230 protein-coding genes, 2 tRNA genes and 4 pseudogenes (2 of these 236 only partly in view) are annotated in these 222673 nt (G+C 64.7%); 148 read left to right on the top strand and 88 right to left on the bottom strand.

The window, feature by feature from the left end:
* The 18 genes from DCG74_RS28225 to DCG74_RS28140 form a co-directional block, all read right to left on the bottom strand.
* Positions 1-11, bottom strand: partial view of a Gfo/Idh/MocA family protein gene (locus DCG74_RS28225; protein WP_172783177.1) — the 5' portion only. The gene continues 1030 nt to the left of window position 1, outside the view; only the first 11 of its 1041 coding nucleotides appear in the window; it begins with the start codon at positions 9-11; its stop codon lies off the left edge, out of view.
* 3 nt (positions 12-14) lie between these two features.
* Positions 15-1220, bottom strand: a complete 1206-nt coding sequence (locus DCG74_RS28220) for a class I SAM-dependent methyltransferase (protein ID WP_172783178.1) — start codon at positions 1218-1220, stop codon at positions 15-17.
* Positions 1221-1232: 12 nt separating this feature from the next.
* On the bottom strand, positions 1233-2438 hold the full coding sequence (locus tag DCG74_RS28215) for a class I SAM-dependent methyltransferase (protein ID WP_172783179.1): 1206 nt from the start codon (positions 2436-2438) through the stop codon (positions 1233-1235).
* Between the two features lie 180 nt (positions 2439-2618).
* Positions 2619-4907 carry a hypothetical protein gene (locus DCG74_RS28210; RefSeq protein ID WP_257187443.1) on the bottom strand — a complete coding sequence of 763 codons (2289 nt, stop codon included), beginning with the start codon at positions 4905-4907 and terminating at the stop codon, positions 2619-2621.
* 28 nt (positions 4908-4935) lie between these two features.
* The gene (locus tag DCG74_RS28205; RefSeq protein WP_172783181.1) at positions 4936-5916 is read right to left on the bottom strand and encodes a lysylphosphatidylglycerol synthase transmembrane domain-containing protein; all 981 of its coding nucleotides are present in this window, start codon (positions 5914-5916) and stop codon (positions 4936-4938) included.
* Between the two features lie 54 nt (positions 5917-5970).
* The gene (locus tag DCG74_RS28200) at positions 5971-6546 is read right to left on the bottom strand and encodes a WbuC family cupin fold metalloprotein (RefSeq protein ID WP_172783182.1); all 576 of its coding nucleotides are present in this window, start codon (positions 6544-6546) and stop codon (positions 5971-5973) included.
* Entirely contained in the window at positions 6524-7189 is a 666-nt protein-coding gene (locus DCG74_RS28195) for a class I SAM-dependent methyltransferase (protein WP_172783183.1), read from the bottom strand. The genes DCG74_RS28200 and DCG74_RS28195 overlap by 23 nt, the downstream gene beginning before the upstream one ends.
* A gap of 25 nt (positions 7190-7214) precedes the next feature.
* The gene (locus tag DCG74_RS28190; RefSeq protein WP_172783184.1) at positions 7215-7607 is read right to left on the bottom strand and encodes an LIC12192 family sporadic carbohydrate cluster protein; all 393 of its coding nucleotides are present in this window, start codon (positions 7605-7607) and stop codon (positions 7215-7217) included.
* A complete protein-coding gene (locus tag DCG74_RS28185) occupies positions 7600-8406 on the bottom strand; it encodes a sporadic carbohydrate cluster 2OG-Fe(II) oxygenase (RefSeq protein WP_025037016.1) in 807 nt (268 codons plus the stop codon). The genes DCG74_RS28190 and DCG74_RS28185 overlap by 8 nt, the downstream gene beginning before the upstream one ends.
* On the bottom strand, positions 8403-9521 hold the full coding sequence (locus tag DCG74_RS28180) for a DegT/DnrJ/EryC1/StrS aminotransferase family protein (RefSeq protein WP_172783185.1): 1119 nt from the start codon (positions 9519-9521) through the stop codon (positions 8403-8405). The genes DCG74_RS28185 and DCG74_RS28180 overlap by 4 nt, the downstream gene beginning before the upstream one ends.
* Positions 9511-10617, bottom strand: coding sequence for a DegT/DnrJ/EryC1/StrS aminotransferase family protein (locus tag DCG74_RS28175; protein ID WP_172783186.1), 1107 nt, complete (start codon positions 10615-10617; stop codon positions 9511-9513). The genes DCG74_RS28180 and DCG74_RS28175 overlap by 11 nt, the downstream gene beginning before the upstream one ends.
* An 8-nt stretch (positions 10618-10625) precedes the next feature.
* Positions 10626-11585 (bottom strand): transketolase family protein, encoded by a 960-nt coding sequence (locus DCG74_RS28170; RefSeq protein WP_172783187.1) that lies wholly within the window; start codon positions 11583-11585, stop codon positions 10626-10628.
* 10 nt (positions 11586-11595) lie between these two features.
* On the bottom strand, positions 11596-12444 hold the full coding sequence (locus DCG74_RS28165) for a transketolase (RefSeq protein WP_172783188.1): 849 nt from the start codon (positions 12442-12444) through the stop codon (positions 11596-11598).
* Complete coding sequence (locus DCG74_RS28160; RefSeq protein WP_172783189.1) at positions 12419-13456, bottom strand: aminoglycoside phosphotransferase family protein; 1038 nt, start codon at positions 13454-13456, stop codon at positions 12419-12421. The genes DCG74_RS28165 and DCG74_RS28160 overlap by 26 nt, the downstream gene beginning before the upstream one ends.
* Positions 13453-14064 carry a hypothetical protein gene (locus DCG74_RS28155; RefSeq protein WP_246708698.1) on the bottom strand — a complete coding sequence of 204 codons (612 nt, stop codon included), beginning with the start codon at positions 14062-14064 and terminating at the stop codon, positions 13453-13455. Before DCG74_RS28155 ends, DCG74_RS28160 begins: the two co-directional genes overlap by 4 nt.
* A 5-nt stretch (positions 14065-14069) precedes the next feature.
* Positions 14070-15071, bottom strand: a complete 1002-nt coding sequence (locus tag DCG74_RS28150; RefSeq protein WP_172783191.1) for an NAD(P)-dependent oxidoreductase — start codon at positions 15069-15071, stop codon at positions 14070-14072.
* Between the two features lie 29 nt (positions 15072-15100).
* Entirely contained in the window at positions 15101-16666 is a 1566-nt protein-coding gene (locus DCG74_RS28145; protein WP_172783192.1) for a PfkB family carbohydrate kinase, read from the bottom strand.
* A gap of 87 nt (positions 16667-16753) precedes the next feature.
* Positions 16754-17767, bottom strand: a complete 1014-nt coding sequence (locus DCG74_RS28140) for an SDR family oxidoreductase (RefSeq protein WP_172783193.1) — start codon at positions 17765-17767, stop codon at positions 16754-16756.
* 165 nt (positions 17768-17932) lie between these two features.
* Here DCG74_RS28140 and DCG74_RS28135 point away from each other — a divergent pair, with 165 nt between their 5' ends.
* The 47 genes from DCG74_RS28135 to DCG74_RS27905 all read left to right on the top strand — a co-directional run bounded on the left by DCG74_RS28135 (position 17933) and on the right by DCG74_RS27905 (position 61147).
* A complete protein-coding gene (locus DCG74_RS28135; RefSeq protein WP_246570705.1) occupies positions 17933-18520 on the top strand; it encodes an SIS domain-containing protein in 588 nt (195 codons plus the stop codon).
* Positions 18521-18569: 49 nt separating this feature from the next.
* Positions 18570-19550 carry a lysylphosphatidylglycerol synthase transmembrane domain-containing protein gene (locus DCG74_RS28130; protein WP_257187441.1) on the top strand — a complete coding sequence of 327 codons (981 nt, stop codon included), beginning with the start codon at positions 18570-18572 and terminating at the stop codon, positions 19548-19550.
* An 82-nt stretch (positions 19551-19632) separates the two neighbouring features.
* The gene (locus tag DCG74_RS28125; RefSeq protein ID WP_172783195.1) at positions 19633-20901 is read left to right on the top strand and encodes a class I SAM-dependent methyltransferase; all 1269 of its coding nucleotides are present in this window, start codon (positions 19633-19635) and stop codon (positions 20899-20901) included.
* Positions 20902-21207: 306 nt separating this feature from the next.
* The gene (gene secE, locus DCG74_RS28120; protein ID WP_026202711.1) at positions 21208-21399 is read left to right on the top strand and encodes a preprotein translocase subunit SecE; all 192 of its coding nucleotides are present in this window, start codon (positions 21208-21210) and stop codon (positions 21397-21399) included.
* The gene (gene nusG / locus DCG74_RS28115; protein WP_018647229.1) at positions 21399-21953 is read left to right on the top strand and encodes a transcription termination/antitermination protein NusG; all 555 of its coding nucleotides are present in this window, start codon (positions 21399-21401) and stop codon (positions 21951-21953) included. The genes secE and nusG overlap by 1 nt, the downstream gene beginning before the upstream one ends.
* Before the next feature lie 131 nt (positions 21954-22084).
* A complete protein-coding gene (gene rplK, locus DCG74_RS28110; protein ID WP_011088164.1) occupies positions 22085-22513 on the top strand; it encodes a 50S ribosomal protein L11 in 429 nt (142 codons plus the stop codon).
* 6 nt (positions 22514-22519) lie between these two features.
* Complete coding sequence (gene rplA, locus DCG74_RS28105) at positions 22520-23212, top strand: 50S ribosomal protein L1 (RefSeq protein WP_025037003.1); 693 nt, start codon at positions 22520-22522, stop codon at positions 23210-23212.
* Between the two features lie 90 nt (positions 23213-23302).
* Positions 23303-24256 carry a 2-hydroxyacid dehydrogenase gene (locus DCG74_RS28100; RefSeq protein WP_172783196.1) on the top strand — a complete coding sequence of 318 codons (954 nt, stop codon included), beginning with the start codon at positions 23303-23305 and terminating at the stop codon, positions 24254-24256.
* Between the two features lie 583 nt (positions 24257-24839).
* Positions 24840-25358, top strand: coding sequence for a 50S ribosomal protein L10 (rplJ, locus tag DCG74_RS28095; protein ID WP_025037001.1), 519 nt, complete (start codon positions 24840-24842; stop codon positions 25356-25358).
* Positions 25359-25412: 54 nt separating this feature from the next.
* The gene (gene rplL, locus DCG74_RS28090; RefSeq protein WP_024342440.1) at positions 25413-25790 is read left to right on the top strand and encodes a 50S ribosomal protein L7/L12; all 378 of its coding nucleotides are present in this window, start codon (positions 25413-25415) and stop codon (positions 25788-25790) included.
* 481 nt (positions 25791-26271) lie between these two features.
* Positions 26272-30396 carry a DNA-directed RNA polymerase subunit beta gene (gene rpoB, locus DCG74_RS28085; protein WP_124157675.1) on the top strand — a complete coding sequence of 1375 codons (4125 nt, stop codon included), beginning with the start codon at positions 26272-26274 and terminating at the stop codon, positions 30394-30396.
* A gap of 129 nt (positions 30397-30525) precedes the next feature.
* Positions 30526-34722 carry a DNA-directed RNA polymerase subunit beta' gene (gene rpoC, locus DCG74_RS28080; RefSeq protein WP_172783197.1) on the top strand — a complete coding sequence of 1399 codons (4197 nt, stop codon included), beginning with the start codon at positions 30526-30528 and terminating at the stop codon, positions 34720-34722.
* Between the two features lie 193 nt (positions 34723-34915).
* Positions 34916-36970 carry an FAD-dependent oxidoreductase gene (locus DCG74_RS28075; RefSeq protein WP_172783198.1) on the top strand — a complete coding sequence of 685 codons (2055 nt, stop codon included), beginning with the start codon at positions 34916-34918 and terminating at the stop codon, positions 36968-36970.
* Positions 36971-37104: 134 nt separating this feature from the next.
* A complete protein-coding gene (locus DCG74_RS28070) occupies positions 37105-39096 on the top strand; it encodes an ABC transporter ATP-binding protein (RefSeq protein ID WP_172783199.1) in 1992 nt (663 codons plus the stop codon).
* An 888-nt stretch (positions 39097-39984) separates the two neighbouring features.
* Positions 39985-40356 carry a 30S ribosomal protein S12 gene (rpsL, locus tag DCG74_RS28065; RefSeq protein ID WP_007603006.1) on the top strand — a complete coding sequence of 124 codons (372 nt, stop codon included), beginning with the start codon at positions 39985-39987 and terminating at the stop codon, positions 40354-40356.
* Between the two features lie 15 nt (positions 40357-40371).
* Positions 40372-40842, top strand: coding sequence for a 30S ribosomal protein S7 (gene rpsG / locus DCG74_RS28060; RefSeq protein ID WP_018647239.1), 471 nt, complete (start codon positions 40372-40374; stop codon positions 40840-40842).
* 33 nt (positions 40843-40875) lie between these two features.
* Positions 40876-42948: an elongation factor G gene (gene fusA, locus DCG74_RS28055; RefSeq protein ID WP_172783200.1), complete on the top strand. Its 2073-nt coding sequence runs from the start codon at positions 40876-40878 to the stop codon at positions 42946-42948.
* 40 nt (positions 42949-42988) lie between these two features.
* Positions 42989-44179, top strand: coding sequence for an elongation factor Tu (tuf, locus tag DCG74_RS28050; RefSeq protein WP_025036994.1), 1191 nt, complete (start codon positions 42989-42991; stop codon positions 44177-44179).
* An 81-nt stretch (positions 44180-44260) separates the two neighbouring features.
* Complete coding sequence (gene rpsJ / locus DCG74_RS28045; RefSeq protein ID WP_002712302.1) at positions 44261-44569, top strand: 30S ribosomal protein S10; 309 nt, start codon at positions 44261-44263, stop codon at positions 44567-44569.
* A gap of 52 nt (positions 44570-44621) precedes the next feature.
* Positions 44622-45335 carry a 50S ribosomal protein L3 gene (gene rplC / locus DCG74_RS28040; protein WP_025036993.1) on the top strand — a complete coding sequence of 238 codons (714 nt, stop codon included), beginning with the start codon at positions 44622-44624 and terminating at the stop codon, positions 45333-45335.
* A gap of 1 nt (position 45336) precedes the next feature.
* The gene (gene rplD, locus DCG74_RS28035; RefSeq protein WP_018647243.1) at positions 45337-45957 is read left to right on the top strand and encodes a 50S ribosomal protein L4; all 621 of its coding nucleotides are present in this window, start codon (positions 45337-45339) and stop codon (positions 45955-45957) included.
* A complete protein-coding gene (locus DCG74_RS28030; RefSeq protein ID WP_025036992.1) occupies positions 45954-46256 on the top strand; it encodes a 50S ribosomal protein L23 in 303 nt (100 codons plus the stop codon). The genes rplD and DCG74_RS28030 overlap by 4 nt, the downstream gene beginning before the upstream one ends.
* 12 nt (positions 46257-46268) lie before the next feature.
* Positions 46269-47102, top strand: a complete 834-nt coding sequence (gene rplB / locus DCG74_RS28025) for a 50S ribosomal protein L2 (RefSeq protein WP_172783201.1) — start codon at positions 46269-46271, stop codon at positions 47100-47102.
* A gap of 12 nt (positions 47103-47114) precedes the next feature.
* Complete coding sequence (gene rpsS / locus DCG74_RS28020; RefSeq protein ID WP_008136357.1) at positions 47115-47393, top strand: 30S ribosomal protein S19; 279 nt, start codon at positions 47115-47117, stop codon at positions 47391-47393.
* Positions 47394-47403: 10 nt separating this feature from the next.
* Positions 47404-47790 carry a 50S ribosomal protein L22 gene (rplV, locus tag DCG74_RS28015; protein ID WP_024342451.1) on the top strand — a complete coding sequence of 129 codons (387 nt, stop codon included), beginning with the start codon at positions 47404-47406 and terminating at the stop codon, positions 47788-47790.
* Positions 47791-47807: 17 nt separating this feature from the next.
* Positions 47808-48533, top strand: coding sequence for a 30S ribosomal protein S3 (gene rpsC, locus DCG74_RS28010; RefSeq protein ID WP_061876881.1), 726 nt, complete (start codon positions 47808-47810; stop codon positions 48531-48533).
* Positions 48534-48563: 30 nt separating this feature from the next.
* Positions 48564-48977: a 50S ribosomal protein L16 gene (gene rplP, locus DCG74_RS28005; protein ID WP_008136349.1), complete on the top strand. Its 414-nt coding sequence runs from the start codon at positions 48564-48566 to the stop codon at positions 48975-48977.
* A gap of 5 nt (positions 48978-48982) precedes the next feature.
* The gene (rpmC, locus tag DCG74_RS28000) at positions 48983-49189 is read left to right on the top strand and encodes a 50S ribosomal protein L29 (RefSeq protein ID WP_025036989.1); all 207 of its coding nucleotides are present in this window, start codon (positions 48983-48985) and stop codon (positions 49187-49189) included.
* Between the two features lie 13 nt (positions 49190-49202).
* A complete protein-coding gene (gene rpsQ / locus DCG74_RS27995) occupies positions 49203-49451 on the top strand; it encodes a 30S ribosomal protein S17 (RefSeq protein WP_024342452.1) in 249 nt (82 codons plus the stop codon).
* Positions 49452-49536: 85 nt separating this feature from the next.
* Positions 49537-49905 carry a 50S ribosomal protein L14 gene (rplN, locus tag DCG74_RS27990; RefSeq protein ID WP_007603030.1) on the top strand — a complete coding sequence of 123 codons (369 nt, stop codon included), beginning with the start codon at positions 49537-49539 and terminating at the stop codon, positions 49903-49905.
* Positions 49905-50219 carry a 50S ribosomal protein L24 gene (gene rplX, locus DCG74_RS27985; RefSeq protein ID WP_011088142.1) on the top strand — a complete coding sequence of 105 codons (315 nt, stop codon included), beginning with the start codon at positions 49905-49907 and terminating at the stop codon, positions 50217-50219. Before rplN ends, rplX begins: the two co-directional genes overlap by 1 nt.
* Positions 50212-50769 carry a 50S ribosomal protein L5 gene (gene rplE / locus DCG74_RS27980; RefSeq protein ID WP_025036988.1) on the top strand — a complete coding sequence of 186 codons (558 nt, stop codon included), beginning with the start codon at positions 50212-50214 and terminating at the stop codon, positions 50767-50769. The genes rplX and rplE overlap by 8 nt, the downstream gene beginning before the upstream one ends.
* Positions 50770-50815: 46 nt before the next feature.
* Positions 50816-51121: a 30S ribosomal protein S14 gene (gene rpsN / locus DCG74_RS27975; protein WP_028137018.1), complete on the top strand. Its 306-nt coding sequence runs from the start codon at positions 50816-50818 to the stop codon at positions 51119-51121.
* Between the two features lie 14 nt (positions 51122-51135).
* A complete protein-coding gene (rpsH, locus tag DCG74_RS27970) occupies positions 51136-51534 on the top strand; it encodes a 30S ribosomal protein S8 (protein WP_018322269.1) in 399 nt (132 codons plus the stop codon).
* A 16-nt stretch (positions 51535-51550) separates the two neighbouring features.
* Entirely contained in the window at positions 51551-52084 is a 534-nt protein-coding gene (gene rplF / locus DCG74_RS27965; protein ID WP_172783202.1) for a 50S ribosomal protein L6, read from the top strand.
* Positions 52085-52095: 11 nt separating this feature from the next.
* On the top strand, positions 52096-52458 hold the full coding sequence (gene rplR / locus DCG74_RS27960) for a 50S ribosomal protein L18 (RefSeq protein ID WP_024342458.1): 363 nt from the start codon (positions 52096-52098) through the stop codon (positions 52456-52458).
* 47 nt (positions 52459-52505) lie between these two features.
* Complete coding sequence (rpsE, locus tag DCG74_RS27955; protein ID WP_014494507.1) at positions 52506-53102, top strand: 30S ribosomal protein S5; 597 nt, start codon at positions 52506-52508, stop codon at positions 53100-53102.
* A gap of 25 nt (positions 53103-53127) precedes the next feature.
* A complete protein-coding gene (rpmD, locus tag DCG74_RS27950) occupies positions 53128-53322 on the top strand; it encodes a 50S ribosomal protein L30 (protein WP_025036984.1) in 195 nt (64 codons plus the stop codon).
* Between the two features lie 75 nt (positions 53323-53397).
* Positions 53398-53883, top strand: coding sequence for a 50S ribosomal protein L15 (gene rplO, locus DCG74_RS27945; RefSeq protein WP_025036983.1), 486 nt, complete (start codon positions 53398-53400; stop codon positions 53881-53883).
* Positions 53884-54031: 148 nt separating this feature from the next.
* On the top strand, positions 54032-55363 hold the full coding sequence (gene secY / locus DCG74_RS27940) for a preprotein translocase subunit SecY (protein WP_172783203.1): 1332 nt from the start codon (positions 54032-54034) through the stop codon (positions 55361-55363).
* A complete protein-coding gene (locus DCG74_RS27935; protein WP_172783204.1) occupies positions 55360-56571 on the top strand; it encodes a preprotein translocase subunit SecY in 1212 nt (403 codons plus the stop codon). Before secY ends, DCG74_RS27935 begins: the two co-directional genes overlap by 4 nt.
* Entirely contained in the window at positions 56568-57410 is an 843-nt protein-coding gene (locus DCG74_RS27930) for an adenylate kinase (protein WP_172783205.1), read from the top strand. Before DCG74_RS27935 ends, DCG74_RS27930 begins: the two co-directional genes overlap by 4 nt.
* Positions 57411-57597: 187 nt before the next feature.
* Entirely contained in the window at positions 57598-57966 is a 369-nt protein-coding gene (rpsM, locus tag DCG74_RS27925) for a 30S ribosomal protein S13 (protein WP_008549231.1), read from the top strand.
* Positions 57967-58088: 122 nt separating this feature from the next.
* Positions 58089-58478 (top strand): 30S ribosomal protein S11, encoded by a 390-nt coding sequence (gene rpsK, locus DCG74_RS27920; RefSeq protein WP_007603045.1) that lies wholly within the window; start codon positions 58089-58091, stop codon positions 58476-58478.
* A 115-nt stretch (positions 58479-58593) separates the two neighbouring features.
* Entirely contained in the window at positions 58594-59625 is a 1032-nt protein-coding gene (locus DCG74_RS27915; protein WP_029674561.1) for a DNA-directed RNA polymerase subunit alpha, read from the top strand.
* Between the two features lie 121 nt (positions 59626-59746).
* The gene (rplQ, locus tag DCG74_RS27910) at positions 59747-60163 is read left to right on the top strand and encodes a 50S ribosomal protein L17 (RefSeq protein ID WP_025036979.1); all 417 of its coding nucleotides are present in this window, start codon (positions 59747-59749) and stop codon (positions 60161-60163) included.
* Between the two features lie 195 nt (positions 60164-60358).
* On the top strand, positions 60359-61147 hold the full coding sequence (locus DCG74_RS27905) for an SDR family NAD(P)-dependent oxidoreductase (RefSeq protein ID WP_172783206.1): 789 nt from the start codon (positions 60359-60361) through the stop codon (positions 61145-61147).
* A 15-nt stretch (positions 61148-61162) separates the two neighbouring features.
* Here the strand turns inward: DCG74_RS27905 and DCG74_RS27900 are convergent, their stop codons facing one another.
* The 3 genes from DCG74_RS27900 to DCG74_RS27890 form a co-directional block, all read right to left on the bottom strand.
* On the bottom strand, positions 61163-62137 hold the full coding sequence (locus DCG74_RS27900) for a tripartite tricarboxylate transporter substrate binding protein (protein WP_172783207.1): 975 nt from the start codon (positions 62135-62137) through the stop codon (positions 61163-61165).
* A gap of 25 nt (positions 62138-62162) precedes the next feature.
* Complete coding sequence (locus DCG74_RS27895) at positions 62163-63656, bottom strand: amidase (RefSeq protein WP_172783208.1); 1494 nt, start codon at positions 63654-63656, stop codon at positions 62163-62165.
* Between the two features lie 97 nt (positions 63657-63753).
* Positions 63754-64767 (bottom strand): zinc-binding alcohol dehydrogenase family protein, encoded by a 1014-nt coding sequence (locus DCG74_RS27890; RefSeq protein ID WP_172783209.1) that lies wholly within the window; start codon positions 64765-64767, stop codon positions 63754-63756.
* A gap of 122 nt (positions 64768-64889) precedes the next feature.
* Between DCG74_RS27890 and DCG74_RS27885 the strand changes: the two genes are divergently transcribed.
* Positions 64890-65264: a helix-turn-helix domain-containing protein gene (locus DCG74_RS27885; protein WP_057029641.1), complete on the top strand. Its 375-nt coding sequence runs from the start codon at positions 64890-64892 to the stop codon at positions 65262-65264.
* 172 nt (positions 65265-65436) lie between these two features.
* Here DCG74_RS27885 and DCG74_RS27880 read toward each other — a convergent pair whose 3' ends face one another.
* Positions 65437-67050, bottom strand: a complete 1614-nt coding sequence (locus tag DCG74_RS27880; protein ID WP_172783210.1) for an OprO/OprP family phosphate-selective porin — start codon at positions 67048-67050, stop codon at positions 65437-65439.
* Positions 67051-67362: 312 nt separating this feature from the next.
* Here DCG74_RS27880 and DCG74_RS27875 point away from each other — a divergent pair, with 312 nt between their 5' ends.
* The 3 genes from DCG74_RS27875 to DCG74_RS27865 are packed head-to-tail and all read left to right on the top strand — an operon-like array spanning position 67363 to position 71379.
* A complete protein-coding gene (locus tag DCG74_RS27875; RefSeq protein WP_172783211.1) occupies positions 67363-68769 on the top strand; it encodes a DegQ family serine endoprotease in 1407 nt (468 codons plus the stop codon).
* Complete coding sequence (locus tag DCG74_RS27870) at positions 68766-70103, top strand: replication-associated recombination protein A (protein ID WP_172783212.1); 1338 nt, start codon at positions 68766-68768, stop codon at positions 70101-70103. Before DCG74_RS27875 ends, DCG74_RS27870 begins: the two co-directional genes overlap by 4 nt.
* A gap of 52 nt (positions 70104-70155) precedes the next feature.
* Positions 70156-71379 (top strand): RluA family pseudouridine synthase, encoded by a 1224-nt coding sequence (locus DCG74_RS27865; RefSeq protein ID WP_172783213.1) that lies wholly within the window; start codon positions 70156-70158, stop codon positions 71377-71379.
* Between the two features lie 136 nt (positions 71380-71515).
* Here DCG74_RS27865 and DCG74_RS27860 read toward each other — a convergent pair whose 3' ends face one another.
* On the bottom strand, positions 71516-71962 hold the full coding sequence (locus DCG74_RS27860; RefSeq protein WP_172783214.1) for a hypothetical protein: 447 nt from the start codon (positions 71960-71962) through the stop codon (positions 71516-71518).
* A 75-nt stretch (positions 71963-72037) separates the two neighbouring features.
* On the opposite strand from DCG74_RS27860, the gene DCG74_RS27855 reads away from it, so the two are divergent.
* The 4 genes from DCG74_RS27855 (at position 72038) to blaOXA (ending at position 75675) form a co-directional block, all read left to right on the top strand.
* Entirely contained in the window at positions 72038-72832 is a 795-nt protein-coding gene (locus DCG74_RS27855) for an ATP12 family chaperone protein (RefSeq protein ID WP_172783215.1), read from the top strand.
* Between the two features lie 55 nt (positions 72833-72887).
* Complete coding sequence (locus DCG74_RS27850) at positions 72888-74522, top strand: flagellar hook-length control protein FliK (protein WP_172783216.1); 1635 nt, start codon at positions 72888-72890, stop codon at positions 74520-74522.
* On the top strand, positions 74519-74782 hold the full coding sequence (locus DCG74_RS27845) for an EscU/YscU/HrcU family type III secretion system export apparatus switch protein (protein ID WP_025036968.1): 264 nt from the start codon (positions 74519-74521) through the stop codon (positions 74780-74782). Before DCG74_RS27850 ends, DCG74_RS27845 begins: the two co-directional genes overlap by 4 nt.
* A gap of 74 nt (positions 74783-74856) precedes the next feature.
* Positions 74857-75675, top strand: coding sequence for a class D beta-lactamase (gene blaOXA, locus DCG74_RS27840; protein WP_172783217.1), 819 nt, complete (start codon positions 74857-74859; stop codon positions 75673-75675).
* 11 nt (positions 75676-75686) lie between these two features.
* Here blaOXA and DCG74_RS27835 read toward each other — a convergent pair whose 3' ends face one another.
* From DCG74_RS27835 to DCG74_RS27825, 3 genes and pseudogenes are all read right to left on the bottom strand, one after another.
* Entirely contained in the window at positions 75687-76106 is a 420-nt protein-coding gene (locus tag DCG74_RS27835) for a hypothetical protein (protein WP_172783218.1), read from the bottom strand.
* Between the two features lie 489 nt (positions 76107-76595).
* Positions 76596-77186: a hypothetical protein gene (locus DCG74_RS27830; protein ID WP_172783219.1), complete on the bottom strand. Its 591-nt coding sequence runs from the start codon at positions 77184-77186 to the stop codon at positions 76596-76598.
* Between the two features lie 149 nt (positions 77187-77335).
* Positions 77336-77739: pseudogene (locus tag DCG74_RS27825) on the bottom strand (DUF4260 domain-containing protein).
* A gap of 140 nt (positions 77740-77879) precedes the next feature.
* Between DCG74_RS27825 and DCG74_RS27820 the strand changes: the two are divergent.
* Positions 77880-79412, top strand: coding sequence for an acyl-CoA carboxylase subunit beta (locus DCG74_RS27820; RefSeq protein WP_172783220.1), 1533 nt, complete (start codon positions 77880-77882; stop codon positions 79410-79412).
* Positions 79413-79514: 102 nt separating this feature from the next.
* Positions 79515-79862, top strand: a complete 348-nt coding sequence (locus tag DCG74_RS27815) for a hypothetical protein (RefSeq protein WP_172783221.1) — start codon at positions 79515-79517, stop codon at positions 79860-79862.
* A gap of 111 nt (positions 79863-79973) precedes the next feature.
* Here DCG74_RS27815 and DCG74_RS27810 read toward each other — a convergent pair whose 3' ends face one another.
* Both DCG74_RS27810 and DCG74_RS27805 read right to left on the bottom strand, forming a co-directional pair.
* Entirely contained in the window at positions 79974-80126 is a 153-nt protein-coding gene (locus tag DCG74_RS27810) for a hypothetical protein (RefSeq protein ID WP_172783222.1), read from the bottom strand.
* A gap of 75 nt (positions 80127-80201) precedes the next feature.
* Complete coding sequence (locus DCG74_RS27805) at positions 80202-80855, bottom strand: glutathione S-transferase family protein (RefSeq protein WP_172783223.1); 654 nt, start codon at positions 80853-80855, stop codon at positions 80202-80204.
* A 128-nt stretch (positions 80856-80983) separates the two neighbouring features.
* Here DCG74_RS27805 and DCG74_RS27800 point away from each other — a divergent pair.
* Together DCG74_RS27800 and DCG74_RS27795 are read left to right on the top strand one after the other, a co-directional pair.
* Positions 80984-81298: pseudogene (locus tag DCG74_RS27800) on the top strand (hypothetical protein).
* A gap of 114 nt (positions 81299-81412) precedes the next feature.
* On the top strand, positions 81413-81700 hold the full coding sequence (locus DCG74_RS27795) for a twin-arginine translocation (Tat) (protein ID WP_172783224.1): 288 nt from the start codon (positions 81413-81415) through the stop codon (positions 81698-81700).
* Between the two features lie 157 nt (positions 81701-81857).
* On the opposite strand, the gene DCG74_RS27790 is transcribed toward DCG74_RS27795, so the two are convergent.
* Complete coding sequence (locus DCG74_RS27790; protein ID WP_172783804.1) at positions 81858-82109, bottom strand: GCG_CRPN prefix-to-repeats domain-containing protein; 252 nt, start codon at positions 82107-82109, stop codon at positions 81858-81860.
* 223 nt (positions 82110-82332) lie between these two features.
* On the bottom strand, positions 82333-83022 hold the full coding sequence (locus DCG74_RS27785; RefSeq protein WP_172783225.1) for a winged helix-turn-helix domain-containing protein: 690 nt from the start codon (positions 83020-83022) through the stop codon (positions 82333-82335).
* Between the two features lie 209 nt (positions 83023-83231).
* Here DCG74_RS27785 and DCG74_RS27780 point away from each other — a divergent pair, with 209 nt between their 5' ends.
* From DCG74_RS27780 to DCG74_RS27770, 3 genes are read left to right on the top strand one after another with little or no spacing between them, the layout of a single operon-like run.
* Entirely contained in the window at positions 83232-83540 is a 309-nt protein-coding gene (locus DCG74_RS27780; protein ID WP_172783226.1) for an NIPSNAP family protein, read from the top strand.
* A 24-nt stretch (positions 83541-83564) separates the two neighbouring features.
* A complete protein-coding gene (locus DCG74_RS27775) occupies positions 83565-83924 on the top strand; it encodes an antibiotic biosynthesis monooxygenase (protein ID WP_172783227.1) in 360 nt (119 codons plus the stop codon).
* Positions 83925-83966: 42 nt separating this feature from the next.
* Positions 83967-84776, top strand: a complete 810-nt coding sequence (locus DCG74_RS27770) for an oxaloacetate decarboxylase (RefSeq protein WP_172783228.1) — start codon at positions 83967-83969, stop codon at positions 84774-84776.
* Between the two features lie 159 nt (positions 84777-84935).
* Here the strand turns inward: DCG74_RS27770 and DCG74_RS27765 are convergent, their stop codons facing one another.
* Positions 84936-85328 carry a hypothetical protein gene (locus DCG74_RS27765; protein WP_172783229.1) on the bottom strand — a complete coding sequence of 131 codons (393 nt, stop codon included), beginning with the start codon at positions 85326-85328 and terminating at the stop codon, positions 84936-84938.
* Positions 85329-85494: 166 nt separating this feature from the next.
* Here DCG74_RS27765 and DCG74_RS27760 point away from each other — a divergent pair, with 166 nt between their 5' ends.
* The gene (locus DCG74_RS27760; protein WP_172783230.1) at positions 85495-86139 is read left to right on the top strand and encodes a trimeric intracellular cation channel family protein; all 645 of its coding nucleotides are present in this window, start codon (positions 85495-85497) and stop codon (positions 86137-86139) included.
* A gap of 105 nt (positions 86140-86244) precedes the next feature.
* Here the strand turns inward: DCG74_RS27760 and DCG74_RS27755 are convergent, their stop codons facing one another.
* Entirely contained in the window at positions 86245-87450 is a 1206-nt protein-coding gene (locus DCG74_RS27755; RefSeq protein ID WP_172783231.1) for a cytochrome c, read from the bottom strand.
* Between the two features lie 283 nt (positions 87451-87733).
* On the opposite strand from DCG74_RS27755, the gene DCG74_RS27750 reads away from it, so the two are divergent.
* From DCG74_RS27750 to DCG74_RS27695, 12 genes and pseudogenes are all read left to right on the top strand, one after another.
* On the top strand, positions 87734-91225 hold the full coding sequence (locus tag DCG74_RS27750; protein ID WP_172783232.1) for an indolepyruvate ferredoxin oxidoreductase family protein: 3492 nt from the start codon (positions 87734-87736) through the stop codon (positions 91223-91225).
* 212 nt (positions 91226-91437) lie between these two features.
* Complete coding sequence (locus DCG74_RS27745) at positions 91438-92454, top strand: hypothetical protein (RefSeq protein ID WP_246708700.1); 1017 nt, start codon at positions 91438-91440, stop codon at positions 92452-92454.
* Positions 92455-92496: 42 nt separating this feature from the next.
* The gene (locus DCG74_RS27740) at positions 92497-93003 is read left to right on the top strand and encodes a DUF4262 domain-containing protein (RefSeq protein WP_018322308.1); all 507 of its coding nucleotides are present in this window, start codon (positions 92497-92499) and stop codon (positions 93001-93003) included.
* Positions 93004-93322: 319 nt separating this feature from the next.
* Positions 93323-94012, top strand: a pseudogene (locus DCG74_RS27735) (integrase core domain-containing protein); the annotation flags it as partial.
* 260 nt (positions 94013-94272) lie between these two features.
* Positions 94273-95430 (top strand): thiolase domain-containing protein, encoded by a 1158-nt coding sequence (locus DCG74_RS27730; RefSeq protein ID WP_172783233.1) that lies wholly within the window; start codon positions 94273-94275, stop codon positions 95428-95430.
* A complete protein-coding gene (locus DCG74_RS27725) occupies positions 95430-95819 on the top strand; it encodes a Zn-ribbon domain-containing OB-fold protein (RefSeq protein ID WP_172783234.1) in 390 nt (129 codons plus the stop codon). The genes DCG74_RS27730 and DCG74_RS27725 overlap by 1 nt, the downstream gene beginning before the upstream one ends.
* Positions 95820-96024: 205 nt before the next feature.
* Positions 96025-96885: a MaoC family dehydratase gene (locus DCG74_RS27720; RefSeq protein WP_172783235.1), complete on the top strand. Its 861-nt coding sequence runs from the start codon at positions 96025-96027 to the stop codon at positions 96883-96885.
* A 180-nt stretch (positions 96886-97065) separates the two neighbouring features.
* Entirely contained in the window at positions 97066-97947 is an 882-nt protein-coding gene (locus tag DCG74_RS27715; RefSeq protein WP_172783236.1) for an SDR family oxidoreductase, read from the top strand.
* 102 nt (positions 97948-98049) lie between these two features.
* Positions 98050-99003 (top strand): dihydrodipicolinate synthase family protein, encoded by a 954-nt coding sequence (locus DCG74_RS27710; protein WP_172783237.1) that lies wholly within the window; start codon positions 98050-98052, stop codon positions 99001-99003.
* Positions 99004-99007: 4 nt separating this feature from the next.
* Positions 99008-99805, top strand: a complete 798-nt coding sequence (locus DCG74_RS27705) for an NUDIX hydrolase (RefSeq protein WP_172783238.1) — start codon at positions 99008-99010, stop codon at positions 99803-99805.
* A 79-nt stretch (positions 99806-99884) separates the two neighbouring features.
* Positions 99885-100799 (top strand): DMT family transporter, encoded by a 915-nt coding sequence (locus tag DCG74_RS27700; protein ID WP_172783806.1) that lies wholly within the window; start codon positions 99885-99887, stop codon positions 100797-100799.
* Positions 100800-100916: 117 nt separating this feature from the next.
* Complete coding sequence (locus DCG74_RS27695) at positions 100917-103604, top strand: PAS domain S-box protein (RefSeq protein ID WP_172783239.1); 2688 nt, start codon at positions 100917-100919, stop codon at positions 103602-103604.
* On the opposite strand, the gene DCG74_RS27690 is transcribed toward DCG74_RS27695, so the two are convergent.
* Positions 103605-103958 (bottom strand): GrlR family regulatory protein, encoded by a 354-nt coding sequence (locus tag DCG74_RS27690; RefSeq protein ID WP_172783807.1) that lies wholly within the window; start codon positions 103956-103958, stop codon positions 103605-103607.
* Positions 103959-104210: 252 nt separating this feature from the next.
* On the opposite strand from DCG74_RS27690, the gene DCG74_RS27685 reads away from it, so the two are divergent.
* The gene (locus tag DCG74_RS27685) at positions 104211-104708 is read left to right on the top strand and encodes a hypothetical protein (RefSeq protein WP_172783240.1); all 498 of its coding nucleotides are present in this window, start codon (positions 104211-104213) and stop codon (positions 104706-104708) included.
* 54 nt (positions 104709-104762) lie between these two features.
* On the opposite strand, the gene DCG74_RS27680 is transcribed toward DCG74_RS27685, so the two are convergent.
* Positions 104763-105149: a VOC family protein gene (locus DCG74_RS27680; RefSeq protein ID WP_172783241.1), complete on the bottom strand. Its 387-nt coding sequence runs from the start codon at positions 105147-105149 to the stop codon at positions 104763-104765.
* Between the two features lie 179 nt (positions 105150-105328).
* Between DCG74_RS27680 and DCG74_RS27675 the strand changes: the two genes are divergently transcribed.
* The 3 genes from DCG74_RS27675 to DCG74_RS27665 all read left to right on the top strand — a co-directional run bounded on the left by DCG74_RS27675 (position 105329) and on the right by DCG74_RS27665 (position 106807).
* Entirely contained in the window at positions 105329-105901 is a 573-nt protein-coding gene (locus DCG74_RS27675; RefSeq protein WP_172783242.1) for a hypothetical protein, read from the top strand.
* Positions 105902-106062: 161 nt separating this feature from the next.
* A complete protein-coding gene (locus tag DCG74_RS27670) occupies positions 106063-106581 on the top strand; it encodes a hypothetical protein (protein ID WP_172783243.1) in 519 nt (172 codons plus the stop codon).
* 149 nt (positions 106582-106730) lie between these two features.
* A tRNA-Arg gene (locus DCG74_RS27665) sits at positions 106731-106807 on the top strand.
* 67 nt (positions 106808-106874) lie between these two features.
* Here the strand turns inward: DCG74_RS27665 and DCG74_RS27660 are convergent.
* From DCG74_RS27660 to DCG74_RS27650, 3 genes are all read right to left on the bottom strand, one after another.
* A complete protein-coding gene (locus tag DCG74_RS27660) occupies positions 106875-107840 on the bottom strand; it encodes an AraC family transcriptional regulator (RefSeq protein WP_172783244.1) in 966 nt (321 codons plus the stop codon).
* 245 nt (positions 107841-108085) lie between these two features.
* Entirely contained in the window at positions 108086-108361 is a 276-nt protein-coding gene (locus DCG74_RS27655; RefSeq protein WP_172783245.1) for a hypothetical protein, read from the bottom strand.
* Positions 108362-108470: 109 nt separating this feature from the next.
* Positions 108471-108665: a hypothetical protein gene (locus tag DCG74_RS27650; protein ID WP_172783246.1), complete on the bottom strand. Its 195-nt coding sequence runs from the start codon at positions 108663-108665 to the stop codon at positions 108471-108473.
* 68 nt (positions 108666-108733) lie between these two features.
* On the opposite strand from DCG74_RS27650, the gene DCG74_RS27645 reads away from it, so the two are divergent.
* On the top strand, positions 108734-109021 hold the full coding sequence (locus DCG74_RS27645; protein ID WP_172783247.1) for a DUF3775 domain-containing protein: 288 nt from the start codon (positions 108734-108736) through the stop codon (positions 109019-109021).
* 40 nt (positions 109022-109061) lie between these two features.
* Complete coding sequence (locus DCG74_RS27640; protein ID WP_172783248.1) at positions 109062-109523, top strand: host attachment protein; 462 nt, start codon at positions 109062-109064, stop codon at positions 109521-109523.
* A 24-nt stretch (positions 109524-109547) separates the two neighbouring features.
* Here DCG74_RS27640 and DCG74_RS27635 read toward each other — a convergent pair whose 3' ends face one another.
* A complete protein-coding gene (locus DCG74_RS27635) occupies positions 109548-109811 on the bottom strand; it encodes a hypothetical protein (RefSeq protein ID WP_172783249.1) in 264 nt (87 codons plus the stop codon).
* A gap of 299 nt (positions 109812-110110) precedes the next feature.
* Here DCG74_RS27635 and DCG74_RS27630 point away from each other — a divergent pair, with 299 nt between their 5' ends.
* Both DCG74_RS27630 and DCG74_RS27625 read left to right on the top strand, forming a co-directional pair.
* On the top strand, positions 110111-110557 hold the full coding sequence (locus DCG74_RS27630) for a hypothetical protein (protein ID WP_157280506.1): 447 nt from the start codon (positions 110111-110113) through the stop codon (positions 110555-110557).
* A gap of 97 nt (positions 110558-110654) precedes the next feature.
* Entirely contained in the window at positions 110655-111527 is an 873-nt protein-coding gene (locus tag DCG74_RS27625) for a DMT family transporter (protein WP_172783250.1), read from the top strand.
* A gap of 123 nt (positions 111528-111650) precedes the next feature.
* Here DCG74_RS27625 and DCG74_RS27620 read toward each other — a convergent pair whose 3' ends face one another.
* The gene (locus DCG74_RS27620; protein WP_172783251.1) at positions 111651-111944 is read right to left on the bottom strand and encodes a histone; all 294 of its coding nucleotides are present in this window, start codon (positions 111942-111944) and stop codon (positions 111651-111653) included.
* A gap of 66 nt (positions 111945-112010) precedes the next feature.
* Positions 112011-113432 (bottom strand): deoxyribodipyrimidine photo-lyase, encoded by a 1422-nt coding sequence (locus DCG74_RS27615; protein ID WP_172783252.1) that lies wholly within the window; start codon positions 113430-113432, stop codon positions 112011-112013.
* Positions 113433-113571: 139 nt separating this feature from the next.
* Here DCG74_RS27615 and DCG74_RS27610 point away from each other — a divergent pair, with 139 nt between their 5' ends.
* A complete protein-coding gene (locus DCG74_RS27610; RefSeq protein ID WP_172783253.1) occupies positions 113572-115302 on the top strand; it encodes a methyl-accepting chemotaxis protein in 1731 nt (576 codons plus the stop codon).
* Between the two features lie 114 nt (positions 115303-115416).
* Here DCG74_RS27610 and DCG74_RS27605 read toward each other — a convergent pair whose 3' ends face one another.
* On the bottom strand, positions 115417-116076 hold the full coding sequence (locus DCG74_RS27605) for a peroxiredoxin (protein ID WP_172783254.1): 660 nt from the start codon (positions 116074-116076) through the stop codon (positions 115417-115419).
* Positions 116077-116467: 391 nt separating this feature from the next.
* Here DCG74_RS27605 and DCG74_RS27600 point away from each other — a divergent pair, with 391 nt between their 5' ends.
* Positions 116468-117040, top strand: coding sequence for a hypothetical protein (locus DCG74_RS27600; RefSeq protein WP_172783255.1), 573 nt, complete (start codon positions 116468-116470; stop codon positions 117038-117040).
* Between the two features lie 56 nt (positions 117041-117096).
* Here the strand turns inward: DCG74_RS27600 and DCG74_RS27595 are convergent, their stop codons facing one another.
* The 5 genes from DCG74_RS27595 to DCG74_RS27575 form a co-directional block, all read right to left on the bottom strand.
* Positions 117097-118965, bottom strand: a complete 1869-nt coding sequence (locus tag DCG74_RS27595) for an alkaline phosphatase family protein (protein ID WP_172783256.1) — start codon at positions 118963-118965, stop codon at positions 117097-117099.
* A gap of 1179 nt (positions 118966-120144) precedes the next feature.
* A complete protein-coding gene (locus tag DCG74_RS27590) occupies positions 120145-120462 on the bottom strand; it encodes a response regulator transcription factor (RefSeq protein WP_172783257.1) in 318 nt (105 codons plus the stop codon).
* A 40-nt stretch (positions 120463-120502) separates the two neighbouring features.
* Positions 120503-121726, bottom strand: coding sequence for an ABC transporter permease (locus DCG74_RS27585; protein WP_172783258.1), 1224 nt, complete (start codon positions 121724-121726; stop codon positions 120503-120505).
* A complete protein-coding gene (locus DCG74_RS27580; protein WP_172783259.1) occupies positions 121723-122445 on the bottom strand; it encodes an ABC transporter ATP-binding protein in 723 nt (240 codons plus the stop codon). Before DCG74_RS27580 ends, DCG74_RS27585 begins: the two co-directional genes overlap by 4 nt.
* Positions 122442-123866 carry an efflux RND transporter periplasmic adaptor subunit gene (locus DCG74_RS27575; protein WP_172783260.1) on the bottom strand — a complete coding sequence of 475 codons (1425 nt, stop codon included), beginning with the start codon at positions 123864-123866 and terminating at the stop codon, positions 122442-122444. The genes DCG74_RS27580 and DCG74_RS27575 overlap by 4 nt, the downstream gene beginning before the upstream one ends.
* Positions 123867-124451: 585 nt before the next feature.
* Here DCG74_RS27575 and DCG74_RS27570 point away from each other — a divergent pair.
* The 7 genes from DCG74_RS27570 (at position 124452) to DCG74_RS27540 (ending at position 128000) form a co-directional block, all read left to right on the top strand.
* Complete coding sequence (locus DCG74_RS27570; RefSeq protein WP_172783261.1) at positions 124452-125093, top strand: response regulator transcription factor; 642 nt, start codon at positions 124452-124454, stop codon at positions 125091-125093.
* Between the two features lie 134 nt (positions 125094-125227).
* Complete coding sequence (locus tag DCG74_RS27565) at positions 125228-125629, top strand: curlin subunit CsgB (protein ID WP_172783262.1); 402 nt, start codon at positions 125228-125230, stop codon at positions 125627-125629.
* Positions 125630-125745: 116 nt separating this feature from the next.
* The gene (locus tag DCG74_RS27560; protein WP_172783263.1) at positions 125746-126138 is read left to right on the top strand and encodes a curlin; all 393 of its coding nucleotides are present in this window, start codon (positions 125746-125748) and stop codon (positions 126136-126138) included.
* Between the two features lie 25 nt (positions 126139-126163).
* Complete coding sequence (locus DCG74_RS27555) at positions 126164-126574, top strand: curlin (RefSeq protein ID WP_172783264.1); 411 nt, start codon at positions 126164-126166, stop codon at positions 126572-126574.
* A gap of 45 nt (positions 126575-126619) precedes the next feature.
* Positions 126620-127081: a curlin gene (locus tag DCG74_RS27550; protein WP_172783265.1), complete on the top strand. Its 462-nt coding sequence runs from the start codon at positions 126620-126622 to the stop codon at positions 127079-127081.
* A 12-nt stretch (positions 127082-127093) separates the two neighbouring features.
* Complete coding sequence (locus DCG74_RS27545; protein WP_172783266.1) at positions 127094-127375, top strand: hypothetical protein; 282 nt, start codon at positions 127094-127096, stop codon at positions 127373-127375.
* A gap of 175 nt (positions 127376-127550) precedes the next feature.
* Complete coding sequence (locus DCG74_RS27540) at positions 127551-128000, top strand: hypothetical protein (RefSeq protein ID WP_172783267.1); 450 nt, start codon at positions 127551-127553, stop codon at positions 127998-128000.
* Position 128001: 1 nt separating this feature from the next.
* Here the strand turns inward: DCG74_RS27540 and DCG74_RS27535 are convergent, their stop codons facing one another.
* On the bottom strand, positions 128002-128844 hold the full coding sequence (locus DCG74_RS27535) for a GNAT family N-acetyltransferase (protein ID WP_172783268.1): 843 nt from the start codon (positions 128842-128844) through the stop codon (positions 128002-128004).
* Positions 128845-128959: 115 nt separating this feature from the next.
* Between DCG74_RS27535 and DCG74_RS27530 the strand changes: the two genes are divergently transcribed.
* Positions 128960-129664, top strand: coding sequence for an SDR family oxidoreductase (locus tag DCG74_RS27530; protein WP_172783269.1), 705 nt, complete (start codon positions 128960-128962; stop codon positions 129662-129664).
* Between the two features lie 10 nt (positions 129665-129674).
* Here DCG74_RS27530 and DCG74_RS27525 read toward each other — a convergent pair whose 3' ends face one another.
* Positions 129675-130730, bottom strand: a complete 1056-nt coding sequence (locus tag DCG74_RS27525; protein WP_172783270.1) for a serine hydrolase — start codon at positions 130728-130730, stop codon at positions 129675-129677.
* A 275-nt stretch (positions 130731-131005) separates the two neighbouring features.
* On the opposite strand from DCG74_RS27525, the gene DCG74_RS27520 reads away from it, so the two are divergent.
* The 3 genes from DCG74_RS27520 (at position 131006) to DCG74_RS27510 (ending at position 132362) form a co-directional block, all read left to right on the top strand.
* Positions 131006-131392, top strand: a complete 387-nt coding sequence (locus DCG74_RS27520) for a helix-turn-helix transcriptional regulator (RefSeq protein WP_172783271.1) — start codon at positions 131006-131008, stop codon at positions 131390-131392.
* A 2-nt stretch (positions 131393-131394) separates the two neighbouring features.
* Positions 131395-131886 carry an SRPBCC family protein gene (locus tag DCG74_RS27515; protein WP_172783272.1) on the top strand — a complete coding sequence of 164 codons (492 nt, stop codon included), beginning with the start codon at positions 131395-131397 and terminating at the stop codon, positions 131884-131886.
* A gap of 209 nt (positions 131887-132095) precedes the next feature.
* On the top strand, positions 132096-132362 hold the full coding sequence (locus DCG74_RS27510; protein ID WP_172783273.1) for a hypothetical protein: 267 nt from the start codon (positions 132096-132098) through the stop codon (positions 132360-132362).
* A gap of 57 nt (positions 132363-132419) precedes the next feature.
* Here the strand turns inward: DCG74_RS27510 and DCG74_RS27505 are convergent, their stop codons facing one another.
* Together DCG74_RS27505 and DCG74_RS27500 are read right to left on the bottom strand one after the other, a co-directional pair.
* The gene (locus tag DCG74_RS27505; protein ID WP_172783274.1) at positions 132420-133394 is read right to left on the bottom strand and encodes a tripartite tricarboxylate transporter substrate binding protein; all 975 of its coding nucleotides are present in this window, start codon (positions 133392-133394) and stop codon (positions 132420-132422) included.
* Positions 133395-133430: 36 nt separating this feature from the next.
* On the bottom strand, positions 133431-134315 hold the full coding sequence (locus DCG74_RS27500) for an IclR family transcriptional regulator (RefSeq protein WP_172783275.1): 885 nt from the start codon (positions 134313-134315) through the stop codon (positions 133431-133433).
* 215 nt (positions 134316-134530) lie between these two features.
* On the opposite strand from DCG74_RS27500, the gene DCG74_RS27495 reads away from it, so the two are divergent.
* Complete coding sequence (locus DCG74_RS27495; protein WP_172783276.1) at positions 134531-135373, top strand: hypothetical protein; 843 nt, start codon at positions 134531-134533, stop codon at positions 135371-135373.
* A 36-nt stretch (positions 135374-135409) separates the two neighbouring features.
* Here the strand turns inward: DCG74_RS27495 and DCG74_RS27490 are convergent, their stop codons facing one another.
* From DCG74_RS27490 to DCG74_RS27475, 4 genes are all read right to left on the bottom strand, one after another.
* A complete protein-coding gene (locus DCG74_RS27490; protein WP_172783277.1) occupies positions 135410-136621 on the bottom strand; it encodes an ABC transporter substrate-binding protein in 1212 nt (403 codons plus the stop codon).
* A gap of 42 nt (positions 136622-136663) precedes the next feature.
* A complete protein-coding gene (locus DCG74_RS27485) occupies positions 136664-137515 on the bottom strand; it encodes a fumarylacetoacetate hydrolase family protein (RefSeq protein ID WP_172783278.1) in 852 nt (283 codons plus the stop codon).
* Between the two features lie 22 nt (positions 137516-137537).
* Positions 137538-139061: a bifunctional 3-(3-hydroxy-phenyl)propionate/3-hydroxycinnamic acid hydroxylase gene (locus tag DCG74_RS27480; RefSeq protein WP_172783279.1), complete on the bottom strand. Its 1524-nt coding sequence runs from the start codon at positions 139059-139061 to the stop codon at positions 137538-137540.
* Between the two features lie 72 nt (positions 139062-139133).
* Positions 139134-139925, bottom strand: a complete 792-nt coding sequence (locus DCG74_RS27475; protein ID WP_172783280.1) for a DNA-binding transcriptional regulator — start codon at positions 139923-139925, stop codon at positions 139134-139136.
* Positions 139926-140072: 147 nt separating this feature from the next.
* On the opposite strand from DCG74_RS27475, the gene DCG74_RS27470 reads away from it, so the two are divergent.
* Complete coding sequence (locus tag DCG74_RS27470) at positions 140073-141056, top strand: VOC family protein (RefSeq protein WP_172783281.1); 984 nt, start codon at positions 140073-140075, stop codon at positions 141054-141056.
* A gap of 16 nt (positions 141057-141072) precedes the next feature.
* Here DCG74_RS27470 and DCG74_RS27465 read toward each other — a convergent pair whose 3' ends face one another.
* Both DCG74_RS27465 and DCG74_RS27460 read right to left on the bottom strand, forming a co-directional pair.
* Positions 141073-141735 (bottom strand): response regulator transcription factor, encoded by a 663-nt coding sequence (locus DCG74_RS27465; RefSeq protein WP_172783282.1) that lies wholly within the window; start codon positions 141733-141735, stop codon positions 141073-141075.
* A complete protein-coding gene (locus DCG74_RS27460) occupies positions 141732-143114 on the bottom strand; it encodes a histidine kinase (RefSeq protein ID WP_172783283.1) in 1383 nt (460 codons plus the stop codon). The genes DCG74_RS27465 and DCG74_RS27460 overlap by 4 nt, the downstream gene beginning before the upstream one ends.
* A 186-nt stretch (positions 143115-143300) precedes the next feature.
* Here DCG74_RS27460 and DCG74_RS27455 point away from each other — a divergent pair, with 186 nt between their 5' ends.
* Positions 143301-144185 (top strand): DUF3280 domain-containing protein, encoded by an 885-nt coding sequence (locus DCG74_RS27455; protein WP_172783284.1) that lies wholly within the window; start codon positions 143301-143303, stop codon positions 144183-144185.
* Here DCG74_RS27455 and DCG74_RS27450 read toward each other — a convergent pair.
* Genes DCG74_RS27450 through DCG74_RS27440 form a run of 3 tightly spaced genes read right to left on the bottom strand, consistent with a single transcriptional unit; the run spans position 144175 to position 147212 of the window.
* Positions 144175-145206 (bottom strand): L-idonate 5-dehydrogenase, encoded by a 1032-nt coding sequence (locus tag DCG74_RS27450; protein WP_172783285.1) that lies wholly within the window; start codon positions 145204-145206, stop codon positions 144175-144177. The two genes, DCG74_RS27455 and DCG74_RS27450, sit on opposite strands and share 11 nt — an antisense overlap.
* Positions 145207-145232: 26 nt before the next feature.
* Positions 145233-146000 carry an SDR family oxidoreductase gene (locus DCG74_RS27445; protein WP_172783286.1) on the bottom strand — a complete coding sequence of 256 codons (768 nt, stop codon included), beginning with the start codon at positions 145998-146000 and terminating at the stop codon, positions 145233-145235.
* Positions 146001-146012: 12 nt separating this feature from the next.
* A complete protein-coding gene (locus DCG74_RS27440) occupies positions 146013-147212 on the bottom strand; it encodes a mandelate racemase/muconate lactonizing enzyme family protein (protein WP_172783287.1) in 1200 nt (399 codons plus the stop codon).
* 176 nt (positions 147213-147388) lie between these two features.
* Here DCG74_RS27440 and DCG74_RS27435 point away from each other — a divergent pair, with 176 nt between their 5' ends.
* Both DCG74_RS27435 and DCG74_RS27430 read left to right on the top strand, forming a co-directional pair.
* A complete protein-coding gene (locus DCG74_RS27435; RefSeq protein ID WP_172783288.1) occupies positions 147389-148156 on the top strand; it encodes a GntR family transcriptional regulator in 768 nt (255 codons plus the stop codon).
* Between the two features lie 142 nt (positions 148157-148298).
* Positions 148299-149663 (top strand): MFS transporter, encoded by a 1365-nt coding sequence (locus tag DCG74_RS27430; RefSeq protein ID WP_172783289.1) that lies wholly within the window; start codon positions 148299-148301, stop codon positions 149661-149663.
* A 9-nt stretch (positions 149664-149672) separates the two neighbouring features.
* Here DCG74_RS27430 and DCG74_RS27425 read toward each other — a convergent pair whose 3' ends face one another.
* The gene (locus tag DCG74_RS27425; protein ID WP_172783290.1) at positions 149673-150923 is read right to left on the bottom strand and encodes an arsenic transporter; all 1251 of its coding nucleotides are present in this window, start codon (positions 150921-150923) and stop codon (positions 149673-149675) included.
* Between the two features lie 152 nt (positions 150924-151075).
* On the bottom strand, positions 151076-153541 hold the full coding sequence (locus tag DCG74_RS27420) for a PAS domain-containing sensor histidine kinase (protein WP_172783291.1): 2466 nt from the start codon (positions 153539-153541) through the stop codon (positions 151076-151078).
* Between the two features lie 229 nt (positions 153542-153770).
* Here DCG74_RS27420 and DCG74_RS27415 point away from each other — a divergent pair, with 229 nt between their 5' ends.
* The 4 genes from DCG74_RS27415 (at position 153771) to DCG74_RS27400 (ending at position 158366) form a co-directional block, all read left to right on the top strand.
* Positions 153771-154841 (top strand): putative zinc-binding metallopeptidase, encoded by a 1071-nt coding sequence (locus DCG74_RS27415; protein ID WP_172783292.1) that lies wholly within the window; start codon positions 153771-153773, stop codon positions 154839-154841.
* Between the two features lie 189 nt (positions 154842-155030).
* Positions 155031-157046: an acetyl/propionyl/methylcrotonyl-CoA carboxylase subunit alpha gene (locus DCG74_RS27410; protein WP_172783293.1), complete on the top strand. Its 2016-nt coding sequence runs from the start codon at positions 155031-155033 to the stop codon at positions 157044-157046.
* Positions 157047-157203: 157 nt separating this feature from the next.
* On the top strand, positions 157204-158070 hold the full coding sequence (locus tag DCG74_RS27405) for an oxaloacetate decarboxylase (protein ID WP_172783294.1): 867 nt from the start codon (positions 157204-157206) through the stop codon (positions 158068-158070).
* Positions 158067-158366: an acylphosphatase gene (locus DCG74_RS27400; RefSeq protein WP_172783295.1), complete on the top strand. Its 300-nt coding sequence runs from the start codon at positions 158067-158069 to the stop codon at positions 158364-158366. Before DCG74_RS27405 ends, DCG74_RS27400 begins: the two co-directional genes overlap by 4 nt.
* Positions 158367-158544: 178 nt before the next feature.
* Here the strand turns inward: DCG74_RS27400 and DCG74_RS27395 are convergent, their stop codons facing one another.
* Positions 158545-160062: a PAS domain-containing sensor histidine kinase gene (locus DCG74_RS27395; RefSeq protein WP_172783296.1), complete on the bottom strand. Its 1518-nt coding sequence runs from the start codon at positions 160060-160062 to the stop codon at positions 158545-158547.
* A gap of 141 nt (positions 160063-160203) precedes the next feature.
* Between DCG74_RS27395 and DCG74_RS27390 the strand changes: the two genes are divergently transcribed.
* From DCG74_RS27390 to DCG74_RS27375, 4 genes are all read left to right on the top strand, one after another.
* Positions 160204-160761 carry a GbsR/MarR family transcriptional regulator gene (locus DCG74_RS27390; protein ID WP_172783297.1) on the top strand — a complete coding sequence of 186 codons (558 nt, stop codon included), beginning with the start codon at positions 160204-160206 and terminating at the stop codon, positions 160759-160761.
* Positions 160762-160777: 16 nt separating this feature from the next.
* Entirely contained in the window at positions 160778-161443 is a 666-nt protein-coding gene (locus DCG74_RS27385) for a DUF4166 domain-containing protein (RefSeq protein WP_172783298.1), read from the top strand.
* Positions 161440-162876, top strand: a complete 1437-nt coding sequence (locus tag DCG74_RS27380; protein ID WP_172783299.1) for a TIGR01777 family oxidoreductase — start codon at positions 161440-161442, stop codon at positions 162874-162876. The genes DCG74_RS27385 and DCG74_RS27380 overlap by 4 nt, the downstream gene beginning before the upstream one ends.
* A 135-nt stretch (positions 162877-163011) precedes the next feature.
* Positions 163012-163305: a hypothetical protein gene (locus DCG74_RS27375; protein ID WP_172783300.1), complete on the top strand. Its 294-nt coding sequence runs from the start codon at positions 163012-163014 to the stop codon at positions 163303-163305.
* Here the strand turns inward: DCG74_RS27375 and DCG74_RS27370 are convergent.
* Positions 163302-164156 carry a LysR family transcriptional regulator gene (locus DCG74_RS27370; protein ID WP_172783301.1) on the bottom strand — a complete coding sequence of 285 codons (855 nt, stop codon included), beginning with the start codon at positions 164154-164156 and terminating at the stop codon, positions 163302-163304. The two genes, DCG74_RS27375 and DCG74_RS27370, sit on opposite strands and share 4 nt — an antisense overlap.
* Before the next feature lie 111 nt (positions 164157-164267).
* On the opposite strand from DCG74_RS27370, the gene DCG74_RS27365 reads away from it, so the two are divergent.
* Positions 164268-164690 carry a 4-oxalocrotonate tautomerase family protein gene (locus DCG74_RS27365; RefSeq protein WP_172783302.1) on the top strand — a complete coding sequence of 141 codons (423 nt, stop codon included), beginning with the start codon at positions 164268-164270 and terminating at the stop codon, positions 164688-164690.
* A gap of 45 nt (positions 164691-164735) precedes the next feature.
* Here DCG74_RS27365 and DCG74_RS27360 read toward each other — a convergent pair.
* Both DCG74_RS27360 and lipB read right to left on the bottom strand, forming a co-directional pair.
* Positions 164736-165450 (bottom strand): annotated as a pseudogene (locus DCG74_RS27360) (DNA helicase).
* A 198-nt stretch (positions 165451-165648) separates the two neighbouring features.
* Complete coding sequence (gene lipB, locus DCG74_RS27355; protein ID WP_172783303.1) at positions 165649-166398, bottom strand: lipoyl(octanoyl) transferase LipB; 750 nt, start codon at positions 166396-166398, stop codon at positions 165649-165651.
* An 80-nt stretch (positions 166399-166478) separates the two neighbouring features.
* On the opposite strand from lipB, the gene DCG74_RS27350 reads away from it, so the two are divergent.
* The 3 genes from DCG74_RS27350 to DCG74_RS27340 all read left to right on the top strand — a co-directional run bounded on the left by DCG74_RS27350 (position 166479) and on the right by DCG74_RS27340 (position 167710).
* A complete protein-coding gene (locus DCG74_RS27350) occupies positions 166479-166721 on the top strand; it encodes a FliM/FliN family flagellar motor switch protein (protein WP_018647371.1) in 243 nt (80 codons plus the stop codon).
* 168 nt (positions 166722-166889) lie between these two features.
* Positions 166890-166974, top strand: a tRNA-Leu gene (locus tag DCG74_RS27345).
* A gap of 127 nt (positions 166975-167101) precedes the next feature.
* The gene (locus DCG74_RS27340; protein ID WP_172783304.1) at positions 167102-167710 is read left to right on the top strand and encodes a cysteine hydrolase family protein; all 609 of its coding nucleotides are present in this window, start codon (positions 167102-167104) and stop codon (positions 167708-167710) included.
* A 57-nt stretch (positions 167711-167767) separates the two neighbouring features.
* Here DCG74_RS27340 and DCG74_RS27335 read toward each other — a convergent pair whose 3' ends face one another.
* The 6 genes from DCG74_RS27335 to DCG74_RS27310 form a co-directional block, all read right to left on the bottom strand.
* The gene (locus DCG74_RS27335; protein ID WP_172783305.1) at positions 167768-168550 is read right to left on the bottom strand and encodes a Crp/Fnr family transcriptional regulator; all 783 of its coding nucleotides are present in this window, start codon (positions 168548-168550) and stop codon (positions 167768-167770) included.
* A gap of 128 nt (positions 168551-168678) precedes the next feature.
* Complete coding sequence (locus DCG74_RS27330) at positions 168679-169833, bottom strand: DUF305 domain-containing protein (protein ID WP_172783306.1); 1155 nt, start codon at positions 169831-169833, stop codon at positions 168679-168681.
* Complete coding sequence (locus tag DCG74_RS27325) at positions 169830-170009, bottom strand: CsbD family protein (RefSeq protein ID WP_172783307.1); 180 nt, start codon at positions 170007-170009, stop codon at positions 169830-169832. The genes DCG74_RS27330 and DCG74_RS27325 overlap by 4 nt, the downstream gene beginning before the upstream one ends.
* Before the next feature lie 164 nt (positions 170010-170173).
* A complete protein-coding gene (locus DCG74_RS27320; RefSeq protein WP_172783308.1) occupies positions 170174-171778 on the bottom strand; it encodes an alpha-amylase family glycosyl hydrolase in 1605 nt (534 codons plus the stop codon).
* Positions 171759-172328, bottom strand: a complete 570-nt coding sequence (locus tag DCG74_RS27315) for a hypothetical protein (RefSeq protein WP_172783309.1) — start codon at positions 172326-172328, stop codon at positions 171759-171761. The genes DCG74_RS27320 and DCG74_RS27315 overlap by 20 nt, the downstream gene beginning before the upstream one ends.
* A gap of 11 nt (positions 172329-172339) precedes the next feature.
* A complete protein-coding gene (locus DCG74_RS27310) occupies positions 172340-173515 on the bottom strand; it encodes a zinc-dependent alcohol dehydrogenase (protein WP_172783310.1) in 1176 nt (391 codons plus the stop codon).
* A gap of 185 nt (positions 173516-173700) precedes the next feature.
* On the opposite strand from DCG74_RS27310, the gene DCG74_RS27305 reads away from it, so the two are divergent.
* Positions 173701-174483, top strand: coding sequence for an SDR family oxidoreductase (locus tag DCG74_RS27305; RefSeq protein WP_172783311.1), 783 nt, complete (start codon positions 173701-173703; stop codon positions 174481-174483).
* A 360-nt stretch (positions 174484-174843) separates the two neighbouring features.
* Here DCG74_RS27305 and DCG74_RS27300 read toward each other — a convergent pair whose 3' ends face one another.
* Positions 174844-175242: a response regulator gene (locus DCG74_RS27300; RefSeq protein WP_172783312.1), complete on the bottom strand. Its 399-nt coding sequence runs from the start codon at positions 175240-175242 to the stop codon at positions 174844-174846.
* An 87-nt stretch (positions 175243-175329) separates the two neighbouring features.
* On the opposite strand from DCG74_RS27300, the gene DCG74_RS27295 reads away from it, so the two are divergent.
* The 4 genes from DCG74_RS27295 to DCG74_RS27280 all read left to right on the top strand — a co-directional run bounded on the left by DCG74_RS27295 (position 175330) and on the right by DCG74_RS27280 (position 180750).
* Positions 175330-176337, top strand: coding sequence for a chemotaxis protein CheB (locus DCG74_RS27295; RefSeq protein WP_172783313.1), 1008 nt, complete (start codon positions 175330-175332; stop codon positions 176335-176337).
* 10 nt (positions 176338-176347) lie between these two features.
* The gene (locus tag DCG74_RS27290; RefSeq protein WP_172783314.1) at positions 176348-176617 is read left to right on the top strand and encodes a hypothetical protein; all 270 of its coding nucleotides are present in this window, start codon (positions 176348-176350) and stop codon (positions 176615-176617) included.
* A 207-nt stretch (positions 176618-176824) separates the two neighbouring features.
* Positions 176825-179992: a CheR family methyltransferase gene (locus tag DCG74_RS27285; protein WP_172783315.1), complete on the top strand. Its 3168-nt coding sequence runs from the start codon at positions 176825-176827 to the stop codon at positions 179990-179992.
* The gene (locus DCG74_RS27280; protein ID WP_172783316.1) at positions 179992-180750 is read left to right on the top strand and encodes a Crp/Fnr family transcriptional regulator; all 759 of its coding nucleotides are present in this window, start codon (positions 179992-179994) and stop codon (positions 180748-180750) included. The genes DCG74_RS27285 and DCG74_RS27280 overlap by 1 nt, the downstream gene beginning before the upstream one ends.
* 70 nt (positions 180751-180820) lie before the next feature.
* On the opposite strand, the gene DCG74_RS27275 is transcribed toward DCG74_RS27280, so the two are convergent.
* Positions 180821-181015 (bottom strand): hypothetical protein, encoded by a 195-nt coding sequence (locus DCG74_RS27275; protein WP_172783317.1) that lies wholly within the window; start codon positions 181013-181015, stop codon positions 180821-180823.
* 295 nt (positions 181016-181310) lie between these two features.
* On the opposite strand from DCG74_RS27275, the gene DCG74_RS27270 reads away from it, so the two are divergent.
* Positions 181311-181493, top strand: a complete 183-nt coding sequence (locus DCG74_RS27270; protein WP_172783318.1) for a hypothetical protein — start codon at positions 181311-181313, stop codon at positions 181491-181493.
* A gap of 137 nt (positions 181494-181630) precedes the next feature.
* The gene (locus tag DCG74_RS27265; protein ID WP_172783319.1) at positions 181631-181831 is read left to right on the top strand and encodes a hypothetical protein; all 201 of its coding nucleotides are present in this window, start codon (positions 181631-181633) and stop codon (positions 181829-181831) included.
* A gap of 17 nt (positions 181832-181848) precedes the next feature.
* Here DCG74_RS27265 and DCG74_RS27260 read toward each other — a convergent pair whose 3' ends face one another.
* Positions 181849-182133, bottom strand: coding sequence for a hypothetical protein (locus DCG74_RS27260; RefSeq protein ID WP_172783320.1), 285 nt, complete (start codon positions 182131-182133; stop codon positions 181849-181851).
* A 276-nt stretch (positions 182134-182409) separates the two neighbouring features.
* Here DCG74_RS27260 and DCG74_RS27255 point away from each other — a divergent pair, with 276 nt between their 5' ends.
* From DCG74_RS27255 to DCG74_RS27235, 5 genes are all read left to right on the top strand, one after another.
* Entirely contained in the window at positions 182410-182619 is a 210-nt protein-coding gene (locus DCG74_RS27255; protein ID WP_172783321.1) for a hypothetical protein, read from the top strand.
* Positions 182619-182819, top strand: coding sequence for a hypothetical protein (locus DCG74_RS27250; RefSeq protein ID WP_172783322.1), 201 nt, complete (start codon positions 182619-182621; stop codon positions 182817-182819). Before DCG74_RS27255 ends, DCG74_RS27250 begins: the two co-directional genes overlap by 1 nt.
* Before the next feature lie 66 nt (positions 182820-182885).
* On the top strand, positions 182886-183962 hold the full coding sequence (locus DCG74_RS27245) for a flavodoxin family protein (RefSeq protein WP_172783323.1): 1077 nt from the start codon (positions 182886-182888) through the stop codon (positions 183960-183962).
* Complete coding sequence (locus DCG74_RS27240) at positions 183959-184858, top strand: NAD(P)/FAD-dependent oxidoreductase (protein WP_172783324.1); 900 nt, start codon at positions 183959-183961, stop codon at positions 184856-184858. Before DCG74_RS27245 ends, DCG74_RS27240 begins: the two co-directional genes overlap by 4 nt.
* Before the next feature lie 56 nt (positions 184859-184914).
* Positions 184915-185103 carry a hypothetical protein gene (locus tag DCG74_RS27235; RefSeq protein WP_172783325.1) on the top strand — a complete coding sequence of 63 codons (189 nt, stop codon included), beginning with the start codon at positions 184915-184917 and terminating at the stop codon, positions 185101-185103.
* Here the strand turns inward: DCG74_RS27235 and DCG74_RS27230 are convergent.
* On the bottom strand, positions 185100-186059 hold the full coding sequence (locus tag DCG74_RS27230; protein ID WP_172783326.1) for a GlxA family transcriptional regulator: 960 nt from the start codon (positions 186057-186059) through the stop codon (positions 185100-185102). The two genes, DCG74_RS27235 and DCG74_RS27230, sit on opposite strands and share 4 nt — an antisense overlap.
* 92 nt (positions 186060-186151) lie before the next feature.
* Here DCG74_RS27230 and DCG74_RS27225 point away from each other — a divergent pair, with 92 nt between their 5' ends.
* Both DCG74_RS27225 and DCG74_RS27220 read left to right on the top strand, forming a co-directional pair.
* Positions 186152-186838, top strand: a complete 687-nt coding sequence (locus DCG74_RS27225; RefSeq protein ID WP_172783327.1) for a DJ-1/PfpI family protein — start codon at positions 186152-186154, stop codon at positions 186836-186838.
* A gap of 59 nt (positions 186839-186897) precedes the next feature.
* On the top strand, positions 186898-188163 hold the full coding sequence (locus tag DCG74_RS27220) for an ABC transporter substrate-binding protein (RefSeq protein WP_172783328.1): 1266 nt from the start codon (positions 186898-186900) through the stop codon (positions 188161-188163).
* Between the two features lie 43 nt (positions 188164-188206).
* Here DCG74_RS27220 and DCG74_RS27215 read toward each other — a convergent pair whose 3' ends face one another.
* A complete protein-coding gene (locus DCG74_RS27215; RefSeq protein ID WP_172783329.1) occupies positions 188207-188464 on the bottom strand; it encodes a hypothetical protein in 258 nt (85 codons plus the stop codon).
* Between the two features lie 283 nt (positions 188465-188747).
* On the opposite strand from DCG74_RS27215, the gene DCG74_RS27210 reads away from it, so the two are divergent.
* Complete coding sequence (locus tag DCG74_RS27210; protein WP_172783330.1) at positions 188748-189122, top strand: hypothetical protein; 375 nt, start codon at positions 188748-188750, stop codon at positions 189120-189122.
* A 4-nt stretch (positions 189123-189126) separates the two neighbouring features.
* Here the strand turns inward: DCG74_RS27210 and DCG74_RS27205 are convergent, their stop codons facing one another.
* Positions 189127-190467 carry a polysaccharide deacetylase family protein gene (locus DCG74_RS27205; protein WP_172783331.1) on the bottom strand — a complete coding sequence of 447 codons (1341 nt, stop codon included), beginning with the start codon at positions 190465-190467 and terminating at the stop codon, positions 189127-189129.
* A gap of 157 nt (positions 190468-190624) precedes the next feature.
* Entirely contained in the window at positions 190625-191431 is an 807-nt protein-coding gene (locus DCG74_RS27200; RefSeq protein ID WP_172783332.1) for a polysaccharide deacetylase family protein, read from the bottom strand.
* Between the two features lie 83 nt (positions 191432-191514).
* Between DCG74_RS27200 and mgtE the strand changes: the two genes are divergently transcribed.
* The 4 genes from mgtE (at position 191515) to DCG74_RS27180 (ending at position 195316) form a co-directional block, all read left to right on the top strand.
* Complete coding sequence (gene mgtE, locus DCG74_RS27195; RefSeq protein WP_172783333.1) at positions 191515-192936, top strand: magnesium transporter; 1422 nt, start codon at positions 191515-191517, stop codon at positions 192934-192936.
* A gap of 209 nt (positions 192937-193145) precedes the next feature.
* Entirely contained in the window at positions 193146-193463 is a 318-nt protein-coding gene (locus tag DCG74_RS27190) for a DNA-binding transcriptional regulator (protein ID WP_172783334.1), read from the top strand.
* A gap of 142 nt (positions 193464-193605) precedes the next feature.
* On the top strand, positions 193606-194424 hold the full coding sequence (locus DCG74_RS27185; RefSeq protein WP_172783335.1) for an aldo/keto reductase: 819 nt from the start codon (positions 193606-193608) through the stop codon (positions 194422-194424).
* Between the two features lie 49 nt (positions 194425-194473).
* Entirely contained in the window at positions 194474-195316 is an 843-nt protein-coding gene (locus DCG74_RS27180; protein WP_172783336.1) for a hypothetical protein, read from the top strand.
* Positions 195317-195415: 99 nt separating this feature from the next.
* Here DCG74_RS27180 and DCG74_RS27175 read toward each other — a convergent pair whose 3' ends face one another.
* On the bottom strand, positions 195416-196135 hold the full coding sequence (locus DCG74_RS27175; protein ID WP_172783337.1) for a DUF599 domain-containing protein: 720 nt from the start codon (positions 196133-196135) through the stop codon (positions 195416-195418).
* Positions 196136-196257: 122 nt separating this feature from the next.
* Between DCG74_RS27175 and DCG74_RS27170 the strand changes: the two genes are divergently transcribed.
* The 4 genes from DCG74_RS27170 (at position 196258) to DCG74_RS27155 (ending at position 199066) form a co-directional block, all read left to right on the top strand.
* Positions 196258-196920 (top strand): glutathione S-transferase family protein, encoded by a 663-nt coding sequence (locus DCG74_RS27170; RefSeq protein ID WP_172783338.1) that lies wholly within the window; start codon positions 196258-196260, stop codon positions 196918-196920.
* 304 nt (positions 196921-197224) lie between these two features.
* The gene (locus tag DCG74_RS27165) at positions 197225-197428 is read left to right on the top strand and encodes a hypothetical protein (RefSeq protein WP_152033469.1); all 204 of its coding nucleotides are present in this window, start codon (positions 197225-197227) and stop codon (positions 197426-197428) included.
* 156 nt (positions 197429-197584) lie between these two features.
* Complete coding sequence (locus tag DCG74_RS27160) at positions 197585-198583, top strand: hypothetical protein (protein WP_172783339.1); 999 nt, start codon at positions 197585-197587, stop codon at positions 198581-198583.
* Positions 198584-198625: 42 nt separating this feature from the next.
* Positions 198626-199066, top strand: coding sequence for a DUF1489 family protein (locus DCG74_RS27155; RefSeq protein ID WP_172783340.1), 441 nt, complete (start codon positions 198626-198628; stop codon positions 199064-199066).
* Here DCG74_RS27155 and panC read toward each other — a convergent pair.
* Entirely contained in the window at positions 199063-199914 is an 852-nt protein-coding gene (gene panC / locus DCG74_RS27150) for a pantoate--beta-alanine ligase (protein WP_172783341.1), read from the bottom strand. The two genes, DCG74_RS27155 and panC, sit on opposite strands and share 4 nt — an antisense overlap.
* Before the next feature lie 283 nt (positions 199915-200197).
* On the opposite strand from panC, the gene DCG74_RS27145 reads away from it, so the two are divergent.
* The 4 genes from DCG74_RS27145 to DCG74_RS27130 all read left to right on the top strand — a co-directional run bounded on the left by DCG74_RS27145 (position 200198) and on the right by DCG74_RS27130 (position 204046).
* Positions 200198-201121 (top strand): division plane positioning ATPase MipZ, encoded by a 924-nt coding sequence (locus DCG74_RS27145; protein ID WP_172783342.1) that lies wholly within the window; start codon positions 200198-200200, stop codon positions 201119-201121.
* A gap of 346 nt (positions 201122-201467) precedes the next feature.
* Positions 201468-202328 carry an alpha/beta fold hydrolase gene (locus tag DCG74_RS27140; protein WP_172783343.1) on the top strand — a complete coding sequence of 287 codons (861 nt, stop codon included), beginning with the start codon at positions 201468-201470 and terminating at the stop codon, positions 202326-202328.
* Between the two features lie 172 nt (positions 202329-202500).
* The gene (locus tag DCG74_RS27135; RefSeq protein WP_172783344.1) at positions 202501-203250 is read left to right on the top strand and encodes a VWA domain-containing protein; all 750 of its coding nucleotides are present in this window, start codon (positions 202501-202503) and stop codon (positions 203248-203250) included.
* Between the two features lie 70 nt (positions 203251-203320).
* Positions 203321-204046, top strand: a complete 726-nt coding sequence (locus tag DCG74_RS27130) for a DnaJ domain-containing protein (protein WP_172783345.1) — start codon at positions 203321-203323, stop codon at positions 204044-204046.
* A 232-nt stretch (positions 204047-204278) separates the two neighbouring features.
* Here the strand turns inward: DCG74_RS27130 and DCG74_RS27125 are convergent, their stop codons facing one another.
* Positions 204279-206108 carry a serine hydrolase gene (locus tag DCG74_RS27125; protein ID WP_172783346.1) on the bottom strand — a complete coding sequence of 610 codons (1830 nt, stop codon included), beginning with the start codon at positions 206106-206108 and terminating at the stop codon, positions 204279-204281.
* A gap of 386 nt (positions 206109-206494) precedes the next feature.
* On the opposite strand from DCG74_RS27125, the gene DCG74_RS27120 reads away from it, so the two are divergent.
* Positions 206495-206833, top strand: coding sequence for a phasin family protein (locus DCG74_RS27120; protein WP_172783347.1), 339 nt, complete (start codon positions 206495-206497; stop codon positions 206831-206833).
* Between the two features lie 72 nt (positions 206834-206905).
* Here the strand turns inward: DCG74_RS27120 and DCG74_RS27115 are convergent, their stop codons facing one another.
* Positions 206906-208267: a TadE/TadG family type IV pilus assembly protein gene (locus DCG74_RS27115; RefSeq protein WP_172783348.1), complete on the bottom strand. Its 1362-nt coding sequence runs from the start codon at positions 208265-208267 to the stop codon at positions 206906-206908.
* A gap of 478 nt (positions 208268-208745) precedes the next feature.
* On the opposite strand from DCG74_RS27115, the gene clpS reads away from it, so the two are divergent.
* The gene (gene clpS, locus DCG74_RS27110; RefSeq protein WP_172783349.1) at positions 208746-209078 is read left to right on the top strand and encodes an ATP-dependent Clp protease adapter ClpS; all 333 of its coding nucleotides are present in this window, start codon (positions 208746-208748) and stop codon (positions 209076-209078) included.
* 289 nt (positions 209079-209367) lie between these two features.
* Positions 209368-211776 carry an ATP-dependent Clp protease ATP-binding subunit ClpA gene (gene clpA / locus DCG74_RS27105; protein WP_172783350.1) on the top strand — a complete coding sequence of 803 codons (2409 nt, stop codon included), beginning with the start codon at positions 209368-209370 and terminating at the stop codon, positions 211774-211776.
* A gap of 71 nt (positions 211777-211847) precedes the next feature.
* On the opposite strand, the gene DCG74_RS27100 is transcribed toward clpA, so the two are convergent.
* The 4 genes from DCG74_RS27100 to DCG74_RS27085 all read right to left on the bottom strand — a co-directional run bounded on the left by DCG74_RS27100 (position 211848) and on the right by DCG74_RS27085 (position 216037).
* Positions 211848-212309, bottom strand: a complete 462-nt coding sequence (locus DCG74_RS27100) for a PEGA domain-containing protein (RefSeq protein WP_172783351.1) — start codon at positions 212307-212309, stop codon at positions 211848-211850.
* Between the two features lie 116 nt (positions 212310-212425).
* Positions 212426-213847 carry an MFS transporter gene (locus DCG74_RS27095; RefSeq protein WP_172783352.1) on the bottom strand — a complete coding sequence of 474 codons (1422 nt, stop codon included), beginning with the start codon at positions 213845-213847 and terminating at the stop codon, positions 212426-212428.
* A 135-nt stretch (positions 213848-213982) separates the two neighbouring features.
* Positions 213983-215008: an aldo/keto reductase gene (locus DCG74_RS27090; protein WP_172783353.1), complete on the bottom strand. Its 1026-nt coding sequence runs from the start codon at positions 215006-215008 to the stop codon at positions 213983-213985.
* 123 nt (positions 215009-215131) lie between these two features.
* Positions 215132-216037 carry a LysR substrate-binding domain-containing protein gene (locus DCG74_RS27085; RefSeq protein ID WP_172783354.1) on the bottom strand — a complete coding sequence of 302 codons (906 nt, stop codon included), beginning with the start codon at positions 216035-216037 and terminating at the stop codon, positions 215132-215134.
* A 229-nt stretch (positions 216038-216266) separates the two neighbouring features.
* Between DCG74_RS27085 and DCG74_RS27080 the strand changes: the two genes are divergently transcribed.
* Positions 216267-217589 (top strand): aspartate aminotransferase family protein, encoded by a 1323-nt coding sequence (locus tag DCG74_RS27080; RefSeq protein ID WP_172783355.1) that lies wholly within the window; start codon positions 216267-216269, stop codon positions 217587-217589.
* 20 nt (positions 217590-217609) lie between these two features.
* Complete coding sequence (locus tag DCG74_RS27075; protein ID WP_172783356.1) at positions 217610-218512, top strand: amino acid ABC transporter substrate-binding protein; 903 nt, start codon at positions 217610-217612, stop codon at positions 218510-218512.
* Between the two features lie 4 nt (positions 218513-218516).
* Here DCG74_RS27075 and DCG74_RS27070 read toward each other — a convergent pair whose 3' ends face one another.
* On the bottom strand, positions 218517-219473 hold the full coding sequence (locus tag DCG74_RS27070) for a helix-turn-helix domain-containing protein (RefSeq protein ID WP_172783357.1): 957 nt from the start codon (positions 219471-219473) through the stop codon (positions 218517-218519).
* A gap of 189 nt (positions 219474-219662) precedes the next feature.
* On the opposite strand from DCG74_RS27070, the gene DCG74_RS27065 reads away from it, so the two are divergent.
* Positions 219663-220679, top strand: a complete 1017-nt coding sequence (locus tag DCG74_RS27065; RefSeq protein WP_172783358.1) for a carbon-nitrogen hydrolase family protein — start codon at positions 219663-219665, stop codon at positions 220677-220679.
* Between the two features lie 21 nt (positions 220680-220700).
* The gene (locus DCG74_RS27060) at positions 220701-221741 is read left to right on the top strand and encodes a phenylacetaldoxime dehydratase family protein (protein WP_172783359.1); all 1041 of its coding nucleotides are present in this window, start codon (positions 220701-220703) and stop codon (positions 221739-221741) included.
* A 4-nt stretch (positions 221742-221745) separates the two neighbouring features.
* On the opposite strand, the gene DCG74_RS27055 is transcribed toward DCG74_RS27060, so the two are convergent.
* Positions 221746-222384: an HAD family hydrolase gene (locus DCG74_RS27055; protein ID WP_172783360.1), complete on the bottom strand. Its 639-nt coding sequence runs from the start codon at positions 222382-222384 to the stop codon at positions 221746-221748.
* Between the two features lie 88 nt (positions 222385-222472).
* On the opposite strand from DCG74_RS27055, the gene DCG74_RS27050 reads away from it, so the two are divergent.
* On the top strand, positions 222473-222673 hold the beginning of the coding sequence (locus tag DCG74_RS27050; protein ID WP_172783361.1) for a lytic transglycosylase domain-containing protein. 753 nt of this gene lie beyond the right edge of the window; the window shows 201 of its 954 coding nt (coding positions 1-201); it begins with the start codon at positions 222473-222475; its stop codon lies beyond the right edge, outside the window.

Raw genomic sequence — 222673 nt, 5'->3', positions numbered from 1 at the left:
CCTGGCCTCACTGGCTATGATCCCCCGAAGCGCTTCCGCATGACGAGGAAGTGCGCCGGCTGTCCCCAGGTGTTGATGAACGCCGGATCAGTCTGGGTGAGGGCAGCGACCGCCGACGCATCCCGCCGCCCGATCGCGCCGAAGATGCGATGGAAGCTGTCGAGCGTGGCAACGATCGTTTCGATGTCCGAAGCATCGTCGGCGAGAATGTCCGTCGTCCGGATCGCCTCGCGTAAGGATGCAAGGTTCGCGACCGCGCGCGGCAGGCTCTCGCCGAAGGGGTCGTCGATCATCGCATCGACGTCGAGAACCAGCGTTTCGATCGATGCCGAAATCGCCGCCGCCGCATCGGCCTTGCCGACCAGGTAGAGCTTGCGTCCGCCGAGGAAGCTGAGACGGCTGCGGTCGAGATGGCGCGCCGCGCGCCGCAGCTTCTCGTCCGGGGAGAGAACCTTCTTGTGCCAGTAGACGTCCAGGCTGTCGCGATAGGCTGGCCAGGCCGAATGGATGTCGAATCCCTGTGCATGCGCCGCCGTGCACAAAGCCGTTGCGTCGAGGAAGTACCGATGCCGGACGAACGGATTTTCGAGCACGTCCATCAGCCAGGATTCGAAGCTGCGGGTGTGCGGAATGCTGTTCCACTTCGCCTCGAACAGCGACTTCGCCGTTTCCAGTGCAGGACGGCCTGACAATGCCTTGCCGGCCGCATGGATTGCCTTGAGCGCGAGCTCGAAGAAGCCGCCATAGCGCTCGTAATACGACACGATGGCGAAACCGTCCGGATTGAGCAGCCGGTGGAAGACGCCGAGCCAATTTTCAGTCGGCTGCACGGTGTAAATGAAACCTTCGGCATCGATGATGTCGTAGCGGCGCTCGCTGCGAAATCCTTCGACGTCGGCCAATGCGAGCTCGCGCAGACGCTCGGTCAGGCCAAAATGCGCGAAATAGGCCTCGATTTTCTGATGCGCATGCCGATTCGGTTCGGCGAGCGTCATGTTCGCGCCCCAGCCGGCGAACACCAGCGCGTTCTCACCGGAATCAGGACCGAATTCGAGCACCTCCGCATCGCGGAACAGCCGCGGCGGCAGCACCAGCTTGTCTGAAAACAGCTCGCGCCGCTGGCTGGCATATGCGTCGAGTTCGGCGGCCGATTTGAAATTCCCGAACGTCGGTAGGACGTCCTGACGTTCGTAGTAATTGAAGAGCTTCTCGTCAGCCATGCCGCGGCGTCCCTAACCCAACGCCGCCTCGAGCCGGTCGAGCTCGCTCCAGATGTCGGAGGGCGCGAAGATCGAGACGATGTGTAGCGGCCGCTTCGCGTTCTCGCGCAGCCGGCTGCTGACCTTGGCTTCGTTCTCCTGGTTCACGGCGAGGAGGCAGACGAGCGGATCCGACTTGCCGGCGAGCTCGTCCGGTGAACGGATCGGTATGCCCGTGCCGGGCAGGAACAGCCCCTGGCGCTCCTTCTGGTCGTCGACCGACAGATCGACGAGATCCGCCAGTTCATGCGCGTTGGTGAAGGTGCAGGCGCGGCAGCCCGCGCCGTAGATGGCGATCTCGGCGCCGCTCGCGCGGGCCTTGGCGAGGATCGGCCGCAGGCGCGCGCCGTACTCCCTTGCGCGCCGACCGAATTTCTCGCCGACGCCAGCGGGCGCAGGCGGCGGCGTCACGTCACGGGTTGCACGACGGGCGGCGATCGCGAGGCTGCCGCCGCTGAAATTGTACTTCTTCACGGAGACCGCCTCGAAGCCGTGGCGAGCCAGTAGCGCCAGCAGGGTCGGCTCGGTGAAGTAGCTGACGTGCTCCTCCCACAGGACCGAGAGGTCGCCCGCCGTCGAACCGGGATCAAAGTCGGGCACGTCGATGAACAGCAGCCCTTCGTCGCTGAGCGCGATCTTCACGCAAGCGAAGAAGTTCTCGAAATCGACGATGTGCTCGAGCACCTGGCGCGAGACGACGAGGTCGAACTTGCCGGACTGAGCGACCGCGTCGTGGGCCATCTCCGGACTGAGCATGTCGGCATAGACCTTGATGCCGCGCTCGCGGGCGATCTTGCCTGAGACCGGATTCGGTTCGACACCGACCATGACCTTGGTGCCGCGCTCGCGAAGCTTGTCCATGAACAGGCCGTCGTTGCAGCCGATCTCGAACACGGATTGATGCTTCGAGAACTTCGCGATGGTGTCGAGCTCGTCGACCTGGTGCGGCTCCGGCTTCCAGCTGCTGAAATTGTAGTTGAACTGGCGATACAGGATGTCTGGATCGATCGGCTTGACGATCTGCGGCAGGCCGCATTCGCCGCACGCCAGCACCTCGAACGGATAGCGTTCCTCCTGCTCGTTTCGGCTATGCCGAAGCCGATGCGCAATCGGCATCAAACCGAGGTCGATGACCGGTCGCAGGTCGGTCGAATGGCAGAGGCGGCAATGGTCGGTCACGGCTCTAGCTCTTTGCAGCAAAGCAAGGGAACATCGGCGCCTTGAAACGGTACGCGGCGCAGTTGAAGCCTATATAGTGCAACGGGCCGTGCTACAATTCTTAAGTTGCCGATGCTGGCGCCGATTCGTGGTCCTCGCACATGGCGCTTCTGGGGAGAGGGCCGGCGGCCGTGGCGAGGCTCAGAAGCATTGGGATAGCTGGCCGAGGACATCGAGATCTCCACGTCTGCTATTCGGTGGTAGACGGTGCTTGACCACCTCGAATGGTTCGACGCCGTATGCCTCCCGGTAGATCTCTTTCGATCTTGTCCTGAGCGCTGAGATCGCGGTCGCGTCTTCCGGACTTAATGATTGATCACCTTGCGTCCACGTCAATAACCAATACTCCGGGGTCTCGCGACGAACAGCAAAACGTCGCACGAGTTCGTCCTTTTGAAACAGGTCGGAGAAACCGTTGACCCAAAAGTCGCAATTGTTCTTCTGGACGTAGAATAGTTTTACGCCCAGTGATCGAAGCGCGGCTTCCGCCGTTTCGGCGCTTCCGAGTGCGATCTTCGCGAAATCGCGTGCGACGTCGCTCTCGTAGGTATGAATGATCTTGCCGCGCGTGAGCAGCGACGAGAAATAGCAGGGCACCATGGCGCGATAACCGTTGAGCGCGAGGATGCGATCCGAGCCCGTCGATTGCTCCAGCTCGTCACACCGCTTCCAGTCCTGGGTGACCCGAGGCATTTGAGTGAGAGGAGTTCCTCCCACGAAGGTGATGGCCTCATCAACTTTGAAGCTCTTCCAGGGATGCGCTGCCGTCATCCAGGTGCCGGCGAGCAAGATGGCAGCGAGAGCGGCATGGGGAGCGAGGCGGTCGCTGAACCAAGCCGGCTTGAAGCGTCGCGCGACAGCCAATCCCCAGTAGGCCATGCCGACGGTCGCAAGCGGGAAAAGCGCGTTCACGTGGACCGACAATCTCATGAGGCTCGGAATATTCAGCGCCATGTCCAGCAGCCGGACGCTGGCGACATAGGCGACCACGACAAAAAGTCCCGCGGGATTGGGCAGCGGCGTGAGCTTTTGGGATTCCGGGCGATCGGAACGAAGCTTTGAGTCCACGAAAGCGACGGCATAGGTCGTCAGCGCGAGGAGCAGCGCGACCGCGAGAACGGACCTGGCCTCCCTGAGGAAGGCGACGAAGCCCGATTTGCTCAGAAAGTCAGTGACCTCCAGCGACTGTGACACCACGAAATAATCCAGAAGATCGAGGCTGCCGAACTTCGAAAAGCGTTCGAGTGAAACGACGTGCCGGAACAGAGAGTATGGATTCGTCGCGGGGATTCCGAGGTAGAGGTAATTGATCGAGAGACTAAGGATGCAGCCCGCGATCGCCCCCGCGCCCAGCAGGACGCTGGTGATGAAGCCGGATCGGTCGCGCTGAACCGCCTTGGCAAACGCGCCCAACGACGAAATCACGAAGACCAGCGCTGCGTACGGTGGATAGGATGCCGCGACGGCGATGGCGCAAATCCCTGCGGCGAACTTGTCGCGTTTTTGGGACGTTCGCGCAACGACAAGCAGGAAATAGACAAAGAACGCCGCCGTCTGAAGGTGGTACTTGCCGAATTCCATGATGTAGAGGCCGGGCGAGACGCGCGGCATCGTTCGCGGCCACGCAAGTCCGAGGATCGCCAGCGCAAGTGCAATCGGGATCGCCGCATCCTCCCAACGGCGTCCGAGCGCCTGCCACGGCAGAACGATGCGGGCGAGCTCAAAAATGACTGCACCGATCGCGACGAAATAGAGGAAGGAAACAATCTGCGCGACGTGGGGAGGCAAGAACGTCGCAAACATCAAATGCAGGCCGTTGCCGTGGCCGATCTCGAAGTCGGAGAAGATGGGATTGTCAGCTGCAAGCCAGATGCTGTGATTTCTCGCGACCTCTGCAAGATAGGGCGCATAGAGCTGCTGAACGTCGGTCGAAATGACGTCGGGTATGACGGCTCTGTCGATGAACACCGTTACGAGGAGCCAAAGACCCAGTAGCGAAGTTGCCATCAGCGGCAAGGTCAGCGCGAATTTTTGCGGCTTCCTGCAGCTGCGGCTATCCCACAGCAGCACGAGGGTCGCAAATCCGAGGACGATTTGGGGGTACAGGACGGAGAGAGCGCCGAAGCCAAATCCCGTCAAGACGAGCGCGGCCGCGCCGACGAAGAACTCGTCGACACGCTGAGTGGGCTCGTGCTTGATGAGCGAGAACGTCAGGCGTCCGGTCGCCATGACGAGCCAGCCGAGATACGGCGTCAGCACAATCCAGGCGAGGACGTAAAATCGCGTCGTCCAGCCGCCATCGAAGAGCAGGGTGCGGTAGGTGCCCGTTCGGTTGACGAACCAGATGGACAGTGCAGCAGGCACGAGAATGAGGATACGCAACGACCACGTCTCGACGATGGTGCGCAGGCGCAGCTCGGCGGCTACCACCGCTTGATCTTGTCTGGGGTCGCCCATGCTAGACCGGCGCTGCATCGGCTCGTTCGGTGACGGTCCGCGCCTGGTCGGGGCTGAAGCTGGCGCGCTCCGGCGCGATCAGCCATACCAGCCCGCCGAACAACCCGACGATCAGGGCGCCAAGTCCCAGCAAGACCGATATCGCGAGTGCCTTGTCGGATGCGATTCCGGCAAGACTGAGCGCCGCGACCATAGCGCCTTCGCGCACGCCCCATCCCCCGATCGAGATGGGAATCGCAGAGGACAGGATGACGAGCGGGACCAGGACGAAGGCGTCGAGTGCGGAGAGCGGCGCCTGCAGTCCGATCGCGAGGACATAGCAGGTCGCGACGGTGATGAGATGGACGGCGATGGCAGATCCGATCAGCATCGCTCGCCCCGCGGTCGCCAGCAACGGAGCTCTGATCAGCATCGCGAACTGCACGACCCTGGCCGGCACGGGCGCGATCACATGCGGCGGCCACCGGTCCAGCGTGACCAGGGCGATTGCGCCGAGGCATGCGACCGCCAGAATGATCGCGATCGCGAACAGGAGCGAATTGTCGGGGACGCGCGCCAGCAGGAACGGCAATCCCGCCAGGAGGATGAAACCAAGACCCAACAGGCCGAGAAAGCGGTCAGCCACGATGCTGCCGATCGTTTGCGACCATTGCACGCCCTGCCGCCGCAGCATCCAGATCCGAACGGCGTCACCGCCCGCGGGTAATACTTGATTGAAAAAGGTGCTGACGATGAGAATGCGCCAGCCGGGCAGCCAATCGAGCGGTACGTTCATGGCACGGAGGATCAGCATCCAGCGGTGGCAGAGGACGAAGGTCTGGGCGAACAGCAGCAGCACCGCAAGCGCCAGCACGTTGAGATCGACGGCGAGAAGATCGGCTTTCAGGGTCGACGGATCCTGACCGCGCAACAGCAACACCAGGATCCCGATCGACACCGCGAACTTGACCAGGGTAACCAGTGCTTTTGCAGGCAGCTTCATCGTCTGGTGTCGTCCTCGATCATTCACGGTGCGATCGTCGAAAGCGGTCGAAATCTATGGTCTCGCCAGATGCTCCGCAGCGAGCGCGCCAGTCCGTGTGACGTAGTCCTGGACCTCGGCGGCGTCGCCGCCATCCGGGGCCCAGTCGGGAAATGCCGTGCGTGAAGGATCGAAAGGGCCGGCGGTGGTCTCGTGAAACACCAGCCATTCCGAGGTGATCAGGATCGAGTGGAAGACCTTTTCGGGCATGCGGTAGTAGCAGCGTTTGCCCTGACCGTAGGGCGCCATCTCGAGCACTTCGCGAATGCGGCCGTCATCCTCGAAGATCACGACCTGCGCGGTGCCCTCGATGACGTGGAACGATTCAGGCTTGCCAAGGTGCTTGTGCGGCCGCACATACGCCTCGCGATGGTGCACGATCAGCATCTCGTGCAGGCCCGAGGCGGGATCGGGATGCGTGCACAGCCGGCTGCGCAGGCGCGGGTTGCCGGCGGCGATGCGCTTCAGCTCCGCGATCGTGGCATCGTCCGCGGTGACGATGGCGTCGTTGGAATAGTACACTTCCGGATTCTGTGCGCGCAATGAGGTCGGCCGGCGCCGGCCTGTTTCATTCGAAGAAGATGAACCCATGGTCGCCCCGGTATCCGCATTTGTCGTAGATCCAGGCCCATGTTTGCGGGCCGTGGAAGCTCAGGCAGGTGAGCTGCCAGTAAAGCAGATTGGCCTTCTCCCGCTCGTTGCGGAAGGATTCGACCATCAGATATTTCGAGGTGCCGCGTCCGACGCGCTCGATCTCAGGTACGGCGCGGAACACGTCCTCGAGCGGAAGATTGTGCAACACGCCGAGCGAGACGACGAGATCGAAGCTGTGGTCGGGGTAGGGGAGGGCGACGGCGCTGCCGACGTTCAAATGCGGCCGCACCTCCTCCTTGGCGTTGGCGATGCCGTACTCGGAGATGTCGATGCCGGCAATCCTGAGGTCGGGGACGAGCTGGGCGAACTCGTAGAGCAGGTAGCCCTTGCCGCAGCCGACATCGAGCACGCTCATGCCCGGCTTGATGCCGTAGCGATCGATCAGGGTCTGGGCCAGCGGGCGCCACCGTCCATCATAGCGATAGCCGCCGTAGCCGTAGCGCCGGTCGCCGTCCCAATAGTCGCGTCCCCATTGCCGGGCGACGGTGGCGGATTCCGCCTTGTCGTGCTCGACCACGCGCTGGACGTAGTCCCGCCTCGTCGATGCGTGCATCGGCTGGAGCAGGTTGATCTCGGTCATGGGGGCCAACCAGTCCGCGGCATCGTCACAGGATGGTTGCGAACTTGTTGACGAGCAGGATGTCCTCGACGGCCTGGATGTCTTTCTGCGACGCCAGCGTGATCTCCTCGACCGCCGCGTGAAGGTCGCAGCCCTCGCGCAGCACGCGGTCGTAGATCTGCCGCCGCCGAGCCTCGTCGGGCGGCAGCATGAAGATGCTGTAGAGGATTAGCCCACGTAGCTGCGGCAGCTCGTCCAGGATATCTTCCAGCACCATGTAGCTGCCGGGCATGGTGTGCTCGGCGGCGCTGAGGAGATATTGCAGGTTCTTCCGCCGCGCATAGTCGCGGATCACGATGTTCTGGACGTGCTGGGGGGTGCGGCTGCCGTTCAGCGGCCTGGCGCCGATGTAGCCGCGGTGGCCGGCTCGCTCAGCCATGGAAGCCTCCTGGCAACTTGTACTGCATGCCGACCCGGGTTGCCGGGCGCAGCAGGATCGGCTCGAAGAACTCGCCGAAGCGCTTGTCCGCATAGGGCGACATGATGCTCTTGAAGCGGCAGTTCATGCTCCAGCGCGTGCCGGCTTCCTCGTTGACGCGATTGCCGTGCATCAGGGTCTGGTTGAACAGCATCACGTGACCGTAGGGGATCTCGATGAAGGTCGCGTGCGGCTTGATGGTCTTGTACAGCTCTTCGGCGCTGCGCAAGGCCGCCATGCGGTCCTGCATCTCGCCGTTCAGGGACGGCGGCAGCAGGTACATCGACTTGGTGCGATGGACGTCGACCAGCGGCACCCACACCACGACCTCGAACGGCGAGTCGCCCGACCAGACGTCGGAATGGGTGGCGAGCAGCGAGGAGCTGTCGCCGGGAAGCTGGATGCTGAGATTGACGCGGCGCTGCATGCAGAGCTCGTTGCCGACGATGGTCTCGATCGTCGAGCGCGCCAGGCGGAAATAGGTCGGGCGGAACCAGGGCTCGGCGTTGAGGCCGTTGAAGACGTGCAGCCGCAATCCGTTGAGATCATCCACGCTCACCCGCGTGTGGATCGTGTCCAGCATCGCGTAGGGATCGTTGCTGTGCGGCAGCTTCAGGTAGTCGGCCGCGAGCTCGGCGGCGCGGCGCTGGATCCGGTCGAGCCCGGCGCGATCGTCGGCCGGGGTGGTGACGAAGCCATCGTCGATGAAGCGTTGCGCCAGCGCCTGCTCGTCGGCGTGCAGGAAGTCCGTGTCCGTCATGCAAAATACTCCCGGGCGGTCGCGCAAATATAGCTGATGTCGGCGGCCGACAGGAACTGGTTGATGGGAAGCGTGAGGATTTGGTCCGCCTGCCGTTCCGTCACCGGGAACGCGCCGCGGCCATGGCCCAGATGCGCCGCTGCCGGCTGCAGGTGGATCGGGACCGGATAGTGAATCGCAGTCTCGATGCCCTTGTCGGCAAGATATTTCTGGAAGTCGTTGCGCCGCTCGGTCTGCACCACGAAGGTATGGAAGGTGTTGAACTCGATGTTCCGGCAGGGCGGAATGAACAGGGGCAGCCCCGCGAGCTCGGCGCGGTATTGCGCGGCGTTGCGCCGCCGGCGTTCGATCACCGAGGGCAGATGACGCAGGCGAATGCGCAGCACCTCGGCCTGCAGCGTGTCGAGCCGCGACACGATCCCCCATTCCTGGACGTCGCTGCGGTTGATCAGGCCGTGATTGCGCAGCCGGCGGATTCTTGCGGCAAGCTCCGCATCGGCGGTGACGAGGAAGCCGGCATCGCCGGCGGCATTGAGATTCTTCAGGGGGTGGGCGGAGAAGCAGCCGAACGTGCCGAGGGTGCCGCTCATGCGCCCGTCATAGGTCGAGCCGACCGCTTGGGCGCTGTCCTCGATCACGGCGAGCGCGTGCTTGGCCGCGATTGCCATCAGCGGAGCCATGTCGGCCATGCGTCCGGTCAGATGCACCGGCATGATCGCCTTGGTGCGCGGCGTGACGGCGGCCTCGACCGCGGCCGGATCGATGTTCTGGTCCGGCAGCACGTCGGCAAACACCGGCGTGGCGCCGACCGCGATGATCGCGGCGGTCGATGCCACGAACGAGTTCGGCGGCGTGATGACTTCGTCGCCGGGGCCGATGTCGAGCGCCCGCATGGCGAGGATCAGCGCGTCGGTGCCGGAATTCAGCGTTACGACATGTGGTGAGCCGAGATAGGCCGACAATTCTTCCTCGAGCTTTCCAACCGCGGCGCCGCCGATGAAGTCGCCGCGGGAAAACACGCCCTCGACCGCCTGCATGATCTCGGCGCGCTCTTCCTCGAACTGCGCGGGAAGATTGACGTAACCGATGCGCCGGCGGCCGGTGTCAGCGTCCATGGCAGAACTTCCTGACGGTCTCGATGACGCGGTCCTGCTGGGCACGCGTCAGGTGCTGGTCGACCGGGAAGCTGATGACTTCCTTGGCGTGGCGGTCGGTGACCGGGAACGTGCCCGGCGCGCAGCCGAGATGCTTCAGGCCTTCCTGCTGATACAGCGGGATCGGATAGTGGATCTTGGCCTCGATGCCGTTATCCAGACAGTACTTGTAGAGCTCGTCGCGGCGTTCGGCGAACACCATGTAGAGATGGTAGACGTGCTTCACGTTGGGACGGCGCGGCGGGATGCGCAGGCCGGGCAGGCCGGCGAGACCCGCATCGTAATAGGCCGCATTCTCGATTCTCCGGCGCGTGATCTCGCTGGTCTGGCCGATCAGCCAGTTGCCGACCACGGCCTGCAAGGAATCGAGCCGCGAGTTGCAGCCGAGGATCGCGATCTCGTCGCGGTTCTTCATGCCGTGGTTGCGGATCAGGCGCAGCTTCTCGTTCATGCCGTCGTCATTGGTGACGACGACGCCGGCATCGCCCCAGACGTTGAGGTTCTTGAGCGGATGCAGCGAGAAGCCGGCCGCGATGCCGTGGGTGCCGGAGCGTTTCCCCGCAAACTCCGACAGGATGCCCTGGCAGGCGTCCTCGACCACCGGCAGGTTGTGACGCTGCGCGATCGGCATCAGCTTGCCCATGTCGGTGACCTCGCCGGTCAACTGGACCGGCATGATCGCCTTGGTCTTGCCAGTGATCGCAGCCTCGACCTGGTCCACGTTCATGCAGAAGGAATCGTCGCAATCGACCAGGACGGGCGTCGCGCCGGTTTCCGCGATCGCGCCAACGGTGGCGATGAAGGTGTTGGCGGCGGTGATGACCTCGTCGCCATGACCGATGCCGAGCGCCTTGAGCGGCAGCTTGAGCGCGTCGGTGCCCGATCCGACGCCGATGGCGTGACGGACGCCGATCAGCTCAGCGAAGCGCTTCTCGAATTCGGCGACGGGCTTGCCAAGGGTGAAGTCACCGGTCGCAACCAGCCGGCCGATCTCGGCGAGGATCGGTGCGGGATCGGCGAATTGCTCGAGCAGATAGGAATATCGAACGTCGTACATGTGACCCGTCAGGTGGAATGAAGTTGAGGAGCGGAAGTGTGCGACGCCGCGAGCGCATGCTCGATCGAGGTCGCGATGGCGCTGGCGGAGAGCCCGTGCTTCTTCAGCAGCGAGTCCTGCGAACCGTAATTGTGCATGAAGCGGTCCGGCAGCGACAGCCGCAGCATCGCAGGGAAACCGGAGCCGAGCTTGTCGATCAGCGCCTCCGCGACCGCGCTGCCGAGGCCGCCGGAGGGAACGTGCTCCTCCACCGTGACCAAGAGCCTGGTGCCGCGGATCGCCTGCAGCAGCGCTGCGGTGTCGAGCGGTTTCACGGTATGCATGTGCAGGATGCCGGCGCGAATGCCTTGCGCGGCCAGCAGGTCGGCCGCAGCGAGGGCGCGCTGGAGCATGATGCCGGTGGTCACCATGAGCACGTCGCCCTGCGGGCGCATCAGGATGGCCTTGCCGATCTCAAAACCGTGCTCGGCCTTGGAGACGATGGCATCGCCGCCCTTGCCGAGCCGGATGTAGATCGGACCCTTCCAATCCAGCGTCTGCTCCATCATGCGCGCGGCTTCATCGGCATCGCACGGGCAGATCACCGTCATGTTCGGCAGCGCCCGCATGATGGCGATGTCCTCGATCGCCTGGTGGGTGGGACCGAGCGGCGCGTAGACGAGGCCGCCGCCATTGGCGATCAGCCGCACCGGCAGATTGTGCAGGCAGAGATCGACAGCCACCTGCTCGTAGCAGCGGCGGGTGAGGAAGGTCGCGATGGTGTTGACGTAGGGCACGAAGCCCTCCATCGCGAGACCTGCCGACATGCCGATGATATGCGCTTCCGAAATGCCCTCGATCAGATGGCGCTTGGGAAACTCCTTGCTCATCGCGCGCAGCGTGCCGGCACCGGGATCGGAGCCGATGTAGAGCACACGCTCGTCGCGCGCGGCGAGCTTGTGGACCATGTTCATCGCGGTGTTGCGCATGGGGAGCCGATCAAAAATCGCCGACGGCGACGCGAATGGCGTCGAGCTCGCTGTCGGTCAGCTTGTTCTTGTGATGCCAATCGGCATTGGATTCCGCAGCCGGAAGACCCTTGCCCTTGACGGTATGGCAGATGATGGCGCTAGGCTTGCCGGCCACGGCCGGGACCTGCTTCAGCACCGTGCGCAGCGCGCCGACGTCGTGGCCGTTGACCTCCTGCACTGCGAAGCCGAAGCTGCGCCATTTGTCCGCGAGCGGCTCCAGCGGCAGCACGTAGTCGGTGGGGCCGTAGCTCTGCAGCTTGTTGTAGTCGATCAGCGCGACCAGATTGTCCAGGCCGTGCTTGGCCGCGCCCATCGCAGCTTCCCACACCGATCCCTCGTTGATCTCGCCGTCGCCGAGCAGCACGAAGGTCCGGTAGCTGCGCTCGCGCATGCGGGCGGCAAGCGCAAGGCCGACGCCGATCGACAGACCGTGTCCGAGTGCGCCGGTCGAGGCCTCGACGCCGGGCACCATGCCGTATTCGGGATGCCCGCCCAAAATGCTGTCGGAGCCGCAAAAGCCCTCCAGCTCCGCCAGCGGGAAGAAGCCGCGGTCGGCCAATAGCGCGTAGAGCGCCAGACAACCATGTCCCTTGCTGAGGATGGCGCGGTCGCGATCGGGATCGCCCGGGTTCTGCGGGTCGATCCGCAGCACATCGTCGTAAAGCACGCGGACCATCTCGATCAGCGACAGGGCAGGCCCGACATGGCCGCGTCCCGCGGAACGGACCGAACCGAGGACCAGGCGGCGCAAATACAGGCTGCGCTCGTCCAGCGTGCAGGTGAGAGCAGCTTCAGCGTGGGGTGAGATCTGGATCACGTTGGCAAATCGTTTGATGGAGCCGGCGGGCTTTGTCGAGCTGGCCGGCAAGGCGGACCGTCAGATCGCCACCTTGCGCAGCCAGGGCGCGCCGGGAGCGGCTTTCCGGCAAATAGGCATTCAGGACAATCAGGCACCAAATCGCCCCGAACACAGGATACAGTACGTCAAGACGGATCGCAAACGCGTCATCCCCAACCGCGAAGGCCTGGGAGAGCCGCTCGATCAATCGGTTCGCGTCGGCGTCGGGCAGACCGCTGCCGGGGTGAATCGCGGTGTCGGACACGAGCTTGACCGGGTCGTCCCAGCCGAAATACTCGAAGTCGATGAAGCGCAATTTGCCGTCGTCGGCGCGCAGCGCGTTGTGCAGTCCGAAATCCGACGGGCTTAATGCGCGATGAGCGGGCGCAAGGTCCGCGGCGGGATCGAGGCTCAGTTCCGCATAGCGCCTACGGAGTTGCCGGATTGCGACGGCAGTGGTGGGAACGAGGCTGCCGTCCATGAACGCACGCAGGTCCGGATCATCATCCGAGGCCCGCCGCAGGCCGTCGAGGCGTTGCTCGTACTGGGCGATGGCCGCCTCGGGCGAAAAGATGCTGGCCGATGCGTTCCGCAAAGTCTGCGCGCCTTCAGCATCGCGCAGTCTTTGCAGCGCGATCAGGAAATCGGCCAGCTGGTCGGCGTCGTCGTGCCGGGGATGCAGGACCGCGGCGTCACCGTCGAACCATTGATACAGCGCGCAGAACGCCGCCGGATCCTTCGCGACCGGCCGCGGTGTCGACGTGATGCCGTGGCGCGAGAGAAACGTGAGCGCGTCATATTCCTGTCCCAGGCGATCACGTCCGTCGGACGGGTAGTGCTTGAGGGCGAGGGGCGGACCTTTCGCCATCTCCAGCCGGAACACCCGGTTGTTGCCGCCGGACCGCGCCGGTTGCGCGGCCGCGACCTGCGCCCCGGCGAGACGACTGCCGATCGAGACCGCATCCTGTACGCTGATGTCCGGCTCGCTCATGCCGTGAACACTCCGCGGTGGATATCGGCCCAGGTCGCGAGCGGCTCGCAATGCGCGGGATGCGGCGGCCGCGCCTGCGTGAACAGGATCGATCGCGTCGTCTTCGGAAAATGCGGCTGCGCGAAAACGTCGACGAGATCGTCAATGAAGATGTCGAGCTGCAGGCTTGCGAGCCGCTCGACCTTGGCCGCGAGCGTGTCCTCGAAATAGACATTGCCCGCCGAGATCGCCGCGTCGGCGATGTCGATGAGGCCCGCGCTCTTCAGCCAGCCGCGCGCAGCCTCGCGCAAGTCGACCCGATCGGGATCCTGATGGCCGAACTGCGTCTTGTGGCTGACGATATAGACGCTCGCGCCGGCCTTGCGGCACGCGACAAGGAACTCGCGCACTCCAGGGTAGATCTCGGCGCCGCCGATGCCCTTGCCGTAGACGAAGCCTTGCAGCCCCTGCCAGGCAAGCTCGCCGCCGGCGCCGGAGCGCAGATAGTCCCGCACGTCGGTCTTCAGCCCGTCCCAGCCCTCCGGCACCAGCCCGCGCTGGCGCGCGGCCGCGGCAAAGACCTTGTCGTAGCAGATGATCGTATTGTCGAAATCGATGCCGATCCGCACGCCGCTCACTTCAGGCTGATGTTCTGCATCATCTTGATGTTGAAATACCTGGGATCGTTGAGCGAGTTCGGCAGGCGGCCCGCCTTGAAGGCGTCGACGAGGCCGGACACGGCCTGCTCGATCGTATGCGTCGGCGCAAACCCGAGCTCGCGGCGGATCTTCTCCGACGACACGTGGTAGGAGCGCAGATCGTCGGTCGGCTCGACGGCCACGTCGACATTGTTTCCGACCACCGATTTGACGATGTCGGCGATCTTCATCAGTGAGTGGTTTTCGTAGCCGATGTTGTAGGTCTTGCCGTCGATCTTCGCATCGTCCTGCTGCAGCAGGAACAGATAGGCCGCCGACATGTCCTGGATGTGCAAATTGGGCCGCTTCTGCGTTCCGCCGAACACGCGGATGCGGCCGGTGTTGACGGCGAGATTGGTCAGGATGTTGACGACGACGTCGAGCCGCTGCCGCGGAGCGTAGCCGCAGACGGTGGCCGGACGAACCGTGCAGGTGACGAAGCCCGACGCGGCCTCGTCGGCAAGATCGGTCTCGCACATCGCCTTGAACTTGGAGTAGTCGGTGAGCGGCTCGCAGGACAGCTCCTCTGTCACCTCGGCCTCGTCCTTGATGCCGTAGACGCTCGATGAGGAGGCATAGATGAAGCGCTTGATGCCTGCCTTCTTCGCGGCGCGCACCATCGGACGGAAGCAGTCGTAGTTGATGGACTTGCCGAGCCCCGGGTCCAGCTCGAACGAGGGATCGTTGGAGATGCAGGCGAGGTGAATCACCGCGTTGTTGCCGCGCAGCGCCTCGTTGATCGCGGCCTCATCGCGGATGTCGCCCTTGATGAGGCGCAGGTTCGGATTGTCGCGAACGGCGTTGAAGACGTCCTCGCCATACATGAACAAGTCGAGCACGGTGACCTTGTGACCCGCTGCAAGCAGCTGGGGGACCAGCACGCTGCCGACATAGCCGGCGCCACCGGTGACCATCACATTCCATTTTTGACCAATCACTGTCGCTCTCCGGGATTTTTCTTTTTGCGCTATTTCAACAACGCGGTGACGAACTTGACCAGCGGCGCCTTTTCGACCGAGTTGCGGTGACCGACGATGCCGACCTTGATCGCGCCCGCCGCGTTGCCGATGAAGGCGACGTCCTCGATATTGCCGCCGGCCGCGACCAGCGGCGCCGTGATCGTCAGGAAGGCGTCGCCCGCGCCGACGGTGTCGACGACGGTCTTGGTAAAGGCGGGGACGCGCGCAACGCCGGTCTTCGACGAGAAGGGGTAGCAGCCGAAGGAGCCGTGCGTGATGATCATGTTGTCGCAATCGATCTTGCGATGCAGGCCGCCCTCGATCACCGATGCGATGTCGTTGAACTTGTCTGTGGCGGCGAGGCGCGCTTCCGGTGCGTCGATGCAGACGTAGTCGGCCCGCGGATACTTCGTGATCAGGTTGTAGCCGTGATTGCCGCTGTTGCTCTGGGCGTTGACCGCCAGGAACTTGGAATTCGCGATCAGGGTGTCGATCGTGCTGGATGCGATCATGCCGTGACCGAAATCGGTGACGATGACGACGTCCGCCCCGCGGACGCGCTCGGCGGTGACGCGGTCGATCTCCGTGCGCGCGGCTTCGTCGAGCGGCGTGTCGTCCATCGTGTAGACTTCGAACAGCTTGTGCAGATAGCCCATCTCGACGTACCGCAGCTTGCGGGTGGTCGGACGGCCCTGAACGCGGATCGGCGTGAGCTTTACGTTCGGGCGGACATGCGCCCGAATGAACTCTTCGGGGTAGTCGTTGCCGCCCAGCGTCGTGACGATCTCGACCGACTTGCAGAAGCTCGCGACGTGATTGGCGGCGGCAATGACGCCACCGGCAAACTGCTCGCCATTCTTGAGCAGGGTCGCGACGATGTTCTCCTTGGAGGCCTTCCCGAGCGCCGTGACGTACTGGTATTCGTCGATGATGGTGTCGCCGACCAACACGACGTGCATGTCCTGGATCTTGTCGATCAGCTTCAGCAGGCGTTCGGCGCCGCCGCCATCGCGCACCTTCTGGAGGTAGTCGCGCAAGGGGGGATCGTAGATGTCGAAATAGCGGTTCAGCAGCGACGAGGAGCTGAACGTCACGTCGCGCGTGAAAACGATTCGTCCGCCATGACGCTCGACGGCCTCGCGCTCCACCGCGATCTTGCCGGTCACGTCATCCTCGGGATTCTCGTAGTCCGAGCCCTTCACGTAGATGTCGGGGCGCACGGTATCGAGGACCGGCTCGGCGCTGGAGGTCTGATTGATGCCGACCCAGTCGACCGTACCGAGCGCGGCCAGCATCTCGGCGCGCATGTTCTCCGGGAAGATCGGCCGTCCCGGGCCCTTGTTGACGTAACGGTCGGCGGTGATGGTCACCACGACCACGTCGGCCTCGTTGCGGGCTGCCAGGATGTGCCGGACGTGGCCGAGATGCACCAGATCGAACACGCCGTGACAGAGCGCGACGGTCAGGCCCTTTGCCTGTGCGGTGCGCGCAATCTCGCCGAGCTCCTCGATCGTCTTGATCTTCTCGTGCGGTGCCGGATGGCCGGCCGGCCTGTCTGTCGCAGCATTACCCATGTGAATGACCCAAGGCGCCGGTCGGTCTCAGTTGGCCGACCCGGAAATGATTGGCTGGCGGCAAAATATGCGGGTGAACGAATCTGCTCAACGGCCTGCCTTCTGCGGGGGGACCTCGTCACCGAGATATTTGAACCAGTCCTTGGTGGCGTCGGCGATCTTGTCCACCGTCCAGAGCGGAGCGTCCTTGTACTGGTCCATCGATTTCAACATCGTCGCGACGCCGTCCTCGAACTTCACCTTCGGCGCCCATTTCAGGACGCGCTTGATCTTGGTGATGTCGGCGTAGGTGCAGTCGGGCTCGCCGGGACGCTTGGGAATGTGGACCTTGTCGCCGCCGAGGAGCTCGACCAGGCGGTTCACGCTGTAGGTGTTGTCCGAGCCGACATTGAAGATCTCGTGCGAGACGTCGGATCGGGCGGCGGTCACGAAGGCATCGGCGACGTCGCTGACGAAGGTGAAGTCGCGCGTCTGCTCGCCGTCGCCGACCACCGTGAAGGGCTTGCCAGCGAGCTTCTGTGCCATGAACACGCCGAACACGGCACCGTAGGTGCCGGTGGTGCGATGGCGCGGTCCGAACACGTTGAACAGGCGCAGCGCCACGGCGGGCAGCTTGTAGACCTGGCACCAGTGCATGACGCACTGCTCGCCGAGATTCTTGGTGAGCGCATAGGGATACATCGGCCGGATCTCGGCACTCTCCGGCGTGGGATAAACATCCGGAATGCCGTAGCAGGAGGAGGAAGCCGCATAGATGAAGCGGCGGGCGCCGGCGTGCCGCGCCGCCTCGAGAACGTTGACCGTGCCATCGACATTGGCGCGGTGATAGGGGATCGGCGACTCGATCGAGGGAACGATGTCCGCCAGCGCGGCGAGATGGAAGACCCAATCCACCCCGTGGAAATACGGCTTGATCGCGTCGAGATCGGTGACGTCTGCCCGCACGACCTTCAACTGGCTCGAACCGGCGCGCGCGGCGAGGTTTTCGGCGCGTCCGATCACGAAATTATCGAGCGCGGTGACCTCGTGGCCGTCATCGAGCAGGCGATCGACGAGGTGACTTCCAATGAAACCGGCGCCGCCAGTAACGATGCATTTCATGGGGAACATCCGTGACGCGAATGCCCAGCGAAACAGGCCCGCCAATGTTGAGTGAAACCCGAAAGCCGACTATCAGCCGCTCGCAAACTTTGCAAGTATTATACCTTTGCAATCCTTGGTAATAGCCGGTATCACCCCGTGATGTTGCAATCGAGCCGCCAGCCCATGCCTGCCGAATCCGTCGATCCCGAGCATAAAGCCTTCCTCGACGATTACGTGGGGCGCCTGCATCGCGCGACGGCGGTCGACGACGGTATTTTTGCAAGGATCTCCGCGACACGCGCGTCCTGGTTGCGCACGCGCGAGCAGGGCGGCCGCGTCATCTTCGTCGGCAACGGCGGATCGGCCGGGATCGCCTCGCATCTGGCGATCGATCTGGCGAAGAATGCGTCGGTGCCTGCACTGTGCTTCAGCGATGCGAGCATGATGTCGTGCCTTGCCAACGATTACGGGTTCGAGGACTGGATCGCCCACGCCGTGCGGCTGAATGCGCGCGCCGGCGATTGCCTCGTCGCGATCAGTTCGTCGGGACGTTCGAAGAACATCCTCAACGCGGTTGCGCAGGCGCGCAAGATGAAGCTCGACGTGATCACGTTGTCGGGCATGCACACGGACAATCCGCTGCGCAATCTCGGCGACGTCAATTTCTGGGTCGACAGCCGCAGCTACAACATTGTCGAGACCACGCACCAGTTCTGGATGATGGCCGCAATCGACCTCGTCATCGGTCGTGCGGAATATCCGGCGTCCTGAGGCGGGCATCTTGATGCGGACGCGATTCAAGCATGCGGCCCTGTTTTCGGTGAAGCTGCTGCTGTCGATCGCCGTGCTGGTCTACATCGCGCGTGGTCTCGACCTGCGCCAGTTGCGCAATCATCTCGTCTCGGTCGATCCGGTCCTGTTCGTCGTCGCGCTTGCGCTGATCTTCTTTCAGACCTTCCTGCTCAACGGCCGGTGGGAGCTGATCATGCGCGCGCTCGGCGTGTCGCTGGATTGGCTCGCGGGCTGGCGGATTCTCATGATCAGCCTCTGGTTCAATCAGGTGTTGCCGTCGTCGGTCGGCGGGGATGCGGTGCGGATGTGGCTGCTGCGCCAACGCGACGTGCAGTGGCCCGAGGCGGTCAAGGGCGTTGCAGCTGACCGCTTCACGGCGTTGATCGGGCTGATCGTGCTGATGGTGGCCGGATTGCCGTTTCTGCTGTCACGCGTGTCGAATCAGGCCGCGATCCTGGCCATCGGCGGACTGACGGTGGCGGGCGTCGCCGGCACGGTGGTCCTGTTGACGCTCGACCGTCTGCCGAAGCGTTTCATCGCGCTGCCCGCGATCGCGAGCTTCGTGCGGTTCGGAACGCTGGTCAGGTTCTTGCTCCTGCAGTCCGATCATCGCGCGCTGCTGTTCGGATCGGCGCTCCTCATCCACCTCGTCACCGCCGCGGCCTGTTACGCCCTGGCGCGCGGTGTCGGAGCGCAGCTCTCTGTCCTCGACGCCGGCATCCTGATTCCGCCGGTGGTGCTGCTCACGGCCGTCCCCATCTCGATCAGCGGCTGGGGCGTTCGCGAGGGAGCGATGGTCGCCTGCCTTGGTCTGGCGGGTGTGCCGTCCGAGGAGGCGCTGTCGATATCGCTCCTGCTGGGCGCCATCAGCGTGATCATCGGGCTGGCCGGTGGCGCAATCTGGTTGGCAAGTCGGGAGCGCGGCTCGTATGCGGCCGACAAGGCGGCCAAGGCGGCAGAGGACGCACCCAGTTACGGGCTGGGCAATGAGGCCTCGAGCCACCCATGACCCGCTTCAGCCCGTTGCCGAACTGGTCTTCACAGGGTGGGATGATCTCACTCGCGCGCGTATCTCATTTTTCGGTTGCACGATGAAAAACCTGTTCTACGTCCGCAATACCTGCCGCCTCTGTCATTCGGACAACCAAGAGCTGGTCGTCCCGATGGCAGGCATGCCCATCGGCACGCCGAACTTCCAGGTGCCGAATGCCAGCGTCGACGATCCCGTCTTCCGGGCTGCGGTGCCGATGTCGCTGCATCTGTGCCGGGATTGCGGCCACCTCCAGATTCTCCATGTCGGCAATCCGGAGATCCAGTACCGAAACTACGTCTATACCACCTCGCTCTCGCTCGGCCTGCGCGAGCATTTCGCAGGCTATGCCAACGACGTCGTCAGCCGTTTCGGCATCGCGCCGGGTTCGCTGGTGGTCGAGCTCGGCAGCAATGACGGATCGCTGCTCGGATTCTTCAAGGAGCGCGGCATGCGGGTGCTGGGCGTCGATCCCGCCGTCGACATCGCGCGGCGCGCCACGGAGGCGGGCATTGAGACCATCGGCGATTTCTTCACCGATGCCATCGGTCGCCGCATCCTGCAGAGCCATGGCGCGGCGAGCGTCGTGATCGCCAACAACATGATCGCCAATGTCGACAATCTGGATCCGCTGGTGATCGGGGTTCGTGACGTGCTCGCGCCGGACGGATTGTTCGTCTTCGAAACGCAATACGGCGTCGACGTCACCGAGAAGAACCTGCTCGATACCGTCTATCACGAGCATCTGTCCTATTTTAACATTAAGCCGCTGATCCGTTTCTTCGCCCGGCTGGGCATGGAGCTGATCGACGTCCAGCACATCTGGACCAAGGGCGGCTCGATCCGCGTCACCGTGCAGCGCGCCGGCGGCGCCAAGAAGCCGTCGGCCGAGGTCGCGCGTTTCGTTGCGGAGGAAGAACGGCTCGGTGTCGATCAGCCGGCCTATTATGCGCCGTATGTGAAGAGGATCGCCGCCATCCGCGACGAACTGGTCGCGATGGCCGATGCCGCCCATGCGCGCGGTCAGTTGGTCGCCGGCTATGGCGTGTCGGTGGGAACCACGACGCTGCTGCCGCAGTTCGGCCTGGAGAACAAGATCGACTTCCTGGTGGACGACGACCCCAACAAGGGGAAGGTGATGGCCGGACCCGGCTACGACATCCCGATCCTGCCGCCTGCCGCCCTTTACGAGCGGAAGCCGGCGTTCGTGGTGGTCTTCGCCTGGCGCTATGTCGACCCGATCCGGGCCAAGCACGCCCGCTATTTCGCCGATGGCGGGAAGTTCGTGGTGCCGCTGCCGGGGATTTCCATGGTCGACCGGGCCGACTGACGGGCCGGGCTTCGGATAGCCTCCTGGGGGCGCCTTGCGGGCGGACGACAAGTCCTTGATCCAGATGGCTTCTGCACGGCCATTCGGGGAAGGCGGCCTGCCCGGGCGAACTCTCTCTACCTTGACCTTTGGCCCCATCCGCAGTAGATACCCCGCACTCGCAGCCGGCCCGTTAGACGCGGATTTCCGGCGCGGCCTTGAAATCCCCGAACAATCGAGCCCGGTTTCCGGCTCATCCTTCGAGACAGAGGGCTGGGCCAACGGCGGCTGTTCGGATCCCTGAAATCCTTATTGGCGTCTCAAGCGATGGCAGTCAGCCCGTTCAAGTTCTTGCAGGAAGTGCGCTCGGAGACCGCCAAGGTCACCTGGCCGACCCGCCGTGAGACCACGATCACCACCATCATGGTGTTCGTGATGGTCGCCGTGGCCTCGATCTTCTTCTTCGCCGCCGACCAGATCATCCGTGTTCTCATCACCTACCTTCTGGGCATTCACTGATGGCAACAGCAACCGCTCAAGTGTCCGACAAGCGCTGGTACATCGTCCACGCCTATTCGAACTTCGAGAAGAAGGTCGCCGAATCGATCCGCGAGCAGGCCAAGCAGCGCGGGCTCGAGGAGCTGTTCGAACTGGTGCTGGTTCCGACCGAGAAGGTCACGGAAGTGCGCCGCGGCCGCAAGATCGACGCCGAGCGCAAGTTCTTCCCCGGCTACGTGCTGGTGAAGATGAAGCTGACCGACGAGGCATTCCATCTGATCAAGAACACGCCGAAGGTCACGGGCTTCCTCGGCGCCGAGAACAAGCCGATGCCGATCTCGGAAGCCGAGGCCATGCGCATCCTGCACCAGGTGCAGGAGGGCGTGGAGCGGCCGAAGGCGTCGGTGTCGTTTGAGATCGGCGAGAACGTGCGCGTGGCCGACGGCCCGTTCGCCTCGTTCTCGGGTGTGGTCGAGGAAATCGACGAGGCGCGTTCGCGCGTGAAGGTCGCGGTGTCGATCTTCGGCCGCGCCACTCCGGTCGAGCTGGAATTCGGTCAGGTCGAGAAGGTCTGATCGGGTAACGCGCGAGGCTTCGGTCTCGCGCAACAAGAGGCCGTGGGAGGACGAGGGCGGTTGCCAGCCGCCCGTTGATCCCGACCACGAACCTGAAACCGCCGGCTCTGCCGGCACAACAGGAGTGATACATGGCAAAGAAAGTGACCGGATACCTGAAGCTTCAGGTCCCGGCCGGTGCGGCGAATCCCTCGCCCCCGATCGGTCCCGCGCTCGGTCAGCGCGGTCTCAACATCATGGAGTTCTGCAAGGCGTTCAACGCCCAGACCCAGAAGGAAGAGAAGAACACCCCGATCCCGGTGATCATCACCATCTATGCGGACCGTTCCTTCACCTTCGAGATGAAGACGCCGCCGATGTCCTACTTCCTCAAGCAGGCTGCCAAGATCCAGTCCGGCTCGAAGGCGCCGGGCCGTGACAAGGCCGGCAAGGTGACCAAGGCGCAGGTGCGCGAGATCGCCGAGAAGAAGATGAAGGACTTGAATTGCGACACCATCGAATCGGCCATGAAGATGGTCGAGGGCTCGGCCCGTTCGATGGGTCTGGAAGTTGCGGGGTAAGCGGCTATGGCAATCGGAAAGCGTTTGAACAAAGCCCGCGAAGGCATTGACCGCGAAAAGCTTTACCCGCTCGCGGACGCCATCAAGATGGTCAAGGAGCGCGCGAAAGCGAAGTTCGACGAGACCATCGAGGTCGCGATCAATCTCGGCGTCGATCCGCGTCACGCCGACCAGATGGTCCGCGGTGTCGTGACCCTGCCGAACGGCACCGGCCGTACGCTGCGCGTCGGCGTGTTCGCCCGCGGCGCCAAGGCCGACGAAGCCAAGGCCGCCGGTGCCGACGTCGTCGGCGCCGAGGACCTGGTCGAAAAGGTGCAGAACGGCACGATCGATTTCGACCGCTGCATCGCCACTCCCGACATGATGCCGCTGGTCGGCCGCCTCGGTAAGGTGCTGGGCCCGCGCGGCCTGATGCCGAACCCGAAGATCGGCACCGTGACCATGGATGTCACCGGTGCGGTGAAGGGCGCCAAGGGCGGCTCGGTCGAGTTCCGCGTCGAGAAGGCCGGCATCCTGCAGGCCGGCGTCGGCAAGGCCTCGTTCTCCGAGGAGAAGCTGGTCGAGAACATCAAGGCTCTGGCCGATGCTGTTTCGAAGGCGAAGCCGGCCGGTTCCAAGGGCACCTACATCCAGCGCGTTGCGGTGTCCTCGACGATGGGCCCCGGCGTGAAGGTCGAGCCGGGCACCATTCTCGGCTGAGGTTTGGAAATTGCATGAGGCGAGGGGCGGAATCGGGTGACCGATTCCGCCCCTCGTCGTTTGTGGCGCCGCTGACCGGAAACAACAACAATGACTGACAAGGTCCTGATCTACTCGCGCTTTCCCAAGTCGATGATGGCGCGTTTCGCCGAGCGGTTCGAGCTGCTCGACACCGGCGGCAAGCCGGCGCGCGAGGTGTTTCCGGTCGAGGAGCTCAACGGCATCCGCGCGCTGCTCACCGCGGGCGGCTCGCCGTTCGGTGCGGAGGCGATGGACCTGTTTCCGAAGCTCGGCGCCATCGTCTGCTACGGCACCGGTTATGACGGCGTCGACCTGAAGGCAGCGGCCAGCCGCAACATCGCAGTCGGCCACAGCCCGGGCGCCAATGCGGCTTCCGTCGCCGACATCGCGATGACCTTGATGCTGGCGACGACGCGGCGGATTTTGGTGGCCGACCAATATGTCCGCAGCGGCGATTGGGCGGCCTCGAAACAATCGCCGATGATGCGGCCCCAGGCCGGCATGCCCGGGCGCCGCATCGGCGTCTACGGCATGGGCGAGATCGGCCGCAAGATCGCGGCGCGCTGCGCCGCCTTCGAGAGCGGGGTCGGCTATTTCAGCCGCACCAAATACGATCTGCCTTATCAATATTTCCCATCGCTGGAGGCGTTGGCCGACTGGTGCAGCGTCCTGATGATCGCGGTGCGGGCAGGGGCCGAGACCCAACATGTCGTCAACGCCGATATCCTCAAGCGCCTCGGCGCGGACGGCTATGTCGTCAACATCTCCCGCGGCTCGGTCATCGACGAGAAGGCCCTGGTCGCGGCGCTCACCGACAAGACCATCGCGGGGGCCGGCCTCGACGTCTTCGAGAAGGAACCGCACGCGCCGGACGCGGTGACGGCCCTTCCCAACGTCGTGCTCGCCCCGCATATCGGCGGCCACACCCTGGATTCGCACGTCGCCATGCAGAACTGCGTGCTGGCCAACCTGACGGCGTTCTTCGAGGGCAAGCCGCTGCCTTATAGGGTCAAATCGGCCTGAACCGGTCCTTGTTGGGCCATCTCAAACCCAACCGGCAATCGATTGGAACTGGTGTGAATTTTGCTCTTGGCAAGCAGGCTCCGAGCGGTTAAAGAACCGCCTCCGGACGTGCCGGCCTCGGCAGGCGCGTTCGTGCACGCATTCCGAAAACCCGACACGACAGGAGATCATTCCTTTTCAGGACGTCCGCAAGGATTTGCCCGAAAAGGAAGGCAAACCCGTCGGTTGGCAGGGATGCGGGCAGAGGTCGGGCGGTTCGCCGGCTGGCCTCGTCCTGTCCAAGACTGCAGGCGCCCGCGAAGAATTTCGATTCCTCAACGGCTTAATCGCATGGCCTGCATAGACGGGTGAAGACCGGATTTCACTTCGCATCCAGCTTTAAGGGCTGACTTTGCGAAACGGGTCTGGTTCGGACCTCGACACGCCGTGGGCCCTTGGGCTCCCGGAGGGCAGGCTTTGAATTGTCGTCTTGCCCGGCGTGTCCGATGGGTTTTTGACCCGGAGGTTCAGGTTTGGGCGGGACGATGGGTGCAACCCGGCGGTCCCGCTTCTCGCGATGACCGCCAACCGGAGAGAGCTTGCTGTGGAACGAGCGGCAAAAAAAGAAGCGGTCGAACAGCTCAATGAGGTCTTCAAGACCACGAGCGTCGCGGTCGTTGCTCAATATTCCGGCCTCACCGTCGCCCAGATGCAGAAGCTGCGCCAGCAGATGAAGCAGGCGGGCGCTGCGGTGAAGGTCTCGAAGAACCGTCTCGCCAAAATTGCTCTTGAAGGCACTGACGTCGTTGCCATCGGCCCCATGCTGAAGGGGCCGACCGTGATCGCGACTTCCAACGATCCGGTAGCGGCGCCGAAGGTCGCCATTGAATTCGCCAAGGCGAACGAGAAGTTCGTCATCGTCGGCGGATCGATGGGCAAGACCGTCCTGAATGTCGACGGCGTGAAGGCGCTTGCCTCGCTGCCGTCGCTTGACGAACTGCGCGGCAAGATCGTCGGCCTCATCGTGGCCCCGGCGACCAAGCTGGCCCAGCTCGCCAACGCGCCCGCGGGCAAGCTCGCGCGCGTCATCCAGGCTCATGCCTCAAAGGGCGAAGCGGCCTGACGCCCTTCGCAAAACTCAAACCCGAACCAGACTTACACTCAAGGAAACTGAACAATGGCTGACCTGCAGAAGATCGTTGACGACCTCTCGAGCCTGACCGTGCTCGAAGCTGCCGAACTCGCGAAGCTCCTCGAAGAGAAGTGGGGCGTTTCGGCTGCCGCGGCTGTCGCCGTGGCCGGCCCGGCTGCTGGTGGCGCTGCCGCCGCTCCGGCGGAAGAGAAGACCGAGTTCACGGTCGTTCTGGCCTCCGCCGGCGACAAGAAGATCGAGGTCATCAAGGAAGTCCGCGCCATCACCGGTCTCGGCCTGAAGGAAGCAAAGGACCTCGTCGAGGGTGCTCCGAAGCCGCTGAAGGAAGGCGTGAACAAGGAAGAAGCCGACAAGATCAAGGCCCAGCTCGAGAAGGCTGGCGCCAAGGTCGAGCTCAAGTAAGCACTGCTTACTGGTGGGATCCCGGGCGGGCAACGGCTCTGCCCGGGATCCTGGTCCCCCTTCGCGAGGGTGGACCGGATGCAAAAGGCGTGCGACGGAACGATCCGACGCGGGCCGAACACGAAAAAGTGTGGGGATTTGAGGGTTTGACCCTCGAATCTGCACTATTGTCGCCCCATATCGGGTCGGCAGCACGAAAGCGCGGTGGGCAGGGATGCCGGATTTCCCTGTAAGCCGTTGGGAGAGCAGGCTATTTCGGGCTTTTGCAGTCCGTGAAGATGATCGTTGTGACGGGCGGGCGCGCATCTGCGCCCCGCGCGTCGTTTTGCGTTTTGAAGGTCTGAAGAACAGATTCAGGACATCGGCGCCTGAAACTGCGTCTCCGGCCCCCAAGACGGGTTCGAAAATTCAACCCGGAAAGCGGTGGCAGCCGCGTTCCGGACGGTGCGCCCAGGGCGGGCGACGAAAATGAGAGGCCACGATGGCGCAGCAGACATTCACCGGTCGCAAACGCGTTCGCAAGTTCTTCGGACACATCAAGGAAGTCGCCGAGATGCCGAACCTCATCGAGGTTCAGAAGGCGTCCTATGACCAGTTCCTGATGGTGGACGAACCCCAGGGCGGACGTCTCGACGAGGGTCTGCAGGCGGTGTTCCGCTCGGTGTTTCCGATCTCCGACTTCTCGGGCACCTCGATGCTGGAATTCGTCCGCTACGAGTTCGAGCAGCCGAAATACGACGTCGACGAGTGCCGTCAGCGCGGCATGACCTTCGCGGCGCCCCTCAAGGTGACGCTGCGCCTCATCGTGTTCGATATCGACGAGGAAACCGGCGCGAAGTCGGTGAAGGACATCAAGGAGCAGGACGTCTACATGGGCGACATCCCGCTCATGACGATGAACGGCACCTTCATCGTCAACGGCACCGAGCGCGTCATCGTCTCGCAGATGCACCGTTCGCCCGGCGTGTTCTTCGACCACGACAAGGGCAAGACCCATTCCTCGGGCAAGCTGCTGTTCGCCGCCCGCGTCATCCCGTATCGCGGCTCCTGGCTCGACATCGAGTTCGACGCCAAGGACATCGTCTATGCGCGTATCGACCGTCGCCGCAAGATTCCGGTGACGTCGCTGATGTTCGCCCTCGGTCTCGACGGCGAGGCGATCCTGTCCACGTTCTACAAGAAGATTCTCTACAAGCGGACCAAGGAAGGCTGGCGCGTTCCGTTCGACGCCAACCGCTTCCGCGGCTACTCCACGGTCAACGACCTGATCGATGCCGACACCGGCAAGGTCGTGCTCGAGGCCGGCAAGAAGCTCACCGTCCGCGCCGCCCGCCAGCTCCAGGAGAAGGGGCTGAAGGCTCTGCGCATGGCCGACGAGGAGCTGGTCGGCAACTACGTCGCCGAGGATCTCGTCAACCCCAAGACCGGCGAGATCCACGCCGAGGCCGGTGAGGAGATCACCGACAAGCTGATGAAGGCGCTCAACGAGCAGGGCTACAAGGAGCTGCCGCTGCTCGACATCGACCACGTCAATGTCGGCCCCTACATCCGCAACACGCTCTCGGCCGACAAGAACATGACGCGCGAGGACGCGCTGTTCGACATCTACCGCGTGATGCGTCCGGGCGAGCCGCCGACGCTGGAATCGGCGCAGGCCATGTTCCAGTCGCTGTTCTTCGACGCCGAGCGCTACGACCTCTCCGCGGTCGGCCGCGTCAAGATGAACATGCGCCTCGACCTCGATGCGCCCGATACCCAGCGCACGCTGCGCAAGGAGGACATCCTCTCCGTCATCAAGACGCTGGTGGATCTGCGCGACGGCAAGGGCGAGATCGACGACATCGACCATCTCGGCAACCGCCGGGTGCGTTCGGTCGGCGAGCTCATGGAGAACCAGTACCGCATCGGCCTGTTGCGCATGGAGCGCGCGATCAAGGAGCGCATGTCCTCGGTCGACATCGACACGGTCATGCCGCAGGACCTGATCAACGCCAAGCCGGCGGCCGCCGCGGTGCGCGAGTTCTTCGGCTCCTCGCAGCTCTCGCAGTTCATGGACCAGACCAACCCGCTCAGCGAGATCACCCACAAGCGCCGCCTCTCGGCGCTCGGACCGGGCGGTCTGACCCGCGAGCGCGCCGGCTTCGAGGTGCGCGACGTGCATCCGACGCATTACGGCCGCATCTGCCCGATCGAGACGCCGGAAGGTCCGAACATCGGCCTGATCAACTCGCTCGCGACCTTCGCGCGCGTGAACAAGTACGGCTTCGTCGAGACGCCGTATCGCAAGGTCAAGGATGGTCGTGTCACCGACGAGGTCGTGTACCTGTCGGCGATGGAGGAAGGGCGCTATTCCGTGGCCCAGGCCAACGTGCCGGTCGACGCCAAGGGCCGCTTCACCGAAGACCTCGTGGTCTGCCGTTCGAGCGGCACCCGCGACGTCGTGCCGATGACGCCCGACAAGGTCGACTACATGGACGTGTCGCCGAAGCAGCTCGTTTCGGTCGCCGCGGCGCTGATCCCGTTCCTCGAGAACGACGACGCCAACCGCGCGCTGATGGGCTCGAACATGCAGCGCCAGGCGGTGCCGCTGGTTCGCGCCGAGGCGCCGTTCGTCGGCACCGGCATGGAGGGCGTGGTTGCCCGCGACTCGGGCGCTGCGATCGCGGCGCGCCGTTCGGGCGTGATCGACCAGATCGACGCGACCCGCGTCGTCATCCGCGCCACGGAAGATCTCGATCCGACCAAGTCGGGCGTCGATATCTACCGCCTCATGAAGTACCAGCGCTCCAACCAGTCGACCTGCATCAACCAGCGTCCGCTGGTGAAGGTCGGCGACATCGTCAAGAAGGGCGACATCATCGCCGACGGTCCCTCGACCGATCTCGGCGAGCTCGCTCTGGGGCGCAACGTGCTGGTCGCGTTCATGCCATGGAACGGCTACAACTTCGAAGACTCGATCCTGCTCTCCGAGCGGATCGTGAAGGAAGACGTCTTCACCTCGATCCACATCGAGGAGTTCGAGGTGATGGCCCGCGACACCAAGCTCGGACCCGAGGAAATCACCCGCGACATTCCGAACGTCTCGGAAGAAGCGCTGAAGAACCTCGACGAAGCCGGTATCGTCTACATCGGCGCGGAAGTGCGCGCCGGCGACATCCTGGTCGGCAAGATCACGCCGAAGGGCGAAAGCCCGATGACGCCGGAAGAGAAGCTGCTGCGCGCCATCTTCGGCGAGAAGGCCTCCGACGTCCGCGACACCTCGCTGCGCGTTCCCCCGGGCGTGCAGGGCACGATCGTCGAAGTGCGCGTGTTCAACCGCCATGGCGTCGACAAGGACGAGCGTGCGCTGGCGATCGAGCGGGAGGAGATCGAGCGCCTTGCCAAGGACCGCGACGACGAGCAGGCGATCCTGGACCGCAACGTCTACAACCGTCTTGCCGAGCTGCTCGAGGGGCGGCAGGGCATTGCAGGTCCCAAGGGCTTCAAGAAGGACACCAAGATCACCCGTGCGGTGCTCGAGGAGTACCCGAAGTCGCAATGGTGGCTGTTCGCTTCGCCGAACGACAAGCTGATGGCCGAGATCGAGGCCATGCGGAAGCAGTACGACGAGTCGAAGAAGGGGCTGGAACAGCGCTTCCTCGACAAGGTCGAGAAGCTTCAGCGCGGTGACGAATTGCCGCCCGGCGTGATGAAGATGGTCAAGGTCTTCGTCGCGGTGAAGCGCAAGATCCAGCCCGGCGACAAGATGGCCGGCCGCCACGGCAACAAGGGCGTGGTGTCGAAGATCGTGCCGATCGAGGACATGCCGTTCCTCGAAGACGGCACGCATGCCGACATCGTGCTCAATCCGCTCGGCGTGCCTTCGCGCATGAACGTCGGACAGATCCTCGAGACCCATCTCGGCTGGGCCTGCGCCGGCCTCGGCAAGCGTATCGGCCAGACCGTCGATGCGTACCTGTCGAAGCAGGACATCAAGCCGCTGAAGGAAACCTTGAAGAAGGTCTACGGCGAGGACGAGACGATCAAGTCGCTCAACGACAACGAGCTGCTTGAACTCGGCCATAACCTCAGCCGCGGCGTGCCGATCGCAACCCCGGTGTTCGACGGCGCCAAGGAAGCCGACATCGAAGAGATGCTGAAGCTTGCCGGTCTCGACGCTTCGGGTCAGTCGACCGTCTATGACGGCCGCACCGGCGATCCGTTCGATCGCAAGGTGACGGTGGGCTACATCTACATGCTCAAGCTGCACCATCTGGTCGACGACAAGATCCATGCGCGTTCGATCGGTCCGTACTCGCTCGTCACCCAGCAGCCGCTGGGCGGCAAGGCGCAGTTCGGCGGCCAGCGCTTCGGCGAAATGGAGGTGTGGGCGCTCGAGGCTTACGGCGCGGCGTACACGCTCCAGGAGATGCTGACGGTGAAGTCGGACGACGTCGCCGGCCGTACCAAGGTGTACGAGGCGATCGTGCGCGGCGACGACACGTTCGAGGCCGGTATTCCGGAATCGTTCAACGTGCTGGTCAAGGAAATGCGCTCGCTCGGCCTCAACGTCGACCTGCACAACTCCAAGATGGGACCGGCGCCGACGTCGGAAGCGGCCGAGTAATTCGACCTGTCATGCCCGGCCTTCGCGGCCGGGCATCGGCGCCCCGCCCGAGGCCTTGAGGGCAGAGTGCCGTGCAGAAGTGATTTTCGAATTTGCGGCCGGAGGCGACCGGCACGCGAGGAGAAGACGATGAACCAAGAAATTATGAATCTCTTCAACCCGACGACGCCGGCTCAGGTCTTCGACCAGATCCGGATCTCGATCGCGTCTCCAGAGAAGATTCTGTCCTGGTCCTACGGCGAGATCAAGAAGCCGGAGACCATCAACTATCGCACCTTCAAGCCCGAGCGCGACGGCCTGTTCTGCGCCCGCATCTTCGGGCCGATCAAGGACTACGAGTGCTTGTGCGGCAAGTACAAGCGCATGAAGTACAAGGGCATCATCTGCGAGAAGTGCTCGGTCGAGGTCACGCTGTCGCGCGTCCGGCGCGAGCGCATGGGCCATATCGAGCTCGCAGCCCCCGTCGCCCACATCTGGTTCCTGAAGTCGCTGCCCTCGCGCATCGGCCTCCTGCTCGACATGACGCTGAAGGATCTCGAGCGGATCCTCTACTTCGAATATTACGTTGTGCTCGAGCCGGGCCTCACCGCGCTGAAGGACCGTCAGCTGCTGTCGGAAGACGAGTATCTGAAGGCCCAGGACGAGTACGGCCAGGACAGCTTCACCGCCATGATCGGCGCCGAGGCGATCCGCGAGCTGCTCAAGGGCATGGACCTCGAGAAGCTCGAGGCCTCGCTGCGTGCCGAGATGCAGGAGACCGACTCCGACATCAAGCACAAGAAGCTCGCCAAGCGCCTGAAGATCGTGGAAGCGTTCCGCCATTCCGGCAACAAGCCGGAATGGATGATCATGACCGTGATCCCGGTGATTCCGCCGGACCTGCGTCCGCTGGTGCCGCTGGACGGCGGCCGCTTCGCGACCTCTGATCTCAACGACCTCTATCGCCGCGTCATCAACCGCAACAACCGCTTGAAGCGGCTGATGGAGCTGCGCGCGCCCGACATCATCATCCGCAACGAGAAGCGCATGCTTCAGGAAGCGGTCGATGCGCTGTTCGACAACGGCCGCCGCGGCCGCGTCATCACCGGCGCCAACAAGCGTCCGCTGAAGTCGCTCGCCGACATGCTCAAGGGCAAGCAGGGCCGCTTCCGCCAGAACCTGCTCGGCAAGCGCGTCGACTATTCGGGCCGTTCGGTGATCGTGGTCGGTCCCGAGCTGCGCCTGCATCAGTGCGGCCTGCCGAAGAAGATGGCGCTCGAGCTGTTCAAGCCGTTCATCTATTCGCGGCTCGACGCCAAGGGCCTGTCCACCACCGTGAAGCAGGCCAAGAAGCTGGTCGAGAAGGAACGGCCCGAGGTCTGGGACATCCTGGACGAGGTGATCCGCGAGCATCCGGTGCTGCTCAACCGCGCACCGACGCTGCACCGCCTCGGCATTCAGGCGTTCGAGCCCGTGCTGATCGAGGGCAAGGCGATCCAGCTTCACCCGCTGGTCTGCTCCGCGTTCAACGCCGACTTCGACGGCGACCAGATGGCCGTGCACGTTCCGCTGTCGCTCGAAGCGCAGCTGGAAGCGCGCGTCCTGATGATGTCGACCAACAACATCCTGCATCCGGCGAACGGCCAGCCGATCATCGTGCCGTCGCAGGACATCGTGCTCGGCCTGTACTACGTCTCGATCATGCGCGAAGGCCTGCCCGGCGAGGGCAAGGTGTTCGGCGACATGGCCGAGCTCGAGCACGCGCTGCACGCGAAGGTCATCCACCTCCACACCAAGATCAAGTACCGGTGGGAAGGCATGGACGAGACCGGCAAGGTCTCCAAGCGCTGGATCGAGACTACCGCCGGCCGCGTCATGCTCGGCAATCTGCTGCCGAAGAACCCGCGCATCTCCTACGAGATCATCAACAAGCTGATGACCAAGCGCGAGATCTCCGGCGTCATCGACCAGGTCTACCGCCACTGCGGCCAGAAGGAGACGGTGATCTTCTGCGACCGCATCATGGCGCTCGGCTTCTACAACGCGTTCAAGGCCGGCATCTCGTTCGGCAAGGACGACATGGTCGTGCCGCACGGCAAGTGGAAGATCGTCGACACCACCCGTACGCTAGCGAAGGATTTCGAGCAGCAGTACAACGACGGTCTGATCACCCATGGCGAGAAGTACAACAAGGTCGTCGACGCCTGGTCGAAGGCCACCGAAGAAATCGCCAAGGCGATGATGAAGGAGATCTCCGCCACCAAGAAGACGGCGAGCGGAGCCGACGCCGACATCAACTCGATCTACATGATGGCTCACTCCGGTGCCCGCGGTTCGCCGGCCCAGATGCGCCAACTCGCGGGCATGCGCGGCCTGATGGCCAAGCCGTCGGGCGAGATCATCGAGACGCCGATCATCTCGAACTTCAAGGAAGGCCTCTCGGTGCTCGAGTACTTCAACTCGACCCACGGCGCCCGCAAGGGCCTCGCGGACACCGCGTTGAAGACCGCGAACTCCGGCTACCTGACCCGTCGTCTCGTCGACGTGGCGCAGGACTGCATCATCACGCAGAGCGATTGCGGCACCAAGCTCGGCATCAAGATGCGGGCCATCGTCGATGCCGGCACCGTGGTCGCCTCGCTCGGCTCGCGCATCCTCGGACGCACGGCCTGCGAAGACGTGCGTGACAGCTCCGGCCAGGTGATCGTCAAGCGCGACACGCTGATGGAAGAGAGCCACGTGGATGCCATCCATCAGGCCGGCATCCAGGAGGTGAAGATCCGCTCGGCACTGACCTGCGAGCTCGTCAACGGCATCTGCGGCAAGTGCTACGGCCGCGACCTCGCCCGCGGCACGCCGGTCAACCACGGCGAAGCGGTCGGCGTCATCGCGGCGCAGTCGATCGGCGAGCCGGGCACCCAGCTCACCATGCGCACCTTCCACATCGGCGGTGCGGCGCAGCTCAACGAGCAGTCCTTCGTCGAAGCCAACTTCGACGGCAAGATCGTGATCAGGAACAAGGCCATCGCCCGCAACAGCGAAGGTCACCTGATCGCGATGGTGCGCAACATGGTTGTCGCGATCGTCGATGCCGACGGCACCGAGCGTGCGACGCACCGTATCCAGTACGGTTCGCGCCTGCACGTCGACGAGGGCGACATGGTCAAGCGCGGCCAGCGCATCGTCGAGTGGGATCCCTACACCCGTCCGCTGCTCACCGAGGTCGAAGGTACCATCGGCTTCGAGGATCTGGTCGAGGGGCAGTCGATCTCGGAAACGCTCGACGAGGCCACCGGTATCGCCAAGCGCGTGGTCATCGACTGGCGCTCGACGCGCGGCGGCTCGGACCTGCGTCCGGCCATCGTGATCAAGGGCAAGGACGGCAAGGTGCTCAAGCTCGCCCGTGGCGGCGACGCCCGCTACATGCTGTCGGTCGACGCCATTCTCTCGGTCGACATCGGAGCCAAGGTCCAGCCGGGCGACATCCTCGCCCGTGTCTCGACCGAAAGCGCCAAGACGCGTGACATCACCGGCGGTCTGCCGCGGGTGGCGGAACTGTTCGAGGCTCGGCGCCCGAAGGATGCGGCGATCATCGCCGAAATCGCGGGCACCATCCGGTTCGGGCGCGACTACAAGAACAAGCGTCGCATCTCGATCGAGCCGATGGACAAGACCGACGAGCCGCGCGAGTACCTGATCCCGAAGGGCAAGCACATCCACCTTCAGGACGGCGACGTCGTCGAAAAGGGCGACTTCATCGTGGAAGGCAACCCGGCGCCGCACGACATCCTTGCGGTCAAGGGCATCGAGGAGCTCGCGGCCTATCTGGTCAACGAGATCCAGGAGGTCTACCGGCTGCAGGGCGTGCTCATCAACGACAAGCACATCGAGGTGATTGTCCGTCAGATGCTCCAGAAGGTGGAAGTCACCGACCAGGGCGACACGGACATGATCTCCGGCGAGCAGGTCGACAAGATCGAGTTCGACGCGCTGAACGAGAAGGCCAGGGAAGAGGGCAAGAAGCCCGCCACGGGAACGCCGGTTCTGCTCGGCATCACCAAGGCGAGCCTCCAGACCCGCTCCTTCTTCTCGGCGGCATCGTTCCAGGAGACCACCCGCGTCCTCACCGAGGCGGCGGTCAACGGCAAGATCGATCCGCTCGAAGGCCTCAAGGAGAACGTCATCGTCGGCCGGCTGATCCCGGCGGGCACCGGCGCCTCCATGGCCAAGATCCGCGAAGTCGCCATGAAGCGCGACAAGCTGATCCTGGACGAGCGCGAGAAGCAGGCCGCCGTCGTGTCGCCGGCGCCGGAAGCCGAGCTTCCTGCGCTGCCGCCTGCGGAATGATCGTTCATCCGTAGGAATACCGAGGACAATGAAAAGGCCGGCTTTTGCCGGCCTTTTTGCTGCTTTCTTTGCTTGCTGCGATGCAGGATCGCCCTTTGTTCATCTTTCCTTCAGCCGCAAAAGCGCTTCTGCTAAGGCGACTTAGACCGGTGGTCCCGTGAAGGGGGCAGGGCCGGAAGACCACGGAACTCTCATGCTTGATCTTGCAATCGTAGGCGGCGGCCCCGGCGGGCTGATGAGCGCTTGGTACCTGAAGCGCAAGCTCGGCGACCTCTGCCGCGTCACCATCTACGAGGCCTCCGACCGGCTCGGCGGCAAGATCGTCACGCGCACGTTCGATTCGGCGCCCGCGATGTACGAGGCCGGCGTTGCTGAGATCTACGACTACTCGATGACGGGCCCGGACCCCTTGCGCGAGCTGATCCAGCATTTCGGACTCCAGACCATTCCGATGGATGCCGAGCAGGTCCAGTTCGGCGATGAGCTGCTCAACGACGTTCCAGGCATGCGCCGCAAATACGGCGCCAAGACTGCGGCCGCGATCGAAACCTTCCGCAAGCGCTGCGCCGAGGTGATGTCGCCGGTGGAATATTACGAGGGCGTCGGCGCGCACGACAACGAGCATCCCTGGGCCTACAAGACGGCCGAGCAGGTGCTCGACGAGGAGGTCGAGGACGCCATCGCAAAGCGCTTCTTCAAGGTGATGGCGCGCTCCGACATCGCGACCGAAAGCCACAACACCAACGGCCTCAACGCGCTCAAGAACTATCTGATGGACGTCGACGGCTATATCGGCCTCTATTCCATCCAGAACGGCAACGAGCAGCTGATCGAATGCCTGCAGTCGGAGGTCAATGCCGACATCCAGCTCAATCACCGCGTGCTCACCGTCGGCAAGGCGCCGACCGGCCGCTACCAGCTCAAGATGATGAACGGCAAGGGTCCGGAGACGCGCGACTTCGATCTCGTGCTGGTCTGCTTGCCGCATTCCTGGCTCGCCACCATGGGGTGGGAAGGCGAGCAGCTGCGCAAGTCGATGGTCAAGCACGTCTCATACTTCGACCGGCCCGCGCATTATTTGCGCGTCTCGATCCTGTTCGACGAGCCGTTCTGGGGCGACAGGATTCCGGGCGCATGGTTCATGTCGGAAGCCTTCGGCGGCTGCTGCGTCTACAACGAGGGCGCACGTCACGACGTCGGCAAGCATGGTGTTCTGAACTGGCTTATTCCCGGCTCCGACGCGCTGGCTTTTGCCAATCTGTCGGACCAGGAGCTGATCGATGCCGCCCTGAAGTCGCTGCCGGCCTCTCTCGGCGACGCGCGTCTGCACTTCATCGAAGGCAAGATCCACCGCTGGCTGTCCTCGGTGAACGCGCTGCCTGGTGGCTTGCCCGTGCGCGACGTCATGACCAATCACCGGCCCGAGCCGAAGGAGCACCCCGGCATCGTGGTGGTCGGCGACTATCTGTTCGATTCGACGCTGAACGGCCTGCTCGATTCCTCGGACGCGGCGACCGACATCATCCTGACCGAGATGATGCGCTTGCGCCGCGAACGCGCGCAGAGCGAGAAGCCGCTCTCTGACAAAATCGATCGCGATTATTTCGAGAACTATCGCGGCCTCGGCCCCTATCATCAGGCGTGGCGGCACTTCACCGATCCCGACTACCTGACCAAGCTGATCGGCATCGTCTGGGGCAAGGCGGCGGACGCCAAGCTGCTCATCGCGGGTTCCGCCAGCGGCGAACTGGTCGGCGCGCTGCGCGATCGCGGCATCGATGCATGGGGAATCGAGAACAACCGCGTCATCCATGCCAAGACGCCGAAGGCGCTGAAGAAGTACAACAAGCTCGGCTCGATCACCGACATGCCGTTCAAGGACGGCACGTTCGACTTCGTGTTCGAGACCAGCCTCTGCCACGTTTCCCCGAAGCAGGTGGTCCGCGCCATCCGCGAGTTCAACCGCGTGGTCAAGACCGGCCTCGTGTTCGGCTCCATCACCTCGGACATGGCGCCGGCATTGATTGATCGCTACGACCTCCTGCGCGGGGTCAAGAAGCTCGGCACCTGGTGGGAATGGTCCGAGCTGTTCTTCGGCAACGGCTTCGACCTGTCGATGCACCGCAAGGATTGCACCGATGCGCTCTGGGAGGCGACACTCGCCGCCAACAAGGGGCCGGGGCAGTGGTACGCCGACGCGGACAGCTTGCGCTATTCCTTCTTCGACAAGGTCGAGGACGAGGACTAGTCCCAGGGAACGCGGATCGAGTTCGCCAATTGTTTTGCCGAATTCATCCTGATCGCATAGAATCGGTGCAATAGCGGTTGCCGCTATTCCTGCGTTCTCTGCGGTCATGCCGGCCGTCAGCATCGGTTGGTTTCATGGCGTCCAAACCCCTCCCGCCCGACAAACAGAAGCTCGCCGCGGAAGAAGCCGCCGAGCTCGACGACAAGCTTGCCCTCGCCAAGCCGGACCTCGACGAGGACGACGACGATGAGGCGGATGACGAGCTTGAGCTCGAGGACGACGACGAAGAAGACGAGGACCTCGTCGTCTTTACCGCGCGCGAAGCTGCCGGCGCCCTCGCGACCATCGTCGGGTTCGTCAAGCCCTATCTCTCCAATTACAAGCGGATGCTGTCATTCGTGGCATTCGGCGTCGTGATCGAGACGTTGTTCAACGTCATCATGCCGCTCAGCCTCAAGTTCCTGATCGACGATGCGCTCGGCGAGGAGGATTTTCAGGCGCTCTACAAGATCCTCGGCGTGCTCGCCGTCGCCGGCATCTTCACCTCGATCGTTGCGGTCTGGTACGAACGCTGGGACGCGCGCCTTGCCGCTTGCATCATCTCCGATGTCCGCAAGCGCCTGTTCGAGCACGTCCAAGATTTGCCGACGGCCTATTTCGGCCGCACCCGGCGCGGCGAGATCCTGTCGCGCTTCTCGGTCGATCTCTCGGCCTTCGAAGGGGCGGTCAAGACGTTCGCCAACAGTGCCGCGCTGCCGTTCCTGGAACTGATCGCCGGCATTATCCTGATGGTCTTCCTCAACTGGCAGCTCGCCGTCGTCGCCCTGCTGGTGTTCCCGATCACGCTGATCGGCCCCCGGATCCTGACGCCGAAGGCGGTGCAGGCCAATTACGAGCAGAAGCTCAACGAATCGGCGCTGCTCGGCCTGGTGCAGGAGAACGTGGCGGCCCAGGCGGTGATCAAGGCGTTCAGCCTGCAACGCAAGATGTTCGGTTTCTTCACCTTGCGCAACGACGAGACCCGCAACAGGATTGCCTCGGCCACATTCCTCTCGACCATGGTGGAGCGGACGGTCACCATCTCGGTGCTCCTCCTGCACCTGGTGGTGCTCGCGATCGGCGCCTATCTGGCGACCAAGGGCCAGATCACCATCGGCACCTTCGTCACCTTCGAGAGCGCGTTCTGGGAGGTCTCCTACAACATCGCCCATGTGATGCATTTCATCCCGGTGTCGATCTCCTCGGCCGCCGCGATCCGTCACATTCAGGAACTGCTCGACGAGCCGACCCGCGGGGCCGATCGTCCCGGCGCGCCGGACCTGCCGCGCATCACCAACGACATCACTTTCGATCACGTCACCTTCCAGTACGAGGGCAGCCAGACGCCGGTGCTGGACAATCTCAGCCTCAAGCTCAATGCCGGCAAGCGCATCGCGATCGTCGGTCCGAGCGGCTCCGGCAAGAGCACGCTGCTGAATCTGATCCTGCGGCTCTACGTGCCCGACGAAGGCCGCGTCGCCATCGACGGCGTCGACGTCCGCAAGGTGACGCTGGACTCGCTGCGCCGGAGCATGGCGGTGGTGTTCCAGGAGAACATGCTGTTCAACATGTCGATCCGTGAGAACATCCGGCTCGGCAAGGAGGGCGCAACCGACGAGGAGGTGGAGGAGGCCGCCAAGAAGGCTGAGATCCACCGCTACATCATGAGCCTGCCGCAGCGCTACGACACGCCGGTCGGCGAGCGCGGCGATACGCTGTCGGGCGGCCAGCGCCAGCGCATCGCGATCGCGCGCGCGATCATCCGGAACCCCTCCGTGCTGCTGCTGGACGAAGCCACCTCGGCGCTGGACCAGACCACCGAGGCCGCGATCAACCGCACGCTGCTCAAGGTCGCCAAGGGCCGCACCATGATCTGGTCGACCCACCGCCTGACCTCGGTGGTCGAGATGGACGAGATCATTGTGATTTCAGGGGGCAGGGCGATCGAGCGCGGCTCCCACGCCGAGCTGCTCGCCAAGAACGGCACCTATCGCAAGCTGTGGAACGATCAGATCCACCAGCCCCACGGCACGGCAGCTCACGCCGCCGACGACCGCGACGGGGACGACGACGACGACGAGGAGTGACCGGGCCGCCGCGAGCCCGTGAATCCGGTCCGTGGCACGCGAGCCGAACCTGACGGCGAGTTCTTCGATTCGAAAAAACGCGGTCAGATGGCTCTCATGCAGACCGGCCGGGCCGTCGAAAAGCGCGTGCAGCCGACACCGCCGTTGTCGGTCGGACCGGACCACCCCACGCCGATCATGGTGATGTTCGTCGCGGATTGCTGCCGACGCGGAGAGATTAACGCGCCTTAATGCATTTCGAGCACAAAAGCCCCTCGTCGCCGATAATAAAGTTTCTTTTTGTCCGGATATAAATTGCTTGTGGGCTGGCGAATTGGAGACTTAGGTCCCATATTGGGGGCGGCGCGGCGAGGGCGGCAAACAGCGATTTTGGCAGGCGCATGAAGCGCTTTGTGACTGTCGTTTCACCTTGACTTGACCGATTCTCACTTATAGAAAGCGCCTCACTTAACGACAGGCGGTGAGCATCGCCAACGTCGGAACGGGCCACCCGTTGATCCCCAAAGAGTAGATCTGCCAGGGGTCGCAAAGACGGGCACCAACCTCGACGAATGCCGCTCAAACGCTGTCGATCATAGCTAGGCAATGCCAGTGCGACTTTAGTTCTCTCGAGCACGTTCTCTTGAGATCGAATTCGGATGCATGACCTCAGTGCGCGGGCCGCGGCATTACGCTGAACGGCTTCAAGACTGCGGTCCTCTGTGGCGTCGAAGCGCTTTCCGCTCGTTGATGGAGCGGTTGGCGCAATTTCGCTTTGCGTGGGTTATTTCGCGCAAGGCGGCCTCCTCGGGCGGGTTGGCTCGAACAGAATTTGCGGACCCGGTGAACGGGCCGCGGCAAGACAGCGGACCCGAGAGGGGCCGCGGCAGAAAAAGGGTGAAGGCCAGTATGCCGACGATCAACCAGCTGATCGCTCAACCGCGGGAAGTGCAGAAGTCGCGCAAGAAGGTGCCGGCGCTGCAGCAGTCGCCGCAGAAGCGTGGTGTTTGCACGCGCGTCTACACCACGACCCCGAAGAAGCCGAACTCGGCGCTTCGTAAGGTTGCCAAGGTGCGCCTGACCAACGGCTTCGAGGTGATCGGCTACATCCCCGGCGAGGGCCATAACCTCCAGGAGCACTCGGTGGTCATGATCCGCGGCGGCCGCGTCAAGGACTTGCCGGGCGTGCGCTACCACATCCTCCGCGGCGTTCTGGACACCCAGGGCGTCAAGAACCGTAAGCAGCGTCGTTCGAAGTACGGCGCCAAGCGTCCGAAGTAAGCGGGAACCAAGCCTATGTCTCGTCGCCACTCTGCGGAAAAGCGCGAAGTTCTTCCGGATCCGAAGTTCGGGAACATCATCGTCACGAAGTTCATGAACTCGGTGATGTACGCCGGCAAGAAGTCGGTTGCGGAAGGCATCGTCTATGGTGCGTTCGGCATCATCGAATCCAAGACCAAGCAGAACCCGCTCGGCGTGTTCGAGCAGGCGCTCGAGAACGTCATGCCGACCATCGAGGTTCGCTCCCGCCGCGTCGGCGGCGCGACCTACCAGGTTCCGGTCGAGGTTCGCTCGACCCGCCGTCAGGCTCTCGGCATTCGCTGGCTGATCGCGGCTGCGCGCGAGCGCAACGAGAAGACGATGACCGAGCGGCTCTCGGCGGAGCTCTTGGACGCATCGAACAACCGGGGGAACGCCGTCAAGAAGCGCGAAGACGTGCACCGCATGGCGGAAGCCAACCGCGCCTTCTCGCACTACCGCTGGTAACGGCGACACACTCGGACTCGCAAGGAACGACCCATGCCCCGCCAACATGCCATCGAGGACTACCGTAACTTCGGTATCATGGCGCATATCGACGCCGGCAAGACCACGACCACCGAGCGCATCCTCTATTACACCGGCAAGAGCCACAAGATCGGCGAAGTGCACGAAGGTGCCGCGACGATGGACTGGATGGAGCAGGAGCAGGAGCGTGGCATCACGATCACCTCGGCCGCGACCACCGCGTTCTGGAACGGCAAGCGCCTGAACATCATCGACACGCCCGGCCACGTCGACTTCACCATCGAAGTCGAGCGTTCGCTGCGCGTGCTCGACGGCGCCGTCTGCGTGCTCGACTCCAACCAGGGCGTCGAGCCCCAGACCGAGACCGTCTGGCGCCAGGGCGACAAGTACAAGGTTCCGCGAATCGTCTTCGCCAACAAGATGGACAAGATCGGTGCCGACTTCTTCAAATGTCTGTCGGACATCGTCGATCGTCTGGGCGCCAAGCCCGTCGCGATCCAGCTTCCGATCGGTGCCGAGAACAACTTCAAGGGTCTCGTCGACCTCGTGAAGATGAAGGGCGTCGTCTGGAACGACGAGTCGCTCGGCGCGAAGTTCGACTATGTCGACATTCCGGAAGACCTCGTCGAACAGGCCAAGGAATACCGCGAGAAGATGGTGGAAGCCGCCGTCGAGCTCGACGATGACGCCATGGCCGCCTATCTCGACGGCAAGGAGCCGGACGAGGCGACCCTGAAGCGCCTGATCCGCAAGGCGGTGCTGACCGGCGCGTTCTATCCCGTGCTGTGCGGCTCGGCCTTCAAGAACAAGGGCGTGCAGCCGCTGCTCGACGCCGTCGTCGACTACCTGCCGTCGCCGCTCGACGTACCCGCGATCAAGGGCACCGACGACAAGGGCAACGAAGTCGTGCGCAAGGCGGACGACAAGGAGCCGCTGGCGCTGCTCGCGTTCAAGATCATGGACGACCCGTTCGTCGGCACCATCACCTTCTGCCGCATCTACTCCGGCATTCTGCAGAGCGGCACCGGCGTCGTGAACTCGACCCGCGAGAAGAAGGAGCGGATCGGGCGCATGCTGTTGATGCATGCGAACAACCGCGAGGACATCAAGGAAGCGTATGCCGGCGACATCGTCGCGCTGGCCGGCCTGAAGGAAGCGCGCACCGGTGATACGCTGTGCGATCCCGACAAGCAGGTGATCCTGGAGAAGATGGAATTCCCCGAGCCGGTCATCGAGATCGCGATCGAGCCGAAGTCCAAGGCCGACCAGGAGAAGCTGGGCGTGGCGCTGGCCAAGCTCGCCGCGGAGGATCCGTCCTTCCGCGTGTCGACCGACCACGAGTCCGGCCAGACCATCCTCAAGGGCATGGGCGAGCTCCATCTCGACATCAAGGTCGACATCCTCAAGCGCACCTACAAGGTCGATGCCAACATCGGCGCGCCGCAGGTGGCGTTCCGCGAGCGCATCACCAAGCGGGTGGAGCACAGCTACACCCACAAGAAGCAGACCGGCGGTACCGGCCAGTTCGCGGCCGTGTCGTTCATCGTCGAGCCGAACGAAGCCGGCAAGGGCTTCGAGTTCGAATCGAAGATCGTCGGCGGCGCGGTGCCTAAGGAATACATCCCCGGCGTCGAGAAGGGCCTGGAGAGCGTGCTGTCGTCCGGCGTGGTCGCGGGATTCCCCGTGGTCGACGTCAAGGTGCAGCTGGTCGACGGCAAGTATCACGACGTCGACTCGTCGGCGCTCGCCTTCGAAATCGCCTCGCGTGCCTGCTTCCGCGAAGCGCTGCAGATGGGCAAGTCCGTCCTGCTCGAGCCGATCATGAAGGTCGAGGTGGTGACCCCGGAAGACTACACCGGCTCGGTCATCGGCGACCTGAATTCCCGGCGCGGTCAGATCCAGGGGCAGGACATGCGCGGCAACGCCAACGTCATCAACGCGATGGTGCCGCTCATGAACATGTTCGGTTACGTGAACAATCTGCGCTCGATGAGCCAGGGTCGCGCGACCTTCACCATGCAGTTCGATCACTACGCAGAAGCGCCGGCCAACGTGTCGGCAGAAGTCCAGAAGAAGTTTGCCTGATTGTCGTCGGTTGAAAGCTGACGATTGAACGGAGAGTCAAATGGCCAAAGCAAAGTTTGAACGTACCAAGCCGCACTGCAACATCGGCACCATCGGTCACGTCGACCATGGCAAGACGTCGCTGACCGCGGCGATCACCAAGGTTCTCGCCGAAGCCGGCGGTGCGACGTTCACCGCGTACGACCAGATCGACAAGGCGCCGGAAGAGAAGGCCCGCGGCATCACCATCTCGACCGCGCACGTCGAGTACGAGACGCCGAACCGGCACTACGCCCACGTCGACTGCCCCGGCCACGCCGACTACGTGAAGAACATGATCACCGGCGCTGCCCAGATGGACGGCGCGATCCTGGTCGTGTCGGCCGCTGACGGCCCGATGCCGCAGACCCGCGAGCACATCCTGCTCGCCCGCCAGGTCGGCGTGCCCGCGCTCGTGGTGTTCCTCAACAAGTGCGACATGGTCGACGATCCGGAGCTGCTCGAGCTCGTCGAGCTCGAAGTCCGCGAGCTGCTCTCGAAGTACGAATTCCCCGGCGACAAGATCCCGATCATCAAGGGTTCGGCGCTGGCCGCTCTCGAAGACTCCGACAAGAAGCTCGGCCACGACGCCATCCTCGAGCTGATGAAGAACGTCGACGAGTACATCCCGCAGCCGGAGCGTCCGATCGACCAGCCGTTCCTGATGCCGGTTGAAGACGTGTTCTCGATCTCGGGCCGCGGCACCGTCGTGACCGGCCGTGTCGAGCGCGGCGTCGTCAAGGTCGGCGAGGAAATCGAGATCGTCGGTCTCCGCGCCACCCAGAAGACCACCGTCACCGGCGTCGAAATGTTCCGCAAGCTGCTCGATCAGGGCCAGGCCGGCGACAACATCGGCGCGCTGCTCCGCGGCACCAAGCGCGAGGACGTCGAGCGCGGCCAGGTTCTGGCCAAGCCGGGTTCGGTCAAGCCGCACACCAAGTTCAAGGCTGAGGCCTACATCCTCACCAAGGAAGAGGGCGGTCGCCACACCCCGTTCTTCACCAACTACCGTCCGCAGTTCTACTTCCGCACCACCGACGTGACCGGTGTCGTGCACCTGCCGGAAGGCACCGAGATGGTGATGCCGGGCGACAACATCGCGATGGAAGTGCACCTGATCGTGCCGATCGCGATGGAAGAGAAGCTCCGCTTCGCGATCCGCGAAGGCGGCCGCACCGTCGGCGCCGGCGTCGTCGCCTCGATCATCGAGTAATTACGAGAAAAGGGACGGCGAGTAGCGAATGGTGACATTCGCTATTCGCTATTCGCCACCCACTGAAGAGAGACCACGGCAATGAACGGCCAAAACATTCGTATCCGTCTCAAGGCGTTCGACCATCGTATCCTCGATACGTCGACCCGCGAGATCGTGAACACGGCGAAGCGCACCGGCGCGCAGGTCCGCGGACCCATTCCGCTGCCCACCCGCATCGAGAAGTTCACCGTCAACCGTTCGCCCCACGTCGACAAGAAGAGCCGCGAACAGTTCGAGATGCGCACTCACAAGCGCCTGCTCGACATCGTCGATCCGACCCCGCAGACCGTCGATGCTTTGATGAAGCTCGATCTGGCCGCCGGTGTCGACGTCGAGATCAAGCTCTAAGATTTTGGATCCCGTTCGCCAAAAGCGGACAAAGAGAACAGGAAGCAAGCCGATGCGCTCCGGAGTGATCGCACAAAAGGTCGGGATGACGCGGGTCTTCACGGAGGCCGGCGAACATATCCCCGTGACCGTGCTGAAGCTCGGCAATTGCCAGGTCGTAGGCCACCGCACCGAAGAGAAGAACGGTTACGTCGCGCTCCAGCTCGGTTCGGGCAGCCGCAAGACCGTTTACATGCCGAAGGCCGAGCGCGGCCAGTTCGCGGTGGCCAAGGTCGAGCCGAAGCGCCGGGTCGAGGAATTCCGCGTCACCGCGGACGCCATGATCCCGGTCGGCGCTGAGATCCAGGCTGACCACTTCGTCGTCGGTCAGTTCGTCGACGTCACCGGCACCTCGGTCGGTAAGGGCTTCGCCGGCGGCATGAAGCGCTGGAACTTCGGCGGTCTGCGCGCCACGCACGGTGTGTCGATCTCGCACCGCTCGATCGGTTCGACCGGTGGCCGTCAGGACCCCGGCAAGACCTGGAAGAACAAGAAGATGCCCGGCCACATGGGTGTCGACCGCATCACCACGCTCAACCTTCGCGTCGTCCAGACCGATGTCGAGCGCGGCCTGATCCTCGTCGAGGGCGCCGTTCCCGGCTCCAAGGGCGGCTGGATCCGCGTGCGCGACGCCGTCAAGAAGCCGCTGCCGAAGGAAGCTCCGAAGCCCGGCAAGTTCAAGGTTGCTGGCGACGCGGAAGCCGCTCCGGCTGCGCAGGAGGCGTGAGATGGAATTGAAGGTCACCACCCTCGAAGGTAAGGAAGCCGGCTCCGTCCAGCTGTCCGACGCCATTTTCGGTCTCGAGCCGCGCGAGGACATCATCGCGCGCTGCGTGCAGTGGCAGCTCAACAAGCGCCAGGCCGGCACGCACAAGGCCAAGGGCCGCGCCGAGATCTGGCGCACCGGCAAGAAGATGTACAAGCAGAAGGGCACCGGCGGTGCTCGTCACGGCTCGGCCCGCGTGCCGCAGTTCCGCGGCGGCGGTCGTGCCTTCGGTCCGGTGGTGCGTTCGCACGCCACCGACCTGCCGAAGAAGGTCCGTGCGCTCGCACTGAAGCATGCGCTCTCGGCCAAGGCCAAGGACGGCGATCTCGTCGTGATCGAGAAGGCCGCGCTGGAAGCCGCCAAGACCAAGGCGCTGCTCGGCCACTTCTCGGGCCTCGGCCTCACCAACGCGCTGATCATCGACGGTGCCGAGCTCAACAACGGCTTCGCCGCTGCGGCCCGCAACATCCCGAACATGGACGTGCTGCCGATCCAGGGCATCAACGTCTATGACATCCTGCGCCGTCAGAAGCTCGTTCTGACCAAGGCCGCCATCGATGCGCTGGAGGCGCGCTTCAAATGAGCAAGAACATCGAGCCTCGCCACTACGACGTGATCCTGTCGCCGGTCGTGACCGAAAAGGCGACGATCGCTTCGGAGCACAACAAGGTGCTGTTCAAGGTGGCCGCCAAGGCGACCAAGCCGCAGATCAAGGAAGCGATCGAGAAGCTGTTCGACGTCAAGGTCAAGAGCGTCAACACGCTGGTCCGCAAGGGCAAGGTCAAGGCCTTCCGCGGCACCATCGGCTCGCAGTCGAACAGCAAACGCGCGATCGTGACCCTCGAAGAGGGTCACCGGATCGACGTCACCACCGGTCTGTAAGGTCGTACGACGATGGCACTGAAGACATTCAATCCCACGACGCCGGGCCAGCGCCAGCTGGTCATGGTCGATCGTTCGGCCCTGTACAAGGGCAAGCCGGTCAAGGCGCTCACCGAAGGCAAGAAGTCCTCGGGCGGTCGCAACAACACCGGTCGCATCACCGTGCGCTTCCGCGGCGGCGGTCACAAGCAGACGCTGCGCCTCGTCGACTTCAAGCGCGACAAGGTCGATGCGCCCGCGACGGTCGAGCGGCTGGAATACGATCCGAACCGCACTGCGTTCATCGCGCTGATCAAGTACCAGGACGGCGAGCAGGCCTATATTCTGGCGCCGCAGCGTCTGGCCGTGGGCGACACCATCGTGGCCGGGAACTATGTCGACGTGAAGCCGGGCAACGTCATGCCGCTCGGCAACATGCCGGTCGGCACGATCATCCACAACATCGAGGTCAAGATCGGGAAGGGTGGCCAGCTGGCCCGTTCCGCGGGGACGTACGCCCAGCTCGTCGGCCGCGATCAGGACTACGTCATCATCCGCCTGAATTCGGGCGAGCAGCGCCTGGTGCACGGCCGTTGCCGCGGCACGATCGGCGCGGTGTCGAACCCGGATCACATGAACACCTCGATCGGCAAGGCCGGCCGCAACCGTTGGCTGGGCCGCAAGCCGCATAACCGCGGTGTTTCGATGAACCCGATCGACCATCCGCACGGCGGTGGTGAAGGTCGTACCTCGGGCGGTCGTCACCCGGTCACTCCGTGGGGCAAGCCGACCAAGGGCAAGAAGACCCGCTCCAACAAGTCGACCAACAAATTCATTCTCCTAAGCCGCCACAAGCGGAAGAAGTAAGGAACGCCGGACATGGTTCGTTCAGTCTGGAAAGGCCCGTTCGTCGAGGGTTCTCTGCTCAAGAAGGCAGATGCCGCGCGCGCGTCCGGCCGTCACGACGTCATCAAGATCTGGAGCCGTCGCTCGACGATCCTGCCGCAATTCGTCGGTCTGACCTTCGGCGTCTACAACGGTCAGAAGCACGTGCCGGTGGCCGTGAACGAGGAAATGGTCGGTCACAAGTTCGGCGAGTTCTCGCCGACCCGGACCTTCCATGGCCACTCCGGCGACAAGAAAGCCAAGAAGGCTTGAGGATTAAACGATGAGCAAACCTAAGCGCGAACGGAGCCTCGCCGAGAACGAGGCCAAGGCGGTCGCCCGGATGCTGCGGGTGAGCCCGCAGAAGCTCAACCTGGTCGCCCAGCTCATTCGCGGCCGGAAGGCGTCTGCCGCGCTCGCCGACCTGCAGTTTTCGCGCAAGCGGATCGCGGTCGACGTGAAGAAGTGCCTGGAATCGGCGATCGCCAACGCCGAGAACAACCACGACCTCGACGTCGACGATCTCGTCGTGGCGCAGGCCTTCGTCGGCAACGGCCTCGTGATGAAGCGCTTCGCCGCCCGCGGCCGTGGCCGCTCGGGCCGTGTCTACAAACCGTTTTCGCAGCTGACGATCATCGTTCGTCAGGTCGAAGCTGAAGCCGCCGCTTAAGGGCGCAGGAGAACACGATGGGTCAAAAGATCAATCCGATCGGTCTGCGCCTCGGCATCAACCGGACCTGGGATTCCCGCTGGTTCGCCGGCAAGCAGGAATACGGCAAGCTGCTGCACGAGGACGTCAAGATCCGTGAGATCCTGCACAAGGAGCTCAAGCAGGCGGCCGTCGCCCGCATCGTGATCGAGCGTCCGCACAAGAAGTGCCGCGTCACCATCCACTCGGCCCGTCCGGGCGTGGTGATCGGCAAGAAGGGCGCCGACATCGACAAGCTGCGCAAGAAGGTCGCGGACATCACCTCGTCCGACGTCGTCATCAACATCGTCGAGATCCGCAAGCCGGAGCTCGATGCGACGCTGGTGGCCGAGTCGATCGCGCAGCAGCTCGAGCGCCGCGTGGCGTTCCGCCGTGCCATGAAGCGCGCCGTGCAGTCGGCGATGCGTCTCGGCGCGGAAGGCATCCGCATCAACTGCTCGGGTCGTCTGGGCGGTGCGGAAATCGCGCGCATGGAGTGGTACCGCGAAGGCCGCGTGCCGCTGCACACGTTGCGTGCCGACATCGACTACGGCGTTGCGACCGCGTTCACGACCTTCGGCACCTGCGGCGTCAAGGTCTGGATCTTCAAGGGCGAGATCCTCGAGCACGATCCGATGGCCCAGGACAAGAGAATGGCCGAAGGCGAGACCGGCGGCAGTGGCGATCGCGGTGGCCGTCAGCGCCGCGAGACGGCCGCTGCCTAAAGCCAGACAGGAATTTGAGGGCTTAAAGCCATGATGCAACCTAAGAAAACGAAGTTCCGGAAGGCGCATAAGGGCCGCATCCACGGCGTTGCGTCTTCGGGCGCGACGTTGGCGTTCGGCCAGTTCGGCCTGAAGGCGACCGAGCCTGAGCGCGTCACCGCGCGCCAGATCGAAGCCGCCCGCCGCGCGCTGACCCGCCACATGAAGCGCGCCGGCCGCGTCTGGATCCGCGTGTTCCCCGACGTTCCGGTGTCGAAGAAGCCGGCCGAAGTCCGCATGGGCTCCGGCAAGGGTTCGCCGGAATTGTGGGTCGCGCGCGTCAAGCCGGGCCGGGTGCTGTTCGAGATCGACGGCGTCAACACCCAGACGGCGCGTGAGGCGCTGACCCTGGCGGCCGCCAAGCTGCCGATCAAGACGCGCTTCGTCGAGCGCATTGCGGAGTAATGGCCATGGCCCAGATGAAGATCGAAGACATCCGCGCGATGAGCCCCGACCAGCAGGATGAGGCCATCCTGAACCTGAAGAAGGAGCGCTTCAACCTGCGCTTCCAGCGCGCCACCGGGCAGCTCGAGAACACCTCGCGCCTGCGCGAGGCCCGCCGTGACATCGCCCGGATCAAGACCATCGCCGCGCAGACGCGCGCGAAGAAGAAGTAAGAGGCTTACGAAGATGCCGAAACGTACTTTGCAGGGCGTGGTCGTCAGCGACAAGCAAGCCAAGACCATCGTGGTGCGCGTCGATCGCCGCTTCACGCACCCGATCTACAAGAAGACGATCCGCCGTTCCAAGAACTACCACGCGCACGACGAGAGCAATCAGTTCAAGCCGGGCGACATGGTGTGGATCGAGGAAACCAAGCCGATTTCGAAGTTGAAGCGCTGGGTCGTGATCCGGGGCGAACACAAGAAAAGCGCCTGATCTGTTGGCTTTAGCCGACTGACTTCAGGGAAAATGTTGAGCGCCGGCTGGGCTGGCGCAAAGAGAAAGAGGACGAGGTGCATCAATGATTCAGATGCAGACCAACCTCGACGTGGCCGACAATTCTGGCGCACGCCGTGTCATGTGTATCAAGGTGCTCGGGGGCTCCAAGCGCCGCTACGCCACGATCGGCGACATCATCGTCGTGTCGATCAAGGAAGCCATTCCGCGTGGCAAGGTGAAGAAGGGCGACGTGATGAAGGCCGTCGTGGTGCGCGTCCGCAAGGACATCCGCCGCGCCGACGGCTCGGTCATCCGCTTCGACCGCAACGCCGCCGTGCTGATCAACAACCAGTCCGAGCCGGTCGGCACCCGTATCTTCGGGCCCGTGCCGCGCGAGCTGCGCGCCAAGAACCACATGAAGATCATCTCGCTCGCGCCGGAGGTGCTGTGATGGCTGCGAAGATCCGCAAGGGCGACAAGGTCGTCGTGCTGACCGGCCGCGACAAGGGCCGCACCGGCGAAGTGTTCGAGGTTCGCCCCGACGCCGGCACCGCGCTGGTGCGCGGCATCAACATGGTCAAGCGTCATCAGAAGCAGACGCAGGCCCAGGAGGGCGGCATCATCTCGAAAGAGGCGCCGATCCAACTGTCCAACATCGCGTATGTCGGCAAGGACGGAAAGCCGACCCGCGTCGGATTCAAGATTCTGGCGGACGGCAAGAAGGTCCGCATCGCCAAGAGCTCGGGAGCTGAGATCGATGGCTGAGGCCGCTTACACGCCGCGCCTGCGCGCGGAATATGACGCGAAGATCCGCACGGCTCTGACCGAGAAGTTCGGTTACGAGAACGTCATGCAGGTTCCGCGCCTGGACAAGGTCGTGCTGAACATGGGCGTTGGCGATTCCGTCAACGACCGCAAGAAGGCCGAGACCGCCGCTGCCGAATTGACCCAGATCGCCGGCCAGAAGGCGATCGTGACCTATTCGCGCATCGCGATCGCGACCTTCAAGCTGCGTGAGAACCAGCCGATCGGCTGCAAGGTCACGCTGCGCAAGGCCCGCATGTACGAGTTCATCGATCGCCTGGTGAACGTGGCGCTGCCGCGCGTGCGCGACTTCCGCGGCCTGAACCCGAAGAGCTTCGACGGCCGCGGCAACTACTCGCTCGGCATCAAGGAGCACATCATTTTCCCCGAGATCGACTTCGACAAGGTCACGGAAGCCCGCGGTATGGACATTACCGTCTGCACCACGGCCAAGACCGACGAAGAGGCGAGGGCCTTGTTGACCGCTTTCAATTTCCCGTTCCGGCAGTGAGACGCTGACTTAGAGCCTCTCAAACGCGGATACCCAGGAGCCAAGCATGGCAAAGAAGAGTTCAGTCGAGAAGAACAACCGGCGCAAGCGGATGGTGAAGAACGCCGCCGCCAAGCGCGAGCGGTTGAAGGCGATCATCGCCGACAAGACGCTGCCGATGGAGGAGCGGTTCGCCGCGACCCTGAAGCTGGCGGAAATGCCGCGCAACTCGTCGGCGACCCGCATCCGCCTGCGCTGCGAGCTGTCGGGCCGTCCGCGCTCGAACTATCGCAAGAACAAGCTGTCCCGTATCGCGCTGCGCGAACTTGGCTCCAAGGGCATGGTCCCGGGCCTCGTGAAGTCCAGCTGGTAAGGAGGGTCGTTTAGATGTCTACGCACGATCCAATCAGCGATCTGATCACCCGTATCCGCAACGCGCAGATGCGCTCCAAGACCAAGGTCTCCACGCCTGGTTCGAAGATGCGCGAGAACGTGCTCGAGGTCCTCAAGTCCGAGGGCTACATCCGCGGCTACGCCACGCTCGAGCACTCCTCGGGCCGCAGCGAGATCGAGATCGAGCTGAAGTATTTCGACGGCGAGCCCGTCATCCGCGAGATCGAACGTGTCTCCAAGCCCGGGCGCCGTGTCTACGCCTCGGTGAAGAACCTGCCGCGGGTGAATAACGGTCTCGGCATTTCGGTGTTGTCGACGCCGAAGGGGATCATGGCCGACCACAGCGCGCGCGACGCGAATGTGGGCGGTGAAGTCCTCTTCACGGTGTTCTGAGAAGGATTTTTCATCCATGTCACGAGTTGGCAAAAGGCCTGTGGCGGTTCCGTCCGGTGTGACCGCGACCGTCGATGGGCAGACCGTCAAGATGAAGGGGCCGAAGGGCCAGCTTCAGTTCGTCGTTCATGACGACGTCGAGGTGAAGCTCGAGAACGGCCAGGTCAAGGTCAAGCCGCGCGCTGAGACCAACCGCGCGCGGGCGCTGTACGGCACCGCTCGCGCCCAGGTCGCGAATCTGGTCGAAGGCGTCACCAAGGGCTTCGAGAAGAAGCTCGAGATCACCGGCGTCGGCTATCGCGCCGCGATGCAGGGCAAGAATCTGCAGCTCGCGCTCGGCTACAGCCATGACGTGATCTATCCGATCCCCGAGGGGATCACGATCACCGTGCCGAAGCCGACCGAGATCACGGTGACGGGCAGCGACGTCCAGCGTGTCGGCCAGGTCGCCGCCGAGATCCGCTCCTATCGCCCGCCGGAGCCCTACAAGGGCAAAGGCGTGAAGTATGTTGGCGAATTCATCTTCCGCAAGGAAGGCAAGAAGAAGTAACGGAGCCGGTCATGTCCAAAGCCAAGGTTACGAATGCCCGGCGCAAGCGGAGTGTGCGGCTGAAGCTGCGCCGTTCCGCCGGCGGCCGTCCGCGCCTGTCGGTGTTCCGCTCGTCCAAGCACATCTACGCCCAGGTCATCGACGACCTGAAGGGCGAGACGCTGGCCTCTGCCTCGTCGCTCGAGAAGTCGATGCGCGACGGCGGCAAGACCGGCGCCGACATCGATGCGGCGAAGGCGGTCGGCAAGTTGCTGGCCGAGCGCGCCGCCGAGAAGGGCGTCAAGGAAGTCGTGTTCGATCGCGGCAGCTATCTCTATCACGGGCGCGTCAAGGCTCTGGCCGACGCGGCGCGTGAGAGCGGGCTGAGCTTCTAACAGAATTTGAGGATTGAGGCGCAAGCCTCTGAAGGATTGGAAAAACCATGGCAGCTGAACGCGAACAACGTGGTGGACGCGATCAACGCGGCGGCGGACGTGAACGCAGGGAGCGCGAGGAGCGCGACAGCGAGTTCGTCGACAAGCTCGTCCACATCAACCGCGTGGCCAAGGTCGTCAAGGGCGGCAAGCGCTTCGGTTTCGCGGCGCTGGTCGTGATCGGCGACCAGAAGGGCCGCGCCGGCTTCGGTCACGGCAAGGCGCGCGAAGTGCCTGAGGCGATCCGCAAGGCGACCGAGTCCGCCAAGCGCAACCTGACGCGGGTGTCGCTGCGCGAGGGCCGTACGCTCCATCACGACATCGCCGGCCGTCATGGCGCGGGCCGTGTCTACCTGCGTGCAGCTCCGGCCGGTACCGGCATCATCGCCGGCGGCCCGATGCGCGCCGTGTTCGAGACGCTCGGCGTCCAGGACGTGGTGGCGAAGTCGATCGGCTCGTCGAACCCGTACAACATGGTGCGCGCGACCTTCGACGCGCTGAAGCACCAGGATTCGCCGCGTTCGGTCGCAGCCCGCCGCAACATCAAGGTGTCCACCCTCCAGTCCCGTCGTATCGGCGGCGATGCCGAGGCGGCCGCCGACTAACGGAAGCTTTTCGGAGTAGACTCCCATGGCCAAGGCCGCAAAGACGATCAAGGTCGAGCAGACCGGCAGCGCGATCCGCCGCCATCACTCGCAGCGTTCGACCCTGATCGGGCTCAAGCTCAACAAGATCGGCCGTACCAGCGAACTGCCGGATACCCCGGCGGTCCGCGGCATGATCGAGAAAGTTCACCATCTCGTCCGCATCATCGACGAGAAGTAAGCAAAGGCGAACGGTCCCGGAAAGCCGGAAGCGGTTTTCGGTGAAGATCGTGCGCAAGACACAAGGAGAAGGGCGATGAAGCTCAGCGATATCGCCGACAACGCCGGCTCGCGCAAGAAGCGTATGCGCGTCGGCCGCGGCATCGGTTCCGGCAAGGGCAAGCAGTCCGGCCGCGGCGGCAAGGGCCAGACCGCGCGTTCGGGCGTGCGCATCAAGGGTTTCGAAGGCGGCCAGATGCCGATGCATCGCCGTCTGCCCAAGCGCGGCTTCAACAACATCTTCCGCGTCGAGTTCGCCGAGATCAATCTCGACCGGCTCCAGGAAGCGGTCGATGCCAAGAAGATCGACGCCGGCAGCGTCGTCAACGTCGAGGCCCTGGTGAAGGGCGGCGTGCTGCGCCGCGCCAAGGCCGGCCTGCGGCTGCTCGGCCGTGGCGAGCTCAAGTCCAAGCTCAACATCGAAGTGCACGGCGCCAGCAAGACCGCGATCGCGGCGGTCGAGAAGGCCGGCGGCTCGGTGAAGATCCTCGCCCAGCCCAAGGAAGAAGGCGAGGCGGCGTAACAACTGCGTCATTGGCCCGCGGCGCGCGGGCCTTTACGCATGCGGGACGTGGACTTATCGAAGCCGAGCCCCAGATAATGTCCGGCGTCCGCTAAACTAGCCCGGCCGCGGGCATGACGGCGCAACAGGCGGCGGGAGAAAGTCCAAGATGGTCTCTGCAGCGGAACAACTGGCAGCCAATCTCAATTTCGGCGCGTTTGCCAAGGCCGACGAACTGAAGAAGCGCATCTGGTTCACCCTGGGTGCGCTGCTCGTTTATCGGCTCGGGACCTACATCCCGCTGCCCGGCATCGATCCCAACGTCTGGGAGCAGGTGTTCCGCTCCCAGGCGGGCGGCATTCTCGGCATGTTCAACATGTTCGCCGGCGGCGGCATCCACCGCATGGCGATCTTCGCGCTGAACATCATGCCGTACATCTCGGCCTCGATCATCATCCAGCTCCTCACCACCGTCTCGCCGCAGCTCGAGGCCCTGAAGAAGGAAGGTGAGGCCGGCCGCAAGACGCTGAACCAGTACACGCGCTATCTGACCGTCATCCTGGCCGCGTTCCAGTCCTACGGCATCGCGGTGGGCCTCGAAGGCGCCGGCAACGTCGTCGCCGACCCCGGCTTGTTCTTCCGCCTGTCCACGGCGATCACGCTGACCGGCGGCACCATGTTCCTGATGTGGCTCGGCGAGCAGATCACCTCGCGCGGCATCGGCAACGGTATCTCGCTGATCATTCTCGCCGGCATCGTCGCCGAGCTGCCCGCGGCGCTCGCCGGCATGCTCGAGCTCGGCCGTCAGGGCGCGATGTCGACCGGCCTGATCCTGGTCGTCATCGTCATGGCCGTCGCCGTGATCGCCTTCATCGTGTTCATGGAGCGCGCCCAGCGCCGGCTCTTGATCCAGTATCCGAAGCGCCAGGTCGGCAACAAGATGTTCGAGGGCCAGTCCTCGCATCTGCCGCTCAAGCTCAACACCTCCGGCGTAATCCCGCCGATCTTCGCATCCTCGCTGCTGCTGCTGCCGACCACGGTTGCGAACTTCAACACGGGAAGCGGGCCGGAGTGGTTCCAGTGGATCACCACCCAGCTAGGCCATGGCCGCCCGCTGTTCCTGATCATGTATCTGGCGCTGATCGTGTTCTTCGCCTTCTTCTACACCGCGATCGTGTTCAACCCGACCGAGACCGCGGACAATCTGAAGAAGCACGGCGGCTTCATTCCGGGCATTCGCCCGGGCGAGCGCACCGCGGAATACATCGACTATGTGCTGTCGCGCATCACCGTGCTGGGCGCGATCTATCTCGCCATCGTCTGCTTGATCCCGGAAATCCTGATCTCCTACGCCTCGGTTCCGTTCTATTTCGGCGGCACCTCGCTCTTGATCGTCGTCAGCGTCACCATGGACACGGTCGCGCAGGTCCAGGGCTATCTGCTGGCGCACCAGTACGAAGGCCTGATCCGCAAGTCCAAGCTGCGGGGCCGCCGTAGATGAGCAGGGAGCTCGCGCGCCGAATCGCTTTCACGATCGGCGCGCTGCTCCTTTTCAGGCTCGGCACGCAGGTCCCGATTCCGGGACTGGATCTCTCCGACGTCTCGCCAACGCTGGATCTCGTATCCCGGCTTTCGATCTTTGCGCTCGGCCTCATTCCCTATCTGACTGCGGCAATCTTCATCCGGCTGCTCTCCGTGGTGTGGCGCGGCCTGAATTCGCTCGAACGGTCGGGCGAGGGCGGACGGCGCAAGATCGCGCGCGCCACGCTCGGGCTCACACTCGGGCTTGCGGCCTTTCAGGCCTACGGCATCGCCTCGGCACTGACGTCGATTCCGGGCCTCGTCAAAAATCCCGACGGCTGGTTCGTGACGACGGCTACGGCCTCGATGGTCGGCGGCGTCTTCGTGCTGGTGTGGCTCAGCGAACAGATGACCCGCTACGGCATTGGCAATGGCCTGGCGTTGATCTTGAGCGCGGGCTTCATCGTCGCCATTCCGCAAAACATTACCGGTATCGCGGATCTCATGCGGAGCGGGGCGATCTCGGGCAATCTTGTGCTCGGCCATGTCGTGTTCTGGATCGCGACCGTCGTCGTGATCGTGCTTGTCGAAGGCGCGCGGCGAAATATCCGGGTCCAGTTCGCCGCACACAGCGTCGGCACGCGGCAACTGCCTGTGCGCGATGCGATGCTGCCGATCAAGCTCAACAGCGCCGGGTTCCTGATTCCCGTCACCGTAGCGCCGTGGATATTCTATCTGCCGCTTGCCTTTGCAGGCTTCCTTCTGGGCAGCGATCATCCCCTCGTCGCAGCGGCCTACCGGCATCTCCAGCTCGGGCAGCCGGTGCACGTCATTCTCGTGTCGATCGCCGTGTTCGTGCTCGCCTTCGTCTATACCGCCTATGTCGTCGATCCCGAACACACGGCCAAATCCCTGGCGGATCGTGGCGGCACCATTCCCGGTGTCGCTCGGGGTGAAGCCACGGCCGACTATCTCGATCGCGTGGTGTCATTGACGACAGTCGTCGGAGCCGTCTACCTGACGGCGTTGCAGTTGATTCCGGAGGTGTTCGAGCTTTACGGGATCGGGCTGCCTTATAGTATGGTCGTCAATGGCGGTGGGGCGCTGGTTGTAGTTTGCACCGCTCTTGATATCAAAGCACAGGTGCGCGACGTATCGCTCACCAATCCGGGGGGCGTACGCCGATGAGAATTATACTTCTGGGACCGCCGGGGTCGGGCAAGGGGACTCAGGCCCAGCTCTTGGTGCAGCGCTATGGCATCGTCCAGCTCTCGACCGGCGAGATGCTGCGTGCCGCGGTTGCGGCCGGCACCCCGGTCGGGTTGAAGGCCAAGGAGATCATGGCCAGCGGGGGCCTCGTGCCCGATGACGTCGTGGTGGGAATCATTTCCGACCGCATCGACCAGCCGGACGCCAAGAACGGTTTCATCCTCGACGGTTTTCCGCGCACCGTGCCGCAGGCCGAGGCGCTGGACGAGCTGCTCAAGCGCAAGCATCTCAAGCTCGACGCCGTGATCGAGCTCCGGGTCAACGAGAGCGCGCTTCTGAGCCGCGTTGAGACCCGCGTCGCCCAGATGCGGGAGCGCGGCGAGGAGGTCCGGCTCGACGACACCCCGGAGGTCCTGACCAAGCGGCTGGCCAGCTACCGCAGCCAGACGGAACCGCTGATTCACTACTATTCCGAGCGTCGGAAGCTCTCGACCATCGACGGCATGATGGCCATCGACGAGGTCACCCGCGCCATCCACCGCCAGCTCCTGGCGCTGGGGGCGGTCGAGCCCAAGACACATGCCCGGAGCGCCGCCAAGGCGGCGCCGGCCAAGAAGGCCAAGGCGGGGAAGAAATCGCCCCAAAAGCCGGCGAAGGCTGCCAAGAAGGCCGCCAAATCGGCCAAAACCGCCAAAAAGGCCAAGAAAACCGCCAAGAAGACGGTCAAAAAGGCAGCCAAAAAGACCGCCAAGAAGGCCGTCAAAAAGGGTGCCAAAAAGGCTGCAAAAAAGGTCACGAAAAAGCGAGCCAAACGCTAGCAGCGGTTGACGAAAGCCCCTGGAATCCCCTAATAAGCCCCGCATCCAAGTCGGATAGTTTCAGACGATGCCGGGCCCCAGGAAGACCGGGGGTGGGCGTCGTGTTCGCGTTTGTGAACACCTGCCCGAGAACGCAAGCACTTAAAGCCCGATTCCTGACGAGGGGTCGGCAACAGGAGAGAAGGCCGTGGCCCGTATTGCCGGCGTGAACATTCCCACCAACAAGCGCGTGCTGATCGCGCTCCAGTACATCCATGGCATCGGTCAGAAGATCGCCGGTGAGATCCTGGAGAAGGTCAAGATCCCCGTGGATCGTCGCGTCAACCAGCTCAGCGACGCCGAAGTGCTCCAGATCCGCGAAGTCATCGACCGCGACTATCTCGTCGAGGGCGACCTGCGTCGTGAGGTCGGCATCAACATCAAGCGTCTGATGGACCTCGGCTGCTATCGCGGCCTGCGTCATCGTCGCGGTCTGCCGGTGCGTGGTCAGCGGACCCACACCAATGCGCGCACGCGCAAGGGCCCGGCCAAGGCCATCGCCGGCAAGAAGAAGTAAGTTTTCGAATCCAGTCACGGCGTGTGGCGATGCGGGGAGGCCCGTTCGCCACGCGCTTTTCGTTCCACAGGTGTAGCCGCTGGCATTACGGCGGCGTTTGAGATCTTCAGGAAAGGGACTCAATGGGCAAGGAAGCCACCCGCGTTCGTCGTCGTGAGCGCAAGAACATCGCCTCCGGCGTCGCGCATGTGAACTCGTCGTTCAACAACACGACCATCACCATCACCGACGCGCAGGGCAACACGATCGCCTGGTCTTCGGCCGGCACGATGGGCTTCAAGGGCTCGCGCAAGTCGACCCCGTACGCCGCGCAGGTTGCCGCCGAGGACGTGTCCAAGAAGGCGCAGGAGCACGGCATGCGCACGCTGGAAGTCGAGGTCGCCGGTCCCGGTTCGGGCCGCGAATCGGCGCTCCGCGCGCTCCAGGCCGCCGGCTTCACCGTCACCTCGATCCGCGACGTGACCACGATCCCGCACAACGGTTGCCGTCCGCGCAAGCGTCGTCGCGTTTGATTTTTGACGAGCTGCGGGCGCATCGGCGCCCGCAGTGACTTTGCAAGAAGCCGCGGGAATGATCTGCGGCCTTTCTCCAACGCCAGTATTTGCACCGTCAAATCGACTGGCCTGTATGGGTGAAACAGTGACGATCCAGAAAAATTGGCAAGAACTGATTCGGCCGAACAAGCTCCAGGTCACGCCTGGCAGCGATCCCTCGCGTTTTGCGACCATCGTCGCCGAGCCGCTCGAGCGTGGTTTCGGCCAGACCCTCGGCAATGCGCTGCGCCGCATCCTGCTCTCCTCGCTTCAGGGCGCGGCCGTGCAGTCGGTGCACATCGACGGCGTGCTGCACGAGTTCTCCTCGATCGCGGGCGTCCGTGAGGACGTCACCGACATCGTGCTGAACATCAAGGACATCTCGATCAAGATGCAGGGCGAAGGCCCCAAGCGCATGGTCGTGAAGAAGCAGGGTCCGGGCGTCGTCACCGCCGGCGACATCCAGACCGTCGGCGATGTGGTCGTGCTCAATCCCGATCTGCAGATCTGCACGCTCGACGAGGGCGCCGAGATCCGCATGGAGTTCACGGTCTCGACCGGCAAGGGCTACGTGCCCGCCGAGCGCAATCGTCCCGAGGACGCGCCGATCGGCCTGATCCCGGTCGACAGCCTGTACTCGCCGGTCCGCAAGGTCTCCTACAAGGTCGAGAACACCCGCGAGGGCCAGATCCTCGACTACGACAAGCTGACCATGACGATCGAGACCAACGGCGCGATCACGCCGGATGACTCGGTGGCTTACGCTGCCCGCATCCTGCAGGATCAGCTCAACGTGTTCGTCAACTTCGAAGAGCCGCGCAAGGAAGTCGCCCAGGAGATCATCCCGGACCTCGCCTTCAACCCGGCCTTCCTCAAGAAGGTGGACGAGCTCGAGCTGTCGGTGCGTTCGGCCAACTGCCTGAAGAACGACAACATCGTCTACATCGGCGACCTCGTGCAGAAGAGCGAGGCGGAAATGCTCCGCACCCCGAACTTCGGCCGCAAGTCGCTGAACGAGATCAAGGAAGTGCTGGCCCAGATGGGTCTGCACCTCGGCATGGAAGTGCCGGGCTGGCCGCCGGAGAACATCGACGAGCTCGCCAAGCGCTTCGAGGATCATTACTGATCGACTTCACCGTCGCGGCCGGAGACATCTGGCCGCGATTTTTATGGGCGAACGCAGGAAGCCCACCTGAGCAACTGGTCCGACGGACCGTCGCGGCAGTTCATACGTAAGGAATACACACATGCGTCACGGCAAGGTTCATCGGAAGCTCAACCGCACGGCCGAGCACCGCAAGGCGATGTTCGCCAACATGGCGGCCGCGCTGATCAAGCACGAGCAGATCGTCACCACGCTGCCTAAGGCCAAGGAGCTTCGCCCGATCGTCGAGAAGCTCGTCACCCTCGGCAAGAAGGGCGGCCTGTCGCTGCGCCGTCAGGCCATCTCCGAGCTGCGCGACGTCGACATGGTCAAGAAGCTCTTCGACACGCTGGCGACCCGCTACAAGGACCGCCAGGGCGGCTATACCCGCATCATCAAGGCCGGCTTCCGCTACGGCGACAACGCCGCGATGGCCGTGATCGAGTTCGTCGATCGCGACGTCGATGCCAAGGGCCAGGATTCCGGCCCGGTGCAGGAGAAGGAAGCCGAGGCGGCGTAAGCCCGACCGGCATCGAGTTTTAAAAGCGGCGCCTTCGGCGCCGCTTTTTCGTTGCGTAGGAACGGTAGGGTGGGCAAAGGCGCGCGCTCTTCGCGCGCCGTGCCCACCATTCACAATCCTCACGCGTCAGTGAGTCCTGATTGCAGCTGAGGGAGCCGCTTCCGATATCTCCATCCACATCCATGGAGATATTGCATGAACATCGACCTTTCCGGAAAGACCGCCCTCGTCACCGGCTCGACCGCCGGCATTGGCCACGCCATCGCCAAGGGCCTCGCCGCCTCGGGCGCCAGCGTCGTCATCAACGGCCGCAGCCAGGACAAGGTCGATGCGGCGGTGCGCAAGCTGGAAGGGACGGGCGCCAAGGTCCGCGGGATCGCGGCCGACGTCTCGACCGCGGCAGGCTGCAAAGCACTCGTTGCGGCGCTGCCCGAGGTCGACATCCTCATCAACAATGCCGGCATCTTCGAGCCCAAGGATTTCTTCGACATCCCGGACGAGGACTGGAGCCGTTTCTTCGAGGTCAACGTGATGAGCGGCGTGCGGCTGTCGCGGGCCTACATGAAGGGCATGCTCGCGCGCAATTGGGGCCGCATCGTCTTCATCTCCTCGGAGTCCGGGCTCAACATTCCCGTCGAGATGATCCACTATGGCATGACCAAGACGGCCCAGCTTTCCGTTGCGCGCGGCCTGGCGCAGCTCACCGCTGGCACCGGCGTCACCGTCAATTCCGTGCTGCCGGGCCCGACCATGTCGGAGGGCGTCGAGACGTTCGTCAAGGATCTCGCCAGGCAGAACGGCCAGTCCGTGGACGAAGCCGCGGCCAACTTCGTCAGGCAGCATCGCCCCAGCTCGCTGCTGCAGCGCTTCGCCAGCGTCGACGAGATCGCCAACATGGTGGTCTATGTCGCCTCGAAGGAGGCGTCGGCGACCAACGGCGCCGCGCTGCGCGCCGAGGGCGGCATCGTCAACACGATCGCCTGAGGCGATGGCGGTCGGCTACTCGTCCTTGATGCCGGCCTTCTGCGCGATGTCCTTCATCTCGGCCGTCTCTTTGGTCACCGCTCCGGCCCAGTCGTCAAAGCGTGCGAAGCCGGGCTCGAAGCCGACCTTGACGAAGCGCTCCACAACGGAAGGGCTGTTGATGATCTCCTCCAGCGTCGCCGTGAGCTTGTCGCGAACCGGCGGCGGCAGCCCCTTGGGCGCGACCACCGCGCCCCATGACGAGAAGTCGATGGCGGGATAGCCGAGCTCTGCCAATGTCGGTGTGTCGGGCAGGAATGGTGTGCGCTGGCCGGAGAATACGGCCATCACCTTGACGGTGCCGGCCTCGATCTGCGGCTTCACGGCGATCACGGTGTCGACATGGTACTGGATGTGCTTGCCGATGAGATCGTTCATCGCCGGCGCGCTGCCCTTGTAGGGCAGGTGGACCATCTTAATTCCGGCGTTCGACTTGAACAACTCGCCGGCGAAATGCGACACCGTCGCGACGCCGAAGGAGGCCAGCGACAGCTTGTCCGGATTGGCCTTTGCCTCTGCGACCAGCGCAGGCAGATCCTTGACCGGATTGTCCTTGTAGGTGACCAGCGCCAGGGTGATCTTGCCGACCCGGCCGAGCGGCTCGAAATCCTTGGCCGCATCGTAAGGAACGCTCTCCTTCACGGCGGCCGGCAAGGTGAAGCTCGAGTTCGAGCTGAAGAACAGGGTGTATCCGTCGGGCGCCGCGCGCGCCACCTCCTTGGCCGCGATCGTGGTGCCCCCGCCGGGACGGTTCATGATGATGACGGGCTTGCCGAGCCGGGCTTCGAGCTCGCCGCCGATGATGCGGGCCACCACGTCGGAGGCTCCGCCCGGCGGGAACGGGACGATCAATTGCAGTGATTTCTCGGGATACGATTGCGCGGTTGCGAGCGAGTTGACGCTGATCGAGCCGATCGCGGCGAGCGCTAGCGTCAGGAACGTTGTTTTCATCGTGTCGTTTTCCGCGGTTGACGTTTCAATCGAAGGCGAGAAATCCCGGCTTGTCCGCAATCGGCGGCTGCCTGGCAAGCCACGCAACGTCGGGAACAGGGCGGGCGGTATCCGGATTGGCAGCGAGCACCGCTTCGATTTCGCGCGCGACCGCGAGCGTGGCGAGATCGCCGCCGCGCGGGCCGATCACCTGGATGCCGAACGGCAGGCCGGCGTCGTCGCGTCCGGCCGGGATTGCGACGGTGGGATGGCCGACATTGGTGACGGCATAGGCGAGCGCGAGCCAGTGGAAATAGCTCTTGGTCGGCCGGCCGTCGATCTCGGCTGGATAGAGCTCCGACCACGGCCGCGGGCTGATGGTGACCGCAGGCGCGAGAATGAAATCGTGATCCGCGAAGAAGGTCTGCCAGCGCCGGTAAAGGTCGGTCTGCATCGAGAGCGCACGCGCCACGTCGGCGGCGGAATAGCCGAGCCCCTCGGCGACGTTGTCGCGAACGTTGGGCCCGACCTTGTCCGGAAACTTCTCCACGAGCTCGCGATGGCGGCCGAGGAATGCGACGGCGCGCAGGATGCTGAATACCTCGTCCGCGCCGGTGCAATCAGGATGAGTCCATTCGACTCCGCGAAATACAGTTTCGAACGAATTGAGCTTCTGTCTGAAGGCGCGGGCGACCACCCCCTCGGTCGGCGCAAAGCCGAAATCGCTGGTTGCAGCAATGCGGAGCGCGGAGAGATCGACGCGCGGCGGATTGCGATAGAGCGCCGCCGAGGGCGCACCGCCCGCATGAAGGATCGCCGATAACGGATCGCGTGCGTCACGATCCAGCATGCAGGACAGCATGAGGCAAGCGTCGGGCACGGTTCTCGCCATCGGCCCGAGCTGCGAGATCTGCAGCCAGGCCATGTTGCGGCTGTTGCTGGCGATCAGTCCCGGCGAGGGCCGGAATCCGACCACGCCGCAAAAGGAGGCCGGATTCCGCACGGAGCCACCGGTATCGGATCCGGTCGCGAGCGGCACCATCCCAGTGGCGAGCGCAACCGCCGATCCTCCCGACGAACCGGCGGCGGATCGATTGGGATCGAAGGGATTGCCGGTCGCGCCATACACGGCGTTGCGCGTGTTGCCGCCGGCGCCCCATTCCGGCACGTTGGTCTTGCCGATGACGATCGCGCCCTCGCGCTTGAGCATCGCGACGATGGCCTCGTCCTGCCTGGCGACATTGTCCGCGAACAGCACGCTGCCGAAGCTGGTCGGCAATCCTTCCGCATCGATCAGGTCTTTGACACCGAGCGGCAGGCCATGCACGGCGCCGAGGGTCTCACCGCGCATCACGGCGGCCTCGCGCTCGCGCGCCGTCTTGCGCGCGGTTTCGAACGAGCGCGCAACGACGGCATTGACCGCCGGATCGACCGCTTCGATGCGGCGGATGCAGCTATCCGTCAGCTCGACGGGGGAGAGCTTGCGTTGGCCAATCAGCGCGCGTGCCGCGACCGCCGACAGGTCGCATGGTTCGGTCATCATCAATCTGCTTGTTGCTGGTCCCGGGGGGCGGGGGTCGGCCCTCTTTTCCGGGACCGCAGACGCATGATGCCTCAATTGACGCGGAGTGCCAAGCCTACCACCCCTCCAGCACGATCTTGCCGCGCGACTTGCCGCTCTCCAGCAGCGCGTGCGCGCGCTTGAGGTTGACCGCGTTGATCGTGCCGAAGGTCTGGTCGAGCGTGGTGCGCAACACGCCCTTGTCGATGAGGTCGGCCACGTCGTTGAGCAGATGATGCTGCGCGATCATGTCAGGCGTCTGGAACGAGGAGCGCGTGAACATGGATTCCCAGTGCATCGAGATCGCCTTGCCCTTGAATGCGGCAACCGTGAACTCAGGGGGATCGTCGATCAGGCCGAACTTGCCCTGCGGGGCCATGAATTCCGCGATCGCCTTGTAGTGCTGGTCGGTGTAGGTGAGGCTGGCCACCAGCGCGACCGGCGGCAGCTTCAACTTCTCGATCTGCTCCTTCATCGGCTTGCCATGATCGATCACCGCATGCGCGCCGAGATCGAGGCACCATTTTTGCGATTCCGGCCGCGTGGCGGTGGCGAGCACCGTCAGCCCGGTGAGGCGGCGCGCGAGCTGGATCAGGATCGAGCCGACGCCGCCGGCGCCGCCCGTGATCAACAGCGTGCGCGGATCGACGCTCTTGCCGGGCACCGCGCCGAGCCGGTCGAACAGCAATTCCCAGGCGGTGATGGAGGTGAGGGGAAGGGCGGCGGCCTGCGCGAACGACAGGCTCGTCGGCTTGTTGCCGACGATGCGCTCGTCGACCAGGTGGAATTCGGCATTGGTGCCCTGGCGCAGGATCGAGCCGGCGTAGAACACTTCGTCGCCCGGCTTGAACAGCGTGACCTCGGGCCCGACCGCATCGACCACGCCGGCCGCGTCATAGCCCAGGATCTTGGTCTCGCCCTCGGGGGGCGCTGCGCGCTTGCGCACCTTGTAGTCGACCGGGTTGGCCGAGATCGCTTTTACCACGACGCGGATGTCGCGCCCTTTGGGGTCGGGCTTTGCGGTCTCGAAATCGAACAGTGAATCCGCGTCCTCGATCGGGAGCGATTTTTTGTAGCCGACGGCCTTCATGGCGTGTCTCCATCAGATGGTTTTATTCGCCTGCCGCCCTAACTGTCGCTCTGGCTCCGATTTGGCAAGTACTGTAAATTCGGGGATATAGTCCCTGTTTGGATACTATTGGGAAAACCCGCATGAAACGCCGCAATTTCGCCCGTCGTCCCGGCTGCTCGGTCGAGGCGACGCTGGACCTGATCGACGGCAAGTGGAAGGGCGTGATCCTCTACCACCTGCAGAGCGGCACCCAGCGCTTTGGCGAATTGCGCCGCCGGATGCCCGGCATCACCCAGCGCATGCTGACGAAGCAGCTGCGCGCGCTGGAGGAAGACAAGCTCGTCATCCGCAAGGTCTATGCCGAGGTGCCGCCGCGCGTGGAGTATTGCTTGTCCGAGCTGGGTGAGAGCCTGAGGCCCGTGATCGATATCCTGAAGGCCTGGGGCGAGAGCCACCAGGAGCGGCTGTCCTGCGCGCCGCCACCCGTGGTCGTGAAGAAGAAGCGCGCAGCGTGATGAAGGTGAGGGATGGTGCCGTTACCTCTCCCCGACGGGGAGAGGTCGAATTACGCCTGGCGATGCGCAGCATCGTCCAGAGCAATTCGGGTGAGGGGGCGCGGCATCCTCGATAGAGCGTAACCCCTCACACCGCGCCTTCGCGACCTCTCCCTGCGGGAGAGGTGTAAAGTCAGAATGCGAACTGCGTGCGCATCGCGACCGCGTCGAACTTCGAGCCGACGTCTGCGGTCGATATCGGCGAGGCCTGCCGCGACACCGTGCCGTGCAGATAGTCGAGCATGAAGCGCACGTTGCCGTTGACGTACCAGTTGAGCGCGAGCGTATAGACCGTCTGCCGACCGCCTGCGACGCCGCTCGCCGTGGCGAGCTGATCGTTGAGGTCGATCGTCGAGAAGCGTCCGGCGATCTCCCACGCGCCCCAGCCGCCGCCGTCGAGCGAGAACGGATGCGCCGGCTTGACGCCGCTATAGGCCGCATTCGCCGCATTGTAGGAGCGGCCTTCGCCGGTCAGCACATAGCCGGCCTGCGCGTAGCCGCCCTGGAATTTCAGGCTCGGTGCGCCGACCAGCGGCACACCGGTGTTGGCGGTGCGATCGACATTGTACCAGAAATACTCGCCCTGGACGATGAACGGGCCGTAGGTCGCTGCCGCCTCGACGCTGTAGACCTGCGCGCCCGAGGCATTGGCGATGGCGCCCGTCGAGATCAGCGTGGTCGGGTCGAGACGCAATTCCGGACGATCGCTCAGCGTGACCGTCTGCGTGTTGGCGATGAGATTGCGCGGCGGCTGGATCAGCCATTGCGCATCGGCGCCGATATGCACCGAATAATCCTTGCCGCCGATGGGATTGCCGGCCACGCGTGCCACGGCGCCATATTGCTCGCTGGTGCCCGCCGGCGCCGCGCTCGAGGCGGAATGGATCGCGCCGGTCGAGGGCCCCGTGACATAGCCGCCGATCCACAGCTGGTCGTTGAACCAGCGCGCACCGGCTGCGGAACGGAAGTCACCGGCGGCGATGTTGGTCGCGATCACGCCGGGCGAGGCGCGCTCCATGAACATGATGTCGTTCGAGCTCGTCGCCTCGTCCATGGTGTAGGGCAAGTCCATGATGCCGGCCTCGATCGCCATCTTGCCGCCGAACGGCTTCAGGCCGGTGTAGCTGAGATACGCGTTCTCGACGCCGGAGACGCCGCCGCCCGGCAGCGATCCCGGAGCTGTGCCGCCAAATCCGTCGGACGAGCCGCCGAAATCGTAGACCAGCGCAAAATTCCAGTCGTTGAAGAACTTGCCGGTGACGCCGATGCGCGCGCGGCGGACATTCTGGCCGCTGTCGAGCTTTTGCGGCACGGTGGCTGCGGTGTTGGGGCGGTAGTCATAGCCGCCGACGTCCCAATGTACGCGGCTGGTGATGGCGACGCAGTTGGCCTGGTCGGCGGTGCAGATCGTCGGCCGGTTGTTTGGCATCGTCACGACGACGCCGGATGCCGGCGCCGGCCCCTTGACCGGGATTGCCGCGTTGGCATTGGCCACCGCGGCCTTTGCCTCCGCGCGCGCCTCGGCCTTTGCCTCTGCCTTGGTTTCGGCTTTTGCCTTTGCCGCGGCCGCCGTGTTCGCCGCGGTCTGGCTCTGCAGCTTGTCGAGCTTCTGCTCGAGCATTTTCAGCTGCTGCTTCAACAGCGCGATCTCCTGCTCGCTGCTGCTTGCCGATTGGGCTTGGGCCTGCGATGCCGCCAGCGCGCCGGCGAGACCAATCGCGGTGGCCGCAATTCTTGTTCTGCTCACGTTACGCTCCATCATTTGACTGTTTCCCCAAGTCGCGAACGGAGAGCCTAGGTGTGATCGATGACTGCCCCGCGACGCTGCGAACGGTTGCGTGGGTTCCCACTGATGCAAATTCGCCGCAACCGAATCCGCCTCACACCACCATGCAAGATGATGCACATCATGCCAATCCGCCGCCCGGGTAAATTGCAGATTCGCACGGCACCCTTGCATGCCGGACACGCCGGAGAAGGGGGCGAATATTGCCCTCCGGCGCCCTTCTATTGGGGGGCGAACGCGCCTATATTCCGGCGTCTTTTCCAAGAGGTAGGAATGTTTCGAGCGACCTGGACTGCCGCCGTCACGGCGCTGTGCGTAGCCCTTTCGGCCACCTTCAATCCGGCTGCGGCGCAGGACCGTCGGGTCCCGTCGTCGCCGGCCGAGCTGCGGATGTCCTATGCGCCGATCGTGCAGCGGGTGCAGCCGGCGGTCGTCAACGTCTATGCCGCAAAGGTCGTGCAGAACCGCAACCCGCTGCTGGATGATCCGATCTTCCGCCGCTTCTTCGGCGTGCCGGGCCAGCAGCCCGAGCAGATGCAGCGCTCGCTCGGCTCCGGCGTCATCGTCGATGCCTCCGGTCTCGTCGTCACCAACGTTCACGTCATCGAGGGCGCCGACCAGGTGAAGGTGTCGCTGTCGGACAAGCGCGAGTTCGAGGCCGAGATCCTGCTCAAGGATTCCCGGACCGATCTCGCCGTGCTGCGCCTGAAGGACAGCAGGGAGAAGTTCCCAACGCTCGACTTCACCAATTCCGATGAACTCCTGGTCGGCGACGTCGTGCTCGCGATCGGCAATCCCTTCGGCGTCGGCCAGACCGTAACCCACGGCATCATCTCGGCGCTGGCGCGCACGCAAGTCGGCATCACCGACTATCAGTTCTTCATTCAGACCGATGCGGCGATCAATCCCGGCAATTCCGGCGGCGCGCTGGTCGACATGGCCGGCAAGCTCGCCGGCATCAACACCGCGATCTATTCGCGCTCCGGCGGCTCGCAAGGAATCGGCTTCGCGATTCCCGCCAACATGGTGCGCGTCGTCGTCGCCTCCGCCAAGAGCGGCGGCAAGGCGGTGAAGCGTCCCTGGCTCGGTGCGAAATTGCAGGCGGTCACGCCGGAGATCGCCGAGAGCCTCGGCCTGCGCTCGCCGACCGGTGCGCTGGTCGCGAGCGTGGTGTCGAATGGTCCGGCGGCGAAAGCCGGCCTGAAATCCTCCGACCTCATCACCGGGATCGACGGCCAGACCGTGGATGATCCCAACGCCTTCGACTATCGCTTCGCAACCCGTCCGCTCGGCGGCACCGCGCAGCTCGACGTGCAGCGCGGCGGCAAATCGGTGAAGCTGACGGTGGCGCTGGAGACGGCGCCCGACACCGGGCGCAACGAGCTCGTCGTCACCGCGCGCTCGCCGTTCCAGGGCGCCAAGGTTTCGACCATCACGCCGGCCGTGGCCGATGAGCTGCGTCTGGATGCCGACACCGAAGGTGTCGTGATCACCGATATCGGCGGCGATACCGCGGCTGCGAGTGTCGGCTTCCAGAAAGGCGACATCATCCTCGCCGTGAACAACCAGAAGATCAGCAAGACCGGCGACCTCGAGAAGGCCGCGGGCGAGCGGCCGCGGATCTGGCGCATTACGCTGGTGCGCGGCGGCCAGCAGATCAACGTCACGCTGGGCGGATGAGTCCGAAGCGACCACAGGAGACGCCGACTCTCTTTGCCGCGGCGGGGCTCGATCACGATGCTCCGCATCCGCTGCCGGACCGGCTGCGCCCGCGCACGCTCTCGGAGGTCGTCGGCCAGGATCACATCCTCGGTCCGGACGGTGCGCTGACGCGCATGCTGGAGACGCGCACGCTGGGCTCGCTGGTGTTCTGGGGCCCGCCCGGCACCGGCAAGACCACGGTGGCGCGGCTCTTGGCTGACGCGACCGATCTGCATTTCGAGCAGATCTCGGCGGTGTTCTCCGGCGTCGCCGACCTCAAGAAGGCGTTCGATGCCGCGCGCGCCCGCCGCGAGATGGGCAAGGGCACGCTGCTGTTCGTCGATGAGGTGCATCGCTTCAACCGCGCGCAGCAGGACTCCTTTCTGCCCGTGATGGAGGACGGCACGGTCGTCATGGTCGGCGCCACCACCGAGAACCCGTCCTTCGAGCTCAACGCGGCGTTGCTCTCGCGGGCGCGCGTGCTGGTATTCCGCTCGCTCGATGCGGCCGCGATCGAAAAGCTGTTCGCGCATGCTGAAGCCGTCGAGGGCAGGAAGCTGCCGCTCGATGCGGAGGCGCGCGCGGTGCTGGTCCGCATGGCCGACGGCGATGGCCGTGCGTCGTTGACGCTCGCCGAAGAGGTCTGGCGTTCGGCGCGGGCGGACGAGATCTTCAATGCCGCGCAGCTGCAGGAGATCCTGCAGCGCCGCGCGCCGATCTACGACAAATCGGCCGACGGCCACTACAATCTGATCTCGGCACTGCATAAATCGGTGCGCGGCTCCGATCCCGATGCGGCGCTGTATTACCTCGCGCGCATGCTGGACGCCGGCGAGGACCCGCTGTTCCTGGCCCGCCGCGTCGTGCGCATGGCGGTGGAGGACATCGGCCTTGCCGATCCGCAGGCGCTCGTCATCGCCAATGCGGCGAAAGACGCCTTCGACTTCCTCGGCCATCCCGAGGGCGAGCTCGCCATCGCGCAGGCCGTGGTCTATCTCGCCACCGCGCCGAAATCGAACGCGGTCTACACCGCCTTCGGCACCGCGATGCAGGTCGCCAAGCAGGCCGGCTCGCTGCTGCCGCCAAAGCACATCCTCAATTCCCCGACCAAGCTGATGAAGTCGGAAGGGTACGGCTCCGGCTACGAATACGACCACGACGCGCCGGACGCCTTCTCCGGCCAGGACTATTTCCCGGAGGCCCTGGGTCGCCAGACCTTCTACGACCCGCCCGAGCGCGGCTTCGAGCGCGAGATTCGGAAGCGGCTGGATTATTGGGCCAAGCTGCGCAAGGAGCGGGGCGGCTCGCCCTAGAAGCGGCCATTTCGTCGTGACGGCAGGCGGCTTTTAGGGTACGCAGGCAATCATGAGCCGCCGCATCAAGAGAATGAACCCAAAGCCGCGTTCGCGTGACGAGCGCGACGATTCGCGCCCGCATCAGGCGCGTAGCGCGAAGAAGGCCGGGCCGCGTCCGGGTGGCAAGCCCGGCGGCAAGCCGGGTGCAAAGCCGCGCTTTGTGGGCGAGCGCGCCGAGCGGCGTCCGCCCAAAGCGGTCCAGGAGAGGCCTGCGCCTGAGAAGTCCGTCGAGGCGCTGCTGCCGACCAAGGTTCAGACCGTCACGGTCTCGGCCGACGAGAACAACATGCGCGTTGACCGTTTCCTGGAAGCGCGCTTTCCCGGCCTGTCGTTCTCCCACATCCAGCGCGTCGTCCGCAAAGGCGAGCTGCGCGTCGACGGCAAGCGCGTCGACAGCAAGGACCGGCTGGAGGAGGGGCAGAGCGTCCGCATTCCGCCGCTGAAGCTCGATGCGCCGAAGGCGGCAGGCCCGCTCTCGGAGGCTGCGCAGAAGACGCTCAAGGCGCTGAAGGAGATGACGATCTGGGAAGACGACGACGTCCTCGTCCTGAACAAGCCGGCCGGCCTTGCCGTGCAGGGCGGCTCGGGCATGACGCGCCACATCGACCAGATGCTGGAGGTGATGCGCGATGCCAAGGGCCAGAAGCCGCGTCTCGTCCACCGTATCGATCGCGAGACGTCGGGCTGTCTCCTGATCGCCAAGACACGCTTTGCCGCCTCGCATCTGACCGGCGCGTTCCGCTCGCGCTCGGCGCGAAAGGTCTATTGGGCCCTGGTGCCGGGCCTGCCGAAGCCGAAGCAGGGCCGCATCTCGACCTTCCTCGCAAAGGAGGAGGGCGAGGACGACACCATCATGCGCATCGCCCAGCATGGCGATGAGGGCGCCAGTCACGCGGTGACGTACTACGCCGTGGTCGAGACCGCCGGCAACAAGCTGACCTGGGTGTCGCTGAAGCCGGTGACGGGCCGCACCCACCAGCTGCGCGCCCACATGGCCCATATCGGCCATCCCATCGTCGGCGATCCCAAATATTTCAACATCGAGAACTGGCAGCTGCCGGGCGGCCTGCAGAACCGCCTGCATCTGCTCGCGCGCCGCATCGTCATCCCGCATCCGCGCGGCGGCGTGATCGACGCCACTGCGCCGTTGCCGCCGCACATGCAGCAGTCGTGGAACCTGCTGGGGCTGGATGCCAGCCGGTTCGATCCGATCGAGAACGCGCCGGAGGAGTAGGAGCTGAGCTCCCCTGCTAGCCCCGTCATTGCGAGGAGCTCTTGCGACGAAGCAATCCAGATTGCCTCTGCGGAAAGATTCTGGATGGCTTCGCTGCGCTCGCAATGAGGATGCGGAGAGTATTGGTTGGCCTCCCTCAATTCCGAAACTGCTCCAGGAACATCCGCAAGGAGTCGTGCGGGCTCTCGACATCAGTGATCAGCCAGCCCTCGAGCCCGTTGACCACGACAAAGTTCAGCGCCACCCGGCGCCCGCGATTGTCGAAATTCGCCGCGACATAGGTCTTGTCGTATTGCCTGCGGACGACCGCGATCGTAACAGGGCCGAGCTTCCAGGTCGGGCTCTGCACCAGGAAATCATAGGGCTCGACTCTCGGCGTGCTCCAGGCCTTGCGCAGTGGCGGATCGAAGAACTGGCGCGCGGTCACGGCATCCCGCGGCAAGCCTTTTGACAGCTCCGGCGTCCCTTCGCCGTAATGGGCATAGACGTTGCGGACCAGCGATTCCGGGGTGCGGAAGCCGGCCTCCGCCGCGGCCAGCCAAAATCCTGCCAACAGGGCCCCAATGCCCGCAACTTCCCTCATGCCCGCCGCTCGCTTTATCGGCCGCCGGTCTTATCTTAGAAGCCTAGCATCCAGCGACCGGAACCGAAAACCGACATGCGCGAATTGTTCGAAGAAGCAGCAAGCCAGCCCCCGCCGGATCCCCGGGACTCGGCGCGCGCCTCCGCGCGCGCGCCCCTGCGCAAGCGCTTCTACAAGGAGGCCGGCGTCGCCGATGCCGAGGGGGGCTTCGCCGTCACTGTCGACGGCAAGCCGATCCGCACGCCGTCGGGTCGCCAGGTGGTGATCCCGACGCGCGCGCTCGCAGATCGCGTCGCCGCGGAATGGGCGGCCCAGGGTGAGACGATCGATCCCGTGACCATGCCGTTGACGCGGATCGCCAACAGCGTGGTCGAGGGCGTCGTCGATCGCGTCGAGCTCGTCAGCGACGACCTCGCCAAATATTTCGAGTCCGACTTGCTGTTCTATCGAGCCGGCCATCCCGAGGGACTGGTCGCCCGCGAGGCTGCGCATTGGGACCCCGTGCTGTTCTGGGCGGCGGAGACGCTGGGGGCGCATTTCATCCTGTCGGAGGGCGTGATGCACGTGAAGCAGCCGGACGAGGCTTTGAAGGCCGCACGGGCCGCGCTGCCCGGCGACCCCTGGTCGGTCGCTGCGCTCCACATGGTGACCACCCTGACCGGCTCGGCGCTGCTGGCGCTGGCGCTGGACCAGGGCGTGCGCGATGCCGACCAGGTCTGGGCCGCCGCCCATGTAGACGAGGACTGGAACGCGGAGCAATGGGGCGTGGACGAGGAGGCGGCCGCCCGCCGCGCCGCCCGCCTGAAGGATTTCCAGGCCGCCGTGACGGTTCTGGCGGCGGTGAAGTCGCCGTCCGTCCAAGGTCCTTAACGAGAGGTTTACGAGGCAGCGGTTACGGTAGCCGGCGCTCCCCTTGGGCTGCCGAATGCCGACGCCGGTCACCTCCATTGCTCCCGTCAACGCTGCCAGTCGCCCGGCTGATGCGGCGACACCGGATCTCGTGCTTCAAGCCGGCAGTGTGGTCGATGCCAGGGTGGTCAGCGTGCTCGCCGACAATCTGGTGCGGATCGCGATCGCCAACCTGTCGATGGACGTGATGTCGGAGCTGGCGCTGACGCCGGGGCAGAACCTCCAGCTCGCGGTCTCGCAGAACAACGGCACCATTCGCCTCGCCGTCATGAGCGGGGCAGGCGAGGCGGCGGGCGATCAGGTTACGCTGACGCCGCGGGCGGCCGCGCTGGTGGACAGCCCGCCGCTGGCACCGTCAGTGGCAACGGCACGGAACACCCTGACGCCGTCCGAGCAGGCCGCCGTCGCGACGGCCTCTGCCGAGGCCGCGACCAAACAGGGGAGCCAGGCGCCGCTGTTCGCCAACCTGGCCTCCGTCGTGACAGGCAGCAACCTGCCCGCAGGGCTGAAGCAGGCGGTGCTCGACGTGCTTGCACAACAGACGTCGTTCAACCAGGCCCTCGACGGCGGCGATATCGAATCTGCCTTCCAGAAGTCCGGGCTGTTTTTCGAGGCGTCATTGGCCGCAGGCACAACGCCATCCGCCGGCGTGATCCCGGACTTGAAGGCCGCACTGCTGGTGTTGCGCCAGACGCTGGCGTCGACCTCCGGCGCGATCGAGACGGGAGTGCCGCAGGCAACTCCGCAAGGTGTGTCGCTGCCGGCGAGTGCTGCGGCCGCGACGCACACCGCAGCCTCCGCGGCTGGGCTGGCGGGCGGGACGGCACAAGCGGCGTCGCCGTCACCGGATGCGGACGTCGCCCAACCGGCGCAATTGTCGCGCGGTGCGCTTGCTGCCGCCGTGCTGGCCGAGGTGACGGGCAACAATCCGCAAGCCGCGGTGCCGCGAACCATGTCCGCCGGCCTTGCCGCGAGCCTGCTGCAAGAGCTCACGCAAAACCTGCCGCGCCTGACCGGCAACGTACCGGGCTCCAACAAGGCGTTGCCGGATGCCCATGTCTTCGAGGCTGCCGCACAGCCGACACCTCCGCCAGTCCGCGGTGCGCTGCCGGCGCCGCAGTCCATTGCCGCGCCGTCGCTTGCGCCGGACACGCCACTGACTGCGACCGTGCATCGTCTGCTCGATGACACCGATGCCGCGATCGCCCGGCAGACGCTGTTGCAGATTGCTTCGCTCCCCGATCGCACCGACGCCAGCGGCCACCGCACCGATCCGGCCGTGCCGCAGTGGAATTTCGAGATTCCGTTCGCGACTCCGCAAGGCACCGCGATGGCGCAGTTTGAGATCTCGCGCGATGGCGGCAACGAGTCCGCCGATCCCGTCAAGCGCGCCTGGCGCGCGCGCTTCTCGCTCAATGTCGAGCCGGCCGGACCCGTGCATGCGCTGATCACGCTGAACGGCGACAAGACCTTCGTACGGATGTGGGCAGAGCGGCCGGCGACGGCGCAGCAGCTCCGCGCCGGCATCGGTGAGCTCAGCCAGGCCTTGACGAAGGCCGAGCTCAAGCCCGGTGATATCGTGGTCCGCGACGGCACGCCGCCGCCACCGGCGCCGGCCCGCGCCGGCCACTTCCTGGATCGCGCCACATGAGCGATCCGTCCAAGCTCGCGATCGCGCTGCATTACGAGAAGGGCTCCGGCGCGCCCGTCGTCGTCGCCAAGGGCAAGGGCACGATCGGCGAAAAGATCGTCGAGATAGCGAAGGCCCACGATATTCCGATCGAGGAAAACGAGGTTCTGGCCGGCGCTCTGTCGAAGGTCGAGCTCGGCGACGAAATCCCGCCGGATCTCTACAAGGCCGTCGCCGAGGTGCTGGTGTTCGTGCTGCGGCTGTCGGGCCGGGGGCGATAGAAACCATCTGTCATCGTTTCACCACGTCTCGGCTGCATGGTCGCGGCAACTTTCATCATTCGACGGACACTGCCTTGCTCACCCGCCGTTCCACCCTCGGCCTCCTCGCCGCAACCGCGATCCTGCCCCGACGCGCGCGCGCCCATGTCGCGCCACCGCGCAATGAAATCAGCGACACTCTTGCAAAGCGCTTCACCGAGCTCGGCACGTCAGGCACGTTCGTCGGCTACAAGGTCGAGGATTATCTGATCGTCGCCAGCGACAAGGAACGCTCGGGCGAGGGCAAGCTGCCGGCCTCGACCTTCAAGATTCCAAACGCGCTGATTGCGCTCGAGAGCGGTGTCGTCACTGATCCCGACAAGGACGTGTTTCCCTGGGACGGCGTCAAGCGCCCGATCGAGGCCTGGAACAAGGATCACACGCTGCGCAGCGCGATTCTCGTGAGCGCGGTGCCGGTCTATCAGGAGATCGCGCGCCGCATCGGCGAGGTGCGCATGCAACAATACGTCGACGCGTTCGACTACGGCAATCGCGACATCGGCGGCGGCATCGACCAGTTCTGGCTCACCGGGGCCTTGCGCATCGATCCGGTCGAGCAAGTCGATTTCGTCGACCGGCTGCGCCGCCGCGCGCTGCCGATCTCAAAGCGCAGCCAGGATCTCGTCGCCGACATCCTGCCGGTGACCAAGGTCGGCGACGCCGTCGTTCGCGCCAAGTCCGGCCTCCTGGGCGCCGAGCGCGGCGAGCCTTCGCTCGGCTGGATGGTCGGCTGGGCCGAGAAGGGCGAGGCGCATACCGTGTTCGCGCTCAACATGGATTGCAAGGAGCCGCGCCACATCGAGGCTCGCATGACGCTGACGCAAGCCTGCCTTTCCGAGATCGGAGCGATCTAGCGCGACCGTCGTCAAGCCGGCACCTGAACCTCGGTCGTCGCAATCAGACGCCAATCGGCGAGCGCGGCCAAGCGGTGGGGCTCGGCCTCACGTCGGTAGTCGGAGCTCAAGACGATGGCTCGAAAGGTCGCGAAGTCGGGGTAGCGGACCATTGCGGCGTCGTGCCAGGCTTCGCCTTGCGCCGCAACCAGCAGGGCTCCGACAGAGCCAAGCCAAGTCGGCGTGACCCCTAGCGGAATTGCGACCTTGCGAAATGCGGGGACATAGCGCGTGTAATAGGCTTCGCGCCCGCTGCAGGCCGGAAGCTCGGACTTGTCCCGGTACAAGGCCTCATCCCGATAGCGTAGAAGATTGAGCATGAAGATGGGTTGATCTCCGGGCAAGCTCGAGCCTGCGGTCACGAGTGATCCATTATCGATATCGACGAACATTGTTCTCTCCGGTCGTGAGTTCTTGCTGCGAGCTGATATCGCTTCGGACGCCCGGCCTTGTAGTGGTTTCGAAGTCACTGCTATGATGACGTCATGGCAACACCACGCAGCCATCAGCAACTCCGGCTGGCGCGTGCCGAATACGCCGATCCACGCCGTCCAGGTCAGCCGCAAACAGATGCCGACACGGATCCGCAGTCTCTTGCGGGTCCTCTCAGAGAGTGCATCGACATGGGATTATCGTGGCTAAAGCATGATGAAACTCGATTGCTGCGACTGAGGTGCGCTCCCTCTCCCGCTTGCGGGAGAGGGTTGGGGAGAGGGTGTTTCCGCAATGGGACAATCTCCAAGAGGAAAGAACCCTCACCCGGCGCTTCGCGCCGACCTCTCCCGCAAGCGGGAGAGGTGAAGGAACCGCGGCCATCGATTCAACCGACGGCCATTTCGCTTTAGGCCGCGGCAGCGCCTGCTTCGGTCGCCGGGCGGAGTTCAGGCAGGGTCAGGCTTCGCCGCCAGCGCCTGGTCAACGGCAAAGCCGCCGATCTCGCTCATGGCCTGCGAGATTGGATCGCCGCGCCGGGCAAAGCCGCTCGAGAGATAATCGAATTGCGTCCGCGCCAGCCGCAGCGCCTCGATCGGCACCGAGACCGCTGTCTCGTTGAAACTGTCGACGGAGGCGCGCAGGCTGTCGAGCTCGCCGGTGATTTTGACGATATGGCTTTCCGCATGCTGCATCAGGCCGACAAGCTTGTTGCGTTCGGCATCGAATGCCGCGCGGTCCGCGGCGGCAGCCGCGGTGACTTCCGCGAGCTGCGCCCGCAGCGCCGCGATCTGGCCGACCATGGCGTCGGAAGCGAGTTCGGCGGACTCGCGCAGCTCGGCGTTGCGCGTGCTCTCTTCCTGAACCTGATGATAGAGCCGCTCGGCCGACATCGCCCGCTGGCTCAGCGACTCGATCATGCTGGCTGCACGCAGCAGCATCTCGCCGTTCCGCCCCGACACCATGCCGGCCATGCGGCGCAGGAAGTCGATGGTTTCGGACGATGGGTTCGGCGGCAGGGGGACGACCGTCGCGGACATCTCGGTGATGCCAGTTGGTGATGCTCGAGCTAAGGCGTAAAGAACCGCCGCCGTACCGACTGGGCTCACGCAACATTCGGCGCCTGATCGTTCCGGAGCAAGCCTGAATCGGTCGGCCCGGTCAACCTGCCGGGCTGCCAAATTTGAGATCAGAAGTCCCTCTGCCGCCCGATCCGCCCCAAATGGGTGAAGCCGAACCCGGCGGAATATTTCAGGCCGTAGCCGAGCGCCCGGTCGAGGCCGATATGGGCAAGCCAGATCAAGGCGATGGAAAGGGTGAGGGCGAGGCGAGGCCGAAGCCCAGCGTCAGCAACGCCACCGGGGCCATGTAGCTGTGGGCAGCGTTGTAGACCATCGCGCCGAACCTGGCGTCGGACAGGTAGGCCAGGAAGCTCAGATCGGGCACGAAGAACAGCAGGGCAAACACCAGCCACGACCCATCCCAGGCCGCATAGAGCGTCACCATCGCTGCAAACAGGGTCAGGCCCTCCAGCCGCAGCAGGATGTTGACGCCGCCAGTCGCGGCGCCCGTCTCGCCCCTTCCTTCCGTCACGCTCGCCTCCTCGGCAAAACTTTGTAATTCCTTGCGCTTTCCCGCTACGGCAAGCCAGCCCTGCGACGGCGAAAGCGGCTTTCCGGGTCGCAAAATGCCGTGTTAGAACCCGCCCATCACTTAAGAACTGGCGGGAGCAAATGAAACACATCCTGGACGCCCTTGAAGATCGTCGTGCCGGCGCAAAGCTCGGCGGCGGGGAGAAGCGCATCGAGGCGCAGCACGCCCGCGGCAAGCTGACGGCGCGCGAGCGCATCGAGCTGTTGCTCGACAAGGGGTCGTTCGAGGAGTTCGACATGTTCGTCGAGCACCGCTCCACCGAGTTCGGCATGGAGAAGACCAAGGTGCCGGGCGACGGCGTCGTCACGGGATGGGGCACCGTCAACGGCCGCAAGACTTTTGTCTTCGCCAAAGACTTTACGGTGTTCGGCGGCTCGCTGTCCGAGACCCACGCGCTCAAGATCACCAAGTTGCAGGACATGGCGATGAAGGCGAGGGCGCCCATCATCGGCCTCTATGACGCCGGCGGCGCCCGCATCCAGGAAGGCGTCGCCGCGCTCGCCGGCTATTCCTACGTGTTCCGCCGCAACGTGCTCGCCTCGGGCGTGATCCCGCAGATCTCCGTCATCATGGGCCCCTGCGCCGGCGGCGACGTCTATTCACCTGCGATGACCGACTTCATCTTCATGGTGAAGAACACCAGCTACATGTTCGTCACGGGCCCCGACGTGGTGAAGACCGTGACCAACGAGGTCGTCACCGCCGAGGAGCTCGGCGGCGCCTCGGTGCATGCGACGCGATCCTCGATCGCCGACGGCGCCTTCGAGAACGACGTCGAGACGCTGTTGCAGATGCGTCGCCTGATCGACTTTCTGCCCTCCAACAACACCGACGGCGTGCCGGAATGGCCGAGCTTCGATGACATCGAGCGGGTCGACATGTCGCTCGACACGCTGATCCCCGACAATCCGAACAAGCCCTACGACATGAAGGAGCTGATCCTGAAGGTCGTGGACGAGGGCGACTTCTTCGAGATCGCGGAAGCCTTCGCCAAGAACATCGTCACCGGCTTCGGCCGCATCGCCGGGCGCACCGTCGGCTTCGTCGCCAACCAGCCGATGGTGCTGGCCGGCGTGCTCGACAGCGACGCCTCGCGCAAGGCGGCGCGCTTCGTCCGCTTCTGCGACGCCTTCAACATCCCGATCGTCACCTTCGTCGACGTGCCGGGCTTCCTGCCCGGCACCGCGCAGGAATATGGCGGCCTGATCAAGCACGGCGCCAAGCTCCTGTTTGCCTATTCGCAATGCACCGTGCCGCTCGTCACCATCATCACCCGCAAGGCCTATGGCGGCGCCTTCGACGTCATGGCCTCCAAGGAGATCGGCGCCGACATGAACTACGCCTGGCCGACCGCGCAGATCGCGGTGATGGGCGCCAAGGGCGCGGTCGAGATCATCTTCCGCAGCGACATCGGCGACCCCGACAAGATCGCAGCCCGCACCAAGGAATACGAAGACCGCTTCCTGTCGCCGTTCATCGCTGCCGAGCGCGGCTACATCGACGACGTCATCATGCCGCACTCGACCCGCAAGCGGATCGCGCGGGCGCTTTCGATGCTGAAGGACAAGAAGACGGAAATGCCGGCGAAGAAGCACGACAATTTGCCGTTGTGAGGGGAGGCGTAGGGCGGGTTAGCGAAGCGTAACCCGCCACTCATCCGAACCCGCGGATTACGGCTGCGCCTAATCCGCCCTACAATCGGTATCCTCAATCCAATGACCGAAGACGACCCGACCGACGAAATCTCCGACATCGAAGATCGGATCGAGCGGCTCGCCGAGATTGCCGAGCGGTGCCGGAAGTACATCCTGGCGTCCAAGATCGCGATCGGGGGCGGGGCGGCGCTGCTGCTGGTGACGATCCTCGGTCTGTTCGGCTTCGGTCAGACTGCCGCGCTCGGATCAATCGCCCTGGTGCTCGGCGGGATCGTCTCGCTCGGCTCGAACGTCTCGACGTTGCGACAGACGGACGAGGCCATCAGTGCTGCGGAGGCGCGGCGTTCAGCGTTGATCGGCAGCATTGATCTGAGGGTCGTCGCCGATGCTCCGCTGAAGCTGGTGTGACGCGCAGGGTGGATTAGCGACAGCGTAATCCACCAAGGTATGCGTCACCGGGATGGAGAAGTGGCGGATTACGCTAGCGCTAATCCGCCCTACGTATCTCCCCGGTCCACCTCACGCGGCGGTCTTGAGCGTCAGCTCCGACAATTCGGCGCGGCATTCGGCGGCGTAGGCCTGGAGCCGGTCGGCGGTCTGCCGGTCGAGGATGGCCTTGGCCAGCCGCTCGGCGCGCGCGATCTGTCGTTTGAGATATTCGATGCGGACCATGTGGCACCTGTCAAATTGCTTTCTTCCAATGGTGGCGACTGTACGCCGGGCACAGGATTGATTATGTGAGGCGCATCACGCCCCGCGCGCCTTGTCCCCCGCAGCAAAATGCGCCATCTGGTCGGCGTGCGCCTTGGCGAACGCCGGGCGGGCCGTGGCGCGCGCGGCATAGGCGCGGCAGGCAGGACTGTCCGCAAGCCCGTCGAACTTGTCGACCACGCGCAGTACGTCCGCCATCAGGATGTCGGCGACGGAGAAGGATCCGGCCAGCCATTGGCGGGGGCCGAGCACCGGCTCGAGACGCCTGAGCCGGAGCTTGAGGAAGTCGTCGACGAATTTCCACGCCGCCGTGTCGGTCGGATGTCCCATGAACTTTGACATCGTCCAGGGCAGGCTGGCCATCTCCACCGAATTGAGCGCCGCGAACACCCATTTCGTCGCTTCAGTGCGGCCGCGCGGATCTGTCGGCATCAGCTTGTCGCTGCGCTCGCCGAGATGCAGCAGGATCGCGCCGGTCTCGAAGATCGAGATGTCGCCGTCGGTCAGCCATGGCACCTGGCCGAACGGCTGGTGTGCGAGGTGCGCAGGCCCGCGATCGTCGAATGGGGTGCTGGCGACGCGATAGGGCAGGGCGGCCTCTTCGAGGGCCCAGCGCACGCGCAAGTCGCGCACGAGGCCACGCGGCGGCTCGGGAACCCAATTGAAGGTGGTCAGGGTGAGGTCGGCCATTTGCTGTCTCCGTCCTGGTTCGACGCATAGGACGAGCGAAGGGCGTCCATTCCGACACCAAGGCCAACCTTTTTGTCGCCGGCGGCGGAAAGCGGTTAGTTTTGCGGCAAACAAAGGGAGGAAACCCGATGCCAGCAGCCTTCTTCGTCGTTCGCGCCGTCGTTCCCTACGCCAGCAGGCGCGCTGCTTTCGACCGATGGTACGAGACGGAACATTTGCCCGACGCGGTGAAGGCCTTCGGCGTGAGCAAAGCCTGGCGGTTCTGGAGTCTCGACGATCCCTCGCTGCACCAGGCGATGTATTAGTTCGAGGACGAGGCCAAGCTGAATGCGATGCTGAACGGTGACGCGCTGCAAAAGCTCGTCGCCGATTTCAACCGCGACTGGCCCGACGTGAAGCGCTCGCGTGAGACGCTGCTGCTGGCGCAGGAGTTTTCTCAATAGGAACATTGAAGCTCTGCGTGACGCTGAATCTGAACATACGATTCAGCTTCGGTTCATGTCATGGCCGCGACACTTCCTCTGCATCACTTGCTCGAAGATCCTAGAGGAATTGCCATGGAGCGCCGGAACTTTTTGAAACTTGCCTTGGGATTGACGGCGGGCGCCGCCGCCTTCGCCGCTGCTGCCGCGCAGGCCGCGCCGCTGTCACCGCAGCCGCTCGCTGATCCCGCCCGGCCGCCGCAAGGTAATCCCGACGCTCATCCTGCGGTCACCACCAGCGAGGAAGCCGCCAAGCTGACGCCTGAGCAGGTTCATTGGCGTGGGCGCGGCCGCCACTGGGGCTGGCGCCGCCGTCATTGGCGCCGGCATTACCGGCGCTGGCACCGCCGCCATTACTGGTGAGCTCGCGGCCATTCTCGGACGCGACGGGGATCGCCGCTGGCGGTCCCCGTTTCGATTTGGGAAGTGCTCCGGTTCCGCTGCGGACGAATCATCAGCAACAAAAAATGGCCGCGCAGGCATTCGCCGCGCGGCCATTTTGCAACGGAATGGAAGGAGATCAGAACGGGCGGCAGCGGCCGGCGTACCAGCGGAAACCGTAGGGGCATACGCGCGCACGAGGCACGACGACGACCGGCGCCGGGGCGACCACCACCGGGGCGGGGCGAACCACGACAGCGCCGCGCATCGGACGGCAGCCGCCATAGGGGCCGCGATACCAGCCCGGGCCGCAACCGCCGGCGGCGCTGGCCGCCTCGCTGAAACCGACGACCGCACTGGCGAGCATGACGGCGGCGAACAGGTATTTCATTTGATCTTCCTTCTTGTCCTTGGGGGCAGGCTTCGGGGAATAGCGCTTGCGGGCGCACAATGAATCAAGAGACACGATTCGACACGTTAAATCTGGGACGTGCCGAGACGTCGCGATCCAAACCTGCCAATCATGACCTGAATGCGGCATGAACGTTGGCAGCATTGGGTCTCGGACGACACGCTGCTGTCGCTAGCGGCCGCGAAGGTGACCGATGCCCGAATCACTTGCCGAACAACGCAGCGAACTGCTTCTCGCCGGTGCGGGTGAAATTCACGACGCGGCTGCCGGGCGTGGGATCGCGCGCCGCCCATTTCAGCTCGGCAAAGCGCTGCATCATGGCAGCCCCCAACGTGCCGGCGAGGTGGTGACGCCGTTCGCTCCAGTCGAGGCAGGCCTTGCAGACCGGGCGGCGCGGGTGGCTGAGCATGTCGGGCGAGATCTGCAGGTGCCTGGCGAGAAAGCGCTCGCCCTCGGCGGTCAGCTCAATCTCCTGCTTCCTCTGCCTGACCAGATGCCGCTCGCGCAAGGAGTCCAGCATCTGCACGCCGAGATCGCCGGCGAGATGGTCGTAGCAGATCCGCGCGCGCCGCAGCGCAGGATCCTTCGGCCCGGTGCGCACGCGCATATGGCCGGTGCGCGCCGCAAGCCCAGCCAGCCCCTCGAGCACGCCGGCGACGTCGTCGTCGGTGAGGCGGTAATAGCGATGACGGCCCTGCTTCTCCGGCTCGATGAGGCCGCCGGCCTCGAGCTTCGACAGATGCGAGCTCGCGGTCTGCGGCGTGATGCCGGCCTCCTGCGCCAGCTCGCTCGCCGTGAGCGCGCGGCCGTTCATCAGCGCCGTGAGCATGTTGGCGCGGGCGGGGTCGCCGACCAGCGAGGCGACCATGGCGATGTCGGGTCCTGATTTCATGCTTCGATGGTAACCGAAGCATTGCCGTCGGGCAAGGACGTAACCTCTCACCAAGTCGTCATTGCGAGGAGCGCGCCCGTAGGGTGGGCAAAGGAGCGCAGCGACGTGCCCACCAATCGTCGTGGCGGACAAAGGACGTGGGCACGCTTCGCTTTGCCCACCGTACGAGACCTGCGCTCGCAATGACGCCATGGAAACAGGAGCCCATCATGTCCGTCACCGTCTTCATCCGCTACCAGCTCGATCCGTTCAAGCGCGCCCAGTTCGAGGAATATGCGAAGCGCTGGCTCACCATCATCCCGAGATGTGGCGGCGAGTTGATCGGCTACTTCATGCCACATGAGGGCACCAACAACATCGCGTCCGCCCTGATTTCGTTCGAGAGCCTGGCCGCCTACGAGGCCTATCGCAAACGGCTGCGCGCCGATCTCGACGGTATGGCAAACTTCAACTTTGCGGAGGCGGAGAGATTCATCCTCGCCGAAGAACGCACCTTCCTGCGCAAGGTGGTATTGTAAGTCCACCAACAGCAGGAGACGCCCATGATCGCCGTGATCTTCGAGGTCTGGCCCAAGCCGGAACACCGCCAGGACTATTTCGACCTCGCGGCCGATCTGAAGCCGCTGCTGCAGACCATCGACGGCTTCATCTCGGTCGAGCGTTTCGAGAGCCTGACTGAGAAGGGCAAGATCCTGTCGGTGTCGTTCTGGCGCGACGAGGCAGCAGTCGCCGCCTGGCGGAACACCATGGAGCACCGCCGCACCCAGGCCAAAGGCAGGGCGCAGATCTTCGCCGATTATCACCTGCGCATCGCCAGCGTGATCCGGGACTATGGCATGACCGACCGCGAGCAGGCCCCGAAGGACAGCCGCGCCGTGCACGACGCGCACTGGCGGAGTTGAGAACGCACGCCTATCTCTGCGCGGCCAACAAGGGAGAGAAACATGCACGTGACGACCGCTGACAAGCGCGCGACGTTCAGGAAGATGCACGAGAGCGGCTGCTTCATTTTGCCCAATCCGGTCGATGTCGGCAGTGCGAAAGCCTTGCAGCATCTCGGTTTCAAGGCGATTGCGTCGTCGAGCGCGGGCTTTGCCTGGACCATCGGCAAGGCCGACAACCACGTCACCGTCGAGGACGTCTGTCAGCATCTGGCAGCATTGAGCTCGGCCGTCGACATCCCCGTGAACGCAGATTTCGAGGGCGGCTTTGCGGTCGAGCCCGACAAGGTCGCCGACAATGTCGAGCGCGGTGTGCGCACCGGCGTCGCCGGCCTGTCGATCGAGGATTCCACCGGCGACAAGGACAAGCCGCTCTACGACCGTGCGCTGGCCGTCGAGCGCATCAAGGCCTCGCGCAAAGCGATCGGCGACAGCGGCACGCTGCTGGTCGGCCGATGCGAGGCGTATCTCTGGGGCGTGACGGATCTCAAGCTCGTCATCGACCGGCTCACCGCCTATGCCGATGCCGGCGCCGACTGCCTCTATGCGCCGGGTCTGAAGAGCCGCGAGGACATCGCCGCAGTGGTGAAGGCTGTCGCACCAAAACCGTTCAATCTTCTGATCGGCGCGTCCGGCCTGTCGTTGCAGGAAGCCCAGGATCTCGGCGTGCGCCGCATCAGCGTCGGCGGCTCGCTGGCCCGCGCCGCCTGGGGCGGCTTCATGCGCGCGGCAAAGGAGATGGCGGAGAAGGGCACCTTCACCGAGCTCGGCGGCGGCTATCCCGGTGGCGAGCTCAACAAGATGTTCGGCTAGACATGATCCGGAAAAGTGTGAAGCGGTTTTCCGAAACGATCATGCTCAAACAAAGACCTAAAGCGCGATGACGATTCGTCCAAATCTCATCGCGCTTTAGACAAACGAAAAGCGGCGGGATGTTGGATCCCGCCGCTCTCGCGCTTTTACTGCGAAATGTTACTTCGCGCCGTCGGACGGAGCCGGCGTCGTCGGGGCCGGCCTGCTCGGCGCGGCGCCGGTGGTCGTGCCCGGCTCGGTGTTGCTGCGTGGCGTCACGTCACGCATGCCGGGAGGTGCGGCCGGACTGGCCGGCGCGGTCTGCTGAGCGGTTCGCGATGCCGGCTCGTTGCTCGCCTGGTTGCCGGTGGTCGTGTTGTTCAAGCCGTAGAACACCGCGCCCAGCACCAGGGCGACGGCCACCGCGAACAGTGCGATCTTGCCGCTGGAGGCAGGACCTTCCCCGAGCTCGGGATCGGCCTGCAGGTCGGCATCCCGGCGCGCCGCGCGAGTATACTCATCGTCGGCGAGGTTCGGGCGGTACGGATCGTTGGGAAAACGGTCGTCAGCCATCGATTGGATCTCCTCGGGTTATGACCCCCGGACAACCCACAGCTGCGAGATTCTGTTCCGCGCCACCTGATGCTTTCGTCGCATATTGCCCCCATCCGGGGAATCGGGAACCTGTTCTGTCTGACCCCGGGCCTTGAGTTCCATATCGGGGAGGAGGAACACGGCGATGTGGAGCCTGCCGCCGACGGATAGCGTGCTGCATTTCCTGTCCCTTGTGGCGGTGGCCGCGCAGGGCATGACGGCTGCGCTCGCTGCCGGACGCCGCAGCATGGATTGGCTGGGGGTCTGCTTCCTCGGCTGCATCACTGCGCTCGGCGGCGGCACGTTGCGCGATCTCTTCCTCGGACATTATCCGCTGGCCTGGGTGCAGAGCCCCATCTATCTCGCGCTCGCCGGCGGCGCCGCCTTCCTCACCATCCTGTTTGCGCGTCTCGTGCACCGACTGAAGGTCGCCTTCATCGTGCTCGATGCCATCGGTCTCGTCGTCTTCACCATGGCCGGCTGCGACGTGGCCTGGCAGATGGATGCGACACTGCCCATCGTCATCGTCTCCGGCATGGTGACGGGCTGCGCCGGCGGCGTGCTGCGCGACGTGCTCTGCAACGACGTGCCGCTGCTGTTTCGCTCCGAGCTCTACGCCAGCGTCTCGGTGGTGACGGGATTGTTCTATGCCACCGCGTTTGGTCTCAAGCTCAATGCGGAGCTCTGGACCATCCTGACCTTCGTCCTCGGCATCAGCTTCCGCCTGCTTGCGGTGCGCTACAAATGGGAGATGCCGAAGTTTGTGTTCACGGGGGATGAGGAGCGATAGCTCCATCCACGCCGTCATTGCGAGCGCAGCGAAGCAATCCAGAGTCCCTCCGCGGAAAGATGCTGGATCGCTTCGCTGCGCTCGCAATGACGGGGAGAGAGCTGACTACTTCTCCTTCCTTGCCTTCGCCACCTGTGCCGGCGTCACCAGCGGGCCCGCATTGCCCCAGGAATTGCGGATGTAGTTCGTCACCGCGGCGATCTCGGCGTCGGACAGCTGCTTGGCGTAAGCAGGCATCTCGCCAATGTTCGGCGCGCGCGGTGTCGTCACGGTGTGAGCACCGTCGAGGATGATGCGCAAGGTCGAGGACGGATTGACCGATTGCAGCAGCGCATTGCCCGGCAGCGGCGGATAGATGCGCGGGCTGCCGGTGCCGTCGGTCTCGTGGCAGGCGACGCAGAGCTTCGCATAGACGGCCTGTCCGGCCGTCATCTCGGCTTCCTCGGGCGGCGTCACGATCGTCTCGCGCCGCGTCGGCGGCAGGCTCTTCAGGTAAACCGCGATCGAACGCACATCGGCATCGCTCATCTTCGCCGTCGAGCCAACGATCACCTCGGCCATCGGTCCGCCGGCATGGCTCCTGGCGTTGCGGCCGCTCTGCAGATATTCGGCGATGTCTGCCTCGCTCCAGGATTTCAGCCCCGTGCGGGTGGCACCGTCGAGCCGCGGCGCGTACCAGCCGCCGACCTCATTGCCCGAGAGCGCCTGCGCCTGCTTGTCGGCGCCGAAATAGTTCTTCGGCGTATGGCAGGCGCCGCAATGGCCGAGCCCGGTGACGAGATAGCCGCCTCTGTTCCACGCCGCGCTCTGGCTCTGGTCCGGCTCGAACAGGCCGGGCTTGAAATACAGGGCGTTCCAGATCCGCATCAGGCCGCGATAGCCGAATGGCCAGCGCAGTTCCGGCGGCTTGTTGCGGCTGACGACGGGCGCAAGGCTGCCGAGATAGGCCCGGATCGCCAGCGTGTCGTCCTTCGTCATCTTCGTGAAGTAGGGGTAGGGGAACGCCGGGTAATAGTTCGAGCCGTCGGGCGCGATGCCATAGCGCAGGGCGCGGGTGAAATCGGCATCCGCCCAGGCGCCGATCCCGGTGTCGCGGTCGGGCGTCAGGTTCGGCGCGTAGATCGCGCCGAAGGGCGTGTCGATGCGTTTGCCGCCGGCAAACGGTTTGGCCGGATCGGCGGTGTGACAGCCCGCGCAGTCGCCGGCTTCGACCAGCGCCTTGCCATAGGCGATCAGCTCCGGCGCCGGCTCGGCAATCGTCGCGCTGGCGACTGCACTGCACAACGCGATACCGGCCAGAATCGTCCGCATGCTCGGTCTCTCCTGCGACCAATCGACCCCACCAGCATGAACGCAGCGTCGATTCATTTCGCAACGACGGGGGTATGGTGACACAAATTGAAAATCGCCAACGTGTTTCAGGCCACGAAATTGCGATTTTTACCCGAGGCCTCCTTTGGTCCAGATTTGTGGTGCGGATCATGAAATATCCGACATAGAGTGGCGCAGGTGGTCGGCGCGCCCTAGCTAAAAACAACGGGCGGGCAACGACTTAAGTCAGCAAGACCTGAACAGGGCGCAAGCGAGGACAAGCATGGGCATCAACCAGGGTCCGATCAGTCTCGATCAAAAGTACACCCAGCAGACCGGACACGTCTTCACCACGGGCATCCAGGCCCTGGTCCGCTTGCCGATGGCCCAGATCCGGCGCGACCGCGCCAACGGCCTCAACACCGCGGGCTTCATCTCGGGCTATCGCGGCTCGCCGCTCGGGGGTTACGACCAGCAGCTGTTCGCCGCCCGCAAGCACCTCGAGCAGTACAACATCAAGTTCCAGCCGGGCGTGAACGAGGACCTCGCCGCGACCGCCGTATGGGGCTCGCAGCAGCTCAACCTCTCGCCGGGCGCCAAATACGACGGCGTGGTCGGCATCTGGTACGGCAAGGGCCCCGGCGTCGACCGCTGCGGCGACGTGTTCCGCCACGGCAATGCCGCGGGCTCGGCCAAGAACGGCGGCGTGCTCTGCCTTGCCGGCGACGACCACGGCGCCAAATCCTCCACCGTCCCGCATCAGTCCGACCACGCCTTCATCTCGGCGCTGATGCCGTATCTCTATCCCTCGAGCATCCACGAGATGATCGAGATGGGCCTGCTCGGCATCGCGATGTCGCGCTATTCCGGCTGCTGGGTCGGCATGAAGGTGATCACGGAGACGGTGGAGACCACCGCCGAGATCGATCTCACCGACGAGATGAAGCCTTTCATCATCCCCACCGATTTCGAGCTGCCCCCCGGCGGCCTCAACCTGCGCTGGCCCGATGACCGCTTCGAGCAGGATCGCCGCCTGCAGGACTACAAGGGCTTTGCCGCCATCGCCTTTGCCCGCGCCAACAAGGTCAACCGCGTCACCATGGATTCGCCGAACGCGCGTTTCGGCATCATGGCCTCGGGCAAGAGCTACGAGGACGTGCGCCAGGCGCTGCGCGAGCTGGGGATCACCGAGGAGGTCGCCGCTCGAATCGGCCTTCGCCTCTACAAGATCGGCATGCCCTGGCCGCTGGAGCCGGAGGGCGTGCGCAACTTCGCGGTCGGGCTCGAGGAGATCTTCATCGTCGAGGAGCGCCGCGAGATCGTCGAGAACCAGGTCAAGCAGGAGCTGTTCAACTGGCGCGACGACGTCCGGCCCCGCATCGTCGGCAAGATGGACGAGCACGACAAGCGTTTCCTGACCTTCGCCGCCGAGCTCAGCGTCGCCTCGCTCGCGACCTCGCTCACCGAGCGACTGCTTCGACTTAATCTCAACCCCGAGATCGCGGAGATGCTCCGCGTCAAGGCCGACTGGTTCAACGGCCGCCAGGCCACGCAAATGCAGGCTGTCGCGCCGGTCTCCCGCACTCCGTATTTCTGCTCCGGCTGTCCCCACAATACCTCGACGAAAGTCCCCGAAGGCAGCCGCGCGCTCGCCGGCATCGGCTGTCACTTCATGGCGCTGTGGATGGACCGCTCGACCGAGACGTTCACGCATATGGGCGGCGAGGGCGTGCCCTGGGTCGGCATCGCGCCCTTCACCAACGAGAACCACATCTTCGCCAATCTCGGCGACGGCACCTACTTCCACTCCGGCATTCTCGCCATCCGCCAGGCGATCGCCTCCAAGGCCAATATCACCTACAAGATCCTCTACAACGACGCGGTGGCCATGACCGGCGGCCAGCGTCATGACGGCGATCTCTCGCCGCAGAAGATCATGGCCCAGCTTCATGCCGAGGGCATCAGCGAAATTTATCTGGTCTCGGAAAACCCCGACGCTTACCCGGCAGACACCATCGCGCCCGGGGTGAAGAAGTATCACCGCGACGAGCTCGACAACGTCATGAAGATGTGCCGCGAATACAAGGGCACCTCCGCGATCGTGTTCGTGCAGACCTGCGCCGCCGAGAAGCGCCGTCGCCGTAAGCGCGGCCTGATGGAGGATCCGGCGCGCCGTGTCATGATCAATCCGACCGTCTGCGAAGGCTGCGGCGATTGCTCGGTGCAGTCGAACTGCATCTCGGTCGAGCCGCTGGAGACCGAGTTCGGCCGCAAGCGCGCCATCAACCAGTCGTCCTGCAACAAGGACTATTCCTGCCTGAAGGGATTCTGTCCGTCCTTCGTCACCATCGACGGCGGCGCGCCGCGCCACCGCGCGCCTGCCGAGTTCGCCGAGATCGGCGCGCTGCCCGAGCCGGCCTCACGCCCGACGCTCGACAAGCCCTATAACATTGCCGTCGGCGGCGTCGGCGGCACCGGTGTGCTCACCATCGGCGCGCTGCTCGGCATGGCCGCCCATATCGAGGGCAAGGCCTCGATGATCCTCGACATGTCGGGCCTCGCGCAAAAGGGCGGGGCGGTGCTCAGCCACGTCCGCCTGTCGGATCATCCGGCCGAGGTGACCTGCTCGCGCATCGTCACCGGCACGGCCGATCTCGTGCTCGCCGCCGATGAAGTCGTCGCGGTCGCCAAGGACACGATCACCCTTTGTGACTCCACCCGCACCCGCGGCGTCATCAACAGCCACGTCATTCCCACCGCCGACTTCGTCCTCAACCGCGATTTCAATTTCCAGACCCGCAAGCTGACCGGGCTGCTAGAAACCGCGCTGCACAAGGATTCGGTGTTCTTCGACTTCACCAAGCCTGCCGAGCAGCTGCTCGGCGATGCCATCGCCACCAACATGATGATGATGGGCTATGCCTATCAGAAGGGTCTGTTGCCGCTGTCCGCGGTAGCAATCGAGCAGGCCATCGAGGTCAATGGCGTCTCGATCAAGATGAACAAGGAAGCGTTCCGCCTCGGCCGTCTCGCAGTCGCCGATCCCCAGCGTCTTGCCGACATGCTGAAGGGCGCGGACGGGGTGATCGCGCCGAAGACGCTGGATGCCATGACGCTGGACGAGGTCATCGAGCATCGCGCCAAGCATCTGACCGCCTACCAGAACGCTCGTCTCGCCAAGCGCTATCGCAAGCTGGTCGACCAGGTGCGCGATGCCGCGGCAAAGGGAGGCGATGGCGACGCACTGCCGCGCGCGGTCGCGGTGAACTATGCCAAGCTGCTGGCCTACAAGGACGAATACGAGGTCGCGCGCCTCTACACGGACGGCGCCTTCGAGCAGCAGCTCCGCGACCAGTTCGAGGGCGACTTCAAGTTCAATTTCAACCTCGCGCCGCCCATCCTGGCAAGCGGTGTCGATGCCTTGGGCCGTCCCAAGAAGCGCGCCTTCGGCCCGTGGATGCTGAACGTCTTCCGCGTGCTGGCCAAGTTCAAGTTCCTGCGCGGCACGCCGTTCGACATCTTCGGCCGCAGCGCCGACCGCAAGCTCGAGCGCGACCTGATCGCCGGCTACGAGAAGGACGTCGCCACCGTGCTCGGCCTGCTGTCGCCGCTCACGATCGACACCGCGGTCGAGCTGCTCTCGCTGCCCGACCGCATCCGCGGCTACGGCCCGGTGAAGGAGAAGGCCGTACACGACGCCAAGGCCCGCTACGCCCAGCTCGCCGCGGACCTCGCCAACCCGCCGCCTGCGCCAAGGCAGATCGCGGCGGAGTAGGGCGGTCTCGTAGGACGGATTAGCGAAGCGTAATCCGCCACACCTATTGCCGTGGCGATCAATACGGCGGATTACGCCTTCGGCTAATCCGCCCTACGCCAGCGGACGACAATTCATCCGTTTGACAAGAGTTGTGGCGCCGCGATATCAGCAACTTGCGATAGTGAGGCGCGCCGGGCGATGCGGCCCTGCGCTATGCGGGGCGATGATCGATGTCATTGCGCACTGTGTTGATTCTGTTCCTGGCCGTCGGTGTTTTGGCGGCGTTGGGGATGTTCTGGAATCAGCATGCCATCGAACGCGTCATGCGCGATGGCTATGGCACCACCGGAAAGATCATTTCGGCTAAAGTCGTCTCGCCGCGGTTTCCGTTCGTGTTTGACGGCGGCTGGCCGCGCTATGTCGACGAAAATCTTTCGATCGGATTGCAGTGGACCGGCAGGGATGGCGTCCAGCGCGAGCGCACGGGCATTGCGGTCAGTGCTGCCTATGCGGCGCGGATCATGGTTGGCAATCAGCTCAAGCTCCTGACGATTCCCATTCAGGCTGTTGACGACGATTCATCGCTTCCGGTCATTGTCGAGGATCTCGACGACCATCTGAACCATATCCGGTCCACGTCCAGGTTCATGGCGGCGGGAGCAGGCGTTTGCGCCGTGCTCCTGATGCTCGTGATCGGATGGCAGACATGGTCGGCGCGTCGAGGCGGGCCGGGGAGTGCGACGATCGCCGCCGGAGCAAGACGTCCCTTTCCTTACATCCTCGGGACCCTGACTGCTGTGATGCTTCCGTTCGGCGGCTACATGCTGGTGAACTCCTACATTGAGCAAAGCACGTTGAATGAGATCCTTGCCCATGGCGATGAAGCCACCGCCGATGTGACCCGCGCCTACGGTGAGGTGAACAAGGCCGGTGAGGCCCCGAGCTATCTCGTGACGCTGGCGTGGACCGACAAGAGCGGACGACAGCAGGCCTACGGACCGACCCATATCAGCCCGGCGTTCTGGCGGCAGATCACGCGCAACGGCGTCCAGACCGTCAGACAGATCAGGATCCGCTATCTCACGGGCAGACCTGATGCGCGACCCCTGATCGTCGACGACGCGGCCGAGCGCCAACACCAGGACAGTTTAGGCGTGAAGGGAGGCGCTGTTTTTCTTTTCCTCGGCCTGATATTGGCCGCGCTGACCGCGTTCCGTTATCGCGCGAGCCCGAGCACCGCCTCGTAGCGAAGAGTCTGTCTTTCACCCCTCGTTTCGGACGAGCGAGCAATGTTCACAGCTCTTGATGCGCCTCCCGATCGGCTCGATAAGCACGAGCAGAACTTCGTCGAAAAAGTTCGCAATCACGGCTGGTTTGGCACGCATGTCTTCCCCGATGGCGAAGGACCGGGCTTCGCCTACACGACCGGATTCTGGCTGAAGTTCAGGTTTCCGGAGATGATCGTGTTTTCAATGGGGCAGCAGACCGCCCAGGATACGTTCTGGACGATCTACCACGAACTCGACGCAGGACGGCGACCGCTGGTCGGCGAGCCCACCGATGCACTGTTTGAGAATGTCGCCGCCGTGCTCCTTCCGGTGTCGTTGCAGCACTACCGCTCGCATCTCGGATGGAGCAGATGGTTCTACGGCAATGATGAGTTCGAATGCCTGCAAGTCGCGTACCCCGATCGCGACGGGCATTTTCCCTGGGCTGCGGAGGCATCCGCTGAGGCCCGTGCCGCACAGCCCGACCTGACGGAAGGCAACTGGTTGGGACGGCGCAAGGTCCCGTAGGGTGGGCAAAGGCGCGAAGCGCCGTGCCCACGACCTCGCCATGATTGCGCAAAAGACGTGGGCACGCTTCGCTTTGCCCACCCTACGACACCATCCCTTGTGTTATTGCCGGGCGAAACATCCAAGAGACGAGTCAATCCCCACGCGCAAAAACATTCCGCTTTACCGAAATTCGGAATTGTCGTATCCCTCCGCCACCTCATCCCTCTCAGAGGGGCGTATCGCGATCGTCACGAAACGCGGGGTGAGCGGCGGTGGACGCGGGCTGCGTCGCGCGAGTCTCTCGCGCACGACGGGCGCGGTCTCGCGTACGGTGTCCTGTCATCCACTGACGACGCTGGACGATCACTCGCGCTTTGCCTTGTGCCTGGCAGCCTGTGACAACGAACGAGGCTCGACGGTACGAGGCCATCTCGAGACGACATTCCGCCGTTACGGGCTGCCGGATGCGATCTTTGTCGACAATGGCGGCCCCTGGGGCTTCACCCTTGAAGATCCCTGGACCACGCTGACGGTGTGGCTTCTCAAGCTCGGCGTCCGCACGATCCACAGCCGGCCCTATCATCCCCAGAGCCGAGGCAAGAACGAACGGTTCCACCGCAGCCTGAAAGCCGAGGTCTTCGCCTTCAAGCGCTACCGGGATCTTGCTGATGTCCAGCGGGCGTTCGACCAATGGCGAGCCGTCTACAATCTCGATCGGCCGCACGAGGCATTGGGCTTCGATGTGCCCGCGAGCCGTTATCGACCGAGCCAGCGCCCCATGCCGGACCGCCTTCCAACGGTGGCATATGAGGAGGGCGAGATCGTCCGTTCCGTCTCCACCACGAAGGCCTATGTCAGCTTCAAGGGGCGGCTCTGGAAAGTCCCGCAGGCCTTCCGTGGTGAGAGGCTCGCCATTCGCCAACTCAGTGCTGACGGAAAGTTCGGAATATTCTTTGCCGCTCATCAGATCGAAACGATCGATTTACGTAACCCCAAAAGTGTCAACCATGTCCCCGAACAGGTGTAAGCTATGTACCCGGGCTGAACAGCAGCGAAGCAATCCAGAATCTTTCCGCGGCGGGACTCTGGATTGCTTCGTCGCAAGGGCTCCTCGCAATGACGACGCGGCAGGCGGTTCGCCTTCTATCCGGGGGCCGGATTTCACATGTGCTCCACTTGCGCCGACCCGCCGCCCTCTCGCCCGACGGAATATTTCCGCGCTTGCCAATCAGCCCGGTGCGGTTCAGAAAAAAGAGCCAAGACGAGACGCGAGCGGAGACAGAAGTTTTGACCATCAAGGGCAAGGCCTACATTGCCGGGATCTACGAACACCCGACCCGGCATGCGCCGGACAAATCCACCGCCCAGCTTCATGCCGAGGTCGCCAAGGGTGCGATCGAGGATGCCGGGATCAGCAAGGACGATGTCGACGGCTATTTCTGCGCGGGCGATGCGCCCGGCGGCGCGTGGCCGATGGTCGACTATCTCGGCCTGAACACCAAGAAGCTTCGCCACGTCGATTCCACCGAGACCGGCGGCTGTTCCTACATCATCCATCTCGGCCATGCCGCCGAGGCGATCGCCGCGGGCAAATGCTCGATCGCGCTCGTGACGCTCGCCGGCAAGCCGCGCACCGGTGCCATGCCGCCGCGCGCAGCCGGCGCCGAGGTCGATTTCGAATCCGCTTACGGGGCGACCACGCACAATGCCTATGGCATGTGTGCCATGCGCCACATGCACGACTATGGCACCACCAGCGAGCAACTCGCCTGGATCAAGGTCGCGGCCTCGCATCATGCGCAATACAATCCGCATGCGATGCTCAAGGACGTCGTCACCGTCGAGGATGTCCTGAACTCGCCGATGATCTCCGATCCGCTGCATCGCATGGATTGCTGCGTCGTCTCCGACGGCGGCGGCGCGCTGATCGTGACGACACCGGAGATTGCCAAGAGCCTGAAGAAGCCGCTGGTGCGCCTGATCGGCCATGGCGAGGCGATGAAGGGTCCGCGTGGCGGCAAGGATCTCGACCTCACATATTCTGCCGGCGTCTGGTCCGGCCCGCGCGCGTTCGAGGAAGCCGGCATCACGCCGAAGGACATCAAATACGCCTCGATCTATGACAGCTTCACCATCACCGTGCTGATGCAGCTGGAAGACCTCGGCTTCTGCAAGAAGGGCGAGGGCGGCAAGTTCGTCGCCGACGGCAATCTGATCTCGGGCGTCGGCAAGCTGCCGTTCAACACCGATGGCGGCGGCCTCTGCAGCAACCATCCGGTCAACCGCGGCGGCATGACCAAGATCCTCGAGGCCGTCAGGCAACTGCGCGGCGAGGCGCATCCGAAGGTGCAGGTCAAGAACTGCGATCTCGCCATCGCCCACGGCACCGGCGGCCTGCTCGGCGTCCGCCACGCCGCCTCGACGGCCATTCTGGAGCGCGTGTGATGAGCGAAGTGAAAAAGTATCCGGCACCTGTCACGAACCCCGAGACCGCCGCGTTCTGGGACGCGGCGAAAGAGGGCAAGTTCATGATCAAGCGCTGCACCGCCTGCGGCGAGGCGCATTACTTCCCGCGCTCGATCTGTCCGTTCTGCTACTCCGACAAGACGGTGTGGGAGCAAGCTTCCGGCGAGGGCACGATCTACACCTACAGCCTGATGCGGAAATCGCCGACCGGCCCTTACGCCATCGGCTACGTCACGCTGAAGGAGGGGCCGTCGGTGCAGACCAATTTCGTCGACTGTGATCTCGAGAAGCTCAAGATCGGCCAGAAGGTGAAGGTGGTGTTCAAGCCGACCGACGGCGCACCATTGCCGTTCTTCACGGCTGTCTAAGATTCTTCCCTTCTCCCCTTGTGGGGAAGGTGGCGCGAAGCGCCGGATGAGGGGTCTGTCTCAACGGAGAGAGCTATCGATGTGGAAGCAACCCCTCACCCAAATGAGTTTGCGGCACGGCTCTCGTTGCCCTCTCCCACAAGGGGAGAGGGCACATTAACGAGCGCCGCTGCTCGCGGAGATACCTGGGAGAAAGACAAACAACATGTCCGCCAGATACGAAGAGCTCAAAGGCCTGAAAAACCTCGGCCAGAAATACGCCTACACCGACCGCGAGGTGATGCTCTACGCCTACGGCATCGGGCTCGGCGCCGATCCGATGGACGAGAACGAGCTCGCCTTCGTCAACGAGGGCACATACACGCCGCGCCCGCTGAAGGTGGTGCCGACCTTCGCCTCCGTCGCGGCTTGGGGCTCGGGGCCCGGCGAGATGAATCTCAACCGCGTCATGGTGGTCGACGGCGAACGCGACATCACCTTCCATCAGCCGCTGCCGGTCGCTGCGAACATCACAGCCGACTCCTCCGTGCTCGAGGTCTACGACAAGGGCAAGGACAAAGGCGTCGTCATCGTTCACCAGACCGTGCTGAAGAACGAGAAGGGCGACAAGCTGGCAACGCTGGTCGCCTCGCGCTTTGCCCGCGGCGATGGCGGCTTCGGCGGACCGAACCTGACGCAGCCGGATCCGCACAAGATCCCATCACGCGCGCCCGACAAGACCATCGACATCACCACGCGCCCCGACCAGGCACTGGTCTATCGCCTCTGCGGCGATCGCAACCCGTTGCACTCCGATCCGGAGTTCGCCAGGAAGGCCGGCTTCCCGCGTCCGATCCTGCACGGCATGTGCACCTACGGCATCACCTGCCGCGGCGTGCTGCAGACCTATGCCGATTACGACGCGAGCGCCTTCCGCCAGCACGTCGCGCGGTTCTCCTCGCCGGTCTATCCCGGCGAGACCGTGACCATGGACCTCTGGAAGGACGGCAACGTGATCTCGTTCGAAGCCAAGGTGAAGTCGCGCGGGGTGACGGTGATCAAGAACGGCAAGACGGTGCTGGGTTAGGTCGGTCTCGTGCCCCGGACGCAGCGCAACGCTCCCGGCGATGCGAAGCATCGTCCGGTGCGGTGCGCTGCAGAGCCGGGGCCCAGAGTACCCGACAAGAACTGGGTCCCGGCTCTGCGACGCAGCGTTTCACGCTGCATCGCGTCCGGGACACGAAAACAATAACAGGGAGACGCCACCATGGGAGGACTACTCGACGGCAAGGTTGCGCTGATCACCGGCGCGGGCGGCGGGCTCGGTGAGGCCTATGCAAAGCTGTTCGCGCGGGAAGGGGCCTCGGTCGTCGTGAACGATCTCGGCGGTCCCCGCGACGGCTCCGGCGCCGACAAGTCCATGGCGCAGCAGGTGGTGGACGCGATCAAGGCCGAGGGCGGCAAGGCGGTCGCTAACGGTGCCGACATCTCCACCATGGAAGGCGGCCAGTCGGTGTTCGACGACGCCATCAAGCACTTCGGCCGGGCCGACATCCTCGTCAACAATGCCGGCATTTTGCGTGATCAGACCTTCGCAAAAGCGTCGGAAGCCGACTGGGACAAGGTCATCAAGGTTCATCTGAAGGGCACCTTTTGTTGCACCCTGCCGGTGTTTCGCTGGATGCGGGAAAACGGCGGCGGCGTCATCGTCAACACCTCCTCGACATCAGGGCTGATCGGCAATTTCGGCCAGACCAATTACGGTGCGGCCAAGGGCGGCATCTGGGGCCTGTCCAACGTGCTCGCGATCGAGGGTCGCAAGTACAACATTCGGATCTGGACGCTGGCCCCGGGCGCCCTGACCCGCATGACCGCAGACCTGCCCCGCTATAAGGAGAACCCCGGCGCCGCGCTCGGGCCGGACGGCATCGCGCCGGCCGTGCTATACATGGTCAGCGACTTGTCGGGTGACCAGACCGGCAAGGTGCTGGGCGTGTCCGGGCCCCGCGGCGTGCGCGAAATGCGGATGATGGAGATGGAAGGCTGGAAGCCGCCGCACTCGGGCTGGAAGGCCCAGGACATCGTCGATCACGCCAAGGAGATCTTCTTCTCCGAGGAGCAGATCAAGATGGGGGCGCGGCGGTTTTAGAAGCCGTCATCCCGGGGCGCGCGAAGCCGGATCGTGGTTATGGATTCCGGGCTCGCGACTGCGTCGCGCCCCGGAATGACAGATAGAGAGAGACGAGGACTTATGAAACTCACCGCCGACGCCAAGGGCACCTTCGCAATCGCGCCGACGCCGTTCCACGACGACGGCCGGATTGACGAGCGCTCGATCGACCGCCTGACCGATTTCTACGAGGAGGTCGGCTGCGACGGCGTCACGGTGCTGGGCATCCTCGGCGAGGCGCCCAAGCTCGATGCCACTGAAGCCGAGCAGGTGGCGGTGCGCTACGTCAAGCGCGCCAGGAAGATGCAGGTGATCGTCGGCGTCTCCGCGCCGGGCTTTGCCACCATGCGCTCGCTGGCGAAGGCCTCGATGGACGCGGGCGCGGCCGGCGTCATGATCGCGCCGCCGCCCTCGCTGCGCACCGACGATCAGATCATCGGCTATTTCAAGCAGGCGGCGGAAGCCATCGGCCCGGATGTGCCCTGGGTGCTGCAGGACTATCCGCTGACCTTGCAGGTCGTGTTCACCCCCGCCGTGATCCGCAAGATCGTCATGGACAATCCGAATTGCGTGATGCTCAAGCACGAGGACTGGCCTGGCCTTGAAAAGATCTCGACCCTGCGCGGCTTCCAGAAGGACGGCTCGCTCCGTCCGCTCTCAATCCTCTGCGGCAATGGCGGCACGTTCCTGGACTTCGAGATGGAGCGCGGCGCCGACGGCGCCATGACCGGCTACGCCTTCCCGGAGCTCCTGATCGACGTCGTGAACCTCTCCAAGGCCGGCAAGCGCGACGCTGCGCATGACATCTTCGACGCGCATCTGCCGCTGATCCGCTACGAGCAGCAGCCCGGCGTCGGCCTGACGGTGCGCAAATACGTGCTCCAGAAGCGCGGCATCATCGCCTCCAGCGCGCAGCGCAAGCCCGGCGCGACGATGACGGCGACGGCCAAGGCCGAGGTCGATTATCTCTTGTCGCGGGTCGCCCGCTTCGACAAGCGCGCCAATCTCGGCCCGCAATCCAGCGCCGCGGGTTAGTTGCATGGCCGAGACATCAGCATCACGCCCGGCCTCGACGATCCTGCTGCTGCGCGACGGCGCAGCACGGGAAATCGAAGTCTTCATGATGGTTCGCCATCATCAGATCGAGTTCAACTCGGGCGCGCTGGTGTTTCCCGGCGGCAGCGTCGATGCCGGCGACAACGAGATCGTCGCCCGCGCCGACCTCTATTCGGGCGGCGAAGGCCTCAGCGAAGCCGACCGCGGCTTCCGAATCGCCGCGATCCGCGAGACGTTCGAGGAGAGCGGCATTCTGCTGGCGCGGTCGAAAGACACTGGCGCGCCAATCGACGCCAAGCGCGCCGGCGAGATCGCCGACGCGCATCGCATCGCGCTCAACGAGCACAAGATCAGCTTCCTCAGCATCCTCGCCGACAACGGCCTCCAGCTCGCGCTCGACACGCTCGTGCCCTACGCCCACTGGATCACGCCCGAGGGCATGCCGAAGCGATTCGACACCTGGTTTTTCCTCGCGGCGGCGCCGCCGGATCAGCTCGGCGCGCATGATGGAAGGGAATCGACCGATTCGATCTGGATCTCGCCGCGCGAGGCGGTGGAGGGCGGCGAGAGCGGCCGCTTCAAGCTGCCGTTCCCGACCACGCGCAACCTGATCCGGCTCGCCAAGCAGCCAGACGTGAGTGCAGCGCTTGAGCACGCCCGGGGCCTGTCGATCGTCACGGTGATGCCGATCATGACCAAGACCGAAGCCGGCCGTCAGCTCCGCATCCCCCGCGAGGCCGGCTACGACGGCGAGGTGTTCGAGGTTGGGGCGGTCGGCTAATACACTTCGATATTGAACGAAGTATCGAGGGCCGCGTTCGCGCTAGAGTCCGTCCATCGAGCAGGACGGAATGCGCACCATGGACGCCCGGCAGGACACCAACATCGCCGTGGAGCTGGCCCTGCTGGTCGCGCTCGCAACACTCTGGGGCGGCTCCTACACCTTCATCAAGCTCGGCGTCGCCACCATCCCGCCGATCACGCTGATCGCGGCGCGCACGGCCATTGCCGGCCTGCTGCTGCTCGTGATCATGTGGATGCGGGGCATCAGAATGCCCACCGATGTCGCGAGCTGGCAGCGCTTCGCGTTCCAGGCCGTGCTCAACAGCGTCATCCCCTGGACGCTGATCGCCTGGGGCGAGCGCCATGTCGACGCCGCGCTCGCCACCATCCTCAACTCGGCCGGGCCGATCTTCACCTTCCTGCTCACGTCGCTAATCACCCGTCACGAGGCGACGACGCCGCGAAAACTGTTCGGCGTGGTCGCGGGCATGGCCGGCATCCTGCTGATCGTCGGCGTCGATGCCTTCCATGACATCGGCAGCGGCCTCATCGCCGAGGCCGCCATCGTCGCCGCCACCATCTGCTATGCCTGCGCCGCGATCTTCGGCCGCAGCTTCAAGGGCCTCGATCCTATGGCGCCCGCAGCCGGCTCGCTGCTGGCGGGGGCAGCGGTCCTGATCCCTGCCTCCCTGATCATCGAGCAGCCCTGGACGCTGTCGCCTTCGCTGAGCTCGGTGCTGGCACTGTCGGCGCTCGCGGTGTTTTCGACCGCGGCAGCGTTCGTGATCTATTTCCGCCTGATCCAGACCCTGTGCTCGGTCGGCACCACCGCGCAGGCCTACCTGCGGGTGCCGATCGGGGTCGCCATCAGCGTCGCCTTCCTCGGCGAGGCCTTGAGCCGGACCGCCTGGATCGGCTTGGCCTGCGTCGTCCTCGGCGTCGCCGCCATGACGATCCCGGCCCGCAGGGCAGCCAGCGTCAAACTGTCGTAAAGCTGAGGCGGGCGGCAAGTCCCGATATTAACGATATTCCGCGTCCCGAGGCATGTTCCCCCCGGGCAGCAATACGTCGTATATTGGACTTCCAGCAGTCCGGTCCTCAAGCCACCAATGTCCGCCGAATTGACGCCGCCCCCTGAGAAAAGGCGAACCTTCTCGCTCTCCATCGGCCAGCTCACCTTCGGCAGCTTCCTGTTGGTGCTGGCGGTGATCATCGTCACCTCGACCGCGAGCGTAATCGCGATCCGGCACATCGACACGACCTTTGCCGAGCTGCAGCGGCTGCAGAGCGTCGGCGACCTCGCCGAGGACATCGATCGCCGCATGAACGAATTGCGCCTTGCCGCGCGCGACTTCGTCACGGATCCCGGGGCCGGCATCCAGTTCCAGCAGGTCGGCGAGGCGGCCTCGACGCTCAGCGACATCCTGAAGAAGACCCGCATCGAGCTCGCGCCCGAGCAGCAGGACATGATCGACGGCGTCACCGAGCGGCTTGCGACCTATCGCACCGGCCTCGAGCGGATCTCCACCCTGATCGACCGCCGCGCCCAGCTGCTCGCCGGACTGCCGCCGCTGCGCGAACAATTCGACGAAGCCGTCGCAAGCACCCCGGACCGCGAGCTGGCGTCCCGCCTGTCCGAGGCGCAGAGCCGGATCGCGCTCGGACTGCTGGCGCGCAACCCGTCCGCGGCCGAGCAGGCCGCACAGGGAATGCGGGGGCTCGATATTGGCGATGCCAAGCTGAAGTCCGCGGTGAATGACTATGCCGAGGCCATCATGGCCGTCGCCGTCCGCGAGCGGCAGATCGCCGACATCGATCGCGAGGTACTGGGAACGGAAGGCCGGCTGATCGGCCGCGTCACCGAATTGCTGCGTGAGGTCAGCTCCCGGCGCGGCCATGTGCTGTCGCGCGACTTCGCCCGGACGCTGACCGAGGCGCGATGGCAGAGCATCGTGCTCGGCACGGTCGGCGTGCTCATCGGCATCGGCGCTGCGTGGTTCGTGGTGCGCCGGACGGTGCGTCCGCTCGCTCAGATCGCGCGATCCATTCGCGCGCTCGCCGCCGGCCGGAAAGACACGTCGATTCCATCCGCCGACCTCGACAACGAGATCGGCGACATTGCGCGGGCGGCCGAAGTGTTTCGACGCGCGCTGGAGGAGGCCGACACCGCGCGCGAGGCGGCGGTGCGCGCGCTCACCGAGCAGCGCCTCGCCGAGGAGAGTTACCGAAAACTGTTCGAGGGCTCCATCGACGGCATCTATGTGACGACGCCGGCCGGTGACCTCCTCAACGCCAATCCGGCGCTGGCGCGCATGATGGGCTATGACAGCCCCCAGCAGCTGATCGACAGCATCAGCGACATCGCTCACACCATCTACGTCCACCCCGAGGCGCGCGCGGAATATCAGCGGTTGATGGCGCGCGACGGTATGGTGCGCGAGTTCGAGTATCAGGTGCGCCAGCGCAGCGGCGACATCCTCTGGCTCTCCGACAGCGCCACCGGCGTGCGCGACGAAGCGGGCAACATCGTCCGCTACGAGGGCACGCTGCGCGACATCACCGACCAGAAGCGGGCGGAGGAGGCCATCGCCGAAGGCCGGCGCCTGCTCCAGCAGGTGATCGACACCGTGCCCGCGGTGATCAACGTCAAGGATCGCAATCTGCGCTACGTGCTGATGAACCGCTACATGGCCGGCATCTTCGGCATCGAGCCCGGCGAGGCGCTCGGCCGCACCACGGCCGACCTGATGTCGCGCTACGGCGCGGCAAAGTCCGACGAGAGCGACAAGCGGGTGCTCAAGCTCCGCAAGGGACTCGGTTTCTATGAGGAGGAGTACCAGGACGCTTCCGGCAACATGCGGCAATGGCTGGTCAACAAATTGCCGCTGCTCGACCCCGAGGGCGAGATCGAGCGGATCGTGACCGTTGCGCTCGATATCGGCGAGCGCAAGCGCGGCGAGCAGGAGATGCGCAAGGCCAAGGAAGCCGCCGAGACCGCGCTGCGCAATCTGCGCGAGACCCAGGCCTCGCTGATCGAGGCCGAGAAGCTGGCCGCGCTCGGGCGCCTGGTCGCCGGTGTCGCCCACGAGGTCAACAATCCCGTCGGCATCAGCCTCACCGTCGCCTCCGCTCTGGAGCGCAAGACCGCGATGTTCAGCGCCGAAGTCGAGCGCGGCGAGCTGCGCCGCTCCACGCTCAACGACTTTCTCAACACCAGCCGCGATGCGTCCTCGCAGCTCGTCTCCAATCTCAACCGCGCCGCCGAGCTGATCCAGTCGTTCAAGCAGGTCGCCGCCGACCGCAACTATTCGGATCAGCGGACTTTCGATCTTGGCGACCTCACCGAGCAGGTGGTGATGAGCCTGCGGCCGGGGCTGCGTAAGCACAATCTGACGCTCAACGTCGAATGTCAGCCGGATCTGACCATGAACAGCTATCCCGGCCCGTACGGCCAGGTGCTGACCAATCTGTTCCTGAATTCGGTGGCGCACGCCTTCCCGGACGGAAGGCCCGGGACGATCGAGATCCAGGTGCGCGAGTCCGGCAAGGACAACGTCGAGATCATCTTCTCCGACAATGGTTGCGGCATGTCGCTCGACGTCCGCCGCCGCGCCTTCGATCCGTTTTTCACGACGCGGCGCGACCAGGGCGGCACCGGCCTCGGGCTGCACATCGTCTACAGCATCGTCACCAATCGGCTCGGCGGCCGGCTCGATCTCGATTCCGAGCCGGGTGGCGGCACGCGCATCCAGATGATCCTGCCGCGTGTTGCACCGCTCGAACAGGCCGCGGAATAGCTAGTCGACGTCCGCGAGCTTATGCAGGGTGGCGCCGAAAATCAGGCTGGCCTTGCCGACCAGCGCTGTGCCCGTCATTTCCGCGCGCGTGTCGGTGTAGGTGCCGCTGACGCCGATGCCGACCGGGGCAGGGCCGCCGAACAGCGGATTATCATCGCCGCGAGGCGAGGTGTGCCGCTGCACCAGCACCTCGCCTTTGAAGGTGCTGCTGTCCTTCACCGTGTAGCTGCCGGTGTAATAGAGGTAGGCATCGCCGCCGAGAATCTTGCCGTCGCGGAAAAGAATCACGCCGCTGCCCTTGCCGACTCGACCATCGAGCAGGGTCACGTGAATTGAATAGAGGCCGTTCTTCATAACGTCCCGCAGGCCGGCCGCCATCGCCCAATGGCGTAACCGGTCCGGCTTTTATGCCAAAGCCTATCTCCCCGCGCAACGCGGCAGTTTGCCGGCCGGCAGCGGCCTGCGAGCCGTACTTGTCCCGGCTTGTCCGTGACACGATCATGACGCTCTGATGGTGAGGCGAGGCCTAACGTTGCGAATCAGAGTTGGCCCGCGAAATGCATAACCATTGTTGCACTGGCCGCGGGGTGCTGGAGCAAGACGAACGTGACCAACTGGATCGATTCCGGCGGCGATGAGCCGCGTCTGTACAGTGTGCGTCCCACGAATTGCAAAAGCGAACAACGGCGGATTGGCAATGCGATACGCCGGCGAAACCCGACGAGGCTGGCGTGCGCCTTGGCCTTGATCGCGCTCGCAGCCTCCTCGGGGCACGCGCGCGACCGCGGGCAGTTCGCCAACACCAATCCCGAATTGAAGTCCTGGTTCGACAGTCTGCGCAGCGGCAAGGGGCCTTGCTGCTCCGATGCAGATGGTTCGGCGCTCTCGGACTCCGACTGGGACAGCAAGGACGGGCATTATCGCGTCCGCGTCCCGCGCTATGGCTCTGCGCTCGATGGCCAGCAGCAGGAGCTCGTCTGGGTCGACGTGCCCGAGGAGGCCGTGATCTCGGAGCCGAACCGGGTGGGACGCACCATGGTCTGGCCAATCTACGGCTACATGGGCGTCACCATCCGCTGCTTTATGCCCGGTAGCATGACCTAGCCCTCGGGCGTGACCTCGTCGCCGGCTCGGATGCCTGTTAGGGCCGGCGGCGCCTCAGGTGTATTTCTTGTCGCGTTCGAGCAGCTCGATCGAGATGCCTTCGGGCCCGCGGATGAAGCAGATGCGTACGCCGGGCCGGATGGTCGTCGGCTCGCGCGTGAAGGTGACACCCTTGGCCTTGATCTCGGCCGCGACGGCGTCGATGTCCTTCACCGTCAAGCCGAAATGATCGAGGCCCTGATGCGGGTGCGGAGGCGGCGGGTTGACCGCGCCATCGCCCTCGAGCGGCGCGATGAAGATCCTGGCGCCTCCGAGATTCACGTCGATCCGTCCGGGCGCGTGCACAATCTCGCCACCAAGGATATCCCGCAGCCAGGCCGCCGTTGCCTCCGGATCGGGGCTGCGCAGATGGACGTGATCCCAAGTGACGGCGAATGGCATTTCATGGTCTCCAGAGGGTGTTTTCGATGTTGCGGCGCATGTTAGCGGCCTCGGCCGGTGGTCGCCACCGCCTTGCCGACTCGCATGATCCGCGGGAACCTTAGTTCGTTGGCCGGATTAAGGTAAGTTGTGGCCGAGTCCAGCTTCGATGGTGCTGCGGCTCCGATCGGTGGGCATCCATGAACGCCAAGATCGACCGAACCGGATTGGGGCGCTTCGCCGGCAGCGGCGAACGACTGGCACGGGCAGTGACGATCGCAAGCGTCTCATTTGGCCGAACCCTTCTGTGGCTGCTGGCGGCTATCATCGTCGGCTGCGGCATCTGGATGCTGTTGCCTCTTTCCAAGGGCAACAGTGCTGAGCCGGTCGGCGCGGAGCTGGCGGCTGTTGAAACGCCTCCCTCCGGCGATGCGTCGGCAATAGCCTCGGGGGCCTCCGAAGCACAGGTGCCGGCGACGGCAGAACTTGGTCGTCTCAGGATTTCATCGCAGACCTGGCGTCGCGGCGGCCTCGGCTCCAAAGCCCTGGTGACGTTCACGCTGCGAAACGACAACGACTATGCCGTAAAGGATGTCGAGATCGTCTGCTCCTTCACACGGCGCGACGGCAGCCATCTGACCGACCGCAGCCGCGTGCTGGCGGATCCGGTCAGCATGAAGAGCCGCAAGACCTTTGTGCGTATCCCAATCGGCGTCGTCAACGTGAATGCCGATCAGGCAAAATGCTCGCTGGTGGCGGCACGCCGCGCATGAAGGCGGCCTGTTCCGGTAGCTGAAAAGTTACCCTCTGCGGTCCTTGGCCAAAAACCATGCATCACCATTTGAACCGAACGGCTGGGCCAGGAACCAATTGGTAGATCGCCTGTTGAGGCGAGGAGAGCCCACGCGGGGATGCGGGGGGCGGAGCGCGGCCAATGCCCATCTTTAGGTATTTCATTTTCGTCGGTGGAGCTTTGCTCGCACTGCTGTTCGCGGCGGATTTCGTTTTCCCGGCGCCGCCCGTGGCGCATGCGGTCGCAACCGCAGGCAACGACCAGCCGCTGATCCGAATCCGGTCCGATCGTCATATGCCTGAGCGTGTCGTCCTCGACACCAGCCAGCCGACGATTGGCGCACCCGCGGTTCAGACCGCCGCAGTGGCAGCTCCCCAGCCAGCGGTACAGGAAAGCCTGTCGCCGGCTCTGGCCGAGATGTCGGCCAAGATGCGGGTGCGCGAGACCTTCGCCCAGTTCACGCCGGCGCCGAGGGCCGGGACCGCCACGGCCAAGACCTCCGAGACCGCTCAGCCCCAGACTTCCCAGGCTCAAGCTTCTCCGGTGCAGGCTCAGCCCAAGCGTAAGATCGTCAGGACGCATCCCGCGCCGCAGCCGGGCCGTCCTATGATGCTGGTCGCGCAGCAGCCGCATTTCGGCCTCTTCAGCACGACCTGGTAACGGCGCTTTCGGCCAGCCTCGATCGAGGTGGGAAGGGCTTTTTATTGGCCGGCCTCTCTGCTAATTCGAACCGACCGAACGCCGTCGGGTGAGCTGGCTCCTCGCCAGCGCCGGCCGGCGAATCTCGGTGGCCCGCTACCCGGGCCAGGGCGCTCGTAGCTCAGCTGGATAGAGCATCGGATTTCGATTCCGAGGGTCGGAGGTTCGAATCCTTCCGAGCGCGCCAGTCGTCTCTGTTCCGCATATGTTCTGGAACGACGCGAACGGGTCACCGCCGCGAGGGCGCGGCGTCCTCACTTTGCCGGGACACCGCTTTGCCGTCCGCGTGCCAGCGTGTCGGAGGGCGCCTCGTGGAAGATCGCGCGGTAGGCCGCGGCAAATTCGCCGAGATGATGGAAGCCCTGGGCACGTGCGCAGCTGGTCACGGTGACGCCGCCGCCCTTGAGCAGGCGGGCGCGGGTCGCCCACAGCCTCTTCAGGCGAATGTACTGGTGCAGGCTCATGCCGCGCACCTTGCTGACGGCGCCGCCGAGCGTGCGGATCGAGACGTCGAATTCGCGGGCGAGATCGGCCGTATAGATCGGAGCGGTCGGGAAGGTCGCGACGTAGTCGTCGATGCGCTGCACGAGCTTGATCGCCCGCTCGCCCTGGACCGAGGTGCTCCGATCCGACATCGGATCGATTCGAAACAGATCGTCGAGCGCGAGCAGCAGGCCTTCCTGGAGATGGGCCGCAACCTCCGTCGTCTCGAACAGGCGCGGCTGCACTGACGCGGTTCGCAGGATATCGAGCAGGAGCTGTCGCGTGTGGAGCAGGGCGGGCCGGTTCGCGACATGGGCGCGCAAATGGTCGGCGCGGTCGAACCAGCCACGGTCTCTCAGTTTGGGGGAGAAGATGATCATGGCGTGATGATTGGTCCGGGGCTCGACGAAATGGCACTCATCGTTGCCGCGGAGGGCAGCGAAGAAGCGCGCGTCCAGATCCACACCCTTGAAGTTTGCCTGAAGATCGTCGGTCATCGACAGGATCACCATCCCGCCCGGCATGCGATAGGCGGTCTCCAGGATTCGCGCGAACGATCTCATCATGATGATGCGGCACGCCGGCAGGGAAACGATGGCTCGGGCCGCCGCGAAGTTCGGGATGTCCAGCGGAATGCTCCTCGCATCCTCCATCGTCTCGAGCGGCCGAAACGCATCGACATTGGAAAAGCCGATCAGTTGAAGCGCAGAGGAGGGAGCGAGGTTGTCGAACAACATGATTCTGGCGGGCCGCTGAAATGAGACAATCAAATGAACGCCGATGCATCGCCATCAATGCCGAAACATCGCGTTTCAGTAAACGGAATTTCAGGCCGTAGTATTGCGGACATCATGTCATGAAGACCGTCCGGTCAATGTCACCGTCAACCTTCTCGGTCCATCGGTTCGCCGGCGGCGAGGCCAGCGATCGCTCTGCAAGATGATCTCGCAAAAGCGAAAGGGCCCGAGGGCCCCTTCAAACGTCACCAGCGGCGATAGCCGTAGTGCCCATAGTAGCGCGGACCGTAATAGCGCGGCCGATAATACCGCGGGCCGTAGTAAGGCCGCGGCCCGTAGTAGCCATAGTAGTTCGGCCGCCACCAGCACTGTCCCCAGGCGTCGCAGACCATGCGGACCTGCTCGACGCCGGAGACCTGCGGTGTCGCAGGTGCAGGCGCGATGGGCATGGCGGATGCCGTCGACGATGCAGCGAGGGCGCCGAACAAGCACGCGGCCAAAAGGCCAGTCTTGAGATTCATGATGTCTTCCTCCGCTTACGCGATGCAGGATATCGAGGTTGTTCTGATCAAATTGTGGCCGAACCGAAATGTAATACAGATGAACAAACCTTCAGCGAGCTGACCCAAGTCACAGCTCGGCAGCGGAGCGTAGGTCGCCGGGCCATGCCGTGACTAGACCTTGATCCTGCGCAATTCGCAAGTTTGCCTTGGCTCTTACTGTCATCGTCATGGCAGCGGCGTGGTGCCTGTTGCCGGCCAAGGTGAGCTGAATGCAAGTCATTCCAGATCTGTCGATCTCGCCGGAGAAGGTCTTCTTCGTCATCTCGAAATCGCGCCGGTCCGACAGCGAAGCGGGCGGGTGTGGCGTCGTCCTGGACTGGCGACGACGACATGAGCTACGGCCGCGGCGGGCGCGGCGAAACCACCGACCGTGCGGAGCTCGCGGGCTTCATCCGCGCTCTCAATGTTGACGAGCAGATCGATCTCGTGGCGCTGGCCTGGCTCGGCCGCGGCGACGGTGATCTCTCCGATTGGCGTCAATTGCGCGCTCAGGCTGCGCAGGCGCACAACCAGCGCACCGCGTCCTACCTGATCGGCACGCCAATGCTCGCCGACTATCTGGAGGAGGCGATGACGCAGTTCGGCAAGTCCTTCGAGGAATTCGAAGAACTGCTCTGATGCCGGATGCGGCGTCTGCAAGTGTCAAGGAGAAGTTGCAATGGACAAGATGAGAATTGAAAAGGGTGACTGGCTGGTCGTGTGCGACGGGCGCAAGGCGCTCATTCTGGAAAACCTCGGCGACGAGATGTTTCCGAACCTCCACACCAGGGAGGTGCACGAGCAGCCCAATCCCGCGACCGCCGCTCAAGGGTCAGCCGCGCCGGGCCGAATGCATGGCGCAGCCGGCGGCGCACGCAGCTCGATCGAGCAGACCGATTGGCACGACGAGGCCGAGCGCGCCTTTCTGCGGAGCCTGGCCGGCCGGCTCGATGCCGCCGTCAGCTCCGGCGAGACCACGGCCCTGACCATGGTGGCCTCGCCGCGCGCGCTCGGCATGATCCGCGCCGACTATTCGGAAGGCGTGCGCAACGCGCTGCAGGGGGAGGTCGGCAAGGACCTCGTCAAGCTGCCGGTCTACGAGATCGAGAAGCAATTGCTGCGGTCGGGCGCCGCCAAATAAACGACCCGCAGCGGCCGCGGCGCCTCAATAGCAGGGGTGCCGCCGGCCGTCCTGACCGATATAAGCAGCCGCGCTGCGATAACAGTGGTTGGTCGCCGGGCCGTCATAGTAGGCGAAGGTGCCAGGGGTGATACCGGGGCCGTAATTGTGCAGGTAGCTGATCGGGTAGGGCAGCGGGTTGGCGTAGGAGCGGTGGTACCGGTGGCGGCCGTGCGCCTCGGCGAGGGCAGGGGCCAGGACCGCAGCCGTCAGGGCCGCAACCGCGGCTACACGCGTCAACTTGCTCATCTCGATTCTCCGGAACCCGCTCGAATAGGTCAGCCGTTATAGCAATTTCGAGCGGTCGGGCATCGCTTCGGGGGGCCGAAATCAATGCCAATGCCGCAGATTTCCGTGTGGGTGTGACAGAATTGCCGGACATGCGGCCAAAAGCTGCCCATTTTTGGCCTTTTCGGGATGCTTAACGAATTCCCCACACAAGTATGACCAAAGACTATTCGGTTCAGAATTCTGCCGCCGGACCTGGGGATCACTTGCCGGTCCCTCGTGTCAGGTGCATTCCTGAAGGCCTTCGCCGTCATCTCGCCATGCGCATCACGCTTCCGAGTCTGCTGTTGCTCTGCCTCGCCGCTGCCACGCCGGCTCGCGCCGAGCTGCACATCACCCGCGACCACGGCGGCTATGTCGAGGAGTACAAGGCCAAGTACAAGCGGGTGCGCGAGAAGGGCGAGCGGGTCATCATCGACGGCATCTGCAATTCGGCCTGCACGCTCGTGCTCGGCATCGTGCCGATGAACAAGATTTGCGTGACGCCGCGCGCGAGCCTCGGCTTCCACCAGGCCTATTACGACAAGGCGTTCACCTTCGGCATTAAGGTCACTAGCGCCGAGGGTACCTCCGATCTCATGTCCTACTATCCCGACACGGTGAAGGACTGGATTCGCCGCAATGGCGGGCTCACCACCGACATGAAAAAGATCAAGAACGGCGTCGAGCTCTGGAAGATCGTCAATCCCTGTCCGGAAGAATGGTGAGCAGCTGAGCCGGACCGCGATCGTCCATCGCAGCGCAGCATCGTCACGACGAAATTCGCATTGCCGCATGGCCGACGGTCGGGCAATGAGGGCGGCAATGAACCATAATCAAGAAACCCTGGCCGCCCGCGCCGCGCCGATTCTGTTCGTGCTGCTCTGGAGCACCGGATTCATCGGCACCAAATACGTCGTCAACAATGCCGATCCCTTGACCTATCTCGCCATCCGCATGGCGATCGTGGTCGGGTTGATGGCAATCATCGCAGGCATCGCGCGGCCGAAATGGCCGGACCGCGCAGGCATCGCGCACAGCGCGGTCGCCGGCATCCTCGTCCACGGCTTCTATCTCGGCGGCACCGCGATTGCGATCGCGCATTCGATTCCGGCCGGCCTTTCGGCGCTGATTCCGGGCTTGCAGCCGATCCTGACCTCGACCATCGCCAATCGCTGGCTCGGCGAACGGGTCACGCCGCTGCAATGGGCCGGGCTCGTGCTCGGCCTCGGCGGGGTGGTGCTGATCCTGCACAACCGCCCGATGACCGGCGAAGCCGGGCTCGGCTGGCTCGCCTCCGTGGTCTCGCTGGTCAGCATCACGCTCGGCACGCTTTATCAGCGCCGCTACTGCAATCACATCGACTGGCGCGCCGGAAATCTCGTGCAGTACGTGGCGGTCACCATTTTCTTCGCGATCGGCGCCTTCCTGTTCGAGGATCGCGTGGTGCACTGGACGCAGGAGTTCGTGCTTGCGCTCGCCTGGCTCGCGGTCGCGCTCTCGATCGGATCAATCGGGCTGTTGTACTGGCTGATCCGCCACGCCGCGGCGACCTCGGTCGCGAGCCTGTTCTATTTGGTTCCGGCCGTCACGGCCCTGATGGCCTATCTGCTGTTCGGAGAGAAGCTGGACGCGATTGCCATTGCGGGCATGGCGCTCTGCGCCACGGCGGTCTTCGTCGTCAATCGGCGGTCCTGACGGCATGCACAGCCCTGCGGTCGAGCGCGAGCATCATCCGGGTCGGCGCGCAGCCAAGCGGCGCGGGTAGGTGTGCGCTGTCTCCGGGGCGCGCCCGCACCCGGAGACGTCTGCACGGTGCGATCAGCGCTTGGTCTTCTTGGCCTTCTTCTTCGACTTGCCGGCTTTCTTGGTCGCCTTCTTCGCAGACTTTTTCGCGGCCTTCTTGGACGACTTCTTGGCGGCTTTCTTCGTCGTCTTCTTCGCAGCCTTCTTGGCCTTCTTCTTGGCTGCCTTCTTCGGCGCTACTTTCTTCGCGACCTTCTTGGCGGCTTTCTTCACCTGCTTGACTGCAGTGACTGCCGCGTCCTTGGTCGTTTCCACGGCACTGGTGATCGTCTCCATCGCCTGTTCGGTGATCGGCTTCTCGTCGTCCATATCGTCCCCCACGGTTTGTATGGAGCGATGACGATAGCGGGTTTCGAAATTGTGTCAAAGCGACGCTCAACCTTTGCGGATCTTTGCGTAGGCGGCGAGCGCGCGTTCGCGTCCCCTGGCATGATCGACGATCGGCTGCGGATAGGTCTTGCCGATCGTGATGCCCGCGCTCGCTAGCTCGATCGGCATCGCCTGCCAGGGCCGGTGGATCAGCTTGGCCGGCAGGGCCTTCAGTTCCGGAACCCAACGTCGAACGTAGGCGCCGTCAGGATCGAACTTCTCGCCCTGGAGCTGCGGATTGAACACGCGGAAATAGGGCGCAGCGTCTGCGCCGCAGCCGGCGACCCATTGCCAGTTGGCAGGATTGCTGCCGGCGTCCGCGTCGACCAGCGTGTCCCAGAACCAGGCTTCGCCTTGACGCCAGTCGATCAGGAGGTGCTTGACCAGGAAGGAGGCCACCACCATCCGCACCCGGTTGTGCATCACCCCGGTGTGCCAGAGCTCGCGCAGGCCGGCATCGACGATGGGATATCCGGTGCGCCCGCGCTGCCAGGCGGCGAGCGCTTGTTTGTCGGCCTGCCAAGGAAAGCGATCGAAGTTCGTCTGCAGGTTTTCGGCGGCGAGGTTGGGGTGATCGTGGAGGAGGTGGCGGCAGAATTCGCGCCAGCCGAGCTCGCTCAGGAATTTTTCGACGCCTTGCCCGAGCGCCGGATCTTCCGCCGCGGCAAACCGGGCGGCGTGCCAGACCTGACGCGGGCTGAGCTCGCCGAAGCGCAGATGCGGCGACAGCCGTGAGGTGCCCTCTCGGTCCGGGCGATCGCGGTCGCCGGAATAAATTCCAACAGTGTGCTTGAGGAAGTCGCGCAGGCGAAGATGGGCGGACGCGGCGCCGGGGGTCCATGCCTCGCGCAGGCCACCCGCCCAATCGGGCGCGGTCGGCTCGAGCTTCCAGCCCTCCAGTCGATCGCTTGCAACGCGCGGCGCAGGGCGCAGCTGCTTCGGCGCGGGCAGGGGCTTGGGCGGGTCGCCAAGCGCCAGCACGCGGCGCCAGAACGGAGTGAACACGCGCAGGCCCCGGCCGTCCTTGGTGCGGATCGCCGCGGGCGGGACCAGCAGGTCGCCGGGAAAGCTTTGCGCGTGCGTGCCGAGCTTAGCCAGGGCCGCTTCGAGCTGTCGCTCGACGGCCTGATGAGGCGCCTGCGCGATTTCGTTCCAATAGACGGCGCGGGCGCCGCTCTCTTGCGCCAGCTCTGGGATCACCTTGGCCGCCGATCCCCTGCGCAGGACGAGCGAGCCGCCGCGCGCGGCGATCTCGGCACCGAGCGATCGCAGCGACTGCGCCAGCCACCAGCGTGCCGCGCCGCCTGGCGCTCGCCCCGCCGCCTCGTCCAGTACATAGAGACAAAGCACCGGCGCTCCGGACTTGGCGGCGGCGTGGAGGGCGGGGTGGTCGGACAGGCGGAGATCGTCGCGAAACCAGACGATCATGGATGGCTGACTTGGCGGGGTCAGGGAGGGCCTCGTTTACCAATTGGAAACCGTACCGCGCGCGGCGGCGGGAACCGCCGTTAATGCGGCCGTAAGTCAATTGCACGAATATGCAGGAATTACGGGGGTCATTCCATCCATGTCCAATCTTCTAACGGCGAAGTTCCTGCCGCGGTTCAAGCTCGGCACCAAGGCCGTCCTGTGCGCGGTGCTGCTGATCGCAATGAACACGGCGCTGGTGGTCGGCGCCGGCTATTGGTCGCTGACATCCGCGTTCAATGACCGCGCCTTGCGCGACATCGAGATCAATCTGCGCACGCTGGCGCTGGCCTTTGCGGAGACCGTTCCCGAAGCCAAGATCACGATCCGGGACGGCGCGGTGGTCCGCGCCGAGATCCCAAAAATGCCCGACCTCAAGGATCACGCCATCGTCGATCGGTCGGTGTCCTATGTCGGCGGCAACGCGACCCTGTTCGTGTTCGACGCGGCGAGCGGGCAGTTCGTCCGCCGCTCGACCAACGTGAAAAAGGAAAATGGCGACCGCGCCGTCGGGACCCAGCTTGCCGCGGATCATCCCGGGCAGGCCCCGCTGCGCCGGGGCGAGGCCTATAAGGGGCCGGCCACGCTGTTCGGCAAGACGTTCATGACCGCCTATTTCCCGATTGCGGATGGTACCGGCAAGGTCGCCGGCATTCTCTATGTCGGCATCCCCATGGCGCAGTTCGAGGGCATGCTGTCTCAGGCGATGGAGAGCATGGCGGCCGCCGCCGGGCTTGCCGCGCTTCTGGTGCTGGTCCTGACCCTGCTGGTCGTCCGCCGCATCACCCGGCCGCTGACCTCGGTGACGCATTCGCTCACCGCGCTTGCCAACGGCCAGGGCGACGTCGCGATCGAATGCGAGGACCGGGCCGACGAGATCGGCGAGATCGCCCGCACGGTCGCGGTGTTCAAGAGCAACTCGCAGGAGCGGGCGCGCATGCGCAGCGAGCAGGCGGCGGCAACCGCCGCCGCAGCCGAGCAGCGCAAGGCCGAGCTGCGCAACTTCGTCGAGGGGTTCCGCGGCAGTGTCGGCGGCATTCTCGACAAGGTGCTGGCATCGTCGGGCGAGTTCGAGCGCGCAGCGCGACAACTCACCGACGCCGCGCGCTCCACGGCCGATCTGTCGGCGCAGTCGGCGGGAGCTTCCGAAAGCGCCTCCGAGCATGTGCGTTCGGCGGCGTCGGCTTCCGACGAATTGTCCCAATCCATCTCCGAGATCACCCGCCGGGTGCAGGAATCGAACGAGATCTCCGCCGAGGCGGTGCGGCAGGCCGAAGCGACCGACCAGCGCATTGCGCAGCTCTCGGAAGCCGGCTCGCGCATCGGCGACGTCGTCAAGCTGATCACCTCGATTGCCGAGCAGACCAATCTGCTGGCGCTGAATGCGACCATCGAGGCCGCACGCGCGGGCGATGCCGGCCGCGGCTTCGCGGTGGTGGCTCAGGAGGTCAAGACGCTCGCCGGCCAGACCGCGAAGGCGACCGACGAGATATCGAGCCAGATCGAGAGCATGCAGCTTGCGACCGAGGAATCGGTCGCCGCCATCAAGGCGATCAGCCAGACCATCGAGCGCATCAGCGGCATCGCAGGCTCGATCTCGGCCGCGGTCGAGCAACAGAAAAGCGCGACTCACAACATCGTGGCCAGCGTGCGCGCGGCGGTGTCAGGCACGGCCGATGTCGCGGTCAATGTCCGTCACGCCGCCAAGGGCGCCAGCGAGACGGGCGAGACGTCGAGCCGGATGTTTGCTTCCGCCCAGGCGCTGTCGGGCGAGAGCCTGCATCTGAAGGCCGAGGTCGAGAGCTTCCTCGACCGCGTGCACGCGGCCTGATTCCACGCAGTCGAGGCGGTCCGTTGGACCCCAGGAATCTCGAGATCCCGGGTTCGATGCTGACGCATCGCCCCGGGATGACTTTTTGCGGTCGCTATCCGCGACCGCCAAAAGTCATTTAGGCTGCGGGACGATGCGGATGTAGGGCTTCGGCTCTTTCCAGCCCTGCGGATAGATCGTCTTGGCCTCGTCGTTGGAGACCGAGCCCGCGATGATGACGTCCTCGCCCTGCGACCAGTCGGCCGGGGTGGCGACGCGATGCTTGGCGGTGAGCTGGAGCGAGTCGATGACGCGCAGGATCTCCTGGAAGTTCCGACCCGTCGTCATCGGATAGACCAGCACCAGCTTGATCTTCTTGTCCGGCCCGATGATGAAAACGTTGCGGACGGTCTGGTTATCGGCCGGCGTGCGGGTGAGGGGATCGCCCGAGGTCGAGGCCGGCAACATTTCGTAGAGCTTGGAGACGTTGAAATCGATGTCGCCGATCATCGGGTAGTTGGGCGCGGCGCCTTGGGTCTCCTTGATGTCATCCGACCATTTGGCATGGCGATCGACCGGATCGACCGAGAGGCCCATCAGCTTGACGCCGCGCTTGTCGAACTCCGGCTTCAGCTTGGCGAGAGCGCCGAGCTCGGTCGTACAAACCGGCGTGAAGTCCTTCGGGTGCGAGAACAAGAGGGCCCAGCTGTTGCCGATCCAGTCGTGGAACTTGATCTTCCCTTCGGTGGTCTCGGCTTCGAAGTCGGGGGCGGTGGCGCCGATCGGAAGTGTCATGGTTCTACCTCATCTCGTTGAATTTACTGAAGAATACACCTTCGGCCATCGGAGCCATTATAAGCCCTTGGCCGGCCCAAGTGAACGCCAAGTGAACCACCTCAAGTAAAATGTGAATTCTTTCTTCGAAGGGCCGATTTCCCAGCAACTTTCTGTTACAGCGGCGCCTGCGACGAAACATCTCCACCGGAGCCGCCCGGGCTCGATTGCCCCGATAATGCCTTTTATGACTTTCATCACGCTTGCCCGGCGCGTCTAGAACCAGATTGGTCCTGATAGCGACCAATTGGCAACCATCTAGAAAAGTCGCGATCCCCGTATCGAATCGTTAACCACCCCTTTACGCCGGCATGAAAATGCTGGTCGATCAGAAGAAGTCTGGAAGTGAACTATGTCTGCCGCTGCGCCTAAGCCTACCGAGTCGTCGTCCCTCGTGCCGTCCTGCCGCGATACCGCAGCCCATGCCCTCTCCATCGTGCGTGACGGCGTGATCACGGGCGAAGGCCCGACCACCAAGGGAAGGGTGCATTTCTCCCGCTCGCTCGATGCCGATGACACCGCCTGGTGCATGCGCATCCTCACCGCGACCGCCGTCAACGACCAGCCGGTCAGCCGCGCCGAGGCCGAAGTTCTGTTCGAGATCAACGAGGCCGCGACCGAACGCACCGACGGCGGCCGGTTCGACGACCTGCTTGCCAAGGCGGTCGCCCATTATGCCGCCAGCGCCTCGGGCCTGAAGGTGCCGCCGCGCAGCGTCGCGCTGTCGGCTGACACCGAGATCGAGAGCTGGGCGCCGTCCTATGCCTCCAAGGTCAATAGCGAGATGCTGGAGTGGATTGCCGGCCAGATGCGCGGCAAGCGCCAGAACAACCGTCGCCTGATGGCGATGGTGGCGACCTTCCTGGGCGCCACTGCACTGCCTCTGGCGGGCCAATTGCCGAACGTGTTCGACATTGGGATGTAAGATTTTGGGGATGTAAGATTTTGCGCCTCACGTGAGGACGCGAGGGAACGGCGGGGTTATTTCCCCGCCGTTTTTTGTTTGCGGTCCTCCAATCCAAGCTTGTCCACCTCGAGCCCCAGCGTGCGGCCCGGGAAACCAGCGGCATCGAAATAGCGCTGGCTGCCGACGCGCTGGAAGTTCAGCACGGTGACGAGGCCGCCCTCGGCGGGCTTCGACTTCACCGTGCCGGCATAGGCCTTCGGCACGATGCCATTGGGCATGGCCTCGGACATCACGCGGCCGATCAGGCCGCCATTGTGCGAGCTGCGCAAACCCATGAGCTGCGCGGCCGTCATGCCGACATCGGCATTGCTGACCGGAATCTCGTCGACATAGCCGGCTTTGAAGTCCGGACCGATGGCGGCCATGAAGTTCATGGTATCGCCGCGGCTGAAGCTGCCATGCATGCCCTGGCCCTGGCGCAGCACGGTGTCGGCGACCTGCACCGAGCAATTGGTCGGCGCCTCGCCGCAATCGCTGGCATAGGAGCGGAAGTTGACGACGATCGACGGCGTCGGGGTCGCCGACTTGCCGCGCAGATTGATGCTCGACAGCGGCAGCGTCCCGGGGAAGCGGCCGAGCGAATCCTCGACGAACAGGCCGGAGACGTAGTCTTGCTCGAGCAGCGCCTTGATGGTCTTCGCGGCGAGCTTCTTGTCCTTGTTCGGCAGGTAGATCAGGTCCGAGCCGCCATTGGTGGCGACGACGAGGTCCGGCTTGGTGGGATCCTTGCCGAGCACGCCGTTGCCGGCCTTGGGATGCTTGTTGCCTTCGATCTTCACGTTCTTGTCGTTGGGATCGAACAAGGGCAGGTCGAGCACTTTCGCAAGGTCGAGCGCCAGGAAGCCCATCGGCAGGAAGTCCTTGGGCGTATCGTCATAGCTGACCTTGGCCGACGGGCTGGTCTTGCTCTCCTTGGAGATGGTCGAGAAGCCGTGGTCGGCCGAGACGATGATGTTGGTCGAGGCCGCGAGCCCGAGTTCGTCGAGCCCCTTGCGGAGCTGGGCGAGGTTGGCGTCGGCGTTCTTGATGCCGGCCATCGAGGTCGGGCCGTTGATGCCCGGCATGATCTGGTTGAGGCTGTCGCCGGTGTTGTGCTGGCTGCCGTCGGGGTCGCGCGACCAGAACACCAGCACGAAGGGCTTGTTGCGCGCCTTGAACATCGGCAACACCACCTTGGTGGCGACGTCGGCAAAATAGGCCTGCTGCGCGACGTTGGCGACAGTGGTGCCCGGCGTCTTGGCGTCGCCCGCCTTGGAATTGTCGCCGCGCGGCGGCGTGGCGAGGGGCAGGCCGGCCTTGGTCAAAGCGTCCTTCACCTCGTCCGACAGTGCCACGCCGTTCTTGCCCCCGGTGGAATCGTCGAACACGATCGAGTGCAGGCCGGGCTTCTCAGGCTTATCGGTGTGGTCGAACTGGTAGGTCGGGCCGACCTTGCCGATCGCCGCGGTGCTCAGCCCCTTGTCGCGGGCCATCTTCAGAACGGTCTCTTCGTTGAGGTAGTCGCCCTTGAAATGCTCGTCGATATCGCCGAGCACGGCGTCGTTCTCGATGAAGGGAACCACGGTGTCGCCGGCGGGTACTGAGGTGTAGTTGGTCCAGATCGTGTTGGAGAACACGCCGGTGTCGCCGAGATAATGGCCGGTCGACATCGCCGAGCCGTTGGCCATGGTGAAGGTGGGAAAGAGCGAATGCGGGTTCTTGAAGTTGACGCCCTTGTCGCGAACCTCGGCCATCGCGGGCGTCGTCTCCGGGGTGACCTTCAGCGCGCGCAGACCGTCCGGAATGAACAGGATCAGGTTGCGGGGCGTGTTGTTCTGGGCGGAGGCAAGTCCGGTGGACAGCACGGCCAGTCCGGCGGACAGCAACACCAGTGAACGGCGCATCAAGGTCTCTCCTGCAGTGAGGCGGCATGGCCGCGCTGGCGGCTCGCAGCTTCGTTTAGTTTCGCTGCATGACGGTTTTGTTACAAGGGCCCCGGCCGATGCAGGAGGGTTGGGGAGGGGGTGATAGCGTCACGCTCGTGTCCCGGACGCGACGCAGCGCGCAAGCGATGCGGCGCAGAGCCGGGACCCAGCAGGCGACGTCGCTCGCTGCTGCGTGGGCCCCGGCTCTGCAGCGCACCGCCGCACCGGACGATGCTTCGCATCGCCGGGGAGGCGCTGCGCTGGTCCGGGGCACGCGAGCGGGAGTTTTGGCGCACACCCGCCTCAACATCGTCATTGCGAGCGCAGCGAAGCAATCCAGGAATGCATCCGCGGAAAGACCCTGGATTGCTTCGCTGCGCTCGCAATGACGGGGTGTGGCAGGAAAATCGCTTTCCAAATGCTACTGTCATTCCCCGCGAAGGCGGGGAATCCAGTACGCCGCGGCCTATCGATTGAGCCATAACTGTCTCGGAGTACTGGATCGCCCGGTTAAACCGGGCGATGACAGCGAGTGTGTCGTTGCAGACGCGCTTCCGCGTCCTCGCGGCGCATTTCGCCCGAGCTTTGCTCGTCGTCTCACCCTCAATTGAAAGAGGGCGCAGGGAAGACCGGGTGCCGGCCGGGCACCCACGGTCCACTGTGCGAAAGGTGGCAACAAGAATTTGCACAGCGGCATACAGGTGAAGCCAAACATCCGGCCTTCCCTGCGCAGTGGTTTTACGGCTTATGTCGCGCTCTCCCCGGGGAGCGATGCACTATTGCCCCCGTCGCCTTGCGGATGGCTGATGCGCATCGCCCGGTCGGGCAACCACATCACCACAAGACTTGACGCACAGACCCCGGGCGTCAGGACCACACGATTTTGCCGTACGCTGATGGCACCGGTCGTATGCGCGACGACCTCGCTCACGGTTGCCCGCCCTGCAAAGCCGTTCGCGCCGACGCCATCCGCGTCCACCGCCGCCCGGCCCGCGTTCGTGACGATCGCGATACGCCCCTCTTCCTTGGGCCGGGTTGAGCCGACACGTACGCCGTTTCCGAATTTCGGTAAAGTGGAATATTTTCAACCGCATGCGTTGACCTATGAATTGGGTGTTTTGCCCGTCGGGCAGCGCAAGGGATTGTGGCCGCAACCATTCAATCCGGCGCGGTCTGCGCCCGTGGATTGGGTGCAAGGGCCTGCGCCGGCTTCGTCGCGGCCGGAAAGAGCTCGGTCTTGGCGAGATCGCGGCGGAGCGACGACGGCGCGGTGTGCAGGGCAAAGGCGATCGCGATCTGCGTTCTGTTCTGAAGCCGGTATTTGCGCATGATGTTGCCGATGTGCGCCCGCACCGTGTTCTCCGAGATGTTGAGCTCGTAGGCGATGTTCTTGTTCTGCATCCCCCGCGCGATCAGCGTCATCAGCTCCCGTTCGCGCGGTGTCGGTGCGATCAAATCTTTCGGATCCGAGCTCATGGCTGCCTTCCCTGGCCTTTGCGAACATCCCGGCATGCTCTCACTCCGTCTTGAGCGCCTCGATCGGACTCAGCTTGGACGCCTTGTGAGCTGGATAAAAACCAAAGACGAGGCCGGTCGCGATCGAGAAGACGAGAGACAGGCCGATCGCCTGGCCGTCGATCGAGGTGACCCACCCGGCCATGCGGGCGACCGTCATCGAGAGCGTGATGCCGCCGGCGACGCCGATGGCACCGCCGAGCAGGCAAAGGACGAGCGCTTCGCAGAGAAACTGCAGACGGATGTCGCGCATCCGCCCGCCGAGCGCCCGGCGGATGCCGATCTCCCGGGTGCGCTCGGTGACCGACACGATCATGACGTTCATGATGCTGATGCCGCCGACGAGCAGCGACACCGAGGCGATGGCGACGAGCAGCAACGCGACGGTGCGGATCGCGCCCTGCTGCGCCTCCATGGCGGCGGCGGGATCCTGGACCTTGAAGTCGTCGTCCTGGCCGGCGGGGATGCGGTGGCGCTGCCGCAGCAGGTTCTCGATCTCCGCTCGCGCGCCCGCCATCTGACCGTCTGCGGCCACCTTGGCGATGATGTAGGCGACCGAGTCGCGGTTGATGTTGCTGGCGCTGCCGAGGAAGCGCAGCTTGGCCGTGGTGAGCGGCACGAAGGCGACGTCGTCCTGAGCGGGTCCCTTGCGGTCGAGCACGCCGACCACCTCGAGCGGGACCTTCATGATCCTGATCTGCGCGCCGATGGGATCGTCGCCGGGTGCGAACAGCTCGCGCGCGACCATGCTTCCGAGGATCACGACCTTGCCGGCGCCGGCTTCCTCGGTGGCGGAGAAATAGCGCCCGGCCGCGAGCTGCCAGTCGCGCACCATGAAGTGGCCGGTGGTCGTGCCGTTGATCGTCGTGTTCCAGTTCTTGCCCTCGTGGATGACCTGCGCCGTCCCGGCGATGGAGCCGGCCGCGGCCTGGATTTCCGGGATCTGCTCGAGAATGGCCTGCACGTCGCTCTCGGTCATCGTCAGCTTGCTGCCGTCCTTGAGACGCACGCCGCCCTGATAGACCGCGCCGGGGGTGATCATCAGCACGTTGGCGCCGATCGAACGGATCTGCTCCTGCAGACGCAGCTGCGCGCCGGCGCCGATCGCGAACACCGTCACGATCGAGGCGACCCCGATCACGATGCCGAGCATGGTGAGGAAGCTGCGCAGCGGATTGAGGCGAAGGGCGTGCAACGCGATCTGAAAGCCCTGGAGTATCGTCATGACGCAGCGCTCCGTCTCGGCAGCAGCTCCGCCACCGTTTCATCGTTGACGAGCTCACCGTCATGCAGGTGGATCGTGCGCCGGCACTGGGTCGCGATGCCGGGATCGTGGGTGATCATGACGATGGTCTGGCCGGTCCGGTTGAGCGCGGCGAACAGGGAGAGAATCTCGGCACCGGTGCGGCTGTCGAGCGCGCCGGTCGGCTCGTCGGCGAGCACGATCAGCGGGGAGGCGATCAGTGCGCGCGCGATCGCGACGCGCTGCTGCTCGCCGCCGGAGAGCTGCCGCGGGAAGTGATGGGCCCGGTGCAGCATGCCGACGGCCTGAAGGCTCGCTTCCGCGCGCGCCAGCCGTTCCTTGCGCGCGATGCCGCAATAGACCAGCGGCAGTGCGACGTTCTCGATGGCATCGTGGCGCGCGAGCAGATTGTAGGATTGGAACACGAAGCCGATGCTGCGGGCGCGCAGGGACGACCGGCGATCTTCCGTGAGATCGGCGACGTTGGCGCCCTGGAGATAGACCGCGCCCTCGCTCGGCAGGTCGAGCAATCCGATCATGTTCATCAGCGTCGACTTGCCGGAGCCGGACGGCCCCATCACCGCGACGATCTCGCCTTGCGCGATATCGAAGCTGACATTGCGCACCGCCGCCACCGCGACGCCCTCGGTGCGATAGGTCCTGCTGACCGACTGGAGGCTGATGAGGGGCGAGGCGGTCATGATCCGAACCTGATGCCGAGAATTTCCATGCCGGCCGGGCGGATGGCCTGGCCGACGGCGACCTCGCTGCCCTCGACGAGGTCGCCGCTCCGGAGCGCGACCTGCTCGGTGCCGGCGGCGCCGACCGTCACCGCGACGCGCTGCAGCGCGCCGCCGGCGGTGCGCACCCACACGCCGCTACGTGCCGCGGCGTCCGGCCGTGTGCCGGCCGGCTGGAACCGCAGCGCTGCGAGCGGCACTTTCAGCACGTCGTCCTGGCGTTCGATGACGATCTTCACCAGGGCGGTCATTCCCGGCAGCAGCGCGCCGTCGAGATTGGCGGTCGCCAGCACCACGGTGTAGGTGACGACGTGCTGCTGGGTCTGCGGCGCCTTGCGCACCTGGCGCACCACCGCCTCGAAGCGGCGGTCCGGGTAGGCGTCGACGGTGAAATGCGCGTGCTGCCCGGGCGCGATGCGGCCGATGTCGGCTTCATCGACCTGCGCGTGAATCTCCATGTCCTCCAGGCGGTGCGCCACCATGAAGGTGGTGCGTGCTTCCAGTCCGACCGCGAGCGTCTGCCCCTCGTTGACGAACCGGCCGACCACGACGCCGTCGATCGGCGAACGGATCACGGTGCGGTCGAGATCGGCCTGGGCCGCGGCGAGAACGGCGGCCTTCTCCGGCACCGCCATGCGAGCCTGCTGCAGCTCCGCCTCGATGCGGCGGACGTCGGCCTGCGCGCCCTCCACCGAAAAGGAGTTGAGGGACATCAGGATCTCGGCTTCACGTTCCTGGGCGAGGCGCGCGGTGAACTCGGTCTGCGCGTCGTCGACCGCCGTGGTCGCCACCACGTTCTGCGATTGCAGCGCCAGCTTCCGCTGCAGCGTCTTCTGAGCCGAGGACTTCACCGCCTGCGCGCTCTCGAGCTTGGCCGCGAGCACGTCGCGGCTGCCCCTCGCGTTCTGCAGATCGATCCTGGCGCGATCGAGCTTGGCCCTGGCGATGTCGACCAGGGCATTGGCGACTGCCAGCGACGCCCTGGCCTCGTCGACCTTGGCTGCAAAGCTGCGCGGATCGATCAGAGCGAGCGGCTGATCCTTGGCGACGGGGTCGTTGAAGTCGACATAGACACGGGCGAGCTGCCCCGACAGTTGGGAGCCGACCTCGATCGTCTTGACCGGCTGCAGGGCGCCGGTGACGGTGACGGTCTGCTCGACGCTGCCGCGCTGGATCGAGGCATAGCGGAACATGGGTGCGTCCGACCCGTAGGCCGGAACCTCGCGGGTGGAGGGGATCAGCAGCCGCCTGGTCTGGTCATAGGCGCGAGCCGCCGTGTCTGCCGCGCTCCCGGCGGCGCCGGCGATCATGCCCGGCCCGGCGTAGATCGCAGCGAGGCCGCACGCAGCTCCGAGCAAGGCAAATGCTGGCACAAATCGCATATCAAAACTCGCCGATTGAAATGACTTCGGGGAATCGGGAAAAAGTGGCACGCTCGCTATGGTTGTAAAGTATGGAAAGTCGTATCGAATGTCAGTATGTCGTCCTCGCCGGGCTGACGGTCGGGTGCGCCTCGTCATCCAGTAGTAAAGCAGGTGGGGTGCTACTTTTCGTGATTTGATCGGGATGCATACCGAGCGTATCGATACGAGGCGCGCGGTATCGAACTCGATAAGCTGACTGAACGTCCCGTCTGATCCGGCCAGAGCGGCCAGCAGCAGGCGTGCGAGTCGGCACGTGGGTGGCGATGCCATGACGCAGCCGGCGATCCGACGACGCAGCATTGCCGCATTCTCCAAATCGTCCCGCCGCGATGCCGACGGTGGCAAGATCGAAGCCCTCCCATCACGAAGCCCGATATGTGAACGCCTTCACTCGTCTCCGGCGCGTGTTGGCCCTATGACTTCGAACCGGCGGACCGACGCGCTTCGCTCGATCTGCGCGAATCATCCAAGCACCTTGATCTCGCTTGCAAGAAGAATGGATAGCTCGTTGCTTTTTCATCGAGCCCCAAGCCGGGGAGCCCCATGAGTTCAGATCAAGCCACAGTTTACGTCGTTGACGACGAAGCCCAGATTCGAGCCGCGATCGGAAGTCTCTGCGAGGAGACCGGGCATCAGGTCAAGCTGTTCGCCTCGACCGAAGAGTTTCTCGCCGAGACCGTTTCGCCCGGGCCGTCATGCCTCGTGCTCGACGTGCGGTTTCCCGGCACGTCGCCGACCGGGCTCGAGCTGCAGCGCCGGCTGGCCGAGATGGGCGTGCCAATTCCGATCGTCTTCATCAGCGGCTACTCCGACGTCCGCGTCTCGGTCGAGGCGATGAAGCGCGGCGCGGTGGAGTTTCTGCCGAAGCCCTTTCGCGAGCAGGAGATCCTCGATGCCATCAGGCACGGCATCGAGCGCGACCGCAGGCGGCTGCAACGCGAAGACAGCGTGCGTGAAGCCCGCCAGCGCGTCGAGATGCTGACGGCGAGAGAGCGCGAGATCATGCTGCTGATGGCCGAAGGGCTCGTCGCCAAGCAGATCGCAGCAAGACTTGGCGTGAGCGAAGTGACGGCGAAGGTCCATCGCACCAGGATGATGCGAAAGCTGGAGCTGCGTACGCCGATCGAAGTGGTGCGGCTGGTCGACAGCATGGGGCGCGAAGCGGAGACGACACGCAGCGTCTAGTCCGGAGCGACTAGCATGAACTGCAGTCTGTCGCGCAGGCCAGGATCGGTTCAGAGTCATCCCTACGATGTCGGCCTCTTTTCCGGGAAGGCATCCGAAACCAGTCAGACAACTTGGCCAGAAAGGGATACTCCATGCGTAAATTGTTTTTTGCATCCGTTGCCGTGCTCGCTCTGTCCTCCGCGGCTCAGGCCGCCAACACCTCCACCACGGTGCAGGTCGGCGTCGTGAATACTTCGAGCGTTTCGCAGCAGGGCCTTACCAACGACACGTCCTCGACCAGCCAGCTCGGCATCATCAACAGTGCGACGACGATGCAGGGCACCAGCGCGGCCTCGCTCAACAACGGCAGCACGGTGAACCAGGTCGGCGTGCAGAACTCGGCGGCCACCGGCCAGGTGGCGTTCGGCAACAACGGCAGCTCGATCACCCAGAACTCGTTCGGGCCCGCCGCGCTTCAGAACAACGCCGCCGCCGTCGGCCAGATCAGTGTGTTCGGCATCAACGGCAGCACCGTCTCGCAGACGGCGCACTGAAGCCACGGTTCGTTTGGGCCGGACGCATCCAGGTCGGTGCGTCCGGGCCATTCCGGCACCGCAACCGGGCAGGGCGATCAATTGCGACGCTCGCTCATTCTCGCGGAGGACATGACATGCGGATCACCTATTTCATTGCAACGGTTGCGGCATTCGCTGCACTGACGGCAGCCGATGCCCGGGCCGGCAACTCGGCCAGCGTGCTGCAATTCGGCACGACCAACACTTCGTTCATTTCGCAGAGCGGCGGCACCAGCAACAGCGCCACGACGCTGCAGTTCGGCGCCACCAATACCGCGACCACCTTGCAGACGGGCTCGCTGCTCACGGTCAACACCGCGGTGATCGGGCAGGGCGGCACCACTGCGACCGCAACCAATACCGCACTGACCGACCAGGTCGGCGGCGCCAATTCGAGCCTGATAGGCCAGATCGGCGCGAACAACACCGCCGGAGTCGGACAGCTCGGGATCCTGAACGGATCGACTGTTCTCCAGCAGGCGCCGTGAGCAGATCGAAGTGGTGAGGCATGTCATGAAACGTCATCTGGGCGGCGCATGCGCCGCAACGCTCGCTCTGTTCCTGGCCAGCGCCCTTTCGGCGACAGCACAGACGGCCGACATCAAGACCATCGTCTCGGTCGGCGGACCGCCCGTCGTGCTGAATCAGAACAGCCAGCTCAACATGGCGGGCGTGTTCATGATCGGAGGCACGACCAGCGCGACCGTGACGCAGAACGGCAGCAACAACGCCACGGGCGTCCTGCAGTTCGGCGGAACGAGTTCCGCATCGGTCGGGCAGACCGGGGTCAACAACTTCGCCTATGTCGGCCAGGCCGGCCAGTCGGCGACCAGCCTGATATCCCAGCTCGGTACGATGAATGCGGGCACGGTGGCGCAGTTCGGCACCGTCAACGCCTCGACCATCGTCCAGACCGGCCCCTGACGCGCGAGCGATCTCGTCAGTGTCGACAACGAACGGGGAAGCGCGATGCGAGGCGGCAGTCAGGTGCTGAGGCGGGTTTTGGCCCTGGCGGCAATGCTCGCCGCCATCGGTGCGGCGACGCAGGCGTGCGCCGGGACGGTCCAGCGCAGCGTGACCAACCGGAACGTCAGCATCGAAACGGTCGTGCAGTTCGGCGACAATGTTCAGCCTGTCACGATCGAGGAGAACAGCCGCATCAACATCGCGCGGGTGATTCAGATCGGCGGGACCGGCACGGTGGACGCGACCATCATCCAGAACGGCACGCGCAACTATGCCAATGTGATCCAGGTCGGCGGCACCACCAATGCGGTGATCGGTCAGTCCGGGGTTAGCAACACCGCCGAGATCACCCAGATCGGCAATTCGACCAACGCGCTCCTGCTCCAGATCGGAGACATGAACACGGGAGCGGTGAGGCAGTTCGGGCGTTTCAACTGGCTGGCGATCTTCCAGTTCGGCCGATGATGGAGGTGTGACATGAAGCTGCTTCTGCTCGCATCCGGACTGGGATTCATGAGCGTGGTTGCAATGGCGCCGGCCGGGGCCGGCGACGGTCATACCACCGTGGTCCAGGACGAGAACGGCACCTCGGTCATCACGCAGAGCGGTGATCCGGCAGAGGCCGAGGTCAAGATCGAGAAGGAGCCCGGGCGCACGACGGTCTATCGCCGCAGCGGCGGCAATACCGCGATCGTGACACAGGGCAGCGCAAGCCCGCAGGACATGCTCGACTGGCTGCGCAAGCAGCAGGGCCGCTGACGGGACGAAGTCGCTGAAATCAGACGCGAATTCCGGGCGTTCTGCCGCACCCGGTTCCCGGCTAATCGCGTGCCTTAACCAATAATTAATTATACGTTTGCGGGTGGGCGACGGCCCGGCCTAGCCTCCCCGCGGGGAGCTGCTTTCGCAAAGCCAAACCAGTGTGGTGCGTATCATGATTGCCAGATCACATGGGGCGTTGGTCGCCTCGCTCAGCGCCGCTATGCTGCTGCTGAGCTCCGCTGACAGTTTTTCCAGACCCGCTGGCGCCGCGGCGCCAGGCGTCGCAGCAGCAGCCGCCCCGCCGCACGCGGCCCGTCCGCACGTGGGGCCGGGCGCCCGGTTCCACCGCCGCAGCGCGCCCTGGGTCTACTGGCCGGGCGGCGGCGGCTACTTCTACGACGGCGCCGGCTACAACCAGCCCTTCGCCGATATGAACCAGTCGCTCTCCGCCGATGTTCGCTACACCTACACCTATGATGTGCCCTGGGATTGGACGCATCGTTATCCGCCGAACGTCGTGCCGTCCGATCGGCCCTATGTGCCGAGCTGCCCGACGGAGCAGGTGACGGTGCCCGGCCGCGGCGGCAGCGAGCACACCGTCAACATCATGCGCTGCTATTGAGTTAACCCAGCTCGAAGCTGGTCACGCCGAAGACGCGGTCGAGCCGCAGCGGCGGGATCGGCCCGGTGTACATCCGCGCCGTCTCGAACACCGGCTTCAGGCCGAGCTCCTCGGCGAGCGCGATTGCGGCGGAATTGATGGCGGGGACGTCGAGGAAGACCTCGCCCGGGCCCGCGCTTCCGAGCAGGGCCTGCACGACTTGATCCGCGGCTGTGCGGTCGTCGGCGACGAGCGGGCCGATCTTGTAGCCCGTCCGGCAGGGACGGATCACGCCCCATGCGGCGAGCCTGCCCTCGCGCAGCAACGCGCGGCCGACGTGACCTCGTGTGTTGATCCAGGCGCGCAGGAAGGCGCTGCGCGCGGCGGGGAAGACGGTCGCGTCATCGGCGTCCACCAGCGCAAACGGGACCTTGTCGAGCGCAACGACATCGGCCGGCGGCTTCGCGGATCCCGCAACAGTGCCGCCATAGCGGATGTTGGCGTAGGCGAGCTGGAATCCCGACTTCTTGTAATTCTCCTGCTGCGCCACCACGCCGTCGAGGCCGATCACGCGCGCGCCCGCATGCGCGATCGCTGCGTTCCAGATGCGCAGGCCATGGCCGGCGCCGCGAAAGCGCTCGCGCACGATATAGAAGCCCAGGAAGGCGAAGCGGTCATCGTAATTGACGCAGGAGACGGTCGCGACCGGCTCGCCGTCGATCTCGCCGACGAAGAAGCCTTGGCGATCGGGGATCGCAAAGCAGGCGGCATCCGCCAGCCCCGGATTCCAGCCCTCCGCCGCGGCCCAGTCGACGGCGAGGGCGATTTCGTCGGGCCGCAAATTGCGGATCTGCAGATCACTCATTTCAAGCCGCTCGTGTTGGATGCCTTGGGCCATGGACCTGCCGACAGGTCTGACTGTAGAAGGCCCCATGATAGGCCGAGCCTGCGGCTCGCCTCAACTGAAGGGATCATCGGTCATGGCAGCGGAGAAGGTTGCGCTCGTTACCGCCGGCGGCAGCGGCATGGGGGCGGGGGCTGCGCGGCGGCTGGCGGCGGACGGGTTTCGCGTTGCGATCCTGTCGTCCTCGGGCAAGGGCGAGGCGCTGGCGGCCGAGCTCGGCGGCATCGGCGTCACCGGCTCGAACCAGTCGAACGACGACCTGAAGCGCCTCGTCGAGGCCGCGATGGCGAAGTGGGGGCGGATCGACGTGCTCGTCAACAGCGCCGGGCATGGGCCGCGTGCCCCCATCACCGAGATCACCGACGAGCAGTGGCACACCGGCCTCGACACTTATCTCCTGAACGTGATCCGTCCGACCCGGCTGGTCACGCCGCTGATGCAGGCGCAGAAGGGCGGCGCCATCATCAACATCTCGACCGCCTGGGCGTTCGAGCCCAGCGCGATGTTCCCGACCTCGGCGGTGTTCCGCGCAGGGCTCGCCGCCTTCACCAAGATCTTCACCGACACTTACGCGGCCGACAATGTCCGCATGAACAACGTGCTGCCGGGCTGGATCGACAGCCTGCCGCAGCAGGACGCGCGACGCGACAGCGTGCCGATGAAGCGCTACGGCAAGGTCGAGGAGATCGCGGCGACGATCTCGTTCCTGGCCTCCGACGGCGCCGCCTACATCACCGGCCAGAACATCCGCGTCGATGGCGGGCTGATGCGCTCGGTCTGAGGCGGCCGTCTCAATGTGAGGCTATCAGCCGCGCCAGTTCCGGCAGGATCTTGTAGCGGGCGATCTCGTGCGGATATTCGCCGCGATTGGCCAGCAGGACGATGCCGATCCGCCGCGCCGGCACCAGGCCGATATAGCCGGAGGCGTTGTTGAGCCCGCCGGGCTTGTCGACGATGGTGACACCCGGGAGGCGCACGGTCTCCCAGGCCATGCCTTGGCCGAATTTTTCATCGACATGGAAGGCCTCGCGCTGCGTCAGCCGCAGGGCTTCGCGCAAATGCGGATCGATCGCGCGGCCGTCGACGCAGGCGGCGACGAACGTCGCGAGGTCGCGCGCCGAGGAGAACATCTGCCCGGTGCCGGGAAAGTCGAAATAGCTCTGCTGGTTGCCGATCGGGCCGATTGCCGTGCCCTGGTCGGAATAGCCCTGGACCACGCGCTGTATCGCCGCCTCGTCCAAGATGGCGCGATTGTCCGGGCCGCGCTCGGGGACGAAAGTTGAGTGCATGACGAGGGGGCGGAGAATGCGGTGCTCGATCAGCGCTTGGATCGGCATGCCGTAGCGGCGCTCGAGCACGAGCTGAAGCAGCACGTAGCCGGCATGGGTGTAGACGCGTTGCCGGCCGGGTGCGACGCCGGGCGCCGGCTCGAAGGCGTTCAGCATCGCGATGAACTGCTCGCGCGTAAACTCTTCGTTCGGCCATGGCGGATGATCGGTCGGGAGCAGCAGCCCCGACCTGTGCGTCGCCAACTCGCCAACAGTGACGTTGCGGATGTAGCTGCCGGTCAGCTCGGGCAGATATTTCGGCAGATGATCGTCGAGCCGCAGCTCGCCGCGCAGCACTCCGAGCGCCACGAGCGTGGCCTCGAACGGCTTTCGCAATGAGGCGAGGTTGAACAGCGTATCGGGTGTCACCGGCCGCCTGGCGGCATCGTCGGCGAACCCGTAGCTGAAGAACTCGACATGGCGTCCGGCATAGAGCGCGGCGGCGAGGCCGCCCGCATGGTCCGGCATCGCGGTCGGCGCCAGCGCGCCGGCGACGATGTCGCGCATCTGCGCGATCATGTCGGAATCCGCGGAGGCGCGGCGCGGGCAAAGCGCCATCGCAAACGGAATGAATGCGGCGCGGGCAATGCTTCGCCGGGTGATCGGGGATGAGATGACAAATGGCGGCACGTGCTCTGATCGATCATGCTGATGCGCCCCCGGATATGGTTTAGCGAGGAGGGGGCGAGGTCCCAATTCACAATTGCGCGTTGTGGGTTCCCATCGATCGACGAAACTGAGCCATCAGGCTAACAATTGTTGACGTCCGCGATCCCGGGTGTATAGTTAGCTTCATGGCTAACCAATCGCCCCATCTCGACCAGATCTTCGCAGCGCTCGCCGACCCGACGCGGCGGGCCATCGTGATGCGGCTGTGCGCGGGCGAGGCGTCGGTCGGCGAGCTCGCCGGTCCCTTCGACATGGCGTTGCCGAGCTTCATGAAGCACATCCATGTGCTGGAGACGAGCGGGCTCGTTCAGTCCGAGAAGTCCGGGCGCGTGCGCACCTGCCGTCTCAGCGCGGACGCGCTTGTCGGCGCCGAGGATTGGTTCCAGCAGCAGCGCGCGGTCTGGGAGGCGCGGCTCGACCGGTTCGAGGCCTATGTGATGAAGCTCAAGAAAGAGAAGGAAAGGGCGGGCGCCAAGCGGTCGTCCAAGACAACCAAACGGAAAGGTTCCTAATCATGACGAGTTCTGCCAACCCCGCTCTGTCGCAATGGTCGCTCGACCGCGAGATCGTGATGTCGCGCGTGATCGACGCGCCGCGCGATCTGGTGTTCGAGGCATGGTCCGACCCGAAGCATCTGCCGCAATGGTTCGGCCCGAAGGGATTCAAGGTCGAGACCTTCGAGATCGACGTGCGTGTCGGCGGCGTCTGGCGCTTCAACATGATCGGGCCCGACGGCACGGTCTATCCGAACCGGATGCGCTTCCGCCGCATCGAGCGGCCGTCGCTGATGGAGATGGATCATGGCCTCGACCAGGACGACGATCCCGGCATGTTCCGTTTCACCGTCACCTTTGCCGAGCAGAGCAACGGCAAGACCGTGCTGATGATGCGGCAACTGGCCTCGAGCGCCGAGCAGCGCGACGGCATGATCGGCTTCGGCGCCGTCGAATACGGCTACCAGACGCTCGACAAGCTGGCGGCTTATGTGGCGGGAATGAAGCGGTGATACGAGGTGATTGTTCGGGCATCGATGTATCGCATCAACCCGAACGACGGATGACTAGTTGAACGCGCTCTGGATTCAGCCTTCAACGGCTTGAACATGCGGTCCGGCTCCGGCGGCAATTCGCCGGGGCCGCATTCACGCGCGGCGCTGCCGGTTCCCTCGCATGCGCGAGCCATAGGAACGATCGCTGCCATCAGGGTTTGGCAGTGATGACGCACATCATCTTCAGCGACTATCGCAATCCCGCGGCGGAGCAGGCCTACGAGATCGCCTGGGACTTTCTGGTGCGGACGGGCGCCATTCGCGACGAATTCGAGGCCTGCGTGTTCCTGGCGCAGCGTATCACCGTGATGGTCGAGAAGGGACACACGAATCGAATCCGCATAGCCAACCGCGCGATCTCCGAATACCAGCGCCACGCCGAGGAACGCGACGGTCTCATCCGCGGCGGTGGCCGTTACGCCGAAGGGCGCTAGGCGCCGGCCAAACGGGCTCTCGCCACCTCAGTCCAGTGCGAGAAGCAGCGTCAGCTCCTACTCGCCCTTGAGACCGGCGTCGCGGATCAATCTGGCCCACTTCTGCGTCTCGGCGTCGATGAACTGGCCGAACTCGGCCGCGGTGCCGGCACGCACCTCGAGGCCCTGGGCCGTCAGCTTGTCCTTGATCGCAGGCTCGGCGAGTGCGCGCAGAACCTCGGCCTGGAGCTTGTCGACGACGGCGCGCGGCGTCGTGGACGGCACCATGAAGCCGTACCAGCCGGCGGCGACGACGTTGGGAAAGCCCTGCTCGCGCAGCGTCGGCGCCTGCGGGTAGAGCGCGCTGCGCTCGGCCGAAGCGACGCCGAGAACGGTGAACTTGCCGCTCTGGATGTAGGGCAGGGCGGTCGGCAGCGCGGTCAGCGTGGCATCGACGCGTCCGGCGAGCAGCTCGGTGTAGGAGGCGGCATCGCCGCGGAACGGGATGTTGAGACCCTTGACGCCGGCATCGCGAAACAGGAGCTCTCCGGCAAGATGCGGCTGCGAGCCGGCGCCGGGAGAGGCGAAGGTCAGTCCGTCCGGCTTCGACTTGCCGTAGGCGATCAAGTCGGGAAGCGTCTTGAACGGCGCATCGGCACTGATGATGAGGAACAGCGATGCGATCACGGCCATCGCGATCGGCTGCAGATCCCCGCGCTCATAGGTCAGCTTGCCGAATAGCGCCTCGGCGGTGGCGTAGGGCGCCGCGACGTAGAGGATCGTATAGCCGTCGCCAGGCGCATGGGCGACCATGTCGTTGGCGATGCGTGTGCCGGCGCCGGGCTTGTTCTCGACGATGAATTGCTGGCGCAGACTGCGGCTGAACTCCTCGGCCAGCAAGCGCAGCGAGATGTCGTTGGAGCCGCCCGGACCGTAAGGCGAGATCAGCCGCACCATCCGCGACGGCCAGACGTCCTCAGCGTAGGCGGAAAATGACGAGGCCGAGACGCCGGCGGCGACGGCGCCCAGCAGTGCTCGGCGTGTGATGGTCATGATGGCCTCCCGGAGATGGGGCGCCAGCTCTTTTGTTCATGTCCTGGCGCTCTTCTTGTTTTGCTTGCGCGTCTCGGCCGTGGGCATCGCCGCTCCGACCACGGCCCGGACGCTATCGGCGAGCGCCGCGATGCGCGGACCGATTTCGCCCTCGAGCTGCCCGGGCTGGAGCCGGAAGGCAGGGATGCCGCAATTGATCGAGAACGACTGCTTCGATTCGCTCACATGAAACAGCGGCGCGGCGACGGCATGGATCGAGGCCATGTACTCGCCCCAGCAGGTGCAGAAGCCGCGGCTTTTGCATTGCGCGATCCCGGCGCGGTATTTGTCGCGGACGGCCGACCACAGGCCGGCGTCTTCGGCGGCGAGATTCCGTTCCAGCCGGTCTGCATCGGCCGGCGGCAGGGCCGCCGCCGCAGCGCGGCCCATGGCGGTCATCACGACGGGAATGGGCATGCCGATATCAGGCACGTGCGGGCCGACATCGCCGGAGCGAGCGGTCTCGACATAGATCATCGAGGTCGCATCGAGCAGGCCGATGGAGACCGTGCCGCGGACGCTGTGCGCCAGCTCCTGCATCATCGGCCGCGCCAGTTGGCGGAATTGCATCCCGGCGAGCAGAGGATGCGCCATGCGCAGCGCGCGTGCACCGACGCGGTACTTCGACCGCTCGGCGTCGTAGCGGAGATAGCCAAGCTGGGCCAGCGTATGGGTCAGCCTCGCCACGGTCGGGCGCGGAATGCCCGTCAGCGTCGACAGCTCCATGTTGCCCAGCAGCGTGCTCCCGGCCTTGAACGCCTCGAGCACGACCAGCCCCTTGGCCAGCGTGGTGGCGAAAGCGGCGTCGTCGGCGCTCTCCGCCAGCACGGCTGCGGCGGAGGAGAGCGGATGCTGCGGTTTGGAGGAGCCGGTCGGAGCCATCCCCGGAATATCAGACGGACAGATTTCGAATGTCCAATAAATTCGCTATGCGGCAAAATTGTCCGGTATGTGGACGCGCCCTGTCCGCCTGTTTTCCGGTTGCGGGCACCGCTGGAACGACAGGGCACACACAGATTTTTGTCGTGGTTGCATGCCGTTCTGTGACAGGATTATTACGACGACATGTCAGATCGATAAATTTTGCGGAGCGGTTCATGTTGCAGTGGCAGGCGCGGTCAAATCCCCTCGCATGGTGGTGGGGATCCCTCACGGTTGTGAGCAGCGCCAACATCCTCGTCTGGTTCATGCTGTACCGTGAGTTCTACCCGACGGTCGCAGGCAGCATCAGTGGCGGCTCGGACATCGGGCTGATGTTCCTGCTGTGCGCCGGCTATGTGTTCGGCTGCGCCTTCCGTTCGGTGCTGCCGCGCGCCGACGTGCAGCGCATCTGCCTGTTCGACACCTGGCTCTCCAGCGTCTTCGTCGGACGTTCGGTTGCGACCGTGGCCGAGGTCTGCTTCGCCGCGCAATGGGCGATCATCCTGCATCAGCTGGGCACCATGACCGGCGCCGAGACGGCGGTGAACATCGCGTGGGTGATTGTCCCGGTGATCATCATCGCCGAGTGCTTCTCCTGGTACGCGGTGGTCACCACCAATTATCTCTACAACGCGATCGAGAATTCGCTGTGGGCGGTGACCTTCTTCCTCGCCGGCATCGCGCTGTGCCGCCTGATGCCGGAATTCCAGGGCGTGGTGCGCTGGGCGCTGATCGCTGGCATCGTCGGCATCGCCTGCTTCCTCGCCTTCCTCGTCACCGTCGACGTGCCGATGTATCTCAGCCGCTGGCGGGCAGGGCACGCCGAGGGCGGCAGGTTCTTGGGCCTGCTCGAAGGCCTGCACGACGTTGCGACGCGCTGGGTGGTGACCCACGACATCGCGCATTGGAAGGGCGAGCTGACCTGGATGTTCCTGTATTTCAGCGCGGCGGTGTGGTCGAGCCTCGCGCTCTGCGCGCTCTACGCGATGGAAGGCTATCTGGCGCGCTATCTCGCCTGACGGTCAAAGTCTTGTTTGAGGCGTTTTCCAAGCGCCTTACTTGCCGACCAGGCTGCATTTGCTGCGATCGAGCGGGCGGAAGGCCTGGTCGGGCGGGATCGTCGCGACCAGCTTGACGAAGTCCCACGGGCCTTTGGATTCCTCCGGAGTCTTGACCTGCACCAGATAGAGATCGTGCACCATGCGTTGGTCCTCGCGGATGCGGCCGTTGGTGGTGTAGGCGTCCGACACCGGCGTCGCCTTCATTTTGGCCATCACGACGGCGCCCTCGTCGGAATCGGTGTCCTTCACGGCTTGCAGATAGTGGCGCACGGCGGAATAGACGCCGGCCTGGATCTGCGAGGGCATCGCCTTGCGGCGAGCATGGAACGCATCGGAGAATTTCCGGGCTGCCGGCGAGACATCCTCGAAGAAGGAGGTGACGATGAGATCACCGCGCGTCGCTTTGAGCCCAACCGCTTCGATGTCGACGTTCTGGAACGACATCGGCACGATCTTCATGCCCTGGCTGGCGAGCCCGAACTCCTCGGCCTGCTTGATGGCGGTCGCGTTGTCGCCGGCAACGTTGATGGCCAGGATCCTGGCGCCTGACGACTGCGCCTGAAGCAGGAACGAGCTGTAATCGGGCGTGCCGAGCTGCGCCTTGACGCTGCCGGCGACCTTGCCGCCGAGTGCGGCGATGCGCTCGCGCGCGGTCACCTCGATCGAATGACCGAAGGCGTAGTCGCCGGTGATGAAGAACCAGGGCTCCTTGCTGGTCTGCATGATGCCGGAGACCACGGCGGTCGCCGTGGAATAGGCGTCCTGGGTCCATTGCACGCTGGTTGGGGCGCATGCGTCATCGGTCAGCTGGTTCGCGCCGGCGCCGGAGATGAGAAATATCTTGCCGTTGCCGCGCACCAGCTCCTGCACCGCCAGCGCCGCGCCGGAGCTACCGCCATCGGCGATCGCCTGGACCCCGTCGCTGAACCATTTTCGCGCCAGCGACGCGGCGAGATCCGGCTTGTTCTGGTGATCGGCCTGTAGGATCTCGATCGGCTTGCCGTTGATCTTGCCGCCGAACTCCTCGGCGGCCATCCGCGCCGCTTCGACCGAGCCCGGACCCATGGCGGTCGCGAACACGCCGTTCATGTCGGTGAGGACGCCGATGCGGATGGCGTCGCCCTTGATCTCGGCCCGCGCGGCGGAGCCCGCGAGCGCAAGTGTGATCAGGAGCGTGGCGGCGGAGCTGGTGCGGGTCGTGCCCATGGCGTTTCCTCAAGTTTATCGTTGATGGATTGGTCTTGGCGGTCAGGCCGGTTCGGCGATCACCGTGTTGCGCAAGGTGCCGATGCCGGAGATCTCGACCTCGACGGTGTCGCCGGGCCGCATCCACAGCGGCGGCGTGCGCTTGGCGCCGACACCGCCCGGCGTGCCCGTGACGATGACGTCGCCGGGCAGGAGCGGGCAGATGGTGGAGATGTAGACGATCAGCTCGGGGATGGCGGTGATCAGGAGATCCGTCGTCGTGTTCTGCACGACATTGCCGTTCAGCCTTGTCCGCAAGGTGAGCTTTGACGGATCCGGAATCTCGTCCGTCGTCACCAGCCACGGACCGAAACTGCCGCTTTCGGCAAAGGTCTTGCCGGCGAGGAACTGGCTGGTGTGGCGCTGCCAGTCGCGGATGCTGCCTTCGTTGTAGCAGGAATAGCCGGCGATGTGATCGAGCGCGCTGCCAAGGGGGATGTGACGGCCCGCCTTGCCGATGACGAGCGCGAGCTCGCCTTCATAGTCGAAGTCGTCGCTCACCCCTGGTTTCACGATGGGCTGGAGATGGCCGACCTGGCTACAGGCGAAGCGCGCAAACAGCGCCGGCCTTTCGGTGACGGTGCGGCCGGTCTCGGCCACGTGATCGCGATAATTGAGGCCGACGCAGATGATCTTGCCGGGATCAGGGATCACGGGCGCGAAGCTGACCTTGTCGAGCGCATGATCGGGGGCCGTGGAGGCGGCCAGTCTTGCCGCCTCGGCGAGGCGACCGGCTTCGAGCAGCTGCCGCAGCGTGGTGCAGCCCGCCATCCGCGCGCCGAGATCGACGACACCGTTGTCCTTGACGGCGCCGAAGGAGGAGCGTCCGTCCACACTGAATGAGAGCAGCTTCATGAAAGGTCCTTGAGAGGTTCGGTCAGGCCGCGGAGGGCGCTTGGGCTGAAGGAATTTGGATTGAAGGCGCGATGGCGGCGATGAGGCGGTCGAGCTCGGCCTCGTTGCAGGCGGTGCCGCGGATGTACCGGTCGGGACGAACCAGTGCGGCGATGATGCCGTGCTCGCGCAGCCAGTCTCGGACACCTTCGGCCTCGTCGCCGGCGAGGATCTCGATCCCGGTCTGCGACAGCGCGAGGCGCGACGGCAGCGCGGCCGCCGTCTCGATGAGCAGCACATGATGATAGCCGGTCCGGTCATCGCTGCGGCGTCCGTCGCTCAGCATGAATTGCGGTGCGAGATGTCCGGCGAGCGGCAGGTCGCCGAACCCTAGTCCGGGGCCGAGCAGGGGCTTCTTCACTTCCAGCTTGACCGGCGCGTTCTCGCGCGCCTCGCCGGCGGCAAGGCCGGCCTCGATCGCCTTGGTGTTGATGACACCGCCGAGGCGAATGGCGAGCTCGATGAACTCGCGCACATGCGGCAGGCGTTCGCTCTGATAGGTGTCGAGCAGATCTGGTGCGGCGCCGTCGCGGATCACGCTCGCCAGCTTCCAGGCGAGGTTCGCGGCATCACGAATGCCGGCGCACATGCCCTGGCCGAGAAAGGGCGGTATCTGGTGCGCGGAATCGCCCGCGAGCAGCAATCGCCCGTTCCGCCATTGCTGCGCGATGACCGAATGGAACGTGTAGACCGCGGCGCGCTCGATCTCGGCATCGTCGGGCGTGATCCAGCGCGACAGCAGCTCCCAGACCTTCGCGGGTTGTGCGACCTCCTGCGAGTCCTCGTCGGGCAGAACCGTGATCTCCCACCGCCGCCGCGTGCCGGTGCCGCGCACGTAAGTTGCGGGCCGACTGGGATCGCAATGCTGGAGGCTGTAGTCGCCGAGGTCGTCGCGCGTGCGCTTGAGCAGAACGTCGATGACCAGCCAGCGCTCGTGGAAGCCGAGGTCGTCCATGCCCGAGCCGATGAAGCGGCGCACCAGGGAGCGGGCGCCGTCGCAGCCGATCACATATCCGGCGCGGACCTCGCTGAGCCTTCCGTTGGAGAGGTCTTCGTAGCGGACGCGCACGCCGTGCTCGTCCTGATCGAGCGCGAACACATCGCAGCGGCTCTGCAAGGTGACGTGTGGCCAGCGGGCGAGGCCGCCGATCAACACGTCCTCCAGATCCGGCTGGTGGAAGCGGTAGCTGAGATGCCAGCCCATCGGCGTCAACGTCTGCGGACGGGACCAATCCAGCAGCATGCGGCCGGCGGCATCGAGAAAGAGCATGCCGGGACTGAGAATGACATGCGGCAGGATCGCGTCGCCAAGAGCGATGGTCTGGAACACGCGCATGCATTCATCGTCGAAATGCACCGCGCGCGGCAGATGATAGGTCCGCGCTTCGCGCTCCAGCACCAGCGTCCGCACGCCGCACAGGCCGAGCAGGTTGGCGAGCGTGGCACCCACCGGCCCGCGGCCGACGATCACGACGTCAAACTCTTCTGGGGTGGATTTATCTTGCATGGGGTATCTTTTCCCCAGGCAAGGCCGGCCCTTCAACGCCGGCGTGCCAAGTGTCCGCCCAGCGGACGATCTCTAACCCGCGACAGGAATGGCCGACGCCGTGTCCAGCAGTTGGTTCGCGAACTGCGCCACCGCTTCGTCGATCCCCAGCGCCGAGCGGATCCATATGATCGAGATGCAGCCGAATACGGCGCCGTCCCGCACGATGGCAACGGCAATCGATGCCGTCTTGGGATTGTATTCGCCCTCGCTTCGGATGGCGTAACCTCGCGCGGCGGTTTCGGCGATCATGCGGTCGAGCCGGCCCTGGTCGAGGAAGGGGCGGTCGTCCACCTCGTCGATGCGGCGGAGATGATTGATGATGAGATCACGTTCGCGCGCGGGGCAGGCGGCGAGATAGGCGCGGCCCGCAGACGTGCGCAGCATCGGCAGCCGCTTGCCGATCATGCCGCGGTCGATCGAGAGCGGGCTGCGAGAATGCGTGGTCTCCTGCACCACCATGGCCGCGTTCTCGTAAGTCGAGAGATCGACCGGCCAGACCAGCTTCTTGCTGAGATCGGCGAGATAAGGCGCCGCTGCCTGGCAGATCACCACGCCGGGATCGTAGCCGTCGCCGAGGCTCAACGCGCGCCGGGTGACGCGAAAACGATCGTCGCTGGCGCTGCGGGCGATATAGCCGAGCTCCTCCAGGGTTTCGAGCAGGCGATAGACGGTGGGTCGGGGCAAGTCGAGCGCGCGGGCAACGTCGCCGGCGCGGATGCCGCCGGAGCGGTTGACCTCCTGCAGCACGTCGAGCCCGCGCTTGAAGGCGCGGACGCCCTCAGACTGCCGAGGCTGGCCGTTCCGCGTCCGCTCCTTGGACACTTCGTACTTCCTCCCTTGTGGCATATCGCGGCGCGCTTATTGTCGTTGCGAACGCGAGGCGATTGCGGAACGCCACCGTAGGATCGCGCGCGGCTGGTATCAAGCTCGCCGCAATACGGCGGCCGCGATGCCTTCGGGAGGAATTCGATGGAAATCGCAGCGCTCGGCTATGTCGGAATCAGTTCGTCCCAGCTCGACCAGTGGAGCCAGATGGCGACCGGGCTGCTCGGCATGCAGCAGGTCGATCGCGGCGGCAAGATGCGGGCCTTCCGCATGGACGACCGCAAGCAGCGGCTGATCGTCGACGGCGGCAGCGATGCCGGCCTTGCGGTGATGGGATGGGAAGTTCCTTCGACGGCCGAACTGGACAAGTTGGCTGGACGGCTGGAAAGCCATGGCATCAAGGTGGTCCGAGGCTCGCGCGCGCTCGCTGACGAGAGGCATGTCGCCGAGCTGATCGCGTTTGCCGATCCCGCCGGCAACCGGCTGGAGGCTTTTTGCAAGCCGGAGCTTGCGAGCGAGCCGTTCAGGCCGGGCCGCCCGATCTCGGGCTTCCGCACCGGGGCGCTCGGCATGGGGCATGTCGTGCTCAATGTGGAGGATGTCGAGCCGCTGTTGCCGTTCTATCGCGACGTGCTCGGCTTTCACGTCTCCGATTTCGGGCTGAAGCCTTACGGGCTCTATTTCTTCCACGTCAACGGCCGCCACCACTCCTTTGCGATGGTCGGCTCGGGGCGAAAGGCGATGCATCACTTCATGGTCGAGCTCGGCTGCCTCGACGATGTCGGGCAGGGCTACGACCTCGCGCAAATGGACGAGGGACGCATCGCCTACACGCTGGGCCGGCACACCAATGACCACATGACCTCGTTCTATGTGAATACGCCGTCCGGCTTCTTCATCGAGTACGGCTGGGGCGGACGCGTCATCGATCCCGAGACCTGGCAGCCGCACGAGACCTTTGATGGGCCCTCCCTGTGGGGTCACGAACGGCTGCATATGCCCGAAGAGCAGCGCAAGCGGATGCGCGAGATGCGGCTCGACGCCGCTGCCCGCGGCGTGCGCGTCGCCGATCCGCGCGTGCCGCCGCTCAACTGCGCGTGGCTGGACTCGGTGGTCGCGCGGGAGTGATCCGCCGCGGCGTAGCTCAGGCCTCGCCGAGATCGACCTCGGTCAAGATGCCCTGGCGCAGCGCCAGCCGGACCAGCTCGATGTCGGAGCCGACGCCGAGCTTGTCCTTGATCAGCGAATGCAGGTTCGCCACCGTCTTCGGGCTGACATGCAGCGTCTCGGCGATCTCCTCGGTCGTGTTCTCGGCGAGCAGCAGCCGCAGCACCTCGAACTCGCGCGGCGTCAGCACGTCGGCGGCCAAGGTCTCGCCGCTGATCCGGCTGAGCGCAAGCTCGTGGTCGATGTCGGGGCTGATGGCGATCTTGCCGGCGAGCACGTCCTTGACCGCGCGCACCAAGGTCTCGGGCGGACTGGTCTTGGTGACGTAACCCCGTGCACCGGCGCGGATCGCCTGCACGGCAAAGCCGGCATTCTCGTGCATGGTGAAAACGAGAATCCGCGCAGTCTTGTCCCACTGCCTGATCCGCCTGACCGCCTCGATGCCGCCGATGCCGGGCATGCTGAGGTCCATGATGACGAGGTCGGGCGTCTCGGATTTGTACAGGCGATAGGCTTCCGCACCGTCGGCCGCCTCGGCGACGACGCGCAAGCCCGGCTGTTTCTGGAGCACCGAGCGATAGCCCTCGCGGACGACGGAATGGTCGTCGACCAGCAGGATCGTCGCTTCAACTGCGCTCATGCCGCATGCTCCAGGGCCCCAGACGCGGCAGCCGCGAGCGGAATGATTACGCGCAGCGCCGAGCCGTGAGGGCCGGTCTCAAAGCTGAGCCGGCCGCGAAGCGCAGCGACGCGCTCGCGCATGCCAAGCAGGCCCATGCCGGACTTGGCGGCAGCTTCGTTCGGCCGGCCATCGTCCTCGATCGCGAGCGCGATCTCGCTGTCGGCCATGGTCAGATGCAGGCTGACCTTCGTTGCGCCGGCATGCTTGGTGGCGTTGGTGAGCGCCTCCTGCACGATGCGATACAGGTTGGCACTGACGGCGGCGGGCACGCCTTCGAAAGCGCCGTCGAACCGGATCTCGAAGCGGGGCTGGCCGCGGCTGCGGCCGTTCCAACCCGACACCAGGCCTTCGAGGCTAGCGATGAGGCCAAGCTCATCGACATCGGGCGGCCGCAGCCGGAACAGCGCGCCGCGCAGCGTCTCCATCATGCCGGTCGCGGTGCGGGCAATGCTGTCGCATTCGCCGAGCAAGCCGGGACAGTCCTGCGCCGCAGTCTGGCGGGCGGATGCGGCCAGCGCGCGGATCGCGGCCAGCGACTGGCCGAATTCGTCATGCAGCTCGCGGGCGAGATGGCGGCGCTCCTCGTCCTGGAGCGCGATCAGCTTCCGCGTCAGTTCGCTCCGCTCGGCGAGCGCGGTGTCGAGGCTTTCGGCGAGATGGTTGAAGACGTCGCGGATGGCGGAGAGCTCGGCGAGGTCGAATGGCGGCAGCCGGGCGGTGAGGTCGCCGGCGGCGATGCGTTCGAGGCCGCTGCCGATCATGCGGGTGGGGCGCAGCGCGCGGGCCAGTGCGGCATAGACCAGCGCGCAGAGCAGCGGCAGCGCGATCGCAAGCGCGATCATCAGGCGGCCGGCCTCGTGCCAGGCGTCCGCCGTCTGCACCGCCGGGTCGAGCGAAACCACGGTCTCGCCGAGCTTGGTTCCGCGCACGATCACGGGCCGCGCCGCCTCGCGGCCGGGGTCGAACACGCCGCGATAGAAGGCGGCGAAGGCTTGCGGCGGCGGGCTGGCCGGGGCAGGCGCGCCGCTACAGAAACGCTGCAGCATCTCGCCGCTCGGCCCACGGAATCCAAGACACAGGCCGGGCGTCATGACATGGGCCGACACCGGGTCGAGGTTCGGAAAGTCCGAGCGGGGGCTCGCCGCCCACTGCACCTTGCCTTGCTGCAGCTCCAGCGTCTTCGCCACGATGGCGGCGATACCGTCGATGCGCGCATGCGCGGCGCGGTCAGCCGTGACAAGGAAATAGGTGGAGATCGCGGCGAAGCAGGCGGCCGATATCGCGGCCACGCGCAGCGTCAGACGGACCTTGAGATCGAACCTCGGGCGATTCCACATCGGCTTGCACCTGGTGCGAACGGGCTTGTCGCGCCTCATTAAAGGGCAGAACGCCAGCGGCGGGAAGCGTTCCCGACTTGCCGCAGTGCAACGTCGTGAAATTTTCCCGGCGTTGGTCGGGACGGCGACGGCTGCGGGGCGTGAGGTGGCCCGCGCAGATTTGCGTTCCATCCACGAGGTCCGTTCATGCACCGCTCCCGGCCGGTTCTCTCTGCCTGTCTCCTCTTCCTCCTCTCCTGCTCGCCCGTCGCTGCGCAGTCCGCCATCGGGGTTGCCATGGACGATTTCAGCTACACCGACACCTCGGCCGAGCCGACCAACCAGACCGCCGCCCACGAGCGGCGGCTGGCGGCGTTCATGGCCGCACTCAGACGAGACATCGGCGAGGGTGGGCGCTATCGGCTGGTGTCCTCGGCCCAGGACGGAGCGGCGTTCAAGGTGGTCGGCGGCATTCAGAAGACGAGCACGCTGGTGCAATGGGCCAAGGTTGCCGTGATCAACGTCGGCGCCAAGACGCTCGTGCTGGACAAGCTCTACAGCTTCCGCGGCGACAATGATGAAGCATGGGAGCGCGCCGAGATCTTTGTGTCTCGCGAGGTCATGGCTGCGCTCGGCACGCCTGCGCCGGTCGAGCTTGCCGTGTTCGATTTCGAGCTCGAGGACATGACGGCCGCTTCAGCGGGCGCGTCCGCTGCGTCAGATGCGTCATATCTCGCGGAGGTCACTGGCGGTGTGCGCGAGGCGCTCGGGCATTCCGGCCGTTACCGGATCGTCGACGTTAGCGGAGAGGCGGGGAAAACCGGCGCTTTGCGGGATTGCGGCGGCTGCGAGGCTTCCATTGCACGCAAGCTCGGTGCGGACCAATCGCTGATCGGCGTGGTGCGCCGCGTCAGCCGCACCGAATACACGCTCGGCTTCCAGGTTCGCGATGCCAGGACCGGCGCGGTGCTGGCGCGGGGCGACAGCGGCCTGCGCATGGGCGCCGACTATTCCTGGAAACGCGGTGCGGTTCGCCTGATCAGCGACCGGCTGATCGACAGCCAGCAGGCCACCGACGCACCTAGAAGGTAAGCTGCACCTTCATCGACTGCGAGCGGTCGCTGGCGAGCTCGAAAGCGGCGACGGCGTTCTCGAACGGCATGGTGGCCGTGATCAGCGGCTTGACGTCGATCAGGCCCTCGCCCATCAGGCGTACCGCGAGCTCGAACTCGGGATCGAAACGGAAGGTGCCGCGGAGCTGCAATTCCTTGGCGACGATCGAATTGATCGGCAGCGTCATCTCGCCGCCGAGGCCGAGCTGCACCAGCGTCGCACCGGGCCTGAGCACGTCGAGCGCGGTGCGGAGCGCGGCCTGGTTGCCGGAGGCCTCGAACAGCGTGTCGAACACGCCCTTGCCGGCGCGCCAGGGATCGAGCGCGGCGGCATTGGTCGCGACGTTGATGGCATGCGTGGCGCCGAGCTTTTTCGCGACCGCGAGCGGGGCGTCGGCCACATCCGTGACAACGATCTCGGACGCGCCGCCGAAACGCGAGACCAAAATCATCAGCGCGCCGATCGGACCGCAGCCGGTAATCAGCACGCGCTTGCCGAGCAGGGGACCGGCCTGCTTGCCGGCATGCAGGCACACCGCGAGCGGTTCGGCGACCGCGGCTTCCGCCAGCGACAGCTTGTCCCCGATCGGCACGGCCTGCGTCGCGTCGACCGCGATGAACTCGCGAAAGCCGCCCTGCACATGGGGAAAGCGCATGGCACTGCCGAGGAAGCGCATGTCGAGGCACTGGTTGCGTAGGCCCTCCTGGCAATGCAGGCACGCCCCGCACGGCTTGCTCGGGTTGACCGCGACGCGCGTGCCCGGCTTGACGCTGGTGACGCCGTCACCGACATCCGCAACGACGCCGGCGATCTCGTGACCCAGCGCCATCGGCTGCTGGATCCGCACGACGCCGAAACCGCCGTGATGGTAGTAGTGCAGATCGGAGCCGCAGATGCCGCCATTGGCGATCTTGACGCGGACCTCGCCAGGGCCGGGGGCCGGATCGGCATAATTGTCGATCCGCAGGTCCTTCGGGGCGTGGATGACGACGGCGCGCATGGCTTGCTCCTTCGCTGTCTTGGCGGTCACATCGCGGCGATCATGCCGCCATCGACATAGATGATCTGGCCGTTGACGTAGGTCGACGCGTCCGAGGCGAGGAAGATCGCGGCGCCCACCAGCTCATCCGGCTTGCCCCAGCGCTTGGAGGGGATGCGGCCCATCAGCCAGTTGTTGAAGTCGGCGTTGTTGACCAGCGCCTCGTTCATGTCGGTCAGCATGTAGCCCGGGCCGATCGCATTGGCCTGGATGCCGTGCTGGGCCCATTCCACCGCCATCGAGCGCGTGAGATTCTTGATGCCGCCCTTGGCCGCGGTGTAGGGCGCGATGGTGGGGCGCGCGAGCTCGCTGCCGAGCGAGCCGATATTGATGATCTTGCCGTGCTTGCGCGGGATCATGCGCTTGGCCGCCTCGCGCCCGATCACGAAGGCGCTGGTGAGGTTGGTCTCGATCACCTTGCGCCATTCGTCGGTAGTGAATTCGACCAGCGGCTTGCGGTGCTGGATGCCGGCATTGTTGATGAGGATATCGACGGCGATCCCCTTCTTGTCGAAGTCGTTGAACGCCGCCACGATTGCGGCCTCATCGGTGACGTTGAAGGCGGCGCCTTCGGCCTGATGGCCGGCGGCGCGAAACTCGGCGACGGCCTGCTCGACACGCTCGGGATCGACGCCGTTGATGATCAGCTTGGCGCCGGCCTTGGCCATGCCCTCGGCAATGGCGCGGCCGAGGCCGCGGGAGGAGCCGGTCACGAGCGCGGTGCGGCCGGAAAGGTCGAAAAGGGCGGTGCTCATCTCAATAGATCCTCAAGCGTTGGAGCGGCGCACGATGAGATCGGTGCGCTCGAAGACGGCTGGCAGAAGGTCGACGCCCAGGCCGGGACCTTCCATCGGGAAGACATAGCCGTCCTTGATGGTGGGCATCGTGGTGACGAGCTCATTGTACCAGCCCTTGTAGAAGGCGCGCACGGATTCCTGGATCAGGGTGTTGGGCTGGCTGAAGGACATGTGGATGGCGGCGATGAAGCCGATCGGGCCGATGCAATCGTGCGGTGCGAAGGGCCGGTGATAGGTCTCGGCCATCGCCGCGATCTTGCGGCCTTCGGTGAGACCGCCGGTCCAGCACAGATCGGCCATCACCACATGCATGGCGTCGCGGTCGAGCATGTCCTTGTAGGGGAAGCGCGAACCCAGCGTCTCGCTGGCGCAGACCCAGACGTCGGTCGAGCGGGCATATTCGGCCAGCGCCTGCGGCGAGTTCATCCGGATCGGGTCTTCGTACCAGGTCGGCTTGTAGGGCTCGAGCGCACGGGCGATCTGCTTGGCGGTCGGCAAATTCCACAGCGAGTGCAGCTCGACCATGATCTCCATCTTGTCGCCGACGGCTTTGCGGATCTTCTCGAACGGCTGGATCGCCTGCTTCATCTGCGATGCGGTGATGTAGAGGCCCTTGTTCTCCTGCGCCGCCGGATCGAACGGCCAGATCTTCATCGCCGAGATGCCGCTTTCGAGCAGGCTTTCGGCCAGCGCATCGGCATGGTTCATGAAGCCGTCGAGATCTTCATAGGGCCCCTTGGAGGCGCCGAGATTCCAATTGGCCACCGGGCTGATATTGGTCGAGCGCACATATTGGGTGCCGGCGCAGGTGTTGTAGATGCGCTGCTTGTCGCGGCAGAGGCCGCCGAGCATCTGGTGCACCGGCTGGCCGCAGACCTTGCCGAACAGATCCCACAGCGCGATGTCGATCGCGGAGGCCGCGCGGTATTCGACGCCGGTGGAGGACTGCGCCATCGGCAGGTTCAGCATGTCGCGATGGATCGCTTCGATGTGCAGTGGATTGCGGCCGAGCAGGCGGCCGGCAAAGGTGTCGTGGATCTGCGCTTCGACGGCGCCGGCGCCATAGAAGGTTTCGCCGAGACCGATCAGACCGGTGTCGGTGTGAACGCGGACCCAAATGACGTTGGAAAATTCCTCGGTGCGCAGTGTCTCGATCGACGTGATCTTCACGGCAACTATCCTCCCATCGAAAGGCGCTTCGCACCCGACGTCTCATTTTGCGCTGCAACATGTTGCAGGCCGTGCCGACGTCTTACGCCTGCTTGTAATATATCACAACATGTTTTAAGGGTGCCACAACCAGGGCGCCATCCTGCAACGAGAGCGCGGGCTGACGGGAGGACGACATGGCACGGCGCAAGCGCGCGCTCGAAGTGGTGAAAGACGAGGATGACGGCGGAGGCCGGCGCTCCCGCAGCAATCGTCTCAACTTTTTCGAGTTGGCCTATCAAAGGATCGAAGAGCTCCTGGTTCATTGCGAGCTCAAGCCCGGCCAATTCATGACCATGCTGGAATTGCAGCAAATCACCGGTTTTGGCCGCACGCCGGTGCATCACGCCGTCAATCGTCTCTCCGCCGACACCCTCATCATCATCCGGCCCCGTCATGGCCTCAACATCGCGCCGATCGATCTGGCGCGCGAACGCATGCTGCTCGGCCTGCGACGCGACATGGAGCGTTTTGTCATTCGCCTCGCGGCGGATCGCGCCAGTCTTTCCCACCGCAATCAGGCCTTGCACATCGAGCGTTTGCTGCGCGAACGTCGCGCCACTTTGACACTCGACGAGTTCAACAGCCTCGACCGCCGCATCGACGCGCTGGTGCTGGAGGCAGCCGGCGAGCCGTTCCTGGTGCACACGCTTCGGCCGCTGCACACGCTGTATCGCCGCATCGGCTACATCCACCACCGCTTCATGCCGGGACAGGCGGACCTGTCAGGCACGATCGATCATCATCTCGCCATTCTTGCAGCCGTCGCCAACCGCCGCGTCGAGGACGCGGTGAAGGCGAGCGATGCGTTGATCGACTACATGGGCGAGATGTTCTCAGGGATGGAGGCCGGGATCGATCCGCGCCTGCTCGATTGCAGCATCGAGCCGCTGCTCGGCGCGTAGAGCATGGTCCGGACCCGAAGGGCCGCGCTCGCGCAAAGTGTGCAGCGGTTTTCCGAAGCGATCATGCACAACACAACAAGCTAAAGCGCGATGAGATCCTGATCTCATCGCGCTTTGGAGAGTTCTGAAGAAAGGAAGAAGAATGTCAACGATGGCGATGCCACAAGCGACCGCGAGCGAAGCCGCGGTCCGCTACCTCATCACGAACTACAGTCCCAAGGGCAACAAGGTCGGCTGGCTGATGATGGCCTCCATCCTGGTCGAGGCCTGGGACCTCTATTCGATCGCCTTCGTGCTGATCTTCATCAAGGAGCAGTACAATCCCGATCCGCTGATGCTCGGCCTTGCCGCCGCGGGCACGCAAGGTGGGGCGCTGATCGGTGCGCTGCTCGGCGGCTGGCTGTCGGACAAGATCGGCCGCCGCGTGATGTTCCTGGTCACGATGGTGCTGTTCATCGTGCTGGCGCTGGCGCAAGCCTTCGTGCCCAGCGTCGGCTGGCTCGTCGTGATCCGCTTCCTGCTCGGCATTCCGCTCGGCTCGGACATCTCGACCGGCTACACCTACATCATGGAATCCATGGCCAAGGGCGAGCGCGAGGTCATGGGCAACCGCTGGCAGTTCATGTTCGCCGTCGGTGAGGTCCTCACCATCGGCGTCATCGTAATCTTCCTTCTGGTCGACATGAACCACGAGATGCTGTGGCGCGTGACGCTCGGCCTCGGCGCGGTGCCGGCGCTGATCATCCTCATCATGCGTCACGACGTGCCGGAGACGGCGGTGTGGCTGGTGCAGAAGGGCCGCTATCGGGAAGCCAAGCAGGTCGCGCGCGAGATGTTCAACGACAATCTCGACATGCTGCCGGATCGGGACGTCGTGGTTCCCAAAACCAGCACCCGCGCGTTCCTCGCCGACCTCAAGAAAGATCCGATTCGTTGGCGCGCCACGTTGTATGGCTGGATCGCCTGCTTCGCGCAGGCCAGCGAGTTCTCGACCTTCGCGTTCTACCTGCCGGTGCTGTTCGTGATGGTCGGCGTGTCGAGCGTGCTCGGCATCAACCTGGTGACAATGGCGCTGTTTTCCTTCGCAGCGCTGTCGGGATGGGTCGGGCCGCTGCTGACGCCGAAAATCGGCCATCGCGGCATCTCCATCGCGGGCTTCTCCATCGTGCTGGTATCGCTGCTGGTCGCCGCGTTCGCGCTCTACACCGACAACAAGATGCTGCTGCCGTTCGCCGCGGCCGGCATGCTGTGGGGCCACTATTGGGACGCCTCGAATTGCATGACCATCCCGACCATGGTCGCCCGTCCGCAATATCGCGGCACCGCCAGCGGCTTCGCCTACATGTTCGTGAAACTGCCGTCGTTCCTGGCGATCTTCCTGTTCCCGACGGTGTTTGCCGCGATCGGGCAGGCGAACGCCACGCTGATGGTCGCGATCTTCCCGCTGATCGGATTGCTCGCGGCAATCTTCATCCTGCCGGAAGTCTACGGCTACGAGAACGACTGAAGATGAGTGCTATCTGATCGCGGCGGCTAGCGCCGCGATCAGGGCCGGCGGCGTCACCAGCAGGCCGAGCTTGAGGAATGGCCAGGCGCCGACCTCGATCTTCTCGCGCCGGAGCGCGACCAGCCAGAGGATCGTGGCGAGCGAGCCGGTGACCGACAGATTGGGGCCGAGATCGACGCCGATCAGGATGGCGCTGACCACCGGCGCGGGCAGATGATCGCTGGCGGCGACCGAGCCGGCGACGAGGCCGACCGGGAGGTTGTTGGCGATGTTGTCGGCGAGCGCGGTGGCTATACCGACACTCCAGGCGGCCTTCGTCACGGACTGCGCCACCGCCTGATGCAGCAGCGCGCTGAGCTGCGCGATCACGCCGGTCTTCACCAGCGCTTCGACCATGACAAAGAGCCCGCCGACCAGCGGCAGCACGCTCCAGGACACGCCGCGCAGCACGGGCAAGGGCGATTGCCGGTTGATCAGCAGCACGATGGCGGCCGTCGCCACGCCGCAGACGAAGGTCGGCAGACCCAATTGCCTGTCCAGCGCCGACGCCGTGACCAGCACGATGCCGATCGCGACGATGCCTATTGCGGTGAGCTTGCCGCCGCGTCCGAGCTTTGGATGCGGCACGCTGCGCGCGATCGTCTCTTCCTTCAGCGCGCGGTGCTGGGTCAGGCGCAGCACGATGTAGGTCAGCAGGATCGACGCCGCCGAGGGCAGGGCGAACAGGCGCAGCCATTCCGTCAGGTGCGGCATGTGCGCGCCGAACACGACGAGGTTGGCGGGGTTGGAGATCGGCAGCACGAAACTCGCGGCATTGGCAATGAAGGCGCAGACGAACAGATAGGGCAGCGGCTTCGCGCCGGCCGCGCGCGTCGCGGCATAGACGGCCGGCGTCAGCACGATCGCGGTGGCATCGTTGGAGAGCAGCACCGTCACCAGCGTGCCGACGAGGTAGATCAGCAGGAACAACCGCTGCGGCGAGCCACGTGCATATTCCACCGCAAGCGCGGCGAGATAATCGAACAGGCCTTCAAGCCGCGCCAGTTCGGCGATCAGCATCATGCCGATCAGGAAGAGATAGACGTCGACACCTTTCTCGATGCCGACAAGGGCGTCCTGCCACGGCAGCAAGCCGAGCAGCACCAGCGCGCTCGCGCCGATCACGGCCCAGATCGCCTCGGGCAGGGATAGGGGCCGGATGATGACGCCTGCGGTCGCAACGGCGGTGATGCTCCAGGCCCAGATGGCGTTAGACGGCACGGTCAGTCCTTGAGGTTCGGTCAGTCATTCGGCATCGATAACCGATGTCAGAACGGCTGTCTTCCCCCAGAGTCTTGCCGCAGGAACAGTCTGGATTGCTTCGCTGCGCTCGCAATGACGGAATTTGTGGCAGCTTCTAGCGAATGTCACACTCACCTTGCCACCGATAGCTTCTCCGTGATCGCCTTGCGCAGGATGCGCGAGAGCGATTCCACCGAATACGGCTTCTGGATCAGCTCGAAACCGCGGTGGGCGTTCTCGGCGAGCACGTTGCTGTAGCCGGAGGTGAGCACCACGGGCAGGCCTGGATAGCGCTCGCGGATGATGCCGGCGAGCTCGACGCCGTTCATTCCGGGCATGATGACGTCGGAGAACACGAGGTCGACGGCAAATTCGTTTTCGCCGAGGATCGCCAGCGCCGCGTTCGCATTGGCAGCGCGGCGGACGGCATAGCCGAGATCCTCCAAGAGCTCGGTGGAGAAGCGGCCGACCTCGTCATCGTCCTCGACCACGAGCACGCGATAGCCACGCCCGGTCGTGGCCGCCTCGTGGCTCAGCGCCGCGGCTTCCTTGTCCGTCGCCGGGCTTTGCGCCCGCGGCAGATAGATGGTGAAGGTCGCGCCCTTGCCCGGCGTGCTCGTCACAGCAATGTCACCCTCGGACTGCTTCGCGAAGCCGAAGGCCTGGCTGAGGCCGAGGCCGGTGCCCTTGCCGACCTCCTTGGTGGTGAAGAACGGCTCGAAGATCGAGTCGAGATGTTCCGGCGCGATGCCGCTGCCGGTGTCGCTGACGGAGATCGCGACATAGTCGCCGCCGCGCGCCGATTGTGCGCGCAGGCTCGGGATTCCCGAGACCTTGCGCACGGCGATGGTGAGGCGGCCTTCACCGTCCATGGCATCACGGGCGTTGATGGCGAGGTTGATCAGCGCAGCCTCGAACTGGGCGATGTCGGCCACCGTGAAGCAATCGGCGTCCTGAATCTCCACGGCGATCTCGATGCGACCGCCGACCAGCGGCCGGACCAGCTGCGCCACGCCCTCGACCTGACTGCCGACGTTGAAGATCTGCGGCTTGAGCGGCTGGCGGCGCGCGAAGGCCAGAAGCTGCGCGGTCAGCTTGGAGGCGCGCTCGACCGTCTCGGAGATGGCATCGACGTAGCGGCGGCGGCGCTCCTCCGGCAGCTCGCGCCGGCGCAGGAAATCGGTCGCCGAGCGGATGATGGTGAGGAGATTGTTGAAGTCGTGCGCGACGCCGCCGGTGAGCTGACCGATCGCCTCCATCTTCTGCGACTGCCGCAGCGCTTCCTCGCCGCGACGCCGCTCGGTGATGTCGACCGCCTCGGGCACGGCGCCGGTGATGGCGCCGTGGCGGTCGAGCACGGGCCGCATGCCGAAGTCGAAATCGCGCTCGCCGACGGGAAGGCGCAGGCGCATCTCCAGCCGCACGGGTTCGCCTTTGAGCACCGTCTCGAAGGCCTCGCGCACGGCGGCACTCATACCGTCGGTGCCGGTGAACCAGGGCGTGTCCCAGAACGGCTTTCCGATCACGTCGGCGGAATTCGCCTTGATGCCGGCGAGCGCGGTCTTGTTGGCGTAGACCAGTTCGCCCTCGAGATTGACCAGGCCCTGATACTGATTGCTGGTCTCCAGGATCGCGCGCAGCCGCGCCTGGTTGGCTTCGAGCTCGGCGGTGCGCTCGGCGATGCGCTCTTCGAGCGTCTCGTTCAGCCGCCTGAGCTCGATCTCGGCCTGCTTGGCGACGGTGACGTCGTGGGCGACGCCGATGAAGCCGATATGCTTGCCGGTCGCATCCCAGCGCGGCTGCGATTCCGAGCGCAGCCAGCGCCATTCGCCGCTGGCGTTCTTGTAACGCGCTTCCAGCACGAAGGGCTTGAGGGACGCTTCACCCTGGACGGATTGCTGCAGCACGTGCGGCAGGTCGTCGGGGTGCAGCACCTTGCGCCAGTCAAAATCGATGGCCTGATCGTAGGGCAGGCCGACGAAATCGACATAGGCCTGGTTGGCGAAGGACCGCTTGCGGTCGAGCTTGGTGACCCAGATCGGCACCGGCGCGCTGTCGGCGATCAGCCGGAAGCGCTCCTCGCTTTCGCGAAGTGTCTCGCGCGCCAGCGCCTGGTCGGTCATATCGATATGGGCGCCGACGAGCCGGATGGCGCGGCCGTCCTTGTCGCGCTCGATCTTGGCGACCACCCGGATCCAGCGGGTCTCGCCGTCGCTGGGGCGGATGATGCGGTATTCAGCGCTATAGTCTTCGCTCGCTCCGGCGAGAGCTTCGAAGAAATGCTTGACGGTAGCGTCGCGGTCGTCGGGATGGATACGGTTGACCCAATCCTCGTGCGACTCCTCGGCGGCTTCCGGCGGGAGGCCGTGGATCATCAGATATTCGGGCGAGCGACGGTTCTTGAAGCCTTCGCGGAAATCGACCTCGACGCCGCCGACCTTGCCGATGCGCTGGATGCGCGCCAGCTCGGCCTCGCGCTCCTGCAGCGCGCGATAAGCGTTGTCGCGCTCGCGCGCGACGTCTTCGAGGTGCTGGCGCAGCCTTTCGGCGGCGATGGTTTCGGGCAAGGGATCGTTCAAGGCATCGGCCGTTGTCATCTAGGTGCGCGCGTGCCGGACCGATATTCACACAGACGGGGCGTGATGGCCATTGTTTAGAGGGCAGGTGGTGCCCGGAAATGGTGGCGCGAGCCTGAACGTGGAGAAGTACGCGGTGGCAACGTCCGGTCTGGCAATTTGTTCCGAATACTGGAACGATCGGCTGATTGATGCGTCGTCGCGAGGCGCCAGCTCTCTTACAAGCTTTCCTTTCCCACGAGGCTAAATCTTGAAGCTCTTTGTCTGCCAGGCCTGCGGCAACGTCCTCTATTTCGAGAACCGCGCCTGCGAACGCTGCGGCCATCGGATCGCCTTCCTGCCGGAGAAGGAGACGATGTCGGCGATCGAGGCCGACGGGGCGGCATGGAGAATCCTCGCCGACAAGGGCGAAAGCCGGATGCTGTGCCGGAATGCCGAGTACGACGCCTGCAACTGGCTGACCGACGCCGCCGATACCACTGGCTATTGCCGCGCCTGCCGTCACAATGGGACGGTGCCAAACCTCTCGGATCCGGCGCAGCTCGCCGGCTGGCGCGAGCTGGAGGTGGCAAAACACCGTCTATTCTATTCCCTGATCCGCTGGAAGCTGCCGCTTCAGACCCGCCAGGACAATCCCGAGCATGGCCTGATCTTTAATTTTCTCGCCGATGATCCGCACAGCGGCGAGAAGGTGATGACCGGCCACGACAACGGCCTGATCACGATCGCACTGACCGAGGCCGACGACATCGAGCGCGAGCGGCGCCGGCTCGAGATGGGCGAGCCGTACCGGACGCTGCTCGGGCATTTCCGCCACGAGGTCGGGCACTATTTCTGGGACGTGCTGGTGCGCGATGGCGGCAAGCTCGACCAGTGCCGCGCCGTCTTCGGCGATGATTCCGTCGATTACGGCCAGGCGTTGCAGCGTCACTACGCCGAAGGGCCGCCGCCGGACTGGCAGCAGAACTACGTCTCGGCCTATGCCACGACCCACCCCTGGGAGGATTTTGCCGAGACCTGGGCGCATTACCTCCACATCGTCGACACCCTGGAAATGGCCGCCGAGTTCGGCATGGAGGTGCGTCCCAAGATCGACCGCGGCGGGGAGTTGACCGCGCGCATCCGCTTCAACCCCTACGAAGCGAGGGATGTCGAGGCGCTGGTGAACGCATGGCTGCCCTTCACCTTCGCCATGAACAGCGTCAACCGCGCTATGGGCCTGCGCGACCTCTATCCCTTTATCCTGTCGTCCGCGGTGGTCGGCAAGCTGGGCTTCATCCATGACCTGGTTCGGGACGTGGCCAAGCCTGGGAAGCCCTAGGGATGCCGCACGGCGTGCCCAGGGCGCGCCGGGTGGCCCATTTCGGTCTTGCGCTGGTACGCCAGAGTCCCCGGATTTAGACCGTTGCCTCCGGCCCATTTTGATGTACCACGGGAGCCACACGGCCCCTCCCATAGGCTCGAACGGCCAGGGAAGGGGTCCCGCCCAAGGTCGAGACTCAAGAAAAGCATGTTCAAACGCATTCTGATCGCCAATCGCGGCGAAATCGCCTGCCGGGTCATCAAGACTGCCCGCAAGATGGGAATTCAAACGGTTGCGGTCTATTCCGAGGCCGACCGCGATGCCCTTCATGTCGAGATGGCCGATGAGGCGGTGCTGATCGGCCCGCCGGCCGCGGCCGAGAGCTATCTGGTGATCGAGAAGATCGTCGAGGCCTGTCGCAAGACGGGCGCCGAGGCCGTGCATCCCGGCTATGGCTTCCTGTCCGAGCGCGAGGCGTTTCCGCGCGCGCTGGAAGCCGCCGGCATCGTCTTCATCGGCCCGAACCCCGGGGCGATCGCGGCAATGGGCGACAAGATCGAGTCCAAGAAGGCCGCCGCAAAAGCAAAAGTCTCGACCGTGCCGGGCTATCTCGGCGTCATCGAGGACGACAAGCACGCGGTCCGCATCGCCGACGAGATCGGCTACCCCGTCATGATCAAGGCCTCCGCCGGCGGCGGCGGCAAGGGCATGCGCATCGCCCATTCCAAGGCCGAGGTCGCCGAGGGCTTCAACCTCGCCAAGGCGGAGGCGAAGGCCTCGTTCGGCGACGACCGCGTCTTCGTCGAGAAGTTCATCGTCGATCCCCGCCACATCGAGATCCAGGTGCTGGGCGACAAGCATGGCAACGTGATCTATCTGGGCGAGCGCGAATGCTCGATTCAGCGCCGCAACCAGAAGGTCATCGAGGAAGCGCCGTCGCCGCTGCTGGACGAGGCGACCCGCCGCAAGATGGGCGAGCAGGCGGTCGCGCTCGCCAAGGCCGTGAACTATGATTCCGCCGGCACGGTCGAGTTCGTCGCAGGCCAGGACAAGAGCTTTTACTTCCTGGAGATGAACACGCGCCTCCAGGTCGAGCATCCCGTCACCGAGCTCGTCACCGGCGTCGACCTCGTCGAGCAGATGATCCGCGTCGCCGCCGGCGAGAAGCTCACCATCGCGCAGAAGGACGTCACGCTGACGGGCTGGGCGGTGGAATCGCGCCTCTATGCGGAAGATCCGTTCCGCAACTTCCTGCCCTCGATCGGACGGCTCGTGAAATATCGCCCGCCGGCGGAGGCCAGCAAGGACGGCATCACCATCCGCAACGATACCGGCGTGCAGGAGGGCGGCGAGATCTCGATCCATTACGATCCGATGATCGCCAAGCTCGTCACCCATGCGCCCTCGCGCGCGGCTGCGATCGAGGCGCAGGCCACCGCGCTGGATTCGTTCTATGTCGATGGCATCCGCCACAACATCCCGTTCCTGTCGGCCTTGATGCATCATCCGCGCTGGCGCGAGGGCCGGCTCTCGACCGGCTTCATCGCCGAGGAATTCCCCAAGGGCTTTGCGGTGCGGGTGCCCGAAGGCGAGGTCGCGCGGCGCATCGCCGCGGTCGGCGCCGCGATCGATCACGTGCTGGGGGCGCGCAAGCGGCAGATCTCCGGCCAGATGGGCGGCCGCGTGGTGCAGCGCGAGCGCCGTCGCGCAGTCTGGCTCGACCGCCATGAGATCCTGCTCGAGGTCGCGCGCGAAGGCGAGGCGATCGCGATCCGCTTCATCGATGCCGACGGCAAGGCCGGCACTGCGCATCTGTTGCAGTCGCCGTGGAAGCCGGGCGATCCGGTCTGGCAGGGCACCATCGACGGGCAGTTCGTCGCCGTGCAGGCGCGGCCGATTCCGAACGGCATCCGTCTCGCGCATCAGGGCGTCGAGGTCCCGGTCTATGTCTGGACCGAGGCCGAAGCGACCTCCGCACGGCTGATGCCGGTGACGACGGCCTCCGACAGCGGCAAGAAGCTGCTCTGCCCGATGCCGGGCCTCGTCGTCTCGATCGCGGTGAACGAGGGGCAGGAGGTCAAGGCCGGCGAGACGCTCGCCGTGGTCGAAGCCATGAAGATGCAGAACGTGCTGCGCGCCGAGCAGGACGGCACGGTGAAGAAGATTCACGCCAGCGCCGGCGCGACACTTGCGGTCGACGCGCTGATCCTGGAGTTTGCGTAAGCGTGTGAGTGGGGCTCTCGTCGGGCCCCATCAACACCGTCATTGCGAGCGCAGCGAAGCAATCCAGACTGCCTCCGCGGAAAGATTCTGGATTGCTTCGCTGCGCTCGCAATGACGGAGTATGTTGCGGCTGCGTCGCAACAATTGAGAGGGCACCATGGCCTTTCGTTCCCGCCGCGAGAAACTGCGCTCCACCCTGTCGGGCCCAATTTGCGTCCATCCCGGCTCGGTCTATGACGCGATCTCGATCCGAATTGCCGAGGATCTCGGCTTTCCGCTCGGCATGTTCGGCGGATCGGTGGCCTCTCTCGCCGTGCTCGGCGACCCCGATGTCACGCTGATCACGCTCACCGAGCTCGCCGAGCAGATGCGGCGGATGTCCCGCGCCTCCGCGCTGCCGGTGCTCGTCGATGCCGATCACGGCTACGGCAATGCGCTCAACGTGCGCCGCACGGTGCAGGAGCTGGAGACGGCCGGCGCGGCCGGCCTCACCATCGAGGACACGCTGCTGCCGGCGGCATTTGGTGAGACGAAGGCGCAGCTGATCTCCCTCGAAGAGGGCGTCGGCAAGATGAAGGCGGCGCTCGCCGGCCGCAGCGATCCCTCGCTGGTCATCATGGGCCGCACGGGCGCAGCCGCGATCACCTCGATCGAGGATGCGGTGCGCCGCGCCAAGGCTTATGAGGCGGCCGGCGTCGATGCGCTGTTTTTCACCGGCATCAAGTCGCGAGCCGAGCTCGAAGCCATCGCCGCCGCCACCCGCCTGCCGATCGTGCTCGGCGGCGCATCGGAGGAATTGAGCGGGCTCGATTATCTCCAGGGTCAGCGCGTCCGGATCGCGCTGCAGGGCCATGCGCCGATCGCCGCGGCGATGCAAGCCGTCTACGAGACGCAGAAGGCGTTGCGCGAGGGCACGGCGCCAAAGAGCCTCAAGGGCGTGGCATCGTCGGAGCTGATGGCCCGCGTTGCGCGCGAGGCCGCGGTCAAGGCGCGCAGCGCCGATTGGCTCGGATCGAAGCCATGAGCCGGGTGATTCTCCAGGTCATGATCCGCGGCCGCGTGCAGGGCGTCGGTTATCGGGCCTGGGTGGAGTTCCAGGCCGCCGCGTGTGGCCTCGAAGGCTGGGTCCGCAACCGCCGTGACGGCAGCGTGGAGGCGCTGTTCGCGGGTGCGCCGACGCACGTTGCCGACATGGTCGCGCTGTGCCGCCACGGCCCGCCGCTCTCGCGCGTCGACAGTGTCACCAGTGAAACCGCAAGCGTGGATGAGCTGAATTTGCGCAGGGCAGGGGAAGCGTTTTCCGTACTGCCGACGGTGTAGGTGTTCTTTCCCCGCAGGCGGTGCGTTCCCTCGCCCCGTTCTTACGGGGAGAGGGTTAGGGTGAGGGGCTTCTCTCAACGCGAGCGGTCGTAGAAAGACCTGTACCCCCTCACCCGAATTCGATCTGCGATCGAATTCGACCTCTCCCCGCAAGCGGGGAGAGGTGAAGAAGAAACATTCACCTTGGCAGTTTCGAGATCGCCTCGCTCAGCTCGTGGATCTCGTAGGGCTTGCGCAGGATCGGGAAATCGCCGCGCACGCCGGCGGCGACCTCGCTGTAACCGGTGGCGAGCAGGATCGGCAGGCCGGGACGGATCTGGCGAAGGTGATGGGCGAGGCTGAGGCCGTCCATCTTGCCGGGCATGACGATGTCCGAGAACACGAAATCGACGCCGTCGCTCTCGATCTCGCGCAATGCCGCTTCGGCATCGGCGACACGGCGCACCTGATAGCCGAGCTGCTCCAGAAGACCGATACTGACCAGCGCGACATCGGGATTGTCCTCGACCAGCAGCACCGTGCCGCTGCCGCGGAACGCCGTTCCCGCCGTCTCCCGCGACGGCACATCCGTGCCGCGCGGCAGGACGATGGTGAATGTCGTGCCCTTGCCGAGCTCGCTTGCCACCTTCACCGTGCCGCCGGCCTGGTGGGCGAAGCCGTGGACCTGCGAAAGGCCGAGGCCCGTGCCTTTTCCGATCGCCTTGGTCGTGAAGAACGGCTCGAAGATCTTGTCGAGGACGTCGGAGGGAATTCCAAGCCCGGTATCGCGGACGTCGATCGCGATGAAATCGCCGACGAGGGGCGCCTCATTCAGCACGACGTTGCGTGCCGCGATCGTCACCGTGCCGCCGTCCGGCATCGCGTCGCGGGCATTGATGACGAGGTTGAGCAGCGCGGTCTCGAGCTCGGAGACGTCGGCCTTGATCGGCCAGGTGTCGGAGTGAATGTCGAAGGCGATACGCACGGAGCTGCCGACGCCCGCGTCGAGCACCTCGCGGATGGCCGCGACGCGTTCGGCAAAATCGATCGCCTGCGGGTTGACGCTCTGCCGCCGGGCGAAGGTGAGAAGCTGGTTGGTCAGCGCTGCGCCGCGCTTGGTCGCGGTGTCGATCGCCGAAATGGCGCGCTCGAGCTTGGGGTCGTCGGCGGCGTTCTTCTTCAGGATGTGAAGGCTGCCGCTGATGATCATCAGAAGATTGTTGAAGTCGTGGGCCACCCCGCCAGTGAGCTGTCCGAGCGCATCGAATTTCTGCGACTCGGCCAGCTGCTTCTGCATCGCCTCGAGCTTGAGCTGGGCATTGCGACGCTCTGTGATGTCGCGTGTGATCTTGGCGAAGCCGATCAGCCTGCCGTCCTCGTAGATCGGGTCGATTACGACGCTCGCCCAGAAGAACGTGCCGTCCTTGCGGACGCGCCAGCCTTCCTCCTCGTATCGGCCCTTTTCGCGCGCGATTCCGAGCGCCCGCGCCGGCTTGCCATTGGCCCGGTCGGTCTCGGTGTAGAAACGGGAAAAATGCTGGCCGAGGATTTCTTCGGGGGGGTAACCCTTGATGCGTTCGCCGCCGATGTTCCAGCTGGTGATGGTCCCGTTCGGGTCAAGCATATAGAGGGCGTAGTCGGCGACACCCTCAACCAACAGCCGAAAACTGCGCTCGCTCTCGAACAGGTCTCTCTGTTGACTGAACTTTTCGGCCATTCCGGACCCCGCCTCGACGGAAACAAACGCCGAAGAGGTCGGGATGGTTCCCGCCGTCTGGGACATTTTTAGGCAGGCCCTGGCGGGCCGTATGCAAGGCTTCTTCTTGACAAGAAGTCGGGTTCGTCAGATATTTCTGTCATGACAGAAATAACCGGAAAGAAGAAACTTCCCGCCGCCGTCGAGCGCTTCATCCTGCATTGGGGCGATATGGGCGACGAGTGGGGAGTGAATCGCTCGGTGAGCCAGATTCATGGGCTGCTTTATCTCGCCGAGGCGCCGATGACCGCCGAGGACATCGCCGACACGCTCGGCATGGCACGCTCCAACGTCTCCAACTCGCTGAAGGAGCTGCTCGCCTGGAACCTGATCCGGCGGGTGCCGATCCTGGGCGACCGCCGCGACCATTACGAGGCGGAGACCGACATCTGGGAGATCGCCGCGAGGATCGCGGCGCGGCGCAAGGAGCGGGAGATCGACCCGGCGATCGCAGCGCTTCGCGCCTGCGTATCCGATGCCACGGACGATCCCGGCATCAGTCCCGTCGCGGCCAAGCGCCTGAAGGAGATGCTCGCGTTCACCGAGCTCGCCGACCACTGGTTCATGCAGATGCTGAAAGTGCCGCGGCCGCGGCTGGTCGCCTTGATGCGGCTTGGCGAGAAGATCGCCAACCTGCTGCCGCTGGGCAAGGTCAAATAGTGTCGAGGAGGGTGTGATGACGTTGGCAAGACTATCAGGCTCCAACGCATCGACCTCCGCTCACGTAAGACTGCTCGACGACCGTCGTTTCCGCGCGCTGCTGTCGGACGAGGATTGGGGCCGCTTGCCGCTCGCGACCTGGCGGCGCTTCTCGAAACGCGTCGCCGACGGCGACAGTGTCGTCTACGTCGGCGTGCTCGACGAGCTCGCCTTCAGCGATTTCGGCTGGTGGTTCGCGCAGGCCGCGCGCCTGATCGGCGGACCATTGCCCACCGGCCGCGACATCGGTGTGCCCATGATCGTCACCGTCACCGAGGACGGCGCGACCGGCGGCCAGACCTGGACGCGCATCTGCGCGCGCAAGCGCGGCTTTCCGCAGGTGATCCATTCCGCCAAGCGTTTTGCCGGTCCGACGGGGCTCGAGGAATATGTCGGCTTCGGCGTATCGATGGCGCTGCGCATCGCGGTCGAGGATCAGGTGCTGATCTTTCGTAGCGCCGGCTACGGCCTTCAGCTTGGACGCTTGTGGCTTCCGCTGCCGCGCTGGTTGACGCCGGGCGAGCTGATCGTGACGCATCGAGATCTCGGCGAGGGCGCTTTCCGCTTCACCCTCGACGTCACTCACCCGCGTCACGGCGCGCTGATCCATCAGTCCGTCCTGTTCAGGGAGGCCGTATCATGACGCCGCTGTTGTGGACACTCATCGCCATCCAGATCGTGATGGGTGTGTTCGACACCTTCTATCACCACGAATTCACCGAGCGCCTGGCCTGGCGGCCGTCGCAGCGCTTCGAGCTGAAGCTGCACGGCATCCGCAACATGCTCTATGCGCTGCTGTTCCTGGTGCTCGGCTGGCTCGAGGTTCACGGCGTGCTGGCGGTCTTGATCGTCGCGGTGCTGGTCGCCGAGATCGTCATCACCTTGATGGATTTCGTCGAGGAGGATCTGAGCCGCAAGCTGCCGCCGAGCGAGCGCATCAATCATACGCTGCTTGCGATCAATTACGGCGCCATCCTGGTGCTGCTGCTGCCCGTGCTGATCGCCTGGGCGATGCAGCCCGTCGGCGTGACCGTCGTCTATCAGGGTCTGCTCAGCATCGCCGCGACCGCCTGCGCACTCGGCGCTGCGCTGTGCGGCGTCAGGGATTTTGCCGCGATGCACCGGCTCGCCCGCATGCGAAGCGTGCCGGCGGCCGGGCTTGTTGAAAAGCTACCCAGCCGCAAGACCGTGCTGATATCAGGCGCCACCGGCTTCATCGGCAGCCGGCTTGCGGCAAGCCTCAGCGGGGCAGGGCACCACGTCATCGCGCTGATCCGCAATCCCGCGAAAGCCGAGATGCTGCCGCCGCCGGTGACGCTGATCACGAGCCTCGATCAGCTCGCCTCGGACACGCAGATCGATGCCATCGTCAACCTCGCCGGTGAGCCGATCGGCAACGGCCTGTGGACCGAGGCGAAGCGCGCCAAGATCATCGGCTCGCGCGTCGACACGACCGGCGAGGTCGTCAGGCTGATCGCGCGGCTCGCGCGCAAGCCAGAGGTGCTGATCAGCGGTTCGGCGATCGGCTGGTACGGCCTTTGGGCCGACCAGGTGCTGACGGAATCGGCCAAATCTCATGCCTGCTTCAGCCACGAGCTGTGCGCGGCCTGGGAGACAGCGGCGCGGCCGGCGGAGGAGCTCGGCGTGCGCGTGGTGTATTTGCGCATCGGCCTCGTGCTCGGCACCGAAGGCGGCTTCATCACGCGCATGCTGACGCCGTTCGAGTTCGGCCTCGGCGGTCCGCTCGGCACCGGGCGACAATGGATGTCCTGGATCGAACGCGACGATCTGATCCGCCTGATCGCCTATGTGATCGCGACGCCGGATCTGGCGGGTCCCGTCAATGCCACCGCGCCGATCCCGGTCACCAATGCAAAATTCACGGAAGAACTCGGCCGCCGCCTGCACCGGCCTGCGGTGTTCCGTATCCCCGGCGGCCTGCTCCGCCGGATCGGCGGCGGCTTTGCCGACGAGCTCCTGCTCGGCGGCCAGCGCGTGCTGCCGAACAAGGCGCTGAGCCGCGGTTTTGTCTTTCGGCACGAGACGCTGCGCAGTGCGTTCGAGGCGATCTTGTGAGGTGATGTGATGGCGTGCGCTGAGTGTCCTCGCGCTTTGAACGGCTGGTTTCGCGGATGCGTGGCCGCAACCGGAGTTCTGCATGCCATCATACTGGCCAGCTTCATAGGAACCGTGAAGAGCGCTGGACAGCTGGTGGGCATCGTCTCGATGCTAGTCTTTGTGCTGCCGCTGACGTTGCTTATCGTCTGCACGCTCACGGGGCTTCCGGCTGGCGCAGTGATCTGGCTCGCCGAACGGCTGCATATCAGGTCTTTGCTATTCTACTCGATTTCAGGCGCCGCGATTGGCTCGCTGTTTTGCGCGCTGCTCTTCCAGACGGTCGGCTCGTTCGGCCCCTCATTTGTTCTCGCCGGTGGCGCTGCGGGACTTGTCTATTGGTTTGTCGCTGGCAGATATGCCGGCCAGGAAGGTCAGTGGTTCGGCTAGGTCGCCGCCACACCCCGGAACGTCGCCGCCACCGCGCGCAGCGCTGCAAGCTTTGCGGGATCGCTGACCTTGGAATGCAGCATCACCTTCGAGCTGCCGAGTTTCGGCAGCGTGAGCGCCGGCCCGACATCGATCAGGCCAGGAGGTGCAATCCGTCGCGCCAGCGGCGCGATCGCAAGTCCGGCGAGCGCAGCGGCAACGACTGCCGTGACGCCGCCGCCGACGAAGCGCTCGCGCCAGCCGAGGCCGGCCCTGTCGAGCGCGCGCACGGCGACGGCGCGGACGCCGCAGGGCGGGGCGAGGGTTGCGAGCGGCAGTGGTTCGCCTTTCGGCAGCGTGAAGCGCCGTGACGCGAACCAGCCGAATTCGTCCTCGGCCAGCTTCTCGCCGCCGCGGCGGCTGCCTTCCTGGCGGACGATCACCGCATCCAGCTCGCCGGCGTCATAGGCATCTTGCATCTCGCGCGAGAAGCCGATGCTGACGGCGAGGGTGAGATTGGACGACATCGCGTGCAGACGTTCGAGCAGCGGCACCAGCTCGGGGCCCGCCGCGTGGTCGGAGATGCCGAGCGTGAGCGACTGCGCAGGCGACGCGTCGCCCGACAGCGCGCGATCGTGTGCGTCCATCAGCGCGCGGGCGCGATCGAGGAAGGCCGCGCCGTCGGCGGTGAGCCGGACCGCACGCGGCGAGCGCTCGACGAGCCGCTTTGCCAGCAGCGTCTCCAGCCGCTGCAGCTTCAGGCTGACAGCCGCCTGCGTCGTGCCGAGCGCTTCGGCGGCGCGGGTAAAGCTCTGGAGGTCGGCGACCAGCAGGAAGGCCTGGACGGTGGCGATGTCGAGCGTGGCTGTCATTACAGATCGTTATCATTGATATCACTAGAGATAAGATACCAAAATGACGCTCGGAGGTCTAGCTTCTCACCAACGCCGCGCAGGTCGCGGGGCATCTTAGGGAGAACCACCATGCCGCTGATCACCGTGTCCTACACCTCGTCCCGCCAGTCGCCGTCGCTGAAGGCCGACATCGCCAATGCCGTGTCCGAGCTCACCGCTGAGATCCTGCACAAGGACCCGAAGGTCACCGCCATCATCGTGAAGTCGGTCGATGCCGGCGACTGGTTCGCCGGCGGCAAGTCGCTCGCCGAGCAGAAGCTCGCCAGCTACTGGATCGACATCCACGTCACCGAGGGCACCAACACCAAGGACGAGAAGGCAGCCTATCTCGCCGCCATGTTCAAGCGCATGGCCGAGATCCTGGGCCCGCTGCATCCGGAGACCTACCTGCATGTCGACGAGGTCAAGGGCGATGCCTACGGCTTCGGCGGCCTGACCCAGGAACGGCGCTACATCGCCGGCAAGCTCGAGGTTGCGGTGCAGGCGGCGTGACGTTGCAGGCCGCGGGCGAGCCATCTCACCCGCGGCCCGAAGCTATCAGCTCGCGGCGCGGAACTGCACTTCGGCGTCGTTGATGAAGCACGTCTTATCGAACAGCTTCAGGTCCAGCGGGTTCGGCAAGCGGACATCGCCGAGATCGGGGCAGGGCTTGACCGCGGGATCGTAGGACCGGTCGATTTGCGAGATGAAGACGACGATCAGCCCCATGTCGCGCGCAAACGATTTCAGCGCGCGGACCTGAATGGTCAGATCGGGATTTTCCCGCCTTTGGTCGAGCAGTTGCAGGTAGTCGATCACGACGAGCGTGCCGCGCGGCGCCGATGCCATTTGGTTTCACGACGTAGTCGGCGCTGATGATGTCCGAACAATCGACCTCGAACAGCTTGTCGAACTGCGCCGGCTCCGCTCCGATGACCCGCAGACGCGCCAGCACATCCTCCTCGGTATATTCGAGCGAGAAGAATGCGGCGCGATGGCCGGACTTCATGGCTTCGACGGCAAGTTCGAGGCTCATCAGCGTCTTGCCCTGGCCGGGACGCGCCCCGACCAGCACCAAATCGCCCGGACGGAATTGCGCGAACAGTTTGCTCGCCGGTGTCAGCGAAGCTGCCTTTGCAGCCAGCATGCTCCAGGCGGCAAACCCTTCCGTCGCAGCGACACGGTCAAGCGCGTCGTGGAGCGGAATGCCGGCTTCGCGGGACAGGCGTTTCGCCTTGCGCTTCAGATGGTAGATGGGCGCAGACAGTTTCATCGTCAAAACCTCCCATTGCGAGCATGGATCGCAACCCCTCCTTATGCCTGGCGCTCGAACAGTCGGCCGATGATCAACTCGCCCGGCATGAAGTCTGCTTTCCCGGCGGAGGGGGGAGGCGTGGGCGGCACCGGGATGGAGCGTAGCTGATTCCCGAGGGGCGGAGAGCGGCCGCGGTCAGCTCAAACAGAGAAAGTATCAGACGGCCGCTTCCGGCAGCAGCGCGCGGGTCGGTCCGAACAGCTCTTCGAACGCCTGCCGGAGCGCGACGTCGACATCGGCCATGGTCACGAGCTGGCCGAGATCGACCAGCGAGGTGACTCCGTAGCGGGGGTCGACGACGCCGCAGGGCACGATGCCGGCGAAATGCGACAGCTCCGGCTCGACATTGATCGCGATGCCGTGAAACGAGACCCAGCGCTTCAGGCGGACGCCGATCGCCGCGATCTTGTCTTCGTGCTCAGGCCCCTTGTCGGGGCGTCTGACCCAGACGCCGACCCGGTCCTCGCGCCGTTCGCCGCGGACGTTGAAGGCGGCCAGCGTCTTCAGGATCAGCTCCTCCAGGCTCGCGACATAGGCGCGCACGTCCGGCCGGCGGCGCTTGAGGTCGAGCATGATGTAGGCCACGCGCTGGCCGGGCCCGTGATAGGTGAGCTGCCCGCCGCGCCCCGTCGCGAAGGTCGGGAATCGGGCTTCGAGCAGGTCGCTCTCCTTGCCCGATGTGCCCGACGTGTAGAGCGGGGGGTGCTCGAGCAGCCAGACCAATTCCGGCGCCTCGCCCGCGGCAATCGCCGCGACGCGCGCCTCCATGGTCGCCACCGCCTCCGGATAGGGCACCGGAGCGTCCGAAATCCGCCATTCGACGACTTCGCCGCCTGCGGCGGAAAACGACGTCAAATCGAGGTCTTGACGCTGTTCTTGGCGGGGGTTTGGAGGCGAATTAACCATTGGCTAACCATAACGTGGTGATGATCGGGAGCAAATGCCAAGTCCTTTGGCGTAAGTCCCAAGTTGCGGCGGTCCCGACAGTGCCCACTCTCGATAAAGTCACCGTGGATCTCATGGTCGTCCTCGGGACGACCACCATGCCGATCCATCAGGTATTACGTCTTTCCCGCGGCGCCATCATCGAGCTGGACGCAACCGAGGCCGACGAGGTCAAGGTGCTCGCCAATAACCTGCCGGTCGCCTCCGGCGTCGTGCTGGTCGACCGCAACCGAATCGCCGTCGAGGTCAAGCAGATGCTGCCGCGCTCGCCGGGGACCCGGTAGGGCACGCCATTGGCGCCAGGGCCTTGATAGGGCCGATCCGGGCAGGTGAGAATTCCTGCCAAGCTTGTGGAATTCAGGGTCTTTGCAGGCTTGTATCCCCCTGATGGATTTGTTAGATCGGCGGCCGCTGATCCGGCCACCCGAACGACCTCAGGCCGGCATCTCCTAGCGCTCGTGGCGGAACTGGTAGACGCGCTGCCTTGAGGTGGCAGTGGGTAACACCGTGGGGGTTCGAGTCCCTCCGAGCGCACCACCTTCATTTTTATAGCTTTTCTGGGCGGGTTTTCGCCCAGGTTCGCGCCGCATGGCGGCGCTTCGGAACCAAAGCCCTCGCCTTGCATTCGCAACTGGTCGCCGAATGCGCTTGAAGGTGGAGGCTGATGAGGGACGCTACGTCCGATGTTGCCGAGGTCCGCGGCGCCGTTCACCTGTGCATCGACATGCAGAACATTTTCGCTCCGGACGGCCTTTGGGCGACGCCCTGGATGGAGCGCGTCCTGCCGACAATCGTCTCGGTCGTTTCGCGCCACGCGGAGCGAACGATCTTCACACGCTTCATCACCCCGCAGGATCCCGAGGATCGCCCTGGGCAGTGGCAGGCCTATTTCCGCCGCTGGCGCCAGGCGACGCGCAGGCATCTGCCATCATCGGCTCTGGAGCTCGTGCCGGCCTTGGCCCGGTTCGTTCCGCCGGCCGCTGTGATCGACAAGCCGGCCTATTCCGCGTTCAGCAATCCCGGTCTTGCGAGCCTGCTGGTCGAGAAGAACGTCGGCACCGTCGTGATATCGGGCGCGGAAACGGACGTCTGCGTGCTCTCGACAGTCCTGAGCGCCGTCGATCTCGGCTTCAGGATCGTCATCATCGAGGACGCGCTGTGCAGCTCGTCCGACGTCGGCCACGATGCGCTCATGACGATGTATCGCACCCGCTTCCACGGCCAGGTCGACTTGGTGACGGCAGAAGAGTTGGGCGAGATCTGGCGGGAGTAGGGAGCTACGATCCGATCTCATCGGCTGCACAAGCTTCCTCGCCGCCATCGAGTCAGATCAAGCGACTGCGACGTCGGCGGTCACCGGTCTCGCATGCGGCGGCTGCGCGTGGTCTGCGCCGGATCGCATGTTCAGATAGGCCGGGTCGAAACCGGCAAGCCGGACCAGGCCCGGCCAGTCCGTGATGGTCAAGGTCTTGCCCTGCCATTGCAGCAGATTGCAGCGGCGCAGCTCCTGGATGGTGCGGTTGGCATGGACCGGGGAGATGCTGCAGGCCGCGGCGACATCGGACTGGGTGAACGGCGAGGACAATCTGAAGTCTCTGGCGAGCCCGACGGCTTGCAGCCGAACGGTGATCTCGCAAAGCAGATGCGCCACGCGCGTCAATGCGTCCCGGCTGCCGAGGTTCACCGTCCAGTTGCGCTGGATGGCGTGATCGGCAAGCAGAATCAACAGCAGGGCATGCGACATCGCCGGAGAACGCACCGCGAGCTCGCGAAAGAAGCGGTGCGGCACGAGCGCGACGATTGCGGGGCCGAGTGCGGTCAGGTTGCCCTCGATGCGCGGGCGATACAGGCTTTGCAGGTTGGCGATGTCGCCGGGCACGCAGATCGCGGTGATCTGGCCATCTGCGCTTTCGTCATTTTGCCAGGACAGATATCCCTGGAGCACCAGGCAGCATTGCGTTGCCTCATCGCCGTGGCGCAGGATGGTCTGATGCGCGCCGAAATGCGCGATGCTGCTCGGCATGTCCGCGAGCAGATCGAGATGGTCCGGGGTCAGTTCGACGAGGCTCGTCAGGCGGTCGGCGAGTTTCGAGAATGCAAATCCTGCCTGCATTTGATCTCCGATCCCCCATCGGCTCCAAGTGTGGCCGAGAACGACGGCGGAAAGCATTAACGTTTGATACGTTCGCTTGGGGTATCGCGGAGGCAGCAAGCCGCTCGCCGATCCAAGGTTCCTCGCACTCAATTGACGTTGTCGCCGAGCATGTTGCGTACGCCTGTGGTCACGGCGGCGACGCCGCTCGTGCCGTGCATCACTGCGATCTCGCCCTGCTGCTCGTGGCGGATGGCGTGCGCCATGATGCGCAGGCGAGGGTCGCCGCGGCTGTGCCACATCCGGTCGGCCATCCTGACCGCACCGCGGTGGTGCCTGCTCATCGCCTCGACGAACAGCGCGTCGAACTGGTCCGGCGGCGCGGTCTTGACCTGGCGCATCTCGGCCGGTGTCAGGAAGCCCGGCATCGCCGCACGCTCCTCGGTGCTGCAATCGGGCATCTCCGTGTCGAACCAGCTCAGCCACCAATTCTCGAAGATCTGGTTCTCGCCGGTCTGGCTCGCGACCATCAGCATCGCGAGCTTCCGCAGATGTGGATCCTGCGCGCGCTCGGCCGCCGTCCGTGCCAGCTCGATGCCCTGGGCATGATGCGTGGTCATGTGACGGATGTAGGCCTGGTCGTGATCCCTGTCGCGGCCCATCCACGGCGGCTCGTAACCGTGACCGCCGAACATTGCGACCGCACCGAGCACCGCGATCGCGGCCAGCGCGCCGGTCATCCACATGTTGGTGAACCGCACGTCGCTGTCAGGCGCAGTCCCGCGCTTCCAGCGCAGGCGCGCGAACAGAGGATACATCACGGCCGAGGAGCCGTGGACCAGCAGGCCGATCCAGTAGGGTTGTTGCAGCGTGAACAGCGGCTGCCAAAACGGAAACAGCGGCACCAGCACGAACCATTCCATGCCTGAAGAGAACACGGCCCAGGGCAGCGCCAGCAGCAGGATCGTCATCGGCCGCAAGTCGGCCGTCCAGCGTCCGAGCACGCCAAAGAAAACCAACGCCCAGGAAAAATCGGCCCATTGGTGAAAGGCCATCCCGGTCAGGATTGCGCTCCAGGATGGCTCGGAGCTGATCGCCCAATCGCGCGCAGGAATTGCGGCAACCGTCATCCAGTCGACGGCGGCATCGCGGCCGATGCGGGCGGCGAAGAGTTGGCTGACGATGGTCGAGAACGTGCTGCTGATCAGGCCGAGGGCGGCCGCGGCAATCCAGCGCGAACGCCGCCGCTCGCCGATGCTGCGCCGCGCCCCACTCGCGAGCGCTGGTCGCGGCTCTGCGTTCACGTCAGCTGCTTGAGCTTCTTCAGCGGATTGAGCTCGCTCGGCTTGTCTTGTTCGGCGCGCCCGCGCTCGGCTTGTGCCTTGCCGTCATCGTGCAGATCCTGGTCGCCGATGATTTCGCCGACGGCCTGCTTGGTCTTGCCGGCGATCCGTTGCTGCAGACCTTTGGTCTTGCCCATGAGCTGCCTCCGATATGTCCTGCCGACGGGCTCACGCCGCTACCCCGGCGCCTGAAGGGGGCGTGGGCGCCGGGCTGCGGTCTTGCAAACTGCCTCCGGCGGCGGGGGGAGACGCCGGAAAGCATTGATGAGACTCTTCGAAACGCGGATGGTTCCTGCTGATATCACCGAGGTTCGAGCGTGATGATCACGCCTTCGTTGCCGCGGAGCAGGATGGACGCATCCGGCACCGGCTCGGCCTGTCGATCCAGATGCGTCGACATCAAGAGACGGCCGCGGCCTTGCCAGTGGAATTTCCGCGGTTCGGCCGCGATATTGAGCGCGACCAGGATCTCGTTACGGCCATCCAGCCGCTTGTAGGCCAGGACATCGTTCTGCGACCGCAGCGGCTCGTATTCGCCCCGTTGCAAACCAATATGCTCGCGCCGCAGCGCCATCAGCGCGCGAAACAGCGCCAGGATCGAACGCTTGTCGCGCTGCTGTCCGGCGACGTTGGCCGCACCATCGGGCGGCTCGAGCGGCAGCCATGGACGGCCCGTGGTGAAGCCGCCGTCGGGACTGTCGTCCCATCGCATCGGTGCGCGTTCGGGATCGCGGCACAGGCCATAGCCGGGCACGAGCTTCTCGAAGGGATCGTGAACGCGGCCCGGCGGGATCGGCACGCGCTTGCGGCCGATCTCGTCGCCCATGAAGAAGAACGGCGTTCCCCGCAGCGTCATCAGCAGCATCGCCAGCACGCGCATCTGCGCCTCGCCGATCTTGCTCGCGACCCGCTGCTTGTCGTGGCCGCCGATGACCCAGACCGGCCAGCCATCGTCCGGGATGGCGTTGAGATAGGCGTCGATCGTGGCCTGCAGCGAGAGGGCGTCCCATTTGGAATCGAGCAGGGCGAAGTTGAGCGGCAGATGCAGGCGCGGCCGGCCGTTGCCGTAGAAGTGGCCGATGCGGTCGGTCTTGCCCTGGACCTCGCCGCACAGCATCCGCCCGGGATAGGCATCGATCACCTCCCGGATGAACTCGATGCAATCCATCGTCTCGGGCCGGTCGTCGGTAAACACCGTCGTGTTCCGCTGCGGCGGCGGCTTGCCCTCGGCCTCGGGGTTCGGCGGGTTGTCGCGCAAGAGCCGGTCCTTGATCAGGACCGCGCTGGCGTCGACGCGAAAGCCGTCGACGCCACGGTCGAGCCAGAACCGCATGGTCTCGGCGATCGCGGCGCGCACTTGTGGGTTGCGCCAGTTGAGGTCGGGCTGCTCGACCAGGAAGGAATGATAGTAATATTGCCGGCGCGCCTCGCACCATTCCCAGCCGCTGCCGCCGAACCGGCTCAGCCAGTTGTTGGGCGGCCCGCCGTTCTCGGCGGGCTCAGCCCAGATGTACCAATCCGCTTTCGCGCTGTTGCGCGAGCTCGCGCTCTCGACGAACCATGCATGATCGTGCGCGGTGTGATTGGGGACGAGGTCGAGAATGAGCCGGATGCCCGCACCGTGCAGCGCCTCAAGCAGGCGATCGAACTCCTCGAGGCTGCCGAAGGCGGGATCGATCGAGCAATAGTCGGAGATGTCGTAGCCGAGGTCGCGGAAGGGGCTGTTGTGGATCGGCGTCAGCCACACCGCATCGACGCCGAGCCATTTCAAATAGTCGATGCGCGACAACAGTCCGGCAAGGTCGCCCTTGCCGTCACCGTTGGAGTCCTGAAATGAGATCAGCGCGATCTCGTAGATGACGGCGGATTCCCACCACGCAGCTTCGTCACGGGACTCGACGCTCATCACCTTGCTTCACCTCGTTGTGCCCAACATGCCCCGCGATCTGCCTTGCCGCAGTTCGGACACTCTCGATACCCTTCGGGAATCCACTGCGGTTCGGATAGAGCTTGCGCCGTGCATCGCGCGGCGGGCGGCGCGGCTTGGTGTCCTGCGCGGCGCGGTAGTCGAGCATGGCGATGCCGCCGACCATCAACAGTGCCAGCGCGATGTTGCCCTTCTTGGGATTGTCCGACGTCAGCCCGGACATCAGCGCGGCGGCATCGAGGCCGTCGCCGCCGACACGGGCCCATAGGCCGGCGTTCTTGTCGACCGAGAGCGACATGATCCCGGCAAGGATCTCGCGCACGCCGAAGGCGCGGACCAGCGTCTCACGGCCTTCCATGCCCAGCGTGTGCGTGACGCGCCTCGGCGCGAACAATTCGACGACGCCGAGGCCGATGCTGAACCAGCCGAGTGCGCGCGCGAGCTGGTCCGCCGGCTGCTTCAGGCTCGGTCCGCCCGCGACGATCTTGGGGTCGCCCTTGGTACGCACGATGTTGGAGAAGTGAAACATGGCTTTGCTCCTCAGGGCTTCAGCACGACCTTGACGCAGGAATCGCGCTTGTCGCGAAACACCTGGTACATCTCCGGTCCCTGGGCGAGCGGGACGGTGTGGGTAATGACGAAGGACGGGTCGATCTCGCCTTCTTCGATGCGCCGAAGCAGATCGTCGGTCCAGCGGTTGACGTGGGTCTGGCCGGTCCGCATCGTCAGGCCCTTGTTCATGAAGGCGCCCATCGGGAGCATGTCGGACAGGCCGCTGTACACGCCGGGCACCGAGATGATGCCGCCGGGACGGCAGACATAGATCATCTCGCGCAGCACGTGCGGCCGGTCGCTCTCGGCCATCACCATCTGCTTGGCGCGGTCGAGCAGGGTGTCGGGCAGCGACGGCATCACATGCGATTCCATGCCGACGCAGTCGATGCATTTTTCCGGGCCCCTGCCGTCGGTCAGCTCCTGGAGCCGCTCCACCACGCTCTCGGTCTCGAAGTTGATGGTGGTGGCGCCGCCGGCCTCGGCCATGCTGAGCCGCTCCGGCAGGCAGTCGATCGCGATCACCTGGTTGGCGCCGAGCAGGATGGCGCTGCGGATCGCCATCTGTCCGACCGGGCCACAGCCCCAGATCGCGACCGTGTCGGTCGGCTCGATGTCGCATTGCGCGGCGGCCTGCCAGCCGGTCGGGAAGATGTCGCTGAGGAACAACAGCTGCTCGTCGGGAATGCCCGCGGGCACCTTGATGTGGGTGGCGTCGGCAAAGGGCACGCGCAGATATTCGGCCTGGCCGCCGGGATAGCCGCCGGTCAGATGGGTGTAGCCGAACAGGCCTGCCGTCGCGTGCCCGAACACCTTGTCGGCCAGATGACGCTTGCGGTTGGTGGTCTCACAGACCGAGAAATTGCCGCGCTTGCACTGGTCGCATTCACCGCAAATGATCGTGAACGGCACGACGACGCGGTCGCCCTTCTCGAGCTTGCCGTTGACGCCCGCGCCGACCTCGACCACTTCGCCCATGGTCTCGTGGCCCATGATGTCGCCGGGCAGCATGCCCGGAATGAAATTGTGGAAGAGGTGCAGGTCGGAGCCGCAGATGGCGCAGCTCGTCACCTTGATGATGGCGTCACGCGGATCCTGAATCTCCGGGTCGGTGACGGTGTCGCACCGGATGTCCTCCTTGCCGTGCCAGACCAGTGCCTTCATCGTGCGTCCTCCCGGTTGAGCCACGTGCCATCTAAGTCCAGGCACGAACGATGGTTGCTATCGTCTGCGCGCAAATTCTTCGCCCTGCGCAAATAGGAACGACGACGCAATAGGAACGAGAGAGCAGGGCGGCGATTGAGCGTGATCACCTCGATTCCAAGGACTCAATCGCAAGGATTTCCCGCATGCCCGCCAATCATCTCGCCGTCGTCACAGGCGCCTCAACCGGTATCGGTCTGGAACTCGCCAGGTGCTGCGCGCAGGCCGGGTTCAACCTCGTCATCGCCGCGGACGAACCTCAGATCGAGCGGGTGGCCGTCGATCTGCGCCGGCACGGCGTCAGCGTGGAGCCGGTCGAGACTGATCTCGCCACCACCGAGGGCGTCGACAAGCTGTGCGCGGCGATCGGCGACCGGCCGATTGGCGCATTGCTGGCCAATGCCGGAATCGGCCTCGGCAAGGCTTTCCTCGACCAGGACTTTGCCAGGGTGAAGCACCTCATCGACACCAACATCACCGGCACGCTGTATCTGATCCACCGCGTCGGCAATGAGATGCTCCGCCGCAATGCCGGTCGCATCCTGATCACCGGCTCGATCGCCGGCTTCATGCCCGGGAGTTTCCAGGCCGCCTACAACGCCAGCAAGGCGTTCCTCGATTCATTTTCGTTTGCGCTCCGTGAGGAGCTGCGCGACAGCGGCGTCACAGTGACCTGCCTGATGCCGGGTGCGACCGAGACCGAGTTCTTCCGCCGCGCCGACATGATGGACACCAAGGTCGGCACCGACAAGAAGGACGGCGCCTACGATGTCGCCAAGGCGGGTTTCGATGCGATGCTGCGCGGGGAAGCCGACATCGTCACCGGGCTGAAGAACAAGATCCAGACCACGGTTGCGAACGTCACGCCGAACGAGATGCTGGCCAAGCAGCACCGCAAGATGGCGGAGCCGGGTACCGCAAGATCGTAAGCGACGCGCGCGCAATGCTGCGGAGCGGCGCGAACCGTCTTGCGGAGAAAGGAGACCTTCGATTCACATAGCCTAATGCGCCGCGGCCTTCAAACCGTCAAATTGCACGGGCTGAAACAAGCGGGGGCTGCGATGGCAATGGATCGTATCGAACAGGCCTTTGTCGCGACTGCGGTTACGGGTTTTCTCGTAATGATGGTGGCAATCGTCTGGATGATGATGAGCTGAAGTGGGGGAGCTTGCCGTCTTGCGCGTCGCGCTACCTTACGCCGCAGTTGTCCTGTGCCTGGCGGTGACCGCCTGGCTTGCCATCGCGCATTTATTTTGATCGTCGCTCGGTTGCACCCGTTCAACCGCTGTTCACTGGATCGGCTGCTCGGCGATGAGCCCGGCCAGCTTCCGTGCCATCGCCGCAAGATCGATCGGCTTTTCCAATAGCGGCACGTCCTGGAACTCCGGACCGAGCGTGATCTTGTCGTATCCGGTCGTGAACAGGAACGGCACGTTCCGGGCTCTCAGCTCGCGGGCGATCGGAAAGATCGTCTCGTTGCGGATGTTGACGTCGAGCACGGCGGCGTCCAGGACGCTGCCGTCGTGCAGGATCTCGAGCGCGTCTTCGAGATGGCCGACGGGACCGGCGATCTCCGCACCCAGCGCGCGGAAGGCCTTGCCGATGTCATCGGCGAGAAAATACTCGTCCTCGACGACGAAGATGCGGCGCCCCTTGAGCTCTGCGCGCTGATCCGACGATGCCGCCATGCTGTCTCGGCCTCCAAACGCATAGGAACATAAGCCGGCGAGCCGCCTTGGTGCAAACTACAAACCAGGCAAATGGAGGCGGGTTCCATGAGCAACCGCGACATCATTGTCATCGGGGGCTCCGCCGGAGCGACGGCTCCATTGAAGCAGATTCTGGGCCGTCTGCCCGCGGACCTGCCGGCCGCCGTTTTCGTCGTGCTGCACATTCCGGCGCAGGGCATCGGCATCCTCTCGACGGTTGCCGGCAGTGCCGGGCCGCTCCCGGTCCGGCAGGCTGAGAACGGCATGATGATCGAGCCCGGCCAGATCTATCTGGGTGCGCCGGACCATCATCTTCTCGTCACGGAGGACCGCATCTTGCTCGGCCGCGGCCCGCGCGAGAACATGGTGCGGCCGGCGATCGATGCGCTGTTCCGCTCGGCTGCGCTCTATCACGGGCCGCGCGTCATCGGCGTGCTCCTGAGCGGCCTGTTGTCCGACGGTGCGGCCGGCCTCAACGCCATCAAGCGCTGCGGCGGCTTGGCCGTGGTGCAGGACCCCGCCGATGCGATCTCCGACGAGATGCCGCGCCGCGCCATGGAGGCGACCACGGTCGACCTCTGCGTTCCCGGCGCCAATATGGGCGACGTGCTGTCCGAGCTCGTCAGGGAGCAGGTCGGCGCCGCGCTGCCGATCCCGCCCGAGATCAGGCTCGAGGTCGAGATCGCGGCCGGTGAGCGGATCGGAAGCGACAATCTCGCCTCCGTGGGTGGCCCTGTCGCCCTAACATGCCCAAGCTGCGGCGGGGTGCTCTCGGAGGTCAAGAACGCCCGCCCGATGCGTTATCGCTGCCAGGTCGGCCACGGTTTCACAGCCGATGCGCTCGCCAAGGAGCAGGAGGGGCGGGTCGACGAAGCCCTGCGCGTGGCATTGCGGATCATCGAGGAGCGGGCGGAGTTGGTGCAGCGCATGGCCGCCGACGGCCGGCGCACCGGCCGGGCTGCGGTCGCCGAGATGTACGAGGCTCGGGCGCTGGAATACCGCGAATATGCCGACATGATCCGGCGCGTCGTGCTAAAGTCGCTCGATCCTTCCGTAGGCAAACGGGAGGCCTGAAGGGGCGGCCATGGCCATCTCCCTTGTCGAACGCACTGCACAGCTCGATGCGGAGCGACGCCTGTTGGTGAAGGCGGACCAGGATATCGAGAGCGGTTGGCAGCGGGTCCGCAATCAAGAGGATCGGGTGCGCGAGCTCATGGCGGGCGGTCATGACACGTGTCAGGCGGAACGGCTGGTCGACCTGCTCAGGCAGACGCTGGTCGAATGGGAGCGCCACCGCACCTTGATCGAGCAGCGCGTGGCCTTTCTTCAGCGCGAGGTCAATCCGGAGGCCTAGGGAGGCCGGCGCCGATGTGCCGAACTGCGCCGCCGACGCTCCGCAGCAGCAGGAGGCCGACTCGCGCTTGTCCCCTGAATCGGGCTAGCTGGATCAAGGGACGCCCGGGACATTTTTGTCTTTGATGTGTTGGGATAATATTGAATTCTGCTATGTGCAGGACGGGGCGCCCATCGGGTTCCCGCCAGCCAGTGAGCGACCAGAGCCATGACCGAAGTCGCCGACCAGCCGGCCGATGCACAGCGCCAGAGCAAGACCCCGCTGATCATAGGGGTTGGCGCCTCACCGGGCGCGCTGGACAGCATCGAGCGCTTTTTCGCCAAAATGTCGGTCGGAGCCGACCAGGCCATCGTGCTGGCGCTCCAGCACCACGAGGCGTTCGACGAGCCGCGGCTGCGCGACATCGTCCAGAACTCCAACGGCAACCAGGTCGCCGAGATCGCCGACGGCCACCCGATCGAAGGCGGTACGATCTATCTATGTCCACCGGCCATGATCACCACCATCCAGGGCGATCGCTTCGCAATCCGCAAGGCCGAGCAGGCGCCTGGTGAGCGCGCCACGATCGACAGCTTCCTGGTGTCGCTGGCCGAGGAGCGCGCCGAGCAGTCCATCGGTGTCATCCTTGCGGGCACGGGGGGCGACGGCACGCTGGGCACGGCGACGCTGAAGGATCATGGCGGCCTCGCGATCGCCGAGCGGATTGAAAACGCGGAAGAGGCCGGGCATCTCGACGGCAACACACCCGCTGCGATTGCCGATTATGTGCTTCCGCCCGAGGATATCCCCGAGCACATTCAGGTCTATGCCCGTCATCTCAGGCGTCTGGAGGAGAAGCAGGGCTTCGACGAGGTTCTGGCCGCCGCCGCCAGCTCGCTGTCGCGCATCGCCGACATCCTGCGCAACAAGACCGGCAACGATTTCCACGGCTATAAGCAGAACACCTTCCTGCGGCGCGTGCAGCGGCGCATGCAGGTGGTCCGGATCGACGACATCGCCGCCTATGTGGATTTCCTTCGCAACGACAAGGACGAGGCGCAGTACCTCTTCAACGACCTCCTGATCGGCGTCACCGAATTCTTCCGCGACAAGCGCGAGTTCGAGGTGCTGGAGACGCAAATCATTCCGAAGATCTTCGAGGGCAAGGGGGTGGGCCAGCAGGTCCGCGTCTGGGTGCTCGGCTGCGCTACCGGCGAGGAGGCCTATTCGATCGGGATCCTCTTGCGCGAGCACATGGCGCGGATGGATTCCGTGCCGCAGGTCCAGATCTTCGCCACCGACATCGATGGACGGGCGCTCGCGACCGCCCGCGTCGGCCGCTATCGCACCAATGTCGAGGCGGACATGACCAGCGAGCGGCTGGCGCGCTGGTTCGTGCGCGAGGGCGATACCTATTGCGTGGTGAAGGAGCTGCGTGAGATGTGCATCTTCTCGCAGCATAACGTCATTAAGGACGCCCCGTTTTCCAAGCTCGACATCGTGTCCTGCCGCAATCTGCTGATCTATCTCAACGCCGAGCTGCAGAACCGCGTGATTCCGCTATTCCATTTCGCGCTGCTGCCGGAGCGATATCTGTTCCTCGGCAATTCCGAGAACGTGACGCGGCATCCGAAGCTGTTCGCGCCGGTCGACCGTCGCGCCCGGATCTTCAAGAAGCTGGAGACGGGAACGCGGCTGCCGCCGGAATTTCCGATCACGACCGCGGCGGGCCGGGTGCCGGTCGAGGTCCCGGCGGTGCGCTCATTCGGCCCCGACGTCGGCCTGGAGCGGCGCGCGCAGCGCATCGCGGAGCGCTATGCCCCGGCCTATGTCATCACCGACGACAATTTCCAGGTGCTGCATTTCTCCGGGCGCACCGGCCGCTACATCGAGCCGACGGCGGGCGCCGCCACGCTCGACCTGCTGCAGCTCGTGCACCGCGATCTTCGGCTGGAATTGCGGACCACGCTCAGCCGCGCCGCCGACACCAATGAGACCGTTCATGCCGAGCAGGTGCAGCTCGGCGTGAACGGTCACCGCGTCCTGGTGGACATTACGGTCGAGCCGATCCAGGAGGGCGCCGGCGGCCACCGCAATTTCGTCGTCCTGTTCAAGGACTCCCCGGCGCGGAGCAGCGAAGCCGAGACGGGCAATCCCAACGCGCTGGTGCGCACCGAGCACGTCGAGCGCCTCGAAAACGATCTGCGGGCCACGCGCGAGCGCCTTCAGGCGACGATCGAGGAGCTCGAGAGCACCAACGAGGAGCTGAAATCCTCGAACGAGGAATATCAATCGCTGAACGAGGAGCTTCAGTCGGCCAACGAGGAGCTCGAGACCTCGCGCGAGGAGCTGCAGTCGGTCAACGAGGAGCTGACCACCGTGAACGGCGAGCTGGCGCACCGCGTTCAGGAGCTGACGCGTGCCACCAGCGACCTGAAGAATTTCCTCGAGAGCACGCAGATCGCCACGGTATTCCTCGACAATGATCTGCGCGTGATGAACTTCACGCCCGCCATCACCCAGCTGCTGCATCTGGTCGAGACCGATACGGGCCGGCCGATCAGCCATATCAAGGCGCGTATCCCGATCGAGGAGCTCTACGACGACATTCGCCGGGTGCTGCGCACGCTTGCCAGCGTCGAGCGCGAGCTGAGCGCGCCGGACAGCGGCACGCGTTACATCGTGCGCATCCTGCCATATCGCAGCATCGACAATTTCATCGCGGGCGTGGTCATCACCTTCATCGACGTCACCGCAATCACCCGTGCCGAGGAGCGGCAACGCCTGCTGCTCGCCGAGCTCCAGCACCGGGTTCGCAACACGCTCGGCGTGGTGCGCTCGATTGCGCGCCGCTCGGCGGAAACAAGCTCGACCGTGGAGGAATACGCCTCCCATCTCGATGGCCGTCTCAACGCCTTTGCCCGCACCCAGGCGCTGGTGACGCGCGATCCGGAAGGCGGCGTCGATCTGGAATATCTCGTGGTCGAGGAGCTGCTCGCCTACAATGCACGCGAAGGCGAGCAGATGCGGGTCTCGGGCCCCAAAATCCGCTTCCAGCCAAAGGCCGCGGAAACCTTCGCGCTCGCCATCCACGAGCTCGCGACCAACGCGCTCAAATACGGCGCCTTGAGTCGGCCGAGCGGGCGCATCGAGGTGACCTGGCGCGTCGATGAGAGCACCGATCCGGCGGAGCTGGTGTTCGAATGGCGGGAGCGCGGCGGGCCGCCCGTGACGGCAAGGCCGCGAAAAGGATTTGGGACCGAGCTTCTGGAGCGCACGCTGGCGTTCGAGCTGAAGGGGCAGACCATGATGGCGTTCCACCCGGCCGGGCTGCACTACACCATCACTATTCCTCTGAGCAAGCGCGCCTTCCACACACCGGTGGTAGCCGCCTGATGCCGTTGTCGACAGCCGATCGCAGCGTCCTGGAGCCGGTCGTTCGCCGGCTGAGCGCGCTGCGGCCGTTGTCGAGCGAGGCTCGCGCATCGCTCGAATACGCCATGCTCGAGGGTCTCCAGCGTGCCGGATCCGGCGAGGATCTGATCACCGAGGGCGATCGCGTCGACGCCGTTCGTGTCCTGTTGTCGGGCTGGCTCGGCCGCTACAAGACGCTGGAGGACGGCAGGCGACAGATCGTCAATTTCATCTTCCCGGGCGAAAGCTGCGATGCGCATGCTTACCTGCTGTCGGAAATGGACCATTCGATCGTGGCGCTGACGCCCGTGGTCTATGCCGAGATCAAGCGCGCCCGCTTCGAGAGCCTGCTCGCCAACAACCCCACGCTGTCGGAAGCGTTCTGGTGCGAGACCCTGCTCAACAGCGCAATCCAGCGCGAATGGGCGATCAATCTCGGCCGTCGCGTCGCGCTGGAGCGCGTGGCGCATCTGTTCTGCGAAATCGTCGAGCGGCTTCGCCCGGTGGGAATGGTCGACGGCAATTCATGTCTCATGCCCGTGACGCAAATGGATCTCGCCGATGCCACCGGGCTTTCCGTCGTTCATCTCAATCGGACGCTCCAGGAGCTGCGCGCGGCGGGGCTGATCGTGCTGCGCGAGCGGACGCTGACGATCCCGGACCTCGATGCGCTCAAGAACGCGGCGCTGTATTCGCCGAGCTATCTGCGGCTCTACCGCGAAACTGAAGCGATCAGATGACCCCCGTTCCGTCGCGGCGCGGAGGAGTCTCTTCACTGACATCGGCCGGCACCGGACGTCATGCCCGCAATCAGGCCGGTTTACGGCGCTGCCCGACCTCCACATCTGGATCGTGCTCACTCGGAACAGGCTCGTGGGTTTGCCGGCCTAGAAACGTATCCGGTCGCGGAAGCTTCAGTACCTCCAGCGAGTCTCGGATCGCCTTGCGAACCTGCTCCACGTGCTTTTCGTCCGACTGCAACGGATGGTGAATCTGCTTGGCCATCAAGCGCTCCCCTGGTCATGCAGGCGGGAGCACCATCGGTCTCTCAGCCACCAGCGCCTACGGGCAGAGCCTCAGCCGGTGATAATGTCACCATACACCCGTTGCGGCGTTTCAGCCAAGGAAATCGGGGATCTGCCGTTCAATTCTTGTCCCTCGCCATCGGATGCGGTTGAGAACGGTTCGGCGAGGTTGTGACCGCTTGATCCAGGTTAATCGGCGACGCTTTTTGAGCTGTTGGCGCCATTTGAGTAACCTATGCAAGTGCGCGTTCGCGAGCTCCGTTGCATGATGCCTCATGCCAAACGCCCTGTTTGCCCGCGCCACGCGCGCTATCGAAGAGAGCCGCACCCTCCGGGAGCAGCACAGACAAGCTGTGGGCCGTCACGACGAGGCCGTGAAAGACTTGCGCTTGGCCATCATGGACAGCGCCATGCTTCGCTCCGAGATCAAGGCGCGCCGCGACAACGAGGAATCGTAGCTCCGGTCTTTCCTGTGAAACTGCAACCGTTCCGTTTCTGGAACGTTAGATCATTGGCCCGGCTGTGCAGCCCGGAATCCACTAACCACGTCAGAACGCAACGGCGCGCTCGACCTCATGCACCAGGAGGACGCCTGATGAGGATGCGACATCGGTTCAAGCAAGTCGAAACTCTGGAAGCGCGGCTCGCCGCCGAGGCGGAGCGGCTACGCGAACAAGCCAACTTGCTTCCGCCCGGCGCGGCGCGCGACGAAATTTTGCGCAAGGCGCGTCAGGCGGAAACGGGGTCTCAGATGAGCGAGTGGCTGAGGTCGCCGGGCCTGCAGCCGCCGAGCTAGTCCGGCGCTACGCGCCGTCAGCGCCGCTTTGCGGCTTTGCTTCGCCGGTTGTAGGGCGAGCGGTTGACCGGCCGCAGCGAAATCCCTTCGCGTTGCGCCTTGCTGCGGATCGCCGCGACGGGGCGCTGCAGCTTGATGCTCATCACGCCGGTCGGCGTGTTGCCCTTGGCAAGTTGCTTCAGCTTGCTCACATCCGCCGCTGTCCACGGCTCGCGCGCGCGGCGCTTGTAGGTGGGATTTGCCTTGCGCGGGCCTTTGCGGCCGATCGGCGAGCCCGGTCGTTTCCATGCTGCTTTTGCCATGATGATCCTCCTTCAAGTCGTCCTTGAACATACGAATCAGCATTTCGGTTCCGGCGCAGTCCGGATCGATCGGTCCTGCGTTGTGCTTTGCGCAAAATCGCGCAGCGTTAACTTATTGAAATGCTGGAACCGGCCGTTGCGACGGAAGCTACAATCGTTGCCGGGCTGAGCCGCCTCAACCGGCAAGCGACTTGAGTGACAAGAGAACTCGGGCCCCGGCGCCCGATCCCCCGCCGGGGCCTATTTCCCCACAACCGAATTTTCCGCGAAAGTGACATGACCGCCAAACGTAACCGCAGGAAACAGACCCAAACGCTTCAGGAGCGGCTGGCCGCCTTTGCCGAAAGCGCGCGCGAGCGCGCGCTCAGCCTGCCGCCCGGCCGGGAACGCGAGATGCTGCTGCGCCGCGCCAAGCAGAACGAAGTGACCTTGAACCTCACGGATTGGCTGAGCGCACCCGTCGCTCCAAGGCGAGGACAATCATAGTGGCAAGCATCAAGCATTACCGCGCGTTCCAGATCGATCCGGACGGGCACGTGTTCGGATGCATCAACCTGGTCTGCGACGACGACGAGCAGGCCAAGCGCGAAGCCGCCTCGCTCGTCCTGGTGCATCGCATCGAGCTGTGGCGGCTCGATCAACGGATCGCCAAATTCGATGAGCCGCAGGAGCTTGCTCGCCGGTAAAGTGTTGGGAACCGCACGCTGGGCGCCGGGTTGGTCGCAAGGACACCGACTTCGCCAGGAGCCAGCATGACGGATGTCGACATTCGCAAGGGGATGCCGCCCGTCAAGTTGTCGCGCGAGGAGTTCGAGCGGCGCTACAGGCGTCAGTTCGTCGATCCCGTCTTTGCTTCGCTCGGCCGTGAGCTCGATGCCATCATCGCGGCGGCCTGGGACGCCTACAGCCATTCGCGCAAGGCACCATTGACGCGGAAGGCCGGAGCAGGCTTCGCCGACCCCGACTACGATCTCGCCGTCGACTGGCTGGATGCGCGCGCAAAAATCCTGGAGGCGCAGCGGCGCCATGACGATGCCGACGTGGCGCCTCGCATCCTGATCATCAACGGCTCGGCCCGCAGCGAGCACACCTGTCCCGGCGAGATGTCCAAGACCTGGCGGCTGGTCGAGCTGGCCGAGCCCGTCTTCATCGAGATGGGATTTGCCGTCGACATCCTCGATCTGTCGCGCCTCGCCTCGGAATTCGGCAAGACCATTCATCCCTGCAAGTCCTGCGTCGGCACCGCCATGCCGCTGTGCCACTGGCCGTGCAGCTGCTATCCGAACTATTCGCTGGGCCAGACCCAGGACTGGATGAACGAGATCTATCCGCTCTGGGTTGCGGCGCACGGCATTCTGATCGTGACCCCCGTGAACTGGTATCACGTTCCCGCCGGGCTCAAGGCGATGATGGACCGCATGGTCTGCGCCGACGGCGGCAATCCCGATCCGACCTCGACCCACGGCAAGAATGCCGCGGAAGCCAAGGCCATCGAGCTGAAGGGCTGGCCGTATCCGCGCCATCTCGCCGGCCGCCATTTCGGTGTCGTCGTTCACGGCGACGCGGTCGGCGCCGAGGGCGTGCGCCGGACCTTGTCCGACTGGCTGACCGACATGCAGCTGATCTCGGCGGGCCGCTACGCCGAGCTCGACGGCTATGTCGGCTACGGGGAGCCATACGCCACATCGCATCGCGAGCTCGACGAGGACCACGACTTCCAGCAGGGGGTGCAGAATGCGGCGCGCGCGCTCGGCAACGCGGTCCGGCTGGCGCGGAGCGGGCACCTCGAGGAGCCCGGCGCCGCTCTTGCGGACCCGAACCCGAAATGACCGGCGCGCAGCTTGAATGCCTGATCGTCGGAGGCGGCCCGGCCGGATTGATGGCCGCGATCTATCTGGCGCGCTTTCGCCGCCGCGTCTGTGTCGTGGACGCCGGCGCGAGCCGGGCGGCGCTGATCCCGCGCAGCCACAATGTCCCGGGCTTCGTCCACGGCCTGTCCGGCACCGAGCTGATCGAGCGGATGTCGGCCCAGCTGCGCGAGCTCGCCGTCACGCGCGTAAAGGCCGAGGTCAACGCGTTGCAGCGTCACGAACATGGCTTTGAAGCGAGCTGGAATGGCCGCACGCATGCGGCCGCCACCGTCATTCTCGCCTGCGGGATCGTCGACACGCATCCGCCGTTCGACGATTGGCGCGCTGCCGTCGCCGATGGCCTGTTGCGCTACTGCCCGGTCTGCGACGCCTTCGAGGCGACCGGCCGCCGCATCGGCGTCATCGGCCCGTTCGCGCGTGCCGCGGGCAAGGCGCTGTTCCTGCGCGGCTATTCGCGCGACGTGACGCTGCTCGCGACCGGACCGGATGACGATCGGTCGGCAACGTCACGGCTGGCCGAGGCGGGCGTCGAGGTCGTCTTCGCGCCCGATCTGCGTTTGCGGCGAAGAGGCGAGGGCGTCGAAGCCGTCTTCGCCGACGGCCATACGGCGCAGTTCGAGATGGTCTATCCCGCGATGGGTGCGCAGGTGCGCTCGCAGCTCGCGATGGCGCTTGGCGCCGACCATACCGGGGAGGGTTATCTAGAGGTCGACGATCATCAGCGCACGTCGATCACCGGACTCTACGGCATCGGCGACGTCGTCACCGACCTGCACCAGATATCGGTCGCGTTCGGCCATGCCGCCATCGCCGCCTGCACGATCCACAACAGCCTGCCGCCGCGGTTTGCGTGACGGGAACGAAGCGCGGGCTGCCGTCTTGACTGGACGGACCCGCGAAGGAAGAGCCCATGCTGGAAGAGAAGCTCAAGGAAGCGATCGTCGGCGAGTTGCAGCGCCAGGCCGCCGACCGGCCGCAATCGCTGAAGGTCCAGGGCGCGGCAGACGCGAAGGGCTCGGAGGAGCTGACCGTCAACGGCAAGATCGACCTCGGCGCGCTGGTCATGGTGATTGCGGGATCGGTCGCCGGCGGGCCTTAAACCCGGTCTTCCGGAGCTCTCGCGATCCGGGCGGAGCGTCGCACCGACTGTGGCGGCTGACCGAAGGCCCGGATGAAGGCCCTTCGCATCCGCTCGGGGTCGCGAAAGCCGGTGGTTCGCGCGACGCGCTCGATCGTCTCGCCGGAGGACTGCACCCGCTCCCGCGCCACCTCGACGCGCAAGCGTTCGACCGCCTTTGTCGGCGTGGATCCGGTTTCGGCGATGAAGGAGCGGACGAAATGCCTTGAGCTCAGCCCAGCGCGCTCGGCGAGCGCCTCGACCGTGAGAGACGCATCCAGATTCTCGCGCACCCACGACAACAGGCTGCCGAAGCGCCCGTTCGGCGTCTTCAGCTCGAGAAGACTCGAGAACTGCGATTGGCCGCCGCTGCGGCGATGGTAGAGCACGAGCTGGCGGGCGGTTGCCTGCGAAATCTCCTCGCCATGGTCCTCCGCGATCATGGCGAGCGCGAGATCGATCCCGGCCGTGATTCCCGCCGAAGTCCATACGCCGCCATCGCGCGTGAAGATCTGGTCCGGTTCGAGCCTGACCTTCGGATAGCGCCCGATGAAGTCGCGGGTACAGGACCAATGCGTGGTTGCGCAGCGGCCATCGAGGACGCCGGCCTCGGCGAGCAGATAGGCGCCGGAGCAAACGCTGGCCATGCGCACGCCGCGGCGCGCCAGTCTCTGAATGAAGGAGATCGTGGTGTTGCAACGCGCCGCAGCTTCGACGCCCTCTCCACCAGCCACGAAAAGAGTCGTAACGGAGCTCGCCGATCGCAGGCTGCGCGCCAGCATCTCGGTGCCAGACGAACTGCGCACCGCCCCGGCCTTCGCCGCAACGTTGATCACGCGCGGTGCATTCGGCGTGTGACGTCTTGCGATCTCGAACACCGAGATCGGCCCGGCCGCATCCAGCAGCTGGAATTCGGGAAAGATCAGGAAGCCGATCATGGACGCGTCCAAAAATGAGGGAATTACGCCGTTTCCGACCACAAGGCCAACATGGCACGCTGACGTCGTCAAGCGCGATGTCGAGGTTGGATATGTCGGGTCCGTTGCAGATCGGCCTTCTGGTGTTTCCCCGCGTTACACAGCTCGATCTCACCGGTCCTGCCCAGGTCTTCTCCAGCCTGCCTGACGTCAGCGTGCATTTGATCTGGAAATGCATCGAGCCCGTACCGAGCGATTCCGTGATCGCGTTGACGCCGACCATCACATTCGCTGATTGCCCGCAACTCGACGTGATCTGTGTCCCCGGCGGCTATGGCACCGACGAGCTGATGCTGGACGAGGAGGTGCTTGCCTTTCTGCGTCGGCAGGCGCGCGGCGCGAAATACGTCACGTCGGTCTGCACCGGTTCGCTCGTACTCGGCGCAGCCGGTCTCCTGAAAGGCTATCGCGCGGCCACGCATTGGACGGCGACCGATGCCTTGCCGTTTTTCGGAGCGGAGGTGTCGCGGGAGAGGGTGTGCATCGACCGCAACCGCATGACCGGCGGCGGCATAACCGCCGGCATCGACTTTGCACTCACGCTGGTCTCGATGTTGAGAGGCCGCGCGGCAGCGGAAATGGTCCAGCTCCGCATGGAATACAATCCCGCACCCCCATTCAACGCCGGCTCGCCGGATACGGCACCGGCGGCGATCCTGGCCGCCATGAAGGAGCGGGTTGCGCCGGCGCAGGCGCGTCGACTGGAATTCGTCAGGAAAGTTGTTCACCAGGAGGGGTAGCACCGGCGATTTCAGGGCAGTCATCGCCGGCAGTCCTCGCGGGCAGAGTGGAGGGGAAGATGGTGGATCGCGCAGGCGCGTCGAAGTCATGGCCTATCCGGGTTTGCCGGTCGGCCTTTGGCCTCATCCTGACGCTCGGGGCGGTCGCATGCGCCGAACGGAGTCAGGCCGGCGATTTTTCCGGCGATGTGATCCGCATCGGCATCATCAACGACCAGGCAGGACCCTTGTCGGACCTTGCCGGACCAGGCTCTGTTGTCGCCGCGAAGATGGCGGTCGAGGATTTTCAGAAGGCCACGCCTGGGCTCAAGGTCAACATTGTCGTCGCCGATCATCAGAACAAGCCGGACATCGGTGCCCAGATCGTCCGCAAATGGTTCGACGTGGACGGCATCGACATGGTGGCCGATGTCGGAAATTCTGCCGTTGCGCTCGCCATCCAGTCGATCGCACGCGACAAGAACAGGATCGTTATCTACTCTGCGGTTGGGACCACCGAAATCGGCGGCAGGCAATGTTCGCCCACCGGCCTGATGTGGTTGCACGACAATTACAATCTGGTCGCCGGCTCGGTCCGCAGGCTGGTGTCGCAAGGATATAACAGCTGGTTCTTCATCGCGTCCGACTACGCGTTCGGACGCAACATGGTCGAAGTGTCACAGCGCGTGCTCGCGGCGAGCGGCGCCAAGTCGCTCGGCGCAGTCTTTCATCCGCTGGGAAATGCCGATTACAGCTCGTTCTTGCTCCAGGCCCAGGCCTCAAAGGCCAAGGTGATCGCGTTCGCCAATGCCGGCGAACAGCTCGTGACCTCGATGAAGCAATGGAACGAATTCGGCATGAATACGGGGCCCCAGAAGGCGGTCGCCGAACTCATGTTCCTGACCGATGTTCACGCCATGGGTCCTGAAACCGCCAAGGGCCTTACCACGGTCACCGCTTGGTACTGGGCTCTCAACGAAGCGACGCGGGCGTTCGCCCAGAGGTTCTACAAGCTTCACAACGCCATGCCGACCGCGCCACAAGCCGCCGTCTATTCGGCCGTCCTGCAATATCTGAGGGCCGCGGCTGCCGCGGGCACAGATGAAACCAATGCCGTCCTGGAGAAGATGCGGTCAATGCCGGTAGACGATTTCTATGCACCGGGCGCGCGGCTGCGCGCCGACAACAAGCTGGTGCACGATTTCTATCTCGTCGAGGTCAAGAAGCCTGCGGACGTGAAAGCCCCCTGGGACTACTACAGCGTGGTCGAGACGATCCCTGCCGAGGAAGCCTATCTTCCGCTGAGCCAAAGCGAATGCCCGCTGCTGAAGACCTCGCAAAACTAACCCGCTGCGCCGCGCAGGGCTTGTGCTGCCCTGACGCGCCGCCTCAGCCATACTCATCGCCGATGCCGTATTCCCGGTAGATCTCCAGCGGGTCGAGCTCGGGAAACAGGCGGCATTTGGCCTGCGCGAGGTGCAGGCTCACCGCTGCCGGCTCCTTGCCGTTGGCGAGCAGCTTGCGGATGTCGTCCATATGCGCGTTCGGCTGGTGCTTCGGCTCGAGCTGCTCCAGCGCGACCAGGGCGGTCGCGAGAGCCTCGGTCAGAACCCAGTCGTCGTGGCCCGTGATTCCCTTCTTCGGCATCGGAAGAACCCCACATCTGGCGGCGGTCGCAGTTTACCGCGCCTTCGGCCAAATCGCTATTGAGCCGTTGCGGGCCCTTCGCGCGCGCGAGGCCAGGGCCAAGCCCCGGCTTGCCTTATGGCCGCGTCAGGCTAAAAGGCGGCTAGTTGCGGGGGCGGCAGTATCTTTGTTGAAACAAACTTGGCGTAGACGGGCCGTATCCAGGCTCGCCGTTCCGGTCTGGGACCCGATCCCGCACTTTGCAACATCGTAGAGTTGCGACCCCCTCAAGGTTCGAGCCAGCATGGTCTTTCTCAGCTTCGTCTATCGCTTCCTCACCAATTTCGCCTTCATGGCTGTGGTCTATTTCAGCCTGAACTTCATGGAGAAGTATCCGAACCGGGCGATCCTGGCGATCCTGGTGCTGGTCTATGCCGCCATGCGCGCGGCCTCGACGCTGCGGGCGTTCTACTTCTTCCAGAAGATCGAGAAGCTGGAGGCCGAGACCAAGCGCCTTCAGGCTCCGATCAACGACGGTTCGGGCGGCACCAGCGCGCGCAAGCAGGTGATCGCCGACGTCGCGCGGCTAAGGCGTGACGGCGAGCTCAAGTCCTACATGGACCTGTTCTTCCTGGCGCTGATCGTGCTGCTCTGCGTCGCCGCGATCATGCGGCAATAGCGGCCTAAGCGCGTTTTTTCAGGCTGGCGACGCGGGTCGGACGGGGCGCTGCGCTCTTGGAAGCGGCACCCTTGGAAGCGGCGCCCTTGGATGCGGTGTTCTTGGGTACGATGTCGACGGGCTGCGCGGCATGATTCTCTGCCGCCGGCGCCGCTTGGGCGGTCCTCCGCCCGTGCAGCTTGGCCGTCTTGCCCTTCGCAGCTCTGCCCTGTGCTGCCTTGTCCTTGGCCGGATGGGGCCTCTCCGCCGCCATGGCAAGCCGGGTCGCGGCGCGCCGCGACAAGGTCGTCGACAGCAGCACCTCGACCGAGCCTTCCGGAATCGCGAACAGATCGCGGCCGGGCACGGGCAGGGTGGATGCGAGGTCCATCTGGCCCTTGCTCCGGCGCGGCAGCAGCGACTGATGCTCGGCCTGCGCATTGAGGTCGGCGAGCGCGGGCGTCGGCAGCGTCTTGGTCTGCGTGAACACGAAATTCGGCACGCGCGGCCAGCGCGCGATCGGCGTCGTCTCCGATGGCGGATGCAGCAGCCATTCGACCTGCGTGGTCGGCGTCGCCGGCCGCTCGGCGGTGGCGGGCACCACATGCACGATGCGATAGCCGCGCGCCTTGAGGTCGCGGATGATCCTGGGCAGCGCCGCCACCGTGCGGGCCTGAATGTCATGCAGCAGCAGGATGCCCTTACCCTTGGCCTCCAGCCGCTGGATCGCGAGCTGGTAGACGCGGTCGGACGACACGTGCCGCCAATCATCCGCCGGGAAGTCGGCGCTCCAGACCTGGATGCCGCGCGAGATCAGATGGTTCTCCACGCCCTCGGCGCGCATCAGGCCGGGAATGCGGAAGAACGGGGCGAGCTGCGAGGGATCGGTCATCGCGGCTGCGGTCCATTCGATGCCGCCATTGATCTCCGCCTCGGCCTTCTCGATCGGCATCCGGTCGAACGTCAGGGGATGGTCCATGCTGTGCGTACCGACGGTGTGGCCCGCCGCCACCAGCTTGCGCACGCCGTCCGGATTGGCCTTGGCCTGGTTGCCGACGATGAAGAAGGTCGCCTTGATGCATTCGTCGGCGAGGATCTTGAGCACCTGGTTGGAATATTTCGGGATCGGACCGTCGTCGAAGGTCAGGACGACCTCATGGTCCTTCAGCGGCAGCGTCTCGCGGTACTGCATGGTGCCGATCAGCGGATGCTCGCGCGGATCGACAACGAGGGTGCGGGAGGTGCCGAGGGCGTCGGGGTGGCCGGGACAGTCGGCCGCAAGCGCAGCCGGCGAACCGACGGTGAGCATTCCCAGACAAAGGACGATCCACGATCGCGTCCGCAAAACAACGCTACTTCCGATCATGAACCTCGTCTGCCCCCATGCAATTGGCGCTTAGATAGGTCGGAGATGGCTCAAAACGGTTCAGCCGTAGCCGCCCTCATCTTTGCACGCCGTAGCATGAACAGAGTGTTAATTGCCCCCAAATCACCCCATTTTGCCCCGGCGTGACATTCCGGCATCAGCGCGTTTCGGCGCTTTTCTGTGATGCGCCAGCCGGTACGATGTGGACCACCCGATAGCCGTTCTCCCTCAGAAACCGCAGAAACGCCGGCATCATTGCGGCCGTGCGCGCCTTGTTGTCGTGGAAGAGGATGATGCCCTTGCCGCTCGCGGCGAGGCGATCGGTGACGAGCTTCAATTGCTGCTCCGGCGTCATCTCCTCCCAGTCGCTGGCCCATAGATCGGCGCCGAACACAATGATGCCCCGCGACTGGAGCAGGTCGAGCTGTGCTTGTGTCGACTCGAAATAGGGGAAGCGGAAGAACGGCGTCGAAGGTGTCGTCGTCGAGGTTCCGTGCAGCGCCATTTCGTCCGCGGCAATGCCCCGGTCGATGTCGGCCATGGCCTTCTCGAACGGAATATGCCCCATGAACGGATGCGAGAAGGAGTGATGGCCGACGGTGTGGCCCTCGCGGGCGATGCGCTTGACCATGTCGGGATGCTCGGAGGCGTGCTGGCCGATCAGGAAAAAGGTCGCGCGCACGCATTCCCGTTCCAGCGCCGCCAGCACCTTCGACGTGGTCGGCGGGTTCGGCCCGTCGTCGAAGGTCAGCACGACCTCGCGATCGGCCAGCGGCAGCGTCTGCGGAAAGCTCTTCACGCCAACGCGCGGGTAGGTCTTGGGATCGACCCTGAGGACGCGCGAGGTGCCGAGTGCGTCCTTGCGCGGGCATTCGGCGGCCTTTGTCGCGGCAGTGCCGATGACGGTCGCGGCGAGCGCGCCCGTCATGGTCGAGGTCCACCTCAGTCGCAGCATCTTTGTCATTGCGCTCGGCTTTGCGTTGTGGGTATTGCCTGAACCCTCAGCTCATACCACCCGTTCCAACCTGTCAAACGGCGAGGCGCGCCATGGATGAACATATGGACGTTGCCCCATCCGCTGCGGATTCGGTACTCGACCACGTGCCGATGCGCAATGAAGACGGCGAAATTCGTCACGAATTCGTCGAGGAAATTGCCCGTGCGATCGAGGCCGGCGACAGTGCTGCGCTGCGTGCCTGCGTCGCGGAGCTGCACGAGGCCGATCTCGGCGATCTGATCGGCGCCCTCGAGCCCGACGATCGCGTCCGCCTGGTCGAGCTCACCGGCCGCGATTTCGACTTCTCGGCGCTGAACGAGGTCGATGAGACCGTGCGCGAGGAGATCCTCGAGGAGCTGCCGCCGGAGACGGTCGCCGAGGGCGTCCGCGAGCTCGAATCCGACGATGCGGTCGAGCTCTTGGAAACCCTCGACGCCGAGGAGCAGGAGGAGATCCTGGAGAAGCTGCCGCTCAAGGAGCGCGTCGCGCTCGAGCGCAGCCTGCTGTATCCGGAAAACTCCGCCGGCCGCCGCATGCAAACGGAGTTCATCGCCGTGCCCCAGGATTTCACCGTGGGCCAGGCGATCGACTACATGCGCGAGACGCCGGATCTGCCCGACCGCTTCTACGAGATCTACGTCGTCGACAAGGAGCAGCACTGGCAGGGCGCGGTGCCGCTCGACGTGCTCCTGCGCACGCGCCGGCCGGTGGCGCTGACCGAGCTCACCGACGAGGACCGCCGCCGCGTCTCCGTCCTGGAGGACCAGGAGGAGGTGGCGCGCATGTTCGGCAAGTACAATCTCGTCGCCGCACCCGTGCTCGACACCCAGGACCGCCTCGTCGGTGTCATCACCGTCGACGACGTCGTCGACGTCATCGAGGAGGAGGCCGACGAGGACCTCAAGGCGCTCGGTGGCGTCACCAGCGACGAAGAGCTGTCGGATACCTTCCTCACCATCGCCCGCGGCCGTTTCAACTGGCTGCTGGTGAACCTCGCCACCGCGTTTCTGGCGTCCTCCGTGCTCGGCCTGTTCGAGGGGCAGCTGGAGAAGATGGTCGCGCTCGCGGTGCTGGCGCCGATCGTGGCGAGCCAGGGCGGCAATGCCGCCACCCAGACCATGACGGTGGCGGTGCGGGCGCTGGCGACGCGCGAGCTCGGCTCCTCCAACGCCTGGCGCGTGGTGATGCGCGAGGCCCTGGTCGGCCTCGTCAACGGCCTCGCCTTCGCCGTGATCACGGGCATAGCGGCAGTGGCCTGGTTCAAGATCCCGGGCCTCGGCATCGTCATCGGGCTCGCCATCATCTGCAACCTCGTCGCCGGCGCGCTCGGCGGCATCCTGATCCCGATGGCGCTGGATCGCGTGCGGGCCGACCCGGCGGTGGCGTCGGGCACCTTCGTCACCACTGTGACCGACGTCGTCGGCTTCTTCTCCTTCCTCGGAATTGCCACGCTCTGGTTCGGGTTGAAGTAGCGACGGCGCACGCTCTCTCCACGTCATTGCGAGCGTAGCGAAGCAATCCAGATTCCCTCCGCGGAAAGATCCTGGATTGCCTCGTCGCAAGAGCTCCTCGCAATGACGGGGGAGGCGGCGGGGGCACCCCTAACCCTCGTGCCCCGAGTGCGCTGCGTTTTTAATCCGACTTTAAGCGACCTGCCGCATCATCGCCTCTGCTTGGGGGAATGGGCATGCGGTTGCGGCTGAAGGCGGACGGACGGATCGTCGAATTGCGGGATGGGCAGGAATTTCCGGTCCAGCCGCGTTCGGTTGAGCCGAAGGCCCATGCGGCGCCGGCTGATACCGGCCCGCTCGCAGTGCGCGATCTGCGCCGGCGCGCCTGCCTGACCCAGATGGAGTTCGCCGCCAAGCTCGGCGTTCCCGTCGAGACCATCCGCAACTGGGAGCAGGGCAAGCGCGCCCCGCGCGGCCCGGCCCGCGCGCTGCTGGCGGTGATCGCGCATGCCCCTGATACGGTGTTCCAGGCGCTCGCCAAGGCGTGACATCAAGGCGTGAAGCCTCGTGCGAACCTCCTGTTAGCATTGCCCTGAATATCCGTCCCGATAGCACTGACGTCCGTTGGCAACCAACACGGACGAGGTCCATAATGTCGACCGGGGCTGCCGCAACGGAAGAGGATTCCTCATGCTGTTCGTTGAGGCCAATGGCGCAAGGATCCCGGCGATCGGGCTCGGGACCTGGGAGCTGGAAGGGCGCACCTGCGCGCGCGTGGTCGAGCAGGCGCTACGGCTCGGCTATCGTCATATCGACACCGCGCAGGTCTACGACAATGAGCGCGAGGTCGGCGACGGCTTGCGCGCCTCCGGCGTGCGCCGCGACGACATCTTCCTCACGACCAAGGTCTGGACCAACCATTTCGCGCCCTATGATCTCGAGCGCTCGGTCAAGGAGAGCCTCGCCCGCCTGCGGCTTCCCTCGGTCGATCTGTTGCTGTTGCACTGGCCCAATCCCCACGTGCCGCTGGCGGAGACGCTGGGCGCGCTGTCGCATGCGAAGACGATGGGCCTGACCCGCCACATCGGCGTCTCCAATTTCACCGTGGCGTTGATCGAGCAGGCGGTCGCGCTGTCGGCGGAGCCGCTCGTCTGCAACCAGGTCGAATATCACCCCTATCTCGACCAGGCGAAGGTGAGGGCGGCCTGCGACCGGCATGGCCTTGCCCTCGTCGCCTACAGCCCGATCGCCAAGGGCCGCGTCAAGTCCGATCAGACGCTGGCCGAGATCGGCCGCGTCCGCCGCAAGACGCCGGCGCAGGTCTGCCTGCGCTGGCTGGTGCAACAGAATGTCGCTGCGATCCCGCGCACCTCGCGCATCGAGCGCCTGTCGGAAAACCTCGAGATCTTCGATTTCGAGCTGTCGGAAGACGAGATGAGCCGGATCGCCGCGCTCGCCCATCCGAGGGGACGCCTGACCGATTTCGGCTTCGCCCCGAAATGGGATTGAGAGGGACCCGGGGTATGCTAGGACCGCGGCGGCAACCCAAGATCGGTCCATGGAACTGCGGAAGATCATACGGACGGACATTGCGGCGTCGGCAATCGCCCATCTGACGCTGGTGGCGCTGATCATCGTGATCAGCGAGGTCCGTCCGTTTCAGAGCCGGCCGCCCGAGACTGTCACGGTCGACATCGTCACGCCGGAGCAGGTGAAGCATGAGGAAGCCAAGGCCGAGGAGAAGAAGGACGAGGCGAAGCCGCCGGAGTCGCTTCCCGATCTGAAGCTGCCGAAGCCGGACGTCACCGACAAGGCCGAGGCATCGAAGCCCGCGGCCAAGCCGCAGGCGGCAGCACCATCACAGCAGGCCTCGCCCGAGCCGCAGCAGAAGCAGCCGGAACCCTCTCAGGCCGCGAAGCAGCGTGAAGCCAACGCGCAGCCGCCACCGCAGACCGCGCCGCAGCCGGCCTATCAGGCCCCGCAGCCGGACGTCACCATCAAGTACGGGGTCATGCTGGGCCTGCCGCCCGAATTGCCGGTCGAGCCGAAAGGCGCCAGGGACGACGGCGGCGATGCCAACGATTCAATCGCTGCAAAGCTTCCGTCCGAGGTCATCGCGGAGCTTCGCCGTCATTTGCGTACCTGCGCCAAGCTGCCGGCCGGGGTCGCACCGACCGACAACGTCCGTGTCAAGCTGCGCACGGTGTTCGCCACCGACGGCACGCTGGCGCGCGAGCCCATCCTGATCGCGGCGCCGCCGTCCGCGAAGGGCGTGGCCATCGTCAAGTCCGCGACGAGCGCGCTGCAGAACTGCCAGCCCTACAAGATGCTGCCGGCCAATTTGTACGAGGAATGGAAGGTACTGGACCTGCCGTTCAGCCCGCGGGATTTTGGCGGATAGCGCGTAGTCTCGTAGTTGCCTCCGAGCAATCCGTGCGGCGCTGGGTCCCGGCTCTGCGAAGCAGCGCTTCGCGCTGCATTGCGTCCGGGACAAGAGAGATCAATGCCCGCGCTTCATTCCCTCGTCACCATTCACCACCACCTCCGGTGCCATCGCGGCCCAGGCGCTGGACGCGAACTGCCGTCGCCAGGTCACGACCACCACGGCTGCCGTGGTCACGAACAGCACCCAGGGACTGACGAACCAGCCGAGATAGCCGAGCGCGAAGAAGAAGGCGCGCTGGCCGCGGTTGAAGTGCCGGCCGGCGGATTCGAACAGGCGCGAGGTGCGGATGACGTGGGCTTCGGCCTCGGGCGTGTCGCGCTGCGAGGCCGGCGGCATGCCGCCGAACAGGATGGCGACATAGTTGAACAGGCGATAGGCCCAGGCGAATTTGAAGAAGGCGTAGACGCAGATCAGCACGAGGCCGACGCATTTCAGCTCCCACATCGCCGGCGAGGTGCTGAGGTCCATCGGCAGCTTGCTCAGGATCGTGATGGCATCGTTGGTGGCGTGCAGCAGCGCCAGCGCGCCGCCGAGCGCGAACAGGCTGGTGGAGGCGAAGAAGGCCGTGCCGTTCTGCAGCGAGGCCATGATCTGCATGTCGACCATCCGCGTGTCGCGGTCGAGCAGCCGGCGCACCCAAACCTCGCGATAGCGGTTCATGCGCGCCGACAGGCTGTTGCGGGCATAGGCCGAGTGCTCCAGCGTCAGGGCATAGGCCAGCCATTCGATGATGAAGAAGCCGACGGCGGTAATGTCGACCCAATGCCTGCTCATGTCCGTCTCCTGGCAAGGATCGCAACGATTGCCACGCATGACGGGACGCAGCAACGATTGATTGGCGGCAGGCGATGGCGTTAAAAGCGGCTGCAACCGCAGGACTAATGAAGGACAGTGACATGGCTGCGCTAAAGCTCGCGATCGGCAACAAGAACTACTCGTCATGGTCGATGCGGCCCTGGCTCGCGCTCCGCGCCAACGACATCCCGTTCGTGGAGACGCTGATCCCGCTCTACACCGACGATCCCGCCGACAAGGAGCAGATCCTGTCCTTCAGCCGCGCCGGCAAGGTGCCGGTGCTGGTCGACGGCGACGTCACGGTGTGGGATTCGCTCGCCATCATCGAATACATCGCCGAGCGTTACCCGGAAAAGAAGCTGTGGCCCGACGATGTCGCGGCGCGAGCGCATGCCCGTTCGGTGTGCGCCGAGATGCATTCCGGATTCGTGCCGCTGCGCAACGAATGCGGCATGAACCTGCATCGGCCGATTGGTCCCGTGGCGCTGTCGGCGGACGCCAAGGCCAACATCGCGCGCATTGAGGAGCTCTGGCGCGAGTGCCGTACCCGCTATGGCGCGAAGGGGCCGTTCCTGTTCGGCCGCTTCGGTGCCGCGGACGCCATGTACGCCCCGGTTGTGCATCGCTTCCGCACCTATGCGATCGAGGTGGCGCCGGACACCAAGGCCTACATGGAGACGATGATGGCGCTGCCGGCGTTCCAGGAATGGACGCGCGACGGGCTGGCCGAAACGCTGGTCATTGCCAAATTCGAGGACGCCTGACCGGAAGGTCTGACGGCGGCGGCCGGTCGCGTGCCGGCCGGCCGCCTCTCGGGGTTGCAATGGGCGAGGGCCGTGGGATCGGGGGGCTGCGACACCGCCTGCGACATGCCGGGGGGAATGAGCCGCTCCGGCGGTACCATCGGCCCGCCGGCTGTCTCCTATCATTCTGAAATGACTGCATAATCCGAGCGCGTGCCATGCCGGCATGGCGCTGGCCAAAACGGCGCGACGCGTGCTATACAGCGGCCCGGGTTTCCGGCCGCCATCGCAGTGGGACACTGGGCGAGGCGGCGCTGTTTGAGTGATGGAGAGGGTGTTGAAGCACAAATTCCCCGTGGGAACGCGCGTCCTGTTCACGGCCAGCAATGTCGCGCGTCCGGCTGCGAGCGGCGCGTATGAGGTTATCCGTCTGCTTCCGACCGACGGCGACGACTGCCAGTACCGGATCAAAAGCTCGACCGAAGCCTTCGAGCGCGTTGCCAAGGAAAGCCAGCTCGCGCTCTCCTGAACGCCGACGCCGTCAGCGCATAGGCGCCTCCCGGGGATTGTATTCTGCCGCCGTCAAAAGGCCCGCTTCGCCTTCACAAGGTAAGCCGGGGGCAGTCGCCGACTCGCGGTGCTCGCTTGACCATCCGCTCTTTGCTCGCGTGAGGGGACGTCGCGCATGAACTGGGCATGGGCCACTTCGCTCGACCAAATCTGGCGTTCGCCGGCCTTCCCGATGTGGATGACGCTGGCGGCTGCCGGATTCTTCGGATTGATCCTCCTGATCACGCTGCTGCGCGCCGACAGATCCGTCGCCAACGGGGCGCTGACCGTCATCACCCTGCTATCCATCGTGATCGCCGGTGCAGCCACGATGCGTCTCTATGGACCGGAGGCGCCGTCCGCTCCGGCCGAGGCGCGCGCGCAAGCTGTGGTGACGGCGAGCATGCCTGCGCTGTCCTGTCTCGACGATCTCGCTGGCGATGTCGTCGCCGCCGGCTGCGAGAAGGCGCTGTTCGGCGCGCCTGATGCTGCGGCTGCGGCAGTCTCCTCCACGGCGGCCAGGATCGACCGGCTGACCGCACTCGGCGACGCCGCCACGGCCGAGAAGAGTCTGACACTCGACATGAAGGCGCTGCGCAGGTCACTCGAGCGCGATCGCTACGGCCTCGTTGCGCATGTGCTGGTGGCACGCGATGGCTGCACGCAGTTCGATTGTGCCGCGTTCCGCTCGCTGACCGACCAGCAGCAGGTCGCTGCCAACATGGACTCCCATCTCTACGACACGCTGGTGGCGCGCTATGCGCCGACCTGGAACGCGCCCGCTGCAGCGCCGGCGATGGCGGCCAACGCCGCGCTCGCCGGACTGCCTCCGTCGGTGCCGACGGGCAAGCCGACCAATGCCGAGTTCCCGAGCGCGTCCTCGACGCCGCCGGTGAGCATCATGAATCCGGAGCCCACGGCGGCGACGCGCCAGGCCGCGCCGGCCGCGAATGCGGCGGCGGCACCGCGTGCGCCGGCCGCAGCCTCCGCACAGGCCGCAGCGCCTGCGGCATCAAGCCCGCCGGCTGCGAAAAAACCGCCGGCCCAAAAGGCTGCACGTGCGCCTGCCACGCCGGTTCCGCTCGCGCCGCCGCCGGCCTCGACGGCTGCTCCCGCGCCTGCGGATAACGAGTAGATCGGCATTCCAAATGCGCGGCTGCCCGGCTAATGCTTGGGCATGCCACTCCATCTGATCAAGCTCGCCGTCGGCTGCGACTCCGTCAAGGAATTGAAGGAGTGGGTGGCCGAACGGATGCAGACCGCCAAGAAGAAGGGCCTGCCGCAACATCACATCCACATCACCCGCATGGTCCCCAAGCGCGACGCCGAGATCCTCGCCGGCGGTTCGCTGTACTGGGTGATCAAGGGCGAGATCGCCGCGCGCGAAAAGATCATCGCCATCGAGCCGTTCCGCGACAAGGATGGCATCGGGCGCTGCCGCATCGTGATGCAGCCGAAGGTGATCTCGGTGTCGCCGCGGCCGATGCGCCCGTTCCAGGGCTGGCGTTATCTGACTGATGATTCGGTACCGGCCGATCTCGGCAAGTCCGCGGCGGGCTCGATTGCGGCGATGCCGGAACCGATGCGGCGCGAGCTGCGTGACCTCGGGCTGCTCTAAACCGCGATATTGTCGATCAGCCGGGTGGTGCCGAGCTTGGCCGCGACCAGGATCCGCAACGGGCCGTCCTTGCGCGAGGTAACCTTTGCCAACGTCTCGGCGTGGCGCAGCTCGAAATAGTCGAGCGCAAGGCCGGCCGACTTGATTATCGCGGCGCCGCCCGCCATCGCCGGCGCAATCGCATCGCCGGCACGGATGCGGCCGGCGCTCTCTTTCATGGCGCGGTAGAGGACGGTGGCAGTCTGGCGCTCCTCGGGCGAGAGGTAGACGTTGCGCGAGGACATCGCGAGTCCGTCGCGCTCGCGCACGGTGCGGGAGCCGATCACCTTGACGCCGAGGTCGAGGTCGCGCGCCATCTGCGTCACCACCCGCAATTGCTGGAAATCCTTTTCGCCGAAGATCGCGACATCCGGCCGGCACTGCGTGAACAGCTTGCCGACGACGGTGGCAACGCCGCCGAAGAAGTGCGGACGGAAGCGGTCCTCGAGGCTGGCGAGCGCCGGCCCCTCCGGCACGATGCGGGTGGCAAAGCCCTCCGGATACATGGCCGCGACGCCGGGATGCCAGACGATATCGACGTCCTCGGCCGCGAGCTTGGCGATGTCGGCCTTCCAGGTGCGCGGATAGGCGCCGAAATCCTCGGTCGGGGCGAACTGGGTCGGGTTGACGAAGATCGACACCACGACGCGGCTGGCGCGCCGCCTGGCGAGGCGAACCAGCGACACATGCCCGTCATGGAGCGCCCCCATGGTCGGGACCAGCGCGATCGTGGCCTTTCGCTTGCGGAGATCGTCGACGGCGCGTCGCAGGGCAGGGACCGTGCGAGCGATCAATGGGCGTGCTGACATCGGGACTCGACGGATTGGAAAGCGGCGCAGGTGCGGGCCTCGCGCCCGGCCAGCTAACCTTAACAAGCGGAGATCGTGGACGCTATGCATCCGGATGCGGCACAGCATCCCGCGCAAGGCCGCGCAAAACGTCGCGACATTGTGGGCTGGATCACAGACGAAAGACGGCGCCGCGATACATCGTGAGAACGGCGCATTGCAATTTGCATTACCTGTCACGCATTTCACTTGACCGCTGACGCGGTCAACTCGAAGATATTCGCCAGGGGCGTTGAGGATCACCATGCTTGTGCAGGCTAGCCAAGGCCAATCCGGCTCGGCGCATGTGGTCGTGCTCGGCAACGAGAAGGGCGGCTCCGGCAAATCGACCACCGCCTTGCACATCGCCGTTGCACTCCTGAAGGCTGGTCAGCGCGTCGCCACCATCGACCTCGACTGCCGCCAGCAGAGCTTCACGCGCTACATCGGCAACCGGTCTGCCTGGGCCCAGCGTACCAAGCTCGATCTCGAGCTTCCGGTGCATCGCTGCATCAAGCTCGGCGAGACCATGCAGATTGCCGAGAATGAGAATTCCGAGTTCCAGCAGTTCATGGAAGCCGTCTCGGCGGTCGAGAGCAGCTTCGACTTCATCGTCATCGATACGCCCGGCACCGACAGCTATCTGATGCGGCTCGCGCATTCGATGGCCGATACCCTGGTCACGCCGATCAACGACAGCTTCCTCGATTTCGACGTGCTCGGCACGGTCGATCCCGCGACTTACGCGGTGACGGGCGAGAGCCACTATGCCGAGATGGTGCGTGATGTCAGGCGCAAGCGACGCCAGCTCGACGGCGCCACCACCGACTGGATCGTCGTGCGCAACCGCCTGTCCATGCTCGGCTCGCGCAACAAGCAGCTCGTCGCCGAGGGCCTGAAGGATCTGTCGCTGCGGCTTGGCTTCCGCTACGTCGACGGCTTCGCCGAACGCGTCGTCTACCGCGAATTCTTCCCGCGCGGGCTGACCGCCCTGGACGAGATCGACGAGGCCACACTCGGCATGCGGCCCAATCTCGGCCATCTCACAGCGCGGGAGGAGGTGACGAGCCTGCTCCGCCAGCTCAAGCTCCCGCTCGACGAGCGCGGCCGCCGCCGCGCCGCCAACCGGGCCGAGTGGTTCAGCCAGGTCGACAAGCCGCTCGAGGTCCACGATATCCTCGGCGCCTGACGTCGCGGTATATCGTTACTCCCGACCGATCCGAGTCTGTCGGCTGGCGCGGGAACCCGGGCGGCGCCGCGCGCGTTTTCACCCTGCATTTACTGCGAAGTCGAACCCGATCGGGACCGGTTGCGTCGAATAGGGACCTGCACGCTGACGTAGCGGTATGAGAATGGGGTGCTTACGAAACGAGTGCGACGCACAATGAAAGGGCTGCCGGTTCACAACATTTAGCCTTCCTGTCACGCTGCTGTGACATATATTAGGGAATAGGCGACAAGGGGACGAAGAGCCCCGGAAGAACACGATTTTCAACAGGGATTCAGGCCGCTTAGGCCTGAGGCTGAGGACGAAAATGAAGCGTGGAATTGCCGTTCTGGTTTCGGTCAGTGCCCTCTGCGGCATCGCCTATTTCACGGCGAGCAAGTGGGCGATCAAGCACGAGACCATCACATTCTACGACGCCTCTCGCGACAACCGTCCGGTGCCCGTTTCCATCGCGGTGCGGCGCGACAAGGAAATGCAGGCCAATGCCGGCATGATCAAGCTGCCCGTCGCAGTGATCAATCACGGCAACACCGTCAAGAACACCGAGTACGGCTTCCTCGCCAACGCCTTCGCTGCGCGCGGCTACATGGTCGTAAGCCCGCAGCACGATCTGCCGACTGATCCTCCGATGGTCACGAAGCCCGGCGAGCTCTATGTCGGCCGGCTGCCGCAAATTCTGCGTGGCGTCGCCAACATCCATCTCGCCATGCAGGAGATGAAGAAGGTTCAGGCCAACGCCGACTACGACAAGGTGACGATGGTCGGCCATTCCATGGGCGGCGACATCACCATGTACTTCGCCAAGCAATATCCGGACGAGGTCAAGAAGGTCGTCACGCTCGACAATCTGCGCGTGCCCTTCGTCACTGCCGGCAAGTTCAAGATCCTGTCGTTCCGCTCCCAGGATCCGCAGTTCAAGGCCGACGCCGGTGTGATTCCGACCGACGAGGAATGCGAGAAGGCGGGCATTCAGGTCGTGAAGACCGAATTCCAGCACAACGACATGCGCGATACCGGTCCGGATGTGGCGAAAAGCTCGATCCAGAGCATGCTCGACAAGTTCCTGAGCACGACGGACAGCGAGATCGCGCCGGTCGACACGCAATCGGCCCCGCCCAAGATCCTCGAGCCGGGCCCTGTCGCTCTAATGGCACCCGCCAAAAGCTGACTGACAGCAGCTGACCGACAGCAGCTAGGCCACAAGAGGTGACCGAGCTGACGTCACCGCTCGGTTGCACCAATCGTCGAAGCCTCCGCCGGCGCCCGCCCGCGGAGGCTTTGCGCATTGACCGGGCCGCGTGTGCTGACCACATTAGCTGGTGACGCAAGGTGTAGCTGCGATGTCGGGCGAACCCATCAAACCGCGCGGCCGCGATGCCGTCTCGGCGCAAGCAGACGGCCCATTGCCGCAAGCGAAAACCTCAACCTCGGAAGACATCGCCGCGTTCGTCGCCAAGGCGCGGGCGCTCTCGCCGCATGCGCCGGGCGCCAGGGGACGGCTGATCTTCGCACTGGATGCGACGATGAGCCGGCAGCCGACCTGGGACATGGCGTGCGCGCTCCAGGCCGACATGTTTCGCGAGACCGCGGCGCTCGGCAGTCTCGACATCCGGCTGGTCTACTATCGCGGTTTCAACGAGTGCCGTGCCACGGGTTGGATTTCCGACAGCGCCAGGCTGGCGACACTGATGGGCAAGATCGATTGCCGCGGCGGCGATACCCAGATCGGCAAGGTGCTGAGCGAGGCCAGGCGCGAGGCAGTCGCATCCGGCGTGCGGGCCGTGGTCTTCGTCGGCGATGCCATGGAGGAAGACATCGACGAGCTCTCCGCCAAGGCCGGCGAGCTCGGCATGCTCAAGGTGCCCGTATTCGTGTTTCAGGAGGGCCATGACGCGGTCGCCGAACAGGCCTTCCGGGAGATCGCGCGCCTGACGGGCGGTGCCTGGTGCCGGTTCGATCCTGGTGCGGCGGCGCAGCTGCGTGAACTGCTGCGGGCAGCTGCGGCCTATGCCGCCGGCGGACGCGAGGCGCTGCTGAAACTGGCTGGAAGCGTGAGCGGCGCGGCGAAGCTGATCAGCCAGATGAAGTAGCGGTCGGGGCGGCGCGGCATGCGGCGGTGGACGCCATGCTTTTTGACAAGAGGACGACTATATTCCGGCCATGACCCTGATCGCCGGCGCTGTCGCCGTTATCACGCTTTACCTTCTGCTCCAGACGTTCCGCTCCGCCAATCCGGCGGTGCTGGCGCGCACAATTAAATTCGGCGGCGGCGTGCTGGCGCTGGCGGTTGCAGCCTTCACCGGCTTGCGGGGCGAGCTGGCGGTTGCGATCCCGCTCGGAATTTTCGGCGCCGGGCTGCTCGGCTGGACGCCATTGGCGAATGCCGGCTTCGGCAATGTCGGCGGGCTGTTCGGCGGCGGTGCGACGCGCCCGTCCGGGCAGGCGTCGCGGGTGCGCTCGCAATTCCTGGACATGCGGCTGGACCACGATTCCGGCCAGCTTTCCGGCCAGATCGTCGCGGGGCCTCACGCCGGGCGCAGTCTCGATGAGTTCGATCTCGCCGGCTTGCTCGCAATAGTCCCGACGTTCGACGCCGAGAGCGTGGCCTTACTTGAAAGCTATCTGGACCGCCGGTTTCCCGCTTGGCGTCAGAACGCGCAGGGCGATGCGGCAGGGCGGCAGCGCCGCACGGCGGCGAGCGGCAAAATGACGGCGGAGGAAGCCTATCAGATCCTTGGCTTGCAGCCGGGAGCGGGGCGCGACGACATCAGCCGGGCCCACAAGTCCCTGATGAAGAAACTCCATCCCGACCAGGGGGGCTCGACGTATCTCGCTGCCCGGGTAAACGAGGCCAAGGATACTCTGCTTCGCACGCATAACGGCTAACTCCGGCACTACGCTACAAACGCCCGTACCGCGTGAGCTCCGTTTGCTCTGTCTGCCGTCGCCCGCCCTTGTCGGCGTGGTCGATCCCTTGAGCAAAGTTTTAACCGTAAATCCTTGACGAGAGGTTGTCGTGGAACAGCCTCGTCCTGAACAGCCTCGGCGTTACCGCCTCACCAAAACGAAAATGCCCGCGCAAGGCGCGGGCATTTTTGATTTGGAGCGGAGAAGGAGATCAGTTGCGAACGGTGATGCAGGAGATCTCGGCGCGCTTCAGGGTGCGGCAGACGGCTTCGGCCTGGTCGCGCTCGAGCCCGGCGAAGCGGGCGCGGTAGAGCTTGCGATTGTCCTTGGCGACGACGGGCTCGGTGAACGGGTCAGCCTTGCTGAGCAGGCCGCGGGCCGAGTTGCGGGCCGCGTCGATGCGCTGCTGAGCTTCGTTCTCGCTCTCGAGCGCGCCGACCTGGACGATCCAGCCGCTGTGGGTGACGGCGGGCTTCGTGGTCGCGCTCATCTGCATCGGCTGCGGCGCCGGGTCGGCGGACGCGAGCTTCGGAGCGGCGGGAGCGGGCGCGGCAGCGGTTGCGGCCGGGAGCACGCCGAGGATGCCGTTACCGGTGCCGAAGCCGGCCGGCTGACGCGGCAGTTCGGTGCGGGCCATCTCGGCCTTCGGCGCTTCCGGCTGGCTCACCGCCTCCGGCTTGTTGATGAGATCTGCCCTGGCGACGACGGCGCCGGAGGTTTCCGCGACGTCGGAACGGGGCGGGACGGTGCTGGTGACCGGCGGCGCAACGACCTGAGCCGGAGCCGCGGAGGCGACCTTCACGGCGCCGGCCTTGACCTGAACCGTCTTGACCCGAACCGGCTTCATCGGCTCGGACGAGCCGGGGATGATGGAGAGCGGCTGGCTCGAGATCACGCCATTGGTGAGCGGCGCCGGCTCCACCTTGGACTCCGTCGGCCGAACTTCGGGTTTGGGCTGAGCGGGCGGCATCGCCGCAGTCGCTGCGGCCAGCGTCGACAGGCGCGCGGCGAGGCGCGAGGGGGCAGCTTCGGGAGCAGGGGCCTGGACCTGCGGGGCGGGACGTGCCGGCGTGTCCGAGGCATCGGCGACATCGGTGTTGGCTTCAGCGCCGTTGCGCTCCGTGACTGCGACGACGGTGCGGACGGTCGCGCCCTTTTCGAGGTTCTCCGCGAGCAGGTTGCGCATGATGGCGTCGCGCGAGCCGCCGCTGCGGCCGCCGAGCACCACGCCGATCAGGTGGCGGTTGCCGCGCCGCATCGAGCTGACGAGGTTGAAGCCGGAGGCGCGGGTGTAGCCGGTCTTGATGCCGTCCACGCCCTCGACGCTGCCGAGCAGGTGATTGTGGTTGCGGATCGACTGTCCGCGCCAATTGAACGTCGAGGTCGCGAAATAGCGATAGTAGCGGGGGAAGCGCTCCTGAATGGCGCGACCCAGCGTGGCCTGGTCGCGCGCGGTCGTGACCTGCTCGTCGTTGGGGAGGCCGTTGGCGTTGCGGTAGACCGTCTTGGACATGCCGAGCGAGCGCGCCTTCCGCGTCATCATCTGGGCGAAGTCGTCTTCATCTCCGGCGATCGCTTCCGCGATTACCACGGCTGCGTCGTTGGCAGAGCGGGTGACGAGGCCCTTGATTGCGTCTTCGACGCGAATGGTCTGGCCGGCACGCAGATTAAGCTTGGTCGGATCCTGGTCGGCGGCGTGCTTGGACACCGGCATCTCGGTGTCGAGCTTCATCCTGCCGGATTCGAGACGCTCGAACAGCAGATAGAGCGTCATGATCTTGGTCAGCGACGCCGGATGGCGGATTCCGTCAGGGCTTGTCGCCTGGAGCACCGCGCCGGAATTGCCGTCGACGATGATGGACGCGAATTTCGGGCTGGAGCTCTCGGACACATCGCGCTGCACCCGGTGGTGCGCATAGTGTCGACGATGGCGCCGCGCCTCGGCTGCGTCGGTGGTGAAGATGACTGCGGTGGTGACCGTAAGAAGCCCGAAAACGCCAACCCGCGCCAAGCGCGAGGAAGACAAGTTTTTACGAAGCATGGAACCCCGTCCCCGTTTCTGACTTGATCACCGGCTCGTGAGGCGAAATTGTGCCCAACGGACCCGGGATCATTACCTGCTCAGGCTGTCCCTCCGCTGGTGTTCGCCGCGGGGGACGTTGGACCCGAGCCGCTGTTCTGGCTAAGGTGATGTTCTCAAACGGCTTTTGGCCGCTCGCGGAAGTGAACACGTCCAGGGAATCAAAGTAGGGTGGGCCGGTTTCCAAAAGCTTAAGGAACCCTTGCGGGAAACCCCGGGAATCTCTGCAATTTGCGCCCGGTTTTGTGCGACGCACAAGATTCTTGACTTTTTTGTGCGTTGCACTAATTTTGGGCGGAGTCAGGGAGCCGGGGCTTCCCGACGTGAGCCAGGGAAAAGGATGCGAAATGTTCAAGGTTGAAGACTTCCAGAACTACGGGAAAGAGCAGTTCGAGCAGTGCGTTGCCTCCGCGACCTCGGTGCAGCATGGCATCCAGGCGATCGCCAGCGCCTATGGCGACTACACGAAGAAGTCGTTCGAAGACACCAAGTCCTTCGTCGAGAAGCTTTCCGGCGTGAAGTCGCTGGACAAGGCGATGGAAGCGCAGACCGATTTTGCCCGTTCCGCCTACGAAACCTTCGTTGCGGAATCGCAGAAGATCGCCGGCCTCTACAGCGACCTCGCTAAGCAGGCGTTCAAGCCGGTCGAGACCATGGTGTCGAAGTTCACCCCGACCGCCCAGTAACGTCTCGGGACATCCTGGAATCGAAAAGCCCGGCTGAACAGCCGGGCTTTTTATTGTGAGCGATGGGACCCGTCAGCGTGCGACGCGCAGCTTCGACAGTGACGTGCCGATATCCTTGAACACCGATACGGTCTGGCTTGCCGAGGTGACCAGATAGAACTTGTCGCTGCTGCTGGCGCAATATTGCAGCACGCTCGAGGTCGGATCGCTGCCGGTGTTCACCTGCACCGTGTAGATCGTGATGTTGTTGGGCTGGGCTTTGGCGTTGTCGCAGAGCAGCTTCTGTCGGTCGTCGATCTGCGAAGCACCGCTGTACCAGCGGTTTTGTGTGTTGAGACCGTCGGAGAGCAGGACGATCGCGTCCTTGTAGGTGTAGTTCGTGTCTTTGGCCGGAGCATTCATGGGCTCGCCCGTCGACAGTGTCATCCAGCCCCAGGCAAGGCCGATGCCCTGGTTGGTGTTGCCGGTCGGAACCAGATTGTCGATCAGAGACTTGAGCGCGGTCCAATCGTAGCTGAGCGGCATGACGGGCTGGATGTATGCCGAATTGCTGGAGTTGCAGTAGGAATATTGCTCGGCCGGGAAAAGCGTCGCGGAATTGCTGCTCACCGGAGTCGTGTTCTTGATATCGTAGTCCTGGTCGCGGTCAGTGATGCAGCCGGTCCACTTGTTGTGGTTCTTCGGCGTCCAGGTCTTGCCGGCACTCACGCAGCTTGACTGTTGTTTGTACGAATTGTCGCTGCAGCTGCCATTCACCGCTTCCCAGTCGCTCCAGTCGATCCAGGACTTGTCATAGTTGCTGCTGCCGACGTTGACGTCCTTGGAAAACGGCACGATCGAGATGTAGACGTCGCCGTTGGTCTTCGCGAGCGCGCTGAGTTGATCGACCAGGTTCTTCGCGGCCGTCTGCATCGCCGGCATCTTGCCGTCGGACGCCATCGATCCCGTGACGTCGAGCACCAAGGCCACGCGCATGCGGGTCAGGCCCCAGGCGCTGGTGGATGAGGTGCCGACGTCGAGCGTCGGGAAGCCGGCGATCTTCATGAAGCTGGTCGTGTAGGTGCCGGTTCCGGTCAGCTGGATCGTCGAGCCGATGCTGGTGCTCGAGTTATAGGTGGCGCCGACGCTAACCGACGGCAGGGTCTTGGTGTCCGTGAACAGGGCGTTGAAATAGGTTTGCGCTTTGGTGGAGATCTGTGACGTCGTGATGGTGCCGGCCGACAGATCCCTGGAAAGCATCAGCGCGGTGGAATCGAGGGCTGACTGCATCGCGGTGCGCGCCTGGGCCGCGCGGCTATAGTCGATCGCCGCGCCGACAAAGCTCAGCACCGGAACGAGCGCAATGGCGAAGATCACGGCGATATTGCCTTGCTCGGCCGCTGCGAAACGGGCGAGTTGTCGACCAAGGCGGCTGACGAGGGGCAGACCAGACATGACGATCCCCGAAATCGGTGTTTTGCCCGATTTCGCGCTACGTCATTGAATGGCAGGTAAATTGGACCGTAGAAAACCGGAGCCTTCTGCCGAAAACCGTCCCGTGCGGGCTAACGGCCGGGTTCCTGGTCAACATGTTCTAAGCGTGCCGGGCGGAAATTTTTGTCAAATCGCTCCGGATTGATTAACCTCATCAGGATCGCCCGGACCGGGAATCGGGACTGCTGCGACCGCATGGGCCGGACCCCCGCGTGCTTGCGGCGGGCCGGGGGCAGGGCCATATTGCTGGCGAGCGATCCGGCCTGAACCGGATTTGTCGGGAGCGGCGATCCAAGGCGGCGCGCCTGCGCCAGGCTCCGAAGGAGGGGTCGCGCAGTGACCGCCATTCGCTTCCGTGGGGAATTTGAACGCCTGTGCCATGCTGCAATTGACTTCCAGCCTTGATCTGTCCGCGCCAGCCGCCGCCGACGCGCCTCGTATGAGCAATGACGACAACCGTCCGGGCACTCCCTCGGGTCCGAGCACGTCGGTCATCACCAAGGTCAAGCCGAAGACCAAGCGGCCGAACCTGTACCGCGTGCTGATCCTGAACGACGACTACACGCCGATGGAGTTCGTCGTTCACGTGCTGGAGAAGTTCTTCAACAAGGACGTCGAAGCCGCAACCAAGATCATGCTGCACGTCCATCATCATGGCATCGGGGAGTGCGGCGTGTTCACCTACGAGATCGCCGAGACCAAGGTGACGCAGGTGATGGATTTCGCCCGCAAGCACCAGCACCCGCTGCAATGCGTGATGGAAAAGAAGTAAGCCCGGCCTGCGGCGCGTTTGAAGGCGGGGCTCCTGCAACCCGCGGTGTGATTGTCGCGTGACGGCTGCGCGCGATGGCGGTCGCAGCTGGCAAAACTACGGAATTCTGCGCTGGCGCCGATCCCGCCCAAATCGGAACGGGTTTTGCATTGAAAATAGCCCAGGTGGCTAGCTGCCGAGTCGCGGAACCAGTCTTTCGCCGCGATCTTGTATAACTATATGTGACAAAGGTTGTTGTTGCCTGACCGGGCGATGGCGATCATGATGGTGGGGGCCATAGAGGACGCGAATGCCGACTTTTTCCCAAAGCCTTGAACAATCCCTGCATCGTGCGCTGGCGATCGCAAACGAGCGTCATCACCAATACGCGACGCTCGAGCATCTCTTGCTCTCCTTGATCGACGACTCCGATGCAGCCGCCGTCATGCGCGCCTGTAGCGTCGATCTCGACAAGCTCCGTACGAGCCTCGTCAACTACCTTGAGACCGAATTCGAAAACCTGGTGACGGATGGCGCCGACGATGCCAAGCCGACCGCCGGTTTCCAGCGCGTGATTCAGCGCGCGGTGATCCACGTCCAGTCGTCCGGTCGCGAAGAGGTGACCGGTGCCAACGTGCTGATCGCGATCTTCGCCGAACGCGAGAGTCATGCCGCCTATTTCCTGCAGGAGCAGGACATGACGCGCTACGACGCGGTCAACTACATCAGCCACGGCATTGCCAAGCGGCCGGGCGTCTCCGAGGCGCGGCCCGTGCGCGGCGTCGACGAGGAGACCGAGACCAAGGGCAACGAGGACGCCAAGAAGAAGGGCGAGGCGCTCGAGACCTATTGCGTCAACCTCAACAAGAAGGCGCGCGACGGCAAGATCGACCCGGTGATCGGACGCAATTCCGAGATCAACCGCGCGATCCAGGTGCTGTGCCGCCGGCAGAAGAACAATCCGCTGTTCGTCGGTGAAGCCGGCGTCGGCAAGACTGCGATCGCAGAAGGCCTCGCCAAGCGCATCGTCGACAGCGAGGTGCCGGAGGTGCTGGCGGCCGCGACCGTGTTCTCGCTGGACATGGGCACGCTGCTGGCCGGCACGCGCTATCGTGGCGACTTCGAGGAGCGCCTGAAGCAGGTGCTCAAGGAGCTCGAGGCGCATCCCAACGCCATCCTGTTCATCGACGAGATCCACACCGTGATCGGTGCGGGCGCGACGTCGGGCGGGGCGATGGATGCCTCGAACCTGCTCAAGCCTGCGCTCGCCTCGGGCACAATCCGCTGCATGGGCTCGACCACCTACAAGGAATACCGCCAGCACTTCGAGAAGGACCGCGCGCTGGTGCGGCGCTTCCAGAAGATCGACATCAACGAGCCGACCGTCGAGGACGCGATCGCGATCCTCAAGGGCCTCAAGCCGTATTTCGAGGACTATCACCGGCTGAAGTACACCAATGAGGCGATCGAGGCTGCGGTGCAGCTCTCCTCGCGCTACATCCACGACCGCAAGCTGCCCGACAAGGCGATCGACGTGATCGACGAGTCCGGCGCGGCGCAAATGCTGGTCGCCGAGAACAAGCGCAAGAAGACCATCGGCATCAAGGAGATCGAGACCACGATCGCCTCGATGGCGCGGATCCCGCCGAAGAGCGTGTCGAAGGACGATGCCGAGGTGCTGAAGCATCTCGAGCAGACCCTGAAGCGCACGGTGTTCGGCCAGGACAAGGCGATTGAATCGCTTGCCGCCTCGATCAAGCTCGCACGTGCGGGCCTGCGCGAGCCGGAGAAGCCGATCGGCTGCTACCTGTTCTCGGGCCCGACCGGCGTCGGCAAGACCGAAGTTGCCAAGCAGCTCGCGGCGTCGCTCGGCGTCGAGCTGTTGCGCTTCGACATGTCCGAATACATGGAGCGGCACACCGTGTCGCGCCTGATCGGCGCGCCTCCCGGCTATGTCGGCTTCGACCAGGGCGGCCTGCTCACCGACGGCGTCGACCAGCATCCGCATTGCGTGGTGCTGCTCGACGAAATCGAGAAGGCGCATCCCGACCTCTACAACGTGCTGCTCCAGATCATGGATCACGGCCGGCTCACCGACCACAACGGCAAGCAGGTCAACTTCCGTAACGTGATCCTGATCATGACCACGAACGCAGGCGCTTCGGATCTCGCCAAGCAGGCGTTCGGCTTCACGCGCTCGAAGCGGGAAGGCGACGATCACGAGGCGATCAACCGCCAGTTCGCGCCGGAATTCCGCAACCGTCTCGATGCCATCGTCTCGTTCGGCCATCTCAGCGTCGAGGTGATCGGCACCGTGGTCGAGAAGTTCGTGCTTCAGCTCGAGGCGCAGCTCGGCGACCGCGACGTCACCATCGAGCTGTCCGAGCCGGCCAAGGCCTGGCTGGTCCAGCATGGCTACGACGAGCAGATGGGCGCACGTCCCATGGCTCGCGTGATCCAGGAGCACATCAAGAAGCCGCTGGCCGACGAAGTGCTGTTCGGCAAGCTGAAGGGCGGCGGCCACGTTCGCGTCGTGCTCGTCAAGGACGAGACCGACGAGACCAAGGAGAAGATCGGCTTCGAGTTCGTCGAGGGTCCGGTCACGCCGAAGCAGGAGAAGCTGCCCGGCGCCCGCAAGCGTCCGCCGGGCAAGTCCAAGCCGGGCGGCCCCGGCGGCTCGAAGGGGCCGACCTCGAAGGGCCCGCTGGTCAAGGTCTGATCGCGATGTGATGAAATCGAAAAGGCCGGCTGCGACGCCGGCCTTTTTGTTTGCTTGGCAGCTACCGAATTTTAGGTGCCGGTGTCGGGCGGAGGCGGCGGAGGTGCTCGCGGCTTCCGGGGCGCGGGCGGCCGTGCGCTGCGGGGAGGAGCCGCCGGCTGCATCGTCACGATGACCGGGTTCGGCTTGTGATCGGTCGCGGCTCCGGTCGCTGCGTCGACGCCCATGCCGATGACACCGCCCAGCAGGAGATTGCCGGCGAAACCCGCGGCGCCGCCCGTCTGGACGTCCCGGCTGAGCGGAACGATTTGCGGCTCATAGCCTTCCTTCTGGAAGGTGATCGAGATGTCGGCGTTCCGCTTGACGACCACCGAGCAAGGCGTCGTGCAGGTGGTCGGAACGTCCATTCCGCTGACGACGGCTTCCACGCCTGAAGGTGTTGATGAAATGCTGATATTCTCCGTCGTGCCGCGCGTGACCGACGCGCAGCCGCCCAGCATGGCGCTGAGCGCCACAATTCCCAATGAACGCATGAAATGCCCCTTGTCCCACCGCCACTATGCGCAACCGGAGCGGGAGGGCAATAGGCTATTGCGCTGAATAGTTAAGCCACGCAAAGGTTGTGCACGACAATGCGCGAACCCGGGTGCTAATCCCCGCGCAGGCGCTGATCGTCCTGCACGCGGACCTGCTCGCCACCGCGCGCGCCGGCCGGGGAAAGCCGCAGCATGCTCAGCATCGCACCACAGAGCGCAAAACCGACGCCCGCGAGCAGTGCCAGCCTGGTTCCTTCGAGTGGATAGCGGCCGAGCAACAGCGCCACCAGCGCCGCTCCGGTGGTCTGGCCGAGGAGGCGCGCCGTCCCCAGCATGCCGCTGGCGCCGCCGGCGCGCTCGCGCGGCGCGGCTGCGATCATGGTGCGGTTATTGGGGGTCTGGAACAGACCGAAGCCGGCGCCGGCGAGCGCCATCCGCCAGATCACGTCGAGCGGCGTTGGCGTCGCCGGCAGGAAGGCCAGCGCGGCAAGGCCGCAGGCGAACAGCGTGAGCCCAATACCGCCGAGCAGGCCGGCCGGATAATGCTCGACCAGGCGGCCTGCGAGGGGGGCTGCAAACGCCAGCGCGATCGGCCATGGCGTGATCAACAGGCCCATATGCACGGCCGAATAGCCGAAGCGGCTCTGGAGATAGAAGGGGATCGCGACGAAGGCCAGCATCTGCCCGCAGAACGATGCGATCGAAGTCGCAATCGACAGCGCGAACACGGGGATGCGCAGCAGGTCGATCGGCAAGAGCGGCGAGGTCATGTGAGTCTCGCGATAGATCAGCAGCGCACCGGCAACGATCGCGACGGCGAACTGCACGAGGCAGGTGATCGCGGCCTCGCCATGACCGACACTGTCCACCGCAGCGATGCCGACGCCGAAGGTGATCGCCGACAGACCCGCACTTTGCCAGTCGAACGAGCGGCTCGCGGGCTTGGTGTGCGGCAGGCTGCGCAGGCCCAGCACCAGCGTCACCGCGCCGAGCGGCACGTTGATCGCGAACAGCCAGGGCCAGCTTCCGACCGCGAGGATGCCGGCGGCGAGCGTCGGGCCGATCGCGGCCGAGAAGGCGACGACGAGAGCGTTGAGGCCGATGCCACGGCCGAGCAGGCTGCGCGGATAGGTGAAACGTACCAGCGCCGCGTTGACGCTCATGATGCCGGCCGCGCCAAAGCCCTGGAGGATGCGCGCGATCGTCAGCTGCGGCAGCGTGTGGGCCAGCGCGCAGAACGCGGAGGCCACCGTGAACAGCGCCAGCCCGACCAGGTAGACGCGGCGATAGCCGACGATCTCGCCGAGCGAAGCCAGCGGCAGCAGCGAGATCGTGATCGCGAGCTGGTAGCCGTTGACGATCCAGATCGAGAAGGCCGGGCTCGCATCGAGGTCGGCTGCGATCGTCGGCAGCGCCACATTGGCGATGGCGCTGTCGACCACCGCCATGACGATGCCGAGCGCAATGGTCAGCACCGCCTGGTTGCGTTGCGGCTGCGGCAGGCCGTCGGCATGCTCGATGGTGACTGTCGACATCGTGAGCGGCGTATCGTTGGCGAATCGGACTCGGCCACGGGCCGAGTATTGCGCCAACAGGGCAGGGCCGCGATAGTTCCGGAACCGCACTGTCAGCGCGCCGTCGCCTTACCAAGCGTGCTTGATGCGGCTGTCCTACACCGCCGGCGGATTGCGGTCGCTGAAGGTCACGCGCTGGTGCCAATAGGGGTAGGGCAGCGTCACCGTGCTCGCGGCGTCGAGCTTTGCGACCTGGTCCTTGGTCAAGGACCAGCCGACCGCGCCGAGATTCTCGCGCAGCTGGGTCTCGTTGCGTGCACCGATGATCAGCGTCGAGACCGTCGGACGCTGCAGCAGCCAGTTCAGCGCGATCTGCGAGACGCTCTTGCCGGTCTCCTTCGCAATCTCGTCGATCGCATCGACGACGCGGTAGACATGCTCGTCCGACACGGGCGGTCCGAACTCGGCCGTCTTGGGCAGGCGGCTGACTTCCGGTTTCGGCTGACCGCGGCGGATCTTTCCGGTGAGGCGCCCCCATCCGAGTGGCGACCAGACCACGGCGCCCAGCCCCTGGTCGAGGCCGAGCGGCATCAACTCCCATTCGTAGTCGCGCCCGATCAGTGAATAGTAGGTCTGGTTGGCGACGTAACGCGGAAAGCCGTGTGTGTCGGCGACGCCGAGCGACTTCATCAGGTGCCAACCCGAGAAATTCGAGACGCCGACATAGCGGATCTTGCCCGCGCGAACGAGCACGTCGAGAGTCGATAGCACCTCTTCGGGCGGAGTGAAGGCGTCGAAGCCGTGGAGCTGGAACAGGTCGATATAATCGGTGCCGAGCCGGCTCAGCGAACCGTCGATCGCCGCAAGCAGATTCTGGCGCGATGAGCCGATGTCGTTCGGGCCGTCGCCGAAGCGGAACGTCGCCTTGGTCGAGATCAGGACCTTGTCGCGGCGCCCCTTGATGGCTTGCCCGAGCACCCGCTCGGATTCGCCGAGCGAATAGACATTCGCGGTATCGAACATCGACACGCCGGCCTCGAGGCAGATGTCCAGAAGACGCCGCGCTTCAGTCGCATCCGTCGTGCCCCACGCCGCAAGGCGGCCGACGCCGCCGAACGTGCCCGTTCCCAGGCTTAAAGCAGGCACCATCAGGCCGGATCGGCCCAAGCGTCGGTATTCCATCGATCTGCTCCTCGGCTGGCCGCTCGTTGATCGGTGCGGCCTTGGTGCCGAGTTTAGCGCAAGCGGGTGCCTTGTCCTATCACGCGCTCACATGGCGGCTCTGCTTGGGTAGTCCGCATTTTGCTAGGCCACGCTCGTGGTCTGCAAGTTTGCAGCCGAGATCTTCGCGCGCAGCCAAGCCTCGAACGCGCTGACATGGCTACGTCCTTTCGCCTCAGCCGAGCGCACCAGATAGTAGGAGACCGTCTCCACTTCGAATTCGGGTTGGCGGAACGGTACGACGAGCGTGCCCTTGTCCAGCTCCTCGGCGGCGAGGATTTCGCTCTCCAGCACGACGCCAAGACCCTCGACGGCTGCATCGATCGCCATGGTGGAGCGGTCGAACCACAATTCGTGACGCGCCTTGATGCTCGCGCCCGTGACCTTGCGCAGATAATCGGTCCAGGTCAGCGCGTTCGAGGAATGGATCAGCGTGGCGCGGGCGAGATCGCCGGGCTCGCGCAGGTCGAGCTGCTCGATCAGCCGCGGGCTGCAGAGCGGGCGCAGGCGCTCGGCGAGGAGCGGCTCAATCTGCCTGTCGTTCACGACCGGTGGGCGCCCATAGGCGATCGCGAGGTCGAAGCGGATGGTTTCGAGATCGCGCAGATCGGCGATGGTCGACAGCCTGATCCCGATCTCCGGATGCTGGCCGATGAAATTGCCGATCCGCGGTTGTAGCCATTTGGCGGCAAAGCTCGGTCCGCTGGCGATGAACAAATGATCGCGCTGCGATTGCGGCGCCACCAGCCGCGTCGCACCCATGATCGTGCCGAACGCGCGCTCGATCTCGCCGGCATAGAGGCGGCCGGCATTGGTGAGCACAGCACGGCCGGCGTGCCGCGAGAACACGCGCACGCCGAGAAAATCCTCGAGGTTCTGGATGTGATGGCTGATCGCGGAAGGCGTGACCCCGAGCTCCTCGGCAGCGCGGCTGAAGCTGCCGTGGCGGGAAGCGGCTTCGAACGCCGACAGCGCCTTCAGCGGCGGCATGCGCGGCCGCCCCGTTGAGCTTGCCTCATCGGCTGCTGAGTTTTTTGAACTGGCGCCCATCATGTCTGCCCGGTTACGAATTTCTCCGTTGCACTGGCAAGTTTCGTACCGCGAACGCCCAGACGCAACAGCTTCGTGCCCACAACCTGACCCGAGACCCGGTGAGCGGACTCCGCATCGCCGCGCCGTGCCCCGCGCGCGGCAGATGCCGCTTGCTAAAGGAGACGCCATGACTTCAGCGCTGAAACAAGCCGCCGACGAATTTCTGGTGCGGTACGGCGGAGACGTGTTCCCGAACCTTTTCACGACCGCGAAGGGGACCATCGTCACCGACAGCGACGGGCGCGACTATCTCGATTTCACCTCGGGGCAGATGTGCGCGACGATCGGCCACAACCACCCTGCCATTGTCGCGGCGGTGGAGCGGGCCGGGAAGAAGGCGTTCCATCTCTTCAGCGGGATGATTCCCGAAGTGGTGGCCGAGCTCGCCCAGGTGCTGGCGACGGATTGGCTGCCCGGCGATCTCAAGCGCTCGATCTTCATCAACACCGGCTCGGAGGCGACCGAAGTCGCGCTCCGGATGGCCAAGATGTACACCGGCGGCTACGAGGTGCTTGTCCTCGGCGGCTCCTGGCACGGCATCACCGGCGGCGCCGCCTCGGTCTCGATGGCGAGCGACCGCAAGGGCTATGGCGTGCCGCCGCCCGGCGTGTTCGTCATCCCCGAGCCGAATGCCTATCGTCCCTACATCGACAAGGGGAGTGAGGAAGCATCCGCGCTCGCCAATCTCGAGCTGGCGCTGAAAATGTTCGACATGCAGTCGAGCGGGCGGGGCGCGGCGATCATCGCCGAGCCCGTGATCAGCGCCGGCGGCGTGCTTGTGCCGCCGAAGGCCTTCATGGAGGCGCTGCGCAAGGCCGCCGACGAGCGCGGTATGCTGCTGATCTTCGACGAGGCCCAGACGGCGTTCGGGCGCGTCGGCAAGAAGACGGGATCGGAATATTTCGGCGTCGTCCCCGACATCATGACCATGTCGAAGACGCTCGGTGGGGGCCTTCCGCTCGCGGCGGTCTCGACCACCGAAGCGATCGAGAGCAAGCTGCACGAGGATCACTTCACCTATTACACCAGCCACGTCTCCGATCCGCTGCTGGCCGAGGTCGGGCTCGCGGTGCTGCGTGTGATCGCGGAGGAGAAGCTGGTCGAGCGCGCCAATGTCATGGGCGCGTACCTGCGCGGCCGGTTCGAGGGACTTCAGCAGAAATACGAGCAGATCGGCGACATCAGGGGCATGGGGCTTCTGCTCGGCGTCGAGCTGGTCACCGACCGCAACAGTCGGCGCGCGGCCCACCAGCTCGGCGGCCTGACGACGAAGAAGTGCTTTGAACATGGGCTGAGCATGAACATTCGCCGTCGCCCCGAGCGCGGATCGGTGTGGCGCATCGCGCCGCCGCTGACCGTCTCGACCGAGGAGATCGACCGCGCCGTCGAGATCCTGGATCGGTCTTTGAGGGAAAGCCTCGACGAATTGTCGCGAAATCCCGCCGCTTGATCGACAGTCCGGAGGTCGACATGATCCGCAGACACGCGCCGACGCTTGCCATTGCCGCACTTTCGCTTGCGCTGTTGGACGTTCCAACAGCGCAAGCGGCCAGCCCGACCCTCGACAAGATCAGAGAGGTCGGCAAGATCACCCTCGGCTATCGGGAGGCTTCGATCCCGTTCGCCTATCTTGGATCGGATCAGAAGCCGACCGGACTTTCGCTCGATCTCTGCTCCGCGGTGGCCGACAAGATCAGGATCGTGCTGCGCCGGCCGGAGCTGGGGATCGACTACGTCCCGGTGAATGCGTCCAATCGCATTCCGCTGCTCCAGAACGGCACCATCGACGTCGAGTGCGGCAGCACGACCAACACCGCGGAACGTCAGAAGCAGGTTTCGTTCTCCGTCGCCACCTATGTGGCGTCGCCGCGCTGGCTCGTGTCCGTCGCCTCAGGGGTGACGGAGCCGAAGGGGCTCGATGGGCGGACGGTCGTCATCACACAGGGCTCGCTGAATTTTGCGGTCGCAAAGCAGGTCCTCGACGAGCAGAAGCTGAACGTGACGATCGTCCAGGCCAAGGACCATGCCGAGTCGTTGCTGATGCTGGGAACGGGCCGCGCCGCCGCCTGGTTCGAGGACGACATTCTGATCGCCGGGCTCGTCGCGAACGCGACCGATCCGACGGCCTTCCGGATGCTGGGCGCGACCTATGCGCCGTCCTATTACGGATTGATGACCCGTCGGGAAGATCCTGAGTTTAAGGCCCTGGTCGACACCGTGATCAAGGAGAACATGGCCTCCGGCGCGTTCGACAAGCTCTATGCCAAATGGTTCGAGGCGCCGATTCCGCCGAAGGGACAGAACCTCCGGCTTCCGATGAGTGCGGCGATGAAGGCCCGTGTCGCCTCTCCGAGCGATGCGCTCGCGCCCTAGGGGCTCAATGCCGCAACTGGCTGTGCCGGAAGTCGCGGGGCGACGCGCCAAAATGCTCGCGAAAGACGCGGCCGAAATGCGAGAGGTCGTTGAAGCCCCAGGCGAAGGCGATCTCGCTGATGTGGCGATGGGCGAGCAGTGGCGAGGCGAGATCCCGCCGGCATCGGGCGAGGCGCTCGGCGAGGACATGGCGCTGGAAGGAGGTGTCCTCGTCCGCGAGAAGATCGTTGACATAGCGCGGCGAGATGCCGAGCGCGGCCGCGGTTTCAGCGAGCGAGAGATCGGGATCGGCGAGGTGCGCGCGGATGTGCGCCTTCAATCGGTAGAGCAGGGCCGAGCGGTGGGTCGAGGACGGCAGCGATGACTTGCCGAGCCGCTCGCTCAAGGCCATCGCAAGCAGATCAACTGCCTGCTCCGACAGCGCTGTGGCGGTATCCGGAGCCAAACCATCCGCATTCTGGCAGAGCCGGACAATGAAATCATAGGCGAGCCGCTCGAGCGGTGCGGCGGCGCCAAATGACATTGCAGTCAGCGTCTCGGTGCCGCCGAGCCGCCGCTGCAGCATCTCGCGCGGTACCTTGAAAATGGTCTGCGTGAAACTGTCGTCGAACTTCAGCTCGTACGGGCGCGTGGTGTCGTAGAGCGCAAACTCGCCGGGGTGGATCACGGTCTCGCGGCCGTCCTGCACGACGCCACCGTTGCCGCGATTTCCGAGGGCTACGAGAACGAAATCCTGGTGTGAACGCGCGATGCGCGACGGCGTGCGGAATACGTGCTGGCGGTCCGAGCAGACTTCGGAGCAGACCGCTTTGCCGAGCGAAGCCTGGGTGACCGATCCGCGAAAGGCGCTGCCGAGGTCCGACTTGCAGTCGAGTCCGACGAAGACGTCGCAGACGATGTCCTGCCAGAGAGCGAGCCGCCGATAGGCGGGACTGCCGTCCGTCGTGAACTGGATTGGCATCTGAACAGCCTCCCTTTCACATCCTGCAAAATCGCCCTGGGGAGCCAGTCTGACCGGAGGCAAATCCCGTACCGGTCGGTAGCGTCCAGTCAAGTTTTTGTTCCGCCGCGGTCGAGCGGCCGGCTGCCCGGCTTGGCCAAATAGACTGCATCGGACGTGGCTTGGGATCAACCGGCAATGGAGGCAGGAATGGGCATCGAGCATCCGAAATACAAGGTTGCGGTCGTTCAGGCGGCGCCGGCCTGGCTCGACCTCGACGCCTCGATCGACAAGTCGATCGCGCTGATCGGGGAGGCCGCGGAAAAGGGCGCCAAGCTGATCGCCTTTCCGGAAGCTTTCATCCCCGGTTACCCCTGGCACATCTGGCTGGACTCGCCTGCCTGGGCGATCGGGCGGGGCTTCGTGCAGCGCTATTTCGACAATTCGCTATCCTATGACAGCCCGCAGGCCGAGCGCCTGCGCGAGGCCGTGCGCAAGGCAAAGCTCACCGCCGTGGTCGGCCTGTCCGAGCGCGACGGCGGCAGCCTTTACCTCGCGCAATGGTTGATTGGCCCCGATGGCGAGACCATCGCAAAGCGCCGCAAGCTGCGGCCGACCCATGCCGAGCGCACAGTCTACGGCGAAGGCGACGGCAGCGATCTCGCCGTGCATGCGCGGCCCGACGTCGGCCGGCTCGGCGCGCTGTGCTGTTGGGAGCATCTTCAGCCACTGTCGAAATACGCGATGTACGCCCAGAACGAGCAGGTCCATGTCGCGGCCTGGCCGAGCTTCTCGCTCTACGATCCCTTCGCGCCGGCGCTTGGCGCCGAGGTCAACAACGCGGCGTCGCGCGTCTATGCGGTGGAAGGCTCCTGCTTCGTGCTGGCGCCTTGCGCCATCGTTTCGCAAGCCATGATCGATGAGCTCTGCGACCGGCCCGACAAGAATGCGCTGCTACATGTGGGCGGCGGGTTCGCCGCGATCTACGGCCCCGACGGCAGCCAGATCGGGGAGAAGCTGGCGCCCGATCAGGAGGGCCTGCTGATCGCAGAGATCGATCTCGGCGCCATTGGCGTTGCCAAGAATGCCGCCGATCCCGCCGGACATTATTCGCGGCCTGACGTCACACGGCTGCTGCTCAACAAGAAGCGGTACCAGCGGGTCGAGCCGTTCGCGCTGCCGGTCGATGCTGTCGAGCCCATGGACATTGCGGCGGCGGCCAGCTGATCGCTACGAGGGGAGGGCTTCATGGAATCCGCAATCCCTGCGCATCTCGAAACTCCACGCACGCGCCACAAGCGCGTGCCCGACGATTATCAGCCGCCATATCCATCCTTCGTCGCACGCTACAAGCCTGCGGTCAGCCGCGTCGTGATGGCTTATTTCGGTGTCCAGTATGGCGGTGCGGCACCGGCGGCAGCAATGGACGCGTTGAAGGAAATCGCAGGACTGTTCGCAGTGGATGACGGTCCGTCGCATTGGGACCGGGCGCGTTATGTCGATCAGTGCGCCTGCGAAAATGTTGTCACGGTCGCTTATTGGGACGATCTCGCACGCTTTGATGCCTGGTTCGCTCGGGCGCGCGAGATGTGGACCGGCCGAAAGCGCGAAGGCGTCGGTACCTTCATCGAGGTGCTGCGTCCCAGTGTCGCCCGTCACGAGACGCTGTTCTCATCACCCGATCGGCCCGAAGGTATCGCCGTCGCCGCGGAAGGCATGAGCGGCGAGGTGCAGGAGCACGCTTACTGGGGCGGCATGCGCGATCGTCTCCCGCTGTCACAGACGGATGCGATGGCGCCTGGTGGCGCGCCTGAGCTGATCCACGACGGCGCGCGGCTGCGCGTCGTGGCTCATGACAATCTCTGTCTGATCCGCTCCGGGCAGGACTGGAGCGATACCGCAGCGTCCGAGCGCAAGCTCTATCTCGACGACGTCGAACCGGTGCTGCGCGAGGGCATGGACTTTCTGCGCGATGATGGCCTTACCATCGGCTGCTACGCCAACCGGTACATGCAGGTGCTTGCGGCCGACGGCAGCGTCAGCGAGAAGTCCTACGGCCAGAGCTGGTGGAAGAGCCTCGCCGCGCTCGAACGCTGGGCGGAGTCGCATCCGACCCACGTCAAGATCTTCGGCGCGGCTATGAAATATCTCTCGACACTCGGGCCGTCAGCCAAGCTGCGGCTCTATCACGAGGTGACGGTGGCAGCCGCCGACGAGCAGTTCTTCGAATATCTGAACTGTCATCCAAAGACAGGCATGCTGGCAGCGGTGGAGACCGTCGGAGCCTGACCGACTAGGTCATGCAATGTCCGAGCAGTTCCGGATGCGCCGCGCAGATGTGGTGCGCCCCGGCATCGCGTAGCTCGGCTTCGCTGCCATAGCCGTAGAGCACGCCGATAGCGGTCATGCCGTTGCTGCGGGCGCCGACCACGTCGTGGCTGCGGTCGCCGATCATGATCGCGCTGTTGGCATCGACCTTGGCCTCGTCGAGCGCATAGCGGAGCAGGTCGCGCTTGTCGACGCGCGTGCCGTCGAGCTCGGATCCGAACACGCGTTCGAAATACGGGTTCAGGCCGAAATGATCGACGATCCTGGTGGCGTAGACGGCGGGCTTGCTGGTCGCCACGAACATGCGCTGACGTGTCGCTGCGAGCGATGACAACGTATCCGCAATCCCGCCGTAAGCCTCGTTCTCGAACAGGCCGATATCGCTGAATCGCTCGCGATAGAGCAGCAGTGCGCGGTCGGCGAGCTCATCGGCTCCGGTGAGCTTTCGAAGACTGGCAAGCAGCGGTGGGCCGATGCACCAGGTCAGCTCGTCCTCGCTCGGCACCGGAACGCCGAGCCGTTCCAGCGCATATTGGATCGAGCGGGTGATCCCGGGCTTCGGGTTCGTCAGCGTGCCGTCGAGATCAAAAAAGATTGTCACCATCAGGCTCGACCCGTGTTGATAATGCCGTCCGTTGCTAGTTGGCTCTGGTTCCAAGTCAAGGTCCGATTTGTCCGATGGCGTCAATACCATGCGAATAGCTCGGGTCATCGCTGTCTTGTGCCAGGCCCTCCTGCTGTCGCCGGCGCTCGCGGAGGAGGCGCCGCCCCCCGATGCGCCTGCGAAGGCCGAGGAACCCGCGACGCCGGCGGAGAAGGCGAAAGAGGCCTGCGAAAGCGACACGCGGGAGTCGATCTGCCTGATCGTGGAGGCGGCTGCGCGCGACAATGAC

Origin of the sequence: Bradyrhizobium sp. WBAH42 (genome assembly GCF_024585265.1) — a bacterium.
In the GTDB taxonomy this organism is placed as follows: Bacteria; Pseudomonadota; Alphaproteobacteria; order Rhizobiales; family Xanthobacteraceae; genus Bradyrhizobium.
This window is presented reverse-complemented; position numbering and strand designations above follow the sequence as displayed.

Bases quoted from the DNA above. Each gene is read 5' to 3' on its own strand.
- DCG74_RS27160 (WP_172783339.1), top strand. From the start codon at position 197,585: ATGAACTGGGCATGGGCCACTTCGCTCGACCAAATCTGGCGTTCGCCG.
- DCG74_RS27780 (WP_172783226.1), top strand. From the start codon at position 83,232: ATGTCCGTCACCGTCTTCATCCGCTACCAGCTCGATCCGTTCAAGCGC.
- DCG74_RS27480 (WP_172783279.1), bottom strand. From the start codon at position 139,061: ATGCAAGATAAATCCACCCCAGAAGAGTTTGACGTCGTGATCGTCGGC.
- DCG74_RS27900 (WP_172783207.1), bottom strand. From the start codon at position 62,137: ATGAAAACAACGTTCCTGACGCTAGCGCTCGCCGCGATCGGCTCGATC.
- DCG74_RS27795 (WP_172783224.1), top strand. From the start codon at position 81,413: ATGGAGCGCCGGAACTTTTTGAAACTTGCCTTGGGATTGACGGCGGGC.
- DCG74_RS28190 (WP_172783184.1), bottom strand. From the start codon at position 7,607: ATGGCTGAGCGAGCCGGCCACCGCGGCTACATCGGCGCCAGGCCGCTG.
- rpoB (WP_124157675.1), top strand. From the start codon at position 26,272: ATGGCGCAGCAGACATTCACCGGTCGCAAACGCGTTCGCAAGTTCTTC.
- DCG74_RS28100 (WP_172783196.1), top strand. From the start codon at position 23,303: ATGACTGACAAGGTCCTGATCTACTCGCGCTTTCCCAAGTCGATGATG.
- DCG74_RS27740 (WP_018322308.1), top strand. From the start codon at position 92,497: ATGTTCACAGCTCTTGATGCGCCTCCCGATCGGCTCGATAAGCACGAG.
- rpsQ (WP_024342452.1), top strand. From the start codon at position 49,203: ATGCCGAAACGTACTTTGCAGGGCGTGGTCGTCAGCGACAAGCAAGCC.
- DCG74_RS27265 (WP_172783319.1), top strand. From the start codon at position 181,631: ATGAGGATGCGACATCGGTTCAAGCAAGTCGAAACTCTGGAAGCGCGG.
- DCG74_RS27620 (WP_172783251.1), bottom strand. From the start codon at position 111,944: ATGGACGACGAGAAGCCGATCACCGAACAGGCGATGGAGACGATCACC.
- DCG74_RS27230 (WP_172783326.1), bottom strand. From the start codon at position 186,059: ATGATCGGCTTCCTGATCTTTCCCGAATTCCAGCTGCTGGATGCGGCC.
- DCG74_RS27915 (WP_029674561.1), top strand. From the start codon at position 58,594: ATGGGTGAAACAGTGACGATCCAGAAAAATTGGCAAGAACTGATTCGG.
- rplA (WP_025037003.1), top strand. From the start codon at position 22,520: ATGGCAATCGGAAAGCGTTTGAACAAAGCCCGCGAAGGCATTGACCGC.
- nusG (WP_018647229.1), top strand. From the start codon at position 21,399: ATGGCAACAGCAACCGCTCAAGTGTCCGACAAGCGCTGGTACATCGTC.
- DCG74_RS27095 (WP_172783352.1), bottom strand. From the start codon at position 213,847: ATGTCGACAGTCACCATCGAGCATGCCGACGGCCTGCCGCAGCCGCAA.
- DCG74_RS28220 (WP_172783178.1), bottom strand. From the start codon at position 1,220: ATGGCTGACGAGAAGCTCTTCAATTACTACGAACGTCAGGACGTCCTA.
- rplD (WP_018647243.1), top strand. From the start codon at position 45,337: ATGGAATTGAAGGTCACCACCCTCGAAGGTAAGGAAGCCGGCTCCGTC.
- rpmD (WP_025036984.1), top strand. From the start codon at position 53,128: ATGGCCAAGGCCGCAAAGACGATCAAGGTCGAGCAGACCGGCAGCGCG.
- DCG74_RS27240 (WP_172783324.1), top strand. From the start codon at position 183,959: ATGACCGGCGCGCAGCTTGAATGCCTGATCGTCGGAGGCGGCCCGGCC.
- DCG74_RS27865 (WP_172783213.1), top strand. From the start codon at position 70,156: ATGAGCCGCCGCATCAAGAGAATGAACCCAAAGCCGCGTTCGCGTGAC.
- DCG74_RS27790 (WP_172783804.1), bottom strand. From the start codon at position 82,109: ATGAAATACCTGTTCGCCGCCGTCATGCTCGCCAGTGCGGTCGTCGGT.
- DCG74_RS28180 (WP_172783185.1), bottom strand. From the start codon at position 9,521: ATGGACGCTGACACCGGCCGCCGGCGCATCGGTTACGTCAATCTTCCC.
- DCG74_RS27125 (WP_172783346.1), bottom strand. From the start codon at position 206,108: ATGCTTCGTAAAAACTTGTCTTCCTCGCGCTTGGCGCGGGTTGGCGTT.
- DCG74_RS27335 (WP_172783305.1), bottom strand. From the start codon at position 168,550: ATGCAGGCAGGATTTGCATTCTCGAAACTCGCCGACCGCCTGACGAGC.
- DCG74_RS27175 (WP_172783337.1), bottom strand. From the start codon at position 196,135: ATGAGCAGGCATTGGGTCGACATTACCGCCGTCGGCTTCTTCATCATC.
- DCG74_RS27275 (WP_172783317.1), bottom strand. From the start codon at position 181,015: ATGGCCAAGCAGATTCACCATCCGTTGCAGTCGGACGAAAAGCACGTG.
- tuf (WP_025036994.1), top strand. From the start codon at position 42,989: ATGGCCAAAGCAAAGTTTGAACGTACCAAGCCGCACTGCAACATCGGC.
- DCG74_RS27905 (WP_172783206.1), top strand. From the start codon at position 60,359: ATGAACATCGACCTTTCCGGAAAGACCGCCCTCGTCACCGGCTCGACC.
- DCG74_RS28030 (WP_025036992.1), top strand. From the start codon at position 45,954: ATGAGCAAGAACATCGAGCCTCGCCACTACGACGTGATCCTGTCGCCG.
- DCG74_RS27770 (WP_172783228.1), top strand. From the start codon at position 83,967: ATGCACGTGACGACCGCTGACAAGCGCGCGACGTTCAGGAAGATGCAC.
- DCG74_RS27855 (WP_172783215.1), top strand. From the start codon at position 72,038: ATGCGCGAATTGTTCGAAGAAGCAGCAAGCCAGCCCCCGCCGGATCCC.
- DCG74_RS27450 (WP_172783285.1), bottom strand. From the start codon at position 145,206: ATGCGCGCCGTCGTCATCCACGCCCCGAAGGACCTGCGGATCGACAAT.
- DCG74_RS28145 (WP_172783192.1), bottom strand. From the start codon at position 16,666: ATGGGTAATGCTGCGACAGACAGGCCGGCCGGCCATCCGGCACCGCAC.
- DCG74_RS27765 (WP_172783229.1), bottom strand. From the start codon at position 85,328: ATGGCTGACGACCGTTTTCCCAACGATCCGTACCGCCCGAACCTCGCC.
- DCG74_RS27170 (WP_172783338.1), top strand. From the start codon at position 196,258: ATGGCTGCGCTAAAGCTCGCGATCGGCAACAAGAACTACTCGTCATGG.
- DCG74_RS27395 (WP_172783296.1), bottom strand. From the start codon at position 160,062: ATGGCCGAAAAGTTCAGTCAACAGAGAGACCTGTTCGAGAGCGAGCGC.
- rplB (WP_172783201.1), top strand. From the start codon at position 46,269: ATGGCACTGAAGACATTCAATCCCACGACGCCGGGCCAGCGCCAGCTG.
- DCG74_RS28160 (WP_172783189.1), bottom strand. From the start codon at position 13,456: ATGAGCGAGCCGGACATCAGCGTACAGGATGCGGTCTCGATCGGCAGT.
- DCG74_RS28175 (WP_172783186.1), bottom strand. From the start codon at position 10,617: ATGTACGACGTTCGATATTCCTATCTGCTCGAGCAATTCGCCGATCCC.
- DCG74_RS27745 (WP_246708700.1), top strand. From the start codon at position 91,438: ATGTCATTGCGCACTGTGTTGATTCTGTTCCTGGCCGTCGGTGTTTTG.
- fusA (WP_172783200.1), top strand. From the start codon at position 40,876: ATGCCCCGCCAACATGCCATCGAGGACTACCGTAACTTCGGTATCATG.
- DCG74_RS27100 (WP_172783351.1), bottom strand. From the start codon at position 212,309: ATGCGTTCATTGGGAATTGTGGCGCTCAGCGCCATGCTGGGCGGCTGC.
- DCG74_RS27630 (WP_157280506.1), top strand. From the start codon at position 110,111: ATGCGCATCACGCTTCCGAGTCTGCTGTTGCTCTGCCTCGCCGCTGCC.
- secY (WP_172783203.1), top strand. From the start codon at position 54,032: ATGGTCTCTGCAGCGGAACAACTGGCAGCCAATCTCAATTTCGGCGCG.
- DCG74_RS27610 (WP_172783253.1), top strand. From the start codon at position 113,572: ATGTCCAATCTTCTAACGGCGAAGTTCCTGCCGCGGTTCAAGCTCGGC.
- DCG74_RS27690 (WP_172783807.1), bottom strand. From the start codon at position 103,958: ATGAAGAACGGCCTCTATTCAATTCACGTGACCCTGCTCGATGGTCGA.
- DCG74_RS27885 (WP_057029641.1), top strand. From the start codon at position 64,890: ATGAAACGCCGCAATTTCGCCCGTCGTCCCGGCTGCTCGGTCGAGGCG.
- DCG74_RS27340 (WP_172783304.1), top strand. From the start codon at position 167,102: ATGAGGGACGCTACGTCCGATGTTGCCGAGGTCCGCGGCGCCGTTCAC.
- rplC (WP_025036993.1), top strand. From the start codon at position 44,622: ATGCGCTCCGGAGTGATCGCACAAAAGGTCGGGATGACGCGGGTCTTC.
- DCG74_RS27120 (WP_172783347.1), top strand. From the start codon at position 206,495: ATGTTCAAGGTTGAAGACTTCCAGAACTACGGGAAAGAGCAGTTCGAG.
- DCG74_RS27720 (WP_172783235.1), top strand. From the start codon at position 96,025: ATGTCCGCCAGATACGAAGAGCTCAAAGGCCTGAAAAACCTCGGCCAG.
- DCG74_RS27695 (WP_172783239.1), top strand. From the start codon at position 100,917: ATGTCCGCCGAATTGACGCCGCCCCCTGAGAAAAGGCGAACCTTCTCG.
- DCG74_RS27470 (WP_172783281.1), top strand. From the start codon at position 140,073: ATGGAAATCGCAGCGCTCGGCTATGTCGGAATCAGTTCGTCCCAGCTC.
- DCG74_RS27580 (WP_172783259.1), bottom strand. From the start codon at position 122,445: ATGACCGCCTCGCCCCTCATCAGCCTCCAGTCGGTCAGCAGGACCTAT.
- DCG74_RS27710 (WP_172783237.1), top strand. From the start codon at position 98,050: ATGAAACTCACCGCCGACGCCAAGGGCACCTTCGCAATCGCGCCGACG.
- DCG74_RS27545 (WP_172783266.1), top strand. From the start codon at position 127,094: ATGAAGCTGCTTCTGCTCGCATCCGGACTGGGATTCATGAGCGTGGTT.
- DCG74_RS27285 (WP_172783315.1), top strand. From the start codon at position 176,825: ATGACCGAAGTCGCCGACCAGCCGGCCGATGCACAGCGCCAGAGCAAG.
- DCG74_RS27650 (WP_172783246.1), bottom strand. From the start codon at position 108,665: ATGACGAAGAAGACCTTCTCCGGCGAGATCGACAGATCTGGAATGACT.
- DCG74_RS27755 (WP_172783231.1), bottom strand. From the start codon at position 87,450: ATGCGGACGATTCTGGCCGGTATCGCGTTGTGCAGTGCAGTCGCCAGC.
- DCG74_RS27400 (WP_172783295.1), top strand. From the start codon at position 158,067: ATGAGCCGGGTGATTCTCCAGGTCATGATCCGCGGCCGCGTGCAGGGC.
- rpmC (WP_025036989.1), top strand. From the start codon at position 48,983: ATGGCCCAGATGAAGATCGAAGACATCCGCGCGATGAGCCCCGACCAG.
- DCG74_RS27615 (WP_172783252.1), bottom strand. From the start codon at position 113,432: ATGATCGTCTGGTTTCGCGACGATCTCCGCCTGTCCGACCACCCCGCC.
- DCG74_RS27500 (WP_172783275.1), bottom strand. From the start codon at position 134,315: ATGGCTCCGACCGGCTCCTCCAAACCGCAGCATCCGCTCTCCTCCGCC.
- DCG74_RS27245 (WP_172783323.1), top strand. From the start codon at position 182,886: ATGACGGATGTCGACATTCGCAAGGGGATGCCGCCCGTCAAGTTGTCG.
- DCG74_RS27490 (WP_172783277.1), bottom strand. From the start codon at position 136,621: ATGGGCACGACCCGCACCAGCTCCGCCGCCACGCTCCTGATCACACTT.
- DCG74_RS27860 (WP_172783214.1), bottom strand. From the start codon at position 71,962: ATGAGGGAAGTTGCGGGCATTGGGGCCCTGTTGGCAGGATTTTGGCTG.
- DCG74_RS27535 (WP_172783268.1), bottom strand. From the start codon at position 128,844: ATGAGTGATCTGCAGATCCGCAATTTGCGGCCCGACGAAATCGCCCTC.
- DCG74_RS27410 (WP_172783293.1), top strand. From the start codon at position 155,031: ATGTTCAAACGCATTCTGATCGCCAATCGCGGCGAAATCGCCTGCCGG.
- DCG74_RS27555 (WP_172783264.1), top strand. From the start codon at position 126,164: ATGAAACGTCATCTGGGCGGCGCATGCGCCGCAACGCTCGCTCTGTTC.
- DCG74_RS27870 (WP_172783212.1), top strand. From the start codon at position 68,766: ATGAGTCCGAAGCGACCACAGGAGACGCCGACTCTCTTTGCCGCGGCG.
- DCG74_RS27815 (WP_172783221.1), top strand. From the start codon at position 79,515: ATGACCGAAGACGACCCGACCGACGAAATCTCCGACATCGAAGATCGG.
- DCG74_RS27550 (WP_172783265.1), top strand. From the start codon at position 126,620: ATGCGAGGCGGCAGTCAGGTGCTGAGGCGGGTTTTGGCCCTGGCGGCA.
- DCG74_RS27875 (WP_172783211.1), top strand. From the start codon at position 67,363: ATGTTTCGAGCGACCTGGACTGCCGCCGTCACGGCGCTGTGCGTAGCC.
- DCG74_RS27215 (WP_172783329.1), bottom strand. From the start codon at position 188,464: ATGCCGAAGAAGGGAATCACGGGCCACGACGACTGGGTTCTGACCGAG.
- DCG74_RS27130 (WP_172783345.1), top strand. From the start codon at position 203,321: ATGACCCTGATCGCCGGCGCTGTCGCCGTTATCACGCTTTACCTTCTG.
- DCG74_RS27890 (WP_172783209.1), bottom strand. From the start codon at position 64,767: ATGAAGGCCGTCGGCTACAAAAAATCGCTCCCGATCGAGGACGCGGAT.
- DCG74_RS27785 (WP_172783225.1), bottom strand. From the start codon at position 83,022: ATGAAATCAGGACCCGACATCGCCATGGTCGCCTCGCTGGTCGGCGAC.
- DCG74_RS27185 (WP_172783335.1), top strand. From the start codon at position 193,606: ATGCTGTTCGTTGAGGCCAATGGCGCAAGGATCCCGGCGATCGGGCTC.
- DCG74_RS27060 (WP_172783359.1), top strand. From the start codon at position 220,701: ATGGAATCCGCAATCCCTGCGCATCTCGAAACTCCACGCACGCGCCAC.
- rpsK (WP_007603045.1), top strand. From the start codon at position 58,089: ATGGGCAAGGAAGCCACCCGCGTTCGTCGTCGTGAGCGCAAGAACATC.
- DCG74_RS27055 (WP_172783360.1), bottom strand. From the start codon at position 222,384: ATGGTGACAATCTTTTTTGATCTCGACGGCACGCTGACGAACCCGAAG.
- DCG74_RS27600 (WP_172783255.1), top strand. From the start codon at position 116,468: ATGTCTGCCGCTGCGCCTAAGCCTACCGAGTCGTCGTCCCTCGTGCCG.
- DCG74_RS27385 (WP_172783298.1), top strand. From the start codon at position 160,778: ATGACGTTGGCAAGACTATCAGGCTCCAACGCATCGACCTCCGCTCAC.
- rpsN (WP_028137018.1), top strand. From the start codon at position 50,816: ATGGCAAAGAAGAGTTCAGTCGAGAAGAACAACCGGCGCAAGCGGATG.
- DCG74_RS28075 (WP_172783198.1), top strand. From the start codon at position 34,916: ATGCTTGATCTTGCAATCGTAGGCGGCGGCCCCGGCGGGCTGATGAGC.
- DCG74_RS27660 (WP_172783244.1), bottom strand. From the start codon at position 107,840: ATGTTGTTCGACAACCTCGCTCCCTCCTCTGCGCTTCAACTGATCGGC.
- DCG74_RS27115 (WP_172783348.1), bottom strand. From the start codon at position 208,267: ATGTCTGGTCTGCCCCTCGTCAGCCGCCTTGGTCGACAACTCGCCCGT.
- DCG74_RS27210 (WP_172783330.1), top strand. From the start codon at position 188,748: ATGGTCTTTCTCAGCTTCGTCTATCGCTTCCTCACCAATTTCGCCTTC.
- DCG74_RS28170 (WP_172783187.1), bottom strand. From the start codon at position 11,585: ATGCGCAACACCGCGATGAACATGGTCCACAAGCTCGCCGCGCGCGAC.
- DCG74_RS27255 (WP_172783321.1), top strand. From the start codon at position 182,410: ATGACCGCCAAACGTAACCGCAGGAAACAGACCCAAACGCTTCAGGAG.
- DCG74_RS27300 (WP_172783312.1), bottom strand. From the start codon at position 175,242: ATGGCGGCATCGTCGGATCAGCGCGCAGAGCTCAAGGGGCGCCGCATC.
- DCG74_RS27845 (WP_025036968.1), top strand. From the start codon at position 74,519: ATGAGCGATCCGTCCAAGCTCGCGATCGCGCTGCATTACGAGAAGGGC.
- DCG74_RS27585 (WP_172783258.1), bottom strand. From the start codon at position 121,726: ATGACGATACTCCAGGGCTTTCAGATCGCGTTGCACGCCCTTCGCCTC.
- DCG74_RS27930 (WP_172783205.1), top strand. From the start codon at position 56,568: ATGAGAATTATACTTCTGGGACCGCCGGGGTCGGGCAAGGGGACTCAG.
- DCG74_RS27420 (WP_172783291.1), bottom strand. From the start codon at position 153,541: ATGACAACGGCCGATGCCTTGAACGATCCCTTGCCCGAAACCATCGCC.
- DCG74_RS27225 (WP_172783327.1), top strand. From the start codon at position 186,152: ATGTCGGGTCCGTTGCAGATCGGCCTTCTGGTGTTTCCCCGCGTTACA.
- DCG74_RS27820 (WP_172783220.1), top strand. From the start codon at position 77,880: ATGAAACACATCCTGGACGCCCTTGAAGATCGTCGTGCCGGCGCAAAG.
- DCG74_RS27705 (WP_172783238.1), top strand. From the start codon at position 99,008: ATGGCCGAGACATCAGCATCACGCCCGGCCTCGACGATCCTGCTGCTG.
- DCG74_RS27075 (WP_172783356.1), top strand. From the start codon at position 217,610: ATGATCCGCAGACACGCGCCGACGCTTGCCATTGCCGCACTTTCGCTT.
- DCG74_RS27220 (WP_172783328.1), top strand. From the start codon at position 186,898: ATGGTGGATCGCGCAGGCGCGTCGAAGTCATGGCCTATCCGGGTTTGC.
- rpsG (WP_018647239.1), top strand. From the start codon at position 40,372: ATGTCTCGTCGCCACTCTGCGGAAAAGCGCGAAGTTCTTCCGGATCCG.
- DCG74_RS27635 (WP_172783249.1), bottom strand. From the start codon at position 109,811: ATGAGCAAGTTGACGCGTGTAGCCGCGGTTGCGGCCCTGACGGCTGCG.
- DCG74_RS27510 (WP_172783273.1), top strand. From the start codon at position 132,096: ATGACGCACATCATCTTCAGCGACTATCGCAATCCCGCGGCGGAGCAG.
- rplE (WP_025036988.1), top strand. From the start codon at position 50,212: ATGGCTGAGGCCGCTTACACGCCGCGCCTGCGCGCGGAATATGACGCG.
- DCG74_RS27460 (WP_172783283.1), bottom strand. From the start codon at position 143,114: ATGTGGAATCGCCCGAGGTTCGATCTCAAGGTCCGTCTGACGCTGCGC.
- DCG74_RS27835 (WP_172783218.1), bottom strand. From the start codon at position 76,106: ATGTTCGTCGATATCGATAATGGATCACTCGTGACCGCAGGCTCGAGC.
- DCG74_RS27760 (WP_172783230.1), top strand. From the start codon at position 85,495: ATGTGGAGCCTGCCGCCGACGGATAGCGTGCTGCATTTCCTGTCCCTT.
- clpS (WP_172783349.1), top strand. From the start codon at position 208,746: ATGAGCAATGACGACAACCGTCCGGGCACTCCCTCGGGTCCGAGCACG.
- DCG74_RS27090 (WP_172783353.1), bottom strand. From the start codon at position 215,008: ATGGAATACCGACGCTTGGGCCGATCCGGCCTGATGGTGCCTGCTTTA.
- rplP (WP_008136349.1), top strand. From the start codon at position 48,564: ATGATGCAACCTAAGAAAACGAAGTTCCGGAAGGCGCATAAGGGCCGC.
- DCG74_RS27725 (WP_172783234.1), top strand. From the start codon at position 95,430: ATGAGCGAAGTGAAAAAGTATCCGGCACCTGTCACGAACCCCGAGACC.
- DCG74_RS28195 (WP_172783183.1), bottom strand. From the start codon at position 7,189: ATGACCGAGATCAACCTGCTCCAGCCGATGCACGCATCGACGAGGCGG.
- DCG74_RS27595 (WP_172783256.1), bottom strand. From the start codon at position 118,965: ATGCGCCGTTCACTGGTGTTGCTGTCCGCCGGACTGGCCGTGCTGTCC.
- rplX (WP_011088142.1), top strand. From the start codon at position 49,905: ATGGCTGCGAAGATCCGCAAGGGCGACAAGGTCGTCGTGCTGACCGGC.
- DCG74_RS27180 (WP_172783336.1), top strand. From the start codon at position 194,474: ATGGAACTGCGGAAGATCATACGGACGGACATTGCGGCGTCGGCAATC.
- DCG74_RS27715 (WP_172783236.1), top strand. From the start codon at position 97,066: ATGGGAGGACTACTCGACGGCAAGGTTGCGCTGATCACCGGCGCGGGC.
- clpA (WP_172783350.1), top strand. From the start codon at position 209,368: ATGCCGACTTTTTCCCAAAGCCTTGAACAATCCCTGCATCGTGCGCTG.
- DCG74_RS27380 (WP_172783299.1), top strand. From the start codon at position 161,440: ATGACGCCGCTGTTGTGGACACTCATCGCCATCCAGATCGTGATGGGT.
- rplV (WP_024342451.1), top strand. From the start codon at position 47,404: ATGAGCAAACCTAAGCGCGAACGGAGCCTCGCCGAGAACGAGGCCAAG.
- DCG74_RS27895 (WP_172783208.1), bottom strand. From the start codon at position 63,656: ATGACCGAACCATGCGACCTGTCGGCGGTCGCGGCACGCGCGCTGATT.
- DCG74_RS27560 (WP_172783263.1), top strand. From the start codon at position 125,746: ATGCGGATCACCTATTTCATTGCAACGGTTGCGGCATTCGCTGCACTG.
- DCG74_RS27065 (WP_172783358.1), top strand. From the start codon at position 219,663: ATGGGCATCGAGCATCCGAAATACAAGGTTGCGGTCGTTCAGGCGGCG.
- DCG74_RS28135 (WP_246570705.1), top strand. From the start codon at position 17,933: ATGCCTGCCGAATCCGTCGATCCCGAGCATAAAGCCTTCCTCGACGAT.
- DCG74_RS27570 (WP_172783261.1), top strand. From the start codon at position 124,452: ATGAGTTCAGATCAAGCCACAGTTTACGTCGTTGACGACGAAGCCCAG.
- DCG74_RS27365 (WP_172783302.1), top strand. From the start codon at position 164,268: ATGCCGCTGATCACCGTGTCCTACACCTCGTCCCGCCAGTCGCCGTCG.
- rpsC (WP_061876881.1), top strand. From the start codon at position 47,808: ATGGGTCAAAAGATCAATCCGATCGGTCTGCGCCTCGGCATCAACCGG.
- rplQ (WP_025036979.1), top strand. From the start codon at position 59,747: ATGCGTCACGGCAAGGTTCATCGGAAGCTCAACCGCACGGCCGAGCAC.
- DCG74_RS27625 (WP_172783250.1), top strand. From the start codon at position 110,655: ATGAACCATAATCAAGAAACCCTGGCCGCCCGCGCCGCGCCGATTCTG.
- DCG74_RS28070 (WP_172783199.1), top strand. From the start codon at position 37,105: ATGGCGTCCAAACCCCTCCCGCCCGACAAACAGAAGCTCGCCGCGGAA.
- DCG74_RS27565 (WP_172783262.1), top strand. From the start codon at position 125,228: ATGCGTAAATTGTTTTTTGCATCCGTTGCCGTGCTCGCTCTGTCCTCC.
- DCG74_RS27575 (WP_172783260.1), bottom strand. From the start codon at position 123,866: ATGCGATTTGTGCCAGCATTTGCCTTGCTCGGAGCTGCGTGCGGCCTC.
- DCG74_RS28185 (WP_025037016.1), bottom strand. From the start codon at position 8,406: ATGACGGACACGGACTTCCTGCACGCCGACGAGCAGGCGCTGGCGCAA.
- DCG74_RS27325 (WP_172783307.1), bottom strand. From the start codon at position 170,009: ATGGGCAAGACCAAAGGTCTGCAGCAACGGATCGCCGGCAAGACCAAG.
- DCG74_RS27700 (WP_172783806.1), top strand. From the start codon at position 99,885: ATGGACGCCCGGCAGGACACCAACATCGCCGTGGAGCTGGCCCTGCTG.
- DCG74_RS28140 (WP_172783193.1), bottom strand. From the start codon at position 17,767: ATGAAATGCATCGTTACTGGCGGCGCCGGTTTCATTGGAAGTCACCTC.
- DCG74_RS27320 (WP_172783308.1), bottom strand. From the start codon at position 171,778: ATGAGCGTCGAGTCCCGTGACGAAGCTGCGTGGTGGGAATCCGCCGTC.
- DCG74_RS27680 (WP_172783241.1), bottom strand. From the start codon at position 105,149: ATGCCATTCGCCGTCACTTGGGATCACGTCCATCTGCGCAGCCCCGAT.
- DCG74_RS27080 (WP_172783355.1), top strand. From the start codon at position 216,267: ATGACTTCAGCGCTGAAACAAGCCGCCGACGAATTTCTGGTGCGGTAC.
- DCG74_RS27935 (WP_172783204.1), top strand. From the start codon at position 55,360: ATGAGCAGGGAGCTCGCGCGCCGAATCGCTTTCACGATCGGCGCGCTG.
- DCG74_RS27465 (WP_172783282.1), bottom strand. From the start codon at position 141,735: ATGAGCGCAGTTGAAGCGACGATCCTGCTGGTCGACGACCATTCCGTC.
- DCG74_RS27805 (WP_172783223.1), bottom strand. From the start codon at position 80,855: ATGGCCGACCTCACCCTGACCACCTTCAATTGGGTTCCCGAGCCGCCG.
- DCG74_RS27260 (WP_172783320.1), bottom strand. From the start codon at position 182,133: ATGGCAAAAGCAGCATGGAAACGACCGGGCTCGCCGATCGGCCGCAAA.
- DCG74_RS27645 (WP_172783247.1), top strand. From the start codon at position 108,734: ATGAGCTACGGCCGCGGCGGGCGCGGCGAAACCACCGACCGTGCGGAG.
- DCG74_RS27655 (WP_172783245.1), bottom strand. From the start codon at position 108,361: ATGAATCTCAAGACTGGCCTTTTGGCCGCGTGCTTGTTCGGCGCCCTC.
- DCG74_RS27810 (WP_172783222.1), bottom strand. From the start codon at position 80,126: ATGGTCCGCATCGAATATCTCAAACGACAGATCGCGCGCGCCGAGCGG.
- DCG74_RS27590 (WP_172783257.1), bottom strand. From the start codon at position 120,462: ATGAGCTCGGATCCGAAAGATTTGATCGCACCGACACCGCGCGAACGG.
- rplL (WP_024342440.1), top strand. From the start codon at position 25,413: ATGGCTGACCTGCAGAAGATCGTTGACGACCTCTCGAGCCTGACCGTG.
- DCG74_RS27290 (WP_172783314.1), top strand. From the start codon at position 176,348: ATGGCCATCTCCCTTGTCGAACGCACTGCACAGCTCGATGCGGAGCGA.
- DCG74_RS27190 (WP_172783334.1), top strand. From the start codon at position 193,146: ATGGGCATGCGGTTGCGGCTGAAGGCGGACGGACGGATCGTCGAATTG.
- DCG74_RS27310 (WP_172783310.1), bottom strand. From the start codon at position 173,515: ATGAAGGCACTGGTCTGGCACGGCAAGGAGGACATCCGGTGCGACACC.
- DCG74_RS27280 (WP_172783316.1), top strand. From the start codon at position 179,992: ATGCCGTTGTCGACAGCCGATCGCAGCGTCCTGGAGCCGGTCGTTCGC.
- DCG74_RS27775 (WP_172783227.1), top strand. From the start codon at position 83,565: ATGATCGCCGTGATCTTCGAGGTCTGGCCCAAGCCGGAACACCGCCAG.
- DCG74_RS27155 (WP_172783340.1), top strand. From the start codon at position 198,626: ATGCCACTCCATCTGATCAAGCTCGCCGTCGGCTGCGACTCCGTCAAG.
- DCG74_RS27540 (WP_172783267.1), top strand. From the start codon at position 127,551: ATGATTGCCAGATCACATGGGGCGTTGGTCGCCTCGCTCAGCGCCGCT.
- rpoC (WP_172783197.1), top strand. From the start codon at position 30,526: ATGAACCAAGAAATTATGAATCTCTTCAACCCGACGACGCCGGCTCAG.
- DCG74_RS27165 (WP_152033469.1), top strand. From the start codon at position 197,225: ATGGAGAGGGTGTTGAAGCACAAATTCCCCGTGGGAACGCGCGTCCTG.
- rpsJ (WP_002712302.1), top strand. From the start codon at position 44,261: ATGAACGGCCAAAACATTCGTATCCGTCTCAAGGCGTTCGACCATCGT.
- DCG74_RS27270 (WP_172783318.1), top strand. From the start codon at position 181,311: ATGCCAAACGCCCTGTTTGCCCGCGCCACGCGCGCTATCGAAGAGAGC.
- rplO (WP_025036983.1), top strand. From the start codon at position 53,398: ATGAAGCTCAGCGATATCGCCGACAACGCCGGCTCGCGCAAGAAGCGT.
- DCG74_RS27430 (WP_172783289.1), top strand. From the start codon at position 148,299: ATGTCAACGATGGCGATGCCACAAGCGACCGCGAGCGAAGCCGCGGTC.
- DCG74_RS27530 (WP_172783269.1), top strand. From the start codon at position 128,960: ATGGCAGCGGAGAAGGTTGCGCTCGTTACCGCCGGCGGCAGCGGCATG.
- rplK (WP_011088164.1), top strand. From the start codon at position 22,085: ATGGCAAAGAAAGTGACCGGATACCTGAAGCTTCAGGTCCCGGCCGGT.
- rplF (WP_172783202.1), top strand. From the start codon at position 51,551: ATGTCACGAGTTGGCAAAAGGCCTGTGGCGGTTCCGTCCGGTGTGACC.
- DCG74_RS27145 (WP_172783342.1), top strand. From the start codon at position 200,198: ATGCTTGTGCAGGCTAGCCAAGGCCAATCCGGCTCGGCGCATGTGGTC.
- DCG74_RS27750 (WP_172783232.1), top strand. From the start codon at position 87,734: ATGGGCATCAACCAGGGTCCGATCAGTCTCGATCAAAAGTACACCCAG.
- lipB (WP_172783303.1), bottom strand. From the start codon at position 166,398: ATGGTTAATTCGCCTCCAAACCCCCGCCAAGAACAGCGTCAAGACCTC.
- DCG74_RS27205 (WP_172783331.1), bottom strand. From the start codon at position 190,467: ATGATCGGAAGTAGCGTTGTTTTGCGGACGCGATCGTGGATCGTCCTT.
- DCG74_RS27435 (WP_172783288.1), top strand. From the start codon at position 147,389: ATGGCACGGCGCAAGCGCGCGCTCGAAGTGGTGAAAGACGAGGATGAC.
- DCG74_RS27315 (WP_172783309.1), bottom strand. From the start codon at position 172,328: ATGTTTCACTTCTCCAACATCGTGCGTACCAAGGGCGACCCCAAGATC.
- DCG74_RS27485 (WP_172783278.1), bottom strand. From the start codon at position 137,515: ATGAAGCTGCTCTCATTCAGTGTGGACGGACGCTCCTCCTTCGGCGCC.
- DCG74_RS27495 (WP_172783276.1), top strand. From the start codon at position 134,531: ATGTTGCAGTGGCAGGCGCGGTCAAATCCCCTCGCATGGTGGTGGGGA.
- DCG74_RS27200 (WP_172783332.1), bottom strand. From the start codon at position 191,431: ATGACAAAGATGCTGCGACTGAGGTGGACCTCGACCATGACGGGCGCG.
- DCG74_RS28205 (WP_172783181.1), bottom strand. From the start codon at position 5,916: ATGAAGCTGCCTGCAAAAGCACTGGTTACCCTGGTCAAGTTCGCGGTG.
- mgtE (WP_172783333.1), top strand. From the start codon at position 191,515: ATGGATGAACATATGGACGTTGCCCCATCCGCTGCGGATTCGGTACTC.
- DCG74_RS27670 (WP_172783243.1), top strand. From the start codon at position 106,063: ATGCCCATCTTTAGGTATTTCATTTTCGTCGGTGGAGCTTTGCTCGCA.
- DCG74_RS27370 (WP_172783301.1), bottom strand. From the start codon at position 164,156: ATGACAGCCACGCTCGACATCGCCACCGTCCAGGCCTTCCTGCTGGTC.
- rpsH (WP_018322269.1), top strand. From the start codon at position 51,136: ATGTCTACGCACGATCCAATCAGCGATCTGATCACCCGTATCCGCAAC.
- DCG74_RS27140 (WP_172783343.1), top strand. From the start codon at position 201,468: ATGAAGCGTGGAATTGCCGTTCTGGTTTCGGTCAGTGCCCTCTGCGGC.
- DCG74_RS27640 (WP_172783248.1), top strand. From the start codon at position 109,062: ATGGACAAGATGAGAATTGAAAAGGGTGACTGGCTGGTCGTGTGCGAC.
- DCG74_RS27235 (WP_172783325.1), top strand. From the start codon at position 184,915: ATGCTGGAAGAGAAGCTCAAGGAAGCGATCGTCGGCGAGTTGCAGCGC.
- rpsS (WP_008136357.1), top strand. From the start codon at position 47,115: ATGGTTCGTTCAGTCTGGAAAGGCCCGTTCGTCGAGGGTTCTCTGCTC.
- DCG74_RS27135 (WP_172783344.1), top strand. From the start codon at position 202,501: ATGTCGGGCGAACCCATCAAACCGCGCGGCCGCGATGCCGTCTCGGCG.
- rpsL (WP_007603006.1), top strand. From the start codon at position 39,985: ATGCCGACGATCAACCAGCTGATCGCTCAACCGCGGGAAGTGCAGAAG.
- DCG74_RS27520 (WP_172783271.1), top strand. From the start codon at position 131,006: ATGGCTAACCAATCGCCCCATCTCGACCAGATCTTCGCAGCGCTCGCC.
- DCG74_RS27850 (WP_172783216.1), top strand. From the start codon at position 72,888: ATGCCGACGCCGGTCACCTCCATTGCTCCCGTCAACGCTGCCAGTCGC.
- DCG74_RS27515 (WP_172783272.1), top strand. From the start codon at position 131,395: ATGACGAGTTCTGCCAACCCCGCTCTGTCGCAATGGTCGCTCGACCGC.
- rplR (WP_024342458.1), top strand. From the start codon at position 52,096: ATGTCCAAAGCCAAGGTTACGAATGCCCGGCGCAAGCGGAGTGTGCGG.
- secE (WP_026202711.1), top strand. From the start codon at position 21,208: ATGGCAGTCAGCCCGTTCAAGTTCTTGCAGGAAGTGCGCTCGGAGACC.
- DCG74_RS27525 (WP_172783270.1), bottom strand. From the start codon at position 130,730: ATGATCGCGCAGATGCGCGACATCGTCGCCGGCGCGCTGGCGCCGACC.
- panC (WP_172783341.1), bottom strand. From the start codon at position 199,914: ATGTCAGCACGCCCATTGATCGCTCGCACGGTCCCTGCCCTGCGACGC.
- rplN (WP_007603030.1), top strand. From the start codon at position 49,537: ATGATTCAGATGCAGACCAACCTCGACGTGGCCGACAATTCTGGCGCA.
- DCG74_RS27830 (WP_172783219.1), bottom strand. From the start codon at position 77,186: ATGTCCGCGACGGTCGTCCCCCTGCCGCCGAACCCATCGTCCGAAACC.
- DCG74_RS27455 (WP_172783284.1), top strand. From the start codon at position 143,301: ATGCACCGCTCCCGGCCGGTTCTCTCTGCCTGTCTCCTCTTCCTCCTC.
- DCG74_RS27445 (WP_172783286.1), bottom strand. From the start codon at position 146,000: ATGAGCACCGCCCTTTTCGACCTTTCCGGCCGCACCGCGCTCGTGACC.
- DCG74_RS27070 (WP_172783357.1), bottom strand. From the start codon at position 219,473: ATGCCAATCCAGTTCACGACGGACGGCAGTCCCGCCTATCGGCGGCTC.
- DCG74_RS28125 (WP_172783195.1), top strand. From the start codon at position 19,633: ATGAAAAACCTGTTCTACGTCCGCAATACCTGCCGCCTCTGTCATTCG.
- DCG74_RS27390 (WP_172783297.1), top strand. From the start codon at position 160,204: ATGACAGAAATAACCGGAAAGAAGAAACTTCCCGCCGCCGTCGAGCGC.
- DCG74_RS27505 (WP_172783274.1), bottom strand. From the start codon at position 133,394: ATGACCATCACACGCCGAGCACTGCTGGGCGCCGTCGCCGCCGGCGTC.
- DCG74_RS27305 (WP_172783311.1), top strand. From the start codon at position 173,701: ATGCCCGCCAATCATCTCGCCGTCGTCACAGGCGCCTCAACCGGTATC.
- DCG74_RS27605 (WP_172783254.1), bottom strand. From the start codon at position 116,076: ATGACACTTCCGATCGGCGCCACCGCCCCCGACTTCGAAGCCGAGACC.
- DCG74_RS27295 (WP_172783313.1), top strand. From the start codon at position 175,330: ATGAGCAACCGCGACATCATTGTCATCGGGGGCTCCGCCGGAGCGACG.
- DCG74_RS27085 (WP_172783354.1), bottom strand. From the start codon at position 216,037: ATGCCGCCGCTGAAGGCGCTGTCGGCGTTCGAAGCCGCTTCCCGCCAC.
- rpsE (WP_014494507.1), top strand. From the start codon at position 52,506: ATGGCAGCTGAACGCGAACAACGTGGTGGACGCGATCAACGCGGCGGC.
- DCG74_RS27405 (WP_172783294.1), top strand. From the start codon at position 157,204: ATGGCCTTTCGTTCCCGCCGCGAGAAACTGCGCTCCACCCTGTCGGGC.
- DCG74_RS28200 (WP_172783182.1), bottom strand. From the start codon at position 6,546: ATGGGTTCATCTTCTTCGAATGAAACAGGCCGGCGCCGGCCGACCTCA.
- DCG74_RS27675 (WP_172783242.1), top strand. From the start codon at position 105,329: ATGAACGCCAAGATCGACCGAACCGGATTGGGGCGCTTCGCCGGCAGC.